Origin of the sequence: Sphingomonas sp. PP-F2F-G114-C0414 (genome assembly GCF_003688595.1) — a bacterium.
Taxonomy (GTDB): Bacteria; Pseudomonadota; Alphaproteobacteria; order Sphingomonadales; family Sphingomonadaceae; genus Sphingomonas.
In genome coordinates this window covers 56,475-287,160 of the sequence record NZ_RCWT01000009.1, presented here as the reverse complement: position 1 = coordinate 287,160, position 230,686 = coordinate 56,475, and the positions used below count along the sequence as shown (strand labels likewise).

The window sequence follows — 230,686 nt, the reverse complement described above, 5'->3', positions numbered from 1 at the left end:
CGGAGGAGAGCCTGCGCGATGTGCGCGCCGAGATGGCGTATGATCCGCGCGCGCTGGAGGATGACGAGGCGCGGTTGTTCGAGCTTCGGGCGATGGCGCGCAAGCATCGCGTGCAGCCGGACGATCTTGCGGCGCTGGCGGACGAGATGCGTGCGCGGCTGGAGCGGCTCGATGCGGGCGAAGGCGGGATCGCGAAGATCGAGGCACGCGTGGCGTCGGCGCGGAAGGCCTTCGATGCGGCGTCGGATGCGTTGACTAAGCGACGGTTGGCGGCGGCGAAACGCCTCGACGTGGCGGTGGCGGGCGAGTTGGCGCCGTTGAAGCTCGACGCCGCGCGGTTCCAGACCGTCGTCGCGCCGCTGGGTGAAGAGGGCTGGTCGGCGGCGGGCAAGGACCGCGTCGAGTTCGAGATTTCGACGAACCCCGGTGCGCCGTTTGCCGCGCTGACCAAGATCGCGTCAGGCGGCGAATTGTCGCGCTTCATCCTCGCGCTGAAGGTCGCGCTGGCGGAAGAAGGTGGCGCGTCGACGATGGTGTTCGACGAGATCGACCGCGGCGTCGGCGGCGCGGTGGCGAGCGCGATCGGCGAACGACTCGCGCGGCTGGCGCAGAGCACACAGCTGCTGGTGGTGACGCACAGCCCGCAGGTCGCGGCGCGGGGGGCGAAGCATCTGCTGATCGCGAAAAGCAGCGACGGGACGGTCACGCGGACCGGTGTCCACGCGTTGTCCGAGGACGAACGCCGCGAAGAGATCGCCCGGATGCTGTCCGGCGCGCAGATCACCGACGAAGCGCGCGCACAGGCGGAGCGGCTGCTCGAGCGGGCCTGAAATCGGGGACGTTTCGACAACTTCTCCCCCCTCCCTGAAAGGGAGGGGCCGGGGGTGGGTCGGCTTCCGCGCATTCGGACTGTGGTGGCACAAGCCGGCCTACCCACCCCCACCCCCTCCCTTTCAGGAAGGGGAGCCGACATGCTCCGGGGGCGAGGGTATCCGAAGTCGATCCGATCAGGGCATCGCCTGCCGCGGATGGCGGTGGCTAGGAAGAGCGCGAGCGCGAATACTGGGGACGTTTTCGGCACCCCCGCGTCTAACCACCCCGGCGGAGGCCGGGGCCCAGTTGGGTGACAGCATTTGGCGATTTCCTCCAACCGTTACAGCGACTTTGCCAACTGGGCCCCGGCCTTCGCCGGGGTGGTGGCCTTAGGGGTGTGCCGCACCGCATGGCCCGCGCCGGTTCGAACCCCTCAGTCGCGAAAACTCGGATCGATCCGGTCGAGCTTCCGCAGCAGCGCCGGCCACGCCAGGCCGTCGGCCAGCATCCGCATCCCGGGGCCGCTAGACTGACCCTCGACCTTCTCTGCCACGCCCTGATTCGGGGTGTTGAGATTCTCGCGCCCCGCGCTCAGCATCAACACCTGCGCCTCGCACGCGCGTTCGAGGAAATACATGCGGAGGAATGCCTGCGGGATCGACTCGCCGACGGTCAGCGTGCCGTGGTTGCGCAGGATCATGCTGTGCTTGGTACCGAGATCCGCGACCAGCCGCTCGCGCTCCTCGAGTTCGGTCGCGATGCCTTCGAAGTCGTGATACGCCACGTCGTGCCCGGCGATCATCGCGGTCTGCGTGTGCGGGAGCAGCCCCTCCGCCATCGCCGATACCGCCTGGCCGTGCGGCGTATGCAGATGCAGTACCGCGACCGCATCGTCGCGCGCGGCGTGGATCGCCGAGTGGATCACGAACCCCGCGCGGTTGACCGGTGCGGGCGTGTCCATGACCTTGTTGCCGTCGACGTCGATCTTGACGAGCGACGACGCGGTGATCTCCTCGAACATGTGCGTGTAGGGATTGATCAGGAAATGATGCTCGGGGCCGGGCACGCGCGCCGACAGGTGCGTGAAGATCAGATCGTCCCAGCCGTAATAGGCGATCAGGCGATACGCCGCGGCGAGGTCGACGCGCAGCGCCCATTCCTCGGGCGACACGAGATCGCGTATCGTCGGCTCGGTCCTGAGTGCGGTCGCCATCATCCATCTCCTTTTGTTATGCGTGTCGCATAGCATGGCGCAGCTCACGGAAATGTCGCCGGATTGACAATCCCGGCGATCGGCCGACACTCCCGCGATGTCTTCGATCGATCATGCGCTGCTAGAAGCGGACTCGTGGTTCGGCGCGGTACCGGCCGCGCGACGCGCGCTGCTGTTGCAGGAGGCTAGCGTGCGATCGGTGCCGGCGGGCACGCGGCTCTACGGCGTCGGCGATCCGCCCGACGGGTTGTGGGCGGTGATCGAGGGGCAGGTCCGGCTGATCGGCTATCCCGCGATCGGCGCGGAAATGGTGGTGCTGATGATGGGACCGGGCACGTGGTTCGGCGAGCTGTCGACGCTCGACGCGGGGCCGCGGCCTCACGATGCGATCGCGTTCGGACCGGCGCGCGTGCTGCATATCGGGATCGAGGCGTTCCGGCGGCTGGCGGGCGAGACGCCGGAACTCTGGTGGGACATCGCGCTGCTGGCGTGCGCGCATCAGCGCGCGTCGCTCGCGTTCATGATGAACACGCTGTCGCAGCCGATCCCGGTCCGGCTCGCGCGGATGCTCGGCGGCATGGTGCGCGCGGCAGGGGGCGACAGCGTCGCACTCCGCCAGGAGGATATCGCGGCGATGATCGGGGTGTCGCGGCAGACGCTCAACAAGGCGTTGAAGGCGATGGAGCGCGAGGGGGTGATCGCGCTGGAGTATGCGCGGATCAGGGTGGTGGATGCGGAAGGGCTGCGGCGGTTGGGCGCCGGGTGAGCCGTCCCGCCACATGAATACCACCACCCCGGCGAAGGCCGGGGCCCAATTGGGGGAACAGTGACAACGATGCGCATCGCTCCGTTACTGCGACCTTGCCAATTGGGCCCCGGCCTTCGCCGGGGTGGAGTCGGTTGGAAGGACCGGTGGTGGCGCGTCCGTTACAGCACGCCGCTACCACCGGTCGCCGCGAACGCGCTGCCGCTGGTGAAGCTCGTCCCCGTCTCCGCCAGCGTGACGTACAGCGACGCGAGTTCGGCCGGCTGACCCGCCCGGCCGAGCGGCGTGTCCTGCCCGAACTCGCCCATCTTGCCCGGCAGCTGCCCGCCCGCGACCTGGAGCGGCGTCCATACCGGCCCCGGTGCGACCGCATTGACGCGGATCCCCTTCTTGCCGAGCTGCTTCGCCAGCCCCTTGGTAAAGATCAAAATCGCGCCCTTGGTGGTGGCGTAGTCGAGCAGTTCTTCACCGGGACTGACCGAATTGACCGAGGCGGTGTTGATGATCGACGCGCCCGGCTTCATCAGCGGGATCGCCGCCTTGCAGAGGTGGAACATCGCGTAGACGTTGGTCTTCATCGTCCGGTCGAACTGCTCGAAGCTGATCTCGGCGATCGACTCCTTCGACTGCTGGTAAGCGGCGTTGTTGACGAGGATATCGAGCCCGCCGAGTTCGCGGTTCGCGCGCGCGATCAGGTCGGTGCAGAATTTCGCATCGGTCAGGTCGCCGGGGATCAGCACGACCTTCCGCCCCTCGGCACGGAGCAGCTTCGCCACGTCCTGCGCGTCGGGCTCCTCGCTCGGGTAATAGTTGATCGCGACATCGGCGCCTTCGCGCGCAAACGCGATCACCGCCGCGCGGCCGATCCCCGAATCGCCGCCGGTGACCAGCGCCTTCCGCCCCGCGAGCCGTCCCGACCCGCGATAGCTCGCCTCGCCGCAATCGGGGACGGGGTGCATGTCGCGCTGGAGCGCGGGCCATTTCTGGCGCTGTTCGGGGAATGGCGTCGAAACGAAGCGCGTCTGCGGATCGGCGAGCGGCGCGGCGCCTTGCGCGAAGGCGGGCGCGGCGGCGGCGGCGAGGCCGGTTACGGCGGCGCCCTTGAACAGGTCTCGGCGGCTAGTGTCGGTCATGATGGCGCATCCTTGGGAAAAATTCTCTTGGGATGTCAGCGCGCAAGTCGGGCGAATGTTCACCCCATGTTGATCGAGGTCTTGTCGAAAGACGCCCCCCTCCCCTAACCCGGAGCGATGACCGACCTTCCCGCGACCGAGATCGAAGCCGCCGCCGAACTGGAGACGCTCGCCGCGCAGATCGCGTATCATAACGCACGCTATCATACCGACGACGCGCCCGAGATCAGCGACGCCGACTATGACGCGCTGGTGCGGCGCAATGCGGCGATCGAAGCGGCGTTTCCGGCAGCGGTGCGGAGCGATTCGCCGAGCCGGACCGTGGGGGCGGCACCCGCGGGGCATCTCGCGAAGGTCGCGCATGCGAAGGCGATGATGAGCCTCGACAATGCATTCGCGGACGAGGAGGTCGAGGAGTTCGTCGCGCGCGTGCGCCGGTTCCTGAAGCTGGCGGACGACGCGACGGTGGCACTGACCGCGGAGCCGAAGATCGACGGGCTGTCGTGTTCGCTGCGGTACGAGGAGGGGCGGCTAGTGCAAGCGCTGACGCGCGGCGACGGCCAGGTCGGTGAGGACGTTACCGCCAACGTTCGAACCATCAGCGACATCCCCGCAACTTTGTTCTTCCGCGAAGGCGGGAGTCCAGACTGGGCTCCCGCCTTCGCGGGAGAACAAGAGAGAGAGGGCATCCCCGCGGTCTTCGAGGTTCGCGGCGAGGTGTATATGGCGAAGGACGATTTCGCCGCGCTCAACGCGCGCCTGCTTGCCGACGCCGAGGAGACCGGCAAGGACGCACGGCAGTTCGCCAATCCGCGCAACGCCGCCGCCGGGTCGCTCCGCCAGAAGGACGCGAGCGTCACCGCGAGCCGCACGCTCCGGTTCCTCGCGCATGGCTGGGGCGAAGCGAGCGTCGTACCGGGCGAAACGCAGGCCGAGGTCGTCGACACGTTGCGCGGCTGGGGCTTCCCGATCGCCGAAGGGTTCGCGCGGGTCGAAGGAACGGCCGCCGCGCTCGACGTGTACCGCAAGATCGAAGCCGAGCGCCCCGACCTGCCGTTCGACATCGACGGCGTCGTCTACAAGGTCGACCGGCTCGATTGGCAGGCACGACTCGGCCAGGTCGCGAAGGCACCACGCTGGGCGATCGCGCACAAATTTCCTGCCGAGCGTGCGCAGACATTGCTCGAGAAGATCGACATCCAGGTCGGCCGGACCGGCGCGATGACCCCGGTCGCGCGACTGTCGCCCGTCACGGTCGGCGGCGTCGTCGTCACCAACGCGACGCTGCACAATGCCGACGAGATCGAGCGACTCGGCGTGCGGCCGGGCGACCGCGTCCTCGTCCAGCGCGCCGGCGACGTGATCCCGCAGATCGTCGAGAACCTAACACCGGATGCAGAGCGCGAGGCGTATGTCTTCCCGCATGTCTGCCCCGAATGCGGGTCCGCCGCCGAGCGCGAGGAAGGCGAGGTCGTCTATCGCTGCACCGGCGGGCTGATCTGCCCGGCGCAGCGAGTCGAGCGGCTGATCCACTTCGCCTCGCGCCACGCGTTCGACATCGGCGGGCTCGGCCAGACGCTGATCGAGGCGTTCTTCCGCGATGGGCTGATCGAATCGCCCGCCGACATCTTCCGCCTGACCGAGGAGCAACTCGCCGCGCGCAAGAAGGACGGGCGCGTCTGGGCGGCGAAGGTCATCGCGGCGATCGAGACCAAGCGGACGATCCCGCTCGACCGCTTCCTGTTCTCTCTCGGCATCCGCCACGTCGGCGAGATTACCGCGCGCGACCTCGCGCGACGCTATGTGTCGGCGCGCGCCTTGAGTTCGGTGTTGCGTCACGCCGTGTTCCTGCGCACTCAGATCGAACCGGTCATCGGCGAACCCGAGCGGAAATTCGTCCTCCGCCGCGACAAGCTGCTGGTCGGCGCGATCGAGACCGCCGGGATCGGCCCCGAGGTGGCGAGCGCGCTGATCGGGTTCTGCGCCGAACCGCACAACCGCCGAGTCGTGTTCGACCTGTTGCGCGAAGTGAAACCGGCGGATGTCGTCCACGAAACCCGCGAATCGCCGGTCACCGGCCAGATCCTGGTCTTCACCGGCAGCCTGGAGACACTCAGCCGCGACGAAGCCAAGGCACAGGCGGAAGCGCTCGGCGCGCGCGTCGCGGCATCGGTGTCGAGCAAGACCGGGTTGGTGATCGCCGGACCGGGGGCGGGCTCCAAGCTTAAAAAAGCCACCGAACTGGGCATCCGCGTCATCACCGAAGCCGAATGGGCGGAGATCGTCGCCGCGAGCTGAACTCCGTAACGGCCTGTTGCGAAACGGTTCTAGCGCGACCGAAACGGTTCGACTCCGTGGCTTTTTTGCAACGCGGCATGACCGAGTGCGGATGTGACAATAGACGACTCGCCAATGTCACATATCCGAAATATTCCACGTGCAGGGCCGGATTAACACGACATGAAGTCGCGAAATCCAGAGCCGAAGGCTCAAAAGGGGTATTACTGATGCGGAACAACCTTTTCCTGGGTGTGGCGGCGATTGCGCTGGTCGCACCGATGGCGGCCTCTGCGCAGGAGACGACCTCGTCGATCCGCGGCACCGTGACGTCCGCCGGAACGCCCGTCGTCGGCGCGACCGTCGAGATCACCAACACCCTGGCCGGCAGCCGCGCGACCGCGATCACCGACAACTCGGGCTCGTTCAACGTCAACGGCCTGCGCGCCGGCGGTCCCTACACCGTCGCTGTCAACGCGACCGGCTATTCGGCGACGCAGGTCACCGACATCACCACGACCGTCGCGCAGGCGTTCGACGTGCCGATCGAACTGAATTCGGAAGCCGGTGGCGGCAACGAGATCGTCGTGACCGCGGCGCGCCTGCCCAATGCCCGCTCGATCTCGCAGGGTCCGACGACCGTGCTGAACGCGGTGCAGATCGCCAACATCGCCTCGGTCAACCGCGACATCCGCGACCTCGAACGCCGCGATCCGTTCGCCCGCCTCGACGACAGCCCCTCGGGTGGCCGTTCGGTCTCGTTCGCCGGCCAGAATGCGCGCTACAACCGCTTCACCGTCGACGGTGTGTCGGTCAGCGACAATTTCGGGCTCAACAGTGATGGCCTTCCCAGCCGCCGCTCGCCGATCCCGCTCGATGCGATCGGCCAGTTCCAGGCGCAGGTCGCGCCGTACGACGTCCGCCAGGGCAATTTCCAGGGCGGCGCGGTCAACATCGTGCTGAAGTCGGGCACCAACGACTTCCACGGCACCGGCTTCTATTCGCAGTCGCGCGACGAGTTCGTCGGCAAGAAGACCAAGGACCTGACCGTCAGCGTCCCCAACTTCAAGGTCGAGAATTTCGGCGCCGAGCTGTCCGGCCCGATCATCAAGGACAAGGTGTTCTTCATGGTCGCCGGCGAGCGCCTGCGTGGCGGTCGTCCGATCGCGGAAGGTCCGATCGACAACAATGTCGGCAACGGCGTTCCCGGCGTGCTGCAGAACTCGGTCGATCAGATCAGCGCGATCGCCAAGTCGGTCTACAATTACGACACCGGCGGCGTGCTGCGTAACCTCGGCGACAAGGACGACCGCGTCGTCGCCAAGATCGACGCGAACATCACCGACACCCAGCGGCTGTCGCTGACCTACACCTACGCCAACGACGCGATCAACCTGCTCAACAACACGTTCCTGACCGCGCCGACCGGCCTTGGCCTCGCATCGAACGCCTATGTCTCGGGCAACCGCCTGCACACCGGCGTCGCGCAGTTGAACTCGACCTGGAGCGACAGCTTCTCGACCGAAGTCCGCGGCTTCTACAAGAACTACACGCGTATTCAGGAGCCGGTGCTCGGCCGCGGCTTCGCGCAGTTCCGCGTCTGCACCAACCCGACCAACCCGGCCGGCGGCTCGCTGACCGCGTGCGACAACAACGCCGGTGTCGTGTCGTTCGGTCCGGACAGCTCGCGCCAGACCAACGCGCTCAAGACCGAGACCTGGGGCGGCCTGGCGCAGGCGCGCCTGACGATGAACGACCACGACGTGCGCGTGTTCACCGAGATTTCGAGCGTCTCGATCTTCAACTCGTTCCTGCAGAACTCGTCGGGCAATTATTACTTCGACTCGATCGCCGACTTCCAGGCGCAGCGCGCGAACTCGCTCGGCTACGGCAACGCGATCCCGTCGCTGGTGCCCGAGGATGCCGCGGCGACCTTCGGCTATCAGAGCTACACGTTCGGCGTGATGGACTCGTGGAAGGTGACGCCGACGCTGAACGTCAGCTACGGCGCGCGCTACGACCTGTATGCGATGGATGACAATCCGACGCTCAACACCGCGTTCGCGTCGCGCTATGCGAACGGCGCGATCGTCAACGGCAAGGTCGTCCAGATCGGCACCAACACCGCCAACATCTCCGGGTTCGGGCTGTTCCAGCCGCGCGCCGGGTTCGACTGGAAGCCTGCCAACCGTGTCAGCATCCGCGGCGGCGGCGGCATCTTCGGCGGCGGCACCCCCGACGTCTATGTGTCGAACAGCTTCTCGAACACCGGCGTGCTGAGCAACTCGATCTCGATCAACCGCTCGGCATCGGGCTTCACCGGCGCGACCACCAACGCGGTGACCGGCGCCGCGGCGCTGAACGGGGTTACGGGGACCAGCATCCCGACCGCGGTCAACACGCTCCTCACCAACGCGACGGTCTCCACCGCCTCGACGACCAATGCGCTCGACCCGAACTTCAAGATCCCATCGCAGTGGCGCGCCACGCTGACTGGCGAATATACCGCCAACCTCGGGCCGCTCGGCGACAACTGGGTGTTCGGTGCGGACTTGCTGTATTCGAAGGTTCGCGAGCAGGTGTATTTCACCGACATCCGTTCGGTGCCGATCACCGGTTCGCTGACGCCGGACGGCCGCCAGCGCTACCAGAACCTGATCGACGGTCCGAACAGCACCAACACGAACACCGACATCCTGTTGACCAACACCAACAAGGGCCGCGCCTATATCGCGGTCGCGCGGTTCGACAAGACGTTCGACTTCGGCCTGAACATCAACGGCAGCTTCACCTATCAGGACGTCAAGGACGCGGCACCTGCGACCTCGTCGACTGCCGGCTCGAACTATAGCAACGGTGCGTTCGCCGATCCCAACAACGTTCAGTACGGCATCTCGAACGACCAGGTTAAGTACTTCTTCAAGTACGGCGTGAACTACGATCACGCGTTCTTCGGCGATTACAAGACCACGTTCGGCCTGTTCGGCGAATCGCGGATTGGTCATCCGTTCAGCTACACGTTCCAGGATTTCGGCGCGAACCGGTCGTCGGTCTTCGGTACGACGGGTGTCAGCTCGGGCACCGGTGTCGGCGGCAACCGCTATCTGATGTACGTCCCGACCGTGAATGATGCGCGCGTGTCGTACAGCAGCACTGCGGTCGAGAATGCGGTCAACGCGTTCATCGACTCGTCGGGTCTGGCGAAGTATCGCGGCAAGGTCGCGCCGCGCAACGCCTTCCACTCCAAGTGGTTCACGCGTCTCGATCTTCACTTGGCGCAGGAAATCCCGACGTTCCTGAGCGGATCGCGCGTGACGCTCTTCGCCGATATCGAGAACTTCACCAACTTCATCAACAAGAACTGGGGCCAGCAGCGCGAATACGCGTTCCCGTACAACACCGCCGTCGTCCGCGTGCAGTGCATCGCGACGCCGACCCCGACCGGTGCGTCGATCGCCGGCGTCGTTGCCAACACCGCCGGTCAGCCCTGCGCGCAGTATCGTTACTCGCCGGTCGGCGGCGGTACGAGCTTTGCCGCCCAGCAGGACCAGATCTACGTGAACCAGTCGCTCTACTCGATCCGTATCGGCGCGCGCTTCACGTTCTGATCCGCGCCTGACGTGATGGAATGACGAGACCGCCGCTTCCCACGGGAGCGGCGGTCTTTTTTTGTCCGCCACGCGACCGCTAACGACAGCCGTCGATCGCAAGTCGCCACAGGTTAAGACCGCGCGGAAGATCGGTTGCCGGCCCAAGACTTGGTTTTGCGTGGGCTAGGCTCGGCGTGTAAGAGCCGATGCCATCATGGCTACGCTTCCCGTTCCTGCCCCGCCGACCGCACCCAGCACGCACGGATCGAGCGCGGCCGGATCCGTGCGTGGCACCCGATCGCTGCCCTTCACCGCGCGGCCGTTCTTCGAGAATAAAAGCCGCGCGTTCTGGACGTTGCAGGCGGTCGGGTGGAGCGGATACCTGCTGCTGCGCGGCGTCGTGTCGATCTCGAACGGCGTGACGCTCGATGTCGTGATCCCGGTGATCGTCGAGGCGATCCTCGGCTATTGCATCACGCTGCTGCTCTCGACCTTCTACGGGATGTATCGCGGGTTGCCGCGCCTTGTGGCGATATTCCTGACGATCGCGACGCTCGCCGCGGCCACCTTCCTGTACGCGGTGCTCGACGCGTTCACCTTCTCGTTCATCGCGAGCGCGACGCCGGGGGTGACGCTGGGCCGGTTGCTGGTGTCGATCTACATCACCTTCACGGTGCTGTTCGGGTGGTCCGCGCTGTATTTCGGGATCAACTTCTATCTGATCGTCGAGCAGCAGATCGACCAGATGGAGCATCTCGAGAACCAGGCGTCGTCGGCGCAGCTGGCGATGCTGCGCTATCAGCTCAACCCACACTTCCTGTTCAACACGCTGAACTCGATCTCGACGCTGGTGCTGCTCAAGCAGACCGAGCGGGCGAACGCGATGCTGAGCCGACTGTCGTCGTTCCTGCGCTATACGCTGGCGAACGAGCCGACCGCGCATGTTACCGTGGCGCAGGAGGTGGACCAGCTGAAGCTGTATCTGGAGATCGAGAAGATGCGCTTCGAGGATCGGATGCGACCGAAGTTCGAGATCGATCCGCGCGCCGAACGCGCCCGCCTGCCCTCGCTGCTGCTGCAACCGCTGGTCGAAAACGCGATCAAATATGCCGTCACGCCGCAGGAGGAAGGTGCCGAAATCTGCGTCGAAGTGCGGCTCGCCGGGGAACGCGTGCAGATCGCCGTATCCGATACCGGTCCGGGCTTGATCGAGGGCCGGATCGGTTCAAGCCATTCGACCGGCGTGGGGCTCGCTAATATTAGAGACAGGTTGGCTCAGGCATATGGGCCCGACCACCGTTTCGAAACCCGCTCCACGCCGGCTGGCGGCTTCTCGGTGGAAATCGAGATACCGTATCAGCTGGAAGACGTGAACAGAGAGGCCTCATGACCATCCGTACCATTCTCGTCGACGACGAGCCGCTGGCGATCCAGGGGCTGGAACTCCGACTCCAGGCCCATGAAGACGTCGAGATCATCGAAAAATGCTCGAACGGCCGCGAGGCTATCCGCGCGATCAAGACGCACAAGCCCGACCTGGTCTTCCTCGATATCCAGATGCCGGGGTTCGACGGGTTCTCCGTCGTGCAGGGGCTGATGGAAGTCGAGCCGCCGTTGTTCGTGTTCGTCACCGCGTATTCGGACCATGCGTTGCGTGCGTTCGAGGCTCAAGCGGTCGATTATCTGATGAAGCCGGTCGAGGAATCGCGGCTGGCCGATACGATCGAGCGGGTTCGGCAGCGTTTGAGCGAAAAGCGCGGGGTCGAGGAAGTCGATCGGTTGCGCGAAGTGCTGGCCGATGTCGCGCCGGATGCGGCGGCGGACATGCCGGATGGGGACGCGGTGTCGGCGAACCGGTTCGAGAAGCTCATCAACATCAAGGATCGCGGGCAGATCTTCCGCGTCGATGTCGACACGATCGAGCGGATCGATGCGGCCGGCGATTACATGTGCATCTATACCGGCGATAATACGCTGATTTTGCGCGAGACCATGAAGGATCTGGAGAAGCGGCTCGATCCGCGGCGGTTCCAGCGGGTGCATCGGTCGACGATCGTGAATTTGGATTTGGTGAAGCAGGTGAAGCCGCATACGAATGGGGAATGTTTCCTGGTGCTGAATTCCGGGGCGAGCGTGAAGGTTTCGCGGTCGTATCGTGATGTGGTCGCGCGATTCGTTCACTGAGGTGAGGCGGGGGCGTGACCGCGCCCCACGTCCCGTCACCCCGCCACTTCCCGTCATCCTGACGAAAGTCAGGATCCAGAGCCATTGAGGGCATCGCCCGTTACTCTGGATCCTGACTTTCGTCAGGATTACGCACGCCCGGGGTTTGGTCGGGGCGAGCTTTCGGGAGCGCGCCCTTCCACGTCCGTCCTTGCCGATCGAGGTCCCGACTTTCGTCGGGATGACAGGGGTGCGCTCCCTTAGCGGGCGCTTCCCCCGTTTCCCGTGGCCATTAACCAGTCCCTAAACCCCGCGGCCTAGAGCGGGGGGATGAAGACGTCGGGTTACGGCCTTTATCCGCATGCGCTGATCAGCCTGCCTGCGTTGGTGATGGCGACGTCGTGCGTGCCGGCGGATCGGCCGGCGGCGATCGCTCGGGTCCAGCCGGAGCGGAACTCGCGCGCCTTGCTGAGCCGGATGGCGTTGCATGTGCCGGACGACATCTCCGCAAAGATCGCGACGGCCGCGCCTGATGCATCGTTTGCGGCTGCGGCAGCTTTCGTCGCGCCGCCGTTTCTGACTTCGAACTCAGTCGACGATGCGAGCCGCGCGGCCGAGTGCCTGACGGCGGCGGTGTATTACGAGGCGCGGTCGCAGTCGGAGGATGGGCAGCGGGCTGTGGCTCAGGTGGTGTTGAACCGCGTGCGCGACCGGGCCTTTCCGAACAGCGTGTGTGGGGTCGTGTATCAGGGGGCCGAGCGGCGGACCGGGTGCCAGTTCAGCTTTACGTGCGACGGCTCGATGAACCGGGCGCGCGAGTCGGGGGCTTGGGATCGCGCGCGGGCGGTTGCGAGCGCGGCGCTTGGTGGGAGCGTGTATGCGCCGGTCGGGGCGGCGACGTCGTTTCATACGACGAGCATTTTGCCGTGGTGGGCGTCTAGTCTTGCCCGCATCACTACGGTTGGGGCGCACGTGTTCTATCGCTGGCAGGGGGCGCTGGAGCGGGCGCTGACGTTTCGGCAGGCTTATGCTGGGGTGGAGCCTGGGGTTCGGGGTGATGGCTTTTCCGGTGGTGGCGTGACGGCGGTCGCGGCGCAGGTTGCTGGGGTTTCGGTGCATTATGGCAATCGGGACGACGTTGCGGACTCGGGTGCGGAGCCGGCCGATGCGCTGCATGGGGTGACGGTGCACCGGGGGGCGCTGCGTTCTGGCTCGACGATGGCGGGCGCGGCGATTGTTCAGACGCGGCTAGTTTCGGGGGTGCGGATTCATGTTGGTGGGCGGGCTTCTGCGATGATCGGCAGTGGCACCGGGGGCGACGCGGTCGTTTCAGACGAAACCTAACCACTCCCAGGATACCACCCCGGCGGAGGCCGGGGCCCAACTGGGGAACGTTGCTAACGGCGGATGGCGCTCCGTTACGACCACCTTTCCACTTGGGCCCCGGCCTTCGCCGGGGTGGGAGTAATGCGGGATAGTTTTGGTGGCGGCACTGCCCCTTCTTGTTCCCCCGCGGAGGCGGGGGAACAAGGTATCGGGCGGTGGCATTAGTGATCCTGGCCCCCGCCTTCGCGGGGGAACAGCTACTTTCGATCGGTCGCTCACCGCTCGATCGTCGCCCCTACCCCTCCCCTCGCAAAACCATGCTGCATCTGCTAACGGGACGCGCATGCTGAACCTGAACAATATCACGGTGCGCCTGGGCGGACGCGTTATCCTCGATGGCGCCACCGCCGCGTTGCCGCCGGGCTCGCGCGTCGGGCTGATCGGGCGCAACGGCGCGGGCAAGTCGACGATGGTGCGCGTGATCGCAGGGCAGCTGGAGCCCGACGACGGCTCGGCCGACATGCCGAAGGGCGCGCGGATCGGCTACCTCGCGCAGGAAGCGCCGCACGGCGTGAAGACCCCGTTCGAGACCGTGCTCGAAGCCGATCTGGAGCGCGCCGCGCTGATGATCGAGAGCGAGACGAGCGAGGATCCCGACCGGCTCGGCGACGTGTACGAGCGGCTGATCGCGATCGACGCCTACACCGCGCCGGCACGCGCCGCGCAGATCCTGCTCGGGCTCGGCTTCGACGAGGACATGCAGGCGCGGACGCTCGACAGCTTCTCGGGTGGCTGGAAGATGCGCGTCGCGCTTGCCGCGCTGCTGTTCTCGCAGCCGGATCTGCTGCTGCTCGACGAGCCTTCGAACCATCTCGATCTCGAAGCGGTGATGTGGCTGGAGGACTTCCTCAAGGGCTACAAGGCGACGATCGTGGTGGTCAGCCACGAGCGCGATTTCCTGAACAATGTGGTCGATCACATCCTGCATCTGCAGGGCGGCAAGATCACGCTGTATCCGGGCGGCTATGACGCGTTCGAGCGGCAGCGTGCCGAGCGCTTGGCGCAGATCGAGGCGGCGCGCGCCAACCAGGCGGTGCAGCGCGAGAAGCTGCAGGAATATATCGCCAAGAATTCGGCTCGCGCTTCTACGGCCAAGCAGGCGCAGTCGCGGCAGAAGATGCTGTCGAAGATGCAGCCGATCGCCGAGAGCTACAACGATCCGACGCTGTCGTTCGGCTTCCCCAACCCGACCGAACTGCGCCCGCCACTGATCACGCTCGACATGGCGACCGTGGGCTATGCCGACGTGCCGATCCTGAAGCGGCTCAACATGCGGCTCGATCCCGACGACCGGGTCGCGCTGCTCGGGCGCAACGGCAACGGCAAGACCACGCTCGCGCGGCTGCTGGCGGCGCAGCTGACACCGATGGACGGCGAGATGTCGTCGTCGGGCAAGATGAAGGTCGGGTATTTCACCCAGTATCAGGTCGAGGAACTCGATCCGACCGATTCGCCGATCGAGCATATGTCGCATCTGATGAAGGGCGCGACTCCGGCCGCGGTGCGCGCGCAATTGGGGCGGTTCGGGTTCTCGGGCGACAAGGCGACGACGCGGGTCGGCAAGCTGTCGGGCGGCGAGCGTGCGCGTCTGGCGCTGGCGCTGATCACGCGCGATGCGCCGCATCTGCTGATCCTCGATGAGCCGACCAACCATCTGGACGTCGATGCGCGTGAGGCGCTCGTGCAGGCGCTGAACGCGTATACCGGCGCTGTCGTACTGGTCAGCCATGACCGGCATATGCTGGAACTGACCGCGGATCGGCTGGTGCTGGTCGATGACGGGACGGCGAAGGAATTCGACGGCAGCCTCGACGATTACATCGCGTTCGTCCTGAAGGGCGATGGCGGCAAGGGCGACGCCGCGTCGAAGGCGGACAAGAAGGCCGGCAAGAAGGCTGCGGCCGAGGCGAAGAGCAACGATGCGGCCCTGCGGAAGGCGCTGCGCGAGATCGAGGAGCAGACCGCGAAGTTCACCAAGGAGCGTAATGCTCTGGATCGCGCGATGGTCGATCCGGCGACTGCGGAGCCGCGGTTCTCGCGGATGTCGATGGGGGATCTGAGCAAGCGTCGCGCCGAGGTGCATGCGAAGCTTGAGGCCAGCGAGGCGAAGTGGCTCGAGGCTAGCGAGGCGCTGGAGGGCGTGGCGGCTTAGCCTTCACCCCGTCATCCTGACGAAAGTCAGGATCCAGAGTTACAGACGGTGGCGCCTGTAACTCTGGATCCTGGGTCGAGCCCAGGATGACGAGATAGGTCAGGGTAGATGCACGTGGGCTCAGCCCTCGTCGGTGTCCGCGTCTGCTGCCGGACGTTCGAACCAGGCCTCGACCGGGCCGACCAGCTTCAGCGTCAGCGGGTTGCCGTTGCGGTCGACCTTCTTGCCGAGCGCGACTCGGATCCAGCCTTCCGAGATGCAATATTCCTCGACGTCGTGGCGGACCTTGTCCTTGAAGCGGATGCCGATACCGCGTTCGAGCAGGTCCTGCTGGAAGAACGGACTGCGCTGGTTGATCGACAGGCGATCGGGAGGGGTATCGCCGGTGGCGGCGGCTTCGGTCTCGGGGGTGTTGGGCGTATCGGTCATGGTCGCGCGTCTAGCGGCAAGCACTGGCTTCACGCCACAAAAAAGGCACCCGACGAAAAAGCGGCGCCGGGATTGCTCCCGACGCCGCCTGTCGATCTCGTGATCGGATCAGTTGCAGACCCGCACCGAAACCCGGTCGCCATAATAGGGGTCGACCCGCCATTCGTTCCAGCACCGCGGCGCATAATAGGTCGCCACCGGTGCCTCGTAATAGACCCGCGGGGGCGGCGGGGGCGCGTCGTAATAGCCGCGGTCGTAATAGCGCGGCCGGTTGCTGCTGGCGATCGCTGCGCCGACGCCGAGGCCGAGGATACCGCCGAGCACCGCTGCGCCCGCGACATTGCCGCCGCCACGATGGTGATAGCCGCCCCAGCCGCCGCCGTAGCCCCGGCCATACCCACCCCAGCGCTGTGCATCGGCCGGCGCGGCGGCAGTGAGTGCCGTAGCCGCCAAAGCGACGCCCAAACCCGCCTTCTTGAAAAACCCGTTCATCTTCCGAACTCCGTTACTAGTTACGCCCGGTCCGCTTGGGACAAACGCATAAGTGTCCGACCGTGTTTCAGGATTTAGGCGATTCGGTCTGAACCGGTTCGGAACGGGTTGTTAACCCACGGTATAGCTGGAGTCCCGGTCGAGGACACAGGCTCTCGGCCCGGCTGGGTATTGTTCACGAATATCGGATAGGGTGCTGCGATGCGCAGGATGATGACGACGCGAGCGATCGCCTTTGCCGTGCTCGGCGGGAGTGCGGTGCTGATCGGTGGGCTGGCCTTGTCCGGGTCGCCGGTGAGGGTGCGGGCGGTCGAGGCGCCTGCGCGGGTGGCCCAGGTCGCTGAGCCGGTTGCGAAAGCGGCGCCGAAGCCGGTTGCCGTCGCTGCCGAGGAGCCGGCCGACGCGTATGTCGTCAAGCGGGTGCTGAACGTTCCCGAGCCTCTGCGGCATGGCGCGTATTACTGGGATACGGAGGGCGTGCCAGAGGGGCCGATCGTGATCACGATCGATCTGGTGGCGCAGACCTTGTCGATCTTTCGCGGCGGGTACGAGATCGGGACGGCGGCGGTGATCTACGGCGCGGACGAGAAGCCGACTCCGCTCGGCGTGTTCAAGATCACGCAGAAGGACGCGCATCATGTGTCGAACCTGTACGGGGCGCCGATGCCGTACATGATGCGACTGACCAATGATGGGGTTTCGATCCATGGCAGCGCGTTGATGGATGGGAAGTATGCGACGCATGGCTGCGTTGGGGTGCCGACTGCGTTTGCGAAGCTGATTTTCGAGCAGGTTAAGCTTGGGGATCAGGTGATCGTTACGAGTGGGGAGATGTTGGCGCGAGGTGGGCGGATTACTGCTGCTTGAGGGGGCGGTTTTCGGCGGTAGCGCGCGGGATGCCGCGGATCGTCCACTCCGTCATCCTGACGAAAGTCAGGATCCAGAGTGACGGCTGGCGACCTTCGTGGCTCTGGATCCTGACTTTCGTCAGGATGACGGTAGCGCGCATGATCGCTACCGCGTTGACTGCTGCTTCGTGCCGCCCTTCCCACCCACCACCACCAACGTCCGTCATCCCCGCGTAGGCGGGGATCCATATCCTCTGACGTCTGCACTTTACTCGCTAGGCTAGCCAGTATGGGTTCCCGCCTCCGCGGGAATGACGGCGCGTGGCTGGGTGATCGGGTCGGGCCAAGCAAACAGAAAAGGGCCGGAGGTTTCCCCCCGGCCCTTCTTAATTTCCTGGCCAGCGCGACACGGCAAAGCCGCGTCGTCGGACCTCGCCTGAGCGAGGCCGGCCGAGCTTGTAAGCTTGGCCGGCTTCGCCGTGTCAGGCTTACGCGCTCTGCTTAGCCCGGCTCGCCCGCTTGCGCTCGTTCGCATCCAGGAAGCGCTTGCGCAGGCGGATCGACTTCGGCGTGACTTCGACCATCTCGTCGTCGTCGATGTACGCGATCGCCTGCTCCAGCGTCGCGCGCTTCGGCGGGGACAGGCGGACCTGGTCGTCCTTGCCGCCCGACGCACGGAAGTTGGTCAGCGCCTTGGTCTTCATCGGGTTGACCTCGAGGTCGTCCGGCTTGGCGTTCTCGCCGACGATCATGCCCTCATAGAGCGCCTCGCCGTGGCCCACGAACAGGATGCCGCGCTCTTCGAGCGGACCCAGTGCGTAGTTGTTCGCCTCGCCCGAACCGTTCGAGATCAGCACGCCGTTCTTGCGGCCCTCGATCGCGCCCTTGTGCGGACCGTACTTCTCGAACAGCCGGTTCATGATCCCCGTGCCGCGCGTGTCGGACAGGAATTCGCCATGATAGCCGATCATCCCGCGCGACGGTGCCGAGAAGGTGATGCGGGTCTTGCCGCCGGTCGACGGACGCATGTCGGTCAGCTCGGCCTTACGCGTGTTCATCTTCTCGACGACGGTGCCCGAATGCTCTTCGTCGACGTCGATGATGACGGTCTCGTACGGCTCGGTTTTCTTGCCGTTCTCGTCCTCGCCGAACAGCACGCGCGGACGCGAGATGCCCAGCTCGAAGCCTTCGCGACGCATCGTCTCGATCAGCACGCCGAGCTGAAGCTCGCCGCGACCGGCGACTTCGAAGCTGTCCTTGTCGGCCGCCTCGGTCACCTTCACGGCGACGTTCGACTCGGCTTCGCGGAACAGGCGCTCGCGGATCATGCGCGACGTCACCTTGGAGCCCTCGCGGCCCGCCATCGGCGAATCGTTCACGGCAAAACGCATCGACAGCGTGGGGGGATCGATCGGCTGCGCGTGCAGCGGCTCGGTCACCGTGATGTCGGCGATCGTATCGGCAACCGTAGCGACCGAGAGACCTGCCAGCGAGATGATGTCGCCGGCCTTGGCTTCGTCGACGGGAACGCGCTCGAGACCACGGAACGACATGATCTTGGACGCACGACCGGTCTCGATGATCTTGCCGTCGTTATCGAGTGCGTGGATCGGCTGGTTGGTCTTCACGGTACCCGAATTGACGCGACCGGTGAGGACGCGGCCGAGGAACGGATCGCGATCGAGCAGCGTGACGAGGAAGGTGAACGGCACGCCGGCGACTTCCACGGCGGGCGGCGGCACGTGCTTCACGATCGTCTCGAACATCGGGATCAGCGTGCCTTCGCGCGCGTCCATGTCGGTCGAGGCATAGCCGTTGCGACCCGATGCGTAGAGCACGGGGAAGTCGAGCTGGTCGTCGTTGGCGTCGAGCGACACGAACAGATCGAACACTTCGTCGAGCACTTCCTGGATGCGCGCGTCGTTGCGATCGACCTTGTTGACGACGACGATCGGCTTCAGGCCGAGCGCCAGCGCCTTGCCGGTGACGAACTTGGTCTGCGGCATCGCGCCTTCCGACGAATCGACCAGCAGGACGACGCCGTCGACCATCGACAGGATGCGCTCGACTTCGCCGCCGAAATCGGCGTGGCCGGGCGTGTCGACGATGTTGATGCGGATGCTCTCGGATTCGCCGGGAGGGGTCCAGTCGACCGAGGTCGGCTTGGCGAGAATGGTGATGCCACGCTCTTTTTCGAGGTCGTTCGAATCCATTGCGCGCTCTTCGACGCGCTGGTTGTCGCGGAAGGTGCCGGACTGGCGGAAGAGCTGGTCGACCAGCGTCGTCTTGCCGTGATCGACGTGCGCAATGATCGCCACGTTGCGGAGGCTCATGAATGTATTCTCTTGATCGAGGAACGGGGTTGGCGCGCGCCATAGCGTAATTGTTGCGCCGCGGGAAGATGCAGCGGCATTTCGTCGCCTTTAGAGGGAACCTCCGCGGCGCTTGTATGTTCCGGCGGCGAGAATAGCACGAGGATCGCGGACCGCCAGCATTGCCCTCAGCGCGGCGCGTTTGTCGGGGGCGGCGGCATAGTAACGCTGCCAGATCCGCAGCCCCATCCAATAGCCGAGTTCGGGTGGCCAGCCGGCGGGCGGCGTGGAGTAGTTGCCGATCCAGCGGGCGTACGCCTTGGCTTCGGGCGAGCCGTCCTCGGGGTCGTCCTTGTCGGTGAGCTTGCGGGTGAGCGCGATGTCGACCTGCATCTGGCGCCAGAGTTCCGCCTCGCGAGGGGTAGCCCAGGTCGCACGGGCGGCGTCGGGCTCCTCGCCGGTAACGAGTTGCGCGATGAAGTCGGCGGCGCCCTCGACGAGGATCGCGGTGAGCAGCGGGTCGCGGGCGAGCGTCATGCCGGCGTCCTGCTGGAAGGAATGCACCGTCTCGTGTGCGAAGAAATGGCGGAGCGTCTGGCGGAGTTTCTCGGGCGTGGGCGACATGCGGCAGAGGACTTCGAGACCGAGTACCTGGGCGCCCGGCTTCGCGGTGCCACCGGACGTGTTCGCGCCGAAGACTATATAGACCTGCGGGAGCTTCACGTCGGGGAGTGCGCCGTGGAGACCGAGATAGATCGCGCGGAGATCGGCGGTGGCGGTCTTGGCGGCGGGGAGGCAGGTCTTGATCGCCTGCGCGTAGCGGGTGGGGCTGGCGGCGATGGCGCGCGCGAGCGTGTCCGCGTCGACGATCCGGCCGGGGGTGAAGACGCCGATGCCGAAACTGCCCTTGTCGAGATAGTCGCGTTTGAGTTGCGCGGTGGTGGGTTTGCCTTTGGTCTTGGCGAACAGCGCGGCGAAGCGGTCGGCGTCTTCGGTGTGGATCGTGGCGGCGAGCGGGTCGGCTGGTGGAGGGCGATTCGTGGCCGCCGCGGGGAGGAGGGCGAGCGCGAGGATCAGCGGGCGGAGCATGGTACGTAGCGTATCGTGTGTTTGTCGGGGCGCCAGAGCGGATATGCAATTCTCCCCGCCAGGGGGAGGTGTCGCCGAAGGGGACGGAGGGGGAGGATACGAAACCAGCGTGGTCGCTTGCCGCCCCCTCCGTCAGGCTACGCCTGCCACCTCCCCCTCGCGGGGGAGGATCGTGAGGTGGCGGCGACCTGCAACGCCCCACTCTCTATCCTACCCACCCCGGCGGAGGCCGGGGCCCAGTTGGAATGGTGGCAATAACGGCGTGCCGCGACCCGTCAGCGACGTCCCCCAACTGGGCCCCGGTCTCCGCCGGGGTGCTGCACACCCTTGCAGGTCATCCCCGCGGAGGCGGGGACCCATATTCTCAGGAGGCTGGCGACTTTGTCTCGAGGCCTGCCAGTATGGATCCCCGCCTGCGCGGGGATGACGTGGGCGGTATCAGAATCCCTCCAGCACGATCTTCCCCTTGGCCGTGTGGCTCTCGATCCGCTCATGCGCCTTCCGCAAATTCGCCGCATCGATCTTCCCGAAATTCTCCGCGAGCGTCGTCCGGATCGTCCCCGCATCCACCAGCCGCGCGACCTCATCGAGCAACTTGCCCTGCTCGCCCATGTCCGCGGTCTGGAACAGCGAGCGCGTGTACATCAGTTCCCAGTGCACCGAGATCGACTTCTGCTTCAGCGGCACGATGTCGAGCGTCTTCGGATCGTCGATCAACACCAGCCGGCCCTGCGGCGCGAGCAGCTCGCCGATCTCGGCGATGTGCTCGTCGGTATGCGTGGTCGAGAACACGAACCCCGGAGCCCCCAGCCCCAGCGCCTCGACCTGCGCGGCGAGCGGCTTGCGGTGGTCGATCACGTGATGCGCGCCGAGCTCCTCGACCCAGCCGCGCGTCTCGTCGCGCGACGCCGTGGCGATCACCGTCAGGTCGGTAAGCTGCCGCGCGAGCTGGATCGTTATCGAGCCGACCCCGCCTGCCCCGCCGATGATCAGGATCGCGTTCGCCGCGCCGGGAACGGGCTTGCGCACGTCGAGCCGGTCGAACAGCGTCTCCCACGCGGTGACCGAGGTCAGCGGCAGCGCCGCCGCCTGCGCCCAGTCGAGCGATGCCGGCTTGTGCCCGACAATGCGCTCGTCGACGAGGTGATACTCCGAATTGGTACCCGGCCGGTCGATCGCGCCCGCGTAGAAGACTTCATCGCCGACCTTGAACCCGGTCACGTCCGGGCCAACCGCGACGACGACGCCCGATGCGTCCCAGCCCAGCACCTGCGGCTTGCCGTCCGGATCTTCGCGACGCTGGCGGATCTTGGTGTCGACCGGGTTGACCGAAATCGCCTTGACCTCGACCAGCAGGTCGCGCCCCGCCGCTTCGGGCTTGGGAAGATCGAGGTCGACGAGCGACCGCGGATCGTCGATCGGGAGCGACTTGGTATAGCCGATGGCGCGCATGCTGGAACTCCTGTGATGTCGCCGACAAGCTGTCCACGCGCGCGCCCGGTTTCAAGGAGAGCTGTTGGCAAGCCCAAGTGTATTATCTATATACGCCACTTGAACGCAGGGCGGGTTGCAGCCACGATGCCCACCGAACGGAGACACAAGCATGGCGACGACCCCGAACACGCTGACGGAAGAGCCGGGCCTGGTGCTGACCCCGCCCGATCCGGTGCCCACGGTCGCGGCCGCGAAGGCGTCCGGGCTGGTGCCTGTCGATGCCGGTGTGAAGTCGCAGCTGGAGGAGCGCGTGTCGGGCTTCGTTACCGATCTCGTCGCGCAGGACGTCAACTCCCCCGAATTCGGCAAGCGGGTCGACGCGATCACGGCAATGGGCGCGAAGGAAATCCGCGACGCCGCCGGCCAGTCGAACCGCTTTCTCGATCGCCCGGTCAAGGCGATGGATCAGGAGACTGGCGTCGGCAAGGATCTCGCCGAGCTGCGCCGCGTCGTCGAGGATCTCGATCCGGGCAAGAAGGGCAACCTCACCGCGCCGCAGAAGCTGTTCGGGATCATCCCGTTCGGTGGCAAGATGCGCAATTATTTCGACGGCTATAAGTCGTCGCAAACGCACATCGCGCAGATCCTGAAGAGCCTCGGTTCGGGCAAGGACGAGCTGCTGATGGACAATGCCGCGATCGATACCGAGCGCGCGAACCTGTGGGCGGCGATGGGCCGGCTCGAGCAGATGATCCATCTGTCGAAGACGATGGACGCCAAGCTGGAGGACGTCGCGAACGACCTCGACCACACCGACCCTGCCAAGGCGAAGGCGATCCGCGAGACCGCGTTGTTCTACACGCGCCAGCGCACGCAGGATCTGCTGACTCAGATGGCGGTCACCGTGCAGGGCTATCTCGCGCTCGATCTGGTCAAGAAGAACAATGTCGAGCTGGTGAAGGGCGTCGATCGCGCGTCGACCACGACCGTCTCGGCGCTGCGCACCGCGGTGACGGTAGCGCAGGCGCTGACCAACCAGAAGCTGGTGCTGGAGCAGATCACCGCGCTCAACACGACGACCGCGAACATCATCGATTCGACCGGCAAGCTGCTCAAATCGCAGACCGCGCAGATCCACGAACAGGCGGCGTCGGCGACGATCCCGCTGGAGACGCTGCAACGCGCGTTCCAGAATATCTACGACACGATGGACGCGATCGACGTCTTCAAGCTGAAGGCGCTAGATTCGATGAAGGTCACGGTCGGCGCGCTGTCGAACGAGGTCGACAAGTCGCGCGGGTATATCGCGCGTGCTGAAGGGGCGACGCAGGGCCAGCTTGGCGGACCCTCCGCCAGCCCGTTCAAGCTGGAGGCGATGTAACCCTCGTGAGCGAAGTCGACGACGCCATCGCCAGCGCCCGCGCCTCCTGGTCGCGCATTTCCGACGACCGGACGGGCGCCGTCATCGCACGCTCGCCATCGCGAGGACGGGCTCGGCAGACGCAGGCGATCGGCAAGCGGCTGACCCGGATCGCGGTCGCCGACGTCTCGATCCTGATCGCGGCGATGGTGATCGGCTGGATCGTCCCGCTCGGGATCGGCGGCGCGATGCTGGTGATGGCGCTGCTGGTCGCCGCCACGGTGTTGTTCGCGGTCTGGCCTGCGGAACGCGCGCCCACGCCAGAGCGCCTCGCGGCGGTCGACATCCGAGCGCTCCCTGCGCAGACCGAACGCTGGCTGGAGGCGCAGCGCCCAGCCCTCCCCGCGCCGGCGATGACGCTAGTCGACCGCATCGGCCTGCGCCTCGAAACGCTGACCCCGCAGCTCGCGACGCTAGACGCGAACACGCAGGACGCCATCGACGTCCGGAAACTAATCGGCGAACAGCTCCCCGCCTTCGTCAAGGATTACGAGAAAGTCCCGGCGTCGCTCCGGACCACCCCGCGTAACGGTCGCACGCCCGACGCCGAACTGGTCGACGGCCTGAAGCTGATCGAACAGGAAATCGGCGAGATGACCGCCCGCCTCGCACAGAGCGACCTCGACAATTTGTCGACTCGCGGTCGGTTCCTGGAGATGAAGTACAAGGATTGAGGCGGTGAAACGTACCCGGCTCAGCGTCTGTCGCAGGAAGGCACGCTTCGTCTCCGAAGCTGACGCGCTCCTAGTGGCGCAAACCGGACGCGTACCACTCAGGGCCTATCGGTGCGACCGCTGCCTACAATTCCACCTGACCAGCCGGACAAAGGGCAAGCGCGTGCCTGGGGCGCCAACATAATTTCGAACGGAGAGGAAACCGTGTGGTCGGGGCAAACCGAGCCTGCAGTGTGAGGCTGATTCTTGAAGTTCGCGTGCAGGGGGTGAACACGCAGCAAGATAATCGCCTCATCGGCGGAGGTTATTTCGGCCCATCCTGTTTTTTCGTCGTTTTCATGCTCCTCGCGATACTCGAAGCCTGCCACGACGCGTCATGATTGGGCGATGTCGTGTATAGACCGCTTAGATAGTCCTGATCGAAACGCGTGATGCTCCTCGGCGCGACGGTCGCGTCTGCGAACAGCGACAGGATCGATGTCGTCGGCGCGGGACGTCCGAGCCCCGGTCGGGCGAGCGCCACCATTGCCACATAGTCGGACAGGGCATCCAGCTTGACCGATCCTATCTGCGCAGGATCGACAATCACCAGCATGGACGACACGATACCGCGCGTGATCTCGTTGATCCGTGTCGCGCTGCCTGTAAAACCCGACGAAGCAGCGGATGGCAGTGCCCCATCCTTGAAATATCCATTCAACGCCGACGACGCATTTGTCGCCGCACCCTCGTATGTCGTGCCGATCCACCGGACCGGCTGTTTTGGCTGACGGAAACGGTCGAGACGCGCCGATCCCTCCCTGCGCAAGGTGATCGGATATTTGTCCGCCACCCTTTTGGCGACCGCGTCCGCCTGCGGCGACACCACGATCAGGATCGTCGGCGCGCACCCTGGCTTGCCACTTCGAAGATGGACCGAATTAGCGATCTGCGCGATCCGGTCATTCATCATCTGCGCCTGCGCGGCATCGAGGCCGATGACCCCCGTACAGATTTGCCGATCCCACCGCGGCAACTGGTGGGTCGGCATGGGATCCGCCAGACGCTTGACGAAATCGCGGATTACCGCCTCATTGCGCGCCTCGACGACGATGTCAGGCTTGACCGGAGCGGGTTCGCTCGCAGCTTGAGGCGCTATCGCCTGGAGCAGAATCGCGATCGACACGGACAAGGACATATCTTCTCTCCGGCGCCGCTCCGGTTATCAGAGGACCACAACACAGGATAAGACGCATACATCGACGTGGCGTCAACCGGCGGTCCATTCGCGGTAACGACATTGGCCAATTTTGAACCTTGTCCGTCAGCCAGCGCGGGGGGCCAAGCAGTCTCTACTGCAACTGCACGCGAGCGCGATCGTACAGCCGTTCTACGGCTGCGGCGTGGATTCCCGCCACGCTCGTCAATACGCCGAACGCCTGCGGGCGCGGTTTGTTGAAGACGAAAGGCGCGCCCAGCGCATCGCTGACCGTCGCACCGGCTTCGCTCGCGACGAGTACAGCGGCGGCGATGTCCCATTCGTTGCCCCAGCGGAGCGTGGCGACGAGGTCGGCTTCGTCGGCGGCGACCATGGCTATGCGCAGGGCGATCGAGTTGGGTTTGTGGACCATGACGAGGTCGCGGTCGGCTTTGGGGAGGGCGTCGACGGGGGTTCGGCTACCGGGGAAGTCGGTGCGGTTGCCGGCCTTTAGCGGCACGCCGTTGCGGGTGGCGCCCTGCCCGGCCACCGCGTGCCAGCGCTCGTCGCGGGACGGCGCTTCGAGGATGCCGATCACCGGCTTGCCGCGGTCGACCAGCGCGACGGAGACGCACCAGCCGGGCCTTGCGCGGATATAGTCGCGCGTGCCGTCGATCGGGTCGACCACCCAGAGCAGATCGTGCGCGAGGCGATCGGCGTTGTCGGCGGTTTCCTCGGAGAGCCAGCCGGCCTCGGGGAGCAGCGTCGACAGCCGCGCCTTGAGCATGCGGTCGATCGCGATGTCGAGTTCGCAGACCGGGCTGCCGGGGGTTTTTTCCCAGCGCTGGAAGTCGGTGTCGAAGCGGTCGAGCGCCATCGCGCCCGCCTCCGCGGCGATCTTGGCTACCGCGTCCGCCATAGCGCGCAGCCATGCCGGCGACCTCTCCGGCCCTCGATACCGCTCAGCCACTCGCCACCGTCATGCCCTCCACGCGGAGAGTCGGCACGTTGACGCCGTAGCGGAATTCGAGGTCGTTGGCGGGGGTCATCGCGAGGAACATATCCTTGACGTTGCCCGCGATCGTGAACTCCGCGACCGGCGTGGTGATCTGGCCGTTCTCGATTCTGAAGCCCGCCGCGCCACGGCTGTAGTCGCCGGTCACGCCGTTCGCGCCGCCGCCCATCAGTTCGGTGACGTAGACGCCCGACTCGATGTCGGCGATCAGCGTTTCGAGGGGTGCGTGGCCCGGTTCCATGAAGACGTTGCTCGTCGACACGCCAGGCCCGCCGCCGACACCGCGCGCAGCATGGCCGGTCGGTTCGAGGCCGAGTTGCCGCGCCGAGGCGGAATCGAGCAGCCAGCGTTCGAGCATCCCGTCCTCGATGATGTCGCTCGGCGAGACGGGCAGGCCTTCGCCGTCGAACGGGCGCGAGCGCAGGCCGTGAGGGCGGTGCGGATCGTCGCGGATGGTGATGCCGTGCGCGAAGACTTGGCTGCCGAGCGAATCGAGCAGGAAGCTGGTTTTCCGCGTGATCGCCTGCCCCGAGATCGCGCCGAGCATGTGACCGACCAGCGATCCGCCGACGCGACGGTCGTAGACGATCGTCGTGGGGCCGCTGACAAGGCGACCGGGGTTGAGGCGCGCGACGGCCTGCTCGCCGGCGCGGCGGCCGATCGCTTCGGGCGATTCGAGATGTGCGCGGAGGCGGGCGCTGCTGTGTGCATAGTCGCGCTGCATGCCGCCGCCTTCGCCTGCGAGCACGCTGGCCGACACGCCGTAGCCGGTCGCGGCATAGGCGCCCGCGAAACCGTGGCTGGTGGCCAAAGCCCAGACGCTGCGCGAGGCGCTGGCGCCGCCGCCTTCGCTGTTCGAAACGCCGGGGACGGCACGGGCGGCGTCTTCGGCTTCGAGCGCGGCGTCGCGGAGCTGCTCGGGGCTGGCTTCGCCGCCGTCGTCGAGGCCGAGCATCGGGGTGATGCCGTGGAGCAGGCGATCGGCGGGAGCCAGACCTGCCCAGGGGTCTTCAGGGGCTTCGCGCGCCATCGCCACCGCGCGTTCGACGAGCGCGTCCATTGCGGCGGTCGACAGGTCGGAGGTGGAGACGCTGGCGGAACGCTGGCCGACGAACACGCGCAGGCCGAGGTCCTCGCTCTCGGAACGGCCGATATCCTCGAGCTTGCCGAGGCGGATCGACACGTCGAGCGCGGCATCGGCGGCGAAGACCGCGTCGGCGGCGTCGGCGCCCGCCGCCCTCGCGCGCTGGACGATGTCGTGGGCGCGGTCGCGGGCTTGGTCTGGGGTCAGCATATCAGCGACTTAAGGATGCAGGCTCGTGCCGACAACCACGCAGGCGAGGAACATGAGCAGTCCGGCGAAACGGTTCGCGCGGAAGCGGGCGAGCGCGGCAGCGCCGGCGCCTTCGTGCGTGTTCGGCTTGAGGGTACCGACCTGCCACGCGAGTTGGAGCGCGACGGGGACGAGCGCGGCGATCGCGAGCGGGTCGGGGCGGACTTGCCAGAAGGCTGCGGCCCATAACGCGACGGCGGCGACGTAGAAGATTCCGACGCCGGCCTTCACATGGCTGCCCATGCGGAGCGCGGAGGAGCGGATGCCGATCATCGCGTCGTCCTCGCGGTCCTGCAGCGCGTAGATCGTGTCGTAGCCGATCACCCACGCGATCGAGCCGGCGTAGAGCAGCCACATCGGCGTTTCGAGCGCGCCGGCGATGTCGCTCCAGCCGACCAGCAACGCCCAGGAAAAGACGATGCCGAGCCACGCCTGCGGCCACCACGTGATGCGCTTCATGAACGGGTAGGCGGCGACCGGCGCCAGGCTGGCGAGCGCGACGATCGCGGCGAAGAAGGTGAGTTGCAGGAGGACGACGAACCCGATCAGGCAGAGCGCGACGAGCCAGACCCAGGCAAGCGTGATCGAGACGAGCCCGCTCGGGATCGGGCGGGCGCGGGTGCGGGAGACCTGCGCGTCGAGGTCTCGGTCGACGATGTCGTTGAACACGCAGCCTGCACCGCGCATCGCGATGCTGCCGAGGAGGAGCCACAGGATCATATCCCAGCGCTCGACCGCGCCACCGGCGAGTGCGACGCCCCAGGCGCCGGGCCAGAACAGCAGCCACCAGCCGATCGGGCGGTCGAACCGCGCTAGCAGCGCGAGGCCGCGGAGGGTTGGCGGGAGGCGACCGACCAAGCCCTTGTGTTCGCTGTCGGGGACGATTTCCGCGTGGCTCGGCTTGGTCTGCATGATGGGGGCGTAGGAAGACGGGGTTTGGCGCGCAAGCCTTTGCCGGGTACCGAGGGCGCGTGACGCGTTCGGACCCTCCAGCATGATTGGCCTTTCGGTGGCGGTCGGCCGCTTCGTCGAGGCGTTGTTCTGGGGGATCTTTCGGGTCGCCGGCGCGGTCGCGGGGGTGCTGATCCTCGGGGTGGTGATCCTGGTCTTGGCGTACGTGGTCGCGCGAAAAATGTGGGCGCGGCGAAAGCGGTGAACGCCCCTTTCCCCAGAGGCGCGTCCTCGAATCCTCCCCGGCACGGGGAGGGGGACCGTTCGCCATCGGCGAAGGGTGGAGGGGGATCGCCACGAACGTAATGCTGGCGGAGGGCGAGACACGGGCCGCAACCCTTGTGGAAGACGCTGAAGGCTAGCGTGATGCCTGTGGAATCCCCCCTCCACCAGCTGCGCTGGTCCCCCTCCCCGTGCCGGGGAGGATTTGCTAGAGGCGTCCTCATGCCCGCAACCCCAGCCTGGCCGCCGCAATCCACGCCGCGCCTCTTCGTCGACCGCCTCCTCGCGCCCGGTCCGCTTCACGTCGATGGGCCGGCGGCGCATTATCTCGTCGGGGTGATGCGGATGAAGATCGGCGATCCGGTGAAGCTGTTCGACGACCGGACTGGGGAATGGCTCGGGGTGGCGGCGAGCGTCGGCAAGCGCGATCTGGTGCTCGACGTCACCGAATTGCTGCGCCCGCGCGAGGACGTGCCTGACCTATGGCTCTGCGCCGCGCCGCTTAAGAAGGGCCGGATCGACTGGATGGCGGAGAAGGCGTGCGAGCTTGGCGTTGCGCGGCTGGTGCCGGTGGTCACGCGGCGGACGATCGTCGACAAGCCCAATACCGAGCGCCTCCGCACGCAGATGATCGAGGCGGCAGAGCAGTGCGGGCGCACCGCGCTGCCCGAGGTTTCGGAGCCGGTGAAGCTCGCCGCGTTGCTCCGCGATTGGCCTGTGGATCGCGCGCTGTTTTTTGCCGACGAGACTGGCGGCGTGCCGGCGTTGGAAGCGATGCGAGCCAGACCGGGATCGGCGGCAATCCTGATCGGGCCAGAGGGTGGCTTCGACGCAGACGAACGCGAGGCTATCCGCGCGCACCCGAATGCGGTCGGGATCGGACTGGGGCCGCGCATCCTCCGCGCCGAAACCGCGGCAGGCGCGGCCGTTGCCTTGTGGATGGCGGCGGCGGGCGACTGGTAGCCGTCCCGACCTCGACGAAGACATTGCTACCGATTGGTCCGAATCCCCTCTAGCACCCTCGTTCATCGGCGCGTAAGGCGCGGCGATGACGACGATTCCCGCTCCGAAAAAGACCAGCCCGACGATCGAGTCGCGCGACCAGTTGATCGCCAGCTTCGCGGGCGGTGAGAAGCCGAAGGATGCGTGGCGGATCGGCACCGAGCACGAGAAGTTCGTTTATGCGAACGGCGATCACCACGCGCCGTCCTATGACGAGCCGAGCGGCATTCGCGCGCTGCTCGGCGAGCTGGAGCAATATGGCTGGAAGCCGGTCATGGAGGGCGGCAACGCCATCGCCATGTCGGGGCCCGACGGCAGCATCAGCCTGGAGCCCGCGGGCCAGTTCGAGCTCTCGGGCGCGCCGCTCGACTCGTTGCACGAGACCTGCGCCGAGACCGGGCGCCATCTGGAGCAGGTGAAGGCCGCGGGCGAGAAGCTCGGCATCGGCTTCCTCGGGCTCGGCATGTGGCCGGACAAGACGCGTGCCGAACTGCCGACGATGCCCAAGGGGCGTTATGCGATCATGCTGCGGCACATGCCACGCGTCGGCAGCATGGGGCTCGACATGATGCTGCGGACTTGCACGATTCAGGTGAACCTGGATTACGCGTCCGAGGCGGACATGGTGAAGAAATTCCGCGTTGGGCTCGCACTTCAGCCGCTCGCGACCGCGCTGTTCGCGAACTCGCCGTTCACCGAAGGCAAGCCCAACGGCATGCTGTCGTATCGCAGCCATATCTGGTCGGACACCGATCCGCACCGCACCGGCATGCTGCCGTTCGTGTTCGAGGATGGCTTCGGCTATGAGCGCTATGCCGAGTATGCGCTCGATGTGCCGATGTACTTCGTCTACCGCGAAGGCAAGTATATCGACGCCGCCGGGCTGTCGTTCCGCGACTTCCTGAAGGGTGAATTGTCGGTGCTGCCGGGCGAGAAGCCGACGCTCGACGACTGGACCGATCATCTGTCGACCGCCTTCCCCGAGGTGCGGTTGAAGACCTTCCTCGAGATGCGCGGTGCGGATGGTGGGCCGTGGAACCGGATCTGTGCGCTGCCAGCCCTTTGGGTCGGATTGCTATACGATCAGGGTGCACTCGATGCGGCGTGGGATCTGGTCAAGGACTGGACGATCGACGAACGCCAGTCGCTCCGCGATGCTGTGCCGAAGCTCGGGCTGAACGCGCCGATCGCGGGTGGCGGGAAGCTGCGCGACATCGCGGGACAGGTGCTTGATATCGCCGGCGCCGGGTTGTCGGCGCGGGCGCGGTTCAATCGCGCGGGCGACAACGAGACGGGTTTCCTCGATCCGCTGCGTGAAATCGTGCGGAGCGGCAAGGTGCCGGCCGAAGTGCTGCTCGAAAAGTATCACGGCGTCTGGGGCGGCGACGTTTCGAAGGTGTACGACGAATCGAGCTTCTAACTGCTCCCCTCCCGTTCGCGGGAGGGGTCGGGGGAGGGCTTGGCCGCGGACGTTTCAGCCGATGGCGAGGTCAACCCCTCCCCTAACCCCTCCCGTAAACGGGAGGGGAATCAGCCGCGCAACCTCGCGAACAGCCGCGGCACCAAACCGTTGCGCGTCATCCAGTCGAAATAGGCGCGATAGTCGGGGTCGAGCTTCAAATGCCGCTCCTCGGTCTTCGCCCGCCAGAAATACACCCCTCCAACGGCGGCCAGCAACAGCGTCGCCCTCGCCGCATCGACGATGCTCCCGGTGGTCAGGATCGGGATCGTCGAGATCCACCAGAACAGGTTCTTCGACAGATACGCCGGATGGCGCGAGATCGCATAGGGTCCGTGCGTCAGGATGCCGCGATTGGTCAGGTTGGAGAAGCGGAAGCCGAACGCCATCGTCGCCCAAGCATAGATCGCGGTCAGCGCGACCAGAACTGCACCGACGAGTGCGAGCAGAACCGGATGCCCCTGGAACCAGTACGCCCAATCCGACGTGCCGGGGTGATAATCCAGCGGGCCGCCCTCGTTCATCAGGATGAACGGCGGGTAGCACATCAGCGCTGCCATCCACGCCGCCGCGAACGGATTAGCGCTGCGGATGTGCGAATCGAGCGGGCGGAACGTCAGAATATAGCCAACCGTCGCGAACGCCACGTCGATCAGGAACATGAAGGTGATCAGCCAGTTCGCCAGCGCGACGGGATCGTGCAGCACCGACTGCAGGTCGCCGCGCACAAAGCTGGCGAACCCCGGCGGGACGATCGCCAGCATGAAGGCAAGGAAGAACGTCTTCACCCCCCAGGCGCGGAGATGGCCGTAGATCGCTTCGGGGTCGACACCCGCCTGCCCGGTCATCCAGCCGCCGAGGTGCCAGGCGCCGTCGCGCGGTTCGATCAGATGGCGGTCGATCCAGAGCACATAGGGGATCGACGCGACGAACAGGATCGGCGCGGCGTTCGTGAAGCACCACATCGCGAACGCGAAATTACCCTGCCAGTACGAGCGCACGGTTCCGTAGACGACCGCGATCGCGGCCCATGTCGCCCACAGTCCCGCGAGCTTGGTCAGGCTCGTGTCGAGCGTCGTGCGCAAGGGTCTCGGGGCGGACCAGTCGATCCCAGTGCTCGCGTTGCGGTGGACCTTGTCGACGATAAGCGACCAAGCGACCATCGGCAGCGCGCATGCGACGACGTTGACCAAGGCCGAATAGGGGCCGTCCAACCCATACCAGCGGGCGATCCCCAGCCAGACGAAGATGCCGATCAGGCCGCAAAGGCCCGCACCGCCGCTGACCGCGGAGCGCGGGCGTGGATCGGGCTGGGGTCGAGCGGAAAGCGCATCATCATGATCCATCGCCATCGTCCGTAGCGCGGAATGGTAAGCAACGCGTGAACCATCTGGCCCGTGGCGGGCAAGGCCTCGCAGCGTAACTGTCAGGAGGCTGCCATGTGGGTGCTTGCGCCGACCGCGCGGCGACGCTAGTTCAGGGCTTCGCTACGGCGTGCCGAGCGGGTGTAGTACAATGGTAGTACAGCAGCCTTCCAAGCTGAATACACGGGTTCGATTCCCGTCATCCGCTCCAGCATCCCTCATGTCGGCACGCTTATACGTCGACCATGCGCGCAAGCAGTCCCGTCATCCGCCTGCGCCCGAGCGTCGTAAGCTGGACGTGGGAGCGGCGACCGTCGCGTTCGTCGCGCGTTCGCTCCACGAGCCCCGAATCCTGCAGAATCGTCAGATAGCGCAGCGCCGTCGCCGAGGGTGCGCGCGCACCGATGCACACTGCCGATACGCTCAACCGAAGGCCGTCGTCGTCGGAGATGAACAGGTCGAGCAGGATATCCCATGCCGGTTCGGAGAACAGGCTGGTGCCGAGCAGGTCGTCGCGGATCTTTCTCATGGCGTAAAGACGCCGCGCGACCTCGACCAGAGCCGGGTCGTGCAGGATAGGCAGTGGGCTGTGTTTCAGCGCGATGCCGGAAACGATGGAAGATGCGTAGGTCATGTGCGCTGTGTCCGATTACGCTTCAGCGCATCGTCGGATCCTGGCGGCTCCAATCGAGATCCCAGCCCCTTGCCCGGATTCGTCGCGAGTGCCTGGCTGTCCCGATCACGAGAAGCAGAACGATGGGATAACTCCAGGCTGCGGAGAGCAGCGCGTAGACGAGCCGGATCACGTCGGGGCTGATCGCCCTGGCCAGATGCGCCCCGGTGCCCAGCGCATGCAGCGCGGTAACCCAGGCCGGCCAGAACCGATCGGCGCTCAGCGTGATCCCGATCATCACCGCAAGCAGCATCAGGTCGACGATCATGACGCCCAGCTCCAACCCCGAAAACAGCGAAGGAACGTTGCGCTCGACGATACCGGTCGACACTGCCGCAAGCAGCAGTGCCAGACCCGTAAGCCGCTCCGGTGCGCCACCCCGAAGGATCGCGTAGGCCGAAGCCGCCAGCTGTATCGAATAGAAGATCCAGACCCGATCCAACTTTAGCCTCCGAAGCAGGACCGAAATCGGCCAATCAGGCCACCGCTGCCAAACGCAGGGGCGTCTCGGCGCGCAGTGCGCCTTCGTTGGGCGGGCATTGGGCGGTATCGCCGTAACCGTAGAACTGGCCCAGCCCGATATCCGTCCGCACCTGGACGAGTGCCTGATGCGCTTCGACGAACCGCTGGCGGGCGTTGATGATGTCGAGCGACGCCTGCGAGATCATCTGCAGGGCGGCGACGCCGGTGCCGACCGGCAGGTTGGCGGCGACGCGCTGTTGCAGCAGCGTCGCCACGCACGACGCGGCGAGCATGGCCGCCTCGTCGACCGCGGCTTCCGCCTTCAGGAATTGCTGTGTGACCGCGTCGGTCGCGGTGCGGCGTTCTTTCAACATCGTTATCTCCCCCGTGGCGCCGCCGTTGACGGGCCATGTATCGGAGCAGCGTGATCGCGGTTCGCCCGCAACAGGCTGGTCAGCGTCATCGCCATGTTCACGAGCGCCATCGAGGTGATGGCGATCAGGCCCATGAGTCCGATCAGTCTGACGATCCTGTCGCCTCTCGAAACCCGGTTTCGCGCTGCGCCGATCGGCCCGCTCTGCTGGGACAATCCCATGAAGCGGCGAACGAGCCCCCATGGCTCGATCTGGTCGACCTTTGGGGCTGCGGATGGGGGGATGGGAACGTCGATTGGTTCGGATGGGAACCGTTCGTATGTCAGAATGGGTGTATCGGTCGGGTCTGCCGCATCAGGCGCAGGGCGCTCCTGCGTGACGACATTGCCGTCCGCGCCCTCGTGCTCCTGGAGCCGACGCGCCGCCTCGAACCGGGTGCCGACGCCGAGAATCTGGATCGCGCGCTCGATCCGCTTGTCGATCGCCGATGGCGAGACGCCGAAGATCGCCGCGATCTCCTTCGAATTGTGATGCGTCAGCACCAGCCGCAAGCAGGCGCGCTGAGCTTCGGTCAGTTGATCGATGCGTCCCCCGGTCATATCCGCGTAGTAGCGCTATCGCGCCGCGGTTGCACCTGCCGAGTGTTCGATGCGGAACGATGTTTCGGGAAACTGAATGGTATACGTATTGGTCAAGTTCTGGCCGAAACGGTCCCGTTGCTTGGTACATGCTGGGATAAGGGTACGAGTTGTTGTGATGACGCACAAAGGGCCGGGGATCGCTCCCCGGCCCTTTGCCTTGGTCGATGTGTTTGGCTTGGAACCGAGCATCGGCGGAGCCGCTGCTCTCGTCGGACGGGATCGGTGGCTTGCGCCGCCGACCCGCCGGACGTCCTTGGGCAAGATCGTAGCCAAAGTGGCTGCGATCTCGCCCTTCGGATCAGAAGTCCATGCCGCCCATGCCGCCCATGCCGCCGCCGCCCATGGGCATGGCGGGCTTGTCTTCGGCCATTTCGCTCACGGCCGCTTCGGTCGTGATCAGGAGGCCTGCGACCGATGCTGCGTTCTGCAGCGCGGTGCGGACGACCTTGGTCGGATCGATCACGCCGGCTTCCACCAGGTTCTCGTACGTGTCGGTCGCGGCGTTGAAGCCGATCGACGTGTCGTTGCCGTCGAGCAGCTTGCCCGAAACCACCGCACCGTCATGACCCGCGTTCTGCGCGATCTGGCGAACCAGAGCCGTCAGCGACTTGCGGACGATGTCGATACCGCGGGTCTGGTCGTCGTTCGCACCCTCGAGGCCATCAAGCGCCTTGGTTGCGTACAGCAGAGCCGTACCGCCGCCGGGGACGATGCCTTCTTCGACGGCTGCGCGGGTTGCGTGCAGCGCGTCGTCGACGCGGTCCTTGCGCTCCTTGACTTCAACTTCCGACGAACCGCCGACCTTGATCACGGCAACGCCACCGGCAAGCTTGGCGAGACGCTCCTGGAGCTTCTCCTTGTCGTAGTCGCTGGTCGTGTTCTCGATCTGCTGGCGGATCGCTTCGGTGCGGCCCTTGATCGTGTCGTGATCGCCGGCACCGTCGACGATGACGGTGTTGTCCTTGTCGATCGTGACGCGCTTGGCGGTGCCGAGCATGCCGAGCGTGACGGTTTCGAGCTTGATGCCGAGGTCTTCCGAGATCATCTCGCCCTTGGTCAGGATCGCGATGTCCTCGAGCATCGCCTTGCGACGATCGCCGAAGCCCGGTGCCTTGACCGCTGCGACCTTCAGGCCGCCGCGCAGCTTGTTGACGACGAGCGTGGCCAGAGCCTCACCCTCGATGTCCTCGGCGATGATCAGGAGCGGACGACCCGACTGGACGACGGCTTCCAGGATCGGAAGCATCGCCTGCAGGTTCGACAGCTTCTTCTCGTGAATCAGGATGTAGGGATCCTGAAGCTCGACGGTCATCTTCTCGGGGTTGGTGATGAAGTACGGCGACAGATAGCCGCGGTCGAACTGCATGCCCTCGACGACGTCGAGCTCGAATTCGAGACCCTTCGCTTCCTCGACGGTGATCACGCCTTCCTTGCCGACCTTCTCCATGGCTTCGGCGATCTTCTCGCCGACTTCACGGTCGCCGTTTGCCGAGATGATGCCGACCTGCGCCACTTCCTTCGAACCCGAAACCGGCTTCGAACGCGCCTTGACGTCCTCGACGACCTTGATGACGGCGAGATCGATGCCGCGCTTCAGATCCATCGGGTTCATGCCCGCTGCGACCGACTTCATGCCCTCGCGAACGATGGCCTGCGCCAGAACCGTTGCGGTGGTGGTGCCGTCGCCAGCGATGTCGTTGGTCTTCGAGGCCACTTCGCGCAGCATCTGCGCGCCCATGTTCTCGAACTTGTCCTTGAGCTCGATCTCCTTGGCGACGGTGACGCCGTCCTTGGTGATGCGCGGTGCGCCGAAGCTCTTGTCGATGACGACGTTACGGCCCTTGGGGCCCAAGGTCACCTTGACCGCGTCGGCGAGGATGTCGACGCCGCGGAGGATGCGCTCACGCGCGTCACGACCGAATTTTACGTCCTTGGAAGCCATGTCAGCTGCCCTTTCAAAAAGTGGAAGTTCACAAAGTGCAGACGCTGGCGCGGTTTTCGCCGCCAGCATTCCCTGGCCCGTTCACGTCAGTAATACCTGACGATGCCGAGCCCGTTGGCGTCAGCCGACGATACCAAGGATGTCCGATTCCTTCATGATGAGGAGGTCCTCACCGTCGACCTTGACCTCGGTGCCCGACCATTTGCCGAACAGGATCTTGTCGCCGGTCTTGACGTCGAGCGGGGTGATCGTGCCGTTCTCGGCGCGGGTCCCGGTGCCGATGGCGACGACTTCGCCTTCCTGCGGCTTTTCCTTGGCGGTGTCGGGGATGATGATGCCGCCAGCCGTCTTCTCTTCGGCTTCGAGGCGCTTCACCAGCACGCGATCATGCAACGGACGAAAGTTCATGGGGTCCATGTCCTTTTGGATTGTGACAGATTTCTGGCACTCGATGTTATCGAGTGCCAACGGACGGCATATGTGCCTCGGGGTGCGGCATGTCAAAGGTTCCGGGGGTGAAATTTTTTCGGGCGGGCGTGGTATTCGGGCGTCGTGGCTGAGGGGGGCGTGACGGTACTGCTGAGCACTGCCGTTCTCCTGCGCACGCAGGAGTTCGGGGTGACGGAGGGCGGTGCTTGGTATCCTGGGCTCCTGCGTGCGCAGGAGAACTAGGAGAGTTGGGTCGATGCTGCCTTCTACTCCCCTTCCGCTTGCGGGAGGGGTCGGGGGAGGGGTTTCTTGGGCGGAGCATTCGTAGGACTCCCCTCCCCTAACCCCTCCCGCATGCGGGAGGGGAACTGCGTGGCGGTCGGGGTAGCTGTGCGGGCCAGAACGCTTCCTGTGTTGGACGCGTAATACAGGGCATTTACCTGTGCGCCGCGTTGCTTTAGCTCTCGTGCCATGACCGATACCGCTGCGCCGTCCTACGCCCCCTCCTATGTCGACCCCGCCCGCCCGCCGCGGCGGAAATGGCGGCTCGTAAGGGGCGTGTGGAAGTTCCTCGTCGCGATCAAGGACGCGCTCGTCCTGATCGCGATGTTGCTGTTCTTCGGGCTGATCTTCGCGGCGCTCAACGCGCGGCAGAGCACGACGGCGATCAAGGACGGCGCGCTGGTGCTCGACCTCAACGGCTCGATCGTCGAGCAGCCCGAGGAACAGGCCGCGTTCGCCGCACTCTCGGGGCAGAGCCGGACGCGGCAGTTTCGCCTGCGCGACGTGGTGCGCTCGATCGATACCGCGCGCACCGATGCGCGCGTGAAGGTCGTCGTGCTCGATCTCGACAGCTTCGGCGGCGCGTATCCGGCGGCGCTGGGCGAGGTCGGCGATGCGCTGGCGCGGGTGCGGGCGAGCGGCAAGCCGGTGCTGGCCTATGCGACCGCGTACACCGATGGCGGCTACCGTTTGGCGGCGAACGCGAGCGAGATCTGGGTCAACCCGCTGGGCGGGACGATCTTCATGGGGCCGGGCGGCAACCAGCTCTATTACAAGGGCCTGATCGACAAGCTCGGCGTCAACGCGCACGTCTACCGTGTCGGCCGCTACAAGTCGTTCGTCGAGCCCTACACGCGGGCAGACCAGAGCGAGGACGCGCGCGCCGCCAGCACAGCGCTGTACGGCACGCTGTTCGCGCAGTGGCGCGAGGCCGTCGCCAAGGCCCGGCCCAAGGCACAGATCGCGCAGTTCATGAGCGCACCCGACAAGGTGATCCTCGCGGCGAACGGCAACATCGCCGAAGCGAACCTGCGCGCAGGCATCGTCGACAAGCTCGGTGATCGGACCGCGTTCGGGCGCCGCGTGGCGGAGATCGCCGGCAGCGATGCCAGCAAGCCGGCGGGCAACTACACCGCGATCAAATACGACGCCTGGGTGAAGGCGAACCCCCTCCCCACCGCGGGCGACGCGATCGGCGTGCTGACGATCGCCGGCGATATCGTCGACGGCGAGGGCGGCCCCGGCAAGGCGGCGGGCAAGACGATCGAGAAGGCGATGCTCGACGGGCTCGCCAAGAAGACACTGAAGGCTCTCGTCGTGCGCGTCGATTCGCCGGGTGGATCGGTGATGGCGTCGGAGCAGATCCGACTCGCGATCCTCGAAGCCAAGCGCCAGAAACTGCCCGTGATCGTGTCGATGGGCGGCATGGCCGCGAGTGGCGGGTACTGGGTGTCGACGCCCGCCGACGTGATCTTTGCCGAGCCCGGCACGATCACCGGCTCGATCGGCATCTTCGGCGTGGTGCCGACGTTCGAGAACGCGCTCGCCAAGATCGGCGTGACCAGCGACGGGGTGAAGACCACGCCGCTGTCGGGCCAGCCCGACGTCACCGGCGGGACCACGCCGATGTTCGACGCGATCGCACAGGCCGGCATCGAGAACGGCTATCGCGAGTTCCTCGCGCGCGTCGCCGCGTCGCGGAAGATGACGCCGGCGCGGGTCGACGAGATCGGCCAGGGCCGCGTCTGGGATGGCGGCACCGCGCGCCAGATCGGCCTGGTCGACCGGTTCGGCACGTTGCAGGACGCGATCGACGAGGCCGCCAAGCGCGCGAAGCTCGATCCCGCCAAGGTCCACGCCGAGTATCTGGAGAAGAAGCCGGGCTTCCTCGCGGCGATCGCGCAGGATTTCGGCAATGACGGCGACGATGATGCAGGTGGCGGCGATGCCTTCGCGCACGTCGCGGCGGACCGGCGCCAGATGCTCGCGCGTGCGGTCGGCGACATGAAGCGGCTGGCGACGTCGGGCTCGATCCAGGTCCGCTGCCTGGAGTGCGGCGGGATGGGGCCGACGACCGCGGACATCGGCGATGCCAAGCTGCTCGACCTGCTGCTGGCACGGATCGGGTTCTGATGGTGGTCCCCGCGTCTCGGGCAGCTGGCAACGGGGCCGGGATCGTGATCCGAGCGGCGGTCCCCGAGGATGCCGCGTCGATCGCGGCGATCTATGCGCCGCATGTGCTGGTCGGGACGGTATCGTTCGAGACCGAGGCGCCCGATGCGGCCGAGATGCGCGCGCGGATGGCGGTGTCGGACGGGCTGTACCCTTGGCTGGTCGCGACGATCGGCTCGGAGGGTGGCGTGCTGGCGTATGCCTATGCCTCGGCGTTCCACAAGCGCGAGGCGTACCGGTTCGCGTGCGAGACGACGATCTACGTCGCGGACGCGGCGCAGCGCCAGGGTGCGGGGCGGCTGTTGTACGAGGCGCTGATCGATACGCTGCGGGCGCAGGGGTTCACGCAGGCGATCGGGGCGATCGCGTTGCCCAACGACGGCTCGATCAAGCTGCACGAGGCGGTCGGGTTTCGCCGGGCGGGCGTGTACCGGGAGGTCGGGTACAAGAACGGGCAATGGATCGATGTCGGGCATTGGCAGTGTGCGCTGACCGAGCCGTCGATGCCGCCGGTCGAGCCGAAGCGGTTTGCGGATGTCGGGGTTGTGCGGGGGTAAAGCGACGCTTGTCACCTGCATGAGCTCGCGCGAACTACCCACCACCCCGGCGAAGGCCGGGGCCCAATTGGTGAGGCTGTAGTAAGGAAGCGCGGTCCATTGTTGGCGACGTCCCCAATTGGGCCCCGGCCTCCGCCGGGGTGGTTGTTTGGGAGGGTCTTTACGCGGCGAGTAGACCGCGCGCGTAAGGTTAAGACCGGACCGTCGGCTCGAGTCCGACCACCAGCCCACCCTTCCTTGTTCTCCCGCGAAGGCGGGAGCCCAGACTGGGTCCCCGCCTTCGCGGGGAAACATAGTAAAGGTCGGCGAGGTTAGCGGCGCCCACCATACGCAGGCAGCGCCAGGTGGAACCGGATCGCCGCCGCCCTCAGCGTGAACCCAGCACTCGCCGCGATCACCGCCGCCCACACCAGCGGCACGCCCAGCAACACCAGCCCGACATAACTCGCCGCCGCCAGCGCCGCCGCCGTCACGTACAGCTCCGGCCGCATCAGGATCGACGGCTCACCCGCCAGCACATCGCGGATGATACCGCCAACGCACGCGGTCATCACCCCCATCAGCGCCGCCGGCACCGGCGGCACGCCATACCCCAAAGCCTTCGCCGCGCCGTAGACCGCATACGCCGCGAGCCCGACCGCGTCGAACCAGCCGAGCGCCTCGCCCTTCCACCAGCGCTCGGGCGTCACCCAGATCAGCAGCGCCATGCCGAGGCACACGCTCGCCGCCCGCGCATCATGCACCCAGAACACCGGCGCACCGATCAGCAGGTCGCGGACCGTACCGCCGCCGACGCCGGTGATCAGCCCGAAGAACACCAGCGTCACGAACGTCTGGCCTCGCTTGGCCGCGGCGAGTGCGCCCGACGCGGCGAACACCGCGAGGCCGGCGAGGTCGAACCACGGCGCGGCGACGGGCAGGATCTCGACGGGCAGCGGAACGGGCAGCATCAGGGCGGCGTAATCGCCTGACCCAAGACGGTAAAGCGGAAGTGCGAGCCGCGACGCGATACGCCGAACAAACATGAACGCGGTGTTGTTTTCGGTTCATGAAACCGTCGGTATAGTCCCCTCGTTACGTCATCAGATCAATCAATACGGGAGTTTATCCATGCGTAAGTTCATCCTAGCACTCGGCCTTGGCGCGATGGTCCTGCCGACCGTCCTCGTTCCCGTGTCGGCCGCAGACGCGCGCGATCGTCGTGAATGGCGTGGTCGTGACGGCCGCGTCTACTGCAAGAAGAACAACGGCACGACCGGCACGATCATCGGCGGCGTCGGCGGCGCACTGCTCGGCCGCACGGTCGACACCCGCGGCGACCGCACGGTCGGCACGCTGGGCGGCGCCGTCCTCGGTGGCCTCGCCGGTCGCGCGATCGACAAGGGCACGAGCAACAACGACCGTCGTTGCCGCTGACACTCATCGGCTAAATCAATGTCGCTATTTCGGTAGTTGCGCGTTGTGGAAGGGCGTCGTGGGAAACCGCGACGCCTTTTTTCTTGTCCGATGAAGGATCAAAACGATGACCACACGCAGCGGTTCGGCAAAGTATGAAGGCCTCGGCAAGGACGGCAAGGGTCATGTCTCGACACAGTCGGGCGTGTTGTCCGACAATCCCTACGGCTTCAACACGCGGTTCGAGAACGAGCCCGGCACCAACCCCGAGGAGCTGATCGCGGCCGCGCATGCGTCGTGCTTCACGATGGCGCTGAGCTTCGCGCTCGCCGGCAAGGGGTATGAGGTCGGCACGCTCGAGACGTCCGCCAAGGTGACGCTCGACAAGGATGGCGACGGGTTCAAGATCACCAAGTCGGCGCTGACGCTGAACGCCAAAGTCGACGGCATCTCGAAGGAAGAGTTCGAGGCGATCGCCGCGGACGCCAAGGCCAACTGCCCCGTATCGAAGGTGCTCAACGCCGAGATCACGCTGGAGCACAACCTCGCCGCATAACGGCGGGTCATTTTCGCAATCAGGAGGGCCCGGTGGAAACACCGGGCCCTTTTCGTGTCAGATGATGCCGCCGCCGAGGCTGAGGCGGAGCGCGAAGATGATGATCAGCACGATGTTGAGGTTGCGGCCGCCGCTGCTCGACGACAGCGCGCCGACCGCGGCTCCGACGATGCCGATCGGGATGACGAGCCAGTTCATCCAGCCGAGCAACGGGATGAACGCGACGAGGCCGAGCACCAGGGTGACGAGGCCGATGAGGATCGAGACGATGTTCAGCATAGGGTGAACATGGCGAGTCGCGGGGGTTCGGGCAAGATCGGCGTCACGCGCTCGATTGGGGACATGCGGAAAACGCTTTCTTCACCGCCTTTCGCGCATAGGATGGCGGTTATGACTTTTTCCTTGCGCTCCGCCTCGATCCTTTTGCCGCTTGCGCTGATGGCGTGCGGACGGTCGTCGACCGACCAGCAGGATCTCAACAGCCTCGATGCCGAGCTGACCAATGGGACGCGTGATCCGGCGGTGGGCGAGTCGCTTGGCGCGCAGATCATGGTCGATCCGCGACTGGCGCAATCGGCGAACACCGGTGGAACGCGCGCGCAGCAGCAGACCGGACCGGGCGCGGTCTCCGCGGACGTGGCGTTGCAGAAGGATCCGGTCGATCCGGCGACGTTAAAGCGTGCACCGGCGCCGTCGAACGACTGCCCCGAGTGCAAATCCGCGGATGGCGCACTGACGCTAGGCGCGCTCGCGGAGCGGCAGAAGACGCCCAACGCTGGGGTTTGCGCGAAGAAGATCAGTTATTCGGCGGGATGGGCTAACCGGCTGCCGGCCGACCTGCCGCTGTATCCGGCGGCGCGGTTGACCGAGGCTGCGGGGGCGGATCGCGACGGGTGTCGTTTGCGTGTGGTGAGTTTTGCGAGCGCTGCGCCGATGCAGAAGGTGCTCGACTGGTATTTCACGAGGGCTAGCGCGGCTGGGTATTCGGCTGGGCATAGCACCGACGGCAAGCAGCATGTGCTGGGCGGGGTTCGGGGGAACGACGCATATGTTGTGTATGTGACGGCGCGGGCTGGCGGCGGGAGTGATGTGGATTTGGTTTCCAACGCTGGGCGGTGAGGTGTTGCGATAGGTGCACCACCCCGGCGGAGGCCGGGGCCCAATTGGGAAACATTGCTAATTGAGCGCCGTCCTTCGTTACTCCGACCTTTCCAATTGGACCCCGGCCTTCGCCGGGGTGGTGGCGGGTTGGGGCGATGTTACCTCCCCTCTCCTTGTTCTCCCGCGAAGGCGGGAGTCCAGTCTGGGTCCCCGCCTTCGCGGGGAAACAAGCTTTGTGTTGAGCCCTTTGGCGAGCATCTACTCCGCTAGCCAACCCCACCTTTCCGTTTTGCCCGATTCACGCTAGGGCGCGAGAATGCTTCCCCTTCTCTATGTCATGGTCGGTGGTGCGGTCGGGTCCGGCGCGCGCTATCTGACTGGCCGCGCGATGCTGTCGTTGCTCGGCGCTGACTATCCCTTTGGTACGCTCGCCGTGAATCTGATCGGTGGGTTGCTGATGGGGGTGCTGGTGGGCGTACTCGCCCGCAATACCGCTTCGGAAACGTGGCGGCTGTTGCTCGGCGTGGGCGTACTTGGGGGTTTCACGACGTTTTCGGCGTTCTCGCTGGACGTCGTCACGATGATCGAGCGAGGCGTGATCGGCGTCGCGTTCGGGTATGTTTTGGTGTCGGTGATCGGTTCGGTCGCCGCGTTGTTCGCGGGTCTCTCCGCAGTAAGGGCCGTCGCATGACTGCGGGCAAAAGCGATAGCGATTCCGGCTTTCGGGAATTCAACGTCGGGTTCGACGATGACGGCATCCGGCTCGACCGGTGGTTCAAGCGGCATCTGCCCGAGACGAGCTTCACGACGGTGGCGATGTGGGCGCGCACCGGGCAGCTCCGCGTCGACGGCGCGCGCGCGACGCCGGGCGACCGGATCGCGGCGGGCCAGATGCTCCGCGTACCGCCGCCCGAAGCCGACAAGGCCGCTGCCGACGTCGACAAGCCCAGGCGCGTCCGCGAACGCGTCATCCTGTCGGACGAGGAGATCGAACTCGCGCAGTCCATGGTCATCCACAAGGATTTCCAGGCGTTCGTGCTGAACAAGCCGCCGGGCCTGGCGACGCAGGGCGGCACCAAGACGACGCAGCATGTCGACGGGCTGCTCGACGGGTTGCAGTACGATAACGAGGGTCGGCCGAAGCTGGTCCACCGGCTCGACAAGGATACCTCCGGCGCCTTGCTGGTGGCGCGGACGTCGCGGGCGGCAGCGTTCTTTGCGAAGGCGTTTTCGGGGCGGACTGCGCGAAAAGTCTATTGGGCGCTGGTGGTCGACGTGCCGTCGATCGAGGACGGCATGATCGAGCTGCCGATCGCGAAGCAGCCGGGCACCGGCGGCGAGAAGATGCATGTCGACGACGCCGAGGGCGCGCCCGCGCGGACGCGGTACCGGGTGATCGAGCGCGCGGGCAACCGTGCGGCGTGGGTCGAGTTGCAGCCGTTTACGGGGCGGACTCACCAGTTGCGCGTGCACATGGCGGCGATCGGGCATCCTATCGTCGGTGATGGCAAGTACGGTGGGGCTGCTGCGTTTTTGACCGGCGGGATCTCGCGGAAGATGCATCTGCATGCTCGGCGGATCAAGGTGGATCATCCGGATGGCGGGTCGATCGACGTGACCGCGGAACTGCCGACACATTTCGCCGAGAGTCTCAAGCAATTGGGCTTCGAGGAGAAGCTGGGCGACGACCTGGTGCTCGACGAGAAGACCGCGCCGACGCGCGAGCAGATGAAGTCGCGGGCCAAGGCGCATGCGAAGTCGGTGCGGAAAGATCGTAAGGGTGAGCGGCGTGGGCGTGGGGTTGTCGAGGAAAAGGCGACGGGCAAGCCTGCACCGAAGACGGGTGGGCCTCGGACCGGGGCTGGGTCGAAGTTCGGCGCGCCGCGGAGCGGGCCTCGGGTTGAAGGCGCCAAGCCGGCTGGGCGCGGGCGTCCGGGTGGCGCTGGGAAGCCTGGGCCTCGGAGTGGGCCTGGGACGCGGTAATTGGTGACTGCCGCTTAACGTGCCCTCACCCTTCCCACGGCCAAACGGCCGCGGGCCTCTCCCCGAGGGGAGAGGGAGAGGCGTGCGGAGTGGCAGTTACCCTCCTCCCGCACCACCCCGGCGAAGGCCGGGACCCAATTGGAAAGGTTGACGTAACGGAGCAACGTCCTTCGTTACCGACGCCCCCCAATTGGGTCCCGCCGTTCGCCGGGATGGTGCGGGAGGAGGGGACGCGACACTAACCGTAATCCGTTCCCCCGCGAAGGCGGGGGTCCAGGGGCCACGATCGCGGCGCTGCTTGATTCCTGGGCCCCCGCCTTCGCGGGGGAACTAGACCGCCGCTACTTCAGCCACCCCAACAGCAACCGCCGCACGCCCTCCGTCACGGTCCCGAACACGATATGCGACGCCGCGCTATACAGATGCGTTGTCGGCGCGGTGTTCCACGGCGCATCGCCGAGACCCACCGCCGGCACCGCCGCCTCGTCGAGCAGCGCCGTCGTCGCCGCAGCGAACGCGGTACCATAGCCTGCCGTCACCGAAGGCCGGTATTCCGCCGCCACCGCATAGGCGATCCCCAGCCCTGCCCCGAGCGCATAATGCACGACCTGTCCGGCGAGCGGCTTGCGGTCATCGGGGATGTCGTGACCGACCACCACCTGCGACACCTTGTCCGCCGCCTTCTCCGTCGCCGGCTCCGCGTCACTATCCGACGAGGACAATGTCGCGACGCCGGCCTGGAAGCGGTCCATCACGAACGAAGCGGCGAGACCGGCGACTAGGCCCGCAGCGGCGGCGGCCCAGATGTTCGGGGTGTCGATCTGTGCGTGCGCCATCGTTGGGTCTCCAGAGGTATCCGACACGAACCGTTCGCGGGCGCGCGCGTTCCGGTTTGGCGTTCCCTCGCGTGCACACGTGATCTAGGAGCCGGCGATGCGTTGGAAAATCTCATGACCCGCCTTGCCGTGTTCGATTGCGACGGGACGCTCGTCGACAGCCAGGCGAATATCTGCGTCGCCTGCGAGCGTGCATTCGAGGGGGCCGGGTTGATCCCGCCGCCGCGCGCGGAGATCCGGCGGATCGTCGGACTCAGTCTCGTCGAGGCGATGCAGGTGTTGCTGCCGGAGGCGGACGAGGCGCTACACCGGTCGCTCGCCACCGACTACAAGAACGCGTTCCATGCGATGCGGGCGAGTGGCGAGCTGGCCGACGAGCCGCTGTTCGAGGGGATTGCCGCGGTTATCGAGACACTCGCCGATGACGGCTGGGCGCTTGGCGTGGCGACGGGGAAGTCCGATCGCGGGCTCGCGCATATCCTCGCCGCGCACGGGATCACCGAGCGGTTCGTGACGCTTCAGACCGCGGACAGGCATCCATCGAAACCCGATCCGGCGATGCTGTTCGCGGCGATCGCGGAGGCAGGTGCGAGCGTGGAGACGACGGCGATGATTGGCGATACGAGCTTCGACATGGCGATGGCCCGCGCGGCCGGTGTGCGCGCCGTCGGGGTCGCATGGGGGTATCACGACGTGCACGAGCTTTCAGACGCGGGCGCGGATGTCGTCGCGACGGCCGTGCCGGACTTGCTGCACATTGTGGCGCGGCCATGACCGACGTGGACAAGCTGGCGCAGCGACGCTGGTTCGTGCTGGTCGCAGTGCGGCTGGCGGGGGTGGCAGGCGCGCTGCTCGGGCTGATCCTGATCGCGCGCGCGCATGATCTGGGGCCGAAAATCCTCGGGACGGCGATCGTGTTGTCGGCGATGGCGATGATCGCGATCGTGCCGCGCAGTCTTGCGCATCGCTGGCGGAGTACGCCCGAATGAACGGAATGGGCGCATGAAGCGGTTCTGGAAAGACGTCGCGATCGATGCGGACCGGGTAGTGACGCTCGACGGCAAACCGGTGCGGACGCCCGGGCGGCGGCCGCTGGCTTTGCCGAGCGACGCGCTGGCCGAGGCGGTCGCGGCGGAATGGCGTGCGGTCGGCGAAACGATCGATCCGCGAACGATGCCGCTGACAGGCTTGGCGAACGCGGCGACCGATCCGATCGCGAACGATCCGGCGCAGTTCGCCGCGCGGCTGGCCGCGTATGGCGAGAGCGATCTGCTGTGTTACCGCGCGGAGGGGCCGCGTCTGCTGATCGAGCGGCAGGCGGCGGCCTGGGATCCGCTGCTGGCGTGGGCGCGGGGGCGGTATGACGTGACGTTCGCGGTGACGGTCGGCGTGATGCACGTCGCGCAACCGGACGCGACGGTCGCGCGGCTTCATGAGGCGGTCGCGGCGTATGACGATTTTCGATTAGCCGGGTTGTCGCCGGTGGTGACGCTGACCGGGTCGCTGGTGATCGGGCTGGCGCTGATCGAGGGCGAGATCGATGCGGATGCGGCCTGGGCAGCGGCGGGGATCGACGAGGACTGGTCGGTCGAGATGTGGGGCGAGGACTGGCAGGCGACTCAGTTGCGCGAGTTGAAGCGCAAGGAGTTTGGGTTGGGGGTTGAGTTTTTGGGGCTGCTCTGACGGATCGTCATCCTGGGCTCGACCCAGGATCCAGAGCCACGGACGCTGGCGCTCTTGGCTCTGGATCCTGACTTTCGTCAGGATGACGGTGGTTAGCGGGTCAGCCTGCGAATGAAGCCAATCAACCCGGTCTGGCGCGAGCGCTTCAGGCGCTCCGCCGCCAGGATCGTCTTCACGCCGCGGATGCAGCTGTCGACGTCGTCGTTGACCAGTACGTAATCATAGCCGTCCCAGTGACTGACCTCGTTCGCCGCGCGCGACATGCGGGCTTCGATCACCTCTTCCGAATCGGTGCCGCGGCTGGTGAGGCGGCGATGGAGTTCCTCCATCGACGGCGGGAAGATGAAGACGCGGACGACGTCGCCGCCGGCGATCTGGAACAACTGTTGCGCGCCCTGCCAGTCGATGTCGAACAGTACGTCCTTGCCGGCCGCGAGTAGTTCCTCGACCTGCGCGCGCGGGGTGCCGTACCGGTGGTTGAAGACGTGCGCCCATTCGAGGAACTCGTCCTTCGCGACCATGTCGCGAAAGCCTTCGAGGTCGGTGAAATGGTAATCCTTGCCGTCGACTTCGCCGGGTCGCACCGACCGGGTCGTGACCGAGACCGACATCTCGAGTTCGTGCTCGTCCGCGAGCAATCTGCGCGCGATGGTCGACTTGCCGGCACCGGACGGCGAGGACAGGACGAACAGGACTCCGCGACGACGGAAACCATGCGGGTCGGACGGAAGTGTGTGGGGCATGCGCGCCCTTGCCGCGGACCGCATATGGGCGTCAACCCATGCGCGGCCCGCGCGTGGTATTACGAAGGCGGATTAATAGCCGGCCTTGCGCGCCTTGTTGCGGTCATAGGCCTTCTTGGCCGCGTAACCGCCGCCGAGGATCATGCCGAGCGGGCCCATGCGGCGCATCAGGCCCATCGCCACGACACCCTTTACTGCGCCCGAGGCGCCGCCCGAACCGTCGCGACGGCCCATCTCGCGGCCGACTAATGCACTGATAATACGTCCAATCATGCTTCTGACTCCCCGAAAACCTGGTCCTTGAGTTCCGCTGCACCGCGCAGCACTGCCCAGCCGATCGCGTAGGTCACGGCTAGCGGCACGACGATCTTGAGTACGTTGGCGGTGATCGCACCGATGATCGCGCCGTCCGCGTTGCCGTCGTCGCCGCTGAGCGAGTCGATGCCTGCGCCGATCAGCGCGCCTATGGTCGTTGCGCCCACGTAATTTCTCCTGTCCGTGTGGCGGGTTAGCGTTTGGCGGAGGATTGGGTTCCCACACCTCACCACCATCCGTCATCCTGACGAAAGTCAGGACCCAAGGATTGCTCGGCGGGTCGATCGTGGCTCTGGATCCTGACTTTCGTCAGGATGACGGTGAGGGAAGGTCAGCGGCCGAGCATCGATTCGGGTTTGACGACGCGGTCGAATGTTTCGGCGTCGACCAGGCCCAGCGCCAGACCAGCTTCCTTCAGCGTCAGGCCTTCGGCGTGCGCGTATTTGGCGATCTTCGCGGCGGCGTCGTAGCCGATCTCGGGTGCTAGCGCCGTTACCAGCATCAGCGAGCGGTCGAGCAGCTCCGCGATCCGCCCGCGGTTGGGTTCGATGCCGTCGACGCAGCGTTCCGCGAATCCTTCCATCGCGGTTGCGAGCAGGTCGATCGAGCGCAGGACGTTGGCGCCGATCAGCGGCTTGAACACGTTCAATTCGAGATGGCCCTGCATCCCGCCGACGGTGACCGCGACGTGGTTGCCCATCACCTGGCCGGCGACCATCGTCAGCATCTCGCACTGCGTGGGGTTCACCTTGCCCGGCATGATCGAACTGCCGGGCTCGTTGGCGGGAAGGTCGATCTCGCCGAAGCCGCAGCGGGGGCCCGAGCCCAACAGGCGGATGTCGTTGGCGATCTTGGTCAGCGCGACCGCCAGCGTGTTGAGCGTGCCCGACAGATGCACGAGCGGGTCATTCGACGCGAGTGCCTCGAATTTGTTGCGCGCGCTGACGAACGGCAGGCCGGTGATCTCGGCGAGTTCGTGCGCGATCGCGTCGCCGAACCCGGCGGGCGCGTTGAGGCCGGTGCCGACCGCGGTGCCGCCCTGCGCGAGGATGACCATGCCGTGGCTGATCGCAGGCTCTATGCGGTGACGGCAGCGATAGAGCTGGTTCGCGTAGCCCGAGAATTCCTGGCCGAGCGTCAGCGGCGTCGCGTCCTGCAGGTGCGTGCGGCCAATCTTGACGATGTCGTCCCAGGCGTTGGCCTTCGCGTCGAGCGCGGCGTGCAATTTGTCGAGCGCGGGGATCAGGCGATGCGTGGTGGCGATCGCGGCGGCGATGTGGAGCGCGGTGGGGAAGCTGTCGTTGGACGACTGGCTCATGTTGACGTGGTCGTTGGGGTGGACCGGCGACTTGCCGCCGCGGGTGCCGGTGAGGACCTCGTTCGCGCGGCCGGCGATGACCTCGTTGGCGTTCATGTTCGACTGCGTGCCGCTGCCGGTCTGCCAGATGACGAGGGGGAACTGGTCGTCGAGCTTGCCGTCGATGACTTCCTGCGCGGCGGCGTCGATCGCGGTGGCGATTTTTTCGTCCAGGCCGTGCGATCGGTTTACGCGGGCGGCGGCTTGTTTGACGAGGGCAAGGGCGTGGACGATCTCGATCGGCATGCGTTCGCGGGTGGCGAAGGGGAAGTTCTCGATGGAGCGTTCGGTTTGGGCGCCCCAATAGGCGGCGGCTGGGACTTCGATCGGGCCGATCGTGTCGGTTTCTGTGCGGGTGGTCATGGGGGAAGAACCTTCCGGGGCTTGCGTGGGTCCCTCGCCCCTTCGGCGAGAGGGAGGGAGGAGCCGCAGGCGACGGAAGGGTGAGGGGCTTTGGGAGGAAGCGGCCTTAGCCTCACGCCCCTCTCCCTTCCCACCGCAAGTGCGGCGGGCCCCTTCCCTCTCCCCGAAGGGGCGAGGGAGTTTGGGTCACTTCTTCCGTTTGAAATCCACCGCTACGACGTTCGAGCCATCCTCGATCGGGACCGCGGTCGGGCCATCGTTTTCCGCTTCGTCGTGGTCGCCGAGCGCGTCTTCCGCACCCTCCTGCGCCTGGAAGCGGAGTTCGAAGCTTACCGCCGGGTCCTGGAACGCGGTGATCGCCGAGTATGGGATCACCAGCTTCGACGGCACCTGGTTGAAGCTGAGCCCGATCGAGAAGCGCTCGTCGTCGACGATGAGGTCCCAGTAGCGGTTCTGCATGACGATCGTCATCTCGTCCGGAAAACGCTCGATCAGCCGCTTGGGGATGTCGACTCCCGGCGCCTGCGTCTTGAAGGTGATGTAGAAATGATGCTCGCCGGGAAGCCCACCAGCCTCCGCGACCGAACCGAGCACGCGGCCGACCACGGCACGCAGGGCTTCTTGTACGATCTCGTCGTACGGAATCAGGCTATCGGGCAGTCCATCGGTCATATCCCTTGGGTAGCGCCATTCGGATGCCGGTCAAGATTGCATGCGTCGTGGCGGACGTTATGGGAGGTGGCATGCGCACCGCCACGATCACCCGCTCCACCGCCGAGACGGCGATCGACGTCACCGTGAACCTCGATGGGACCGGCGTGTACGACGTCGAGACCGGGGTCGGTTTCTTCGATCACATGCTCGAACAATTGTCGCGCCACTCGCTGATCGATATCCGCGTGCGGACCAAGGGCGACCTGCATATCGACGAGCACCACACCGTCGAGGATACCGGGATCGCGATCGGCCAGGCGTTCGCGCAGGCGCTCGGCGATAAACGCGGCATCGCGCGGTACGGCGATGCGCTGTCGCCGATGGACGAGACGCTGACTCGCGTTGCGCTGGATATTTCCGGGCGGCCGTGGCTGGTGTGGAAGGACCTGTTCTCGCAGAAGCGGCTCGGCGGGATGGATACCGAGATGTTCGAGCATTTCTTCCACAGCTTCGCGCAGGCGGCTGGGATCACGCTGCACGTCGAGACGCTGTACGGGTCGAACAACCACCACATCGCCGAGGCGGCGTTCAAGGGCGTCGCGCGCGCGCTGCGGACCGCGATCGAGATCGATCCGCGCAAGGCCGACGCGATCCCGTCGACCAAGGGAATCTTGTGAGCGAGCCGTTTGCGCGGACCGATGCGCCGTTGTGCGTTGTCGTGCTGACCTACGTCGCACCACTGGACGCGATCGATGCGCGGATGAAGGAGCACGTTGCATGGCTCGCCAAGGGCTATGCAGAGGGCGTGTTTCTCGCATCGGGCCGGCAAATTCCACGTACCGGCGGCGTCATCCTGATCCGTGGCGAGAAGGCAGCGGTCGAAGCAGTGGTGGCGACCGATCCGTTCGTGAGCAGCGGACTTGCAACGGCCGAGATCACCGCGTTCACCGCGAGCATGGTTCTGCCCGGGATTGCGGAGTTGCTGGCGTGACGCTTGCCCTGATCGATTACGGTGCGGGGAACCTACATTCGGTCGAGAACGCGTTGCGGACGGCTGGGTGTGTCGATCTGATCGTGACTTCGGACGCGGATGTCGTTGCGAAGGCTGACCGGATCGTGCTGCCGGGCGTGGGCGCGTATGGGGCTTGCGCGGCGGCTTTGCGTGCGGTGCCGGGAATGGTCGAGGCGCTGAACCGGCGGGTTCGCGACGAGGGTACGCCGTTTCTCGGGATCTGCGTCGGCATGCAGTTGATGGCCGATGCGGGCGAGGAGATGGGGACTCATGCCGGGCTCGGCTGGGTTCCGGGACGCGTGCGCAGGCTTGAGCCGGGGACGATGGAGGCGAAGGTGCCGCATATGGGGTGGAACGACGTCGTTCCGTCCGTCGCGCATCCGCTGATCGAGCCGGGCGAGGCGTATTTCCTCCATAGCTTTGCGTTCGAAGGCGCCGACGTGCTCGCAACGACCGACCATGCCGGTGCGGTCACCGCGGCGATCGGTCGCGATACGATGATCGGCGTGCAGTTTCATCCCGAGAAGAGCCAGCGCTATGGCCTGGCCTTGCTCGAACGATTCCTGGAGTGGCGGCCGTGAGCCTGATTATCTTTCCTGCGATCGACCTCAAGGCGGGTCAGGTGGTGCGTCTCGCCGAGGGCGATATGGACCGGGCGACCGTCTATGGCGACGATCCGGCGGCGCAGGCTATGCTGTTCGCCGAGGCGGGTGCGGAGCATCTGCACGTGGTCGATCTCGACGGCGCGTTCGCGGGGGCTTCGGTCAACGGCGACGCGGTGCGGTCGATCGTGGCGCAGTTTCCGGGGCATGTGCAGCTTGGCGGCGGTATCCGGACGCGGGCTAGCGTCGAGGGCTGGTTCGACCTGGGCGTGTCGCGCGTCGTGATCGGGACGGCGGCGCTGGAGGACCCCGAGTTCGTGCGCGGCGTGGCGAAGGATTTCCCCGGGGGGATCGTGGTCGCGGTCGACGCGAAGGACGGCATGGTCGCGACCAAGGGTTGGGCGGACGTGTCGACCACGAGCGCGGTCGATCTCGCGCGGCGGTTCGAGGATGCGGGGGTGGCGTCGTTGCTGTTCACCGATGTCGGGCGCGACGGGATGCTGAAGGGGTGCAACGTCGATGCGACGGTCGATCTGGCGCGGTCGGTCGATATTCCCGTGATCGCTAGTGGCGGGGTGAAGGGCATTGCCGAGATCCACGTTCTGGCTTTGCATGTGCGGGACGGGGTCGAGGGCGTGATTACCGGGCGGGCTTTGTACGACGGGCGGCTCGATCTCGCAGCGGCGATGAGCGTGGCGAAGGCAGCAGGATGATTCACGCGGAGACGCGGAGACGCGGAGATAGTGTTCTCGCGCAGAGCTGCGGAGGACGCAGAGCCACTTGTGGCGCCGCAGGCAGAAATTTGTTCACGCAAAGGCGCAAAGGCGCGAAGAGTGAGCAGAAGTCTAACCTTCTTACTCTTCGCGCCTTTGCGCCTTTGCGTGAATCATTCTCAGCGGCTTTGCCGCGTCTCCGCGTCTCCGCGTCTCCGCGTGAACCATTTTTGCGGTGCAGCGCATGACGGTCCGCGCACGCGTCATTCCGTGTCTCGACGTTGCCGATGGGCGCGTCGTGAAGGGCGTGAACTTCGTCGAACTGCGCGATGCGGGCGATCCGGTCGAGCAGGCGCGGGCGTATGATGCCGCCGGGGCCGACGAATTGTGCTTCCTCGATATCGGTGCCTCCCACGAAGGCCGGGGGACGATCCTCGATGTCGTGAGGCGGACCGCGGCGGTATGCTTCATGCCGTTGACGGTCGGCGGCGGGGTGCGGTCGGCGGACGATGCGCGCGCGCTGTTGCTGGCGGGGGCGGACAAGGTGGCGGTCAATTCGGCGGCGGTCGAGCGGCCGGAACTGGTCGCGGATATCGCCGAGCGATTCGGCAGCCAGTGCTGCGTCGCGAGTGTCGATGCGCGGCGGTCGGGCGAAGGCTGGGAAGTGTTCACGCATGGCGGCCGCCGCGCTACCGGGATCGATGCGATCGCGCATGCGCTTAAGCTCGCCGAACTGGGTGCAGGCGAGTTGCTCGTCACGTCGATGGACCGTGACGGAACGCGGAGTGGCTACGACCTCGAGCTGATCCGGGCGATTTCGGACCGCGTCAGCGTACCGGTGGTGGCAAGCGGCGGGGTCGGCGGGCTCGACGACCTGGTCGCAGGGATCCGCGACGGGCATGCGAGCGCGGTGCTGGCGGCGTCGATCTTCCATTTCGGGCAGGCGTCGATCGGTGACGCGCATGCCGCGCTGGCGGCAGCCGGGATTCCGGTGCGGACGCCCGTTCGTTCGGCGGCCTGAGCGCATGCCCGCGCTTGCCGTTCTTTCGGTCCAGTCCGGGCATAGCGGCGTCGTCCACCCGCGCACCGGGCCCGAACTGTCGGACATTGCGCTGTTCGGGTTTGCGGCGATCGGCGTGTGGCTCGTGCGGCGAGCACTGCGCAAGCGGTTCGCGAAGACCAAACCGCCCGCAGAGGATTGACCCGCCCTCCCCGCTGCGTCAGCAAGCAGCGCATGGACCCCGTATTCGACCGCCTCGAAGCCACCATCCGCGCGCGTCGCGATGCGCCCGCCGATACCTCCTATACCGCGAACCTGTTCGCCAAGGGTCGCCCGAAGATCGCGCAGAAGCTCGGCGAGGAAGCCGTCGAAACAGTGATCGCAGCGTGCTCGGGCGACGAGGCGAGCATCGTGCCCGAAGCGGCGGACTTGATGTTCCATCTGGCGGTGTTGCTGGCGGATGCAGGGTTGAGTCTCGACGACGTGCGCGCCGAGCTGGAGCGGCGCGAGGGCGTTGGCGGCCTGGTCGAGAAGGCCGGGCGGACTGGCTGACCTGCCCCCCTTCCGCTTGCGGGAGGGGTCGGGGGAGGGCATGACGCACATGCTCCGCCGGGATCGGGATGGCCCAGCCCCTCCCCTAACCCCTCCCGCAAGCGGGAGGGGAATATATGCCGATCGACGCCACCCAGCCTTACGACGACCAGAACATCTTCGCGAAAATCCTGCGCGGCGAGATTCCGTCGAAGCGGGTCTATGACGACGACTTCGCGATCGCGTTCCACGACATCAACCCGCAGGCGCCGACGCATCTGCTCGTGATCCCCAAGGGCGCGTACGTGTCCTGGGATGACTTCTCGGCGCGCGCGTCCGATGCGGAGATCGCCGGCTTCATCCGTGCGGTCGGCGAAGTGGCGCGTGCGGCGGGGCTGGTCGAACCGGGCTATCGCCTGCTCGCGAACATCGGCCAGGACGGACACCAGGAGGTGCCGCATCTGCACGTTCATGTCTTCGGCGGGCGCCCGTTCGGGCCGATGCTGGCGCGATAGGGCAGCTTCACCGCACTAAAGGATTGCACGTAATAAAATTGCCATTAGGCTCGGGTGCTTGAGCAAGGGGGCCTTTTGACCCGGCCCCCGCTATCCCCGGGGGACACCGCGTTGATTTTTGGTCGCGTAAAATCGCTGGACGCCATTCTGGCGACGGCAGAGAAAAAGGGGTTGGCGCGAACGCTCAGCGCGTTTCAGCTGACCCTGCTGGGCGTCGGCGCGGTGATCGGCACGGGTATCTTCGTGCTGACGTCCGAAGCCGCGCAGAAAGCCGGCCCGGGCATGTTGCTGAGCTTCGTCGTCGCAGGCTTCGTCTGTGCGGTGGCGGCGCTGTGCTATTCCGAACTCGCGTCGATGGTGCCGGTGTCGGGCTCCGCCTATACCTATACCTACGCGGTGACGGGTGAGTTGCTCGCCTGGATGGTCGGCTGGGCGCTGATCCTCGAATATGCGGTCGGCGCGAGCGCGGTCGCGGTCGGCTGGTCGAACCATCTCGCCGGGCTGCTCGACGGGATCGGCTTCCACATCCCCAACGGGTTGCGCAACGCCGACGCGCTGATGGCGCACGTCCAGGTCGCGTTCGGTGCGACGCCCAACGTCGATCTGCAGACCGCGATGACGGTCGGCGGCTTCATGAACCTGCCCGCGGTGATCATCATCGGCCTCGTCACGTGGCTGCTGGTGGTCGGCACGACCGAGAGCGCGCGCGTCAACGCGGTGCTGGTGCTGATCAAGATCGCCGCGCTGACCGCGTTCATCGCGCTGACGATTCCCGTGCTCCAGGCGGATAATTTCCACCCCTTCCTGCCCTACGGCGTCGGCAATCCGCTGAGCTCGTCGGGCGTCGGCGTGCTCGGTGCGGCGGCGTCGATCTTCTTCGCCTATGTCGGGTTCGATGCAGTCTCTACGGCTGCGGAGGAGACCAAGAACCCGCAGCGCAACGTACCGATCGGGCTGATCGCCAGCCTCGGCATCTGTACGCTGTTCTACCTGCTGGTCGCATCGGGCGCGATCGGTGCGATCGGCGCGAACCCGGTGACGACCGCCGATGGCGGTATCCTGGCACCGGGCTCGGCCGAGATGGCCGGGCGCTGCGCGGCCATCGTCGCAGGGGGCGCGATGGAGCCATTGGTCTGCTCGAAGGAAGCGCTCGTCCATGTGCTTCAGGTCATCAACTGGCCGATCATGGGTCGCCTAGTGGGTCTCGCCGCGGTGCTGGCGCTGCCGTCGGTCGTGCTGATGATGATGTTCGGCCAGACCCGCGTGTTCTTCACGATGGCGCGTGACGGGCTGTTGCCGGCGCGGCTCGCGTCGATCCATCCGAAGTTCCGCACGCCGCATGTCGTCACGATCGTGACGGGTATCGCCGCGGCGATCGCGGCGGCGATCCTGCCAGTCGGCAAGCTCGCCGATTATTCCAACGCGGGCACGCTGTTCGCGTTCATGATGGTGGCGATTTCCGTGATGGTGCTGCGCAAGACCGACCCCGGCCGCAAGCGTCCGTTCCGCACACCGGCGGTGTACATCGTCGCGCCGCTGGCGATCATCGGCTGCATCGGGCTGTATCTGTCGCTGCCGCTGACCGCCAAGCTGGTCCTGCCGGGCTGGGGCGCGATCGGGTTGGCGATCTACTTCCTCTACAGCCGCTCGCGCAGCCATGTCGGGCTGGGTATCGATGTCGACGACGTCGATACCGCGGCGCCGGGCAGCCACTGATCGAGCCCAAGAAAAAAGGGCCGCGGGAGGAAACTCCCGCGACCCTTTTTTTATGCCTTCAACCAACTCGTCATCCCCGCGCAGGCGGGGATCCATATCCTCAGCAGTTCGCGACTCTGTCGCGAGGCCAGCCAGTATGGGTTCCCGCCTTCGCGGGAATGACGGCGTGGTTGCCTCAGCCGATATGCTTGGCGGCGAGTGCCTTCATGTCGACCATCGGGCGGGCGCCGACATGGCTGATGATCTCGGCCGCGCAGACCGCACCGAGCTTCAGCGACGCCTGCAGGTCGTAGCCCTGCGCCTGACCGTGGAGGAAGCCCGCCGCGAACAGATCGCCCGCGCCGGTGGTGTCGACGACCTTGGCGATCGGCTCGGCCTTGACCTCGGCGCGGTTGCCGTTCTGAAGCGCGCAGGCGCCGTGCTCGCCGCGGGTGACGACCAAAGTCGGGACCTGTGCCGAGATCTTGGCGACCGCTGCATCGAAGTCTTCCGTCTTTGCGAGCGCGGCGAGTTCGCCTTCGTTGGCGAACAGGATGTCGATCAGGCCGTCCGACAGCAGCTGGCGGAAATCGCCGCCGTGGCGCGAGATGCAGAACACGTCGCTGAGCGTGAACGCGACTTTCCGCCCTGCATCGCGGGCGCAATCGATCGCGGCGCGCATCGCGGCGCGCGGCTCCTCGGGATCCCAGAGATAGCCTTCGAGATACAGGATCGCGCTGTCGGCGATCATCGCGGTGTCGATCGCGGCAGCGGGCAGGAACTGGCCCGCGCCGAGGAAGGTGTTCATCGTGCGCTGGCCGTCGGGCGTGACGAAGATTAGGCAGCGGCCGGTGGTCGGGTCGCCGGCGCGGACCGGCGTGGCGAACTCGATGCCAATGCTGCGGACGTCATGCGCGAAGACCTGGCCGAGCTGGTCGTCGGCGACCTGGCCGATGAACCCGCACTTGCCGCCAAGCGCGGCGATGCCGGCGACGGTGTTGGCAGCCGAGCCGCCGGAGATTTCCATGCCCGGGCCCATCTTGGCGTAGAGCGCGTCGGCTTCCTCCGACGAGAACATGAGCTGCATCGAGCCCTTGGCGACGCCGATCTCTTCGATGAACGCGTCATCGGCGGTGCTGAGGATGTCGACGATGGCATTGCCGATCGCGACGACGTCGTAGGTGGGAGCGTCGGTGGTGGGGGTGGACAAGGGGAAGTCTCCGGGCGGACGGGAAAGCGTTGCCGTAAATCGCGGAAGGGATTGGCGCAACCGGCGCGGCACGCGTGGCCGCGACCAGAGGCACACGCCAAGACCTCACGCGAAACCCGGGTCCCTGCTGGGGCTGAAGGTCAGGCGGTATCTCGGGAGACCCGAGATACCCGACGCAATCAGCCGTCCAGGATCGCGACGGCGCGAGTCCAGCCCGCCGACGCAGCGCGAATCTTGACCGGAAAGCAGGCGATCGTGAATCCGGTCGCTGGCAGTTGTTCGAGATTGTGCAGCTTCTCGATGTGACAATAGCCGATGTCACGCCCGGCCTTGTGACCTTCCCAGATCAGCGTCGCATCACCGCTCTCGGCATATCGGGCGGCGGTATGCACGAACGGCGCGTCCCAGCTCCAGGCATCGGTTCCCGTGACGCGAACGCCCCGCTCGGTCAGGTACAGCGTGGCGTCGCGTCCCATGCCACACCCCGACGCAACATAATCGTCGTGCCCGAACCGCATGCCCGCACGCGTGTTGACGACGACGATCTCCAGCGGCGACAGCGTGTGCCCGATCCTCTGCAGTTCCGCCTCGACGTCGGCAGCGCTGACGACATAGCCATCGGGGAAATGCCGGAAATCCAGCTTCACGCCGGATTGGAAGCACCAGTCGAGCGGAACCTCGTCGATCGTGATCGCCCGCTTCCCGCCATCCATCGTCGAGGCATAATGATACGGCGCATCGAGATGCGTGCCGTTATGCGTGATGAGCGTCACGCGCTCGATCGCCCAGGCCTCGCCATCTGGCAGGTCTGTAGCCTGCAACCCCGGAAAGAACCCGAGCAGGCCGGGTATCGACGCCTTGTGATCGATATACTCGATATGAGGACCGTGACCGGGAGGGTCCGACAGCACGTCGTTCTCCAGGAATACCGACAGATCGACGATCGTACGTGGCATGATGGTCTCCGTTCGGTCGCTATCGTGACGCGGGCTATCCTGCGCAGTGGCAGGGTAGGTCCATGCCCAAACTGGTGCCGGATCGGGCCGATGTTTGCTAGTCTTCGTGGATCCAGGATCGGTGGCTCGCCGTGTTCGCGGAACTGGTTATCCGTTAGTCGCGGGAGTCGCGCTGCCGAAAGCCGCGTTGACCTTCGCGCGACCGCGCGTCATCCCGAGCCGATGCTCCGTGCCCTCCTGCTTTCGCTTGGCCAGCTTACCGATCCGCCGGTGCTGCGCGTGTTCGTCAAGTCGATGATCGTCACGCTGCTCGTCTTCGCGCTGCTAGGCGTCGGCACGTGGTGGGGAACGCAAGCCGTACTGGCCGCGTGGCTCGACTGGCACGCCGACGGACTCGCCGCGGCGTTCGCGCTGTTCGTCACGATCCTCGCGCTATGGCTGCTGTTCCGCGCGGTCGCGATCGCGGTCGTCGGGATCTTCGCGGATGAAGTCGTCGAAGCGGTCGAGGCACGCCATTACCCGGACGCGCTGAAGACCGCCCGCCCCGTCGCGTTGGCGCGCAGTTTAGCAATGGGGCTCCGCTCGGCCGCCCGCGTCGTGCTCGTCAACCTGGTGATGCTGCCGGTCTACATCGCGCTGCTCGTCACCGGGGTCGGCACGGCGGCGGCGTTCTTCGTGGTCAATGGCTGGCTGCTCGGGCGCGATCTGGGGGACATGGTCGCGGCTAGGCATATGGATGCGGCGGCGATGCGGGGCTGGCGTGCGACGACCAAGGGGAGCCGGTTCGTGCTGGGGCTTGCGAACACCGGGCTGTTCGTGGTTCCGGTCCTCAACATCGCCGCGCCCGTGCTGGGGGCCGCGATGGCGACGCACTACTTCCACACCCAATATTCCCGCACCCCGTATTCCCGCAAAGGCCGATCATGACGCGACTGACGACGATAGGCATCGCTCTTGCACTCGGCGGCGGGCTGGCGGGGTGCGCGGCACCCGTGGCCAAGCCCGCGGTCGGCCGCCCGGCGATCCCCTATACGAGCGTCGGACTCGAGCGCGTGCTAGGCCAGGACGCCGCCGGCCTGACCAAATTGTTCGGCCAGCCCGACGCCGACGTCCGCGAAGGCAGCGCGCGCAAACTCCAGTTCCAGAGCGGGATCTGCGTGCTCGACGCGTATCTCTACCCCAAGGGATCGGACGCCCCCCGCGTCACCTATCTCGACGCACGCGAACCCGACGGCAGCACGATCGACCGCGCGAGTTGCGTGGCGGCGCTGACCCGGCGCGAGGGGGGCAAATAGCGTTAGAAAGCGCCGCAATACGAACAGCGCCAAAAGTCGATAAAAGAGGGCGCTGTCGATTTTGAGAGCAATGAACGGGATGCCGACGCTCACCGAGCGCGCCAGGATGGCGGCTGCACTGTAGGAGTTCGGCATGTCGTTTCGCGTACTGGGAATTGATCCGGACCAGTTTAGCCACCTCTACGAACTGGCCGATGACGATTTGGCGGCCGCCGGGGCAAAGCGGTATGTCGTGAATGCAAAACCCGGTTTTCCTGACCGCGTCGAAGTCCGCGATATGGAGATCGGCGAGTGTGCCATCCTGCTCAACTACGAGCATCAGCCAGCCGACACGCCATATAGGTCGCGGCACGCCATCTTCGTTCGCCAGGGCGCAAAGGTCGCGCTGGACATGATCGATGCCATTCCAGAGGTGATCCGCATTCGGCCCATCTCGCTGCGTGCCTTCAATGAGCAGGGGGAGATGGTAGACGCCGACCTATCGGACGGTGAAGTCCTGGTTCCGCTGATCGAACGCTTCTTCAGCGATCCCGACGTCGCATATCTGCACGCGCATTACGCGAAACGAGGGTGTTACGCCGCTCGTATCATTCGGGCCTGACCTTCTCGATCGAGGATCACGGTCTGCAAAACGACTAACGCCCCTTGGCGCTGGAAAGCCGCCTCTCCGCTGCCCTCCCCTCCGCCGACAGGCCGATAACCAGGCTTGCACTGGCTACGATATATGACCCCACTCCGCGACGACGGTGCGGTCGTGCTCCAGGGTCGCGATCCGCGCGTGCTCGCTGTGGCAGCGCGCCAAGTCCAGCCGGCGGAGCCCCCAGATTGCCGCCCCCCGAACCACCGGAGACGCGTCGGCCAACAGCTTTACGACGAGTTCGACCAATGCCTGATCGCCGCTGTTGCCGGCTGCGATCAGGGCGTTGCGGACCATCCGGTCGCGGCCGATGCGCTTGATCGGGGAGCCCGCGAAGACCTGGCGGAAGCTGGCGTCGTCGAGCGCCAGGATGTCGGCGAGTTCGGGCGCGACCAGTTCGGCGCGAGGATGGAAGGCGAGGCTCGCGTTGGCGGCGGCAGCGAACTTGTTCCAGGGGCACACCGCCAGGCAATCGTCGCAGCCGTAGATGCGGTTGCCGATCGCGGCGCGGAATTCGTGCGGGATCGGGCCGGCATGCTCGATCGTCAGGTACGAGATGCAGCGACGGGCATCGAGCTGGTACGGCCGTGGGAAGGCGTCGGTCGGGCACGCGGTCTGGCACGCGTCGCAACTACCGCAGGTGTCCACGCCGCCGCGGTCCGGTTCCAGATCGAGCGTCGTGTAGATCGCGCCGAGGAACAGCCAGCTGCCATGCTCGCGGCTGACCAGATTGGTGTGCTTGCCCTGCCAGCCCAGCCCGGCGGCTTCGGCGAGCGGCTTTTCCATCACCGGCGCGGTGTCGACGAACACCTTCAAGTCGAACGGCGGCAGGTCGCGCCCCGCTTCCGCCGCCAGCCAGCGCCCGAGCGCCTTCAGCTGCCGCTTCACGACATCGTGATAATCAGGGCCCTGCGCATAGACCGAGATGCGCCCTACCCCGCCCTCGTCCGCCAAGCGCAACGGATCGTCCTTAGGCGCATAGCTCATGCCGAGCGCAATGACGCTGCGGACCTCGGGCCACAGGCCGGCGGGACTTTCGCGGTGGTGCTTGCGCTCCTCCATCCAGATCATGTCGCCGTGACGCCCATCCGCCAGCCATTGGTGGAGCCGTTCGCTCGCGAGCGGCGCCGCGTCCGCATGTGCGATTCCGCACGCGACGAAGCCGAGTTCCGCCGCTTTGGCCTTGAGCCTGTGTTCCAGCTTGTCTTGCGCCACGTCCGCCCGCTACCACGACGCCACCCTCGGGAGGAAGATTGCGCGTGAACGATGAATGGGCGGTCACCGCGAGCGGGATCGTGAAGCGATTCGGCGACCGGCGCGTGGTCGACGGGGTGGACATGATGGTACCGCGCGGGTCGGTGTACGGCGTGCTCGGCCCCAACGGCGCGGGCAAGACGACGACGCTGCGCATGCTACTCGGGATCATCGAGCCCGACGAGGGTAGCCGCACGCTGCTCGGCTACGACAACCCGCGCGATGCGAGCGACCGGGTCGGCTATCTTCCCGAGGAGCGCGGGCTGTATCCGGCGATGAAGGCGCGCGAGGCGATCGCATTCCTGGGGGCTCTGCGCGGGCTAGACTGGAAGACCGGCCGCGAACGGGCGGTGGTGCTGATGGAGGCGGCTGGCCTTGGCCATGCGGTCGACGAGAAGATCCGGAAACTGTCGAAGGGCATGGCGCAGTTGGTGCAGCTGCTCGGCTCGGTGGTGCATCAACCTGACCTTCTGGTGCTCGACGAGCCGTTTTCTGGGCTAGATCCGGTCAACCAGGAGCGGCTCGAGAAGCTGATCCTCAACGAGCGCGATCGCGGCGCGACGATCCTGTTCTCGACGCATATCATGAGCCATGCCGAGCGCTTGTGTGACCGCCTCGCGATCATTGCCGGCGGCAAGCGGCGCTTCGAAGGTACCGTAGCAGACGCGCGAGGCATATTGCCGCAACGCGTCCACTACACGCCACACCGCCCCGATCCGGCGATCCGCGGCGTCTTGCCGGGGGATGCGGTGCAGGACGGGAATAGCTGGCGGTTCGAGCTGCCGAACGAGGGGATCGAGAGCTTGCTCGTGAGACTGATCGACGCTGGGTACGGGATTTCGGGGCTGTCGATCGAGCGGCCCGGCTTGCACGAGGCGTTCGTCCGGATCGTCGGTCAGCACGGTGATGTACCTGTGGAGAAGGCAGCATGAGCCGTTTCCGTCGCACCCTCCGCCAGACGTTCACGATCGCGCGCCGCGACTTCATCGCCACGGTGTTCACGCCGATCTTCCTGCTGTTCCTGTTCGCGCCGGTCATCATGGGATCGTTCGGCGCGATCGGCGGGATGGGCGCGGCGAGCGTCAGCGGCGGCGCGCAGGACAAGACGCGGATCATCGCGATCGTCCCCGCTGCGACAACGCGGCCAATCGCCGAGGCCGATACACGGCTGCGCGGCATGTTCCGCGATGACGAGGCCCCGCCGGAGCTGACCACCGTCGCGCCCTCGGCCGACCCGGCGGCGCAAGCGCGCGCGGCGTTCGAGACGAAGGATATCGATGCGTCCGCGGTGCTGTACGGCCCGCTAGATGCGCCGCAGATCCTGTACGGGCCGCGCGGGAAGCGCTCGGCGGACTATCTCGGGTTGCTCGCACAGACGACGCTCGCCGCGCGGAAGCTTGGCGGCACGCTGCCGACGATCGCCGCGACCAAGACGCAGATCACGCGCTCGACCACTTCGGTCGGTGGGCAGCACCAGTCGGCGTTCTTCGCGGTGTTCGGGATATTCTTCCTGACGCTATTCCTGTCGGGGCAGGTCGTCGGCACGATGGCCGAGGAGCGCAACAACAAGGTGATCGAGGTGCTCGCCGCCGCGGTGCCGCTGGAATCGGTGTTCTTCGGCAAGCTGATCGGGATGTTCGGCGTCGCGGTGCTGTTCGTCGCGTTCTGGGGCACCGTCGTTACGCAGATCACGTCGCTGATGCCCGCCGCCGCGGCGGTGGCGCTGGGGGACCTGACGCCCGCGGTCGGCGCACCGATGTTCGCGCTGCTGTTCGCGGCGTATTTCAGCATGGCGTATCTGCTGCTCGGGTCGGTGTTCCTCGGCGTCGGCGCGCAGGCGACGACGATGCGCGAAATCCAGATGCTGTCGTTGCCGATCACGATCCTTCAGGTTGCGATGTTCGGGCTGTCGTCGGCAGCGGCATCGCGGCCGGGCAGCTGGATCGCCACCGCCGCCGAACTGTTCCCGCTGTCGTCGCCATTCGCAATGGCCGGGCATGCAGCGAACTCGCCGGAATTGTGGCCGCACGTCGCGGCACTTGCTTGGCAGGCCTTGTGGGTGACGATCTTCATCACCGTCGGCGCGAGGCTGTTCCGCCGCGGCGTGCTGCAATCAGGGAGTGCCCGGCCGTTCTGGCGGCGCAAGGCCAAGGCAGTCGCTTAACCGTTCTCCTGCGAACGCAGGAGCCCAGGACCGCGAGGGATGGCGTTTGTTACCCTGGACTCCTGCGTTCGCAGGAGAACCGCGTCTATTGACATAAGTGTCAGCAAAGCCTCTCCTGTGGCAAAATATGGGAGAGAGACGATGGCGACTCTGGCAAGAGACGTGGTGCAACAGACCGTCGATCCGCTCGATGTGAGCCGCGCCGACCTCTACCGCGACGACCTCTGGCAGGCGCCGTTCGCCCGGCTCCGCGCCGAATCCCCCGTCCATTACGTCGAGCACTCCGACTACGGCCCCTATTGGTCGGTCTCGACCTACAAAGGGATCGTCGAGGTCGAGTCGCTCCCCGATCTCTACTCCTCAGAGGCCGGCGGGATCACGATCGCCGATTTCATCGCCGAGCGCGACGTATCGATGCCGATGTTCATCGCGCGCGACCGCCCCGTGCATACCGGCCAGCGCCGCACCGTCGCACCCGCCTTCACCCCCAGCGAGATGACTCGGATGTCAGGCGATATCCGCAGGCGGACCGCCGACATGCTCGACAGCCTGCCGTGGAACACCCCGTTCGACTGGGTCGACACGGTCGCGATCGAACTGACCACGCAGATGCTTGCGATCCTGTTCGACTTCCCCTGGGCGGACCGGCGGAAACTGACGTTGTGGTCGGACTGGGCGGGCGATATCGAGATCGTAAAGAACGAGGAGCTGCGCGGTCAGCGGCTCGCATACATGTTCGAATGCGGATCGTATTTCAAAGGCTTGTGGGACGCGAAGATCGACAAGGATCCGACGCCCGACCTGATCTCGATGATGATCCATTCGGACGCGATGAGCCACATGGATCATAACGAGTTCATCGGGAACCTCATCCTTCTGATCGTCGGCGGCAACGACACGACGCGCAATTCGATGTCCGCACTCGCCTACGGCCTCGACAAGTTCCCGAAATCGCGCGCGAAGCTGGAGGCGGACCCGACGCTGATCCCCAACGCGGTCAGCGAAATCCTGCGCTGGCAAACCCCGCTCGCGCACATGCGCCGCACCGCGACGGCGGACACGGAATTGATGGGGCAGCAGATCAAGGCCGGCGACAAGCTCGCGCTCTGGTACATCTCGGCGAACCGCGACGAGAGCGTGTTCGGCGCCGATGCGGACGTGATCGTGGTGGATCGGCCGAACGCACGGCGGCATCTGGCGTTCGGGCACGGCATCCACCGCTGCGTCGGCGCGCGGCTGGCGGAGATGCAGATCGCAATTTTGCTGGAGGAGATGGCCGCCCGCCGCATGCGGATCAACGTGCTCGCCGAGCCGACGCGCGTCGCTGCGTGCTTCGTCCACGGCTATCGCACGCTGCCGGTGGAGATCAGCAAATATTGACGTCCCCCGTCATCCTGGGCTCGACCCAGGATCCAGAGCCCCGCACGGCCCGCCTGATACTCTGGATCCTGACTTTCGTCAGGATGACAGGGTGTTTCGACCGCATCCTGTTCGCCGACGGAATCGTACTTATATCATGACCATGACCCATGCCTCTTCAGACCGCCGCGCTTTCCTCACGCTTGCCGGAGCGGGCGTCGCCGGCTTCGCGCTCTGGGGATGCACGTCGCAACCCGCGCAGGCTGCCGAGCGGTTCGAGGTGACGCTGACCGACGCGCAGTGGCGCAAAAAGCTGCCGCCCGACGCCTATGATACGCTGCGCAAGGAGGGCACCGAGCGGCCTTATTCGAGCCCGCTTAATGGCGAACATCGCGCGGGGATCTTCTCGTGCGGCGGATGTGCGTTGCCGAACTTCTCGTCGAAGACCAAGTTCGAGAGCGGGACGGGTTGGCCGAGCTTCTGGCAGCCGTTGCCGAACGCAGTGCGGACTCGGGTGGATTCGACGATGGGGATAGGGCGGACCGAGGTTCATTGCCGCCGATGCGGCGGGCATTTGGGCCATGTGTTCGATGATGGGCCCAAGCCTACGGGGAAGCGTTACTGCATGAACGGCGATGCGCTGACGTTCAGGGCTGCTTGAGGGGTGCAGTTGAACGTGTGCGGCGCGTAACACTGCCGAAAATTCGTTTCCCCGCGAAGGCGGGGATCCAGACTAGGCTCCCGCCTTCGCGGGAGAACAAGAAGCTAGCAGATCGGTGCTCGGCCTTATGGCACCTCCCCGGCGGAGGCCGGGATCCAGTTGGGCGGCGTCGCTAACGAAGGTGGCGAGCTGTTACTGCGACCTTTCCAACTAGGCCCCGGCCTTCGCCGGGGAGGTCGCCTAATTAGACTGTCGGGGAACGATCAGTAGCAAAGCTTTAGATGGAGAGCGTGGACTGTCGATGACGTCAGGCTACCATCAAAGAGACAAACCTCAGTTCGCCTCGTTCACCAGCGTGAAGATGCCGCGGGGATCGGTCGGGCCGTGCTGGATCGTCGCAAGCTGCGTAGCGTTGGCGCGCTGAGTTGCGGAGACAGTGCGGCTCGCCATCTGGAACGAAGGCTGCGCCGGCGCATCGAACGTATCGCCAGCAGGTGCGTGGCCCGAATAGATGAAGCCCTTGGTCGGATACGCCGAGGTGCCGAGGTCGCCCTGCGGGCCGTACCAGACCTTGACCATGCTCCAGTCACCGGCTGGCGAGACGTCGACCGCACGGACGTTGGTCTCGATCGCGCCGGGGCGCGACCAGTTGGCATGCGTAAGGAGGACTTCGCGGTCGCTGACGACCTTCGAGACCATCGCGACATGGCCGACGCGCATCCGCGAGGTCGGCGAGAAGGCGAGGACCGAGCCGGCCTTCGGGGTGTGGCCACGCTCGTAGCGACCCTCGGCCTGGCTCCACCAGGTGTTGGCGTTGCCGCGGATTTCGATCCCCGACACCGAGCGAGCGAACGTCACGCACTGCCAGAACTGAGCCGCAGCAGGGGTGGCCGTCATCAGGCCGCACGATACCACCAGCGCAAAACGCGCTGCTAACGCCTTGAAATTCATCGAGACCCCCCGGCCAAAACCCGTTTGTCGCATTCTGGCTACGGGAGGTTCGATTTAATTGGAACCCGTGCGGGAACCATATCCGACGAAGCGTGTTACCGCGCCGACCAACGCCCCGAATGGGCACTCAAGGCGGCTCAGTTCATGAGTTTCCAACCGGTTATGCGGTCCACGGTGACCTGTGTGACTGCGTGATAGCCCGGCCGCACCTTGCCGTAGATATCCATTGCGAGCTTGTGGCCCCAGTCGCCCGAGTCCATCATCTGCTGGAACAGCGGCGCGACGAACTTGCGCCTGCCCTGCGACGTCAGGAACTGTTCGGCCGAGGCGTCGGCGGGCGCATAGTGATTGGCGAGCGCGAGTTGCAGCCAGGCGAAGCGGATCTCGGCATTGCCCGTCGTGTTCCAGCCGAACGCGGTATCGAGCGTCTTCAACCGCTCGGTCGGGAGTTTGCGCGGCAATTGCGTGATGAAGCGCGTGATCTCCTGCGTTGTAGCCTTGCCGGGCACGCCCGAGACGGGACCGCCAGCCGCATACACCTTGGCCGCCGCATCGACCGCGGGGAATGCGGCGGACGTCACATGCACCGCGTTCGCGGGGATGCCGGAGCTGTAGACCCACGCATCGACGCCGATCGTCTTGGCTTCGGCGGGGGTCAACAACTTCGATTTCAGGTCGACGAGGAAGCCGGCGCTGGTCTGCGGTTGGAAGGCGTGGCGGTCGAAATAGCTGCGGAGATACGCGTCCCACCGTGCGCGGCCGACCTGCTTCTCGATCGTGCGGAGGAAGGCGGCGCCCTTGTCGTAGGCGATCTGCGTCATGCCGTCGTCGGGATCGCGCGCAGCGTCGAGGTCTAGGTGGAGCTGCGTGTCCTTCGCGGCGGGGCCACCGGCGTCCTTCACCGCGGCGAGCATGTCGGTCCAGGCGAGGTCGGCTTCCATGTCGGCGCGGCGCTTGCCGTAGAGCGCCTCCATGATCCGGTTCTCGAAATAGCTGGTGAAGCCTTCGTTGAGCCAGAAATCGTCCCAGGTCGCGTTGGTCACGAGGTTGCCCGACCAGCTGTGCGCGAGTTCGTGCGCGATCAGCGATACGAGGCTGCGGTCGCCGGCGATCGCGGTCGGCGTGGCGAAGGTGAGCGTCGGGTTCTCCATGCCGCCGAACGGGAACGACGGCGGCAGGACCAGCACGTCGTAGCGGCCCCAGCGATACGGACCGTACAGCCCCTCGGCGGCGGCGACGAACTTCTCGAGCTCGCCGAACTCGTACGCGGCCTTGGGGAGCGTCGCGGGTTCGGCCCAGATGCCGGTGCGCGGGCCGGTCGACTTGAACGCGATGTCGCCGACCGCGAGCGCGATCAAATACGGGGCGACGGGCTTGTCCATCTTGTACTGGAACGTGCAGCGATCGGCAGCGCAGGTCGGCTTGCCGGTCGCGAGCCCGCTCATCACCGCAGTCAACTGCTTGGGAACGGCGATCTTCGCCTCCCAGGTCTGACGGATGCCGGGGGAGTCCTGCGTCGGGATCCAGCTGCGGTTGAGGATCGCCTCACCCTGGCTGAACAGGAACGGCTGTTTCTTGCCCGCGGTCTGCGCGGGGGTCAGCCATTGCAGCGCCTTCGCGTCAGGCGACGAGGCGTAGGCGATGCGGATTTTCTTGGCGCCGTTTAGCGTGACGGTCAGTGGCGCGCCGTGGATCTTGTCGACCGCGCCGACCTCATAGGGAAGCGGCTTGCCAGCCATGTCTGTGATATTGACGATCTTCAGGCCGTTGTCGTCGAGGACGACTTGCTTGGCGCCGGGGGCCGCGAGGACGTCGAGGGTGGCGATGCCGCGGATGACGTGGGTGTCGAAGTCGGCGGCGAGATCGAGCGCGACATGCGTGACGCGCGCCTCGGCGGGGCGGGCATAGCTGTGCGGGTCGTGCGCGTCGGGGGTGGTTAGGACCGGTGCGACCGTCTGCGCAATGGCGGGGGATGCAAGGACGAGACCGAGGGCGGTGGCTAAGGCGGGGATGCGCATGGGAACTCCGATGTCGCCGTTCCTTGATGTCGGGAAGGCCAAGCAGTGGTCCTAACGTGGTGTCCCCGGCGCTGGAAGGGCGAGCCGCGCAATGCCTTCCACCATCCTCGTCATCCTGACGAAAGTCAGGATCCAGAGCCGCGAAGGGCAGCCATCTTTCACTCTGGATCCTGACTTTCGTCAGGATGACGGAGGAAATTGCGCCGGTGTCGTTGCCAGTCTCGCCAACCGCGCCTCATGCTCGACGCGACCGAATGGAAAGCGCGAGAAGAAGAACGCCGAGACGCACGCCAGCACGATGTAGAGGCCGGCGTAGATCAACGTCAGCCGGTCGATCGTCTCCACCGGCACCGTCCCCGGCATAGCCTTGGCCGGGAACCCCGCCATCGCGAGGATCATCCCCGCGAAGAATATCCCGATCCCGCTCGTGCATTTCTGGACGAAGAACGAGCCCGCGAAGAACACGCCTTCGGAGCGCCGCCCCGTCTTGGCCTCCGAATCCTCGACCACGTCCGCCATCATCGACGCGCCGAGGATGAACCCGGTGACGTTCGACGCGGTGCCGAGGATGAAGAACCCGAACAGCATCGGCAGTAGCGTGGACTCGCCGACCTCAGGAAACACGCCGAGCATGCGCAGCCAGTACGGCGACGTGTTGAGCGCCGCGCCGAGCAGTACCGCGCCCATCGCCGCCTTGGGCTTGCTCCCCGTCCTGCCGAGCCGGGGTGCCGCCAGGAACGCGAGGAACACGCCCGAGAACAATGCGATCGTCAGATAGACGAACACCGGACCCTTGAAGCCCCACACATAGGTGTAGAGATAGTTCGACATCGCATAGCTGATGCCCTGAATCGTGTACGCGCAGACCCCCGCCGCCATCAGGATCGCGAACGCGCGGTTCTTCACGGTCTGGCGGAGTTCGGCGAAGGACTCGCGGAGAGTCTGGCGGGCGATCGGCGGGTTCGGCAGATGCCTGATCTCGTGATGCGTGCCGAGCGCGGAGACGAGGATTGCGACGCCGATGAAGATCGCGCCCGCGAGTGCAAAGCCGCCATAGCCCGCGCGGTTGAGCAGGCCGTTCGGGAACGCTGCCGTCGGCGCGAGGAAATACTGGTACGCCGACAACAGCATCAGCAACCCGCCGACCCAGCCGAACAGATAGCGATACGCCATGATCCGCGTCCGCTCGTCATACCCCGAGGTGAGTTCGGGGGTCAGCGCGACCGAGGGGACCTCGTAGCAACTCACCGCGCTGCGCACGATCACCGCCATGACGAACAGCCAGACGAGTGTCTGCGGCTCGGACATCACCGGGGGCGGGTTCCACAGCAGCAGCCAGCCGACCATGATCGGTAGCGCAGACGCGTACATCCACGGGTGCCGACGGCCCCATCTGGTCCGCGTGCGATCGGAAAAGAAGCCCACCGCCGGATCGACGAACGCATCGATCAGCAGCGCCATCATGATGACGAGGCCGACGGTGGCGGACGGCAATCCCACCACCTGGTTGTAGAACAACAGCAGGAACGTCCCGAACCCGGCGTCCTTCACCCCGTACGCGACCGCGCCGAAGCCGTAGCTCGCCATCGTTCCGTTCGAGAGGCGCCGGGCGGGTGCGGTCATGACGCGGCGGTCATTTCAGTTTATCGAGCAGCGCGAACAGCGAGGGTTGCGCGGGGTCCCAGCTTGGCCGCGTGCCGATCGTCATCCCGCCGTCGACGAGGATGTGCGTGCCGGTGATGAAGCTCGCGTCGTCGCTGGCAAGGAACGCGACCGCGGCGGCGATGTCCTCGCTGGTGCCGGGGCGGCGGATCGGCTGTGCGTCGGCGGCGATGTGCGCGATCATCGCGTCGGCCTGCGACGTCTTGGCGGCGTCGAGTTCGAGCGTGCGCGTGAAGATGTTGGTGACGATGAAACCGGGGACGACGGCGTTCACGCGGATCCTGTGCTGCGCGAGATCGGCGGCGGCCTGCTTGGTGAGATGGAGCACGCCGGCCTTGGCGGTGGAATAGGCGGTCGGCGCGTAGCCGGTGCCAAGCGCGGACACCGACGACGTGTTGACGATCGTGCCGCCGCCGCGCTTCGCCATCAGCGGTGCGGCATAGCGGATGCCGAGCGCGACCGAGCGCAGCAGCAGCGCCTGCGTCCGGTCCCAATCCTCGGGCGAAATCTCGCCGATCGGGTCGCGCGAACCGCCCGCGCCGGCGTTGTTGAACAGGATGTCGAGCCCGCCCGCATCGTCGGCGGTCTGCATCAGCGCCTCGATATCGCCGGCCCGGAGCACGTCGGTGCGCTGAAACAGGATCCGCCCGCCGGACGCGTCGGCGATCGCGTGGCCGCCGGTCTCGTCGATGTCGCCGATCAGCACGGTGGCGCCTTCGTCGGCGAGTCGCAGCGCGGTCGCCCGGCCGATGCCGGACGCGCCGCCGGTCACGACGGCACGCTTGCCTGAAAACCTCACACGCTCTCTCCTGCTCTTTTTTGCGAGCATAGTACGGGCTTTGCACTCGTCAATGACGCCTCGTTCGAAAAACGGGTTTGCGGCAAGCGGCGCTCGGCGATACCAAGCGGGCAAACATTCGGAGGATGCGTGATGGATACGACCAACCTGTTCCGGCTCGACGGCCGCGTCGCGCTGATCACCGGCGGCAGCCGCGGGATCGGCAAGATGATCGCCGCCGGCTTCATCGCGCAGGGGGCCAAGGTGTATATCTCGTCGCGGAAAGCCGATGTGTGCGAGGCGGCGGCGGCGGAACTCGGGCCGAACTGCATCGCGCTGCCGCAGGATGTCTCGACGGTGGCGGGGTGCAAGGCGCTCGCCGCGCAGTTCGCCGAGCATGAGTCGCAGCTCGATATCCTCGTCAACAACGCGGGCGCGGCGTGGGGCGTGCCGTTCGAGGAATTTTCGGAGGTCGGCTGGGACAAGGTCATGGACTTGAACGTGAAGTCGCCGTTCTTCCTCACCCAGGCGCTGCATGCGGCGTTGAAGGCGTCGGGATCACGCGAGAAGCCTGCGAAGGTGATCAACATCACCTCGATCGACGGCCAGCGGCTGAACCCGTGGGAGACGTATAGCTATCATGCGTCGAAGTCGGCGCTGATCTACCTGACGAAGCGGATGGCGGCGCGGCTGGTGACGGACTCGATCAACGTGACCTCGATCGCACCGGGCGCGTTTGCGAGCGACATGAACAAGGCGGCGCGCGATCACGGTGATGCGGTGGCGCAGGGGATCCCGGCGAAGCGGGTCGGCGTGGACGAGGATATGGCGGGCGCGGCGATCTATCTCGCCAGCCGGGCCGGGGATTATGTGATCGGGGAGACGATCACGGTCGACGGCGGCCTCGTCCACGCATCGCTAGGCACAAGCATCGACGCCTGAGCTAATTCCCTCGCCCCTTCGGGGAGAGGGAGGGAGCAGCCGCTTGGCTGCGGAAGGGAGAGGGGCGTTGGGATCAGCCATCTCGTGCCTCACTCCCCTCTCCCTTCCCACGGCAAGTGCCGCGGGCCCCTTCCCTCTCCCCGTAGGGGCGAGGGAGATTAGCGGGCGATGCCGCCTGCCGCGAGCACTGCCAGGGTTACCAGTTCGCTAGCCGTGCTCGTCATCGGCGCAACCTGCACCGGCTTCTCCATCCCGATCAGCATCGGCCCGATCACCGAGTCCCCGCCCAGCTCCCGCAACAACTTCGCCGAGATGTGGGCGGACTGAAGCCCCGGCATGATCAGCACGTTCGCCGGCCCCGACAACCGCGCAAACGGGTAGTTCGCCAGCTGCTTCGGGTTCAGCGCGACGTCCGGCGCCATCTCTCCCTCATATTCGAACCCAACCTTCCGGCCGTCCAGCACCGTCACCGCATCACGGATGTTGTCGAGCCATTCGCCCTTCGGATTGCCGAAGTTCGAATAGCTCAGGAACGCCACGCGAGGCTCATGCCCCATCCGCCGCGCGACTGCCGCGGTCTGCTCGGCGAAGTCGGCCAACTGCTCGGCGGTCGGGCGCTCGTTGACCGTGGTGTCGGCGATGAACACCGTGTGGCTCTGCCCGACGAGCAGATGGATGCCGAACGGCGTCTTTCCTGCGGCCGGATCGATCACGCGGTAGATCTGGCGCATCGTTTCGCCATAGGTGCGGGTGATGCCGGTGATCATCGCGTCGCCTTCGCCGAGCTGGAGCAGCAAGGCGCCGAAGATGTTGCGGTCCTGGTTGACCATCCGCTCGCAATCCCGGCGCAGATACCCGCGACGCTGGAGCCGCGAATACAGGAAGTCGACCATCCGCGGGACGAGCGGCGAGACGCGGCTGTTGTGCAGTTCGAAGCTCTCGGGATCGGTGACGCCGAGCGCGCGCAACCGGTCGGGCACGTCGTCGCGGCCGACCAGCACCGGCGTGCCGTAGCCGCCTTCCTTGAACGCGATGGCGGCGCGGAGGACGACTTCCTCCTCGCCCTCCGCGAAGATCACGCGCTTGGGGTGCGCGCGCGCGCCTTCATAGGCCATCGACAGCACCGAGGTGGTCGGGTTGAGGCGGGCCCGCAACGAATGCCGATACGCTTCGATGTCGAGGATCGGCTTGGTCGCGACGCCCGAGGCCATCGCCGCCTTGGCGACCGCGACGGGGACGACTTCCATCAGCCGCGGATCGAACGGCGCGGGGATGATGTACGCCGGGCCGAAGCTGTGGCTGACGCCGTATGCCGCGGCGACTTCCTCGGGCACGCGTTCGCGCGCGAGTTCGGCGATCGCGTTGGCGGCGGCGATCTTCATCGCGTCGTTGATGCCGGTCGCGCGGACGTCGAGCGCACCGCGGAAGATGAACGGGAAGCCCAGCACGTTGTTGACCTGGTTCGGATAATCCGAGCGCCCGGTCGCGACGATCGCATCGGGGCGCGCAGCCATCGCCAGTTCAGGGCGGATCTCCGGCTCGGGGTTGGCCATCGCGAAGATGATCGGCGCGGGGGCCATGTCCTTGACCATCTCCGGCGTCAGCGAGCCCGCCGCGGAGAGCCCCAGGAACACGTCGGCGCCGACCAGCGCCTCGGTCAGCGTACGCGTCTCGGTGATCGCGGCGTGCGCGGACTTCCACTGGTCGACGCCGTCGCGGCCCTGGTAGATCACGCCCTTGCGGTCGCAGAGAATGACGTTGTCGCCGCGCACGCCCATCGCTTTCACGAGTTCGGTGCACGCGATCGCCGCGGCGCCGGCGCCGTTGACGACGATCTTGACCTCGGACAGTTTCCGCCCAGTCAGCAAGCACGCGTTGATCAGGCCGGCAGCGGTGATGATCGCGGTGCCGTGCTGGTCGTCATGGAAGACGGGGATGTTCATCCGCTCGCGCAGGGCCTGCTCGATGATGAAGCATTCGGGCGCCTTGATGTCCTCGAGGTTGATCCCGCCGAAGGTCGGCTCCATCAACTCGACCGCGTCGATGAAGCGGTTCACGTCCTCGGTCTTCAGCTCGATATCGATCGCGTCGACGTCGGCGAAGCGCTTGAACAGCACCGCCTTGCCTTCCATCACCGGCTTGCTGGCGAGCGGCCCGAGATTGCCCATGCCGAGGATCGCGGTGCCGTTCGAGATGACCGCGACGAGGTTTCCCTTCGCGGTATAGTCGTAGACGGTCGCGGGGTCGTCGTAGATCGCCTGCACCGGCACCGCGACGCCGGGCGAATAGGCAAGCGCGAGATCGCGCTGCGTCGCCATCGGCTTCGACGCGATGATCTCGATCTTCCCCGGACGGCCTTCCGAATGGAAGAGCAAGGCTTCGCGTTCGGAAAATTGCAGCGTTTCGTCGGACATGGGCGGGCCTCGCACGGTCGTTAGGTTTGGAGGACCTTCTAGGCAGGTGGTAGCCGTTCGTCACCCCGGACACTTCGCCCTAGTGGATGGCCACCACCTACCAGCACCACCCCGGCGAAGGCCGGGGTGGTGCTGGTGCGGGGAAAGAAACACCTTCTCCCCCTTGGGGAGAAGGTGGCGCGCCTGCGCCGGATGAGGGGTGGTTGGAGTGCGCGCCCAAGCCTCACTCCCCCGCACCCTCCCACGCTTCGCGCGGGCCCCTCCCTCTCCCCACGGGGAGAGGGGTTTTACGGACGACCGCTTTTCGCTACCCGCCCCTGATGTCGCACCCCGCCCCCACCCCCATGATGACGCAGTATCTCGGCCTGAAGGCGGAGGCGCAGGATTGCCTGTTGTTCTACCGGATGGGCGATTTCTTCGAACTGTTCATGGACGATGCGCGGATCGCGGCGGGGGTGCTCGACATCGCGCTGACCGCGCGCGGCGAGCATGAGGGCAAGCCGATCCCGATGTGCGGCGTGCCCGTGCATGCGGCGACGGTGTACCTCCAGCGGCTGATCAAGGCCGGCCACCGCGTCGCGATCGCCGAGCAGGTCGAGAGCCCGGCGGAAGCCAAGGCGCGCGGCGGCTCGAAGGCGCTCGTCGCCCGCGCCATCGTCCGGGTCGTGACCGCGGGCACGCTGACCGAGGAGGCGCTACTCGACGCGCGGAGCGACAATTGGTGCGTCGCGATCGGCGAGGCTGGCGGAGCGGTGGCGATCGCCGCGGCGGACGTGTCGACCGGGCGGTTCGAGATCGTCGAGGTTGCGGGGGATGCGGTCGAGGCGGAACTCGCGCGGCTCGGCGCGGCCGAAGTCGTCGCATCGGAGGCGAGCCAGTTCGAGGAAGCCGCGACGACACTGCGGCCGAAAATCGATTTCGACAGCGGCGCAGGCGAGGCTCGACTGAAGCGGTTGTACGGCGTGGCGACGCTCGACGGCTTCGGTCAGTTCGGGCGCGCGGGACTGGCCGCGGCAGGCGGGCTGGTCGCGTATCTGGAGCATAATGCGAAGGGCGCGATGCCCTTCCTCCGCCCGCCGCGGATCGGTCGGGCGGCGGAGACGATGGCGATCGACGCGGCCACGCGGGAGAGCCTGGAGCTGACCTGCTCCACCGGTGGCGTGCGGAAGGGGAGCCTGCTCGACGCGGTCGACCGGACCGTGACGGGGGCCGGGGCGCGGTTGCTCGGGGCGGATCTCGGCGCGCCGCTGATGGACAAGGCGGCGATCGATGCGCGGCTCGATCTGGTGCGGCTGTTTCACGACGACCAGGCGGCGCGCGAGCGGTTGCGGTCGACGTTGCGCGCTTTGCCGGACATCGGGCGGGCGCTGGGGAGGCTGGCGGCGGGGCGTGGAGGTCCGCGCGATCTGGGGCAGTTGCGCGACGGGCTCGACGGCGCGTGGAGCCTCGGCGAGCGGATGGACGCGATCGCCGATCCGCCGGTGCTGCTCCGGGACATCGCGCCAAGGTTGCGCGGGCACGGCGCGCTGATCGACCTGCTCAAGCGCGCGCTGGTGCCGTCGCCACCGATCGAGGCATCGGACGGCGGGTATATCGCGGCAGGCTATGACGCGGCGCTCGACGATCTGCGCGATGCAGGGGCTGGCGGGCGGCGGGCGATCGCCGCGCTCGAGGCCGAGTTTCGGACCGCGACCGGCGTCACCGCGCTGAAGATTCGGCATAACGGTGTGCTCGGCTATCATGTCGAGGTGCCGGCGCGGGCGGCGGACCCGCTGATGAAGCCCGAGAGCGGCTTCACGCATCGCCAGACGCTCGCGGGCGTGGTCCGGTTCAATACCCCCGCGCTGCACGAAGTCGCGGCAAAGGTGTCGCAGGCCGGCGCACACGCATTGGCGGCGGAGGCGGCGCATCTGGAAGAACTCACCGCGCAAGCGTTGGCGGGACGCGAGGCAATTGCGGCGACCGCGGATGCACTCGCGCGGCTTGACGTCGCGGCCGGGCTGGCAGAGCGTGCAGCGGAAGGCGCGTGGGCGCGGCCTTCGCTCGTGGATCACGCGTGCTTCGAGATCGAGGGCGGCCGGCATCCGGTGGTCGAGGCGGCGGTGGCGAAGTCGGGCGACCGGTTCGTCGCCAACGACTGCAATCTGTCGGAAAGCTCGCGGCTGTGGCTCGTCACCGGCCCGAACATGGGCGGTAAATCGACCTTCCTCCGCCAGAACGCGCTGATCGCCGTGCTCGCGCAGGCCGGGTCGTACGTGCCCGCGACCAAGGCCACGCTGGGTCTGGTCGACCGCCTGTTCAGCCGCGTCGGTGCCTCCGACAACCTCGCGCGCGGGCGGTCGACGTTCATGGTCGAGATGGTCGAGACCGCGGCGATCCTCGCGCAGGCGACGCCGCGGTCGTTCGTGATCCTCGACGAGGTCGGGCGCGGTACCTCGACCTATGACGGCCTCGCGATCGCCTGGGCAGTGGTCGAGGCGATCCACGAAGACAATCGCTGCCGCTGCCTGTTCGCAACGCATTATCACGAGCTGACTCGGTTGGCGGAGCGCTGCGAGGCGCTGTCGTTGCACCATGTTCGCGCGCGTGAGTGGAAGGGCGAGCTGGTGTTGCTCCACGAACTCGCCGACGGGCCGGCGGATCGTAGTTACGGACTGGCGGTCGCGCGGCTGGCGGGGATGTCGCCGGCTACGGTGGCGCGCGCGAAGGCGGTGCTGGCGAAGCTCGAGGCCGGGCGCGCGAAGACCGGGGGGATTGCGGCTGGGCTGGACGACTTGCCCTTGTTTGCGGCGGCGGCGCAGGTCGAGGAGGTGGCGTGCGATGTGTTGCGCGAGGATCTGGCGAAGCTGGATATCGATGCGATGAGTCCGCGCGATGCGCTGGAGGCGCTGTACCGGTTGAAGGCGTTGGCGAACGATGGCTGAGCGCTTTCCCCGTCATGCCGGACTCGCTCCGGCATCCACCGTTCCGCACATTCGAGAGAATTGAGTGCGCGGGACGGTGGGCCCCGGCCTCCGCCGGGGTGACGGAGTGGGTGAAACTGCTCCCCTCCCTGGAAGGGAGGGGTTGGGGGTGGGTCGGGTCCCGCATGTCCTTACGGTTGCGGCAAAAGCGGGCCTACCCACCCCTGCCCCTCCCTTCCAGGGAGGGGGGGCCGTTGCGTGATTGGCGAGGTGCGAGAATGTCGCTCGCGTCCTAGTATCTCACGATACGTCGATGCTAGGCGGCGGCCGGATTTAGCGGAGCGCGGGCTTTGGGCGGACATCATCACGGGCACGACCACGGCCATTCGCATGGTCACTCACATTCCCATGGCGGACACGGTCACAGTCACGCCCCCGCCTCGTTCGACCGTGCCTTCGCGATCGGCATCGGCCTCAACATCGTCTTCGTCGTCGTCGAGGCGATCGTCGGCCTGCGCATCGACTCGGTCGCCCTGCTCGCCGACGCGGGCCACAACCTATGCGACGTGCTCGGCCTCGTCGTGGCCTGGGGCGGCACGATGCTCGCACGCACGGCACCGACCAAGCGCTACACCTATGGGCTGAAGGGCTCGACGATCCTCGCCGCGCTGGCCAACGCCTTACTGCTGCTGGTCGCGCTCGGCGCGATCGTGCTCGAGGCATCGCAGCGCTTCTCCGATCCCGCCCCGACCGCCGGCCTCACCGTGTCGATGGTCGCGGGCATCGGCATCGCCGTCAACGCGTTCACCGCCTGGATGTTCGCGCGCGGGCGCAAGGGCGACGTCAACATCCGCGGCGCATACCTCCACATGGCCGCGGACGCGCTCGTCTCGGCGGGCGTGGTGATCGCCGGCTTCGTGATCTGGCGCACCGGCCTCACCTGGATCGACCCCGCGGTGAGCATCGTCATCGCGTTCCTGATCTTCTGGCAGACCTGGGGCCTGCTCCGCGAGACCGTCGAGATGTCGCTGTCCGCCGTCCCCCGCGGGATCGAGTTCGATCAGGTCGACGACGCGCTCCGCGGCCTGCCCGGTGTCACGGAGATCCACGATCTCCACATCTGGCCGATGAGCACCACCGAACCCGTCCTCACCGCGCACCTGGTGATGCCCGCCGGCCACCCCGGCGACCGGTTCCTGAGCGACGCCAGGACGATGCTCCACGATAAATTCGGGATCGGCCACGCGACGTTGCAGGTCGAGACAGGCAACGGCCACGACTGTTCGATGGCGGACTCGACGACTGTTTGAATTTCGCCGCTGGAAGTTCGGCGTCTGAACTTGGAATTCTAAACCTAGCTGTTTGAACTTTTCCGGTGCCGCACGGGTTACTCTGTCACGCATCAGGAGCAAAGTTCATGAAGAAGCATCTTATCGCAGCGTTGATGTCGGTCGCCGTCGCAGCGCCCGCCATGCTGCCGACCGCCGCAACCGCGCAGCGGTACGACGATCGCCGCGACAATAATGATCGTCGCGATCGTGACGATCGCCGTTTCGACAACGACCGCCGCGGTAACGATCGCAACTGGCGTGGCGACGACCGCAACTGGGATCCGTCGCGCAGCTATCAGGACGGCAAGTATCGCGAACGCCGCCTCGGCCGCAACGACCGGATCTATCGTGGTCGCGACGGTCGCGCCTATTGCAAGCGCAACGACGGCTCGACCGGGCTAGTGATCGGTGCGCTCGGCGGCGGCGTGCTGGCGAACCTGATCGGTGGCGGCACGCTCGGCACGCTGGCGGGTGCCGGTGGTGGCGCCTTGCTCGGCCGCTCGGTCGACCGCGGCAACGTGAAGTGCCGCTGAGCTTCAGCCGAAGCTAGAAACAACGACGGCGGCCGAGCGATCGGTCGCCGTTTTTGTGTCCCGACAAGCGCCGTTCGTGCTGAGCGACGAAAGAAACTGGTCCGCGCGCTGGCTAGTACGCGCGAGCGACCGCGAACTCGACCGCCTCGATCATCGCGTCCTTGGCGGCACCGTTCGCAAATCCCCCGATCGAATCGATCGCGCGCTGGCCGTAATGACGGGCCCTTGCGAAGGTGTCGTCGATCGCACGGGTCGAGCGGATCAGGCGGATCGCATGCTGCAAATCGGCGTCGCTGTCGCGGCGGCCTTCGACGGCATCCTTCCAGAACGCGCGGTCTTCGGCCGAGCCGCGCGCGTAAGCCAGGATTACCGGAAGCGTCATCTTCCCCTCGCGGAAATCGTCGCCTGCGTCCTTGCCCATCGTGTCCGCGTCCGAGACGTAATCGATCGCGTCGTCGACCAGCTGGAACGCGATGCCGAGGTTGCGGCCATACGCATCGAGCGCAGCCTCTTCCGCCTCGGGGCGCTCGGCGACCACAGCCGAAATCCGGCAGGCAGCTGCGAACAGCGCGGCGGTCTTCGCACCGATGATGTCGAGATAGCGCTCCTCGCCGAGATCGACGCGGCGTGCGGCGGTGAGTTGGTTGACCTCGCCCTCGGCGATGACCGCGCTGGTCGACGACAGGATCTTCAGCGCCTTGAGGCTGCCGGCCTCGACCATCAGTTCGAAGCTGCGGCTGAACAGGAAATCGCCGACCAGCACGCTGGCGGGATTGCCCCAGATGATGTTGGCGGTGCGCTTGCCCCGGCGCAGGTCGGAGCCGTCAACGACGTCGTCATGGAGCAGGGTCGCGGTGTGGATGAACTCGACCGCGGCGGCGAGCAGGTGATGCTGCGTGCCGGTGTAGCCGATCAGCTGCGCACTCGCGAGCGTCAGCATCGGCCGCATCCGCTTGCCGCCGCCGGCGATCAGGTGACCCGCGAGTTCGGGGATCAGCGGGATTTCCGACTGCATCCGGCCGCGGATCACCGCATTGACCTGGTCCATGTCGCCGGTGACGAGTTTGACCATCGGGTCCAGCGACGGCTGGGACTCGGGATTGGGACGTACGGTTTCGAGGCGGTGGACGGTGGCGCTCATCTCCCCGAGCCTCTGCCGCCTATGCCCCTGCAAAGCAACCCTTGCCGACCCTCGGCTCACCCCGGCCCGCCCCGCGGACATCTTGCCGATCCGGCCGTATCCTCGCAAAAGGCGCGCCGAACCAACGAAAGGGTGTTTTAGGTGGCTGACGACCTGTTGACCGGATATCGCCAGAGCATCGACAATATCGATGCGGCCCTCATCCACATGCTCGCCGAGCGGTTCAAGGTGACGCAGGCGGTGGGCCGGCACAAGGCGACCCACGGCCTGCCCGCTGCCGATCCCGGCCGCGAGGAGCGCCAGATCGCGCGGTTGCGGCATCTCGCGTCGGAGGCACAGCTCGATCCGGAATTCTCGGAAAAGTTTCTGCGCTTCATCATCGACGAGGTCATCCGTCACCACGAGCAGCTTGCACACGATCCGGCCTGAACCGCGCCCGCTTCGCCGGCCGGTCTACCCGCAGCGGTCGGCAGGCGCGACGTGACGGAATCGTCACGGCCGCTCCATCTCGCGATCATCCCGTCCTGGGTAAGGCGGCGGCGATGACGGGTCTTCGGCGTGCTCTGATCGGACTCGTGGTCCTGGCGGTGATCGCGACGGGGTTCATGGGCTGGCTCGGCTATTTCGGCGGTTCGGTGTTCACGGACGTCCCCGCGACCAATGCGTCCCCCACCACTGCTAAGCGCCCGTTCGCCGCGGTGCTGCTGACCAGCGACGTCGGCTACAGGATCGGCATGGCGCGAGAGATCGCGCAGCGGCTGGCGGCGGACGGCGTGCCGGTGGTCGCGGTCAACACGCTGACGTATCTGCGCAAGACCCGGACGCCCGCCGACATCACGCGGTTGATCGCGGACGCCGAACGCCGCGCGTTGCGGCTGAGCCAGACCGACAAGGTCGTGCTGATCGGCCAGTCGTTCGGCGCGGACATGCTGCACGTCGGGCTGATCGACCTGCCCGCCGACCTGCGCGCGAAAATCGTGCGGGTGGCGCTGATCGTGCCCGAGGACAACGTCCAGTTCCGCGCCTCGCCGAGCGAGATCTTCGATCTCTGGACGCCGACGATCGATGCCCTGCCGACCGCACGGCGATTGACCTGGGTGCCGCTGCTGTGCGTGCACGGCCAGGAGGAAATTGGCAGCCTGTGCCCCCTGCTGACACAGCCCAATGTGCAAAACGTGGCGTTGCCCGGCGGACATCCGCTTCACCGCGACGTCGATGCGCTCTACGATGTCCTCGCGCGGTTCGTGTTCGCGCGCTGAGGGGTCGTCGATGAGCTTGCCAATGCCGGACACTATCGGGGCCGGGGAACAGACACGTCCGCCTCATGGCGGGACTCGGGTTCGGAAACACGGTTTGCGCATGTCATGACGACGCGACCCACGCTTATCCGGATCCGCGACTGGATCGCGCATCGCCGCGGCATGCTGATCGCGCTCGCGGTGCTGCTCGTCGCGGTGCTCGGCTTCGCGGCGATCCACAAGCTGACCGCGGAAATCCGCCTGTCCGAGGTGCGTACGGCGTTCGCGGCGCTCGGCTGGCCCGCGCTGTCGGCGTCGATCGGCCTGACCGTCGTCAGCTATATCGCGCTGACCTTCTACGACACGATCGCACTCAGAGTGATCGGTCATCCGCTACCCTGGCGGACCGCCGCCGTCGCGTCGTTCACCAGCTACACGATCAGCCACAATCTCGGGCTCGCGATGCTGACCGGCGGATCGGCGCGCTACCGCGTCTACAGCCGCGCCGGGCTGGACGAGGCGGGGGTGGCGCGCGTCGTCCTGATCGCCGGGGTGACGTTCTGGGCGGGGGTGATCAGCGTCGCGTGCCTGTCGATGGCGATCCATCCGGGCATGCTGCCGATCGTCCACTGGACTCTGCCGCCGCTGCTGGAGCGGGCGATCGGGATCGGCATCCCGCTGGCGATGCTGGCCATCGTCCTGCGCTATCGCCAGGGCGGTTCGATCGGGCTGTTCGGCTGGCGGCTCCCCCTGCCCGACGCGCGCCAGGCGCTCGCGCTGTTGCTGGTGTCGACGGTCGATCTCGCAGCGGCGAGCGCAGCGCTGTTCGTGCTGCTCCCGAACGCCTCCCCCGACCTCTATCCGGTGCTGTTCCTCGGCTATGCGGTGGCGATCGTCGTCGCGCTGATCAGCCATGTGCCGGGCGGACTCGGCGTGTTCGAGGCGGTGATCATCGCGACGATGCCGCAGAACAACGCGACCATCCTCGCCGCGCTGCTCGCCTACCGGATCATCTATTACGTCGCGCCGCTGATCCTGGCGGCGGTGCTGCTCGCGTTCCACGAGGGCCGGCAATGGCGCAAGCGGGCGCGCGCGCCGGATCAGGAAGGCCGCGGGACCGATCCACTGACGATCGCGCTGCCGTTGGCGCCGTTGCTGCTCGGCGTGCTCGTTTTCATGAGCGGCGCGATGCTGCTGGTGTCGGGGGCGCTGCCCGCCGCGCCCGGCCGCATGAACGCGCTGGCGACGATCCTGCCGTTGCCGATCAGCGAGATGGCGCATGTCGCGGCCAGCCTCGTCGGCGTCATGCTGCTGTTCGTGGCGCTCGGGCTCTACCGCCGGCTCGACGGTGCCTTCTGGGCGGCCCGGACGCTGCTCATCGCCGGCGCGCTGTTGTCGATCGCCAAGGGCCTCGATTACGAGGAGGCGACCGTCCTGTTGCTGACCGCCGCCGCGCTACAATGGACGCGCGGCGCCTTCTACCGGCGAACGCGGCTGACCGCGGAGCCGTTGTCGCCCGAATGGCTGGTCGGGGTCGGCGCGGCGATCGGCCTGTCGGTGCTGATCGGGTTCTTCGCATACCACCGCGTCGGCTATTCGAGCAATCTGTGGTGGGAGTTCGAGACCAACGCCAACGCCTCGCGGTTCCTGCGCACCAGCCTTGCGGTCGGACTACTGCTGATCGGTGCGGCGATCTGGCGGCTGTTCGCGGCGGCGCCCGTGCCGCTCGTCCACGACGTGCTGCCCGACGACGTGGCGGAGGCAGCGCTCGCGCATGCCGACCGGACCGACGCGATGCTCGCCTTCACCGGCGACAAGCGCTTCCTGGTGTCGGACAGCCGCGACGCGTTCCTGATGTACCAGGTCAAGGGCGCGAGCTGGATCGTGATCGGCGATCCCGTCGGCCCGGCCGAGGCGTGGTCCGAGCTGCTCTGGGCGATCCGCGCGCGGGCCGATGCCGCGCAAGGGCGACTGCTGCTGTACCAGATCGGTCTTCGGATCGTCCCGATCGCGATCGAGATGGGGCTGAAGCTCGTCAAATACGGCGAGGAGGCGACCGTCGAACTCGGCGGTTTCACGCTCGAGACGCCCGACATGCGCAGCGTGCGCAAGGCGAGCCGAGTCGCCGAGCGCGCCGGCGCCGAGTTCGCGGTCGTGCGAGCCGCCGACATGCCCGCGATCCTACCCGAATTGCAGGCGATCTCGGACTGGTGGCTGGCCGACAAGGATCATGCCGAGAAGAGCTTCAGCGTCGGTCGGTTCGAACCCGGCTATCTGACGACGTTCGATTGCGCAGTGGTCCGGATCGAGGGGCGGATCGTCGCCTTCGCCAATATCTGGGCGACGCCCAACGGCCAGGAGCTGTCGGTCGACCTGATGCGTCACGCCGAGGACATGCCGCAGGGGGGCATGGACTTCCTGTTCACTCGGCTGATGCTGTGGGGCCACGAGCACGGCTATCGCAATTTCTCGCTCGGGATGGCGCCGCTGTCGGGGATCGAGGCAAGGCGACTGTCGCCGACCTGGTCGAAGGTCGCCGCGTTCCTGTTCCGCCACGGCGAGCGATTCTACGGGTTCGCGGGCCTGCGCGCGTACAAGGAGAAGTTCAGGCCGAACTGGACGCCGCGCTACATTGCCTCGCCGGGCGGCACGTCGCTGTTGCGCGGGCTGATCGATTTGCAGGCTTTGGTGAGTCGGTAAGGCTTGCTAGGGCCCGCCGCCTTGCTAGGGCAGACCCCATGAGTTTCCTCCTGGCAATCGAAGGCGCCGACGGCGCGGGCAAGGCCACCGCTTCGGCGCTGGTGGTCGAGCAGTTGCGCGCCTCCGGCCGCACTGCCGAGGTCGTGTCGTTCCCGCGCTATACCGAGACGGTCGGCGGCTGGGCGCTCGGCGCGATGCTTGCGGGCAATTTGCCGCGCGGCACCTCGCCCAAGGCAGCGGCGGTGCTCTACGCGCTCGACCGGATGGAATCGCGCGATCACCTGCTCGCGACGATGGCGGCGAACGACGTCGTCGTGTTCGACCGCTACATCGCCTCGAACATGGCGTATCAGGCGGCGCAGGTGCCGGCGGACGAGGCCGATGCGATGATGGCGTGGATCGCCGACCTCGAGACAGGGTCGTTCGCGCTGCCGACCCCCGATCTGTCGGTGTATCTCGATACCCCCGCCGCGATCGCCCGCGGGTTGATCCTGAAGAAGCGCAAACGGTCGTACACCGACGACGCGTTCGACGCTTACGAAGCCGATACCGGGCTGCAGGACCGCGTCCGGACCAACTACGCGGCGATGGCGCAGGCCGGTTTGCTCGGTCGCTGGGCGACGGTGTCTACGGTGGAGGCCGGGGAATCGCGGCTGCCAGCAGAGATCGCCGCGGACATCGTCGCGCTGTTGAACTAAACTCCGTCATCCTGACGAAAGTCAGGATCCAGAGTTACACAGGATATCGCTCGTTACCCTGGATCCTGACTTTCGTCAGGATGACGGAGTTGGTCGTGTAAACCCACGCGCCACCACGTTTTTTCCTTCCTGTCGCTAATTCCGCATTGCAGCATCGGCAAACGCCATTACTTAGCACGCTAATGACTTCCGCCCGCGCCCGTCTCGAAGCCTCCTACGCCCGTACGCTTATGCCGCTCGCGCGTCTGTGGCGGCAGGCGGCGGATCGTGCGCTCAGCGACATGTGCGTGTCGGCCTCCACGGGCTGGGCGCTGGTCCAGGTCGGGCGGCTCGGCGACGACGTCCGCCAGACCGATCTCGCGAGCGAACTCGACGTCACGCAGGCCTCGCTGGTCCGTTCGATCGACCAGATGACCGCCGCCGGACTGGTCGAACGTCACCGCGACGCCGACGACGCACGCGTCAGCCGGATCCGCCTGACCGACCGCGGCCGCACGCTCGTCACCACGATCGAGTCGAAGTTCGCGACCTTGCGCCATGCGATGCTCGACGGCGTGTCCGACGACGATCTCGCCACCGCGCTGCGCGTCGCCGAACGGCTCGGCGCGCGCTTCCAGGCGGATCGCGCGCGATGATGCTCTCGCGGTTCGGCAGCACGGAGGCGCTGTTCACGGTCAAATGCTTCGTCGCGGCGATGCTGGCCTATTACATCGCGCTCCGGATCGGCCTGACGCGGCCCTATTGGGCGGTCACGACGTCGTACATCGTCGCACAGCCGCTGGCGGGCGCGGTGTTGTCGAAGGCGGTCTTCCGCGTCGCCGGAACCGTGCTCGGCGCAGTCGCGGCGGTGGTGCTGGTGCCCAATTTGGTCAACGCCCCCGAACTGCTGTCGCTCGGCCTCGCACTGTGGCTGGGCCTGTGCCTCTACATCTCGCTGCTCGACCGCACCCCCCGCGCGTACCTGTTCCTGCTGGCGGGCTATACCGCGAGCATCATCGGCTTCCCGTCGGTCGAGGCGCCCGGCGCGGTGTTCACGACGGCGGCGTTGCGCGTCCAGGAAATCACGATCGGGATCCTCTGCGGCAGCCTGATCCACGGCTTCGTCTTTCCGCAGACCGTGACCGCGGTACTGCTCGGACGGATCGACGCGATCCTCGGCGACGCAGAGCGCTGGTCGCGCGATTCGCTCGCGGGCGAGTCCGATGCGGCCCTTAGCCGCGACCGCCGCCGCCTCGCGCTCGACATCAACGAGCTGCACCAGCTCTCCATCCATTTGCCGTTCGACACCGCACGTCTGTTGCCGCGCGTCCGCACGCTCCGCGCGCTTCAGGCCGAGCTGTCGATGCTGCTCCCGCTGGCGAGCGCGGTCGACGACCGGATCGTCGAGCTGCGACGCGGTGCCGACGCCCCCCGCCCCGAAGCGATCGCGCTGATCGAGGACGTTCGCGACTGGCTGCGCGATCCGCTGCCACTCGCCGAGCGACGCGAGACCGCCGACGCGCTGATCGCCCGTGCCAGGGCGCTCGAGCCCCCTGTCGGCGACACGCTGATCTGGCGCGACGCGTTGCGGCTCAGCCTGCTCGCCCGGCTGGCCGAATTGATCGACGCGCATCGCAACGCGCGCGATCTGCGCGACCAGATGCGTTCGCCGTCGCGCACGCCAGTCACGCCCGCCGTGACCCGGCTGCTGGCGCGCACGACCAAGCGCCCGCTCCACCGCGACCGCGGCATCGCGCTCCGGGCGGCGCTCGGCACGATCGCGACGATCCTGCTCGGCTGCATCTTCTGGATCGGCACCGGCTGGGCGGACGGCGCGGGCGCTGTGCTGATCGCGGGTGTGTGTTGCGCGCTGTTCGGCAACAGCGACGATCCCGCGCCGTCGATCATGGCGTTCTTCTACGGCACGATCATCGGCCTCGTCATCTCCGCGGTCTATGCCTTCGCGATCCTGCCGCGGGTCACCGATTTCGTGACGCTGATGGCGGTGCTCGCTCCCCCGATGCTGATCGGCGGGATGTACCTCGCGCGCCCCGCGACCCTGCTGGTGACGCTAGGCGCGCTGCTCGGCGGGTTGAACACCGTAGGGCTGAACGACCGCTTCGGCAGCGATTTCAGTGCCTTCATCAATGGCGGCATCGCGCAGCTGGTCGGCACGTTGTTCGCGGTCGTCACGGTCGGGCTGTTCCAGACGATCGGCGCGGACACCAGCGCGCGGCGGTTGATCCGCGCGGGCTGGCGTGAACTCGCGACGCGGAGCGACTCGCCCGGCCGCCCCGACGCCGCCGGCTGGATCGCGCGGATGCTAGACCGGATCGGGCTGCTCGCGCCGCGGCTCGCAGCGCAGGGCGAGGACCCGGGCAAACCGCTGCTCGACGCGCTGACCGATCTGCGCGTCGGCGTCGCGGTCGGCGAACTCAAGAAGTTGCGGCTCGACGGCACGCCCGGCGAGGCCGCGGCGATCACCCCGGTGCTGCGCGGAGTTGGCAGGCATTACCGCGCGTTGCGCCCCGACAGGCCGGCCCCGCCCGAGCCCGACCTGCTCGCCGGGATCGACACCGCGATGGCCGGGTTCGCGACCAGCACGCCTGCCGGCATGTCGGACCGCCACCGCACCGGCGTCTTGGCTTTGACCTCGCTCCGGCGCAACCTGTTCCCCCAGGCGCCCGCATATGGAGCAACCCCATGACCGGCGAAATCTCGATCGGCGGCGTCTTCCTGCCCAGCATCCTGCTGCTCGCGGTCGCCGCCGTCCTGCTCACCGGACTGGCGACGCGGTTGCTCGCCTTCGCCGGCTTCTACCGCGTGGTGACCTATCGCCCGCTCGTCGATCTCGCGCTGTTCATCCTCATCCTCGGGCTGCTCGCCCTGCTCACCGGACCTTCCGCATGACCGCTTCCCGTTTCAAATCGCTGCTCGCGCCGCTCGGCCGTTCCGCCGTCACGCTGGTGATCGTCCTGCTGGCGGTGCTCGTCGGGATCTGGCTGTGGAAGCACTACGAGACCGATCCGTGGACGCGCGACGGGAAGATCCGCGCCGATATCGTCCGCGTGACGCCCGACGTCGCGGGTTTGGTCACGCAGGTCGCGGTGCACGACAACCAGGCGGTGAAGCCGGGCGATATCCTGTTCGTGGTCGATCGCCCCCGCTTCCAGCTGACGCTGGCGCAGTCCGACGCGTCGATCGCGAGCGCGCGTGCGACGCTATTGCAGGCGAAGCGCGAGGCACAGCGCGATCTCGCCCTCGGCGATCTGGTCGCGAAAGAGACGCACGAGCAGAACGTCGCGCGCGTCGCCACCGCGTCGGCCGCGCTCGCCCAGGCGCAGAGCGCACGCTCGACCGCGGCGCTCAACCTCGCGCGGACGACGGTGCGCGCGACGGTGCACGGGATCGTCACCAACCTCGATCTCCACCCCGGCGACTATATCGCGACCGGAACGCAGGCGATGGCGCTGGTCGACACCGATTCGCTCCGGGTCGAAGGCTATTTCGAGGAAACCAAGCTCGGCAGCATCCACCTCGGCGACCCGGTAATCGTTCATCTGATGGGCGAACCACAAGCGCTGCACGGTCGCGTCGACAGCATCGCCGCGGGGATCAACGACAGCGAACGGACCAACACGACCAACCTGCTGCCGAACGTGAACCCGACGTTCAACTGGGTGCGGCTGGCGCAGCGTATCCCGGTGCGGGTGAAGCTGACGCAGGTGCCGAAGGGGGTGCAACTGATCGTAGGCCGCACCGCAACGGTGACCGTCCAACCACGCGTCGCACCGGGGACGACGGCATGACGCGCGCCTCCATCCGACCCACCCCCCGCCGTCATCCTGACGAAAGTCAGGACCCCGGGTTACAAGCGATGTCCTGCGTGGCTCTGGGTCCTGACTTTCGTCAGGATGACGGAGTTGGGCAACGCGAGTGTAAAGGTCGCCGCGGTATCGCCGCGAGTATCCTCGCGCTAGCCCTCGCCGCCTGCACCACCGCCGGCCCGAACTACGCGCTCCCCGAGTCCGCCGTCGTCAACCGCCCCTCCGCCCAAGGCGCGTTCGACAGCGGCCACGAGAAGGCGTTCGCCAACGCCCCCCTCCCCGACCATTGGTGGCAACTCTACGGCGACGCCCGCCTCGACTCGTTCGTCACCGAAGCGCTCGCCGCCAACACCGATCTCCGCGCCGCCGACGCCAACCTCCGCCGCGCCGACGCGGTCGTCGCCGAAGTCGCCGCTGGCCGCACGCTGTCGACCGTCCTCGGCGGCGGCACCTCGCTCGACCGCCCGTACACAGCCGGCGGCAATCTCCCCGGCACGCTCGACTACAACCTCGGCATCACGCTAGCCTACCCGCTCGACCTGTCGGGCCGCATCCGCCGCGCGATCGAGGCGGCACAAGGCGATGCCGAGGCCGTCGCCGCCGCGCGCGACAACGTCCGCGTCACCGTCGCCGCGGAGACCGCGCGCAGCTACGCTACCGCCTGCACCGCCAACTCGGTGCTCGCCGCGAACAACCGCATCCTCGCACTGCAACGCCAGACGCTGAACGTAACGCAGCGCCTGCAACGCGGCGGCCGCGGCACTGCGTTCGACGTGACCCGGGCAAGAACCGCGGTCGACCAGAGCGAGGCGCTAATCCCTTCACAGGTCGCGACGCGCACCGCCGCGCTCTACCGTCTTGCCACGCTGATGGGCCGCACGCCCGCCGACTATCCCAAGGACGTCGCGACCTGTGCGAAGCCCCCAGCGCTAACCCGGCCGCTGCCGATCGGCGACGGGACCGCGTTGATCCTGCGCCGCCCCGATATCCGCCAGGCCGAACGCTCGCTGGCCGCCGCGACCGCGCGGATCGGCGTCGCCACCGCCAACCTCTATCCGCAGGTCAGCCTCGGCGGCTCGGCCGGGTTCACCGGTCCGGTGTCGTCGCTCGGCTCGACCAACGCATTCCATCTCGGGCTTGGGCCGCTGATCAGCTGGAGTTTCCCCAACCGCCCGGTCATCCGCGCGCAGATCGCCCAGGCCGGCGCCACCGCGGACCAGGCGCTCGCGCAGTTCGATTCGACCACGCTCGAAGCGCTCCGCCAGACCGAAACCGCGCTGTCCGCCTATGCGCGCGAAGGCGACCGCAACGCAGCGCTCCGCCGCGCTCAGTCCAGCGCCGCACGCGCCGCGGACCAAGCCGGCACGCTCTACCGCTTCGGCCGCACCGACTTCCTCTCGCTGCTGACCGCGCAGGCCGCGCTGACTACCGCACAGGCGAACCTCGCGGCATCGGACGCGCTGTTGGTCGATCGCCAGGTCGACGTCTTCAAGGCGCTCGGCGGGGGGTGGCAGGCATGAGGCTCCGACGGCGCGGGCTCGCCTCGATCAACAGCGAAATCCGCGACGGCATCATGCCCGCTGCCGCCACTATCGCGCGCGTCGCCAAGGACCCGGACGCGCTGCCGCATACGCCGAGCAACTACCGCATCACCGCGCTGATCATCGCCTGCGCGCTGTTCATGGAGCAGATGGATTCGACCGTGCTCGCGACCGCGCTGCCGACGATGGCGCGCGATTTCGGCGTGCCAGCGACCAGCATGAGTTCGGCGCTCACGTCGTACCTGCTGGCGCTCGCGATCTTCATTCCTGCCAGCGGACGCCTCGCGGACCGGTTCGGATCGCGCACGATCTTCCGCGCGGCGATCCTCATTTTCGTCGGCGGATCGATGCTGTGCGGCCAGGCGACCAGCCTGCCGTTCATGATGGTTGCGCGCTTCCTGCAAGGGCTCGGCGGCGCGATGATGATCCCGATCGGCCGCCTCGTCCTGCTCCGCAGCGTCGCCAAGGAGGACATGGTCCAGGCGATGTCGTGGCTGATCATGCCCGCGCTGATCGGCCCGATCCTCGGGCCTCCGGTCGGCGGCGCGATCGTCACCTATCTCGACTGGCGCTGGATCTTCTATCTCAACGTGCCGATCGGCCTGCTCGGCGTGATCCTGGTAACGCGCTTCATCGGCGAGGTCCGCGAGGACAAACCGGCGCGCTTCGACGTGCCGGGGTTCATCCTGTCGGGCGTGTCGCTCGGCTGCCTGTTGTTCGGATTCGAGATGACCAGCCGCACCGGCGAGTTGTCGCGCGCCGTCGTGCTGATCGCGGTCGGGCTGGTCGCGGGCGTCGCCTACATTCGCCACGCCAAACACCGCAGCGACCCGATCCTCGATTTGTCGCTGATGCGCATCCCGACCTTCCGGCTATCGGTGATCGGCGGATCGCTCACCCGCATCACGCAAGGCGCGCAGCCGTTCCTCCTGCCGATGATGCTCCAGCTTGGGTTCGGGATGACCGCGGCGGCGAGCGGCGCGATCACGATTGCCGGCGCGATCGGCTCGCTGATGATGAAGAGCCTCGCCCCGCGTGTGCTCAGGCGCTTCGGGTTCCGCAACAGCCTGATCGTCGGCGGACTCTGCGCGAGTTCGGGCTACGCGGTCGCGGGGTTGTTCCGCCCGGACTGGCCGATCCCGGCGATCTTCGGCGTGCTGATGATCTCGGGGTTCTTCATGTCGTTCCAGTTCTCGGCGTACAACACGATCGCGTATGACGAGATCCCGTCGTCGCGGATGAGCAGCGCGACCAGCTTCTACGCGACGTTCCAGCAGTTGATGCTGTCGCTCGGCATCTGCGTCGGCGCGGCATCGCTGCATGTCGGCATGCTCGGCACCGGCGCGACTAGGCCGGCACTGGCGGACTTCACGCTGGCGTTCCTGGTCGTGACCGCGGTGTCCGCCTCAGCGACGATCTGGAACCGCCGGTTCGCGGTCGATGCCGGGGCGGAGCTGAGCGGCCACCGGGCGCGCGCCACGTCCTGACGCCTACTTCGTCATCCTGACGAAAGTCAGGACCCAGGGTAACGAGCGGCGCCCTGCGTGGCTCTGGGTCCTGACTTTCGTCAGGATGACGAAGTGCGGGGGTTAACCGCTATGCGCCGGCAGCGACGGTCGCGACAGCACCGAAACATGCTCGCCCGGCTCCACGAACATGCCGTGCGACAGCGCCCACCGCCCCGCCTTCTCACTCGCCGTCAGCATCGTCAGGAACGGACTGAGCAACAGTCCCAGAGTCACCGGCGCGAGCCAGGCCGCGGTGATCGGCGCGAACGGGGTTACCAGCAGCAGCGCCACGCCCACCCCGACATGCCAGCGATAGCGCGGCATCACGTCGGCCAACGAAAGTTCGTGCGCATCGCGGTTCTGCGGCGCCCAACCCGACTTTCGTCCCATCAATATCCCGGCCAGATCGATGGTCTGCGTCAACGCGATCACCGGCGCCAACAGCATAGAAAACGGCACGTCGACCAGCACCGACCGGACGATCCCGCGTCGTCCACCGAACCCCTCGCGACGCTCCGCATTCGAGAACGCCCAGATCACGCTCAACAGCTTCGGCCCGAACAGCAGCAACAGCGTGACGAACAGCACCTGGAGCGAGGTCTGCGCCTCGACGATGTTGCGCTCGCCGATCAGCGCCTGCACCACGCTCGTCGCGATCATCAGCAGCCACACCGGCGAGGTGATGAACGCCGACGCACCCATCAGCAGTTGCAGCCGGCTGACCCAGTGGAACCCCGACGACGTCAGCAGGCTGAGATGCTGGATATTGCCCTGCGCCCAGCGCCGGTCGCGCACCGCCGCGTCGATCAGCGTCGGCGGATATTCCTCGAACGTCTCCTCGGTCATCAGCATGTGGACGCGCCAGCCGCGCCGCCGCAACAGCGCCGCTTCGACCATGTCGTGGCTCATGATGACACCGCCGAACGGCGCGCGACCGGGAAGGTTGGGCAGGCCGCAGCTCGCCGCGAACGCCTCGATACGGATCATCGCGTTGTGGCCCCAGAAGGTCGCCTCCGAACCCGACCACCAGACGAGGCCGGCGGTCGAGATCGGGCCGTACAGCCGGCTGGCGAACTGCATCCAGCGCTGGAACAGCGTCACGCCGTTGATCACCGCTGGCACTGTCTGGAGCAGCGCCACCGCCGGCCGCCGTTCGAGCACCTGCGCCATGCCGATGATCGTGTTGCCGCCCATCAGGCTGTCCGCGTCGAGCATCAGCATGTAGCGATAGCCGCCGCCGAACCGCCGGATCCATTCCGCGACGTTGCCCGGCTTACGGCCGACGTTCACGGTCCGGCGGCGGTAATAAAGCGCGCAGTCGAGCGTCGGCGCGAGGCGCTGCCACGCCGCGACCTCGGCCGCTTCCGCCGGTTCGCCCGAATCGCTCAGGATGAAGATGTCGAACCGGTCGGCGACACCGCCGGCGGCGATCGCGCGTGCCATCCACGCGATCCGCTCGAACACCGCATCGATGTCCTCGTTGTGGACCGGCATCAGGATCGCGGTGCGTCCTTCGAGTGGTTCCGATTGTCGCGGGGTCGGCACGAACCCCGGATGGCCGCCGGTCATCAACAGCACGAAGCCGATCGCGGCGTTCATGAATCCGAACGAAATCCACGCGAACAGCGGGAAGAACAACGCCAGCAGCGCCACATCCCAGAAGCTCAGTCCATCCGCGAGCAGCGATTCCTGCACCGCCGACGACGCCGCGGTCGCCAGCAACCCGGTCATCAGCACGAGGATGATCCGGCGCGCGAGCATGTCGTCCGATGACACGACCATCCCCGGTCCCGGCTCGGGTGCGGACCAGGGTGGCGGCGGCCCGTCGAAACGCTGCGGGAGCATCTCGATCGGGGTTTCGCCCGGCATCATGGGGGGCATCACGGCGGGAAGCACGGTCATCAGAAGATCGGCGTCAGGACGGTTTCACTGAGCGCACGACCACCGCGCGTAAGGAACAGCCTGACGTCGGCGGGTCCTTGCGCATCGGGGGCCACGTCGGCGGTGACGCGCCAGCGATTCTTCTGGCCGACCACCGGATAGGCCGCGTTGGCGAGCACTTTCCCGCGGACGACATTGATCTTCGCCATCACGCCGCTCTGCCGGTCGAGCCCGGCCAGACCGGTTCCGACGAAATCCACGACCAGTTTGCGTGCACCCTTGACCGGCTCCGCGCCTGGCCTGCCCGCGACGCCCTGCCAGCAATCGACGACGTGCGCGGTGGTGGCGACAGCGGTCGGATCGGCTGATTTCCAGGACAGCGTATAATCGAACTGCAGTCGCTGCCCGGCCTTGGCGGGTGCGGCGGGCGTCCAGAACGAGACGACGTTGTCGACCGTCTCGCTGCTGGTCGGGAACGCATACAGCATCACCGCGCCCTTGCCCCAGTCGCCCTGCGGCTGGACCCACAGGTTCGGGCGACGATCGTAGAACGCGCCGTCGTCCTGGTAGTGATCGAAATTGCGGTCGCGCTGGATCAGGCCGAACCCCTTGGGCGCCTGGTCCGCGAAACTGTCCAGCGTATCGTGCGGCGGGTTGTTGAGCGGCCGCCAGATACGCTCGCCAGCGCCGGTCAGCAGAGCGAGCCCGTCCGAATCGTGGATCTCGGGACGCCAGTCGACCGCGGCCGCACGGTTGCCCTCGCCGTACCAGAACATGCTGGTAGCAGGCGCGATGCCGAGCCGTTCGATGTCGCGGCGCACGTTGAGCACGGACGAGACCTGCTGCTCGACTCCCGCGCCGGCGACGTGCCGCGACTGAATGCGGTACGCGCCGGTGACGCTCGCGCCATCCATCAGCGCGTAGATCGTGTAGGCATCGTTGCCGGTGCGCTCGATCCAGAATTCGGTGAAATCGGGGAATTCCTCGCGACCGGGCAACCCCGTGTTGATCGCGAGACCGCGCGCGGACAGGCCATATTGATCCTGCGCACCGGCGGTGCGGAAATAGGAGGCGCCCTGGAACGCCATCCAGTCGCTGGTGCCGCCCGGTGCCATCGCGCGGAACCCTGCGATGCCGAGCGCGGCGGCGTGGCCTTCTTCGGCCTCGAACAACGCGCGCGAAAATTCGATACGCTGCGCTTGCCCCCCTTCGACGACGTTGATCGCGACCGGCATCGGCGCATAGCGGCCGAGCGGGAAGAGGCGGATGCCGCCCGCCAGCGTCTTGTCGGCGCGGAAGCGGATGCTGCCGACCTTGTCGTAATCGATCGCGGCGGCGGCGGCGACCTTGGCGGGGGCCTGGTACGGCTTGGTGGCGAGCGTTGCGGCGCGCGCCTGCAGTGCCTCCCAAGAGAACAGCTCGGTCTTTCCCGTGGCGGTGCGCGCCATCGCGGCGGCCGCCTGCGGGGCGAACCCCAACAGACCCAGCGCGGTCATCACTTCGCGTCGACCGATCATGCCGTGGCTCCCTTGAAAATCATCATGTTGCGACGCGGTAACATATAGCGGGTGCGCGCGCGCGTCGACAGGCCGTGGTTGAGGCGCACCCCACCGCGCCCCAGGGCTCCAGCGGAGGTATCAGGCGCTCAGAGCCCCTCGCCGCCGACCCATTGCGCGTTCGACAGGCGCCGCGCGAGATCCCAGCTCTGGACGCGGATATCGGGCACCGCAACGACTTCCCACAGCCCGCCACGGGTCATCGGGCCGATGCAGTGGATCCGGTCATCGGGGGTGCCATCGCGCCGAATCGCGCGCGACTGCGCGTCGACGTCGACACCGAGCCGGAGCGGATCCGGCCTGATCGCGCCGGCCGCGAGCAGGTGCTTCACGAGCGGTTCTTCCGAGCGCAACAGGTCACCCTGCGGACCGGTGCAATTGACGATCCGCGCGGCGTGCGTGACGACGGGTTCGGTCGTGCCGCGCGGTCGCCAGGTCAGTTTCGCGCCGGTCCCATCGGCGTCGGCGGAGACGATCTTGCCGGCCGCGAATTTCAGCTGCCCACTGGCGACGAGTGCCTCGACGCGCTCGGCGACACGCGGCGCGAGGCGGTGACGGTGCACGTCCCAATAGGGGCGGAGATGACGCAGGAATCGCCCGCGCACCTCCTGCGACGCGGCGGACCACAGCATCTGCGTGACCGGGCGAAGCTCGTCGACCGCGCAACGCCATCCGGCATCGGCGGCGCGCGCGCGGACATGACGGACGAGATCGGTCAGCCCGCCCTGCGGCTTCTCCGCGACACCGCGATGCGCGGGCGCGCCGTCGACGTGGCGGCGTGGCGACAGACCGCGACGCGACATCGAGAGGATCTGGCCCGCGAACCCTTGCGCATCGAGCAGCAACGCGGCGTCGATCGCGGTCAGCCCGGTCCCGACCAGCACGACGGTGTCGTCCGCGCCCAGTCCTTCCGCGAGATCGGCCGCCCACGGATCGGCGCAATACACGCCCGCGGGCAGTGCGTCGGGCTTTAAGCCCGGCGGGGTGTGCGGCGGCAGGTTGCCTAGCGCGAGCACCGCGGTATCGGCGGCGATCGTCCGCCCGTCCGCCATTTTGAGCGTCACGCCGTCTCCTGCGACCGGCTCGATCGCGCAGACCTCGCCTTCGACATGCACCAGCCGGCCGTCCGATTCCGCGATCGCCGCGTCGAGCAGTTCGCGGAGATACGCGCCGTAGGTGGTGCGCGGGACGAAGGTCTTGCGGTCGCCCTTGCCGTGCGCCTCCAGCCAGCGGACGAAGTGATCGGGATCGTCGGGGAGCGCACTCATGTTGCCCGCGCGAACGTTGAGCAGGTGGTCGGGATGCGCCGCGCTATACGCGACGCCGCGCGCGAGCTGCCGGTCGCGGCGCTCGATGAGCGTGACGCGCGGCCCCGCGTGCCGCATCAGATTGACCGCGAACAACGCACCCGAGAAGCCGCCGCCCACCACGACGACATGATCCTCGGGGCCAGCGATCCGCGCGATAGTTGCTTTCTCGTCCATCTGTACGCTCACCCACAGTGTCGCGGGAGGCCATGCCCGATCGGAGCCGGCTAGCCCAGCCCCTGGCGATGGGACGGCCACCAACCTACAGGCCCGTCATCCCGAAACTCCGTCATCCTGACGGAAGTCAGGATCCAGAGTAACGGTCGGCACGCCTGTGGCTCTGGGTCCTGACTTTCGTCAGGATGACGGGGTTGGGGAGAAACTACGCAGCTCCACGTCACCCCGGAACAGGTCCGGGGTGACGGCGGGAGGTGTTTCTCGGTCGAGTATGCCCACCCCGGCGAAGGCCAGGGCCCAATTGGCAAGGTCGACATGACGATGCACATCCCGCCGTTGTCACCGTCCCCCAATTGGGCCCCGGCCTTCACCGGGGTGGGGCCTATCTTGTAGTCGCCCCGTCTTACGGCCGGAACGCGCCGATCCCGGCGATCGCCATCTTCGGCTGCGCGGTCGCCACCGTCGTGAACCCCAGCATCAGGTAGCGCGCCTGCCGAGCCTTCGCGAAGGTGATGCGCTGCGTCGCCCGGGCGTAGGCGATGTTGCCGAACTCGCCCTCGTCCGCCGGCGTCCAGGTCCTGCCGTCCTCGCTCGTCTCGACGCGGTAGCGCCCCGGCGGTCCTGCATCGGGCAACGCCTGCCGCGTCGGCGTCAGGCTGAACCCGGCGACGTTCTCCGCCTTGCCCATGTCGATCATCAGCATCACGATGCTCGTCGGGGTCGGCGCGGGCGTCGTCCAGACGGTGGCAAGGTCGTCGTCGAGCACCGCTTCCGCGCCGGGCAATCCGGGCTTCACCACACCCGCCAGCGATTTCTCGCCCGCGAAATCCGGTTTGCCCGCCTTCATCGCCAGAGTGTGCTGGATCGCGCTGACGATCGTCCACCCGGTCTTCGAGATGATCTTGTTGCCCGTCGCCTGCGAGGCCGCGATCGCGACCGGCGCGACGCTCAGGAACAGCGAGAGTTCGGTGATCGCCGGGCATGCCGGCGCCTCGACGATGCGCAGCCGCACGCGCCGTGCGGTCACCGGCTCGGGCAGTCTAATGATCCGCTGCGCGCCAATGCACTCGTGCACCGCGACCTCGCGCCACGCGCCCTTCGCGTCGGCCACGTCGATCGCGAACTTCGTCACGCGCACACCGAGGTCGAGCGCCTCGCGAATCCGGATCAGGTCGAACCGGCGCCCCGGCGGCAGGTCGAGCACCAGCGACGGCGTCTTCACCGCATCGGGCGTGCTCCAATAGGTGTCGCGATTGCCGTCGAGCACGTTTGCCGCCGCAAACTGGCGCCCGCGCACCGACGAGGCCGTCGCCACCGCGCCCTTCGCCAGATCGGTCTTGAAGCTTGCCCGCAACGCATCGCCGAACGACTTCAACGACGCGAGATCGGGCTCCGCGATCAGCCCCCGGCGATCGGGCGGCAGGTTGAGCATCATGTTGGTGCCGCGCCCGACCGACTCGTCGTGGAACTGCATCAACCGCTGCGGCGACTTCACCTGCAGGTCCTCGTCGGCATGATAGAACCAGCCGGGACGAATCGACGTATTGGTCTCCGCCGGCCACCATAGCGGCGCCCCGCGCACGCCCGAATTGCCCTCGGACTGGACATAGGGATGGTTCGGCATCGTCGGCCAGCAGGGATCGCCTGCGTGGCCGTCCTCGTTGCCCACCCAACGGATATCCGCGCCGAGCGGATCGAAGGTACACGCCATCGGCTGCAATTTGTGGACCAGCGCGATGATCGACGGCCAGTTGTAATATTTCGGCGCATCGATCTTCCGCGCCTCGCGCGCGCCGCCATAATAGCCGTCGCCGCCGTTCGCGCCATCGAACCACACTTCAAACAGCTCGCCGTAATTGGTGCAGAGATCGGTCAGCTGCGCGCGGAAATACTCGACATACGACGGCTTCCCATAGTCGGCACGGTTGCGATCCCACGGCGACAGATAGAGGCCGTAGGAGATCCCGCCGCGCCGGCACGCGTCGCCCATTTCGCGAACGATATCGCCCTTGCCGCCTTTGTATGGACTGTTGCGGATGCAATGCTCGGTGAGCTTTGTGGGCCAGAGGCAGAAGCCGTCATGATGCTTGGCGGTCAGGACGAGCCCGGTCAGCCCCGCGCTTTTCGCCGCCGCGACGATCTGGTCGGGGTCGAACGCGGTCGGGTCGAACAGCTTCGGGTCCTCGTCGCCATAGCCCCATTCCTTGTCGGTCCAGGTGTTCAGCGTAAAGTGGACGAAGCCGTAGCGCTCGCGCTTGTGCCACGCGAGCTGGCGGACGCTCGGCGTCGCGCCCCACGGGGCGGGTGCACCGACCGGAGCCGCCGCACTGGCCCGGCCAGCCGCAGCAGTAGCGAGCGTACCGGCGATCAACGCGCGGCGGTTCAGGTCTAACGTCATCGCGAAACTCCGGTGGTTGCTGGCGGCCGATCGGCGGGCGCGCGGCCAAAATTGCGGTTGGGCTTGTCGCTCATCTCGAACACGAGCCGCCCGCCGCGAACGATATCGGCATGCGTGATCCAGCTTCTGGTCCAGGGCTTGCGGTTCCACGTCACCGACTGGACATACGGCCGGTCGGGCGCATTGCCGCGCGCCTCGACGACCAGCGTCCTGCCGTTGCCGACGCGCATCTCGGCCCGATCGAACAGCGGCGAGCCCAGCACATAGTTCGCGCTCACCGGATCGACCGGATACAGCCCGAGCGCGCTCAGCACGAACCACGCGCTCATCTGACCGCAATCGTCGTTGCCGATGATGCCGTCGGGCGCGTCCTTGTACATCTCGGTCAGCAGCCGGCGGACCATGGCCTGCGTCTTCCAGGCCGCGCCGCAATACGCGTACATATACGCGACGTGATGGCTGGGTTCGTTGCCGTGGGCATACTGACCGACCAGCCCGCTGATGTCGGGCGGCGCATCCTTCGGCAGGACCGACGACGCGGTGAACAGGCCGTCGAGCTTGGCCTCGAACTTCGCATCGCCGCCCATCGCCGCGATCAAGCCGTAGACGTCGTGCTGGTTGAGGAACGTCGCCTGCCAGCTATTGCTCTCGGTATAGTCACGCCACGTCGCGGAATGGCCGAGCGCGACGGGATCATACGGTTCGATCCATGTCCCGTCTTCGCGCTTGGGTCGCGCGAAATTGATCGTGCTGTCGAACACGTTCCGCCAATTGCCGCTGCGCTTGCGCAGTCGTGCGGCATCGGCGGTCGCTCCCGCCGCATCGGCCAGGTGCGCCGAGGCGTAATCGTCATACGCATATTCGAGCGTACGCGAGACCCCCTCGAACACCTTGTCGGCGGGAACATAGCCGATCGTATCATAGGGTTCGATCCCGAGGCTGTTGTCGAGATCCGGCATCGTGAAATCGAACGAACGCCGACGCACGTTCGGCCACGCCGCCGCATAATCGGCGCGCACGCCCTTCGCGCGGGCCTCGGCCATCACCGACACCGAATGCCAGCCGATCATGCACCCGGTTTCGATCCCCTGAAGCGGCCAGACGGGCGGGCCATAGCGGCTCTGCTGCGTCTGGCGGATCAGGTCGCCGACCAGCTCGGCGGTCCGCTTGGGCTCGATCAACGTCAGCAGCGGATGCAGCGCGCGGTACGTGTCCCACATCGAATAGGTGCTGTACGCGCGCTCCTTGCCCGACAGCCTGTGCACCTGTTTGTCGAGACCGAGATACCGCCCGTCGACATCGGAGAACAGCGTCGGCGCAAGCTGCGCGTGATACAGCGCGCTTGCCATGATCGTGCGCTGCGCCGGCGTCCCGCCCTCGACGGTGACCGCGTCGAGCGCCGGGGCCCAGCGCTTGGCGGCCTGCGCATGGTACCGGTCGAAGTCCCAGTGCCGTGCCTCGGCGGCCAGGTTCGCGCGCGCGCCGGCGACGTCGACCCCGGAGATGCCGGTGCGGATCACGATCGGCGCGGCACCGGCGTCGTCATAGTGCAGCACCGCCTTCACGCGCTTGCCCGCGACGCCGCGTGCGCCGTCAGCCTGCGCGACGTCGCCATCGCCGTAGAAGATGATGCGGTCGGGCTTGCGCGACACCTGCATCGCGAAGTGGATGCGGCGGCCCTTGGCCCAGCGGAACACGCGGCGGCTGCCGGTCAGCGTACCGCTGTCGTCGATCGCCAGCGACGCCTCGTCGATCAGCACGCCCCGGTCGGACTCGTCGAGGATCAGGTGCGACATATCGATCAGGACATGCCCCGCGCCGCGCGGGAAGACATGGCGCTGAATGCCGGTCCGCTCGGTGACGGTGAGTTCCGCGCGGACACCCGTTTCCAGCGCCACACGGTAGTAACCGGGTTCCGCATGTTCGTCGGAAAACCGCTGGCGATAGCCCGCACCGGGATCTTCGAGCGTGCCCGGAGTCAGCTGGACCGGGCCGCGCGTCGGCACCACCAGCACGTCGAGCATGTCGCCGATCCCGGTGCCCGACAGATGCGTGTGGCTGAACCCGATGATCGACGTGTCGGTGCGGTGATAGCCCGAGCACGCATCCCAGCGCTCGACATCGGTATCGGGGCTGAGCTGCACCATCCCGAACGGCAAGGTAGCACCGGGATAGGTATGGCCGTGGCCGCCGGTGCCGACGAACAGGTCGGGCGCGGTCGCTTGCCCGCGCGGCGCAGCGGCAAAGGTTGCGCGCGCGGTGAGCGCGAGCGCGCCGGTCCCGGCGAGGAGCATGCGGCGAGTGATCATGCGCGGACTCCGAGAAGGGCGGAACGTTTGGCGGCAATGTCGACGACCAGTTCGCCGAACAGCCCGTTGGCCCAGGCGAACCACGACCGCGTGAACTTCGCGCCGTCGTCCTGGTTGAAGGATTCGTGCATGAACCCGGTGCCGCCATGCGTCGTCTTCAGCGCCGCCAGCGAGCGTACTACGGTCGCGTCGTCACCGGTCGCGAGCGCGTTCAACGCGTGCATCACGATCGACATCGGCCAGATCTCGCGCAAGCCCGTATGCGGACTGCCGATCCCCTCCGCCGCCTTGCCGGTGAAGAAATACGCGTTGTCCTTGCTCCACGCACGTGCCGCGGTGCGTCGCCAGAGCGGATCGTCGGCCTTCACCGCACCGAGATAGGCGAGCCCCGAGAGGCTCGGTACGTTGGCGTCGTCCATGAAGATCGCGTTGCCATAGCCATCGACCTCATACGCCCAGACCGGCTGACCGTCCGGCCCCTTGGTCAGCCCGTGCAGCCGCAACGCCGCCTCGACCTCGTCCGCCAGCGCAGACGCATCCGCCGCCAGCGCCGCGTCGGGCCGTGCGCGCGTCGCGAGTTCCGCCAACTGGCGCAGCGCACGGACCGCGAAGATGTTCGACGGGATCAGGAACGGGAGCACGCACGCATCGTCCGAAGGCCGGAACCCGCAATGGATCAGCCCGACCGGTCGCGATGGCGGGCCGTAGCCGTCCAGCGCCATGCTCTCGCCGACGATCGGCGACGACCGACGAAAGCGATACGGTCCCGGCCCGTCCTTGCGCTGTTGCTCGCGGAACGTCCGGATCGACGCGCGCGCGCCGTCCGCCCACAGCGCGCCAAACGGCACGGTGTCGCCGGTCGCCTGCCAATAGGCGTGCGCGATCCACATTGGGTAGCAGAGCGAATCCACCTCCCATTTGCGCTCGCCGACGCCCGGCTTCATCACCGTGTCGTCGGTCAGCGACCAGCTCAGATTGGTCTTCGCCGAGGGGTCGTGCATGAACGCGTTGGCGTACGGATCGATCAGAATGCACCGCGCCTGCCGCGCGATCAGTCCACGGAACAGCATCCGCAACGCCGGGTCGCGCTTCGCCAGCGGCAAATACGGATGGACCTGCGCCGAGCTATCGCGCAGCCACATGCAGTCGATGTCGCCGGTGATCACGAACGCATCGGGCTTGCCGTCGACCGCGCCCATGAACACCGTCGTGTCGAGCGTGTTCGGGTAGCAATTGCCGAACATCCAGGCGAGTTCGGGATCGCCGATCTTCGCCGACACGCGCGCGATCTCCGCCTCGACCGCGCGACTGGTGTAGCGACGATCGCCAAGCTTCGGGCGCTTGCTGACGAACGACGGCGCGGCCGCCCGCAGCGGTCCCGCGAACCCGAGTGCCGCAGCACCGGCAATCAGCATCCGGCGATCGATCATTTCGGCAAATCCTGCGTTCCCGTCACGGTGAAGACGGTATCGACACCCGGCCCGTCGCCGGGCTGGCCGCCACCGATATGCAGCCGGTATTCGCCCGGTACGACGCGACGCGTTCCCGCCGCATCGACGCTGCTCATGCCGCGAGGATCGATCGTAAATGCCACGCGTGCCGTTTGCCCCGGCTTCACTGTCTGGCGCCTGAACCCGACCAGCTGACGTTGCAGCACGGGATCGTTGAAGCGCGGCTTTACCGTCGGCTCGGGCGGCACGAGATACGCCTGCACCACTTCGTCGCCCGCAACCTTGCCAGTATTGCGCACCGGCACCTCGACGGTGAAGCTCTCCCCCGCCGTAATCGTGGTGCGCGCGAGTTTGGGTGCGGCATAGGCGAACTGCGTATAGCTCAGCCCGTGTCCGAAGCCCCAGAGCGGCGTGCCGGTGAAGTAGCGATACGTCCGCTCGCGCATGTTGTAGTCGATGAACGCGGGCAGATCGCGCGTCTTCGCGTAGAACGTCACCGGCAGTCGCCCGCCCGGATTGCTCTTGCCAACCAGCGTATCGGCGATTGCCTGCCCGCCAGCCTGCCCCGGATACCAGCCGACCAGGATCGCATCGGCATGCGCCTTCGCCCAGGTCATCGCCACCGCGCTGCCGGTCATCAGCACGACCACCAGCGGCTTGCCGGTCGCCTTGGCCGCTTCGAGCAACTTCACCTGCGCGGCCGGGAGCCCGATATCGGTCCGATCGCCGCCCGAGAACCCGGCGACCTCGATCTGCAACGCCTCGCCCTCGACCGCGGGCGATAGGCCGACGAACGCGACGATCGCATCGGCATCCTTCGCCGCGGCGACCGCCTCCGCAACCTGCGCATCGGCCGGCGCGGTCCAGGTCAGCCGTAGCCCCTGATCCTCACCGCTATGCGCAAGCTCGACACGGATCGCGTGTGGGCCGGCGGCCAGCGTCACCGCCGCCTCGACATTCTTGCCGCCGCCGTCGTCATCGGCGACCGGCTTCCCGTCGATCCACAACCGCGACGGATCATGCCCCTTGCAGTCGAAACAGCGCGGCACGTCGAGCCGGAACACATAGTCACCCGCCGCCGGCGCGGTGATCGTACCCGTCCAGCGCACCGAAAATGCGGCCGGGTCGATCCCCGGCGCAGGCGCGGTGCGGTCCCAGTCAAAGTCGATCAGCCGGTCGGCGCGTACCACCGACGTGCCGGTGAAATCGCTCGCTCGGAAATACTCGCCACGCAGCGACAGCGCAGTGTCGGGCACCGGCACGGGCACGCCCTCGGCGATGCTCGATCCTTGCGCATACCGAACGCCCCCGAACGATGTGCGCAGCGCCGCCAGTGGCGTGATCGGCGCCCCCGCGGTACCGTGATAATTCGCCTCCAGCACGTCGACGCTGTCCGCATTCGGCCCGATCACCGCGATCTTCGCCGACGGCTTCAGCGGCAGCACGCCGTTGTTCTGGACCAGCACCATCGCCTTCCGCGCCGCCTCCAGCGCCAGCGCGCGGTGCGCAGGCGTGTCGAACTCGGTCGGCTTGATCCTGTCCCACGGGCTCGTCGCGCCGAACGCGCCGCCGAGCATCCGCCGCACCGCGAACGTCCGCGTCAAACTCATGTCGAGCGTCGCCTCGGGCACCAGCCCCCGCCGCACCGCATCGCCGAGCGCCGCGTAGGTCTTCCCGCAGTTGAAATCCATGCCAGCGGCAATCGCCGCCGCCGATCCGCTCGCAGTATCGGGTCGATAATAATGGTAGTTCGAGATATTCCCGACCGCATCGCAGTCGGACACGATCAGCCCTTTGAAGCCCCATTGCTTCCGCACCGTTTCGGTCAGCAACGGCTCCGACGCACACACCGGCACCCCGTGGATCGCGTTGTACGCGCACATCGTCGACAGCGCCTTGCCCTCGGTCAGCGCAAGCCGGAACGCGGGCAGGAACGTGGCCTCGCGGTCGTGCGGCGAGATGTCGACGTCGAACCCGTCGCGCCCCGCCTCGGGTCCGCTGTGCGCGGCGAGATGCTTCGGCGTGGCGATGACCTTCGGGTGCGCGAGGTCGGGCCCCTGCAACCCGCCGATGAACGCGACGCCGAGCCTGCCCGTCAGATACGGGTCCTCGCCATAGGTCTCCTGCCCACGCCCCCAGCGCGGATCGCGGAAGATGTTGATGTTGGGCGACCAGATCGTCAGCCCCTGATAGCGTTCGCGGTCGCCCGCCGGCAGCGCGTTCGACTTCGCGCGCGCCTCGGTCGACACGACGTCGCCGACGCGCCTGAGCAGCGCCTCGTCCCACGTCGCAGCAAGGCCGATCGCCTGCGGAAACACCGTCGCCACGCCGTTGCGCGCGAGCCCGTGCAGCCCCTCGTTCCAGTAATCATAGGCGGGCAAATTCAGCCGCGGGATCGCCGGCGCGACGCTCTGCAACTGCGCCGCCTTCTCGTCGAGGGTCATGCCCCGCACCGCCGGATCGACAGTTTGGGCAAGCGCTGACGACGCGAGCAACAGGCCGGGAGCGAAGGCAAGCCGGGCAAGCCTGGTCGAGAGGCGCCCTCTCCCCCCCTCCGTCATCCTGGGCTCGACCCAGGATCCAGAGCCAAGGGCGGCGGCGTCCGTAACTCTGGATCCCAGCGTCCGCTGGGATGACGGCAGGGTGGAGGCGCAATCGCGCATCACGACTTCACCGCCGCGACACCGGCCAGAGTGCGGATCGTCAGTGCACGCCGCAGCGCCGCCGCGGACGCCTTCGAAGCAACAGTCACCGTAACACTCTCCCCCGGCAGCAGATCGAACGCATTGTCCGATGGCCTCGCCTCGACCTTGCCGAAATCGATCCAGACTGCGCGCGCCAGCCTGGTGGCGGTCAGCGTCAGTCGATCGCCGTCCCAGGTCGCGGTGAGTCCCGGATCGGGCAGCGTCATCGTCTTGGGCGCCGCCGACACCAGCACGCGGGACGTCACGCGGCCGTCGACGAGCAACTCCGCCACCGCGATCGTCCGCGCCGGATCGCCACCCGCGAACAGCGCCGCATCGGGCAGCGTCGCGACCGGCGTTGCGGACAAAGGCGCCAACGTCGCAGCCTCCTCGCGTGTCGCGACGACCTTGCCGTCGACATCGAGCGTCCGCACGCGCCACTTCGCCTCGGTCGGCACCGTCGCGTCGGAGATCAAGCTCACCTTGGTCGCGCCGTCCTTGCGCTCGGCGGCGATCGCCAGCGGCGCATAGAAATGCCGCGCCCGGAATTGCAGCGCCTTCCAGCGGCCGTAATAATCGATGCTCGCCCATGACGCCCCCGGCCAGACGTCGTTGATCTGCCAGAACAGCGATCCCATCGTCACCGGCTGGCATGCACGATGATGCAGCGCGGCGAGTTCGATCCCCTCGGCCTGCATCACCTGGCTCAGATACACGAACTCGGCGAAGTCGCGCGGCTCGCGGTATTTCTCGCGGATGTAGAACAGCAGCCGGTCGTTGCCCTCGCCCTTCAGGAACTTCTGGTGCGCCTTCATCACCGGCGAGGTCGGCGAGAAGTCGGCGTCGGTCGCGAACGTCCGGATCGTCTTCATCTCGGGCATCGATTGCAGGCCGTATTCGGACATGAACCGCGGGCAGCTGTCGAGATACGCCTCGACCGGCTTCTTGCCGCCCCAGACGTCCCAGTAATGCCGGTCGCCATCGCCATCGATGTCGGGCTTGTCCTCGTAACTGTTGCTCGGCGAACCCGGCCAATAGACCGCGTCGGGATCGCGGCGCTCGGCGGCATCGCGCAGCACGCGGTCGAAAATCACCGCCATGCCGACGCCGATCCGCTCCTGCTCGTCCGCACCGACCGCCTTCTTGAAGGCGATCCGGTCGGACCAGTTGGCCCAGCCGCTGAGCACCTCGTTATTGCCCGACCACAACACGATCGAGGGATGCGCCTGGAGCCGGTCGACCTGTTCCTCCGCCTCGATGCGGACGGTCTCGCGGAACTCGCGATCGGGCGGCGTGACGGCGCCGCCGAACATGAAGTCCTGCCACACCATCAAGCCCATCTGGTCGGCGAGATCGTAGAACGCGTCGTCGAGATAATAGCCGCCGCCCCACACGCGGATCATGTTCATGTTGGCATCGCGCGCGCCGGCCATGACGGTGCGGATCTGGCTTTCGGGCACACGCGCGGGAAACATGTCGAACGGGATCAGGTTCGCGCCCTTGGCGAACACCGGGATACCGTTGACAACGAACGCGAACCCCCGCCCGGCGGCGTCCTTGTCGCGGCGCAACTCGACCGTGCGCAGGCCGGTGCGGCGCTGCGCGGTGTCGATCGTCGTGGTTCCGTCGGTCAGCGTCGCCTTCACGGTGTAGAGCGGTTGCGCGCCATAGCCCGCGGGGAACCAGCGTTGCGGATTGGCGACGCTCACGGGTACCGCGACATTGCTCGCGCCCGCCGCGACGGTGACGGTCCGCGCCGCCTGCGTGACTTGGCCGTCGGGACCGGTGACCGCGACCTGCACCGTGACCGGCCGCTCCTGGCCCGCCACCACGTCGAGTTCGGCGGACAACCGCGCTTCGGACTTTGTCAGCCCTTCCTGCGTCACGCGAAACGCCTCGATCCGCGCGTCGTCCCACGCCTCGATCCGCGCCGGGCGCCAGATTCCCTGCGTGACGATCCGGGGACCCCAGTCCCAGCCATATTGATACTTCGGCTTGCGAATATAGGGCGAAGTCTGCTTGCCCATCGGCTCGTCGCCATAGATCGAATCATATTCGCCAGGCAGCGGGTTCTTCGCCTTCAGCACCATCGGCTGCAACGTGCGGATCGGCGATCGAAACGTGACGAGCAACTCGTTCGCCCCCGGCTTCAGCACCGCCTTGACCGGCACGCGCCAGCGCCGATGCGCATTGTCCGCCGCCAGCAGCTTGGTCCCGTTCAGCCGCACCTCGGCGAAGGTATCCAGCCCGTCGAACACCAGATCGATATGATCGCGCGCCAGCAGTTCGGGCGTCGCACGCACGACGGTGTGATATTGCCAGTCGGTCAACCCGACCCACTGGATCTTCGCCTCGTTCAGGCCCTTGTACGGATCGGGGACGATCTTCGCCGCCATCAGGTCGGTCTGCGCACTGCCCGGCACGGTCGCGCGCAGCCAGCGTGCCGCCTTCGGATGCGCCTTGGCCGCAGCGGTATCGGCCGGATCGATCCGCATCGACCAGCCCTTGTCGAGCACGACGCTCGTGCGTGGTGCCGCCCAGGCGGGCGTCGCAGCGATCGCGGCGAGCAGCAGGAGAGCCGTGCGCCGCATCACTTCTTCTCCGACAGCTGCATCGATTCGACCGCGTAGAACGGCGACTCCATCGACGCCGTGAACAACAGGCAGATGTCCGCATCGCCCTTGCCCTCGGGCAGCGTGCCGCGGAAGGTCATGCGGTTCGGGCTCGTCGCCGGGTTCGGCAGCGGGAAGGTCGCCGCGATCGTGCCGGTGCAACCGCCGGTGCGCACCACGAGCTCGCCGTACGTCGTCACCGCGTAATGCCGCCGCAATGCCTTCTCGTCATGCGCCAGCCCGTAATGCCGCGGCAACCGCGCGACATCGACGGTGAAGCTCCGCGCCACATCCAGCGGTGCGGCCGGATACATCGTGCACGTGTCGAAGATGTTGACGTTGAATACCGGCGTATTCCCCGTCGCCTCCGACGTCAGCGGCACGCGCAAGCCGATCGCGCCATCGGGGCACGCGACCAGCTCCGAACTCGACCGGCGCAGCAGCGCGACCCGGCTCGTCTCGAACAGACGCGGTTCCGCGGTCGGGCGACCGTCGCTGGTGAAGGCCGCCGCGCGGATGGTGGTCCCCGGCCTGAGCGACAATGGCGTGGCATAGGCCTTCGATCGCGCGGTCGGCGCCTTGCCGTCGAGCGTGTAGCGGATCGTGCCATAGCCGGTCTGCGTCGCGAGCGTCACGGGCACCTTGCCGCGACGCAACGCATCGCCGCGCGTGCCCTGAATTGCGAAGTCGACCGCGAACGCGCTGTCCGCCGCGGCGATACCAGCGCGGGCATAACGCCCCATCTGCGGCTCGAGCCGCGCCACGAAGTCGTCGAAATTACGCGCGGACTTCGGCGACCAGGTCCGCTCGGCAAGCGCCGACAGTCGCGGGAAGGTCGCGTGCTGAAGCTGCTCGGGGGTCACCAGATATTCGCTGAACGCATTGATCTGCGCGCCCAGCACGTGCTTGGCCTTGTCGGGCGCGAGCCCCGCCGGCTCGGGTTCGTACGCGTAAAGCCTCGCGAGCGGCACGATCGCATCGCCGTTCGCGATGCGGCCCGGCGGCTCGTCGCTGCGATTGCTCTGCAGGCTGTCGAGATACAAGATCGGCGCCGGGCTCAGCACCACGTCATGCCCCTGGTTCGCCGCATCCACGGCCCCCTTCTCGCCGCGCCACGACATCACCGAGGCCGATGGCGGCAAGCCGCCCTCGAGGATCTCGTCCCAGCCGATCAGCCGGCGGCCGTGCTTGGCGAGATACTCGCCAAGCTGGTCGATCATCCAGCTCTGCATCTGCATCTCGGTCTTCAGCCCGAGCGCCTTCATCTTCGCCTGTACAGCGGGCGAACGCTCCCACTGGTCCTTGACCGCCTCGTCGCCGCCGAGATGGATGAACTGCGACGGGAACACCTCCATCAGCTCGTCGAGGACGTGCTTGATGAAGGTCATGCTGCGATCCTCCGGGCTGAACAGCCACGGGTTCACGCCCCAGTCGTGACCGACCGCGGGCCGATCGCCGAGCACGCCGACTTCGGCCGGATACGACGCTACCGCCGCCTGCGCATGGCCGGGCAGGTCGATCTCGGGCATGATCGTGATCGCGCGCTCCTGCGCATAGGCGACCAGCGCCTTCAGCTCGGCCTGCGTGTAGAACCCGCCGACCTTCTCGCCCGGCGTACCACCCGCAGACGGCGGCGTCCGCCACGCGCCGATCCGGGTCAGGTCGGGATAGCGCTTGATCTCGACGCGCCAGCCCTGATCGTCGGTCAGGTGGAGATGCAGCACGTTCATCTTCTGCGCGGCGAGCTGATCGACCATCGCGTACAACGTGGGCATCGGCACGAAATGCCGCGCCGGATCGATCATCAGCCCGCGCCATTTGAAGCGTGGCGCATCGCGGATCGTCATCGCCGCCAGCGTCACGGGCTTGCCGACCGCCGCATCGGGGCTGAGCAACTGCGCCAAGGTCATCGCGCCGTGAACGAGGCCCGCATCGCCGCTCGCCGCGATCGTCACGCCCTTCGCATCGACGGTCAGCGTGTAGGCCTCGTCACCCGCCACGCTCGCATCGCGCACGAAGCGGATCGGGCCGGTGCCGGCGTCGCTCGCGAGCGAGAGCCCGCGCACGACCTTGACCTGTTGCGCGAGCAGCTTCGCCGCAGTCTTCGTCCCCGCATCGCTCGCGACGATCCCGGCACCTTCGCCGATCGTCAGCGTGCCGGCATGAGTCTCGATCGAGGCGGGCATCGGGATCAGCTTCGGCCCTTCGGCCACCGCCGCGGTCGAGGACATCAGCAGCGCGAGCACCAGAGGGCGGAAACGGATCATTTAGGGTCCTTCGGCAATTGCGCTGGATCGGGTGGATAGACGGCGGAGCCGGCCTTGAACGGTTCGTACTCGCGGACGACGCCGCCTGCGCGCGCACCCTCCGCGGTGAGGATATCGACGGTCACCGTGACGGGCGTAAGACGACCGGTCCAGGCCGCGGACACCGTCGCGGTGCCGCCCGGCGCGATGACCGGCAGCGCCTGTTCGCCCTCGCCGAGCACGACGCGATCGCCGCCGATCGCGCGCCAGTGCAGTCGCGCGCCGACCAGCGGATAGGACGGCAATGCAGCCTTCGCAGCGCCCATCACGGTCGCGGTGAAGCCGGTCGGCGTTTCGCCCGCCATCGTCAGATCGACCTTTGCGGAGACGTCGCGGTTGGCGGCTTCCCACGCGAAATAGCTCGGGCGGCGCTGGCGATCGGCATCGACGAGGCCGTGATCGACATAGCCATCGGCCATGCCGGCGAAGAGGTTCTTGTTCGAGCGGTAGTCCGCATAGCTCCAGAAGATCGCGCCGCCGACCCAGGGCCGCGTCCCGAACGCCGCGAGCTGGTCCTTAAGGTTTTCGGTGCGCGCCACGTCCGCGCTCGCGGAATCGTGCGAGAACGGCCCGGGCCAGCCGAATTCGGAGATCACCAGCATCCGGTCGGGATACGCCTTGTCGAACGCGTCGAGCCACGGGCCGACTTTGTCCGCGGCGCCGCTCCAGGTCCCGAAATAGGCGTTGGCCATCACGAAATCCGCCTCGACCAGGGCGGGCACGCGTACGGCACGCTCCGCGATCTGCGAATCCGCGAACGTCACGAACCGGCCCGGATCGATCGCATTGATATGCGCCTTCATCGCCTTGACGAACGCGAGCCCCTGCGGCGTCGCGGCCTCGCTCTCGTTCATCACGCTCCACGCGAGCACGCTCGGATGATTGCCGCTCTCGGCGATCATCTCGGCCATCATCGTTTTGGCGCGCACCAGCAGCCGCGGATCGCCCAGCTGCGCGGCGGTCATCTGCCAGATCGGAATTTCGGGAACGAGGAGCATCCCCGCGCGGTCGGCGGCATCGAACACGCTCTGCGGCTGCGGATAATGCACCGGCCGCGTCAGCGTGACATGCAGCGCGTTCAGATCACGCATGTCGTGGAGGATCGTGCCACGCGTTTCGGCGGCGCCTTCCCACGGCGAATCCTCGTGCCGCGTCACCCCGGTCAGCCGCACCGCGACGCCGTTGACGTAGAGTTTCCGGTCACGGAGCGCGAGCGTGCGCAGACCGACGGTGTCCTCGCGCCGGTCGAGCACCACGCCCTTCTCGTCGCGCAGTTCGGCGACGATCCGGTACAGCTTGCCCGCACCGATCTGCCACAGTTGCGGCTTGGCGATCGTCAGCGCGGCGTCGGGCGTCGCGGCGGACGACGCGGCCACCGTCACGCTCTTTTCACTGTGCGCGACCTCGCGACCATCGGGATCGATCGCGACGGACGTCAGGGAATAGGTGTGCGGCGTCGCATCGACATTCTCGATCGCGATACCACTCGTGACGTTCGCGCTGTCGGCCTTCAGTACCTGCCGGATACGCTGGCGGCGGATCAGCCCGCCCTCGGCGATCCGCAGCGACACGTCGCGCGTGATCCCGCCGCTGTGCCACCAGTCGTACCAGACGTTCCCAGAGCCAGCGAGGCGCATCGCATAGCCCGGAATCGTCACGAACCCCGGCCGGTCGTCGACGGCGACGACGATCCGGTTCGCGCCGGGTTTCAGCACCTTCGAAACGTCGAGATCGAACGCGGTATGCCCGCCTTCGTGGGTGCCGACGAGCGTTCCGTTCACCCAGACGCGCGCCGCGTAGAACACCGCGTCGAAATGCAGTTCGAGATGCTTGCCGACGATCGCCTCGGGCACGACGAGCGTCCGCGCATACCAGCCGACGCCCTCGGAATTCGCCCCGCGCGTCAGCGGCCAGCTATGCGGGACGCTGACGCTTTCTACCTTCGCGGGATCGGACTTCAGCCACGCCGGATCGGCCGGCGCGTCCTTTGCCAGCCAGAACGTCCACCCCGCATCCAGATCGATCCGCTCGGCCGCGGCCGGCGTCGCCACCGCCATCGGAACGAGAAATGCGGACAGGACACCGAGATGCCCCATCCGCTTGCGCACTGCCTTGATCCAACCTGATATCATGCGGCGATATCGTGCCCCCTATGGACGGGGATGGCGCACCGCGAGGGCGCGCCACCCGGTGATGCTACATCCTGAACGAGAGCGATGCCGAGAAGGTACGGCCGTTCTTGTAGAACGCGGTCGGACGATCCGGCGTCGCGTTATACTGGAGATACGTCTCGTCGAGCAGGTTCTGCGCGTTGACCGACAGCGTCACCGCCGGCGTCACGTTGAACCCGGCCGAGAAGTCGAGCTGGTTGTACGGCGCCACCATCTCGCGCGAGCCGAGACGACCGATCGTCCGGAAATACGCGGTGCGGTAGTTGTAGCTCAGCCGCGCCTGGAACGGCCCGCTCTCGAAATACGGGATTACGTTGACGGTGTGCTTCGACAGATACGGCAGGTTGAGCGCCGCACCGCTCACGTCGACCGACGAGGTGCTGCTGTCCTGGTACGAATAGTTCGCCTGGAGGCCGAACCCGCCCCAGATCTCGGCCTGACCCGATACCAGCACGCCGTTGACCTTGGCCTTGGCGCCGTTGATCGGCTGGCTGACGTTGTAGGTCGTGATGCGGTTCTGCAGCGCGTTGAAGTAATCGACGTTCTGGCGCGAGCTGATGATGTAGTTCTTGATATCGCGACGGAACAGCTCGACCGCCAGCAGCGTGCCCGAACGCGGATACCATTCCGCGGTCAGCTCGTAGTTGGTCGACTCATACGGCTTCAGGTTCGGGTTGCCGCCACCGCCATCGAGCGTGACGTCGTTGAGCGTCGTCGCCGCCGCCAGATCCTGATAGCGCGGCCGCGAGATCACCTTGGCCACCGCGCCACGCACGATCACCGTCGGCGAGACCGAATAGGCGATGTTGAGGCTCGGCAGGAACTTCAGATAGTCGGTCGAGGTGCGGGTCGGCACCGGCTGCGGGTTGACCTGTGCGCTCGGCGTGGTCGCATAGTTCGAGATATCGCGGGTGTAGACGACGCGACCGCCGATATTGCCGCGGAACCCGCCCTGGTCGAAATTGGCCTGCGCATAGGAGGCGATGACCGTCTCGTGGACCTTGGTCGATGCGCCGATCTTGGTCACCAGCGGCGAGTTGATCGCGCCCGACAGGATATCGATCACCGACTGCTGCGGCAGGTTCAGATACTGCGTCGCGTTGCCGAGCCCGCCGCTGCCGTCGAACGTGCCGTTGGGGGTGACGAGCGCGGTCGCACCGAGCTGAGGAATGGTCTGCGACGACTGGAGGTACGTGTTGATACCGCGCGCGTCGATCTGGTTGACATGGTCGGTCGCACGGCTGCCGAGCAGGATTTCCTTGAACGGACCGAACTCGACCGGGATGGTCGCGTCATAGCCGCCGAAGATGTCGCGGTCGGTGGTGACGCTGAAGTCCTGCCCGCCGATCTGCGCGGCGTTCAGCTGAGTCCCGTTGACGATCACCGGGCGCCCTTCGATCTGCGCCGGGTTGTTGTTCGGGTTGGTGAAATAGTTCGCCGGGTTGGTCGGATCGCCGACGAAGTTCACCGTCGCGGTGTTGTTGGTGAACGCATAGCTGTACGGCAGCTTGGTCTGCACGTTGAACAGATATTCGGGATCGCGTCCGCCGACCGCCTTGCTCCAGCCGCCCGCGAACGAGATCTTGGCCCCGCCGTCGCCTTCGTAATCGGCGAAGAAGTTGATGTTGTCGGTCTTCAGCTTGGTCTTGCGCACCAGCGTATCGAGCTGCGAGCCCTGGTTGGTCGCCGCGCCGAACGAGGCGGCGTTGACCACGCCGTTGCTGATGTTCGCCGATTGCAGCACGTCGCCGGTCCATGCGCCGGGAATCGTGTACATCGACTGGCTGTAGTTGTTGTAGTTGCCGTTGATGTGCAGGCCGTTGAGCGTGAGCGTCAGATCGGAGGTCGGCCGGTACTGGACCGTGCCCGACACGCTCTTGCGCTCGCGGGTCTGCTGGAAATAGGCGTAGTTGATGCCGAACGGCGACGCCGCCTTGTAGAGGTCCGAAATCGTCCCGCCGGTGATCGTCGCGCCGGGGCTCTTGAGGCTCAGCGTGCCGTCGGCGGCGCGGTTGACGAACGGGCTGTTGTAGGTGCCGTCGGCGTTCGGCGCGACGTTGTCGTAGCCGAAGAATTCGACGCCGGCGCGCGTCAGGCTCTGCTTGTCGTAGGTGGCCGCGACGAGGAAGCCGAACGTCTCGTCCTTGTTCTTCCAGCTGTACAGGCCCGAGCCGCGGACGTTGCCCTTGTCCGAGCGGTCGTTGTACGAATAGCCGCCCGATGCGAAGATCGCGTTGGCCTTCAGGTCGAGCGGACGGCGCGTGCGGACGATGACGGTACCGCCGAGGCTGCCTTCCTCGATGCGCGGCTCGGGCGACTTGTAGACTTCGAGACGATCGACCAGCTCGGGGGCGAGCAGCGAATAGTTGAAGGTGCGGCTCGACGGGTCGTTGTCGTTGCCGCCCCAGTCGGCCGACGCGAGCGCGTGGCCATCGAGCAGCATGCGGTTGAGCGCGGGATCGGTGCCGAGGATCGCGACCTTCTCGCCCTCGCCGAAGCGACGATCGATGCTGACGCCGGGAATGTGCGACAGCGATTCAGCGACGTTGCGATCGGGAAACTTGCCGATGTCCTCGGCGGAGATCACGTCGACGACCGCGTTGGCGTTGCGCTTGACCGCGATCGCGCTGCGCAGGCTGCCGCGGATGCCGGTGACGACGATATCGTCGCCGGTTGCGGAGGATGGCGCGGATGGGGCCGCGGCGGATGGGGCGGGCGACTGGGTCGCCGACGGGGCGGCATCCTGCGCGACCGGCGTCGCCGACGGTGCGGGATCGGTCTGCGCGAACGCCGCTGGAGTGATCGCGACGCATACCGCTGCGCTCGACGCCAACAAAATCTGCTTCCGGAAAATCATTGTCGAAACCCCTTCCTAATCGACGCCGCAGCGCCTTCCCCCGACGCTGTCGGCGTCGCCTCGATCACCTGCCACCTGGTACTGTTTTGGTTACTCTTTGAGTGGCTCGGCAGGCGTAATGTATAACCAATTCATTTTCAGAATCCATCGGAAATTACAGTTTGGTTACCACCCTAGGACGCCCACCGGGCGATCGTATAATATATAGCCGTATCAATAGCCTAGCGGATTCCGCCGTATCGTTTTGACACACGTGCGCGGCAGCGGTGCCAAGTTATTGTAATACCACTTCTTACAAGAAACTGTCGGTTCGGGATTGAACCCGGCGATTCGATCGGCCAAACGTAATATAATTACGACGGTCGGGAGGGCATCCATGACGCTGGAGATATGCGTCGACGATATCGCGGGATTGGACGCCGCCATTGCCGGGGGTGCCGATCGCATCGAACTCTGCGCCGCGCTGGCGCTGGGCGGACTGACGCCATCACCTTCGCTGACCGCCGCGGCGGCAAGCGCGCCAATCCCAGTCCATTTGCTCGCCAGACCGCGCGAAGGCGGGTTCCACTATACGCCACGCGAGCTGGCGATGATCGCGGGCGACATCACCGCGGCAGCCGAAGCAGGCCTCGCCGGCATCGTCATCGGTGCCACCCACGCAGACCACAGGCTCGACACCGAAACGCTGGCGTCGCTGGTCGCGCATGCCCGATCGGCAGGCACAGCGCGGCGCGCGCTACTATCACTGACGCTCCATCGCGCGATCGATCTATGTGCCGACATGCCCGCCGCGCTCGACGCCGCGATCGCGCTCGGGTTCGACCGCGTGCTGACGTCCGGCGGCGCACCGAAGGCGATCGACGGCCTCGATATGCTCGCCACCTTGCACCGACACGCAGGCGGACGGATCATCATTCTCGCGGGAAGCGGCATCGACGCGGACAATGTCGCGGCGTTTCTCGATGTCGGGATCGTCGAGATCCACGCCTCGTGCGGCATGATTGCATCCGATCTCGACGAGGTTGCCGATGCAGAGGCCCTGGCGCGCGAACGCCGTTTCGGCTTCACGACCGCGGGGCGACGCCGCACCGATATCGACCGCGTTCGCGCCCTCAAGGCAGTTCTTACAGACATGTTACATCAAGCCGCTTGAACAATACCAATACATAACGTATCCCAGATCGGTTGCCGGGCTGCATCTATCGGAGGCCCGCTCCGGCATCAGCGAAAGTCGCCTACATGTCCTTTTCCACAAGCATCGGCCGATTCCGGGACGGCAACCCCGCCCCGCTTTACGTCCAGCTCCAGCAGCTGATCCGCGACGCGATCAATCGCAACGTGCTGGCCAAGGACGACGCCATTCCAGCCGAGCGCGATCTCGCGGTGGAATATGACGTGTCGCGCATCACCGTGCGCAAGGCGATCGGCGGGCTGGTCGAGGAAGGTTTGCTGACGCGGCGTCGCGGCGCGGGCACGTTCGTCGCGACACGCGTCGAAAAGAGCTTCTCGAAACTCTCGTCGTTTTCGGAAGACATGATCTCGCGCGGCCGCACGCCGAGCAGCGCCTGGGTCAGCCGGACGATGGGCATGGTTACGCCCGAGGAGTCGCTCTCGCTTGGCCTGTCGCCGGGCTCGGCGGTCTATCGCTTCCAGCGTATCCGCTATGCCGACGACGTGCCGATGGCGCTCGAATACACCACTATCGCGGGATACTGCCTGCCATCGATCGATGCGGTGCAGGACTCGCTGTACAAGGCGCTCGAAGTGGCCGGCAATCGCCAGGTGCGCGCGTTGCAACGCCTGCGCGCGGTCCATTTCAGCGCCGAGCACGCCAAGATGCTCGGCGTCGATGCGGGGCATGCGGGGCTGTTCATCGAACGCCGTGGGTTCCTGCGCGACGGTCGGGCGGCCGAATTCACCCAATCCTATTACCGTGGCGACGCGTACGACCTCGTCGCCGAACTCAACGACATCTGACGTCGGCGCGCGCGCGTCGGCCGGGGGGCATCAAGTGAACGAGACTATCCAGGACCGCGCGTCCACTCTGCAAGACGGCACGCTTCAAAACGAAACGCTGCACGACGAAGCCCGGACGCTGATGTTCAGCGAGGCCGCCGAATCCGCCGATGCGGTCGCGCGGCTGTTGTCCGCCAACCGCGATGCGTTCGCCGCGCTCGGCGAACGGCTTCGTGCCGCCCCGCCCGCCGTGGTGGTGACGTGCGCGCGCGGCTCGTCGGATCATGCCGCGACCTACGGCAAATACCTGATCGAGACGCTGCTCGGCGTACCCGTCGCCTCCGCCGCGCCTTCGGTATCGTCGGTCTATGCCGCGCCGATGGCGCCCGGCACCGCGCTCGTCATCGCGGTATCGCAGAGCGGCCGCAGCCCCGATCTGCTCGCCACCGTCACCGCGTATCAGAATGCCGGCGCCTATGTCGTCGCGTTCGTCAACGACGAGACCTCGCCGCTTGCCGAGATGGCCGACACGCTGATCGCGCTGAAGGCAGGACCAGAGAAGTCGGTCGCGGCGACCAAATCCTACATCTGCGCACTCGCGGCATTCGCAGGCCTGACCGCGGCGTGGTCGCAGAACGACGCACTGGCGAACGCGGTCGATACGCTGCCGGACATGCTGACGCTCGCGTTCGGCGCCGACTGGTCGCCGATCGTCGACGCGCTGGCCAACGCCAACAACCTGTTCGTGATCGGCCGCGGCTATGGCTACGGAATCGCGCAGGAAGCCGCGCTGAAGCTGAAGGAAACCTGCGCGCTCCATGCCGAGGCGTTCAGCGCCGCCGAAGTCCGCCACGGACCGATGGCGATCGTCAATGACGGCTTCCCGGTGATCGCGTTCGCGACCTCCGACACGGCGGGCGACGGCGTCCGCGAGGCAGCGGCAGAATTTCGCGCGCGCGGTGCGGTCGTGTGTCTCGCGGATGCGAAGGCGGATGCCGACGGCACCCCGGTCGCGCTGACCGCGCACCCCGCGATCGAGCCGATCCTGATGATCCAGAGCTTCTATCGGATGGCGAATGCGCTGTCGCTTCGCCGCGGACTGAACCCCGACGCACCGCTCCACCTCAGCAAGGTCACGCGGACGGTATGAGCGGCGAGACTATGAGCAACGACGGTATGAACGGTCTTCGGATGCACTTCGTCAACGGTACGATCGTCACGCGCGATGCGCTGCTGAACGGCGCGACGATCAGCGTGGATGGCGACCGGATCGTCGCGATCGACGCGCTCGACGGTACGCCGTCCGATGCGATCGATCGCGTCGTCGATCTGGGGGGCGGCTGGCTGCTCCCCGGCTTCGTCGACACGCAGGTCAATGGCGGCGGCGGCGTGCTGCTCAACGACCAGCCGACGGTCGCCGGCATCGCCGCGATCGGTGCGGCGCATGTCCCGTACGGCACGACCGCCTTCATGCCGACGTTGATCAGCGACACGCCCGAGGTGATCGCGGCGACGCTCGACGCGATGGACGCGGCGATCGAGGCGGGGGTTCCCGGCGTGGTCGGCGCGCATATCGAAGGCCCGTGGATCAACCCGTCGCGGAAAGGCATCCACGATCCCGCCAAATTCCGGCTGCTCGACGATGCGATGATCGAGCTGTTGATCCGCCCCCGCAAGGGTCGCGTGATGGTGACGCTCGCGCCTGAATTGACCGATGCGGCGTCGATCGCGCGGCTGGTCGCTGGCGGCGTGATCGTCAGCGCGGGCCATACCGATGCGGATTACGAGACCATTATCGACGCGGTCGGTGCGGGGCTCTCCGGCATCACACATCTGTTCAACGCGATGTCGCCGCTGCTCCACCGTGCGCCGGGCGTGGTCGGCGCAGCACTCGACGATCGCCACGTCTATTGCGGGCTGATCGCCGACGGCCTGCACGTCCACGACGCCGCGCTCCGTCTCGCGCTCAACGCCCGACCCCACGACCGCCTGATGCTGGTCAGCGACGCGATGCCGTCGGTCGGCGCGGTCGACAAGGATTTCCGCCTGCAAGGACGGCTGATTCATGTCGAGGACGGCAAGTGCTTCGGTGAGGACGGGACGCTCGCCGGCTCCGATCTCGACATGGCCGGCGCGGTCCGCAACTTCGTTGCGCGCACGCAGGCCGACGTGCCTGCCGCGGCGGCGATGGCGGCGACCAACCCCGCCGCCTTTCTCGGCCTGTCGCACGAACGCGGAGCGCTCGCGCCCGGACTGCGCGCCGACTGGGTCGCGCTCACCGCCGATCTGAAGCCCGCGGGCACCTGGATCGGCGGCCAACTCGTCGCGGGCAGGACGTAAAGCCATGAAGCCGATCATCCTGACGTCGCCCCTCCAGGGCTGGGCATCGCCTCTCGAGGCGGTCCCCGACCCGGTCTTCGCCGAACGGATGATGGGCGACGGGATCGCCGTCGATCCGACCGGCGACTGCCTGCATGCACCGTGCGACGCGGTCGTGCTGAGCGTCCACGCCAGCGGCCACGCGATCACGCTCCGCACGCCTGAGGGCGCCGAGATCCTGATGCATATCGGTCTCGACACGGTGGCGCTCGGCGGACGCGGGTTCAGCCCTTGCGTGACCGAGGGCGCGAGCGTCCAGCGGCTCGACCCGCTGATCCGCTTCGATCTCGACCTGCTGGTCTGCGAGGCACGTGCGGTCATCACGCCGGTGATCGTCACCAACCCCGAGCGCTTCACCATCGTTCGCCGCGAAACCGGCAAGCTGGTCGGCGTCGGCGAGGCGGTCATGACGCTCGAACCCCGCGATTCAGCCGACGTGGCGGTGGTCGAGGGCGATACGGTCCGCCGCACGATCGTCGTGCCGCTGGTCCACGGCATCCACGCGCGGCCGGCGGCCCGGATCGGCGAGATCGCACGGAAATTCGTGTCCGACGTGAAGATCACGAAGGATGAGCGCGAGGGCAACGTCCGCAGCCCGGTCGCGCTTATGGCGCTCGGCGTAAAGCTCGGCGACGAGATCACGCTCGCCGCCACCGGGCCCGATGCCGCCGACGCGCTCGCGGCGATCGGCGACCTGATCCTCGGCGGCATGGGTGAGAAGGCGGGGGCGGGCGTAAACGCATCAGCTTCACCCGCGTCCACTGCCGTGTTCCCCCGCGAAGGCGGGGGCCCAGGAATCACGAACGATGGCGCTGCTGGGTCCTGGGCCCCCGCTTTCGCGGGGGAACAGAAGGGCGCGGCAGCTAAAGTCGTTACCCTACCCGCCGACGGACGCCTGCCCGGCGTAACCGCCTCCCCCGGCATCGCGATCGGCCAAGCCGGGCTCTTCCGCCTCGCCGAGATCGCGGTGACGCGCGAAGGTGCAGGCGCAACCACCGAACGCGCCGCACTCGACGCCGCGCTCGCCTTGGTCGCGGACCGTCTCGCGAGCAAATCCGCCACCGCAACCGGTGCCGAGCGTTCGATCCTGTCCGCGCATACCGCCCTGCTCGACGACCCGACGCTGACCGACGCCGCGCACGCCGCGATCGCGCAAGGCGACAGCGCCGCCTACGCCTGGCGCACCGCCATCCGCGGCCAAGCCGACGCGCTCAAAGCGACCGGCGACGCGCGCCTCGCCGAGCGCGCGGACGACATGCTCGACCTCGAACGCCAGGTGCTGCGTGCGCTCGCCGGCGAAGACCTCGACGAACGCCTGAGCTTCCCGCCCGGCACGATCCTGCTGGCCGACGACCTGCTTCCGTCGCACCTGCTTGGCCTCGATACCGCGTCGATCGTCGGCTTCTGCGTCGAGCGCGGCGGTCCGACCTCGCACGTCGCGATCCTCGCCGCGACGATGGGCCTGCCCGCCCTGGTCGCAGTCGGCCCCGCCCTCGCCGAGATCGCCGCGGGTACGCCGCTGATCCTCGACGCCGGCGCAGGCCTGCTCCACGTCGCACCGGACTCCGAAACACAGGCAGCGGCACAAACCGCGTTCGACGCGCAGACCGAACGCCGCCGCGCCGCGCTCGCCAACGCCGCGCAGGAATGCCGCACGCAGGACGGCGTCCGGATCGAAGCCTTCGCCAATCTCGGCTCGGCCGACGACGCCGACGCTGCCGTCCGCAACGGCGCAGAAGGCTGTGGCCTCCTCCGCACCGAATTCCTGTTCCTCGAACGCGACAGCGCACCCAGCGTCGCAGAACAGACCGCCGATTACCAGCGCATCGCCGACACGCTCGACGGCCGTCCGCTGATCGTCCGCCTGCTCGACATCGGCGGCGACAAGCCCGCGCCCTATCTGCCGATCGCCGCGGAAGAAAACCCCGCACTCGGTCTGCGCGGCATCCGCGTCGGTCTCGCGCACCCCGAGATGCTCGACGCCCAGCTGCGCGCGATCCTCGCGGTGCGCCCCGCCGGCCAGTGCCGGATCATGGTGCCGATGATCGCAAGCCTGGCCGAGCTCCGCGCGGTCCGCACTGCACTCGACGCCGCGGCCGCCGCGACCGGCCACACCGAGCATGTCGCGCTCGGCATCATGATCGAGACGCCCGCCGCCGCAGTCACCGCCGACCTGCTAGCCAGCGAAGCCGACTTCTTGTCGATCGGCACTAACGACCTGACGCAGTACGCGCTCGCGATGGACCGCGGTAATCCGGCGGTCGCGAGCGACCTCGACGGGCTCCATCCCGCCGTGCTGCGCCTGATCGCACGCACCTGCGAAGGCGGTGCGGTCCACGGCAAATGGACCGGCGTGTGCGGCGGCCTCGCCTCCGATCCGCTCGCGGTACCGATCCTGATCGGGCTCGGCGTCACCGAACTCTCGTCCGCGCCCGCGCTCGTGCCCGAGATCAAGGCGCTAGTCGCGACGCTCACGATCGACGCCTGCCGCGCGCATGCCGCAGCCGCCATGAACTGCATTTCAGCCGCGGACGTGCGAACGCTCGCCCGGAGTTTCCGCCCATGAAGTCCGTGCTCGAAGCCCTCCAGCCGCTCGGCCGCGCGCTCATGCTGCCGATCGCGGTGCTCCCCGTCGCCGGGCTGTTGCTGCGGCTCGGCCAACCCGACATGCTCGACATCGCGGTGCTCAGCGCCGCAGGTGACGCGATCTTCTCGCACCTCGGCCTGTTGTTCGCGATCGGCGTCGCCACCGGGTTCGCGCGCGACGGCAACGGCGCCGCATGTCTCGCGGGCGTGGTCTGCTACCTCGTGACGACGCAGGGCGCACAAGCGCTCATGACCGTCCCCGCTGACGCACTCAAGGGCTTCACCGGCGACACGATCGCACTCGCCACCGCCGCCTGGAAGGCCAAGGCGATCGCCCGGCTCGACGTACCGATCGGCATCCTTTCGGGGCTGATCGGCGGCAGTTTCTACAACCGCTTCTCGGCGATCGCGCTCCCCGAATACCTCGCCTTCTTCGGCGGACGTCGGTTCGTGCCGATCGTCAGCGGCGTCGCGGGCCTCGTACTCGGCATCATCGTTGGTCTTGGCTTCGGCGCGCTCAGCACCGGGATCGACGGCCTGAGCTACGGGATCAGTGGCGCCGGCGGGTTCGGCCTGTTTGCGTTCGGGTTGCTCAACCGCCTGCTGCTCGTCACCGGGCTCCACCATTTGCTCAACAACATCGTCTGGTTCGTCGCCGGCGACTACCACGGCACCACGGGCGACCTCCGCCGCTTCTTCGCCGGCGACCCGACCGCGGGCGCGTTCATGGCCGGGTTCTTCCCCGTGATGATGTTCGGCCTGCCCGCCGCCTGTCTCGCGATGTACCATTCGGCGCTGCCCGAACGCCGCAAAGCGGTCGGCGGCATGCTGCTCAGCCTCGCGCTTACGTCCGCCCTGACCGGTGTGACCGAGCCGATCGAGTTCAGCTTCATGTTCTTGGCACCGGTGCTCTACGCGATCCACGCGGTGCTGACCGGCCTATCGATGGCGCTGATGAACGCGCTCGGCGTGAAATTGGGCTTCGGCTTCTCCGCGGGGCTGTTCGACTATGTCCTGAACTACGGCAAGGCGACCAAACCGCTGCTGCTGATCCCGGTCGGTCTAGCCTATGCCGCGATCTACTACGTCCTGTTCCGCACCGTCATCAAGCGCCTCGACCTCCCCACGCCCGGCCGCGAGCGCGACGCGCCCGTCGCCGCGGCCACCGTCGCCAAGAGCGAGCGTGGCTCCGCGTTTGCCGAAGCACTCGGCGGCGCCGCCAACCTGACCAGCGTCGGCGCGTGCACGACCCGCCTGCGCCTGATCGTCGTCGACCAGGGCGCGGTGGACGAGGCACGGCTCAAGGCACTCGGCGCGCGCGGCCTGATCCGTCCGTCCGACAAGGCGCTCCAGATCGTGCTGGGCCCGATCGCCGACTCGGTCGCGGTCGAGATCCGCGACGCGATCGCCGCCGGTGGCCCAGCCCCGGTCGTCGCCGAACCGGCAGCCGAAGTCCCGGCGGATATCCGCCTGACCGCCGCGACGATCGCAGCACTCGGCGGCACCGACAATATCGAGGGCGCCACCCGCCACGGCACGCGACTGCGCATCCGCCTGCACGACGCCGACCGCACCTCGCTATCGTCGCTCGAAGCGCTCGGTGTCCACGCCGTCGCCCGCCCCGCCCCCGGTCTCGTCCACCTGCTGTTCGACGCCAATCGCGCCGCGTCGATCCTGCTCGCCTGAGTGACGCCACTTTGCGGTGGGAAGTTGCCGGATGACTTTCCGGCAACTTCGTAGAACGCTAATATCGGCAGATGATGCGAACTTCGGCCCTGCTCCCCCTCTCGATCATCGCCGCAGCGGTGGCCGGTTGCTCCCCCTCCTCGCAGCCCGCCGCGCCGCAAACGCGCAACGCGACCACGGCGACACCGCCCGAGGCACGCGCGACGCCGGCCACGCCGGCGGCCGTCACCGATACCCATATCAAGCCGACGCCGGGCGTGCCGAAGACCTTCGGCGACTGGGCGGTCGGCTGCGACAATGGCTTGCGGTGCACGCTCGCCGCGCTGCTGCCCGAAGACGGCTTTCCGAGCGAGCCTGGATCACCGATCACGCTGAACATCACGCGTGAACCCGGCCCCGCCGGCGCAGTCTCGGTCAAGATCGCAACGGACAACGCGCAGGCGGCCCAACCGGCCAGCTTTGCGGTCGATGGCAAACCCACTGCGTTACGCGACGCCGCTGGCCTTGCCGCAGCGATGGCGAACGGCACGACGTTGACCGTACACGGAGCGGATAATCGCACACTCGCGACGCTATCGCTGAAAGGCGCCGCCGCCGCACTCCGCTACGTCGATGCACAGCAAGGCCGCGTCGGCAGTACCAACGCGATCGTCGCCAAGGGCCCCGCCCCGTCGCGTGCTCCCACGCCGCCGCTTCCGGCCATCGCTGCGATCGCGCCTTCGGGCACCGCCGCAAAGCTCACTGCCGCGCAGATCGGAACGCTGCGCAAACGCGCCGCCTGCAACGCCGAGGGCTTCACCCCCGAAACGCACGCGCTCGGCGGCGGCAAGTCGCTGGTGATCTTCCCCTGCTCGACCGGCGCCTACAATCTGATCAGCGCGCTCTTCATCGTCGACGGCGCCGGGATCACCCCAGCCCAGTTCGACGCCCCCGCAGGCTTCGAGGCGACCGGCGCCGACTCCGGCACGCCCGTCAAAAGCGTCATCAACGGCGCGTTCGAAAACGGCGTCCTGACCAGCGACGCAAAGGGCCGCGGCCTGGGCGATTGCGGCGTCCACCAGCGCTTCGTCTGGGACGGCACCCGCTTCCGCCTCTCCGAACAGTCGCAAATGCGCGAATGCCGCGGCAACGCGGACTTCATCACGACTTGGCGCGCCCGCGTGATCCGGCCCTGACCCGCCCCTCCCCTTCGGGGGAGGGCACGAGCAGGGCGCGGACGACGGATCGGAATTCCGCTCGCAGTTATTCCTGGATCAGCTTGCGTCTTCGCCGTTCAGGAGAACGCGCGTCGCGGTCTCGACATCGTCTTTTCGCATGAGGCTTTCGCCGACCAGGAACGACGTGATGCCGGCAGTCTGGAGCCGCTGACAATCGGCATGCGTGAAAATGCCGCTTTCGCCGATGATCAGGTGATCGCTGGGTACCATCGGCGCCAGCTTTTCGCTGTTCGTCAGGCTGACTTCGAAGGTGCGCAGATCCCGATTGTTTATACCGATCAGCGGCGAGGACAGTTTCAGCGCTCTCTCCATTTCCGGTTCGTCATGGACCTCGACCAGAACATCCATGCCCAGAGCGAACGCTCGGTCTTGCAGACGAACCGCGTCGTCATCGGACAGCGATGCCATGATCAGAAGGATGCAGTCCGCACCCCAGGCGCGGGCTTCATCGACCTGATAGGTTTCGAACATGAAGTCCTTGCGCAGCGCCGGCAGGCTGCAGGCCGCACGAGCGGCGGTGAGGAACGCCGGCGCACCCTGGAAGCTCGGCGCATCCGTCAGCACGGAAAGACACGCCGCGCCGCCTGCTTCATACGCGCGCGCGAGGGCGGGTGGATCGAAATCCGAACGGATCAGCCCCTTGGACGGGCTGGCCTTCTTGATTTCCGCGATGAGCCCGAACAGGCCGGCGCTTTGCCGGGCGACCAGGGCCTTGTGAAAGCCGCGTGGAGCCTCTTGATCGGCTTGCATCGCCCGGAGGTCGGCAAGCGATACCGTGGCTTTCGCGGCCTCTATTTCCTGGCGCTTATAGGCTTCGATTTTCTTGAGGATGCTGGTCATGTCAGATGCAATTCCTTTGGTCGCTGCTGCCACAGACGGCGGCGTCCGTCCGGAGGCGTGCAGGTGGACGGCTTCTACAGCGCAACGCCCGGGAGCGCATCCGGCCGAACCGGCCATTAATCGCAGCGTTCGATCATCTCGGCGATTGGCTCGAGGCCGAGGTCGCCACCTGGGGCACCTTGGTCACGGACTGACGCGCAGTTTGGTCAGGGCATATCCGCCAAACTACGGCTAGGTAGCCCATGTCTGCAACTGGACGTAAGCGGAATGGCCAAGATGGGGAAGGAAATCGGACCGGCTGCTTTCGGGAGGGCGGGTGGCGATAGCCGACATTGGGCGGCTGCCGGCTTTCCCAAAAAGGATCTAATAACGGGAACACTGTGGTGTTCTCTAAATCCGTATATGCTGCCCGAATCGGGAAAGGGCCGGCGGATGATGAGGCGTGGCCAAGTTGTTTTTGTGACGATCGCAACCTTGCTGGGAGCCTGCGACGTTCAAGCGGATATGATCGGCCCGCATGAAGTAAGCGGCGAGGCTGTCAGGCCGATCAACGGCACGCCAGAGAAGGCGGCAAGCGCTTCTCGGATTTGGGAACCGTCCGCCGGACACATCCAGGTGCCGATTTGGCCCGGCGCGGTGCCGGATGCGCTGCCGAATCCTGAACCAGAATCTGTTGGCCCACCGCTCGGCCGCGAATGGTGGCCGAGAGCCAATAACGTCAGTCGCCCCACGATGACGATCTACGCCCCGACGGGGGTTAATACCGGCGCGGCTGTTATGGTGCTTCCGGGTGGTGGGTATCAGTTCCTCGCCATGGATTTGGAAGGCACCGAAATCTGTGACTGGTTGACCTCTCGTGGAATCACCTGCGTCCTGCTGAAATACAGAGTGCCGGAATCCGGACCTACCTACAGAGATGGAAAGCGGTACTATCCACCAGTTCCAACCGCTTTGCAGGATGCCCAGAGAACCCTCGGCCTTATCCGCGCAAAGGCCGGGGCATACGGCGTAGATCCGAAGAAGATCGGCGTCATCGGCTTCTCCGCTGGTGGGCATTTGGCAGCCGCGTTAAGCACTAATTTCGCGAAACGGGCCTACCGCGCTATCGACGCGGCTGATGCCATAAGCTGCAGACCCGATTTCGTCCTGATCGGATATCCCGGACATATTTGGGGGCATGAAGATGAAGACGAAAAAGTACGTGACGCATCCAATTTGAAGGTGCGCGGAGACATCCGGGTATCATCGGCAACACCGCCGACCTTCATCATACATGCTGAAGACGATCAAACGGATAGCGTCCAGCAATCTCTTGCTTACTACATCGCGCTCAAGGAAGCCGGCGTGCGCGCTGAAATGCATATTTACGCAGAGGGCGGGCATGCATTTGGAGTTCGCCCCACAAGATTACCGATAGGCAACTGGCCCAAGCTTGCGGAACAATGGCTGCGCTCCATCGAAGTAATTCAGTAAAGGGCGGAGTGGCCGCTCGACAGGCTCGCGGCATCTTTCCCACAAACCAACGTCTGGCGGGAATCTCGCCGCCTCGATCGCGTTGACGGCCGCCTGCGAGTTTCGCTTTCCCGAAATCTGTTCCCAATTGCTCTTTCCCGAAATGGCCAATCGGAGGCGGAGAAACGGGAAAGATCGCGCTTAACGAATGGCCGTTATTGGTAGCCCGGATCGTCAGCCTGCACGTACGGGTGTGGGCGGGAGCAGACATTAACGCGCAGGGTGGATGTGGCCCGGCTATTCAGGCGGAAGCGGGGGCCCCGGTCGCACAACAGGCGCATCCGTCGTGGAAAACTCGACGGCAAAAGCCTGGACAGATTCAGTCGGTCTGTTCGCAACATCTAAAACTGGTTTGAAGGTGAAGGAAGTCGCGGCGAACTTGCAGAGGGCACGGTCGAGCGCATCGGGCGACGCGCGGCCATACAGTATGTTGCTGCACGTGAGCACTTTGCCGGTTGGATCCACGATCAGTGAAGAAAACCGCCTAGCGAAGACAGCGCCTGGGTCAGGCAAGCGCTCAACTACCAGCTGGAGATCAACAGATGGTGGGATCAGGCCTCCATCTTTGAAAAATGTTAATCCTGCACTTATTGTTCCGTATGCCGGCTTCCCATCACCACCAAGCGCCGGCTGCCCCTTGATACCAAGGTATAGCTTGCAACCGGCTGTATCCAACTTGGGATGGCCGCTTGGAACGACGACATCGCAATGTATAATTCTTCCGGTTGGATCAACCGTTAAGAGGAGTCTTGCTGTGGCGCCTGCGTCCTTCGAATCGTAGCCATAACGAAAAGGGCCGGTCATCTGCGACGGCCGTAGCGGACTAATGATAGGCGGACGCGGGTAATTAACGTCCGTTACCCCGGCCAGGAGCAATACGATCATTCCAGGCCCCCCTCCTCACCGTCGGCCAGCGGAGACCCTTCTCTCTTCGCCGCGCCAGTGTTTTTCTGCAATATCATGAAATGCAAGGCAAGCGTTCCAGCTCAGCTACAGACGTTCGCCCCGGTTTGATCAACGATCGTCTACAATTGGGCGATACTAACGTCGCCCCGATCGGCAACGCTGGGCAGCCGCCCTCAAGGCGCCGGCCGCTCCACCTGCGCCTCGGCCAGATACACCCCGAACAACCCCTCCGGATCGGTCCACGAAGCCACCGGCGTCCACCCGCCCGACCGCAGCAGGATCCGAGCATCGCGCGCGCCGTATTTATGCGAGTTCTCCGTGTGGATCGTCTCGCCGGCAATCATCTCGAACGACCGCCCGTCAACGGTAAACGCCACGTCGCGCACCGCCTCCAGGTGCATCTCGATCCGCGCGCGATCGTCGTTCCAGACCGCCTTGTGCCGGAACGCGTCGACCGGGATATCGCCGTCCAGCTCGCGGTTGATCCGCTCGAGCAGGTTCAGGTTGAACGCCGCCGTCACGCCCTGCGCATCGTCATACGCGGGCACCAGCACGTCCTCGCTTTTGATCCGGTCCATCCCGATTAGCAGCATCGCGCCGACGCCGAGCGACGACCGCATCGCGCGCAACAGGTCGACCGCCATTAACGGGATCATGTTGCCAATCGTCGACCCCGGGAAAAACCCGAGCTTGGGCGTATCCGCAATCGTCTTCGGCAGGCTCAACGGCCGCATGAAGTCCGCCTCGAACGGTAGTACCAGCAGATCCGGAAACTGATCGCCCAGCACTTTCGACGACTCCCGCAGGAAATCCCCCGAGATATCGATCGGCACATAGACCGACGGCGCGACCGCATCGAGCAGGATCGGCGTCTTGGTCGACGATCCCGAGCCAAACTCGACGACCGCACGCCCTGCGCCCGCAAGCGTCGCCACCTCGGGACATGCCGTCTCGAGGATCGACCGCTCGGTCCGCGTCGGATAATATTCAGGCAGATCGGTGATCTTCTCGAACAACTCCGAGCCGCGCCGGTCGTAGAACCACCGTGCCGGGATCGCCCGCGGCCGCCGCGCGAGCCCGTCCAGCACGTCCGCGCGGAATTGCGGGTCGGCGAGCGTCTGCTGGCCGTCCTCGATCTCAGGCTTCAACATCAGATATCTTTCGCGAGACGCACGCCGGTGAACTGCCACCGTTGATGCGGATAGAAGAAATTGCGGTAGCTCGGCCGGGCATGGCCACGCGGCGTGGCACAGCTGCCACCGCGCAGGATGAACTGCGAGCTCATGAACTTGCCGTTGTATTCGCCGACGGCGCCGGCCGCTGTCACGAAACCGGGATACGGGCGGTACGCGCTGCCGGTCCACTCCCAGACGTCGCCGAAAAACGCCGGGCCATTCGCCGCCGGCCGAGGCTCGACCGGCCCCGCCACGTCCATCTGGTTGCCGCCGCGCGCATCATGCGACGCCGCCGCCGCCTCCCATTCGAACTCGGTCGGCAACCGTGCGCCAGCCCAGCTCGCATACGCATCCGCCTCGAAAAAGCTCACATGCGTCACCGGTGCCGCCGGATCGATCGCGCGCCGCCCGTCGAGCCCGAACCGCGTCCAGCCTGCCTCGCCCTGTTCCCAGTAGAGCGGCGCGACGATGCCCTCGGCCTTCACCCACGCCCAGCCATCCGCCAGCCAATGCCGCGCTTCGGTGTAGCCGCCATCGGCAATGAACGCCGCCCACTCGCCGTTCGTCACGGTACGGTCGGCGATCGCATGCGGCACCAGCAGGGCGGCGTGACGCGGCCCCTCGCAATCGAATGCGAACCCGTCGCCGTCATGCCCGACCTCGACGATCCCGCTCTCGCGCGCGATCCAACCGATCGGCCCCGGCATCTCGACCGGCACTTTCCGCGGCGCCGGCCACATCGCGGGCTCAAGCGGGTTTTCGGAAAACATGTGAAGGATGTCGGTCACCAGCAGCTCTTGGTGCTGCTCCTCGTGATGACAGCCAAGCGCCACCAGCGCCTGTGCATCCTCCGACAACCCGGGCAGCGCATCGAGCAGCGCCGCATCGACATGCGCGCGGTACGCCCGCACCTCGTCGAGCGACGGCCGCGTCACCATCCCACGCCGGTCGCGCGCATGGCGTCGCCCCTCGGCCTCGTAATAGCTGTTGAACAGGAACGGAAACCGCTCGTCATGCAGCGCATAACCATCGACATTATCGCGCAGCACGAAGGTCTCGAAGAACCACGTCGTATGCGCCAGATGCCACTTGGTCGGCGACGCGTCGTCCATCGACTGCACCGTCGCATCCGCATCCGACAGAGGCGCGGCGAGGGCAAGCGACAGCGCGCGTACCGTCGAGAAGCGCTCGCTCAGATCCGACGAAGGAGCGGGGGTGAGATCGGGACGAACAGGCTGCGGCATCGGTTATCCTTCAATGCGTCGCCCAGTACCGCAACGCGCGAACGCCGATCACGCCTGCGCGCGCGTAGCCCCCGGTCGCCATAGAACGTCGCCGGCCCCGTTTTGGTTCACTGCGCGCGACGCCACGAACAGGAAATCCGATAGCCGGTTAACATACGCTAATGCCGCCGGATTCAGTGGCATATCATGCGTCGCCGCAACCGCGGATCGCTCCGCGCGCCGCGAAATCGCCCGCGCCAGATGCAGTGCGGCGGCCTGTGGCGACCCGCCCGGCAGGATGAAGCTGCGCAACGGCGCGAGGTGAGCGTTCATCGCATCGATCTCACGCTCCAGCCGCTCGACCTGCGCTGGCACTATCCGCAGCACCATGTCGGAAGGCGCAAACCCGTCAGCGCCTGCGGGAGTCGCGAGGTCGGCACCAAGGTCGAACAGATCGTTCTCAATCCGCTCCAGCGCCACGGCGAGCGGATCGTCGCCAAGCGCCACCACCGCCAAACCAATGGCGGAGTTCGCCTCATCGACATCGCCGATCGCCTGCATCAGCGCGCTCGCCTTCGACACCCGCGAGCCGTCGACCAGCCCGGTCGTGCCGTCGTCACCCGTTCGCGTGTAGATCTTGTTGAGCTTGACCATCGGTCGATTCCTTCTGTCCGACCATGCTGTGCCACAAGTCCGTCACCTCAGCGAAAGCTGGGGTATCCCTCGTGGCTCGCGACATCCGCCTAACGTTGAGATCCCAGCTTGCGCTGGGATGACGGTGGTTAGCAAAGCGCGTTAGACCCTAGTTCCGCCCCGCCGCGAACAGGATCACGACCACGATCAGGATCGCCAGCGCCTGGAAGAAGATCCGCTGCTGCATCATCCGATTCGATTTCAGCGACGCCGCGCTCGGGCCGTTTCCGTCGCGGACCTGCGCCGTGCCCTCCTGCAGGAACGACACGACGCCCCGCACCAGAGCCACGACGGTCGCGATCATCGCCGCGATCAGGAGGATGACGAGGAATGTGTTCATACAAGGAATGTAAGCGCACCGGCTGTCGCTAGCAATGGCTTGAACAGTGTTGCGGATCGCCTCGTGATGCGCGCAAATGCTGCATGTTATACGTGACGTTGAGAGCTCTGATCTCGGGCATTCTTATCGCCGCCGCGTCGGAGATCGCCAAGCGCTATCCCGGCTTCGGCGCGCTCGTGGCGTCGCTGCCGCTGGTGTCGGTGCTCGGCATGATCTGGCTCTGGCACGACAAGCCCGACCCCCGAACGATGGCCGCACACGCCGGCGCGACCTTCTGGTACGTGCTGCCGTCGCTGCCGATGTTCCTCCTGATCCCGGCGCTGCTCCGCCACGGCATGCCGTTCTGGGTATCGCTGGTGGCCGGGTGCGCACTGACGATCGCGCTGTACGCGGCGATGACGTGGGCAGCTCCGAAGCTGGGGATCGAGCTTTAGCAGCGGCGTCCTAATCAAACGCAACTCGGCACCACCCATGAGAAACACCACCCCGGCGAAGGCCGGGGCCCAGTGGGAAAGGTCGCAGTAACGAAGCACTGTGATCAGTTGGCAACGTCCCCCAACTGGGCCCCGGCCTCCGCCGGGGTGGTGCCACGTTAGAGGCGTCACTCCCTCCACCTTGTTTCCCCGCGAAGGCGGGGACCCAGACTGGGCTCCCGCCTTCGCGGAAGAACAAGGACGTGCAAGATTGCATTTCGCTAAAGGCCGCCGTGTTCGGAGGACATTGGCACCGCTTAGTTCAGGTGCTCACCCGGAAGCCGGGAGTAGATCACCACCCCGCAACCGAGCCGCCAACCCCACCCCATCCTCCCCCGCCGCCCGCATCTCCGCCAGCGACAAAGCCCCATCCCGCTTGGCCAACCGCCGCCCCGCGGCATCCACCACCAGCGGATGATGATGATACGCCGGCACCGGCAACCCCAGCAAAGCCTGCAAAACCCGGTGCACGTCCGTCGCCGCGAACAGGTCCACCCCGCGCACCACGTCCGTCACACCCTGCGCCGCATCGTCCAGAGTCACCGCCAGATGATAGCTCGCCGGCGCGTCCTTCCGCGCCAGCACGACGTCCCCCTGCGCCAACGGCTCAGCGACAACCGTTCCCGCAGTCGCATCATGCCACACAAGCACGCCGGTAATCGCCACAGCCTCCGCCATGTCGAGCCGCCAGCAATGCGCCACATCCCCCCGCGCAGCGACCTCCTCCGCGCTCAGACCGCGACAAATCCCCGGATAGACCGGCCCGACATCCCCCTGTGGCGCCGACGCGCTCGCCGCGATCTCCGCCCGCGTACAGAAACAGGGGTAAACCAGCCCGCGCGCCTTCAAAGCCTCCAGCGCAACATCATACGTAGCCAACCGCTCCGACTGGAACACCAGCGAGTCCCACCGCAACCCAAGCCACCCCAGGTCCTCCAAAATCCCCGCCACGAACTCGGGTCGACTCCGCGTCCCGTCGATATCCTCGATCCGCAGCAGGAACCGCCCGCCCCGCTCGCGCGCGTAATCGTGCGCGCGGATCGCCGACACCGTGTGGCCCAGATGCAACCGCCCCGTCGGGCTCGGCGCGAACCGCGTGACGACCGGTCCGTCGCTCAGCATGCTTGACCGACCGCCACGCGGCGTGCTGTCATGCCGCTGTCATCGCTGTCGTCCATAGGGCGCTCTGCGAAGCCTGAGTGGGAGGAGCCGTGTTTCACCCCGATCTGATGCGTCATCCGGATGGTTGTCCGGCGCTCGTGCTCAATGCCGATTACACGCCGCTTTCCTACTATCCGCTCAGCGTCTGGCCGTGGCAAACCGCGGTCAAGGCTGTCTTCCTCGACCGTGTCGACATCGTCGCCACCTACGAACGCGAAGTGCGCAGCGCCAATTTCGCGCTGAAGCTGCCCTCGGTGATCGCGCTCAAGCAGTTCGTCCGACCGTCGCAATTTCCCGCCTTCACCCGCTTCAACCTGTTCCTGCGCGACAAGTTCACCTGCCAATATTGCGGCAAGCTGCGCGATCTCACCTTCGACCATGTCATCCCCCGCGCGCAAGGCGGTCGTACCACGTGGGAGAACGTCGTCACCGCCTGCTCGCCCTGCAACCTCAAAAAGGGCGGGCGCACGCCGAAACAGGCGGCGATGCCGCTGCATATCGAGGCGATCCGCCCGACCAACTGGCATCTCCAGGAACACGGCCGCAGCTTCCCGCCCAACTACCTGCACGACACGTGGCACGACTGGCTGTACTGGGACATCGAACTCGAGGCCTGACGGCATCGATACGACGGGAGATTCTATGCAGGTGAAACTGGTAGCGGCGCTCGCCGCGACAGGAATTATGGTGTCCGCGTGCGGCGACAAGGACGCGCAGCGTGCACAGGCCGACGCCAACGCGGTCGGCTTCGTGCCCCCGTCGGTAACCTCGCGGCTCGATTTCGGCGCCAGCCTGGAGCGTCGCTTCCGGACGCTCGACCGCAATGGTGACGACCGCATCACCAAGGACGAACTCCCTTCGCCCAACTCTCGCATCAAGGCGTTCGACCGCAACAAGGACGGCGTGATCACCGCGATCGAATGGAGCGAAGGCACGCTCGCCTGGTTCGACAAGATGGACCTGAACCATGACGGCACGGTGACGTCGGAAGAACGCACGGAGTCACGCAACCGGTAGGCATCTATCGTTCCGTCATCCTGACGAAAGTCAGGATCCAGAGTTGAAAAGGCTGCACGCCGTTACCCTGGATCCCGACTTTCGTCAGGATGACGGGAAAGATAAGCGACATTAAATTACACGCGATCAGCGTTTTTCATTCGAACTCAGTCCTTCACGATACCAAACCCGGTTGACCTGATCCCTGCCGCAGCGCAGCAGGGAATCATGGCAAGCCTCCCCGCAATCGCGAACAATTCCGACATCCGTTTCCTCGGCAAACTGCTCGGCGACGTCATCCGCGCCTATGGCGGCGAGCGGCTGTTCGCGGCCACCGAGACGATCCGCAAGGCGTCGGTCGAGCGCCACCGCGACGCCTCCGAAGGCAAGCCCGGCGACGACCGCGCAGTCGATCTCAGCCTCGAAAAGCTCAGCCTCGACGAGACGCTCGATTTCGTCCGCGGCTTCATGCTCTTCTCGATGCTCGCCAACCTCGCCGAGGACCGCCAGGGCATCGCCGCGGAAGACGGCGCCGATCTCGCCTCCGCGATCGCCCAACTCGAATCCGAAGGCATCGACCGCACCCAGATCCGTACGCTGCTCGACCACGCGCTGATCGCCCCCGTGCTCACCGCGCACCCGACCGAAGTGCGGCGCAAGAGCATGATCGACCACCGCAACCGCATCGCCGAGCTGATGGGCCTGCGCGATCTCGGCCGCGACACCACGCCGGATGGCGACAGCGTCGACGACGCGATCCTCCGCCAGATCGCTTTGCTCTGGCAAACCCGCGTCCTGCGCCGCGACCGCCTCTACGTCACCGACGAGGTCGACACCGCGCTCAGCTACCTGCGCGACGTGTTCCTTCCCGCATTGCCCGCGCTCTACCAGCGCTGGGACCGCGCACTCGGCGAACGCACGCCGAGCTTCTTGCGCCCCGGCAGCTGGATCGGCGGCGACCGCGACGGCAACCCCTACGTCACCGCAGATTCGCTCAAGACCGCGCTGTCGAAGGCGAGTGAAGCCGTCCTCGGCTACTACTGCGACGCGGTGCATGCACTCGGCGCCGAACTCTCGATCTCGACCGAGCACGCCCCCGCCGACGCCGCGGTACAGGCGCTCGCCGACGCCAGCGGCGACGGTGCCGCCAGCCGCAGCGACGAACCATATCGCCGCGCGCTCTCCGGCATCTACGCCCGCCTGTCCGCCACGCACGACGCACTCACGGGCAAGCACGCCCCTCGCCCCGGCCGACTCGCCGGCGACGCGTACGCCAACCCCGCCGACTTCCGCGCCGACCTCGTCACGCTCGCGCACGGCCTCGGCATCGCGCTGAAGACCGGCGGCGCGCTCGGCCGGCTGATCCGCGCGGTCGAGACGTTCGGCTTCCACCTCGCCACACTCGACCTTCGCCAGAACAGCGCCGTCCACGAACGCGTCGTCGCCGAACTGCTGAAAGTCGCCGGCGTCGAGGACGATTACCTCGCGCTCGACGAAGACGCCCGCGTCGCGCTGCTCCGCCGCGAACTCGCCAACGCCCGCCCCCTCACCTCGCGCTTCGCCGAATATTCGGAGGAAACAGCCGGCGAACTCGCGATCGTCCAGGCCGCCGCCGACGCGCACGCCGCCTACGGCCCCGCGTGCATCACCAACTACATCGTCTCGATGGCGCAGTCGGTCAGCGACCTGCTCGAGGTGAACCTCCTGCTCAAGGAAGTCGGCCTCTACCGACCCGGCGAAACCCCCACGGCAGCGATCATGGCCGTCCCGCTGTTCGAGACGATCGGCGATCTCGAAGCCGCCCCCGCCGTCATGACCGCCTGGTTCGCGCTCCCCGAGATCGCCACGATCTCCAAGGCACGCGGCCATCAGGAAGTGATGATCGGCTACTCTGACAGCAACAAGGACGGCGGCTACCTAACCTCCACCTGGCAGCTTTCAAAAGCCTCGACCGCACTCAAACCCGTCTTCGCGGCGGCCGGCGTCGGTATGCAGCTGTTCCACGGCCGCGGCGGCGCGGTCGGGCGCGGCGGAGGCTCGGCGTTCCGCGCGATCCGCGCGCAGCCCTCGGGCACCGTCCAGGGCCGCATCCGCATCACCGAGCAAGGCGAAGTGATCGCCGCGAAATACGGCACGCGCGACGCCGCGATGACCAATCTCGAAGCGATCGCCTCCGCCACGTTGCTGGCAAGCCTCGAACCCGAACGCCTGTCGAACGCCGACAACGCCAGCTTCTCCGCCGCAATGGACACGCTCAGCGACACCGCATTCCACAGCTACCGCGACCTGGTTTACGGTACGGAGGGCTTCCGCACCTTCTTCCGCCAGATGACGCCGATCGCCGAGATCGCCGGCCTCAAGATCGGCAGCCGCCCCGCCAGCCGCACCAAGTCCGACCGCATCGAAGACCTTCGCGCGATCCCCTGGGTGTTCAGCTGGGCGCAGGCGCGCGTCATGCTCCCCGGCTGGTACGGGGTAGGCCGTGCGATCGCCGATTTCGAGGACAAGGCGCTGCTGAAGGACATGGCGCAAGGCTGGCCGCTCTTCGCCTCGGCGCTGGCGAACCTGGAGATGGTGCTCGCCAAGTCCGACATCGGCATCGCCGAACGCTATGCCGGGCTCGTCGAGGACGACAAACTCCGCGAAATCTTCACCACGATCCGCGACGGCTGGCACCAGACCCACGACGGGCTTCTGCAAGTCACCGGCCAGTCGCGCCTGCTTGAAAAGCACCCCGCCCTAGACGCCTCGATCCGCCTCCGCCTCCCCTATATCGAGCCGCTCAACCTCCTCCAGATCGAACTGATCAAACGCCGCCGCGCCGGCGAGGACGACCCCCGCATCGGCGAAGGCATCCTCCTCTCGATCAACGCGATCGCCACCGCGCTAAGAAACAGCGGCTAATCCTCCCCGGCACGGGGAGGGGGACCAGCGAAGCTGGTGGAGGGGGCGTGCGACAAAAGTACCAGCCGTGAGACTCGCCTTACCCGATCGCAGCGCCCGGTATCGCTCCGACACAACCGTAACGCCCGCGGCGCTCCCCCTCCACCACGCCGCTACGCGTCGCGGTCCCCCTCCCCGTTCCGGGGAGGATAAAACGGCGCAGCCACATCCTCGCGCACCCGCATCAACCGCCCGGTCCCCCGATCCAGCAAAGCCCAGGTCGTAACCGCCTGCAGCTTCACCCGCCCGTCATCGCCGACAAACCGAACATGCCGATCGAACCGAGCCCCCTTCGGCGCCCCCTCGACCCAAGTCTCGCCAACGACCGTCTCCCCCGCGACAACACTCCCACGGTAATCGATCTCATGCCGCGTCACGACCCACACATACGCCAGCTTGTGCTCGGCCGGCGCCACAGCCTCCCAATGCGCAGTCGCGATGGCCTGGATCCACTGCACCCAGACCGCATTGTTCACATGCCCAAGCTCGTCGATATCCGCGTCCTGCGCCGTGATCGAGAGCGTGAACCGGCTCACCCCGCGACGCCCAGCTGCCACAGCACGAACGCATGCTCCTCGGCACCCTCACGCAGCGATTCGAACCGCCCCGACTTGCCGCCATGCCCCGCGCCCATGTTGGTCTTGAGCAACAGGACATTGTCGTCGGTCTTCATCAGCCGCAGCTTCGCCGCCCACTTCGCCGGCTCCCAATAGGTCACGCGCGGATCGTTGAGCCCACCGCTGATAAACATCGGCGGATAAGCCTGCGCCTTGACGTTGTCGTACGGCGAATACGACCGGATCAGCTTGAACGCAGCCTCGTCCTCGATCGGATTACCCCACTCCGGCCACTCGCCCGGCGTCAGCGGCAAACTCTCGTCGAGCATCGTGTTCAGCACGTCGACGAACGGCACGTCGGCGATCACCGCGCCCCACAGTTCGGGGTCGGAATTGACCACCGCCCCCATCAGCTCGCCGCCAGCAGACCGCCCCGCGATCGCGATCTTCCCCGCCGACGTCCACTGCGCGTCGACCAGCGCCTTCGCCACATCGACGAAATCATTGAACGTGTTCGCGCGCTTCTCGAGCTTGCCATCCAGATACCATTGCTGGCCCAGATCGTCGCCGCCACGGATATGCGCGATCGCATAGGCAAACCCGCGATCGAGCAGGCTCATCCGCCCGGTCGAGAAGCCCGGCGGGATCGCATAGCCGTACGCGCCATACGCATAGAGGAACAACGGCGCAGACCCGTCGCGCACGAACCCCGCCGGATACACGATCGAGACCGGAATCTCGGTCCCGTCCCGCGCAGTAATCTTGAGCCGCTCGGTCGCATACTTCGCCGCGTCATAGCCGCTCGGGATTTCCTGCACCTTGAGCATCGTCCGCTCGCCGGTATCGACGTCGTAATCATATACAGTGCCAGGCGTGACCATCGACTCATACCCAAGCCGCAACACCGTCATGTCGTACTCGGGATTGTCCCCCAGCCCTGCGACATAGCTCGCCTCGGGGAAGTCGATCCGCTTGCCCTCGGTTGGCGTCTCGTACCGGTGGATCGCGATCTGATCGAGCCCGTCCTCGCGCCCGTCGACCACGAAGAAGTCCTGATAACACTCCACGCCGGTCATGTAGAACGTCGGGCTCGCCGGAATCAGCTCGCTCCACGCATCCGGCTCCTCGACCAGCGCGGTGCAGAGCCGGAAATTCGGATCGACGTCGTTGGTGTGGATGAACAGCGTCCCGTCATGCTCGTCCACGTCATATTCGCGGCCCACCTTCCGCGCCGACACGAGGATCGGCACCGCCAGAGGCTCATGCGCGGGCAGCAGGTACAGCTCGCTCGTCACATGATCGCTGGTCGCGATCACGATCCACTTGCGCGAACTCGTCTCGCCGACGCCGACGCGAAAGCCCTCGTCTTCCTCGTGGAACAGCACGACGTCCTCGGAGATCGGCGTCCCCAGCCGGTGGAACCGCGCATTGTCGGTCCGCCACTGCTCGTTCGCCAACCCGTACAGGAAGCCCGCATCGTCCGCGGTCCAGACGATCTCGCTGAGCATCCCCGGGATCACGTCGGGCAGATGCTCGCCGGTATCCAGGTCCTTGACCCGAACCTCGAACCGCTCGCTCCCATTGTCGTCGATCGCATAGGCGAGATACCGCCCGTCATTGCTGATCGAGAACGCCCCGAGCCGGAAATACTCGTGCCCCTCCGCCAGCGCCGGCTCGTCGAGCAACAGCTCGTCGTCACCGCCCGCAACGGGCTTCCGCCACCATTTCTTGTACTGCCCGCCAGTCTCGTACGCGGTCCAGTAGAGCCAATCGCCATCCTTCTGCGGCACCGAGGATTCGTCCTCCTTGATCCGCGCCTTCATCTCTTCGTAGATCGTGTCGGTAAGCGCTTCGTGCGGCGCCATCTGCGCTTCGAAATACACATTCTCGGCGGCAAGATAGGCCAGCACGTCGGCGTCATCGACCTCCGGATAGTTCGGATCCTTCAGCCACGCATACGGATCCTCGATCGTCACGCCATGCGTGGTGAAGCTGTGCGGGCGCTGTTCGGCGATGGGGGGCGTGGTCATGCCGGTGTGTTAGCCGGGCAGCCGACGGAAGCCAACGCCCGTCCCCGTGCGGCATACGGACCCGTCCGCCACCCAAAACCCCTAACCGAGCGTTAAGCAGAGTATGAAGAATTTATTGCCGTTGTGGACCTAAACCCACCGCAGGTTCGCCTAGAATGTGTGTTGTTTACAAAGCGGAGAAAATAGATTGCTGTGGTTTCAGGAGGTTGCGCCGATCCGTCAGAAGATGATGATCGCGTTCACCGGTATGACCCTCTTGGTGGCGCTTGGCGTGATGACGACCTTCGTGGCGTCGGTTGCGGGCTACCCGCTCGTCGGCCTGGCCCTCGGAGCCGCGATCACGATCGCTGCGGGTTGCGCCGGTGCCCGGATCCGAACGGCCGTGTGCGATCCGTACGTTTCCACCGTCGTTCGCATGGAAGCGCTCGCCAAGGGCGACCTTGACGCGCCGATCGCCCACACCGCGTATCGGGATTGCGTCGGGCGGATGACCAAGGCGATGTTCTCGTTTCGAGAGACGGCGGCGGCAAGGCTCAAGCAATCCGCCGCGCAGGACGAGATGATCGCCGTCTTCCGCGACCACCTCGAAAAATTCGGCCGGGGCGATCTGACGGCCAGCATCACCGCCGACCTGATGCCGGAATATCTGCCGTTGAAGACCGACTTCAACGCCGCGATCGATTCGATGCGCAACCTGATCGGTTCGGTATCGGACAGCGCGGCGAGCATCCAGACCGGCTCCGGCGAGATCGCCCAGGCGTCGGAAGATCTTGCCCGGCGTACCGAGAGCAATGCGGCGTCGCTGGAGGAAACCACCGCCTCGGTGACGCAGATGGACGCGCGGCTCCGCGCATCGGCGGCAGCCGCGACCCGGACGGTCCAGCGCGCGAACCAGACGATCGCCACGGTCGGCAGCGGGCGAACGGTGGCGGAAGAAGCCGTGCAGGCGATGGGCCGGGTGTCGGAGAGCGCGAAGGGCATCGACAGCGTGATCGAAGGGCTCGACAAGATCGCGTTCCAGACGCGCGTGCTGGCGATGAACGCCGCGGTCGAGGCCGGGCGTGCTGGTGATGCAGGGCGCGGTTTCGCGGTGGTCGCCGACCTCGTCTCGGCGCTGGCGATGCGCGCCGAGGAAGAAGCCAAGCGGGCGCGTGACCAGCTGACGGTCACGCAGACCGAGGTCGTGACCGCGGTCGAGGCGGTGACGCGCGTCGATGGCGCGCTGAGCACCATCGTCGACGACGTCGCCGAGGTGCACGAACTGCTCGCGACGATGGCCGCGGACAATCAGGCACAGTCGGCGGCGATCACCGAAATCTCTACAGCGATCGGCACGATGGACCAGTCGACGCAGCAGAACGCGGCGATGGTCGAGGAAACCTCCGCCGCCGCGCGCAATCTCGCGAACGAAGTACGATCGCTGTCCACCCAGGCCGCGAGCTTCAAGATATCCCGGGGTGATGGTCCGCGGTCGACCGCACGCAAACCGGACTATGCGTCGCAAGCTGCCTATGCCTGACCGGTCGACCGGTCGCAGGGCGATCCCCGATCAACGGCTCATGAGCGGCAGATCCGCATCGCCACCGCATCCAGCTCGCGATCGTAGCTGGCGCGCTCGGCCGCGCTGAGGAAGCCCTGTTTCTTCACGAAACGATCGGTCGCGTGGCGCACCGCCTCGACGCGCTTGAACAGCGTGTCGGCCTGTCGCTGCGTCAGACGCCCTGCCTTGTGCGCGGTGCCGAGGTCCGCTTCGAGGATGTTCGCGCGCATCGATATATGCGCCTGTCGAGCATCCTTGATGCTGCCGCCGGTCTCGGCCTTCAGCGCGTGTTGAGCGCGAATATCGCAACTCGGATAGGTCTGCTTCGACGACTGCGCTTCGGCACCGCCAGCAGCGAAAACGGGGGCGGCGACGGCGAGGGCTACGGCAAACACGGCTTTCATCGGACACTCCTTGCGGCATCGCGGATCGATGCGGCACGCCGTGTACGCCCGGCAACCTGAACGGCTCCCGTGAGGCGGACATCGTGATCAAAAGGTACGATACCCGACCACGCTCGATAGTCCGGATCGGCCTCTGGTTTCCCGAAACGGTCGCCCGGAACCGACCGAGCTGCTATCGCGCTGCTTTGCCGCACACGCGCCATTTCCAGACCAGAGAGTCCGCCCCATGCCGACCCCGACCGACCGCCTCGCCGCCCTGCGCGCACAGCTCGCAACCGACCGTCTCGACGGCTTCGTGATCCCGCTGACCGACGAGCATATGAGCGAATATGTCGGCGGTTACGCGCAGCGGCTCGGCTGGCTGACCGGGTTCGGCGGCTCGGCCGGGACCGCCGTGGTCCTCGCCGATCGCGCCGCGATCTTCACCGATGGCCGCTACACGATCCAGGTCCGCGACCAGGTCGACGGCGCGCTGTGGGCGTATGCCGACGTGCCGCAGACCAGCCCCGCCGCCTGGCTCGGCCAGCACGCGCCGGACGGTGGTCGGATCGGCTATGACCCGTGGCTGCACACCGGCGGCTGGGTCGCCGACGCCACCACAGCCCTCGCCGAACGCAACGCGACGCTGGTAGCGGTCGAAGCCAACCCCATCGACACGATCTGGACCGACCGCCCCGCCCCCTCCCCCGCCAAGCTCACCGTCCAGCCCGACCAGTTCACCGGCGCGTCCTCGGCCAAAAAGCGCGCGGCGATCGCCGACTGGCTGGCCGAGCACAAGGCCGACGCGGTCGTCCTCACCGCGCTCGATTCGATCGCCTGGGCGCTCAACATCCGCGGCAACGACGTCGACCACACGCCCGTAGCACTGTCCTACGCGATCGTCGGCGCGGACGGCACCACCGACCTGTTCGTCGCCCCCGACAAACTCGACGACGCCGTCCGCCAGCATCTCGGCAACGCGGTCCGCCTCCACGACCGCACCGCCTTCGCCGCGACCCTCGGCACCTATGCCGGCAAGCGCGTCGCCGCCGATCCCGAACGCGCAGTCGCCGCAATCACGCAGGCGCTCCAGGCCAGCGGCGCGAAGATCCTGCCGCTGCGAGATCCCGTCGTCCTCGCCAAGGCCATCAAGAACCCGGTCGAGATCGCCGGCCACCGCGCCGCCTCCGCCCGCGACGGCGCCGCCCTCGCACGCTTCCTCCGCTGGGTCGAAACCGAATGCGTAAAGGGGGGGCAAACCGAACTCAGCGCCGCCGCCAAGCTGCTCGCCTTCCGCGAACAGACCGGCGTCCTGAAGGACACCTCGTTCGACACGATCTCCGCGACCGGCCCGCACGGCGCGATCCCGCATTACCACGTCACCGAGGAATCGAGCGCACCGATCGAACCCGGCCAGCTCTATTTGATCGACTCCGGCGGCCAATATGCCGACGGCACCACCGACGTCACCCGCGTCATGCCGATCGGCGACCCGACCGAAGAGATGCGCGACCGCTTCACGCGCGTCCTCAAGGGTCACATCGGCATCGCCACCGCGGTCTTCCCCGACGGCACGATGGGCGGCCAGATCGACGCGTTCGCCCGCCGTCCGCTGTGGGAAGCCGGCCTCGATTTCGGCCACGGCACCGGCCACGGCGTCGGTGCGTATCTCGCGGTCCACGAAGGCCCGCAGCGGATCGCCTCGCCCAACTACCCCGGCGGCGCGGCGATGGAACCCTTACGCGCCGGCATGATGCTCTCCAACGAGCCCGGCTACTACAAGGCCGGCGAATACGGCATCCGCATCGAGAACCTGATCCTCATCGAACCCCGCACGATCCCCGGCGCCGACCGCGCAATGCTCGGCTTCGAGACGCTCACCTTCTGCCCGATCGAACGCACGCTGATCAAGCCGACGCTGCTGACCGCGGCAGAGCGCCAATGGGTCGACGATTATCACGCACAGGTACTGGCGGTCCTGACCCCCGAAATGACCGACGCGGAGGATCGCGCCTGGCTGACCGCCAAATGCGCGCCGCTCAGCTAGACGGCTCGTCCTTCGGCGCAGGCGTAGCCCCCACGGCCCGCGACTGCGCCTTCCGCCGCCGCAGATTCTCGCGCAGCGCGGCGGCCATGCGCTCGGCTTTCTCCGCCGCCTTTCGATCCCGATCGTCCATAAATACGCCCTATATCGGGTCGCGATGCCTTGACAATCGCGCCGCCCTCGTCTCTTAGCCCCACTCCGCCGGCAGCGATGCCGACGAGTGCTGCCGTAGCTCAGTGGTAGAGCGCATCCTTGGTAAGGCTGAGGTCGTGAGTTCAATCCTCACCGGCAGCACCAGTATTCCCCGGCTGGTCGACGTATCGCAACGACGTCGACCAGCGCGGACCACCCCCATCGCAGCGCCGCTTACGGCTTCCTGAACTTGTAGACGAACTGGTCGGTCTTGCCGCGAATGGCAGGGTCGAACACCGCCTTGCTGTGATCGTCCGCCGGGTTGCGCAGCACCGGCGACTGGCCGACGAACCTGAACCCTGCCGCCTCGACCTGCGTCTTGACCGCGGCCGGATCGATCCGGTGCCGTGTGCTGGTGCCGGTCATGCCGGTGCCCGGCGCGTCGGCGTGGTCGATCACCACATAGGTGCCGCCGCGCTTCAGCATGCGGAACACCGCGGTATCGAACGCGCGCAACGCCGGCTCGCCCGCGCCGTCGTTCGGGATGTCGTGATAATTCTGCACCGTCCAGAACAGGTCGACGGGCTTGGGCGAGGTCGGCAGGTTGGTCGCCTGGACCTCGGCGGTCACGTTGCCGAGCGCGCGTGCCTGCAAGGCCGGCAGCGACTTCTCGGCATATTTTGCGCCTGCCGCCGGCCATACCGCGTAGACATGGCCCTTCGGCCCCACGACGCCTGTGAAGATCCGCGTCCAATAGCCTGCGCCCGGCAGGTAATCGACCACCACGTCGCCCGGCTTCACGCCCGAGAACGCCAGCACCTCGGCGGCCTTGCGGCGCGCGTCGTCGCCCTGCTGGTCGGCGCGTGCGGGGTCCGCCAGCGCCTTGGTTATGACCGCGTTCGCCTTTTGCGCCGCCACCGGTACGGCAGCGGCGCCGATCGCCACGACCGCGCCCATCAACATGACCTTCATTGTCCGTCTCCCAGCGGCCGACGCCATCGCCGAACCGGTGCGCACGATCGTACCGCCGCCGCCGCTAGTCCAGATGGTTCTCGCCGATCAGGACGATTGCCCGGTCATCGCTCGCCGAACAGTGCGCGCTGCGCCTTTTCCAGTTCCTCGGCATAGCGTCGGCGGACGAACGATTCGGACAACAGCCCGAGCACGCGTCGATCGTCGTCGAGCACCGCCAGTTCGTCCGCGCCCGACGCGTCGAACCGCGCCATGACTTCGGTGATGTCCATCGCCGGCGCGAGCGCGGCCTCTTTGTTGATCGCCAGCCCGCCGACAGGTGCCTGTGGATCATGGCCCTCGGCGTAGGCGGTGGGGGTCTGGACGATCCCGGCATAGCGCGCGGCATCGTCGACCAGCACCGCGCGGCTGGTCGCGCCAAGCGGGACCTGCCGGCGGAACTCCGCCATCGTCAGGTCGGCGCGCATCACCTTGGTCTCGCGGCGCATCATCCGCCCCGCGGTTAGCGTCTTGACCCAGCCTACGTCGCGCGCACTCTTGATCGTCTCCCCGCGCAGGTGGAGCCGCCACGTCGAGAAGCTGTAGCCGAACGCCTCGCGCACGATCGTCGACGAGACCAGCACGGCCGCCAGCACCGCCCCGGTCGCCGCGAAGTCGTGCGTCGCCTCCAGCACGAGCATCACCATCGTCATCGGGCCACCGACCACCGCGACCGCGAGCGCCGCCATCCCGACGAGTGCGGCGTTGCGCGGATCGATCACGTCATGCCCGACGACCGCGGCCATGCTGCCGGCGAAGAGATGCCCGACCAGCGTACCCAGGAACAACGACGCGAAGAACAGCCCGCCGCGAAAGCCGAAGCCGAGCGAGACGATCGACGCCGCGCATTTGGCGAGGAAGATCGTCAGGATGAACAGCAACGGCGCGCCGACCGCGAGGTCGGCGTGAAGCGCGCCATGCCCGGCCGACAGCACCTGCGGCGACATCAGCGCGATCGGGATCAACAACATCCCGCCGATCGCCGGTCGCGCCCAGTCGGGCAGGCGCAGCCGCCGCGTTCCCGCCTCGACGAAGCCGACCGCGCGCATCAGCGCGATGCCGATCCCGGCACAGACCGCGCCGAGCGCCGCATAGATCAGATAGTGATGCGATTCGGTCGCCATCGTCGAGGCCGCATCGATCACATAGGGATGGATGCCGAGTTGTTGCGCGACCAGCGTGCCGGCCAGTGCGGCGGCGATGACCGGTGCGAGCGCGGTCGGCGTATACGCGCCGATGACGATCTCGAACGCGTAGAAGGCGCCGGCGAGCGGCGCACCGAACGCCGCCGCGATCGCCGCGCCGGTGCCCGCCCCGACTAGGTTGCGCAGATCAGCGCGCCGCAGCGTGAAGGCGTTGCCGACCACGGACGCCACCGCGCCGCCAAGCTGCGCATACGCGGCCTCGAGCCCGACCGAGGCGCCGAAGCCGTTCGACAGGATCGTCTGTCCGGAGATGATCAGGCTGTCGCGCACCGACATGCGGCCGCCGTGGAGCGCATTCGCCTCGACCGCGTCGACCATCCGCCGCGTTCGCGCGCGCGTCGCCCAGGAGAATGCGGCGAGGACCGCGCCGCCGATCGGCAGCACGAGGAGGACCGTCAGCGGCAACGCCGGTACCGCGCTGAGACGTGCGCCGAGCGGCAAGTCGAACAGGAGGCGTTGCATCGTCCGCGCGATCGCCCCCTGGAGGACGCTGAACAGCCCGGCCCCGGCGCCGACCACCGCCGCGAGCACGACGAACGCCACTTCGCTCGCGCGGACCCGTCGGCGAACCCATTTCAGAAGGACGGTGGCGTGCAGAGGTCGATCCTCGAACGGCGGTACCGTGAGGGCCTTAATCGGTTGCGCGGCAGGCGAATACCGGATTCCTGCGATCCGGGCGTTGCCCACGCCCCCCATCAATCTCCCGCACAGTGCGGAGGCCATAATGGCTATGGCAAACCGACGTTCAACGCGCTGCCTCCGTACTTCCCCCCTCCCTGGAAGGGAGGGGTCGGGGGTGGGTCGGGTTCCGTATCACCGAACGCTGGCGGCACGAGCAGGCCTACTCACCCCCAGCCCCTCCCTTTCAGGGAGGGGAGACGCGATGATCGCAGGCCTCCGAGAATGTCCCCACCTGAGCGCAGAACAGCGATCATTACGGGGGTAGTACTCAAATTATCACGAGCGATCCGAAGACCGCCCGATACTTACCCCAATGCCTTCACCAGCTCCTGCGCCGCAGCCGCCGACGACGCCGGGTTCTGCCCGGTGATCAGCAAGCCGTCGCGCAGGACATAGACGCCCCAGTCTCCGGTCTTCGAATAGATGCCGCCCTGTTCCTTGAGCATATCCTCGACCAGGAACGGAACGACGTCGGTCAGCCCGACCGCAGCCTCTTCGGTGTTGGTGAACCCGGTGACTGTCTTACCCGCCACGAGCGGGCTGCCGTCCGCATTCTTGACGTGACGGAAGACGCCCGGCGCATGGCAGACCGCAGCGACCGGCTTGTTGGCCGCGATCGCGCCTTCGATCAGCGCACGCGACGTCGCGTCCTCCGCCAGATCCCACAACGGGCCGTGACCACCCGGATAGAAGACCGCATCGAAATCCGCGATCGATACCGTGTCGAGGCGGTGAGTCGTCGCGAGCAGCGCCTTGGCCTCGTCGTCCGCTTCGAACCGGCGCGTTTCGGCGGTCTTCGCGCTTTCGTCGTTGCTCTTGGGATCGAGCGGCGGCTGGCCGCCCTTCGGCGACGCCAGCGTGATCGCCGCGCCCGCTTCCTTCAGCACGTAATACGGCGCGGCGAACTCCTCGAGCCAGAATCCGGTCTTCTCGCCGGTATCGCCGAGGCGGTCGTGCGAGGTCAGCACCATCAGGATGTTCATGTCGTTCTCCATCGCTCATTCTATCGAGTGCGCCAGATGGGGGCGACGGCGCGGATTACCATGCGCAGTGTGCGGCACCCGGCAGCGCGCGCCCTGCTTCGTGTAGCGAAGACGATGGGCCAAACGTTAAGGGGCGAGCGTGGATCGCTCCACGCCCGCCCCCTTGCCCGCATCCCTATGTGGGTCGGTCAGAGCCCCCAGGACAGTCGGACATAGCCGAACTGCCCCGGCACATCATACGTGGTCGGATCGTAGTTCGGCCCCGTGCAGCTGAAGCAGGCGGGTGGATCCTGGTTGAAGACGTTGTTCACGCCGATCGTCAGCCCCAGCCGGCGTTCGAGCCAGTCGGGCGTCAGCGTCAGCTGGACGTCGCCATAGAAGGTGTTGTCGAGCGTCTTGCCGTCCGCTTCCTTCACGCTCTTGATGTAGCGGCCGGTGAACGAGGCGCGGGCCAGGCCAAGGTCCCAGTCGACGACCGCATTGCCCTTGAACTTCGGATAGGACTGCTCGGGCGACCCACGCGTCGTACCCTGGTAGTTGGTGGTGGTGAAGCCGACCGTTGCCGGGAAGCTCTCGGCGTATTTCAGCAGGATGTTGCCGTTGAGCGACAGCCCGAACGTCCCGGCCGAGGTCTGCGGCGAGCGGTAGACCGCGGTCACGTCGACGCCGCGGGTGCGGATGCCGCCGATGTTCTGCAACTGCGCGTTGATCCGCGAGATCAGGCCGTTCGGCGTCCGGGAGATCGCCGCGCAGCTGAGTGCGTCCGCGGCCTGCGCGCAACGGCTGAGCGTCAGCGTGGCATCGGTCGCCGCGATCGCATCGTCGACCTTGATGTCGTAGTAATTGCCCTCGATGCTCAGCTGGCTGGCGATCCCGCTGGTCCGTGCCCAGCTCGGCGCATAGACCGCACCGAACAGCCAGGTCCGCGACGTCTCGGGTTTCAATGCCTTGTTGCCGCCGGTCAGGACGCTGAGCTGACCGCCATTGGGCTCCTGATAGCTGCCACTCGCAGGGACGCCGTTGGCGATGCAGTTGGTGCGAACGGTCGCCGACGACTGATAGGGCGATCCGGCGACGTTGGTGCAGGGATCGTCGATCGACGCGTCCGACCGCGATTCCGCGCCGAACAATTCGCCGATGCTCGGCGCGCGGAAGCCTTGCGCATAGGACGCGCGCAACAGCAGGTCGCTGAACGGCTTCCACAGGCCGCTGCCGGTGTAGGTCGTATTGCTGCCGCTGATCGAATAGTTCGAATGCCGCACCGCACCGCCGATCTCGAGCGACTGGATGAGCGGCGTGTTGTGGATCAAGGGCACGCGCAACTCGGCATAGACCTCGTCCGAATCGAAATGCCCGCGCGCCGGTTGCGCGGGGATGTCGGCGCCAAGCCCGGCGGTAATCAGGGGATCGGGCGTGAAGCTGCCATACTGAACGCGGTGCTCATAGCCCGCGGCGAGGCCGACGGCGCCGGCGGGCAGGTCGAACAGTTCGCCCGAGATGTTGGCGGTATAGTCCTCGAGACTCTGCGCGCTGCGCGCGCGCTCGTCGAACGCGATATAGCCGAGCATGGCGGGCGTGACCGAACCTGCGCCGCCAAAGATGTTGAATGGTACGTACGCCCCGGTGCAATTCGCGACCGGACCGAGCGCCTGGGCGAGATTGGCGGCGTTGATGTTGCCGGTGAACAGCTGCTTGGCGTCGTTGAAGCCGAAGACCGCGTTGACGTCCCAATAGAATTTGCGCTCGCCGAGATGGAAAGAGCCATCCAAGGTGGCGGTCGCCGACATCGTATCGACGGTCTGCGAATAGGTGCGCTGGCCGGCTTCCACCAGACGACGGCGGACCGTCGAATAGTTTGCCGGACCGTTACCTGCGCCCCCCGCCGACAGCGTGTAGCCGAACGGGTTGTACGGATTGGTGGCGTCCACCGAGATCGTGTCGAGTAGATTGCCGTTGCCCGCATCCGGCCCGATCACGAGCGGCAGGAACGCCGCCTGGTTCTGTGAATTGCGGCGCGTGTAGTTCATCTTCACGCGCAGGTTCACGGTATCGGTGAGCTCCTGCTTGGCGCTGACGAAGAAGCCGTAGCGCTCGGACGGGGTCAGGAAATAGTTGTAGGGCGAGAAGTTGAAGCGGTCCGCGGCGGTGAACTCCTTGAAATCGCTGTTCGGGCCGGTCGGGTTGGCGGCGTCGTAGCGAGGCCGTCCGAGGATAGGGGCGGACTTCAGTGTCAGGTTCCGGCCGCCGACCTGGAAGAATCCGTTGGGGGTCGCGCCCGAACACCCGCCGATCGGCTCCTCGCAGGCGCGCTGGCCGGGATTGGGGAACTGCGAGATCTTGCGATCGCGCGTGCTGACCGCTTCCTGCTTCACGTAACTGCCGCCAAATACCACGCTCGTGCGCGGTGCCTGGATACCGTAGCTGACGTTATAGTCCTGCGTATGGCCGTCGCCCTGGCGGAACGTGCCGAACTGCGCGGATGCCTTCAGCCCCTTCTGCTGCGACTTGGTGATGATGTTGACGACGCCGGCGAGCGCGTCCGAGCCGTACAGCGGCGACTGGCCAGATTGCAGCACTTCGATGCGCTCGATCGACCCGACTTGGATCGTGTTGAGATCGACGGTCGAGGGGATGCCGCTCGCCGACGCGCCGTTGACGAAGCGAAGCCCGTCGACCAGCACCAGCGTTCGCTTGGCGGTCAGATAGCGCAGGTCGATCTCGGCCGAGCCTGCACCAACGCCGCCACCGTCGGGCGGATTGCCGATGTTACCCGAATTGTTGACCTTCGAATTGAGACCGCCGGCCGCGCTGGGCAGTCGCTGGAGCACGTCGGCGACCGACGACAGCCCGGTCCGCTGGATCGATTCCGCATCCACGGTAACGACCGGTGAAGGCTGATCTAGCGGGCTGCGGCGGATACGCGACCCGGTGACGACGATGTCCTCGCCGGGCGCCTCGGCCGTTCCAGTTGCCGCCTGCTCGGCAGGAACCGTCGTTACGGCCTGCGCATGAGCCGAGGCTCCGACCAGCATCGCCGCCAACGCAAATCCGCCGGTGCCGACACGCAAAAAGCTCTTCGATGTTCGCTTAAATCCCCCCGTGTGAAACCTTACGCCACCTCCCCAGGTGTCTTATTATGACCCAAGAATGCCGCATCCGCGCAATCAAGCAAGACAATATTACAATTCGAAGCACGTTTGCTGCGAATAACCTCGGTTACGTTGCACATGGGTAACGCGGTCCGAACCCTGTTTCCGTGCGGCGACGGAGGCGCGAAACAGGTCCGGCGTGCGGGTACCGCATCGCGTTCACGCCCGATTGTCGCTACCACGCGATCATGCCGCGCAACCGCTATTATCAGGGCCCGCCGAGCGACCATTTCGATGGCGTACGGTTCTTCAATCCCGGGCAATCGCCGACCGATCGCGGTCTCGGCGACGTGCTTCGGTGGAAGCTGGCGCGAGGTGCGGCGCGGTGGCCGAGTTCGGTACCCGTCAGCCCGGCCAAGCCATCGCCGCGGGTCGATGGCCTGCGGATCACGATGGTCGGGCACGCCTCGCTGCTGGTCCAGGTTGCCGGCCGCAACATCCTGATCGATCCGGTCTGGTCGGAGCGGGTCAGCCCGGTCTCGTTCGCCGGACCCAAGCGAGTCGCCGCGCCGGGGATCGCGTTCGACGACCTGCCGCCGATCGACGTCGTGCTGCTCAGCCACTGCCATTACGACCATCTCGATATCGCGACGCTGCGGCGCATCCAGGCGGTCCATGCGCCGCTGATGGCGATGCCGCTCGGCAACGGCACGATCGTCCGCGCCGCGATCCCTGATGCCAAGTGTGCCGTCGGCGACTGGTGGGACCGGCTGTCGCTCGGCAGCGACATCGCGACGACGCTGACGCCCGCGAGCCACTGGGCGAACCGCTGGCCGAACGACGTGCGGATGGCGCTATGGGCGGGTCATCATCTCGACACCCCCGCCGGCACGATCTGGTTCGTCGGCGATACGGGCTACGGCGATGGCGCGATCTTCCGCGAGGTGCGCGCGCGGCTGGGATCGCCCGACGTCGCGCTGATCCCGATCGGCGCGTACGAGCCGCGCTGGTTCATGGCAGCCCAGCATGTCGATCCGGCCGAAGCGGTCGACATCTTCCGCGACGTGGGCGCGCGTCGTGCATTGGGGATTCACTGGGGCACGTTCCAGCTCACCGACGAGGCGCGCGACGCGCCACCGCGTGCGCTCGCGGCGGCGCTGGCAGCCTCCGATATTTCCCCGGACCGGTTCGTCGCCGCGGTGCCGGGGGGCGTGTACGACTTCTAGCGGCCCGCAGCCAAGCGCGCCGACAACACGCGTTCGAACACGGCGACCGGGCAAAGCTCGCCGCCGCATCCGGGGACCCGAAGCGGGGCGACGGTCATCGCATGGCTGCCCGATCGCAGCGCCTCGGGCGACTGCGTGCGATAGGACACGCGGACGAACGCGCGCCCGCTCCGCGTCTCGCGAACCCGCTCGAACAGCAGCGCACCACCCGGCGGAACATCGTTGGTCGCATAGCCCGACGTGACGAGATCGACGTCGAGCGCCGCCGCGAGCGCGGTGACGTTGGTGTCGTGCCCCATCAGCACGTCGAGCTTGGGTCCGGCCTCAAGCGACTGCAACACCCGCCGGCCGAGCAGCGCCGCCTGATACGCCGCCATGTACGGTGACCGCGTGAACACCGCGAACAACGCGGCATGCAGCGCACCCAGCCGCTTCAGCCCGGCGGCATCGACCCGCCCCCAGCCGACATCGCGCGCGGGCAGACCCTCGACATATTGCAGCAGCAGGACCTGCGCGACGCCGGACGTGCCGCGGATCGGTCCCTCCAGCGTGATGCCGTGTCCGTCGTCCTCGGCCGACACGCGCGGCGCCCCGCCCGGTACGCATCCGCTGCCACAGCCCAGCACGCGGTCGAGCTCGGCGATCTCGCGCGCGTGCCGCTGGACCAACGTGGTCATACCGCCGGTAGAGCGGTCGATATCGGCGATCGCCGCCTTCGCATCGAACGCGGTCGCATGCGCGCGCAAGGGCTCGAACATCGGATCGACCGTCCCGACCGGCCGATGCTCGACGCTGATCGGGCAACCGGGCGCAAAGCCCCGCGCGTAATCTTCGCCACTGTCGATCGTCCGCTCCGAACTGTTGCTGGCGATCCGCACCGCACCCGCCTTCGGACAGCCTTGCGGATCGAGCAGGCCCTTCGCGGCAAGCCATTTGCGGTCCTCGCCTGCGACGATCTCGAGCGCGCGCGCGCCGTGCGGGGTGACCCGGCTTTCGGCGACGCCCCATTTCGGCCAAGGCGTCGCGGTGCGCGTCCCGTCCGGCACTTCACCCGACAGCGGCGCGCGGATGCCGTGGCGCATGACCAGCACCGCGCGCTCGGTGACGAAGGCCGGGCGCGCCGGCGATTGCGCCGTGCTGCCCGTGAGCGCGAACCCCGTGCCGAGCACCACGGCGAAGAGGGCCGAAAGCCTCATGTCAGGGCACAACCTTGCAAGGCGTGGTGACCAGCACCGGGTTGCACCGCGCCATCGTGCCGCCGGGCAACGTCACCGCGAACTTCAGCCCCGCCGGATCGGGCGCGCCCGGATAATAATCGGTGCTGACCGCCTGCGCGCCGCTGTCCGCCGCCGCCTTAGCCTTGGCCAGGTCGTGCGCCCGCGCCTCGACGGTGTTGGCGTCGGTCCGCGTCCGCACGATCACGCCCGCCTTGACGAGATCGCGGATCCGCGCGCCGTCGACCAGTGGGTCCTGGACGATCTGGATCGCGCTCTCGGGCTCGCCGTCGGGATACCAGCCGAACATCGCCCGTCCGCGCAGCGAAGGATGGCCCGTCCGGTACGCATTCGACACCGCAGGCCGCACGTCGAACAGGATGTAGATCCGCCCCCGCGCAGCCTCCAGCGTCGGCCAGCCCTGGTCGCGCACCGCGCCCGACAGCGTCGCCGCGTCGCCGCGGACCTCATCGGGCACGATCAGCCGTCGTCCCGGTATCGCCTGGCGGATCTCGCGATCGAGCGAGTCAAGCAACGTCGCGTCGTCGAGCGGCAACGGCGCCGTCACCAACGGCGACTGCGGCGTATCGGCGGCGTTGATCGTGATCATGATCGGCAGGTGCCGCGGATGCGCGCGGGACCACGCGGTCACCTCGCCGAGGCAGCGCTGCAGCGTCACGCAGGTCGAGATATAGTCGATGTCGGGAACGTGGAACGACTTGTAGCCCGGCCGCAGCATCGCAGCGCGGTCGAACGCGGTCTGCTCGCCGGCCGCTTTGGCGATCTGCTCGCCCTTGGGGTTCGCATACCGGCCGCCTTGGGGGTCGGCGAAGATGTCGATCTCGATCTGCCGCAAGCCGTGGTCGAGCTGCGCCGACAGCGGCAGGTGATAGTAATCGAGCGCGGCGGCGGTCTTCGGATCGCGCTGGCGCAGCGCGGCCATCACCGCCGCTGGGATCTGCGCCTTGAAGCTGTTGTGCGACCCGACGACCTGGATGTCGTTCATCCGCAGCGGTTCGGCGGTCTGACCGGCAGGGGCGGTCTGCGCACCGACGCCGCTGGCGAGGACGAGCGCGGCGAGCATGGCATGACGGGCGCGCATCAGAACTGCGCCCGCACGCCGAACAGGATCGTCCGGCCCCAATAGTTGATCTCGCCGAAGCGGTTCTCGTCGTCGTTATACGTGTAGAGATGCGCGCCCGACAGGTTGATCCCCTCTAAGCTGAACGTCACCGAGTCGTTGGCCTTGACCGAGATGTTACCGTCGAGCGACCCGAACGGCGCGGTGTAGACCGGCGCCTGCGTCGTGCTGCCGGTGCCCGACAGATAGCGGTCGCGCCACACATAGGACAGCCGCGTCGACAGCGGCCCCTTGTCGTAGAACCCGACGATGTTGAAGCTGTTCTTGGACAGTCCGATCAGCTCGTCGCGGATCGGTCGCGCGCCCGCGGTGTAGCTCGCCTTGACCGAGGTGTGCGTATACGAGGTCTGCACGCCGAACCCGTCGAACGGCGCGGGCAGGAACGTGAAGACCTGGTTGTACGCCGCCTCGACGCCGTACACCTTGGCATCGCCGCCGTTGACCTGCGTCGACAGCAGCACCGTGCCGCGACCGGGAATGTCGATGTTGACGTTCTGCTGCGTGATGTAGTCGTCCATCGCCTTGTAGAACACCGCCCCCGTCAGCGACCCCGCACGGTTGAAATACCATTCGAGCGAGCCGTCGAACTGCGTCGCGAGGAACGGCACCAGCTGCGGATTGCCGCCGCTCGCGGTCGGCGCGTCGGTCGAGACGGTGATGCGCGGCGCGCTGTCGGTGACGTTCGGGCGCGTCAGCACGCGGCTGGCGGCGAGACGGCCGACCAGGTCGTGCGTCAGTTCGGCGCGCAGGTTAAAGCTCGGCAGCCAGTTGTTGAACGTCTTGGGGAAGCTTCCCGGCGTCGCGACGTTGCCCGTCGTCAACGTGCCGCTCGCGACCTGATCGGTATGGACATAGCGGATGCCGATATTGCCGGTGACCGGCACGCTTCCGGCATCGAAGCCGTAATCGGCGCGCGCATAGGCGCCCAGCACCTTCTCGGTGACGACGAACGACGAGCGCAGATCCGCGGGGGTCAACGCCGATGCCTGCACCGCGGGGGTGAAGAATTTGTCGAGATAGGCCTGCGTCACCGGCACCAGGAAATTGCGCAGCGTGTTGCCGGGGACGCCCTTCAGGAAATCGTCGTACGGCAACTGCTCGTACGCGCCCGTCCCCAGGCTAGACAACGGGGTGTTGGGCGCCGGATTGACGATGAAGTCGCGCCGCGCATAGTCGCGCTTGCGCCAGTGATACTCGCCGCCCGCCGCCAGCTTGGTGATGAAACCGTCGAAATCATGCGCGAGATCGGCGCGCGTGAAGAAATCCCAGTCCTTGCTGTTCTTCGGCGCGATGTTGAACTGGTACAGCTGATAGTTCGCCGGGTTGGTCGGATCGACCGGCGTGGTGAAGGTCGGGATCGCCTTGTAGCCGGCCGACGCATCATAGGTCAGCGGCGCGAAGAACATCGCCCGGCTGCGCACCGTGCCCTCGTCGTAGTTCGGGTGATAGCTGTGCGCGCTCGACCAGTTGACCGCGCCCGAGGCGTGCCATGCATCGGAGTCCCAGGTCTGGCGCAGACCGATGTTGAGCAGGTCATGCCGGTTGAGGCTGTATTCGCGCGAGGCCATGAACCGCACGTCGTTGATCGTCGCGGCGATCACCGTATCGCCGTCGAGCTTCACGCTGGACGGCACGATCACCGGCCGGTGCCCCGACACGCTGGAATCGTCGGGATACACGTCGAGACCGAACTCGTCATAGGCGACGTCGAGCCGCGTCGCGAGGACGTCGAACGTCGTCTCGAATTCCGCATTCGGCTTCCACTGCGCGGACAGCATGCCCGAGATCCGCTTGCGATCCTCGGTCTCGACCGTCGGCCGGGTCCGCGTCGGCGTGTACAACCCGGCGGGTAGCCCGCCCGAGGCGGCCGACGTGAACTTGTCCAGGTTCCAGCCGAAGTTGATGAAGCGATCGTTGCGGACCGACTTCGCCCAATATTGCGCGCCCGCGAGGATACCGAACGTGCCGGCGGCATTCGCGAAGCTGGTGATCAGCGTCGCGTTCGGCTTCACCTTGTCGGTCTGGCTCGTATAGGTGCCGCGCAGATTGACCGTCGTCTTGGTGCCGACGTCGAGCGGGTGGAACGTCTTCACGTCGATATTACCGCCCAGCGCACCCTCGGTCATGTTCGCGGTCGGCGTCTTGACGACATCGATGCTCGACGTGAATTCGGCGGGCAGCATCTCGAAGCGGAACTGGCGGCCGTTCGCGCCGCCATTCTCGATCAGGTCGTTCAGCGCGACGGTGCTGCCGTTGAGCAACGTGCTCTGGAACTGCGGCCCCAGGCCACGAACGCTGACATACAGCCCCTCGCCGCGAGGACGCGTGATCGTCACGCCCGGCACCAGCTGCAACGCCTCGGCGACGTTCTGCGTCGGGAACTTGCCGATGTCGGTCGAGCTGATCGAGTCGACGCCGTAGTCGGCGCGGCGCTTGGTCTCGGTCGCCGCCTTCAGGCTGCGGGCATAGGTACCGGTGACGACGATCTCGCCAGCGTCGTCGCTGCCAGCAGTCGTGCCCGTCTGCGGATCGACCGCTGCCTGATCCTGCGTCGCTGCTGGTGCTGTCTGCGCCTGTGCCGTAGCGGCACCCGCGACCAGGATGAGCGAAACCGATGCCCGAAGCAGGCCTTTGAAACTACGCATTGAAATGACGTCCCCTGCGGCCAGTGTGCCACCACCGGCGCCACTAGGTCCGTTCCGGGTCAGTTTCGCGAAGGCTTTGCTACAGTCTCGTTACGCACAGCAATGTTTCGGCCGATCGTACATTTTATCCGGTCGAACCGCGGCACCAGTTTCCCGACATTGGGCAAAGCTATCCATTGTCGTCGTCCCGCCGCTCCGTCATGCTGCCGCCAAAGGGGACGATCACATGGTCACGGTACGCATCGCAGTCTTGTTGCTGGCTGTCTCGACGTCGGCGTCCGCGATCGCGCAATCCGATCCCCCGGTGCCGGCCAGCGGGTCGGCGCAGGGGGATGTGTCCGCGACGATCTACACGAACGATATCGCGCTCATCCAAGATATCCGGCGCCTTGATCTTCCGGCTGGTCGCACGCGCCAGTCCTTCCCCGACGTCAGCGCGACGATCCGCCCCGAAACGGTATCGCTGAGCGCGCCCGACACGACCGTCGTCGAACAGAATTTCGATTACGACCTGCTGACCCCGTCGAGCCTGATGGAAAAGGCGGTCGGCGAAACGATCACGCTCGTCCGGACCAATCCCGCGACCGGTGCCGAAACGCGCGAGCGGGCGAAGGTGCTCGCGGTCAACGGCGGCGTGGTGCTGCAGATCGCCGACCATATCGAAGTGCTGCGCGACGACGGCCTGCCGGTGCGCGCGATCTTCGACAAGATCCCGACGAATTTGCGCGCGCGGCCGACATTGTCGGTGACGCTCGCGAGCACCCGCGCCGGGTCGCGGCTGGCGACGCTGTCGTACCTGACGCGCGGGCTCGGCTGGCAGGCAGACTATGTGACGCTGTTCGACGACAAGACCGGCACGATCGACGTGCAGGGATGGATCACGCTGCGCAACGCGACCGGCACCAGCTTCGACAGCGCCAAAACGCTGCTCGTCGCGGGCGAAGTCGCCTCCGACGACGACAACCAGACCTTCCGCCCCAACCGCCGCCCTGCGCCTATGCGACGCGCCGGCACCGAAAGCGCGAACCGCGAACAGCTCGGCGATTTCTACCTTTATCCGCTCAAGGAGCGCACCACGATCGCCGACAAGCAGACCAAGCAGGTCAGCTTTCTCGACGTCAAAGGCGCGAAGGCCAGCGCGGGCTACGAATATCGCAACGCCTGGCTCGGCACGCAGACCGAACCGCAAAGCGCGGGCAGCATGCTGCGGTTCGCCAATTCGGCGGCCGGCGGCCTCGGCGATGCGCTGCCCGCGGGGACGGTCCGCGTCTATGTCCGCGATCAGCGCGGCCAGCCCCAGTTCACCGGCGAGAACCGCATCGAGCATACCCCGCAAGGCTCGGATATCAGCCTGCGTACCGGCGACGCGTTCGACGTGAAGGTGCTGCCGGTCGTGGAAGCCCATACCAGGTTGTCCGAAGATCACTGGCGGACGACGATGCGCTACACGCTCAGCAACGCGCGCGCGAAGCCGGTCGTGGTCGACCTGATCCAGGCGGGGCTCGACTGGTCGTGGACCGATACGCGCGTTCAGGCCGAGAGCCAGAAGAGCGAGCGCCAGAATGCGGACAGCGCCCTCTGGCATGTCACGGTGCCCGCCAACGGAACTGCGGTCGTCACGGCCAGCTTCGACACCCGCAACTGATGCGCGGTGTCGTCGCCCTGCTGGCGATACTGGTCGGCGTTCCGGTTTTGCCCGTCACGGCGCAAGCGGCCATACCGACCTCGAAGACCGTCGCCGCGTCGCCCCCGCGGCACGTGTCCGTCACGGTCTATCGCAACCCGCAGCGCGAGCGCGGTCAGGCACCGAATCTGCGGTATCTCGGCGGTTTCGCGGTGGTGACCGAGACCCGGACGATACGACTGCCGGCGGGCGAAGCGGTGGTGACGTTCGCAGGGGTCGCGGGCGGGATCGTCCCTGCCAGCGCGATCATCACCGGACTGCCCGGCGGCACGGTCGAGAAGAACCGCGATGCGCGGCTGTTGTCGCCGGCCGCGCTGATCGACGGATCGCTCGGCCGCCACGTCACGCTGACCCGCACGTCGCGCGCAACCGGCGCGGTGCGTAGCGAGGATGCGGTGATCGTCGCCGGGCCGGCGAGCGGCGTCGTCGTGCGGACCGCGCAGGGCGTCGAGGCTCTTGGCTGTTCGGGTCTTCCCGAAAGACCGGTGTACGCGAAGATTCCAGCGGGTCTGTCCGCGCAACCCGTGCTCAGCGTGACGACCCGCAGTCCGCGCGCGACGATCGCGACGGTCACCGTCTCGTATCTCGCGTCCGAGTTCGACTGGGCGGCGAGCTATGTCGCGACGATCGCCGCCGATGGCCGCACGCTCGATCTGTTCGCGTGGATGACGCTCGCCAACGGCAATGCGGAGAGCTTCGCGAACGCCGATGTCCAGGTCATCGCGGGTCGCCTCGAACGCCGCGAGATCCGCGCCTACCGCGCCGCCGTCGCGCATCTCCGCCTCGACTGTTATCCGCTCGGAACCACGACGTCGGATCTCCAGACCGTAGATGCGCCCGAGCGCGACGACATCGTCGTGACCGGATCGCTGATGGGAGCGCCGGTGATGATGAGAGCTGCACCAGCTCCGGTAGCACCTCCGCCGCCGCCGCCACCCCCGCCGGAGGACCTTGGCGACCTGAAACTTTACCGCGTACCCGAGCCCGTCACGGTCGCCGCGAACCAGATGAAACAGGTCGCCTTGCTCAGCAGGACCCACGTCCCGTTCGAGCGGCGCTATCGCGGCCAGGTATTTCCCGGCCAGACGATCGCGGAGACGCCGGTCCGGATCGAACTGCGCATGCAAAACGAAACGCGCGCCGGGCTCGGCCTGCCCCTCCCCGCCGGCTCGACCGCGTTATACGTCGAACGTGACGGCGCGCGCGGACTGATCGGCCTCGGTCGCGCTGTCGATACCCCCACCGGCCAGCGCTTCACGCTAGCGGCAGGCACGAGCCCGGGGGTCCTGGTGCGTCAGGTCGGTGACCGCACGGGCCACGCCGTCGTCACGCTGAGCAACGCCAACCCGTTTCCCGTCGCGGTGGAGATCGGGATCGGCAGGGCCGGGCAGAAGGCGTTCGAAGCGCCGACCGCCGCGCTCCGTCGCGTCGACGGCGTCCAGACCTGGACAGCGACCGTGCCGGCGAACGGAACCGCGACCTTAGGCTATGGCTATTGAGGCGTCCTTACGGCCCGCCGCGCGCCAACGCCGATAGCCGATCACCGCCAGCACGATCATCGCCGCGTACAGTCCCGCGGTCGGCAGCAACCCCTTGAACACGAACATCCCGACATAGAGGCTGTCGACCCCGATCCACAGGAGCCAGCTGGCGGCGTGGCGGCGCGCGGTCCAATATTGCGCGACCAGACTGAAGCTGGTCAGACCCGAATCCATCCACGGCAGCGCCGCATCGGTATAGCGGCTCGTGAACCAGCCGATCGCGATTGCACCGACCGCGCCGGCCGCCAGCCCCGCGGCCAATCGCCCTGGACATAGCGGCGCGACGACGACTTCGCCCGCGTCGTCCTGGCCCTTCGTCCAGGCGATCCAGCCATAGACGATGGCCAGGCCGAACAGCGCCTGGAGCACCATGTCGGCATACAGCCGGACGTCGAGGAACAGTTTGAAATACAGCGCGCAGGCGACCAGGCTGACCGGCCAGCACAGCATCCGGCGTGTCGCGGTCAGCCAGATTCCCGCGAAGCTGACCACAACCGCGACGATCTCGAGCGCCGTCATCGGTCGTTCGCCGCGACGTCGATGGCCCGCAGGAAGCCCTGCCCCGCAGCCGCGCGAAACCAGTCGGCATGGCCGATCAGATAGCCGTCCCACGCCAGCGCGGCGGAGGCAGGATCGGCGACGACGCTCGTGAAGTAGTCGATCTCCGACAACGCGAACTCGAGATGGACCAGCGGCACGAGGCGCAGAATTGCGGTCAGGTCGGCACGGTTCAGCGGCGCGATCGTGGCATAGCCTGCCAGCAGCGCGCGCGCCGCTGCCGGATCGCCAATCGCGTCATCTGCGCTTTGTCCCAGGTCGAGCCAGCGGATCGCGGTCCGTTCGATCGCGGTCGCGATATCGTGGACCGCACAGGTCCGGTCGGCGAGCCCGAAATCGAAGATCGTCGCCACGCTGTCGTCTGCCGCCCAGAGCAGGTTGGACGGATGCCAGTCGTTGTGCGTCCACAACGGCGCCTGCTCGGCCAACAGGGTCGACAGGCCGTCGCCCAATGTCGCGAACAACGGTGCGAGCTGCCGTTGCCAATCCCGATCCGCCAGAAATGCCGCCATCGAGGGACGCGCCGCGAGATAGTCTTCGGTCGCCGCCATCGGATCGCTCGCCGGAAGGATCGTGAAGCTGGCGACGAGCGGTTGCCGCCGCCGCGCTGAAGCATCGAAGCCGCGTGCGGCCCGGTGCAATGTCGCGAGCGCGACGCCGGCGGCATGCGCGTGATCGAGCGACAGGAACGGCGTCCACGACATCCGGTCGCGGTACAGATCCGCCCCCGGCGCGGTGCGATGCAGTTCGTACCGCCAATCGCCGACCGCGACCGCACTCGATCCGTCGACGGCGCACACGAGATCCGGCACCGATACGCCGTTGACTGCCAGATGCGCGATGAACGCATGCTCCTCGGCCAGTCCGTCGAGCCCGCGTAAACGATGGTCGTGCCGTTTCAGGAAAAAAACACCGCGCGTCGTCTGCACCAATGCGGCGGCGGAAAACGGTCGCGGCGAGTGCCAGCGCAAGTCCGTGAGTTCGCCCACGCCCGGGAAGAGCGCGAGCGCCTTTTCCGCATCGTCAGCGGTGATCGCGGGCCAGGTCGGCGCTTCCCATTCGGTGCCCATCCCGTGGACGAGGTGGCCTGCGGGCGAAGCCAGCGATGTCATCTCAGAACGCACGCGACACCGTCGCCATCACCGCCCTGCCGCTGCCGATATAATAGGCCGGCGCAGTGCCGGCGATCACCGTGCCGTTGCGGCCGATCGAGTCCTGCGCGTTGGTGGTGACCGCCTGCACGCCGGCCAGGACGTGCGGATCGGTGACGTTGATCGCATTCACGCGCAGATCGGTGCGCTGGCCGTCGAGCCACTCGGCCAGATGCACCCCGACCGACAGATCGAGCGTCGCATAGCCCTTGATACGCTCGTCGTTGACGAACGTCGCATATTGCCGGCCGAGATATTTCGAGGCGACGCTGCCGAAGAACCGGCCGTCGTCATACGTGCCGCCCGCGCCGAACTGGACCGTCGGACTCGACACCGCGTGCTTGCCGCGCGTCGCGAGAAAGTCCCCGCCGACCGGCAGATCGTCGTCGATCCGCGCGTGCAGATACTCCCCCGAGAGATACAGGCTGACGCCCGCGATCGGCCGGTAATCGACCTCGGCATCGACCCCGTACGAGGTCTGCCCGCCGGCGTTGAGCGTCCCGCTGATCAGCGCACCGCCCTGGTCAATGACGGTCGCCAACTGGCGGTTGCGGAACTTGTAGTGGAAGCCCGTCACCGACGCCGAGAGCTGTGCGCCGATGAAGCGATAACCGAGTTCCTGCGACACCGAATATTCGTTCTTCAACGCAGTCGTGCCCTGCGTCGCGACGACCCCGCCCGCATAGCTGTTGTAGAGCGTGAACTCGTTGGGCGTGCGGAAATTGGTGGTGATGTTGGCGAACACCTGCTGGCGATCGTCGAGCCGGTAATGGATCGCCGCGCGCGGCAGCGCCGCGAAGCTGTCGAGCCGCACGTCGGTCTGCGGCCCCGGCAGGTAATTGCGGCCGTTGCGCAGCACGTCGACGCCCTTGAACCCCGCGTCGATCGTCAGCCGCGGCGTCAGCGCGATGCTGTCGGCGACGAAGAACCCCTTCGTGACGGTGACGGTCCGCTGGTTCTCATAGGCGAGCAGGCGACCATCGGCAGTGCGGATCGCCTTCGCGCGATACCCCCAGCGGTCGGTCGGCTCCCCGTCCGCATCGATCGACGTGTACGACTGCGTGACGCGATCGGTGCCGTAATCGAACCAGAGCCCGGCGGTGAGCGTGTGCACGCCGGTCTTGAAGGTGAGCTTACTGACGTTGCCGGTCCGCATCTGATCGCCGGTATAATTGCCGAGCACGGTCGCCACACCGTCGACCGCGCCGGGCAGCGCGATCGGCTGGGCCAGCTCTTCGGTCCCGAGGAAATTGCCGGTGGTGGTGAGCTGCGTGCCATAGGGCGAGTTGCCGTAGCCGAACTGGAGATAGGTCGTGGTGTCCAGCGCGAGCCGGTCGGTCAGCACCAGATGCACCGGTGCGGAGGCATAGAGGTTGCGGAACGGCGCGCGGTACAGCCGCCAATAGTTTGTGTTCCCCGCCGTATAACGCTTGTCGTAGTTGAAGCCGCGACCCTGCGCGTTCCACTCCGCCAGCGTCGGGCTCGGATAGCTCGACGAGTTCGCATCGTTATACGACAGCGCGATGCTGGCGCGGTTGCCGGCGCCCCATTCCTCGAGAAACTTCGCGTCGATATGCTGGCGCGTGTCGTAGCCCGCGCCGCGCCAATTGTCCGCGCGGGTGTTCGAATAGGACAGGAACGCCTTCAGCCCGGTGTTGCCGATCGTGCCGGTGTCGACGCGCACGAACGCACGCCGCGCCGCGTAGCTGCCGAGCGACAGATCGACCAGCCCACCGGGACGCGCCTTGGGATCGTCGAGCGCCAGCGACAACAGCCCGCCGGCACCGCCCAGCGTCGGCGAATCGATATCGACCGCGCCTTGCGCCAGCGTGATCCGCCGCAGATTCTCGGGGTCGGCGAACTGCGAGGGATAGGCGTAATAATAGCCGATGTCGTTCTGCGGCGCGCCTTCCATCAGCACGCCGATCTCGTCCTGCCCGAGCCCGCGGACGGTGAGGCTCGAACTGGTCGAGAGGCCGTACGGATCGCTCGACGCGACGTTCGCGCCGGGCAGCAACGTCACCAGCTGGAACGCGTTGAGCGTCGGCGCCTGCTTGACGATGAAGTCCGCGGAGATCGCGCTCTGCGCTTTCGGCGTACGCTGGTCGGGTAAGAGGCCTGCCGAATCGGGCGTGCCGACGACGCGGATCTCCGCGGGTTCGGCCGGATCGGGGGCGACTTGCGCCAGCGCGGACGACGCGAGCAAAGTTGCCGACAGGGTCAACGCCACCCGGCCCAGTCGGACATGCGATCGCCAAGACGGCGACGCGGACTTCAAAAACGGAAAACCAGTACCGAAAACGCTCACGTCCACTCCAATCGGAGGGACGACGGGCCAGCCGCGGACCCTCCCTACGCCGGTATAAGCCGGATCAGGTTCAGCGGGTCATGGGCTGCTGCCCACCTCTCAGCCGCGCGTCAGCGGCCCCCCGGGGATAGCTTCGCTTAGGCGGTCGGTGTGCCGGTGGAAAGCGCTATCGCCTTAAAGTGGCGAAGCTTTCCCCGCATCGCTCTTGCGCCGCCCATAGGCCGCGTACAGCGCGAGCCCGATGCCGTTCCAGATCACGAACCGGACGAGCGTCGACGTCGGCAGGCTCGCGAGCAGATACAGGCAGCCGAGCACGGTCACGGTACCGACGACATAGGCGGCCGGGCAGCGGAACAGCCGCGGCAGGTGCGGCGCGGTGCGACGCAACACCATCAGGCACACGCCGACCGAGATGAACGCGATCAGCGTCCCCGCATTGGCGAGTTCGGCGATCTCGTCGAGCCGGAAGAACCCCGCGACCGCGGCGATCGACAGGCCGGTCAGCAGCGTGATCAACGTCGGCGACCCGGTCCGCTTGCTGACCTTGGCAAGCCGCCGCGGGAGCAGCCCGTCGCGCGCCATCACGAAGAAGATCCGGCTCTGCCCGTACATCATCACCAGGATCACCGACGGCAGCGCGATCACCGCGGCCAGCGCGATGAGCTGCGCGGCGAACGGCTGGCTCAACTGACGCAGCACCAGCGCGAGCGGTTCGGGCGAATTGGCGAGCTGCGTGAACGGCAGCGCGCCGATCGCGCTGACCGCCACCGCCATGTAGATCACCGTGCAGACCAGCATCGAGCCGACGATGCCGATCGTCAAATCGCGCTTGGGGTTCTTGGTTTCCTCCGCCGAGGTCGCGACCGCGTCGAAGCCGTAGAATGCGAAGAACACGATCGCCGCCGCCGCCATCACGCCCCTCTTGTGCCCGCCGATCTCGGTCGAGCCGAAGCCGTAGGGCATGAACGGGTGCAGGTTGTCGGCCTTGAACGCGGGCGCGGCGTAGACGACGAAGATCGTCAGCGCGACCAGCTTGATCAACACCAGCACGATGTTCAGCGTCGCGCTCTGCCGCGTGCCGAGGATCAGCATCCCCATCACCGCGAGCGACACCAGTACCGCGGGCATGTTGACGATCCCGCCGCCATGCGGACCGACCAACAATGCGTGCGGCAGATGGATCCCCGCCGCCTCGATCCAGCCGACCAGATAGCCCGACCAGCCGACCGCGACGGTCGAACACGCCAGCGAATATTCGAGGATCAGGCTCCAGCCGACCACCCAGGCGACGGTCTCGCCGAGCGCGGTATAGCTAAAGGTATAGGCGCTCCCCGCGGCGGGGATCAGCGTCGCGAGCTCGGTATAGGCGAGTGCCGCGCACGCGCAGATCACGCCGCAGATCACGAAGGCGAGGATGACGCCCGGCCCGGCGCGTTCCGCGCCGACGCCGACCAAGGTGTAGATTCCGGTGCCGACGATCGCCCCCACCCCGAGCGCGATCAGATGCGGCCAGCTCAGCGTCTTGGCGAGGCTGTGTTCGCGGTTATGGGCAGACGATTCGAACGATTTACGCGGTCCAAACATGCCCATCCCCGGTTGGTCTCTAGTCTCGCGCTGTGTCGAACTGCGCGCGCAGATCGGTCAGCGTCGATTGAATATGGCTCGTCAGCAGCACCAGCATGCGATCGTCGTCGCGGGCGAGCCAGGCGTCGAGCATCTGGCGATGCTCCAGATGCGCCCGATCCTCGCGTCCCGCCGGGCGCAGATGCGCGACGACATAGCGTTCCGCCAGGATCGCCAGCCGCTCGACCATCTGCGTGGTCAGCAGGCGGCGGCCGGGACGGACCAGCGCGGTGTGGAACACGCGGTTGCGGATCGCGACCTCGGCCAGCCGCTCGCTCGCGGCGCTGTCCAGTTCTTCGAACGCCAGGATAGCCGCGACACGATCGTCGTCGTTGGCGACCGTCGCGGCATAGGCCGCAGCCTGCGGTTCGATCGCCAGCCGCAACGCGAAGATATCGTTCGCCTCGTCCGCCGACATCGGCTGGACCGAATAGCCGCGGTTCGCATGGCTGGTCAGCAGCCCTTCTTGCTCGAGCCGCGCCAGTGCCTCGCGGAGCGGGATCTTGCTGACGCCGAGTTCGGTCGCCAACGCATCCTGGCGGATCGCGGTGTGGCCGGCGAGCTTGCCGGTAACGATCTGCTCGCGAACGATCTCGAACACCTGCTCGGACAGGGTGCGGACGACGATACTCATAGACGGAAGGCTCCGGGGACGGGATTGCGCCCCCTGCATAGCCCACACTTCATGAAATATAGCTCACGAAACTTGAAACCCGTTCCAAAAACGATCGTCGCGATCGATCCAGATCGTGTTGAACCCGGTCGCGATCGCCGATCCTTCGATCGACGGGATGATCGCCGGCGTATCGCCCAGCATGGTCTCGGCTTCGACGCGCCCGATGAAGCGGCTGCCGATATAGCTCTCATGTACGAACCGGTCGCCGACCGACAACCGTGCCGTGTCAGCGAGATGCGCCAGGCGGGCGGAGGTGCCGGTGCCGCACGGACTGCGGTCGATCGCCTTGTCGCCGTAGAATACCGCGTTGCGACCGTCCGCCCCATCTGTGCGCGGCACGTCGGCCCACAGCACGTGGCTGACGCCGCGGATCGTCGGGTCGAGTGGATGAACCGGCTCGAACTGTGCCCGTACGGCCTCGCGAACGCGGCCGCTGAGCGCGATGATCTCCGCCGCGCCGAGGTCGTCGAGCCCGGTATAGCGTCCCTGCGGCTCGACGATCGCATAGTAATTGCCGCCATAGGCGACATCGATGTTGAGCGGGCCGATGCCCTCGATATCCACCGCGATCCCGCGTGCCGCGACATACGCCGGCACGTTGGTGATCCGCACCGAGGTCACCTTTGCGCCATCACTCTCGTACGCCACGTCGATAACGCCCGCAGGCACCTCGATCCGCAACCGGCCCGGTACGGCCGGTTGGATCAGCCCATGTTCGAGCCCGAACGTCACCATCCCGATGGTGCCGTGCCCGCACATCGGCAGGCACCCGCTCGTTTCGATGAACAATATGCCGATATCGGTATCGTCGCGGGTCGGCGGGTAGAGGAACCCGCCCGACATCATATCGTGCCCGCGCGGCTCGAAGCAGAGCCCGGTGCGAATCCAGTCGAACCGGTTCATGAAATCCTGCCGCCGCTCCGACATCGACGCGCCCTTCAGCAACGGCGCACCGCCCGCGACGAGGCGGACCGGATTGCCGGCGGTGTGGCCGTCGATGCAGAAGAAAGTGTGGCGCATCAGTCGGATGCTAGCGCCGGCTCGGCGGCGGTCAATGTCGGGCGGGTCGATGCGGCCTTCTCGACCATCGCGATCACCTCGGCACGGCGTTCGCCGATCAGCGGATAGCGTGGCGGCAGGACACGTTCGGAGCCGCGCCCCATGACCTGCTCGGCGAGCTTGATCGACTGGACCAGGTCATGCTCGGCATCGAGATGAAGCAAGGGCATGAACCAGCGATAGATTTCCATCGCCTTGGCATGATCGCCGCGCGCGAATGCGTTGACGAGCTCCACCGATTCCCGCGGGAATGCGTTGGTAAGCCCGGAGACCCAGCCCTGCGCGCCCAGATACAGCCCTTCGAGCGCAACGTCGTCGAGCCCGGCGAACAGCACGTAGCGGTCGCCGAACGCGGTCTTCACGTCGGTGAAACGCCGCGTGTCGGGCGCAGATTCCTTCACCGCGACGATGTTCGCGACATCGACCAGCGCGGCGAGGACGTCGTTGTCGATCAGCGTGCGATACGCGGGCGGGTTGTTATACAGCATGATCGGCAGGCCGACCTGCTCCGCCACGCCCTTGAAATGCGCCACCAGTTCGTGCGGCTTCGGCACATAGACCATCGGCGGCAACAGCATCAGGCCGTCCGCGCCGGCCTTCTCGGCGGCCTGCGCATAGCGAACCGCACGACGCGTGTCGTATTCCGAGACGCCGGTGATGACCGGCACGCGACCATCGACCGCCTCGACGATCGCGGTCAGCACTTCGACCTTTTCATCATAGTCGAACGAGTTATTCTCGCCGACCGTGCCGAGTGCGATCACCCCGGTCACACCGTCGCGGATCAGGTCGTCGACGACGCGCTGGGTGTCGGCGAGGTCGACGCTCATGTCCTCGCGGATCTGCGTCGTTACGGCCGGAAATACGCCCTTCCATTCGACAGACATTCGGTATCGACCTTCCTGCGTTTCAAGATATATATCGTATACGAATTCGTTAAGCGCCGTGCAACAGGAGATTGGATTGAAAACGATCGGTATCGTGGGGGGCGGCGTGGTCGGACTGTGCTGCGCCGTCGCGCTGCTCGACCGGGAGTACAGCGTGAGTGTGTTCGAACGCGATGGCGATTACAACGCCGCATCCTGGGGCAATGCCGGGCACATCGCGGTCGAACAGGTCGAGCCGCTCGCCTCGCCCGCCGCGGTGCGCTCGGTACCGAAGCGTCTGTTCAGCGTCGGCGGCGCGCTGGGACTGCCGGTGTCGATGGCGGCGCACTGGCTGCCGTTCACCGCACGGCTGGTCGCGGCGTCGACCCCGGCGAAGTTCGCGGCGGGCACGGCGGCGCTGACGCCGCTGCTCGCCGGCGCGATGCCTGCGTGGCGCGACCTGGTCGGCACGCTCGGCGCGCGCGACCTGCTCCGCGAGGACGGCCATATCGTCGTCTGGGACACACCCGAAAGTGCACGCGCCGGCCGCACCCATTGGTCGCGCGCTGCGATCGGCACGGCGCGGATCGCGGACGCCGATCCCGACGTGCTGCACCGGCTCGGCTTTCTCGCCGATCCGGTCGGCGGCGCGATCCGCTTCACCGGCAGCGGCCAGATCGCCGACCTTCGCGTGCTTGCAACAACACTCGAGGCCGCGGTCGAGGCACGTGGTGGCCGGATCGTCCGCCAAGCGGCGCGATTGGCCGACGATTCAGGACGGATCGTCATCCTCGGCCACGATGTCGATCAGCTACTCGTGACCGCAGGCGTCCGCTCCCGCGCGCTGCTCGAACCGCTCGGCTACCGCGTGCCGATGATCGCCGAGCGCGGCTATCATATCCGCGCGCGCGCCGACGGCTGGCCGGCCGACCTGCCGCCGGTCGTGTTCGAGGATCGCTCGATGATCGTCACCCGCTATGCGGAGTGCGTCCAGGCGGCGAGCTTCGTCGAGCTCGGCGATCCCGACGGTCCGCCCGATCAGCGCAAATGGGACCGACTGGAGCATCACGTCCGATCGCTCGGCCTGCCGATCGACGGGCCGTTCACGCGCTGGATGGGGGCCAGGCCGACGCTGCCCGACTATCTCCCCGCGATCGGCCGCTCGACGCGCCACGCAAATCTCGCTTATGCCTTCGGCCACCAACATCTCGGGCTCACACTCGCGCCGGTGACCGCGACGCTCGTCGCGGCGATGCTGGCGGGGGAGACCCCGGCGGTGCCGCTCGCGCCGTTCGACCTCGACCGCTTCGGTAAAAAAGGACCTGACGCATGACCATCGGCGGATCATCGATACCCGACGAGCTGGCGACCATCGCCCCCTGGGCGGACCGTGCGCCACCGATCACGCTGGCCGAGCGCACCACGAGGCTCGACAAGGCGCGCTCGCTGACCGAGGCGGCGGGCGCCGACGCGCTGCTGATCGGCGCCGGGGCTAGCCTGCGCTATTTCGCGGGTGTGCCCTGGGGCGCGACCGAGCGGCTGGTCGCGCTGCTGCTGCCGGTGAAGGGGCAGCCGATGCTGATCTGCCCGCGCTTCGAACAGGGTTCGCTGGAGGCCGCGGTCGAGATCGACGCCGACCTGCGTCTCTGGGAAGAGGACGAGAGCCCATATGCGCTGGTTGCCGACGCGGTCGGCGGCCGCGTGCTGCTCGACCCGCAGCTCCCCTATGGCATGGCCAGCGCGCTCGCCGCCACCGGGCTCGATGTTGCCGATGGCGCGTCGGTGATCGACGCATGCCGGATGATCAAGAGCCCCGCCGAACTCGCGCTGCTCCGCCAGGCCAAGGCGATGACGCTCGACGTCCAGCGCCGCGCCGCGCGTATCCTCCGCCCAGGTATTGCCGCCAGCGCGGTGATCCGCTTCATCGACGAGGCGCACCGCGCGATCGGATCCTCGGGCTCGTATTTCTGCGCCGTCCAGTTCGGCCACGCGACCGCGTTCCCGCACGGCCTCCCCGGCGACCAGTTGCTCGAAGAGAACCAGCTCGTGTTGATCGACACCGGCTGTCAGGTGGAGGGCTATCACTCCGACATCACGCGGACCTACGCGTTCGGTAACGTCGGCGACGAGGCGCGCGCGATCTGGGACATCGAACACGAGGCGCAAGCCGCCGCGTTCGACGCGGTCCAGCCCGGCGTCCCCTGCGAAGCGATCGACGCCGCCGCCCGCGCGGTGCTGGAGAAGGCCGGGCTCGGCCCCGACTACCGCCTGCCCGGCCTGTCGCACCGCACCGGCCACGGCATCGGCCTGTCGATCCACGAACCGGCCTATCTGGTCCGCGGCGACCGCACGCCGCTGGCACCGGGAATGTGTTTCTCGAACGAACCGATGATCGTCGTACCGGACCGCTTCGGCATCCGGCTGGAGGATCATTTCCACGTCACCGACACTGGCGCCACCTGGTTCACCGAACCGCAACCCTCGATCGACCGCCCGTTCGGCTGATTGGCTGAACGTCCCTAATCCCGTCATCTTGGGCTCGACCCAGGATCCAGAGCCACCGATGCCATCACTTGAGGCTCTGGATCCCAGCTTTTGCTGGGATGACGGGGTTGGTCGGAAGGCGGCTCTTCCGAATTAGCCGCAGGGCGGCGCGGGCGGCGCGGCCGGGTCGCGCGCCGCGACCGCCTGTGGATGCGGGGCAAGCGCCTCCCATTCCTGCACCGCAACGCCGGCATGACCGCGGGCATCGCCCGACGTCTCGAAGACCGCGCGCAGGCACCGCGTCGTCACCGGCCTAAAGCTCGCGGACTGGAACCCGTCCGACCCGGTACCGAAACCACGCGCCCCCCGCACCCGTTTCCAGCCGCGATCCCAATATTCCAGCCACCAACGCTTCGGCGGCGCGATCCCGGTCCGCGATCCCGCCGCTCGATCCGCCCAGAAGCGCATGCGCGCACCGTTCAGCGTCACCGGAGCATCCCAGCGATACGCGATCCACTGCCGCGCAGGCCCCGCCCGGCTCCCCCACATATCCGGCGGCAGCGGGTTCGCCCGCACGATCCCGTCGTTCAGCGCGGCCAGCCAATAGCGCACCGGCACCGGCTCGTTCGACGCCTCGGCCGTCGCCGCACCGGCGATATTGCGCGACGGCAGCGGCGCAGGCCGAGCGCGCCGCGTCGCCACCACCCGCAGGATCGCGGCGGGCGTCACGCTGTCGTCGAACAGCATCGGATCGATCGCGACGCTGCGCCGGAAATGCCCGCCGCCAGCCGCATCGGCCGTGTGATACGCGAGATACCAGCGCCCCTTGAAGTCCACCGCGCCCGGATGCGACGTGGTCGACGACACCGGTTTCAGCACCACGCCGCGATACGTCCAAGGCCCCATCGGCGACGGCGCGGTCCCGTAAGCGATGCACGCGTGATAGATCGCCGGCGTACAGTCCGAGCCCGGTCCCGCGGTGTTGCCGGCGTACAGCATGTAATAGACGCCGCGCCGCTTCATGATCCACGGCGCTTCGAAGAACTCGGTCAGCCCGGTGATCCGCCGCTCGGGGCCGATCGGCGTCACCATGTCGCGCGCGAGTTCGACGCCGCGCAGTTCGCCGAACGTCCCCCAATAGAGATACACGCGGCCGTCGTCGTCGATCAGCACGGTCGGATCGATATTCTGGATATCGTTGCGCACCGGCACGCGCTGCGAGACGATCGGCCCCGACGGATGTGCGTCGCGCCACGGTCCGGTCGGGCTGTCGGCAACCGCGACGCCGATCGCGAACCGATCCTCGGCATCGCTGCCTTTTTCGACCACCGGCGCATACAGATACAGCCGCCCGTTGCGCGCTTGGACGATCTGCCCGGCATAGGCGCGCGCCGGCTCGGCCCATCCGAATACGGTCTCGGGTCGCGCGATCGCCGGATAATGGACCCAGTCGCCCGACGCCGGATCCTGGGTCGACAGCAGCTGCCATTCCTTCATCACGAAGTCGTCGACGTCCGCCGCCGCCTCGTCGCGCCCGGCGAGGATCCACAGCGTATCGCCGATCACCACCGGCGCCGGATCGGTCGAATAATACCCGTCCGCGAGGATCGGATTGCCCGGCGCATGGATGTGCGTCCCCCGCGGCACATCCTGCGCCAGCCCGGCGGAGGCGATCAGGCCGACCGCCGCGAGCCAGCGCCTATTCCTCGTCAGGATACGGCCCCCTGCCGCCCGCCGCGATCAGCTGGTCGGTACGCGCCTCGATCACCGGCACCGGCACCGATCCCATCTCCAGCATCGCGTCGTGGAAAGCGCGGATGTTAAACTTCGCGCCGAGCTTGTCCTGCGCCTTCTTCCGCGCCGTCTGGAACGCGATCTGCCCCATGTAATAGGACAGCGCCTGCCCCGGCCACGCGATGTATCGGTCGACCTCGGTTTCGATCTCGTGGTTCGACAGCGCGGTGTTGTCGTGCAGATAGTCCTGCGCCTGCTTCCGGCTCCAGCCCTTCGCATGGATGCCGGTATCGACCACCAGCCGCGCTGCGCGCCATGCCTGATAGCTCAGCATCCCGAACAGGTCGTACGGCGTCTCGTACATCCCCATGTCCTCGCCAAGCGTCTCGCAATACAGCGCCCAGCCCTCGCCATAGACCGACAGATACGTGTCACGCCGGAACGCCGGCAGCGTCTTGTTCTCGGACGCGAGCGGCATCTGGAACGCGTGGCCCGGCGCACTTTCATGCAGCGTCAGCGCGACCTGCGAATAGAAGGGCCGCGACGGCAGATCGTAGGTGTTGACCAGATAGATCCCCGGCCCGCCGCGACCGCTGGTATAGAACGGCGCGATGTCCGCGGGCACCGGCTTGATCGCGAACCGGCTGCGCGGCAGATGCCCGAACCACTGCGACGCCTTGCCGTCGAACGTCTTGGCGATCCACGCGGCGCGGTACAGCAGTTCGTTCGGCGTCTTGGGATAGAATTGCGGATCGGTGCGCAGGTGATTGAAGAACGCCTGCAGATCGCCCTGGAACTTCACGCTCCGCATCACGCCGTCCATCCGACCGCGGATCTTGGCGATCTCGGCGAGCCCGAGCGCGTGGATCTGCTCGGGCGTGATATCCTGCGTGGTGTATTCGCGGACCTTCGACTGGTAATAGGCCTTGCCCTCGGGCAGGTCGTACGCCGCCAGCCCCTCGCGGGCATGCGGGATATATTCGGTGCGCAGGAACTTCAGCAGCGTCGCATAGGCGGGGACGACCGCCTGCGAGATCGCTGCCGTCCCTTCAGCTCTGAGCGCGGCCTGCTCGGCGGCGGGGATCGTCGACGGGAAGGTCTTGAACGGTTCGTAGAACGGCGAGTCCTGCGGCGTCTTCGCGTCCGCGACCTGCGCGACCCCGTTGTCGCGCCCGGTCAGCGTCACCCGCGCCGGGGTGAAACCGCGCGCCAGTCCCGCGCGCATGTTGCCGGTCTGCTGATCGAAATAGCGCGGAATCTGGCGCATCACCGCGATGTAGTCGCGATAGTCCTTCACCGATTTGAAAGTGCCGCGCGCGCTTTCCGCGACGTCACCCCAGAAGCTCGTATCGGCGGTCAGCGGCTTCTCGTAATCGCGAAAGCGTTGCTCGGCGAGCAAGGCGTCGATCTGCTGCGCGTAGACCGCATAATTGACGCGATTGGCAGGCGAGAGTGTCGCCGGCGAGATCGCAGCCAGTTGCCGCGACACGTCGGTCCACCGCGCGAGCCGCTCGGCCTGCGCCTTGGGGCCGACATCGGGCAGGCGCGGCGCAGCGGTCGGATTGTCCTCGCCCTGCGCGAACTGGAGTTGCCGCCACGCATATTCCGCCGTGTAGAGCGCCTTGAACCGCGCATCCGCCGACGTTGCCGCCGCGGCCTTAGGAGCCTTTGGAGGCGCCGCCCCCGCCGCAGTCGAGCCCAGCGCGAGCAACAGGATCATCGCCTTCATCGTCATTCTCCTGGGACCAGCACCATGATGTCGCGGTACAGTGCGGCGGGTATCGTCACACCCTCGGTCAGACTGCGCGCCCGCGCCGCGTACCGCCGTTGCGCCGGTAGCCGAGCACCCTGCCCCTCGATCGCCGCGAACATCGCCTCCGCGCGAGTAAGGTGTTCGGCGACCGCATCGCCTAAAAATCCGACGGGATCGATCGCGATGATCAGTTCGCCGCCGATCGGCGACCCACCGCGCGCCGCGTCAGCCTCAAGCGACTCCCGGCTGGTCATGTCGCCGATCAGCGGCCCCGCGAGCAGTTCGACCATCGCCGCCAGCGCCGACCCCTTATGCCCGCCAAACGTCCGCATCGCACCGTTCAGCACCGCCGCCGCGTCGGTCGTCAGCTGCCCTTCCGCATCATAGCCCCAATCGTCGGGCACCGCCTTCCCGGCGCGCCGATGCAGCTCGATCTCACCGCGCGCGACCGCGCTCGTCGCGAAGTCGAACACGAACGGTTCGCGGCCGGGCCGCGGCCAGCCGAACGCGATCGGGTTGGTCCCGAACACGGGCTGCGTGCCCCCCGCCGGCGCGACCCAGGCATGGCTCGGCGTGACCGCGAGCGCGACCAGCCCTTCCTCAGCCAGCGCCTCGACCTCGGGCCACAACGCTGCGAAATGCACCACCTTGTTCAGCGCCAGCGCAGCAATGCCGTACGCGCGCGCCTTCTCCGCCAACCGTTGCCGCCCGCGCTCGAACGCGAGTTGCGCGAACCCGCCGCCGCCATCGACCCGCACGAGCGCGCGCGCCGGCTCGCTCACGACCGGCTCCGCATCGACCGCCACGACACCCTTGGCGATGCTGTTGGCTGCGACCAGCAACCGGTAGATGCCGTGGCTTGCACAGCCGTCACGCTCACCCGAGACCATCGTCTCCGCGACCGCCTCGGCATGCGCGCGCGACAGGCCAGCCTCGAGCAAAACTTTCCGCGCCAACGCCCGCACTTCGTCGAGCGATAGGCGAATGCCGTCTGCCTGCGCGTCGGTCATGCAAAGGCTCCGCGGTCGCATCCACACTCGGCGCGCAAGACCTGTTTCCCCGCGAAGGCGGGGATCCAGACTGGACTCCCGCCTTCGCGGGAGAACAAGGAAGGGAGCGCTGCCGCCGGATTGCGGACCAACCCTGGCACGGCGCTCATGCGGTTGCGCCCGGCTTGGCAGCTACCATCCGCACCCCGAATACCGGCCCCGCCGACGACCGGTCATGCGGCACGAACCGTATCTTCACGCTCGCCTTGCCCTTGGTCACTCCGATGGGCAGCGGATACTCGACATCGAAGAACTTGCCCGGCTGGTCCGCCTCGAGATGCTGCGTGGCGACCTTCACGTTATCCACGAGGATGTCGAAATCGCGCGCGCGCTCATCGCCCCAATAGGTCGCCTGCACCACCAGCGGCACCGGCCGTGTCTTCATGGTGAACTCGAAATACCCGCCCGACCGCGCATCGCGCCCGTTCCGCCCGCGATAGCTGACCGGATACGAGATCTCCGACGTCAGCGCATGATCGCGCTCGGGCTGCATTTCGCCCAGATGCATCACGTCGACCGACCGTGCGGCGAGATCCTTCAGCCGCGCCTGCTCGGTCAGGAACGCCGCCTCCTCGGTCTTCCACGCCGCCTCGCTGAAGCGCTTGAAATACACCGCACTACGCCGTTCATACTGACTGTAGAACGGCACGAAGGTGAGGTCAGCAGGCCGGATGATCCCCTTCGTCGCATAGCGCGCACCCACGCCAGCCGTCGGCGTGAACGCGGCGAGCAAATCCGCGCCGACCATCGCCGGATCGGCCTGCTCCCATTTCCCCTCGGTCGAGCCGAGATCAGCGGCCATCACCATCGGCCCGCGGAGCACCGCGACCGTATCGACGTCGCCTGGTGCACTTTCCAGCCGCAGGTCGAGCGGTACGGTGATCGCGACGACATCGCCCGCCTTCCATTTGCGCTCGACGATCGCATAGCCCTTCGCCAGCACCGGCTCGACCGCCGCGCCGTTGACCGTGACCGTCGCACGCCCGTTCGCCCAGCCCGGCACCCGCAACGCGATCGGAAACTGCCCCGGCCTTGCCAGCTTGGTCAGCGTCAGCCGCGACTCCGGCTCGAACGGATAGCGCGTGTCGAGCGTCAGCACCGCACCCCGCGCCTGCCACCGCGCCTCCGCCGGGATGTAGAGATTGACCAGCAGCGTGCCGTCGCCCTCCCAGAAGATCGCCTCGCCGTGCTTGGCATGGCTCTCCATGCCCGTCCCGACGCAGCACCAGAATGCGTCGTCCTTCGGCGTCGAATACTCGCGCGCAGTGCCCGTCATCAGCGGCGTCATATAGGTGAAGCCGGCGGTCTTCGGGTCCTGCGCCGCCATGATGTGGTTCAGGTGTGCGCGCTCGTAATAGTCGAACATCGCGCCGTCCGGTGCCCAACCATAGAGCTGCTGCGTCAGCTTGAGCATGTTGTAGCTGTTGCAATGCTCGCACGTCTGCTCGGTGATGTGGTTCGCGATGCTGTCGGGGCCGGAGAAATACTCGCGGTCGGCATTGCCGCCGATCACATAGCTGTGATGCTGCGTGACGGTGTTCCAGAAGAACCGCGCGGCGTTCGCGGGCGCGGGCTTGCCGTTCAGTTCATGGATCCGCGCGAGCCCGATCAGTTTCGGCACCTGCGTATTGGCATGGAAGTTGGCGAGCTTGTCCTCGCCCGCGACCATCGGATCGAGCATCTTCCGGTCGTACAGCCGCTCTGCGACGTCGAGCCATTGCTTGTGCCCGGTCCGCGCCGACAGCTCGGCATAGCTCTCGTTCAGCCCGCCATATTCGCACCCGAGCAAAATCTGCATCTGCGCGTCGTCGAGCGCCGCGAACACCTTCGCGAAATACGTCGCGAGCCCGGTCGCGACGGTCAGCGCCTGCGTATTACCCCACGCGGCATGCACATCGAGCAGCCCCGCGAACACCTTGTGCACGGTATAGAGCGGCGACCACGAGCCGTTGAGATCGAACCCGCCCGACTTGATCTCGCCGCGCATCACCTCGGGGAAGATCTCCTCGCCATCGACGATCGTGCCGTCCTTCCGCTTGCGCCCCAGCGCACCGACATAGCCGGTACCGCGCTTCGCCTGTGCCCGCGCCAGTTCGGCAACGATATAATCCGCGCGGGTGCGGCACTCCGCGTCGCCGGTCTGTGCATGCATGAGCACCAGCGCAGTCAGGTAATGGCCGAGCGTATGCCCGGCGATCGTGTCGCTTTCCCACCCGCCATAGAGCGGCGCCTTCGCGGGGAGCCCGGCATAGACCATGAAATTGTGCAGCAACCGATCCGCGCTCAACCGCAGCAGATACGCGCGATTGACCTCGACCGCGGTTGCATAGGCGGACGGGAGCAGGCGCACCGCTGACAGGGGCAAAGGCTTGGCCTTGGTCGGGAGCAGCGTCATTCCCCTGCCAGTCGCCCCCCTGCCAAACGCCTGTTCGCCCACCGACAACAGCGCCACCGCCGTCGTTCCCATCAATACGTCCCGGCGGTTTGCGAACATCTTTATCTCCATTCGGATATCGTATACTATACGTCCGACAAGGCAGCGCAAGTGACACTTTATCCTCACCTTTGACTTCGAGCGAGTAACGCCATGACAGCCTTCCGCCTCCTGACGCTGCTCCTGGCGACGACCGTGACGCTGCCCTGCGGGGCCCAACCCAAACCCGCCAAGCCAAGCTACCGCCCGATCGCTCAGACCGCGCTTCGCACCCCTGCCTTCCGGCTCGCGCTCCGCACCGACACCCAGACGCTCGCCCGCCTGTCCCCCGCTGCAGAGCCCGGTTTCGACTTCGTCCCCGGCGCCCGCGAAGCCGAGCGTGCCGCCGACGGCTATGTCCATATCGGCGACATCCACCTCCGCGTCCGTCAACCCGGCGGCGCCTGGACCGACTTCGCCTCCGCGCAGCACCGCAAGGCGATCCGCCGCCTCCCCTCGACCGGTGCCACGCTCGCAGCCGCCGACATCACCGCCTCGCTCGGAGCCACCAGCCCGTTGCGCGTCGAGCGCCGCTGGATCGACGACCACGGCGTCCTCGCGCTCCGCTTCACGCTGACCAACACGACGACAGCCCCCGTCGAGATCGGTGCGCTCGGGCTGCCGATGGTGTTCGACAACATCATCACCGACCGCAGCCTCGAACAGGCGCACGCGCAGGCGAGCTTCGTCGACCCCTATATCGGCCGCGACGCCGGCTACCTCCAGGTCACCCGCCTCAACGGTGCCGGCCCCGCGCTGCTGGTCCTCCCCGAAAAGGGCACGCCGCTCGAGGCCTACCGCCCGATCCTCGAATCCGCCAGGGCGCCCAAGGGCGACATCTTCACCGACCGCAGCAAGCGCGGCCAGACCTCCGAAGGCTTCTACGACTGGACCGTCGCCAGCAAAGCCTTCGCCGAGAAGGAATGGGCGAAGGCCGGCGAGCAATGGAACGTCCCGACCAGCTTCACGCTCGCCCCTGGCGCCACCCGCACGATCGGCGTCCGCTTCGTCACCGCGCCGTCGATCGCGGCCATCGAGGACACGCTTGTCGCCAACCACCGCCCCGTCGCGGTCGGCATCCCCGGCTACGTCGTCCCGACCGACCAAGACGCGTCGCTGTTCCTCAAGACGCCGCTACCGATCGCCAAGATCGAAAGCCTCCCCGCTGGTGCGCTCACCGCAACCCCGGCCGCAAGCGCAAAAGGCTGGGCCCGCTACACCGTTCGCAGCAAAGGCTGGGGCCGCGCGAGTCTCGCGATCACCTACGCCGACGGCAGCGTCCAGACGGTCAGCTATTACATCACCAAGCCGCTCGACCAGACGATGGCCGACCTCGGCCGGTTCTCGACCACCCAGCAATGGTACGAGGACAAGGCCGACCCGTTCGGCCGCAACCCCGCGATCCTCACCTACGACCGCGAGGCCGGCAAAGTGGTCACGCAGGACCCACGTGTCTGGATCTCGGGCATGAGCGACGAAGGCGGCGCGGGCAGCTGGATCGCGGCGATTTCGAAACAGCTCGACAACCCCGACCCCACCGAGATCGCCAAGCTGCAACGCCTCGTCGACGAGACGATCCAGGGCGACCTGCAAGTCCCGGATGGCCCGCATGCCGGCGCGGTGCGGAAGAGCCTGTTCTACTACGACCCCGCCGCTCACCCCGGCTATTACGACCCGACCGTCGACTGGAAGACCTGGACCTCCTGGTCGAAGAAGAACGCGGGCGATCTCGGCCGCGCATACAATTACCCGCACGTCGCGATCGGCCACTGGGTGCTGTATCGCGTCGCACGCAACCACCCCGGCCTCGTCACCGCGCATCCGTGGCGCTGGTATCTCGACCACGCCTATCAGACGACCACCTCGATGATGCGCGACGCGCCCTATTACACGCAGTTCGGGCTGATGGAGGGCGAGGTGTTCGTCGATATCCTCAAGGACCTGAAGCGCGAAGGGCTCACCGCCGAAGCGACCGAGATGGAGCGCCTGATGAAGAAGCGCGCCGATCACTGGCGGACGCTGCGCTATCCGTTCGGCAGTGAGATGGCCTGGGATTCGACGGGCCAGCCCGAGGTCTACGCCTGGATGCGCTATTTCGGTTACCAGCCGCAGGCCGACGTGACGCGGAAAGTGATCCTCGCCTATGACCCGACGATCCCGAGCTGGGGCTATAACGGCAATGCGCGCCGCTATTGGGACTTCCTCTACGGCGGCAAATACCCGCGGATCGAGCGCCAGCTCCACCATTACGGCTCGACGCTCAATGCCGTCCCGCTGTTCGACGCCTACCGTGCCGACCCGACCGACCTGCGGCTGCTCCGCATCGCATACGGCGGCATGATGGGCGGCATCACCAACATCGACCGCGACGGCTTCTCCTCCGCCGCGTTCCACTCCGCGCCCGACATGATGCGCTGGGACCCGTATAGCGGCGACTACGGCATGGGCTTCTACGGCCACGCGATCACCGCCGCGAGTTATCTGGTGAACGACCCGACCTTTGGCTGGCTAGGCTTCGGCGGCAATGTGGACCAGGCGGCGGGCGTGGTCAGTATCACCCCGAAGGACGGCGCCCGCACGCGGCTCTTCATCGCCCGCGCCGGATTGTGGATCACGCTGGAAGCCGGGAAGATCGCACGAGCGACGTATGTCCCGACGACGGGGGGCGTGACGCTGACGCTCGATGCGGCGACGAAAATCAATCCAGCCGCGCGCGTGTTTGTCGAGACGACGACCAAGACCGGCCGGTCTTACACCATGGCAGGAGCCCAGTTCGAACGCGGCGGCTACACCGTCCCACTGGGATCGGCACCAATCAGTCTCGGCCTGTCACCTCAATAGTCCGAACACCACCCCGGCGGAGGCCGGGGCCCAATTGGAAAGGTCACCGTGACGAAGGACCGTCCATAGTCAGCGACGTCCCCCAATTGGGCCCCGGCCTTCGCCGGGGTGGAGCGCTCACGAGCTAGGTGCGTCAGCCCCCCTTCACTCCACCCCATTCCAATTCGCCACCGCTTCCCCGGCCAGCTCCCGAACGAAAAACCCGAACTGCCGCCGCGCGACATAGTCGATCGGCCCGGTCGAGCGCCCGACGCTATGCTCGCCACCCGGCACCACCAGCAGGTCGAAATCCTTGTCCGCGCGGATCAAGGCGTCAGCGACCTGCATCGTCGAGACCGGGTCGACGTTGCTGTCCTGCTCGCCGACGATCATCAGCAGTTTGCCGGTCAGTTGCGCGGCATGATCGACGCCCGATGCCGCGGCATAGCTCGCGTCGACCGGCCAGCCGAGCCACTGTTCGTTCCAGCTGATCTTGTCCATCCGGTTGTCGTAGCAGCCCGCATAGGCCACTCCGACCTTGTAGAAATCGCCGTGGAACAGCAGCGCGTTCAGCGTACTCTGCCCGCCCGCCGACGCGCCGTAGATGCCGACCCGGCCGATATCGTAGGACGGGTCCTTCGCCGCCATCGCGCGGTGCCAGAGGATACGATCGGGGAAGCCCGAGTCCGCGAGGTTCTTCCACGCGACGTCATGGAATGCCTTCGAGCGGTTGGCGGTCCCCATCCCGTCTATCTGCACGACGATGAAGCCGAGGTCTGCCTGCTCTTGCATGCCGACGACCTTGTCCCCGCCGGAATGATAGCCGAACGGCCAATATTGCTTGGGCACGAAACTCTCGTGCGGGCCGGCGTAGATGTTCTCGATTACCGGGTATTTCTTGCGCGGGTCGTAGTCGCGCGGACGAACGACGACGCCCCAGATGTCGGTCCTGCCGTCACGGCCCTTGGCAACGAACACCTCAGGCGGCCGAAACCCCGCTGCGCGCAACGCGCTGTCGTCGCCCTTGGTGATCGTCGCGACCAGCGCGCCGTCGCTCGACCGGTGCAGTTCGCTGACCGTAGGCAGGTCGACGCGCGAGTAGGTGTCGACATACTGCGTCCCGTCCGGCGAGAACCGCGCGTCGTGATCCGCCTTGGCTGGCGTCAGCGCAGCCAAATGCCGCCCGTCGAAATCGATCCGGTAGACGTGGCGGAAATAGGGGTCGTCGCCCGCATTCATCCCGCTCGCCGCAAACACGATCTGGCGCTTCGCATCGTCGACATGGATGACGTCGCGCACGACCCAGGCCCCAGTCGTGATCCGGTTCTTCACCTTCCCAGTGCGCCCGTCGACGAGATACAGATGGTTCCAGCCATCACGCTCGGACGCCCAGATGATCTCGTCGCCGCGACCGTTCACCTCGTGCGCATAGCGTCGGTCGGCATAGACGAACGTCTTCGCATCCTCGGTCACCGCGGCGTGCGCGACGCCGGTCTCCGCATCGACCGCCACAATCCGCGCCTGCCCGAACCCGCGCCGGACATAATCGAACGCGACACTGCGACCGTCACTGCGCCAGCGTGGCGCGGAGAGTTCGTACGCATTGGGAAACAGCGCGTCGTCGATCACCGTCTGGCGCCGGGTCGCCACGTCGAACAGCACCGGCCGTTCCTGATCGATCGCGTCGCCGGGCTTGGGATAGAGCTGGCTTTGCAGCTTCGGCTGAAGCTGATCGCGCGGCGACGATTCCACGCGCAAGACCCGCCGCTGATACCCTGGCCGCACACGGTAGATCATGATGTGCCGGCTGTCGGGCGACCAGCGCAGCGTCTCGGGATCGTAGAAGTCGCCTGCGGTGCCATCGACGCTGAGCGACACGATCGCCGTATCGCCGGTCTTGCGCACGACGAGGTTCTCGCCCTGCACGAATGCGGTCCATTTACCGTCGGGGGAAAGCTGTGGCGTGTTGTCCGCCTGCACTGCCATATCGCGCACCACGCCAAAGCCGCGCGGGCGGGTGCGATCGACGACCGCCTCGCAGTGGTAGACGACGATCCCGCACTGCCACCGCGTCTCGTCGAGGGAAAATGCGATCGCCTTGCCCTCGTCCGCATAGTCGACCTCGGCGAACGGCAGGTGCATCGCATCGACCGCCTCGTGACGCGCATCGCCCAGCGCCGCCGCAAGCTTGGCCGTATCGAACGCCGGCGACTTGGCGAGCGTCTTTGCGTCGACCGTCTCGAACGCGAACCCGCCCGCCACCGTCTTGCGATACGAGAAGTGCCGCCCATCCGGCGTCCAACGCGCCGGCCACGCGACCTCACGCGTCAGGTCCTGCCACTCACGGCGCAGTCCGATCGAACGCCGGAACGCGGCCTCGTCTGGCGCCGCTTGCGCCGCCGCCGAAGCGCAGAGCAATACCAGCGCGAGCGCCCGCGACGAACGACGTACAATCATCAGCTATCCTTGGTCATGCCGATCAGCGGCAGCATCGCCGGCGCCAACCCGTCACCGCGTGCTTCGAGACGAATCGGGCCACCCGTCGCGCCCGCCTGGACCAGCGCCATACAAAGGCCATTGAATGCCGAGCGCGACATCGCATGATCCGGTTCCAGACTCCGCGGATCGCCATTGCCGACGCCCAGCAACCGCGCATCTCCCGACAGCGCGAACGAGACGCGATCGGACGCGGTCGGTACTTCGCGGCGTTTCGCATCGAAGATCGCCACACGCACGACCGCGACTTCGCCCGGCGCCAATTGCCGCCGATTGCTCGACAACCCGATCCGTGCCGCCGCTCCCGTCGTCTCGCGCACCGCGTGCATCACGCGCTTGCCGCCGCGATACCCGTGCGCCTCAATCCGGCCCGGCGCATAGGCCACCTGCCATTCGAGATGCGTGTTCTTCACCACCGCCTGCCGCCCGAGGCTGCGCCCGTTCAGGACCAGCTCGACCGCCTCGCAGTTGCTGTGCACCCAGACCGACACCGGCTGCCCCTCGCGCCCCGCCCAGTTCCAATGCGGGAAAAGATGCAGCACCGGCTCGCCGCTCCACCACGCGCGGTAGTAATGGAAATTGTCCTTCGGGAAGCCGCACAAATCCATCTGGCCGAAGTTCGACACGTTTTCCGGCCAGCGCTCGAACGGGGTAGGCTCGCCCCGATAGTCGAACCCGGTCCAGACGAACCCGCCGCTCAGGAACGGCCGCGCGTCGTAGAAACTCCACCATTTTTCCGCAGTCGTCGCCCATTTGGGGAATTCGCGGTCGTACGCGGGCACGAAGCCAGCCTTGTCGTCGCGCGCATATTCGCCGCGGGTCATCACCGTGCTGCCCGTCTCGGTGCCGATCATCGGCATGTCGGGGTGCGCCGCGTGATACGGATCGATCGCGTCGAGGTAGTAATTGCACCCCATCACGTCGAGCACGCGCGACGCCCCCTCGCCGAACTTGCCGTTGAACGCCTCCGTCACCGGCCGCGTCCCATCGAGTTCGTAGACCTTCCGCTTCATCGTCTCGGCGATCCGCGCGCCGGTCTCGGTGCCGCGGTGGATCTCCTCGTTGCCGATGCTCCACAGGATGATGCTCGGGTGATTGCGGCCCTGCCGTACCATCCGTTCGAGCTGTCCCAGCCCCTCGGCATTGCTCGACATCTGCCGCGTCTCGTCGATCATCAGCAGTCCCATGCGGTCGCACGCGTCGAGGATCGCGGGCGACGGCGAATGATGCGTCGAGCGATACGCGTTGCTGCCCATCGCCTTCAGTTGTTCGAGCCGCCAGACGTGCAGGCTGTCGGGCACCGCGAAGCCGACCCCGGCGTGATCCTGATGGTTGCAGGTGCCCTTGATCTTGACCGGCCTGCCGTTGAGAAAAAAGCCGTGCGTCGCGTCGAACCGGATCGTGCGGATACCGAATGTGCACGTGTCGCGGTCCACCACCGCACCATCGACCAGGATCTCGCTGACCAGCGTATAAAGGTGCGGCGTCTCCAGCGACCATAGCGCGGGCGCAGCGACGCGCGTGTCCTGCGCCGCAATCGCTTTTCCCCAGGCCGGCAAGTCCAGCGGGTCCGCAACCAGCACCGCGACCGTCTTCCCGTCCGGCCCGACCACCGTGGACCGCACGCGCGCACTGGCGGCGGGACCGTCATTGTCGATCTCGGTCGAGACCCGCACGATCGCGCCATCCGAGCCGACCGAGCACCGCACGGTCGCCCCCCATCGCCGGACATGCACAGGCGCGGTCTTCACCAGCCGCACGTCGCGGTAGAGCCCTGCGCCTTCATACGACCACGCTTCGCCCAGGCTCACGTCGCAGCGGATGACGAGCACATTGTCCTCGCCAGATTTGGCGAAGTCGGTGACGTCGATCTCGAACGGCGCATAGCCGCTCTCATTCGATCCGACGACGAAACCATTGAGGATGACGATGCAGTCGCGCGCCACCCCATCGAACTGGAGCAGCAACCGCCGCCCCGCGTCCGCCTTGGCCAGCGTGAGCACGCGGCGATACCAGCCAACGCTGGTCGCCGGCCACATCCGCCCGACCGGCTTGAACCCCTGGAACGATCCGGTGCGATCGGCCTCGCTCCCCGCCGGCCCGAACTGTTCGAACGGCAGGTCGACCGCCCAGTCGTGTGGCAGCGTTACCGCCGTCCACGCGCTGTCGTCGAACTTGGGTTCGGCGACCGGCGTGCCGACATCGCCCGACTTGCCATACGTGTCGTGCGAGCGACCGAAGCCGAAATCCTTCGCCGGATCGCTCGCATGGCCGAGATGGAACCGCCAGCCGGTCCCGAGCGACACGATCTCGCGCGGGCTTACCGAGACCGTACCGGCCGCGCCGATCGGTACGGCGGGAACGATCGCGGCAAGCGCGGTCACGCCGGCCGTCTTCAAAACGTCGCGGCGGACCATGTTCGTCATACCATCATCCCAGCGTCAGAAGTTCACCGTCGCGCCGACGAACAGCGTCCGCCCGAGCACATCGTACACGCCGGGATAGGTGTTGCCGTTGCCGAACGACGACAGGATGCCCGAGGCGATCACCGGCGGGTCCTTGTCGAACAGGTTGTTGACGCCGGCACGAAGCTGGAGCCCCTCGCCGACCGCGACCGTCCCCGCGAGATCGATGTAGTTGTACGCGGAGATCTTGCGGTTGATGACGCTCGGCGTCCCGGCGAGGAAGGTGTTGTCCGACAGCGACGACAATTTGACCTGATCGATATGCCGCCACGAGACCGACACGCTCGCGCCCTGCGGCATCGACCATGTCGTGCGCATTACGTGCCGCCACTTCGGATTGGGCTGACCGCAGGTGTAGCCGTACAGACCCTTGCAATCATAGCTGCCAAGCCCCTTCAGCGGCTCGGACTCCTGCGAGATCAGCCGCGTGCCGACCATGTTGAGGTTGAGCTTGCCGAGTGCGCCGATCCCCAGCGTGTAGTCGGCGGTGAGATCGATCCCCGAGGTCTTGAGCGACCCGGTGTTGTACGTCGTCGAGACGATATAGCCGTTGCTGCCGAACAGCGCGCCCGAGCGCGGATCGCGCGTGAACAGCCCGCAATAGAAGGGATCGCTCGCCGCGACGCACTGGCTGATCGCCAGCGACGGATCGACCGAGCTGATATAATCCTTCACCTTGATCCGGTAGTAATCGACTGTCAGCGTCAGGTTGCGCACCATCCGCGGCGTCAGCACGAGGCCTGCGGTGTAGGTGTCGGCCTTCTCCGGCTTCAACGCCGAATTGCCGCCATATTGCGCCGAGCACGTGTCGGAGGGGCATTCGACGATATTGCCGTATTGCGCCTGCGTCACGCCGGTCAGGCGGCAGATATCGACGGACGCGGTCGGCGCGGTTCCCGAACACGGATCCTGCGCGGACACGTTGCCGATCGACCGCGACCCGAAAAGCTCGGAGATGTTCGGCGCGCGGATCGCCCGGTTATAGCTGAAGCGGAACCGCGCATCCTTCGACGGCGCCCAGGTCGCCTCGCCCTTGTAGGTCCAGACGTTGTATTTCGACTTCAGTCCGGTCGACTGCTGGTCATTGCGATAGGCGGAATAGCGCAGGCCGCCATTGATGGTCAGTTCGTGCGCGAACGGAAGGTCCTGGAGGATCGGGACCTCGATCTCGCCATAGCCTTCGTTGACGGTGATGCGGCCATCCGAATTGGTCGTGCCGCCCTGCTGGGCGATGGCGTCGGCGGTGAAGTTCAGGGTTTCGCGGCGGCGTTCGGCGCCGACAGCGATGTTGACACCGCGCGTCGCCCACGGGCTGGAAATGCCGAACGTACCGAGATCGCCGGTAAGGTTTGCGGAAAACACGTCCAGGACGTTGCGCGACGCGGTGTTGCTCTCCGAGAACAGATACGCGCCCTGCGTGTCGGTGATCGCATTGGCCTGGAAGACGTTGACCGGCACGCATGCCGGATCGCTGCCGTCGACGACCGAGCGACAGGTCGGCACGCCGGCGACGTTGACGACATCGAGCGCGCGCTGCGCCTTCACATTGTCGACGTTGTTCAGATACGTCTCGTTGTAGCGTACCAGCGAGTGAAGGTAATTCAGGTCGTAATGAAAGCCGTGGCCGAGATCGCCGCGGACACCGGCCGAATAGCGATAATCCTGATGCCGCAGATCGTCGCGACGCGACTGCCCCGAACCCAGACGATACCCGATCAGCGTATCCTGCGTCGCGGCCGTCCCCGCGGTCGCCCCGCACAACGACTGCTGCTGCGCGGCGCTCATGAGCGGATTGTTGCACGGCACGGTGAAGGTCGTGCCGAGGAACAGCGCGGATGGCGCGACCTGCGAGAACGTATGGTCCTTCATGTACATGAAGCTGCCATAGATCTCGGCGATCGGCGCGATCTCGAACTTGGCGAAGGCGCCGCCGGTATAACGCTCGTCCGACCGCTGGAAGTAGTTGGTCGGCGCATAGTTATACGCATAGGCCGAGGTGTACGGCACCCAGGTCTGCGTGCCGTTGGCGTTGTTGGTCAGCGTGGTGCCCGAATTGGGCCCACCGAGCGGCACGAACGTTCCGATCGGCGTATTGCTCGATCCGCCGCAGATCAGACCATTGCCCGCCGAGTCCGATGGATTGAGCGCGCAGGCTGAGACATCGCGGTTGGCCTGCAACACCGGATCGGTGTGGCGATAGCCGCCATAGACGGTGATGTTGCCGCGGCCGTTTGCAAAGTTCTTGCCGTACGCCGCGTTCAGATCCTGCTTGCCGCCATCGGCGACCCGGCCCGGCGCGTTCGCATAGCCGCGCGTGGTCAGGATACTCCGTACCGCGCCATTGTCGTTGGTATGCAGACCGAGCCCTGACTGCACGTCGATCCGCAACCCGTCAAGATGATCCTTCAGCACGAAATTGACGACGCCCGCGACCGCGTCGGACCCGTAGACCGCGGACGCGCCGCCGGTCACCACGTCGACCCGGTCGATCAGCGCCGAGGGCACGAAGTTCAGATCGATCGCCTGCTGCGGCAGCAAGCGCTGGCCGTTGAGCAGGATCAGCGTCCGGTTCGACCCGAGGTTGCGCAGGTTGATGTTGGCGGTGCCATCCGATCCGTTCGAGACGTTCTCGTTCGCGTCGGCGGTGAATTGCGGCAGGCGGTTCAGCACGCTCTCGACGTTGACCGCGCCTTGATACTTGATTTCCTGGTCGGTGACGGAGGTGATCGGGCTGTTGCTTGCCAGATCGGGGCGGCGGATGCGCGTTCCCGTGACCGTGATGGCTTCGTCGGCGCTCGCATCGGGGCTGGACTGTGGTGCAGGCGAAACCTGCGCATACGCTCCTGATGACAGGAGCATCGCAACCATCGCCCCGATGCTCGACCGATTTCGCAATTTACCGACCAAAAATGTCATGAGTGCCCGCGCCCCTGTTTGGATGTTGCGCGCAATCCATCATGTCTACCAGATTAAGTCAAATATAATATACGATATCCACTTTGTAACAAATGACCTGATACCACGAACGCGACGGAAACCCGGCACGCTTGGCACCATGGTGAAACATGACCGTAGCGATCGATCGCGTGAGTGAATGCCTTCTACACACGTTGTGCGCATCGCTGCTCGGGCAGTGCGACGCGCTACATTGCTCTAAAGCGCGCGGACCGCGGCCAGGATCATCCGGCCTGTCAATCGCGCGGTCTGATCTTCCGACAGCCGAGGACGCGACAAGGTGCGGTGGCCAAGCCCGAACATGAAGGCGAGGATAAGTTCCTCCGCGCCCTCCAGCTCGTTTTCCTGGAGATCCGGATTGGCGACGCAGGCCAGTTCGCGGATCATCTGGCGAAACCCGCGGCACAGATCGGCGATCGTGTCGGCGACGTCAGTGTTGCGGTGCGCCTCGGCCATGATCTCGAACGACAGCGCTTCGTCACCCTTCGACAACGCGCGGCGAGCCAGTTGGACGAACCCCTCCTCGATCGACAATCCCTCGAACTTCACCGAGTCGTTCATCGTCTGCAACTCGGCCATCTTGGCCGTGGCGTCTTCCATTACGATCGCCTGGATCACCGCGTTCTTGCCGGTGAACAGACGATAGATCTGGCCGACCGACACGCCCGCCGCGACCGCGAGTTCGGACATCGGCGTCTGGTGAAACCCCTGCGTCGCAAACAGATGACGGGCCGCAGCGACGATACGCTCCCGGCTTCCCAGCTCATGCTGCACTGCACTCAAAATCATATTCCCGATGCGTTTTTTGGTTGACCGGCCGCTCGCACAATCCTAGCGGGCAAGCAAGCGGAATGAACGTTCATTCCGGTCAACCTATCTGCACGGACGTCGGGATGCTCAACATGCAGCGATTGAACCTCAAGGGATCTGTGGCGCTGGCCGCACTTGTCCTGCTGTCGGCTTGCGGCAAGGAGCAGGCTCCGCCGCCTCCGCCGACACCGACCGTAGGCGTCGTCACCGTTGGCGAGGAGTCGGTCGTCCTCACCTCCGAGCTTCCGGGTCGTATCGCCGCGGTAGAAACCTCCGAGGTCCGTCCACAGGTCAGCGGCGTGGTTCGCGATCGCCTGTTCACCGAGGGCGCGATGGTCAGCAAGGGCCAGGTGCTCTACGCGATCGAGGACGCCCCCTATCGCGCGGCACTCGCCAGCGCGCAGGGTCAGCTCGGCGCGGCTCAGTCGCAGATCAACGCGACCCGCCTCCAGGCGCAGCGCTACGGCCAGCTCGTCCAGCTGAACGCGGTCAGCAAGCAGGAGGCGGACAACGCCACCGCGTCCGCGCAACAGGCTCGCGCGAATGTTGCAGCGCAGCAGGCGGCTGTCCAGTCGGCCCGCGTTAACCTTGGCTTCACGCGGATCAAGGCGCCGATCTCGGGCCGCATCGGTCGCTCGCTCGTGACCGTCGGCGCGCTGGTCCAGATGGGCCAGACCGATCCGCTCGCGACGATCCAGCGGACCAACACGGTGTATGTCGACGTCGTCCAGTCGGCGGCGCAGCTGCTCGATCTGAAGCAGGCGATGGCGAGCGGCGGCGTGACGCGCGGCGACGGCAGCGCGCGCGTCCAGCTGATCCTTCCGAACGGCAGCACCTATCCGATCGAGGGTCGCCTGCAATTCTCCGAAGTCACGGTCGACCAGACCACCGGCGCGGTGACGCTGCGCGCGAGCTTCCCGAACCCCAACGGCCTGTTGCTGCCCGGCATGTACGTCCGCGCCAAGCTGGTCGAGGGCACGCGCGCACAGGCGATCATGGCGCCGACCGCGGGCATCACGCGCGATCCGCGCGGCGGTGCGACCGCTCTGGTTGTCAATGCGCAGAACAAGGTCGAGCAGCGCACCGTCACCACCGATCGCGTGATCGGCGACAAGTGGATCGTCACCAGCGGCCTGAAGCCCGGCGACAAGCTGATCGTCGAGGGCCTGCTCAACCTGCGTCCCGGCGCGACCGTCAAGCCTGCCGCCCCGCAGCAGGTCGCCAAGCCCGCCGGCGCACCCGGTACCGCCCCCGGAGGCGGCGACGCGTCCGGTGCGACCAGCAACAGTTCCGCGCAGGCCGGGAAGTAACCGCCCATGTCACGCTATTTCATCGATCGACCCATCTTCGCATGGGTCATCGCCATCATCCTGATGCTGGCCGGCATCCTCGCGATCCGGTCGCTGCCGATCGCGCAGTTCCCTGAGATCGCCGCCCCCAAGGTGACGGTTGCGACGTCCTATCCGGGCGCCGACGCACAGACGCTCGAGAACACGACGACGCAGATCATCGAGCAGCAGATGAAGGGCATCGACAACCTTCGCTACTTCGCCTCGACGTCGGACGGCTCGGGCAACCTCGCGATCACGCTCACCTTCGAGCAGGGGACCGACCCCGACATCGCGCAGGTTCAGGTGCAGAACAAGCTGCAACAGGCGACGCCGTTGTTGCCGCAGGAAGTGCAGCAGGCCGGTCTCCGCGTGACCAAGGCGACCGCCAACTTCCTGCTCATCATTGCCGCCTATTCGGAAAACGGCGACCACGACCAGGTCGATCTCGGCGACATGATCGCCTCGAAGCTCCAGGATCCGCTCAGCCGCATCAAGGGCGTCGGCGACACGCAGGTGTTCGGCGCGCAATATTCGATGCGGATCTGGGTCGACCCCTTCAAGATGTCGAACCTCGGCGTCACCGTCACCGACATCACCTCGGCGCTGACCGCGCAGAACGCACAGGTCTCGGCCGGTCAGGTGGGCAGTCTGCCCGCGGTGAAGGGCCAGTCGCTCAACGCCACCGTGACCGCACAGTCGCGCCTGCAGACGCCGGAACAGTTCCGCGCGATCATCGTCCGCTCGGCGACCAGCGGCGCGACCGTGCGCCTGTCGGACGTCGCCCGCGTCGAAATGGGTTCAGAGAATTACAGCTTCCAGGCACGCTATAACGGCAAGCAGGCGGCAGGTTTCGGCGTGAAGCTGGCACCGGGTGCGAACGCGCTCGATACCGTCAAGCTGGTGAAGGCCGAGGTTAATCGGATCGCCAAGCAGTTCCCGCCCGACGTCAAGGTCGCGTTCCCGATCGACAATTCGACGTTCGTGCGGCTGTCGGTCGAGCAGGTCATCCACACGCTGATCGAGGCGATCGTCCTCGTCTTCCTCGTGATGTTCCTGTTCCTCCAGAATTTCCGCGCCACGCTGATCCCGACGATCGCGGTCCCGGTCGTGTTGCTCGGCTCGCTTGCCGTGCTCCAGGTCGCGGGGTTCACGATCAACACGCTGACCTTGTTCGGCATGGTGCTGGCGATCGGCCTGCTCGTCGATGACGCGATCGTCGTCGTCGAGAACGTCGAGCGACTGATCCAGGAGGAAGGGCTCTCCCCGAAGGAAGCCGCCAAGAAGTCGATGGACGAGATCAGCGGCGCGCTGGTCGGCATCGGCCTGGTGCTGTCGGCGGTGTTCCTGCCGATGGCGTTCTTCAGCGGCTCGACCGGCGTGATCTTCCGGCAGTTTTCGATCACCATCGTGTCGTCGATGGCGCTGTCGGTGCTGGTCGCGTTGATCCTGACGCCCGCGCTCTGCGCGACGATCCTGAAGCCTGCGAAGGAAGGTCATAGCGAGAAGAAGGGCTTCTTCGGCTGGTTCAACCGGACCTTCGACAAGGGCGTCGGCAAATACGGCAACGGCCTGCGCCGCGTCGAGAAGGGCTGGGTCCGCACGATGCTGGTCTATGCCGTGATCGTCGCCGGGATGGCCTTCATCTTCCTGCGCCTGCCGTCGGGCTTCCTTCCCGAGGAAGATCAGGGCGTGATGTTCGCGCAGGTCTCGATGCCGTCAGGTACGCCGATGGAGGAGACCGCCCGGACGATGGACAAGGTCCGCGATCACTTCCTGATCGACGAGAAGGCCAACACCGCGGGCATCTTCACGATCAGCGGCTTCGGCTTCGTCGGCCAGGGCCAGAATGTCGGCATCGCCTTCATCCAGCTGAAGCCCTGGGAAGATCGTAGCGGCAAGGAGAACGGCGTCGCGGCTGTTGCGCAGCGTGCCAACCAGGCACTCGCAGGCGTCCGTGCCGGCATGGTGATCGGCTTCGTGCCGCCCGCCGTGCAGGAACTCGGCAACGCCAATGGCTTCGACTTCATGCTGAAGGACAATGCCGGCGTCGGTCACGAGAAACTGCTCGAGGCGCGCAACATGCTGCTCGGCATGGCCAGTCAGGACAAGCGTCTGATGCAGGTCCGCCCGAACGGCCTGGAGGATGCACCACAGCTGAAACTGAACGTCGACCAGGCAACCGCCGGCGCGCTCGGGCTCAGCCAGGCGGACATCAACACGACCGTCAGCACCGCATTCGGTGGCGCGTACATCAACGACTTCATCGACCGCGGGCGCGTGAAGAAGGTGTTCGTGCAGGCCGACGCACCGTTCCGCACGACGCCCGCCGATCTCGGCAACTTCTACGTCCGCGGCACGACCAGCAACGCGATGGCACCGTTCTCGTCCTTCTCGACGACGAGCTGGAACTACGGTCCGTCACGCCTCGAACGGTATAACGGCGTGGCGTCGTTCGAGATCATGGGTTCGCCGGCGCCCGGCGTCAGCAGCGGCACCGCGATCAAGGCGATGGAGGAGATGGCGGCCAAGCTGCCCCCCGGCATCGGCTATGAGTGGACCGGGCTCAGCTACGAGGAAAACCTGTCGGGTGGCCAGTCGACCACGGTCTACGCACTGTCGCTGCTGATCGTGTTCCTCTGCCTGGCCGCACTGTACGAGAGCTGGTCGATCCCGATCGCCGTCCTGCTGGTGGTGCCATTGGGCGTCCTCGGCGCGGTCGGTGCGGCGATGATCTTCGGGCTCAACAACGACATCTACCTCCAGGTCGGGCTGATCACGACGATCGGCGTGGCGGCGAAGAACGCGATCCTGATCGTGGAATTCGCCGAGGAGAAGATGGGCGACGGGATGAACGCGGCCGACGCCGCGGTCGAGGCGGCAAAGCTTCGCCTTCGCCCGATCCTGATGACGTCGTTCGCGTTCATCTTCGGCGTGTTGCCGCTCGCACTGTCGAGCGGTGCCGGCGCCGGCGGCCAGAACGCGATCGGCTGGGCTGTGGTCGGCGGCATGCTGTCCGCGACCGTCCTTGCGATCTTCTTCGTGCCGCTGTTCTTCCTGCTCGTGAAGCGCGTCTTCAAGCAGGACAAGGCCGGCTCGGGGCAGGACCGCGACCAGGTGCCCGACCACGACGGCAACCCTGACGACAACCGTGACGGCGGCCATCCGCCCCACGACCAGCGGCCGCAGGAGGCCTGATCCAGATGTTCTCTCGCAAAACCGCCCTTCTGTTCGCCGCCGGGCTCACGCTCGCCGGGTGCAACCTCGCCCCTAAATACGTCCGCCCGGAGCTTCCCGTGGCGCCGAGCGGACCGACCGGACCCGCCTATGCGGCCGGCAACGCCGCGAACGCGATCGTGCCCGCGGACACCGCGTGGGAGGCGTTCTTCACGGACGATCGCCTGCGCGGCGTGATCCGCCTCGCGCTCGACAATAACCGCGACGTCCGCATCGCGGTCGCCAACATCGCACAGGCGCGCGCGCAATACCGCGTCCAGCGTGCGGACCTGTTCCCGACGCTCGGCGCGACCGGCAGCGCGACCTACCAGAAGTCGCCGTTCAACGCGGTCGGCGGCGGTGGAGTCGGCGGCGGCACGGGCGGCGGTGGCACAGGTGGCGGCGGCACGGGTGGCGGCGTTGGCGGCGGTGTCGGCGGCGGAACCGGTGCAGGCGCGGTGGCCGGCAGCGGTCGTATCGACATCTACTCGGCCAATGTCGGCGTTTCGGCCTGGGAGATCGATCTCTTCGGCCGCATCCGCAACCTCACCCAGGCACAGCAGGAAGCGTATTTCGCGGCGGAGGAAAACCGCAACGCCGCCCAGGTGTCGCTGATCTCGGAGACCGCGACCGCGTGGCTGACGATGGCCGCGGACCAGGACCGCCTCAAGATCGCGCAGGATACCGAGCGCGCGTTCGGCCAGACGCTGAAGCTCACGCAGGACCGGTTCCGGATCGGCATCGCGTCCGAACTCGAAGTGCGTCAGGCGCGCACGACCTATGACCAGGCGCGCTCGGACATTGCCGACGCGACCACGCTGATCGCGCAGGACCAGAACGCGCTCAACCTGCTCGCCGGCACGACCGTGACACCGGAGCTGCTCCCCGCGCGGATGCCGGACAAGACGCCGACGCTGGAGAATCTACCCGCCAACCTGTCGTCGGAGGTGCTGTTGCGCCGTCCGGACGTCGCAGCGGCCGAGCACAACCTGATCGCCGCGAATGCGAACATCGGCGCGGCGCGCGCGGCATTCTTCCCGAACATCTCGCTGACCGCGGCGTTCGGTACGCTCAGCCTCGGCCTGTCGAACCTGTTCGGCAGCGGCAGCCAGCAATGGTCGGTCGCGCCGACGATCACGCAGCCGATCTTCGATTTCGGCCGCAACAAGGGCAACCTGCAATATGCCAAGGCAACGCGCGACGCGATGCTGGCCACGTACGAGAAGAGCATCCAGACCGGCTTCCGCGAGGTCGCCGATGCGCTGGCACGTCGCGGTACGATCAACAGCCAGCTCGAGGCGCAGACGTCGCTGCGCGACAACGCGGCCGGCGCGTACAACCTCTCGCAGCTCCGCTTCCGCGCCGGGATCGACCCCTTCCTCAACACGCTGGATTCGCAGCGCGCGCTCTACACCGCACAGCAGAGCCTGCTGGCCACGCGCCTCGTCCGCGACAGCAACGCGGTCGAACTCTACCGCTCGCTCGGCGGTGGCCTGAAGTAATGGTTAGGGGCGCTCCGATGGTCGTGCGTCGTGACCATCGGAGCGTGATCCGTGCGTGATCGACTGCGTTTCCTGGTCGCCGTGACGGAAATCGCTACGTTCATTCCAGCCGGACTTGTGGCGATTTCGCGTTAGTCTGCAACGCGCGAGGCACGCTGGTTGAGCACGATCTTCATCGGTCCCTTCGGCGTCACGCCGGTAACGATCGCCTGGCCGACGAAGCCCGTGCGATCATACGTCCCCACGCGCGCGATCTCGACCGGCTTGCCGCGCTTTTGCGGGCACGTCAGCGCCTGGACATAACGGCCGTCGGCGACGTGCTGACCGTCGACCCGGCATTGCGCCTTGGGATCCGGGACGAGCAGCGCGTCGATCGCCTGTGCGGTCGCAATGCTCTTGCGCTCGGCCTTCGACTTGCCGCGCATCATCCGCATGACGAACCCCGGAACACCGGGGATCGACAGCTCGGCGACGGTCGATGTGATATCCCAGCGCCCCGCCGCGATCGTCGGCAGATCGGCGGCGGCGGCGGCGGCGGCGGCGGGAGCGGCGAGAATGAGCGCGACGGCGGCGTGTTTGAGCATGGCTCCGCTTACCCGCGACCCCGGCGCTTCACCAGACCGCCGTGATCGCGACCCGCCGTCCCCGATACCCGTGCGACAAAAGAAAAGAAGAGACTGCTCAACCATCTCAAGCGGCTGCGGGGGCAGACGAGCTGGTTCACATTGTCCACACCTATTTGACCTGACCATAGGCTCCACCTTGGCGCGGTCCGCCGCGGGCGTTTGCGGCAATCTGCGGCGATCCACTATCAGCCGTCGGGATACGCTTCGGCGATCATTACCCCTGCAGTTTCCGCATAGACCGCCTCCCAGGCTTCGCGGATCTCCGGCGTGAAACGGCTTCCCAAGATTTCCGAAAACGTCGCGATCAATACGGCACCGACAGCTTCGTATTGATAGGGTCTGACGCCGTATCCGACATGTTTTCGGGCAAGGTCCGCTAAGGTAGGCCGCAACCCGGCAATATTCCCGACTTCCCTGACGAGAATAGCGATCGTCTTGTCGAACACGAATGCCTGGTGGCGCAGATCGTCGGGAAAGAGCGCCCGAGCGAAAGGGTGATCGAGCAGCAGTCGATGATAGAAAAGTTCGGAATACGGGCGGGGTGACCGTCCGATCAGCACATAGCTTTCGGTCACGAGCCGGACCTGATCTGCCGTCAAGGACATGCCCCCCCTCCCCCGCGGATGAATTTCCCCGCACCGCCGAAGATCTCGACCAGAGCGAAATATTCCCGCCCACAGCCAAGGACTTATGCCCGATTACATTATCAGATCAGATCGCTGAGCGATGTCAAGATGCTTGCGGCATCGCGGCTGGCCCCGCTCGAAGGTTCATGTCGGTGCACGCTGCGGAGAAAAGCCCGCGCCGGCCACCGTCGATCGACTGGCCAAAGCCACCGCCGCGGCCATGCGGCTAACGATGTCGTTGACCGTGGGACTGCATTTCTCGTCGATGGTATCGCCAGCGGAGCGACGTCGACCCTGTGGGGCACCGGCGCATCCGGCTGTCGTCGGAATGACACGAGCGCGGCCTAGAGGACGCGCTCCCCTCCACCACGGTGAGAGATTGCGTGTCTGTCGTCCGCCCTATCGATCGCTGGTTCGTCGAGGAGGTTCTCCCCCATGAACGCGATCTGCTCGATGTGGCGTATCGGTTGTGCCGTGGTACGGACGAAGCGCGCGATCTGGTACAGGACGTGCTCGCGCGGATGCTCGCGACGGAAGCTTGGGGGGCGATCGTCAATCCCAGGACATACATGCTGCGGATGATGCGCAATCTGGCGATCGACCGGCTGCGCCGTGCCAAGATCATCGATTTTCGCCATTTCGTCGAATTCGAGAACTTCGACGCTCCCGACGACACCCCCGACCAGCACCGGATAGCCGAGGACCGCCAGCAGCTCGACGATCTCGCGCACGCGATACGGGCGCTGCCGGACAAGTGTCGAACCGTCTTCGAGCGCTGTCGCGTCGATGGCCAGTCGCCGCGACGGATCGCCGACGAACTCGGCGTAAGCCTCTCGACGCTCGAGAAGCGGCTCGCACGGGCGATTTACCTGGTCACCCAGGCGCTTGAGCCGCGCCGTCGAGACACGTACGAGGTGCCGGAGCCGGATATCGGACACCGCCGGCTCGCCGGATCTCGAAAACCGCATTGAACGACATCTTGGCGGATTGCGATGCGGCGTTCGTCTAGGGGAGTATGTATGTGCTGAAAGAGGATCGCGCATGACGCGGTTCGGCGGTCTTCTTCGTAACGATGCCGATATCGATGCGGCCGAAGCCGCCGCATGGTTGGCGCAGCATCGCCTGGGCAATCTGGACGAGGTCGCGTTCCAGACGTGGCGCGACGAGGATGTCGCGCACGCGATCGCCTTCGCGCGTGCGCTGGCGATGTGGGACAGGGCCGGCAGCGAGACTCCGCGGTCCGTGCGCGAACTTTCGGGGCGCCGCACCGCCGCCCCGGCCCCCGACGCACCGAAAGGGCCCTGTTCGCGACGGATGTTCCTGCAAGCGGCCTGCGCGGTGGCGGCGGTCGGCGTCGTCGCGGCCGGTACGACCGCGACGCGCGCGTATGCCTGGGATAGTGAAACGACCGCCGTCGGCGAGAGCAAGACGATCCGCCTGCCGGCAGGCGGTGTCGTCGCGCTCAATACGGATTCACGGTTATCCTGGCGCGTGTCGAGCACCGAAAGAACGTTCTGGATCGAACGCGGTGAAGTCGCGCTGAGTCTTCCGAAGGGACCGGATGCCGTGTTTCACGGCGACGGGCGCATGGTCGTCCTTTCGGCGGGGCGCTTCAACGTGCGTGCGCGGGGCGGGGCGCTGGATCTGCTGGTGCAGAAGGGCGTGGCACGCGTCGCCGGAGAGGCTGGGTCGATGCCCGGTTCGACGATAGACGCGCGCAGTGGCGCGACGAGCCTGCTGGTATCGTCCGACGGCGCGATCGTGCGTCGGGCCGATGCCGATCAGGTCGACCGGGTCACGGCGTGGCAGCACCAGGAGATCCTCTTCCGCGATGCGACGCTTGGCAGCGCGGTCGAGGAGTATAACCGATTTCTGGTCCGCAAGATCGTGATCGTCGATCGCGAGCTCGCCAGCATCCCGGTCGGCGGACGGTTCGTCACGAGCGACCCGACCGCTTTCCTCGATGCTGTTTCGACCGGCTTGGACATACGGGTATCGCGCTCGCCGACCGCGTATCTGCTGACCCGCTGACGCTTCGGCCGATCCCGCATGTCGTCGGACTGAAAATCGCGAGAAAGTTTTGTCGGAGTTGGCGGTTGGTCCCGCGCTGATCGTCTTTCGGGGTGAAGACGGTCTCGACCAACCATCCCAACCGAGGTTTCCCCCATGCGCTCGACACTCGCCGGGACGTCGCTGCTCGCGACGCTCTTGATGACGCCTGCCGCCCATGCCGCGCCGATCGCCGCGCCCGACATGCAGAGCTTCGATATCGCTCCCCAATCGCTGGCGAACGCGCTGACCGAATTCGGCCGGCAGGCGAACGTGCAGATCTTCTTTCCCCGCGCCGCGATCGCGCAGGTCCAGTCCGTGGCGATCCGCGGCACGATGTCCCGACAGGCTGCATTGCGTCTGTTGATCTCGAACAGTCCGCTCCAGCTGCGGCGCGACGACGGGAAGACCATCGTGCTTAGCGCGGCCGACCCGCAAGCGCGCGCTGGCCTTCGTCATCCGGTTGCCTTGACCACGGGCGCTGCGGCCCCCGATCGCGCTGGCGTAACAGTGCCCGATGCAGCCCCGGACCCCGCCGCCGATCCCGGCAATGATATCGTGGTGACCGGCGCTGTGCCGCTCGAGGAAGAGCGCGCGCTTGCCTGGAAACGACAGCAGGTCGGCACCAATGCGGTCATGTCCGGCGAGACGATCGCCCGGCGTCCGGGTGGCAACATCGTCGACATCCTCGCGGTGCTGCCGGGCGTCAGTGCCTATGCGGACATGGGGCTCGGCCAGGCCGCGACCGGTGAAGCGGAGTTCATCTCGATTCGCGGCATCGATTCGAGCTACAACGCCTATTCGATCAACGGCATGCGCGTGGCGGAAGCCGATCCGGCGACCCGCGCGCTGTCGCTCAAGATGATCGCGCCCTACGGCCTGCGCTCGGCGAGCGTGTCGAAGACCCCCGGCGCCGCCGATTACGGCGACTCGATCGGCGGCACGGTCGACATCGCGACGCCGACCGGTTTCCAATATGGCGACCATTATCTGAAGGTCACCGGCGGCGCGAATTACAACGACCGTGCCGACAAGCTCGGCTTCAAGGCATTCGGCGGGGTCGGTCAGATCGAACTCGCCAAAACGTTCGGCGCGAACCACGCCATCGGCGTCTACGCGACCGGCTATTACGAACAGCGTCGATCGGCGGCGGAGAGCGTCGAGGCGGTCACCTATATCCCCGCGACGGCGACCTCGGGCCCCGGCGACCTGACCGCGATGGGGATCAAATACGATCTCTACGATTCGAACATCGAGCGGTTCGGCGGCAATTTTTCGATCGATTTCAAGGGCGATGCGGTCTCCGCGTTCATCCGCGGCACCTATGGTCATTACAAGGTTTCGTCGGTCGACGTGCAGCACAGCATCACGGGCGGCATCCTCCAGTTGCTCGGCACGGCGCCCTATTACGGGGCGAACGGTGCGTATAACCCGCTCGGCACGCTGGCCGGCAGCTACTTCCAGGCCCGCGACCAGATCTCGCAGCTCGGCACGATCCAGGCCGGCAGCGACATCAAGATGTCCGACAAAGTCTCAGCATCGTTGCGCGCGTCCTATGGCTATGGCCAGCAGCGGCGTCCGAATTACGTCGAAGGAAGCCTGTACAGCGACACGAGCCTGTTGACCGACAGTGCTGGCAATCCCCGCGGCAGCGTCCTGATCGACACCGGCAATCCGACCAATATCGGCCTCGCATTCGCCGATCCGGCGACGCGAAACGCCGTCTTCAGCGCCGACTCGATCCGCGCGTGGAAATTCCAGGCGCGCGACGTCGAGTCCGACGACAACCTCTACGAACTGAAGCTCGATATGGATTACGCCCCCGACGGGCTGATCAAGCATATCCGCTGGGGTACCGACCTCAGCCTGTCGGACCGCTCGCAATACGACCGCGGACTGCTCGGCAACAACGGCGACAATTTCGTCATTCCCGCCGCCGATGGCAGCCGGCCCGATTTCGATGCCGGCCAAGGCCCGACCGGCTCCGCGCTCCCCGGCCGCAACGTCGATTTCATGGGCGGAAACTATCCCGGCTTCCGGATCTACGACCGGACGTATTTCGAGAAGAGCATCCTGCCCTACGCCTATACCAACCAGTTCACGCCCGATGGCACCCCGAACCCGGGTTATTACACGACCAATGACTATGCCCGGAACACGATCTTCGGCACGGAGACGGTCGTCGCCGGCTATGCGCAGGCGGACGCCGCGCTCGGGCCGGTGCAGATGGTCGCAGGGCTTCGCTTCGAGCACACCGACTTCACTGCGACCCACTGGGTAGTGGTCACCGATTCCGGCGGCGTATCGCCGAACGATACCGGCCATTTCACGTCGGACGGCAACAGCTACAACGAATTCCTGCCAAGCCTGAACCTGGCCTATCGCCCGACCGATCGGCTGGTCATCCGCGGCGCAGCACGGCGCAGCTTCGCACGGCCGGCCTTCGCGCTGGTCGCCGGTCCCGAGACCTACAGCTACAACGACGTCACCGGCGCGCTGGCGTTCGTCAACCGGTCCAACCCCGATCTGAAGCCGACGACCGCGACCAACCTCGACCTCGGCGTCGAATGGTATCCCGACCACAGCGCGGTGATCGAGACGGCGGGCTTCTACAAGCATCTGTCGAACTTCGTGTTCACCGCCAGCGCGACCGGCAGCACGCCGAGTTCGAGCGGCGGCACCAACACCGTCGGCGGGATCGTCTACACGATGCCGCTGAACGGCAGCGACGCCGATCTGTACGGCGTAGAATTCCATGCGCGGAAGCAGTTCTTCGAACTCGGGCGGTTCTTCGGCGGCTTCGGGGTCGAGGGGTCCGCCACGTTGCAGGACAGCCGTGCCGACAGCGGCGTCGCCGGGCGCGGCACGACGGTGCTGCCGCGCGCGCCCAACGTCATCTACAACACCGAGCTGTTCTACGAGCGTCCGGCATTTTCGGGCCGCCTCGCCTGGCAATATGTCGGCCGCCAGTTGCTGAGCCTCAACGACCAGCTCGACACGTATCTGCAGCCCAACCGCCAGCTGAACTTCAACGCGACCTATCACATCGGCCGATGGTCGCTGTCGGGACAGGTGCAGAACATCCTCAACAAGGAAAGCTTCTACAAGACGATGGGCAAGAGCACGCGCTATCTGGGGGTGCAGGATGGCGGCGGTAACGGCTCGTATGTCGAGACCGGCCGTTTCTTCAAGCTGACGACCTCGTTCCAGTGGTGAACGCCTGTCGAGCACGAGGCTGGCGATTGGCAGCCGCAGCGTTTCTGACGATCGCTGCGGCTGGTTCGGCGGCGGCGCGACACGGCGACCGGGTCGAGGGACTGCCGGCGACGCTGCGGCTCGATCAGGTGCAGCTGCTCGGCTCGCACAACAGCTACAAGCGGTACCCTTCGGCCGACGAAGAGGCGCGGATCCGCACGCTGGCGCCGCAATATTGGGACGAGCTCGACTATGGCCACCCGCCGCTGGAGGCGCAGTTCGCGATCGGCATCCGTCAGATCGAGATCGACGTCGCGCCCGATCCGCAAGGCGGCCTGTACGCCACGCCCTATCAGATGGCGGCGCCTGCGACGCGCAAGGCGATGACGGCACCGGGCGCGAAGGTGCTGCACTTTCCGCAGATCGATACCGAAAGCCATTGTCTCGTCTTTCGCGAGTGCCTGGCGATCCTGCGGCGCTGGTCCGACCGGCACCCCGACCACCTGCCCGTCACGGTGCTGGTCAACGCCAGCGACTTCCCGCCGATCGCCGGGTCGTGGCTGCACGATGCGAAATTCGAGGCCGGCGATCTCGATGCGCTCGATACCGATATCCGCACCGTCATGGGCGAGGATCGGCTGATCGTGCCCGACCGCGTGCGCGGCGATCGTCCGACGCTGGCGGAGGCGGTGCGCGCACACGCCTGGCCGACGCTGGCCGCCGCGAAAGGGCGGTTCGTGTTCGTTCTCGATGGCGACGAGCGGCATTATGCGCTCTACCGCGCGGGCCACCCGTCGCTGCGGGGGCGGGCGATGTTCGGCTATTATGACGAGCAATCGCCCGAAGCCGCCGTGTTCAACATCCAGGACCCGCGCGGCGAGGGCGCGCATATCGCTCGCCTCGTCCGCGCTGGCTATCTGGTGCGCACCCGCGCCGATGCGGACACGAAGGAAGCGCGCGCCGACGATCCGACCCGGCTCACCGCGGCGATCGCCTCGGGCGCGCAGTTCGTCAGCAGCGACTATTACGAGGGCGTGCCCAACCCGCATGGCTATGCCTATCGCGCGAGCCTGCCCGGCGATGTCCTGCACTGCTGCAATCCGGTCGCCGCGCGTTGCGAGGCGCTACCGTCGAAGCGGGCGGACCGGTGATGCGGTTAGGGCTTATCGCGGCGGCGTTCATCGTCGCGCCGCTTCCGGTCTGTGCGCAGACGACCGCGACCGCATCGTCGCAGGACGTCGTGATAAGCGGCGTGATGCGGGACAGCGACCGCGGCAGCTACCGCGAACTGCCGTTCGACGTGCCCGCAGGCGTCACCAGATTGACGATCGACGTCCAGGGCGCGGATCACAAGGACGGCACGTATCTGGTGCTCGGCGTCTACGATCCGACGCGGGAGCGCGGCTGGGGCGGCGCGATCAAGCCGCACATCGTCATCGCCGAGACCTTCGCCTCCACCTCCTATCTGCCGGGTCCGCTACCGGCGGGCCGCTGGCGCCTGAGCGTCGCGGTCGCGTCGATCCGGCCCGGTGCCGTGTCGCCCTACACGGTGACCGTGCATTTCGACCGTGGCGCGGCGGCGCAGGCAGTCACGACGACGGCGCTGAAGACCGGTCCGGGCTGGTATCGCGGCGACTTCCACACGCATACCGGTCAAAGCGACGCGCTCTGCCGGAGCGAGCCGAGTCGTAATCCAGTGCCCTGCCCGGTCTATTTCACGCTGAAGGCCGCGCGCGATCATCAGCTCGATTTCGTAACGGTGACCGATCACAACGTCCGTTCGCAGGTCGCCGAGCTCGCCAATCTCGCCCCGTTCTTCGATAGTCTGCTCGTGATTCCCGGCCGTGAGATGACGACGCAATACGGGCATTTCAACCTGCTCGGCATCACCGATTTCGTCGAATACCGGCTCGGCGCGGTCGGTGCGCCCAACATCAACGCGATGTTCGACGGCGCACGCGGGACCGGCGCGATCATCTCGATCAACCACCCGGAGATTCCGACGAACGAGAACTGCCTCGGGTGCGGATGGTCGGCGCCGGATACGGATTACACGCGGGTCGGCGCGATCGAGGTGGCCAATGGCGGCATCGCGGCGGATCACGGCGGCGCATTCGACGATGGCGCGGGCTCGGGAACGGCCTGGTGGGAAAAGCTGCTCGATCGTGGCTACCACCTGACCGGTATCGGCGGCAGCGACAATCACGATGCGATCGACGGTCGTGCGGGCAGCTCCCCAGTCGGCGCGCAGTCCCCTGTCGGCACTCCCACTACCGTGGTCTACGCTTCGGAGCTTTCGCAGGCCGGCATCCTCGCAGGCGTCCGGTCGGGGCGGGTGTTCATCGATCTCGAAGGCGCACATCCCGGACGCGTGCTCGATCTGACGGCAAGCGCGGGCGCGCGCGCCTCCGCCGTGATGGGCGGCACGTTACGCCGCCGTCCGGGACAGGCGATCCGCGGTACGGTCCGCGTTGCCGGGGCAGCTGGTGATGTCGTCGATCTCATCGTCGACGGCAGACATATTCCCGAGGGGCGACGCCAGTATATCGTTGGCTCATACGCGAGGATTACCTTCGCCATCCCCGCAAGAGAAAAGGTTCAGTGGCTCCGCGCCGACGTACGCACGCCCGAAGGACGACGGGTTCTCATCGGCAACCCGATTTATGTGGTTCGGTAGCGCATTGGAACGACCAAGTGCGAACCCGCCCCGCGAGCGGCCAAGAGCCTGTCGACGAGTCCCCTTTATATCCGCTGCCGGTACGTGGGCGCGGGTTGAGATGCTGTAGTGACCGGTGTCCGCTATCACTCGGCCAACGTGACCGAGACGATCTCCCACGTCGAGCGTGCGTGTTTCGCGCTGTAACTCGGCGCTCTGAACGCGCGTCATGGCGGCGATACACACCGGGACGGCTTGCTCGACAACCACCTGTGATCGACTGGTATGATCGATCCTTCCCGAATAATCGATTGGACAAATGTCCGTCAAATCCTGCATCTTCAGTGCAAGCACGGAATACTCATCGAGAGAGGACGCCAAGATGGCCGATTACGAACAGCCCAAGAGCAGCGGTTGCCCCATGGGCCCCAACGGTGGCGGCGAGGTCAAGGCTCGCTCGCTGCTCGGCCGTACGAACAAGGATTGGTGGCCCGATGCGCTGCCGATCGACATGCTGCACCAGCACGGCGTCTCGCCCGACCCGATGGGCGAAGAGTTCGACTATGCCGAGTCGTTCCAGCAGCTCGACTATGCCGCGCTCAAGGCGGACCTGACCGCGCTGATGACCGACAGCAAGGCTTGGTGGCCTGCCGATTACGGTCACTACGGCCCGTTCATGATCCGCATGGCATGGCACGCCGCTGGCACCTACCGCGTGACCGATGGTCGCGGCGGGTCGTCGTCGGGCCAGCAGCGTTTCGAGCCGCTCAACTCGTGGCCGGACAACGGCAACCTCGACAAGGCACGTCGCCTGTTGTGGCCGCTCAAGCAGAAGTACGGCAAGAACATCAGCTGGGCCGATCTGTTCATCCTAGCCGGCAACGTCGCGATCGAGAGCATGGGCGGACCGATCTTCGGCTTCGCCGGTGGCCGCAAGGACGTGTTCGCCTCCGAGGGCGACACGTTCTGGGGCGCCGAGGAGCTGTGGGTCAACGAGGGTGCGCAGACGCGCATCAGCGAGGACATGCCCGAGCTCGAAGGCCCGCTCGCCGCGATCCAGATGGGTCTCATCTACGTCAATCCGGAAGGTCCGGGCGGTGACCCGAACCCGCTCCTGTCGGCGCGCGACATGAAGGCGACGTTCCAGCGGATGGCGATGAACTCCGAGGAAACCGTTGCGCTGACCGCTGGCGGCCATGCGTTCGGCAAGGCGCACGGCGCCAAGCCAGCGCCGCACTTCAAGGCACCGTCTTCCGAATCCGTGCATATGCAGGGCCTCGGCTGGCTGACCGACAGTGAGGAGATCGGCCAGGGCCATATCACGACCTCAGGCGTCGAGGGCGCATGGTCGAACAACCCGACCAAGTGGACCGGCGACTACCTGCGCCTGCTGTTCAAGTACGAGTACGAGCTGACCGAGAGCCCGGCTGGCGCGAAGCAGTGGCAGCCGGTCAACCCCGAGCACGAGGACATGGCACCCGACGCACGCGATCCCAACAAGCGCGTGCCGACGATGATGACCACCGCCGACATGGCGCTGAAGATGGACCCCGAGTTCCGCGAGATCGCACTTCGCTTCCGCGATGATCAGTCGGCACTGGACGACGCGTTCGCACGCGCCTGGTTCAAGCTGACGCACCGCGACATGGGTCCCCGCGTCCGCTACCTCGGGCCTGAGGTTCCGGAAGAGACGCTGATCTGGCAGGATCCGGTTCCCGAGGGCACCGCGCCGTCGGACGCCGATGTCGCTGCGTTCAAGGACGCCGTGCTGTCGAGCGGTCTGACGATCGGCGAGCTGGTCAAGACCGCCTGGGCGTCGGCATCGAGCTATCGCCGGTCGGACCACCGCGGTGGTGCGAACGGCGCGCGCATCGCACTCGCGCCGCAGAAGGACTGGCCGGTCAACGAGCCCGAGCAGTTGAGCAAGGTCCTGGCCAAGCTCAACGAGCTGCGCCGCGACATGTCGCTGGCCGACGCGATCGTGCTGGCCGGTTCGGCAGCGGTCGAGAAGGCGGCGCGCGATGCCGGTCACGACGTGTCGGTGCCGTTCCTCGGCGGACGCGGCGATGCGACGCAGGAGTGGACCGATGTCGAGAGCTTCGTGTGGATGGAGCCGCAGGCTGACGGCTTCCGCAACTACCTGAAGACGCGTCACCCGGTGAAGACCGAGGAGCTGTTGCTCGACAAGGCGTCGCTGCTCGGCCTGTCCGCGCCGGAGATGACCGTGCTGGTCGGTGGCCTGCGTGTACTAGGCGCGAACTTCGGCGATGCGCCGGAGGGCGTCCTCACCACGCGGCCGGGCCAGCTGACCAACGACTTCTTCGTCAACCTGCTCGACAACGACACGTTCTGGGATCTGGTCGACACGTCGAGCGACGAGAAGTTCATCGGCTACGATCGTGGTGGTCGCGAGAAGAAGTGGCAGGCGACTCGTACCGACCTGATCTTCGGCTCGAACTCGCAACTGCGCGCTACCGCCGAAGTCTATGCCGAGAACGGTCACGAACAGAAGTTCGTGCGCGACTTCGTCAAGGCATGGGTCAAGGTCATGAACGCCGACCGGTTCGACGTCACGGCCAAGCCTGTATCGTCCAACCAGGCGACGTAAGCTACTTTAGCGGGTGGATAGGCCGTGGTACTTCGGGAAAGGTTCCGGAAGACCACGACTTATCCGCCACTGACCAGATTTATAATAGATAAGTTCCGATCATTACTCTGTCTGTACTTTCCACCGGGCGGCTCACTATAGCCTCGGCTTACCGCCACATTGATAACTACGCTGAGTTCTGAGCAATACCAAACAGGACTATACGACCTGTAAGGAGGTCGCGGCGGGAAGATTTAGATGACCTTTAACCGGTCGTTCGCGCAAACGGCTCTAGCAGCCAAGGTGAGCGCGATCGCGGGCGGGGCTGCACCAGCCCTGATGGCGAGACCCCGATCAGCCCTTCCTCATCGATCGGCGATCCGCACCGCGCTGTTATAGCTCAATACGCTAGAACCGGATGTTACGATCCTGTTCCTCGATAAGATGCATCTCGCTGACAAAGGCGAAGCTCCAGCATTTTGCCAAGCGTGCGGCCAATCGCTCACCCAGACAAAGGCGTACCTGCTGACCGACGGGATCGCCGACTATAAAATCGAGTGGGGCAGCACGCACGCCTCCGCCGACACGATTGCGAGCCGCCTTGCTTAGGTCGTTGCATTCTCAATGCAGAGCAGGCCTTAAGCGCCTAACGACCGCTTAGCCATGGCTCGACATGCGCGATGGCATGCGCGTCAATTTTCGTTCACGCGTGACGCGCCTAGTCCAAGCAGCAGCCTATCGAATGGCGTAACGATAAAGGTGAAATCACCATTTCGCATTCTCGGCGCGAGCCGCGACCGAGGCTTCAATCGCGCAACTTATCGCGGCACGGAACCACGCGGCCAATGCCGAGCTGCTACCTCGGGAGCGGTGGTCGCCGGGCGCCCCGACGATCGATCTGAAGCCCCAGGGAAGAACGCAAAACGAGAAGCACAGTGCACTCGTGCCCGTTCTACCAACCCGAGTGAGAGCTTCCGCTCGATACCACAGCATCTGTAGCGAAAGCGCCAGAGCAGTGCGCCGGATGGCTGCACCAGCAGATACAGCCTATCGACATCAGCAACTTTATAAAGACGCTCTGCCGGTTTCAGCGCCCGATTCTGCACAACCATAAGCATGGGGCACGCCTCCTGCACCGTTCGTGGCCCCATGATTAGTGGCCCCTTTCAGGTGGGCCACGGCGGAACAAAGTGAGATTTCGTGGGAACACTGATGAGCAGTTTACCGCAGATTTCTGCGGTTTTCCAGAGATGTTCTCTATATGGACTGGTGCCGCTTACAGGACTCGAACCTGTGACCCCCGCATTACGAACGAAGCCGTTAGCCCGGACTTCTAACGTTCTTGCTCGGGAAACTCTAGAGCCCCGCACCTTCTAGCCCGCAGAAATCCGTTATCCAAAACGGGCTGCACCGGAAACGCACCGGAGGCGAGACCATCGACATCGAGCCCCGCAATCCCGCCCTAGCGCCGGCCGATTGCCTGCCATCGACTTCCTTCGGGAGCCGACACGATGTCGAATTCACTGCCCGCCGCCACTTCCCCCCGCGCTCCTTCCGGCACGAGCAACATTGCCCGCTCCTTTAGCGAAGTCACCACCGGCATCCGCGACCGCGCACGGTCAAACTCGCCAGTGCGCCGCAACAGCCACAATGCCGGTGGGTCCGAGGGGTCCCTCTGGCGCACGCACAACATGTTTCCGAAGACCGAACACAATGCGCGGATGCGCGCGGCCGAGGCGTTCGACCATGAGACCAAGCTACCGGGAAAGCGCAACGGTGCCCTGGGCGCGATCGGCCTCGAAGTGCTGCGCTGTCTGCTTCGCCTTCGCGGTCGTAAGGACGGCCGGCTCGATCCGACCTATCAGTGGATCGCGGACAAGATACACCGGTCGCGCAGCGCCGTCGGTGAGGCCCTCGATCGACTGAAGGCCTGTGGGTTCCTCGACTGGATCCGGCGCTGCGTACCGATCGAGAATGCCGAGCCTGACGAACAGCAGAGCGAGCAGATCGCTAACGCCTTCATCCTGCTACAGCCACCGACAGTGCGTGAGTGCGTTCGCCGCATGCTCCGTAAGCCCAGCGAGTTCGTACGCGCCGTTGCCGAGAAGCTTGCACGCCAGAAGAAGCTAGACACCGCAACCATCGACGACGTGATCGCCGAGGTCCAAAGTCCCGAGCTGCGCGCCATCCTCGCCCGCGTCCGCGTTTTCGTTGATAGTGCAAATCCGCCGAGCGGTCACACAGAGGCCCTGTAAGATATAAATATAGAAGGAACGCCTATGGCGTGCGCAGTTTGAGGCTCCACCAAGCCCCCGAGCCCCCGAACCCCACAGGTTCAACATCCAGCGACCGCGGGTGAGCGTGCCGGCTTGCGCCGTCCCGTGCATCCTGGAGGGGATGCGCAATTTCGGTGCCGAATTTCCAACAGATGCCCGTAAAGTTGTAAGGTGTTTTGTCGGTGTGAGGTTGACGGCGATTGGCACGATAGTATTTCGTTCAATTCAAACACTAAATCGATCGAACACGACCTGGGGGAATGATGGACTACCAAGGCTTACGATGCGTCCTCGGGATGCTAAAGCTTGCTGAGCTTGTGATTGACAACTCGTCCGTAACCCCTGTTTTCATAATACAGCGGATATCTCCTGAGAACGCGGGGGGCCTAGACCTACAAATCGCTGCAATGCTGAAAGAAAGCTTGGATGGTGCAGAGACTGAAATTAGAGAAAGGGCTATATCAGGGGAAATAGTTGAGCCACTATTGAGGGTTGTCGGTATACTCAAGAGGGCGTTTCGTCCGGAGTTTTTAGCTGAGCCCATTCCTATCACTGCCGATATGCTCCGGGTTTATGTAGGGTATATTTCCATGGCTCTGTTGGCGGTTGGCGCGCAACCAAAGGTGGAGCATATCCCTGAAGCAGATGATCTCGCATCAGAGATTGACAACTTTTCTGCTAGTATCGATTGGTCGGGGGTAGATCCTGCCGTAGTAGAAATACTGAAAAAAAAGATGGCGGCACTCGCCACTTTGCTTCGACATATTCCAGTCTTCGGAATGGAGGCCGCCCTCGAAACATATTGGAGTTTAGTTTTCAGCGTCAGTCGTGCAAAGGCAGATGCGGTTGCACCTAAAGAGGCTTCAAAAGCTGACGAACCCAAAAAATCTTTATTAGTGAAGTTAGGTGAATGGCTGAGTCGATTGACTCAAATTGACCAAGCTTTAGAGGCAGGAACTAAGTTAATCGAGCACGCTGGCGATGCGGCAAAACTTTTAGAGCATCTTCCATTTCCATAGTAAACGGAAACGATGCACCTACTGTAAACGCCAGTTCGTCGACTGCATGCAAAGCCTTATCAGGAGATCGCATGCGGGGTTTGACGCACCGGCTGGCAGGTTTCAAACCTGTTCACCCAACGCTCGAAAACTGCACCAGATCGCACCGTTGCGAGGACCTTGCAGCAGGCGAACCGGGCTAGGACCTAGGCCGTTTTTAGGTCGCTGATCAATCGCACCTTTTGCGCCTCGAAAAGACCGCGGGCGAGGTGGGGGGAAAAGCGTGTAAAATGGGGTAGTAGCTGCGTCTGGTCGCTTACCGCACCTCCACACGGTGAGTTCCCGAGGGCAGCTGCGCAAAACCGCAACGCCGACCAAGGAAGCGTTCGATAACCGCTGCGGCCGTGTAGCTGTGCTGGCTCGGTTTCACTGTCGTGAACGTGCCCCCGCCCGCCAAGGCAAACGGAAGAAGCAGTTGGTCGGCCAGATACGGACCGGCGAACGCGTCCGATGCGAGGTAACCGGTCATGCGACCCACCGCAGTCTGCGCTACCCTTTCCGCCGACACGCCGAGCTTGCCGAAACCGCTAACCACTTCGGTCACATGCTCGAAGGCGGCCTCCAGCAGAAGGATGTTGCCCGGCCCCTGGCTCTCGGGGAGCTCTCTGACGGTAAAAGCGTCGTCGGGCCATGCGAGCAGCTTGCGAGCGATCGCGACTTCGCGGTCGGCGACCCCCGGCGGGATCGCCGCGAACATTGCCAACGCCGAACGATCAACCAGCACGCCCCGGTCGACGCAGTCGATAGCACGGAGCGGAGCAGGCGTTATGTCGACTTCGATCCGACCGCCGCCACGCGGATAGAAGCCGGGCCTGACGAGCCGCACTGTGACGGTCGGGCCCATCCGATTTATGATGGGAAGGAAGCTTTTGGCGATGAAGTCGAAGGGCGGCGCGAGCATGTTATGTGTGCCGCCTTCGAGCACTAGTCGCGACGGCCGATCCGCGAGAACGAGCGGCATCAATACCGTCTGCAACACCAGACCGGTCGATCCCGCCGTCCCCACGGCAAAGTGATAGTCCCCGGCGGCGACCTGGCCGGGACGAAAAAGGATTTCGGACGATCCTACGGTCAGTCCCTCGCACGTCGCGCCACCGATGGTGCATGCAGCCTCAATTGCGGTAACGTGCTGACGCATCAGTCCCGGCTTCTCGCGTCCACCGCGGACCTTGGTGATCCGGAAGGGAGAGCGGGTGACCAGCGACAGCGCGCACGCATTGCGAACGACCTGCCCCCCGCCCTCGCCTTCTGAGCCGTCGATCTCGATCATTGTCGTTCTTTCTCGTTCGGACATGGTGTGCGTCAGCCTTTGACGCACACCACCTGCTTGAGCGTATGCACGATCTCGACGAGATCGGATTGCGCCGCCATCACGGCCTCGATCGGCTTGTAGGCGCGCGGGCTCTCGTCGATCACGCCCTGGTCCTTGCGGCAGGCGACACCCTCGGTCGCGGCGACGTGCTCCGCCAGCGTGACCTCGCGCTTCGCCTGGGTCCGGCTCATCACCCGCCCGGCGCCATGCGAACAGCTGTCGAAAGCCTCCTTGTTGCCAAGCCCGCGAACGATGAACGACTTGGCGCCCATCGATCCGGGAATGATCCCCATGACGCCGGTCGCAGCGCGCACCGCGCCCTTGCGGGTCACGAGCACGTTCTGGCCGAAATGGTTCTCCCGCCCAACATAGTTGTGATGGCAGTTGATCGCCTCCAGCTCCGCATCGAACGGCTTGGCGATGACGCCGCGCATCGCCCGGATCACGTTGGTCATCATCATCCGCCGGTTGAGCGCCGCATAGTCCTGCGCCCAGCCGACCGCCTCGACATAATCGTCGAAATGGTCGGTGCCCTCCGGGAAATAGGCGAGGTCTTCGTCGGGCAGGTTCAGGAACCACTTGCGCATGTCCTGCTTCGCCAGCTCGATGAAGAACGTACCGATCGCATTGCCGACGCCGCGCGAGCCCGAGTGAAGCATCACCCAAACCCGCTGTTCGGTATCCAGGCAGACTTCGATGAAGTGGTTGCCGGTGCCGAGCGTCCCGAGGTGGACCAGATTGTTGGCCTTGCCCAGCTTCGGATATTTGGCGACGATCTTCCCGAAACGCCCGGCAAGCGTCGCCCATGCCTCGACGATCGCGGCAGGCGGATCCCCCCACGATCCCGGATCGCGCTTGCCCATCTTGACGTCGCGGCCGACCGGCACCGCGCGTTCGATCGCGGCGCGAACTCCCTCCAGATTGTCGGGCAGGTCGCTGGCGGTCAGCGAGGTCCGCGCCGCCATCATGCCGCAGCCGATATCGACGCCGACCGCCGCGGGGATCACCGCGCCCTTGGTCGCAATGACCGAGCCAATGGTGGCGCCGATGCCGACATGCACGTCGGGCATAACGGCAACATGCTTGAAGACGAACGGCATCCGCGCAGCGCTGGCCAGCTGCGCTCGCGCCTTGTCGTCGACCGGAACGCCGCGCGTCCACATCTTGATCGGTACGCCGCCCTCGACGGCATGGAAGTCATAATTGGTCGTCATGGTCGCCTCCGGTACTCTGTCTTGTCGCGGATTGGGGTGGCTGACCTATTCCAGCCACCCCGGCCGCGGTGTCGGGCTGTTCGATACCATTCGACCCGACGCTCACAACTTTTGCAGATGGCGTGCCAAATGCTCCCGGGTTGATCACAAATCCTATAGCTCGTTGTTTTTAATCAATATTTACCCGCTCTCTCGCCTCCGCTTCAAAGTCTTGCAGTCGAGTAATCGATCGACAAGGATCATAGTTTATTCCACAGGATAACGATGAAGCCTTTGGTTGTTATCGGATTTCTCGGTTCGACGTTGGACGGCAGCAAGCCGGACGCGTCCCGTTGGAGCAAGTGGCGCCCCTCCGTCGGTATCGTGATGCAAGAGGATTTGCGGGTCGATCGCTTCGTGCTCCTGCATGGTACGCCGCACCGCCGCCTGGCGGAGTTTGTCGCCGAGGACATCCGGTCCGTGTCGCCCGAGACGCGGGTCGAGCCCTATTTGATCGACTTTGCCGACGCTTGGGACTTCGAGGAGGTTTACGGCAAGCTCCTCGATTTCGTTCGTGGATCGCCGTTCGATCCGGAGGCGGAGGACTATCTGGTCCACATCACTACCGGCACGCACGTGGCGCAGATCTGCCTTTTCCTCCTGACGGAGGCGCACTACCTCCCGGGCCGCCTACTCCAAACGCAGCCGCGGCGGGGAACGGCCGAGCCCGCTGGCACATGGAACGCGATCGACCTCGACCTTTCGCGTTACGACAGCATCGCCACCCGCTTCAGCGCCGCAAGCGCCGAGAGCACCTCGTTCCTGAAGTCGGGGATCGAGACGCGCAACCGCGCCTTTAACGCGATGATCGACGAAATCGAGCAGGTCGCCACCCGCTCGCGCGCGCCGGTCCTGCTGATGGGTCCGACCGGTGCAGGCAAGAGCCAGTTGGCTCGGCGCATCTACGACCTCAAGCGGCTGAAGCACCAAGTCAAGGGCGCGTTCGTCGAAGTGAACTGCGCCACGCTGAAGGGCGACAGCGCGATGTCGGCTCTATTCGGCCACAAGAAGGGGTCATTCACCGGGGCAACAGCCGATCGCGCCGGACTGTTGCGGACGGCCGATAAGGGGATGCTGTTTCTCGACGAGATCGGCGAGCTTGGCCTCGACGAGCAGGCCATGATCCTGCGCGCAATCGAGGACAAGCGCTTCTTGCCAGTGGGAGCAGACAGCGAGGCAGCATCCGATTTCCAACTATTGGCCGGCACCAACCGCGAACTGGGCCGGGCCGTAGCGGACGGGCGCTTTCGCGACGACCTATACGCGCGGCTCAACTTGTGGACGTTCGCCCTGCCCGGTCTCGCCGACCGCCACGAGGACATCGGCCCCAATCTGGATTACGAACTCGACCGCTTCGCCGAACGCGAAGGAACGCGGGTCACGTTCAACAAGGAAGCGCGCGACCGTTACCTGACGTTCGCCACCCATCCTGACGCGCGCTGGACCGGCAATTTCCGGGATCTTGCGTCAAGCGTGACCCGCATGGCGACGTTCAGTCCAAGTGGACGAATAGACGCCTCTTGCGTGGAGTCGGAGATCGCTAGGTTGAGACGGCTATGGTCGACCGGTACCGCCGTCGACGACGGGCTTGGCAGCCTTGTGCCGGCAGAGCGAATGGCCGAGCTCGATCTCTTCGACCGTGTTCAGTTGGCCCACGTGATCGACATCTGCCGCCGGAGCCGCTCGCTATCAGAGGCTGGGCGAATGTTATTCGCCGCGTCGCTGGCGAAGCGGAGCTCCTCCAATGACGCCGACCGGCTGAGAAAATACCTCCAGAGGTTCGATCTGACATGGCCAGCGTTAAACGACAACCACTAGACCGAAGATGCTGCGCTCATGACGTTCTCAGCGCCGATAACGAATGATCGCCTTTGTCGTGCTGTGAGTAATTCAGACCCATTTCCGGTCGTTCAGGCCGCCCTCCCCGCTCCCCAACTTATGCCATTCATTCATGTTTTGGATCGAGTTCGAAGGCCTAGCCGCTCCCGGTTGTAAACGGCGAGGTTTGGGACAAAGCCGTCGTTCGGGCAATCGGTGGTGAATGTCGGGTTTCGGATGAACTGGCCATTCGCGGGGCTCCGAGATCGGCTCGGCAACGAGCCAGCCTGAGCACGACGTCGAAAGGCTATGAGCTGTGCGGCGATCGTAGGTCAAACCCCAGCAGCGCCTATCGTTGACCATGATCGAGGGAGGCAGGCCGAAGTCGCTCGAGGAGATAGCGGCTTGGTGGCTTGCCAACCATCTTTCGAAACATGGTCACGAAGCTGCTGGCGCTTTCATAGCCTAGATCCATTGCGACGGCCTGGACCGTCTGACCGGCACTCAGATGTCGCAAGGCAAGAACGATATGCAGCTGTCGCCGCCAGCGGCCGAAACTCATGCCGACCTCTTCCGCCAACATACGGCTCAGACTGCGCTCGCTGAGCGCGATCCGCGAGGCCCACTGTGCGACGGTGGCATGATCAGCCGGTGCCGCGATCAACAGATCGGTGAGTTTCCTAAGACGCGGATCGCTGGGAATCGGGAGGCGGAGGTCCTCGACTGGGGCGGCAGCCAACTCATCGAGAATAACGGACACGATCCGGCCGTCGGGACCATCGACATGATAGCGCTCGGTCAGCTCGTTCGCCCGCATCAGCAAATGGCGCAGCAACGGCGATACGGTGATCGTGCAGCATTTGCTCGGTAGAGCCAGAGTTGCAGGAGGCTCGATGAAAAGGGATATGCATTCCACTTCGCCCGAGCCGAAAGCGGTATGGGGCAGCCCGCCGGGAATCCACACGGCGCATTGTGGTGGCACGATCCAGACGGCATCTTCCACCTCGCAATTGATGACGCCACGGACGGTCAAGAGCAGTTGCGCTTTCTGATGCTGGTGCCGCGACGATTGCTCAAGGGCATCGAGACTGGTGACGGTGTTGGCCGCGACAAGGGCCCGGGGAACCTGATCGACATAGGAAAGCCAGTCACTGCGGACATCGATATGCATCAAAGAGACTCGGCAATCTGAGGGTTCGGCCGGAACGAAACATATCATGGCCGGATTGCGCAATGACGTCATCCGTTATTCGCCATATGCCGTTCGAACGGACGAGAGAAGCGGCGATCACGATCGCGCGCCTCTTCGAGAAGGGCAGCATTCAGCGGCCCCACCAAATCCCTCCGGATGAGAATGTCGACGTGATCAGAAAGCAGCCAGTTGAACTCGCACTCGCGTGGCTCGTCCCAGCGGTCGGCGCTGCACTCTTCGTCACGATCCAATGCTTCTCCTACCTGAACGGCTATGTCGGTAGCGGCGGGACGATGAAGGCCATCACGTTCGGCCCCACGGCATTGTGGGCAGTATCCGTTTTCTACGGTGCCTGGGTCGTCCCTCCAGTGCTTGCGCTTGCCGGAAAGCGCGGAACCGACTGGGCGATGCTCGTCATCGGTGGTGTTGTTTCCGTCATGAGTACGCTTGGCGGCGTATCGGATGGCCTGCGCGACGGCGGCCATCTCGTTGCCTTGGAACTGCTCGCCGTCACGCTACCCGCCGCAGTCGCACTGGTCATGTCGTGGCGGCACATCCGCCTGAATTGAAATCATTACGGCAAGGAGAAGAAACATGCCTTTCGACAGTACGAAATTTCCGCTCGTCTGGATAAGTTATGACGAAGGCCCCGATCACGACCACGACGAGGACTTCGAAGCATTCGAGGCAAATCTTAAGCGCGGCACACCGTTCGTCATCCTGACCGACTCCGCTCCAAACGAGGAGCACGAACATAGTCAGGAAGAGAAGAAACGCACCTCGCTGTGGATGAAGAAACACAAGGCAGAACTTCGTTCGCTCGTGCTGGCAATGATCGTGATCGAACCCAGCGCTGTTAAGAGGTTGGCATTTAAACCCTTCGGCGTGGCCTTCGCCAAGTTCTGGGGCTATCCTTTGAAGCTGGTCTCGTCGCACGATGAGGCATCCCAGGTCGCTAAGAGACTGATTTCTGAGCGCGATGGGCCCGTATCAGCCTGAGCATCAACTTAATCAGTGACGCTCGCTTCGCTAAATTTTGATTTTATTGCTTGTTGTTGAAAGCAGATGATCGAACGTCGAGAAGTTGCCGCAAGCGATGAAATGGCGACGGATTTCCGGATTTTTTAGCCCTCAGGTGAGCTGCTCTTCTGTGTACGTCGATTTGTCCATTTGCAGATCCTTGCCCTAGTTTTTCACTAGGCCGGGAAACTCTTGCTGAAAACGGACGACGTCAAAAATTTTTCCGGTGCGTCTGCGCATCGGATGGGCTGATTAGTAAATACACGCATCAAAATATTCGCCGCAAAAAAATAAACGGGCACCAGTGTACGGATAGCTTGACGTTCGCCTATCGGAATGGCAGGACATAGCAGCCGGAAAGAGGTGGCGGGTTGGTATCCCCGCACTCGTAAGAGAGTCTCGATTGCCGCGGCGTCATTTTGTCACCCCTGGTAGCAAGTGGCGCTTGTGCGGGTTCCGCAGGATGCGTCGCACACCACGACGGAGAACCTGCCTTGCCTGATGCAAATGTAGAAGAGCGCGCCGGTTATGAGGCGCGGATCTGGTCGGCGCCATTACCCTTTGTGCCGTTAGGAGCCACGATGCTGGCCAAGCTTTTGGGGCTCCCCTTGCGTGGAACAAGACGGTGAGAGCGCCCGCACTCCTCATGGCCACCATCGCCATATGTCCTCTCGCGGGATGCGCCGCTCCCGATCTCGGTCCACGGCCGTCACCGATCACGTCAGCGCAGGTCCAACAGTCCACAATGCCAATCGAAAACGCTGTATGGCCCGCGGATCGGTGGTGGGAGGCGTTCGACGATCCGCAGCTCTCAGCGCTCATCACCGAAGGTCTGGACCGCGCTCCCGACCTCGCAGCCGCGTCCGCCCGCTTGCGAGCGGCAGATGCCGTGGCGCGCGAAGCTGGTGCAGCCTTCTTGCCGACGCTTGCAGCGCAGGGTTCGGCGGGGGTTGTCAAACAGAGCTACAACGCCGGTATCCCGCGCCAGTTTGTGCCCAAGGGTTGGAATGAAACTGGGACCGCCAACTTGCAGGCGGGCTTCGATATCGACCCATGGGGACGCAACCGTGCCACAGCACGGGCGGCCTTGTCCGAGGCGGAGGCGTCCGCAATCGAATTGGCGCAAGCTCGGCTCATTCTCGCTACGGGCATCGCTGATGCCTACGCAGAACTGATCCGGCTTTCAGCCGAGCGGGCGATCGCCATCGACGTGATCAAGGTGCGGAGCGATACGGAGCAACTGGTATCCGACCGGGTCAGCAACGGACTCGATACGCAAGCCGAACTCAAGCAGGCAGCGGGTGCTGTTCCCGCTGCGAAGGCGGAGCTTGGCGCGACCGACGAGGCGATCGCTCTGGTCAAGAACCAGTTGGCGGCACTAACCGGACAAGGTCCCGGCCGCGGAGAGGTAATCGTCGATCCCATCGCAAGAGGTGGACGCTACGGGCTACCCACTGGAGTCCGGACCGACCTGCTTGCCCGACGGCCAGACGTCCGAGCCGCAATGGCAAGGGTCGAGGCAGCCGCGGCACGCATAAAGGTGGCACGAACCGCCTTTTATCCCTCGCTCAACCTTACGGGCCTGATTGGCTTGCAGGCATTAGGCTTCGGCAACGTCTTCAAGGCAGGATCGACCTACGGCAACGTTGCGCCCGCCATCACACTTCCAATCTTTGACGGCGGAGTACTGCGCGCACGCTACCGTGGTTCGCGAGCGACTTACGATGCTGCAGTTGCCGATTACGACGGTGCCGTGATCCAGGCCTTTCGGCAGGTCGCGGATGTCGCCGTCAGCCGGACGGCTTTAACCGGACGCTTGCAAAATGCCCAGGCGGCCTTGCTCGCCTCGCAGCAGGCCTATGAGATTGCTCGGTTGAGGTATCGCGGCGGGCTCTCGACCTATCTCGACGTACTCGCCGCCCAAACGGCGGTTCTCCAAAACCGCCGCATCGCCGCCGATCTTACCACGCGCGCCTTCTCGCTCGATGTCGCGCTCGTTCGCGCGCTCGGAGGTGGGTTCGAGCCAGCTGCACCCCTTCCATCGGCTAATGCCGCTGCCCTCAAGGATGATATCCGTGGCTAACAACGATCATGACGCGCAGGACCATCACAAGAACGATCACTCTCACGAGGAGAAAACTACGAATCCGGCGCGCAAGAAGGCGTTCGTTGGTATCGCCGCTGTCGTGGTGATCGGCGCTGCCAGCTACGGCGGTTGGCATGTACTTGTGGGCGGGCAACAGGTCTCGACCGATAACGCTTACGTCGGTGCGGACACCGCGATGGTGACGCCAATGGTTGGTGGTCAGGTGAAGATGATCGCCGTGAACGATACGCAAATGGTTCGTCGTGGGCAGGTTCTTCTACGCCTGGATGACCGCGACAGCCGGATCGCATTGAGTTCCGCAGAGGCGGAACTGGCGAAAGCTCAGCGCGGGTTCCGGCAGACGAGTGCAACCGGGGGGGGCTTACGAGCGCAAGTAAACGCACGCGATGCGGAGATCACCCGTGCCCGCGCCCAGCTCACCTCCGCGCAGGCGGATGCCGTGCGGGCCAAAGTCGACTATGATCGCAGACGTACGCTGAGTGCCAGTGGTGCCGTTTCGGGCGACGAACTGACCGCCGCCAGCAATCGATTGGCGAATGCTCAAGCGGCAGTCACGCTAGCCCGCGCAGGGGTCGCGCAGGCGCAATCGACCCGGGCTGCAGCTCAGAACGACTATACAGCCAACATCGCTCTCACAAGCGGCGTGTCTACGGATCGATCACCAGACGTTTTAGCTGCACAAGCTAAGGTCGATCAGGCGCGCCTAGATGTCGAGCGAGCGATTCTACGGGCTCCGATCGACGGGATCGTCACCCGGCGAGCGGTCCAGGTAGGACAGCGTATCGCGCCTGGCGCGACGACGATGATGATCGTGCCAACGTCGCAAATGTACGTCGATGCCAATTTCAAGGAGGGGCAGCTCGCGCGTGTCAAGCCGGGTCAGAGCGTGATTCTCAAGTCGGACCTTTATGGTGGTGACGTCGAATACCATGGCCGCGTCGTCGGGTTCTCCGGGGGTACCGGATCGTCATTTGCCTTGATCCCTGCGCAGAACGCGACCGGCAACTGGATCAAGGTCGTCCAGCGTCTGCCCGTCCGCATTGCACTCGACCCACGCGAATTGGCGCAGCACCCTCTGCGGGTCGGCCTATCCATGGAGGCCGAGGTCAACCTCGGTGACGAGTGACGATGGCTGATGATGCCAGGGAGGGCCGCCTGGCGGGTGGCCAGCTCGCCCTTGCGGCGATAACACTCGCCCTTGCCAACTTCATGGTCGTGCTCGACACGACGATCGCCAACGTGTCGGTGCCGCATATTGCAGGCAGCCTCGGCATCTCGCCGTCGCAAGGTATCTGGATCATCACATCCTATGCCGTTGCCGAAGCGATCTGTGTTCCACTGACCGGATGGCTTGCGCAACGGTTCGGCGCGGTACGCACGTTCTTCTGGGCTATGGTCGGCTTCACAGCCTTCTCTGTCCTGTGCGGCATATCAAGCAGTCTTGGCATGCTAATCGTCGCTCGTATCGGACAGGGCCTCTGCGGCGGTCCTCTTATGCCGCTCAGTCAGACGCTGCTGCTGCGCATTTTCGGGCGCGAGAAGACAGGTGCAGCGATGGGCATCTGGTCGGTGACGACCGTCATCGGCCCGATCCTCGGGCCTATTCTCGGCGGCATCATTTCCGACAATGCCTCGTGGAATTGGATCTTCTTCATCAACGTGCCGGTCGGTCTTTTTGTTGTGTTCGGCGCAAAACGGTTCTTGTCGAGCATCGTTATGCCGACCCGTCGGCTGCGTCTTGACGTGGTGGGCTTGGCGTTACTCGTCGTGTGGGTCGGAGCCCTCCAGCTGATCCTCGACCTCGGGCGCGAACGCGATTGGTTCGATGACCGCGTTATCGTCATCCTGGCGATCGTCGCCGCGATCGGGTTCGCCATGTTCCTTGCGTGGGAGCTGACGGAGCGCGAACCGGTTGTCGACCTTCGCGTGTTCCGACACCGCGGCTTCACAGCTGCGGTCATTGCCCAGTCGGCCGGCTACGCGGCATTCTTCGCCGGCATTGTACTCGTGCCGCAATGGCTCCAGCAGAGCCTTGGCTACACAGCGACCTGGGCCGGCTATGCCACGGCCTTTATCGGTGTCGGCAGTCTCATCATGTCACCGATCGTCGCCAAGATGACCGAGACCAAGGATGCACGCCTGCTCGCCTGCATTGGCCTCCTGGGTCTCGGGTTTTCTGCCTATATGAGGGTTGGCTGGACGTCGGACGCTGACTTCTGGACGCTCTCGAACCCACAACTCGTGCAGGGGTTCTTTACGGCCTTTTTCTTCATCCCACTGGCGACACTGGCGTTGGGTTCGGTGAAAGTTGAGGAAACTGCGTCCGCTGCCGGTCTCATGAGCTTCTTGCGGACCGTTGCGGGCGCCTTCGGCGCATCGATTGGTGCGACGATGTGGAACAGCCAGGCGACGGTCGCTCGCAGCGAGATGGCGGGCAGATTAAATAGCCGGCCTGCACAGGAAGCGTTGGAGGCAACTGGCATGTCGCTCGATCAGGTCCGTAGTGCGATCGAGCGGATTGTTGACCAAGAAGCATTGGCCGTGTCGACCAACCATCTATTCCTGCTGTCAGCGATTGTTTTTGTATTTGCTGCCACCATTGTCTGGTTTGCGCCAAAGCCTACGGCTGCGCTACCTCCAGGAGCTGCGCATTAATTGACGGAACAATAGAGAGTTGTCATTTCTTGCGAAACATATCAGCGATGATCACGCCTCAACTAAGATCGTGATGACCCTCGACGAGGTGAAGGCGCAAGATAACAAGTGCACGTCGGCTGTCGCGAAATTTGCCAACGGAAAGGCATGGGCTGCCTGATGCGACAAAGCTTGGCGTCGAAAGCGCCGAGCTTTGTTGGATGTCATCTTCCTGCTACGCGGCGTTCCACAATTACCGAGGTTTGCAATGCGTAGGGATGCCGAAGCCAATCGTGAGAAGCTGATAGCCGCTGGCAAGCGGCTGATGCAGGACGAAGGCGGTGATGTCCCCGTTGAGCGCATCTGCCAGCTCGCCAAGGTAACTCGCGGGACCTTTTATCGACACTTCACCGACCGTGCAGCCCTGTACGAGGCGGTGCTCGAACACGAACTTCATGCCATCGTCGTTGTGCTGGCTGCCCCGGTTAGAGACCCGCTTCATTTTCTCCGACTCTTCGCCGAAATGATGATGCTTTATGATAAATATTTGGCGGCGCTACCTGATATGGCGGACTACCGGGACGATGGTGTCAGCGAGGCCAAGATCATCGGCGTTATCGAGTCCCCTTTACAGGCCGCGAAAACCGCGGGTCAGATCGCGCTTGATATCACTGCCGACGACGTGATGCTGGTATGCCGCATGGTAGCTAGTGACTGGCGGCTCGACCGTGTGGACGGGTGGCAAACAGCTCTTGATCGTCGTTTGTCGTTAATCATGCGTGGCATCGCCCCCTAACGGCGACGCTACATAAACGGGCACAGATATACGATAAAGGCAGTTAGTCCCGCGAGCGGAGCGCCCCACGCAGGGCGCGCAGTTTTCCATCGGGGATGTCGGCATCTGTCCAGAGACAGTCGCCGGTCAGGTTGATGTGTTGCCACCCCAGCGGCGAGAGATACTGGAGAAAGTGCGACGGCACAGGTCGGCCCTGCTGTTCGAGAAGACGCATCACGGCTTCGAGATAGGTCGTATTCCGCAGCACGGCCCCTGTGCATTATCCGAACACAGATTCACGGTAGGCCCGGCTTTCACACAAGCCCTGCCTTACGGCCAATGGATGAAAGAGGTTTGCGAAAGGCTCAGTGCCGCAGAAATGCGCCAGCGCCGTCAATACCCTCAAAGACGGTCATTTATGAAAAAAATGGCAAGGCGAAAGTTGGTTCGGTAACGGCCAGGATTGGGAGGATGGACCGGTCGGCTTACGGATAATCCGTCGCGCTGGCCGACATGTCGTGTAGATCAACCCAAAGGCAGTGCCGCAGCCTCCTCGATCCCTTTTCCTGCAACTGCCGCCATCGTGCTGGCAATCACCTCGGTGTCAGTAAACACGTGGATATGGGTGATCCTGCCTTTCGACATGCGGATGAGATGGACGCCGTCATTGACGTAAGGGTCGCCCGTCACCGATTTCGCACTACTTTGCCAGTGAACCGCCACGCGGGTGTTGAACGGCCCGCCCGAGACGATGACGTCCTGCACCTCGAACTTCAGGTCAGGGAGCAGCCGGTAGACGCGTTCTAGCCAGCGGACGAAGGCTGCCGGCCCCCGGCGCGCTCCGCCGATGGCACTGTTCCCGGCAAAGATTGCTCGACGTCGGGAGCCAGGTTTCCAACCTCGTTGGAGGGCAGGACGGTGCCGAGGCTGGCAAAGCTCTTGCGGACCTGATGGCGGATGAATGCGTGATACATTGCTACGTCTCCGGATCAAGATTGCATGACAGGCGCGCGACGATTGCCACGCAGCGCACGACCGATCCGGGCTTGTTGCCACATCCATACACCGCTTAGGGCCGCGAGGGGAAACACCCCGAACCGCGCGATATCCGTCCACAGCGGATCGGCGTGCAAAGGGGAATAGATGTAGGTGCCGAGGAACGCTGCCTCCCCGATGTGGGCCCAGCGAAGGATCTGCCTGAGACGTGCCGCGTGAACCATGCTGCTCTATCTACCGCTCTTGAACCGAAGTTGACAATGCCAAGATAGGTGAATGGTTGACACTGTCAAGGCAGCCGCCGATGATCGCGCTTATGGCAACCGCCCCAGCATCGAAGCCGTCCAAGGCCGGCTACCACCACGGCGATTTGCGTCAGAGGCTCGTCGACGCAGCGACCGAAATCCTGCGAGAGACGCAACGCTGGGACTTCTCGCTGCGAGAGGTCGCGAGGCGTGCGGGGGTCAGCCACAATGCGCCTTATGGGCATTTCGCCGACAAGAGCGCACTGCTGGCTGCCGTTGGTGTGGCGGGATATGAAGCGTTGCGGCAACGGATGTTGATGGCGTCAGCGGACGCCCTAGACGCGGATGCCGCGCTTACCGCGACCGGAATGGCGTATATCGGCTTCGGGCTTGAAAACCCCGCCCATTACCGGCTTATGTTCGGACAGGAACTGCAATCCGATGGTGCTCTGCCGTCCAATTTGTTGGCTGCTGCGGAAGCAGCTCGCGCCGTCTTGCGCGATATCGTGCACCGTGGTGCTGAAGACGCGTCGCTCGATGTCGATCCGGCGGATGCGCTCGGGCTCACGGCCGCAGTGCTGGCATGCTGGGCCCTGGTCCATGGTTTCACGTTGCTCGCCATTGACGGCTTGGCGCAGATGGAGTCGACCGTCGACGTGGCACAGCTTGCCATACTGACCGCAACTCGGTTCCGTCGCGGGCTGGTCGGCACGCGGCCCCCAAGGCATAGGTGATCCATGTATGCGCGCGTGGGTGGACTTGGACGAACTGGCCGACCCAGCCTTCCGATTGGGAACCCACAGCAGAAAAGTCGCCCTAGCGATTACGCTGGTAGCCGTAGCGCCATCCCTCTTTTCCCAAAATCTGTTCCCGATTGCTCTTTCCCGAAATTGCCAATCAGAGATGGGAAAGCAGGAATGATCGCGCATAACGAATGGGTGCGTTCGTTGCGCGGATCGGCAAGCTTATCGTTCGACACTGGGCGCTTTCAGGCCAACAGATTCCTACCGTGAATCTGTGTCCGAATAATGTACAGGGGCCACTGTGTGACAAACAGGTGTTTTCCGCCACGGGAGGTCACGCCCCCTTTGACTCAGCAGGGGATTGGCCAGGATAGGTCGCAACGCCGAACATTGGTTTCGCGCAGCGTGAGTGGCAGGTTTGGCAAAAAGCCGCTCTTCAGGCCCTTGCTGATGTATGGCGTGAGTTGGTCGTGAGCTGCCGCGGCCGACCTGCTGAGGGGAGACCCAATTGCGGACATTCGCGCGCCCTTCCCCACTCCCCAACTTCAGACATTTGTTCATCTCCGCGCTGACTGCGCTTAGCGCATGATCGTCCGTCATGGATGTCGTGAATGGGGAAGGATAGCGGCCCGTCGGCTTTAGGACGACGTACGGCGTAAGCGGACTCTTGTTCATGCACCGAACAAAGGGGCGATCGTCTTTTAGCGATGGGAAACGCGTCGCACCTCGTGGGGGTGCGGCGGGTTTGTCGCCTGTCCAAGCGCTAGCGCGGCGCTCTACCAACGTCATATTTCAGCTTCCGTCGACGCGACGATGTTAAGCGTTCCTAGCGGCCGCCAATTGGTGATTGACGGCGAGGACCGATTGCAATCATGATTTGCGTAGTGTTTTCGGATTAGGAACAACGAAATTGGCACCGACTAAAGTTCTTGAGTTGGTCGAGCATTATCGCCGGAACCGTGAAGCTTTTCGCTCATCCGCCTATAAAGAAACCCGACTGCGGATCGAATTCATCGATCCCTTCTTCGAAGCTCTCGGCTGGGATATTTCCAATGCCGCAGGATACGCCGAAGCCTACAAGGACGTCGTTCACGAAGATACGATTCATATTGGAGGGAGCGCCAAGGCGCCTGACTATGCTTTTAGAATTGGAGGCGTGAGAAAGTTTTTTGTCGAAACAAAAGTGCCTTTGATCGACATCGCTAATAATCAGGCATCTGCTTTCCAGCTCCGCCGTTACGGGTGGAATGCCAAACTGCCGATATCAATCCTCACCAACTTTGAGGAGTTTGCGGTTTACGATTGCCGCATCCAGCCAAAGTTAGGCGAAAAAGCAAGCAAATCCCGGCCATTATACTTTACCTATGATGAATATCCTGACCGGTGGGAAGAGATTGCTAGCGTATTCAGCCGTGAAGCAATCTTACGCGGGTCGTTCGACAAGTACGCGCAGGACGCCACACGCAAAGGCACCGCGCAGGTCGATAGCGCGTTCCTTGCCGAAATCGAAAACTGGCGCCTGGCACTTGCAACAGACCTAGCGGCAAAAAATGGCGCCCTTGGCGTTCGAGATTTGAACGATGCGGTCCAGCGGACAATTGATCGCATTATATTTCTCCGGATTGCCGAAGACCGGGGTTTCGAGCCATACGGATCTCTTAAAGCTCTTGGCACCGGTAAAGGCGTATATGATAGACTGAAGCGAATATTTCTAAACGCTGACGCACGATACAATTCGGGACTTTTCCATTTCAATAGATCTGACGGAGATTCGGATACTTTAGACTTAGTTACATTAAATCTATTGATATCCGACAAAGTATTAAGCACGATATTTTCAAAGCTATATTATCCTGAGAGTCCGTACGAGTTTTCTATACTTCCGGCAGATATACTTGGTCAAGTTTATGAGCGATTCCTAGGTAACGAAATTGTTCTCTCTGGCAAGAAGGCCTCTGTAGAAGAAAAGCCAGAAGTTAGAAAGGCTGGTGGCGTTTACTATACGCCGACAGCAATTGTTCGTCATATAGTTAAGAGCGCCTTGGCTCCCCACTTCGAAGGGAGGTCTACTGCTCAGGTTAGTGGACAAGATGGACGTGCAAAAGATGCCGCCCCAGTCACCGTGCTTGATCCCGCTTGCGGATCGGGTTCCTTTTTAATCGAAGCGTATCAATATATCTTGGACTGGTATCTCATAGCATACGTATCCGAGGGCGTGGATAAGTATGCAAAGGGAAGAAATCCCCGCTTATACGAAGTATCTCAAGGCAAATGGCGGCTTACCATCGCAGAGAAGCGCCGGATACTAATTAGTCATATTTACGGCGTGGATGTCGATAATCAGGCAGTAGAAGTTACTAAGCTTTCATTGCTTATGAAGGTTCTTGAAGGCGAGCGTGCTGATGCACTCGCTGCGCAAATGAGCCTCTTCAATGTAAGAGCATTGCCAGATTTGGGAAAAAATATCAGATGTGGTAATTCCTTAGTGTCAACTGACATATACGCTCAACCAAGCTTCTCTTCTGAACTAGTTGACGAAATCAAGGTTAACCCGTTCAATTGGAAATCGTTCATAGCATATTCTACCAAAGGACGGAAGTTTGATATAATTATCGGAAATCCGCCTTACGTTCTTTTGCAGGATGATAACCGTCAACCGGCAGTTCGCGAGTATATTGCCGAAAAATACAAGGTTGCAGAATTTAAAATCGACCTATTTCACGTTTTTATTGAACGAGGAATTCAATTATTAAGTGCTCGTGGCATATTATCTTATATCGTTCCGTCAAACTTTTTGACTAATAATTATGCGATTGCGCTTCGGAGTCTTTTATCTTCAACTGGTAACCTAAAATCGATAATAAATATCAAGGGTCGGGTTTTTGCCGGGGCTAGCGTAGATACTTGCGTGTTTCATTTCGACGCTGCCAAGCGACGGAAGTTCATCACGTTCTCAGAAGGCCGCATCACATCGCTTGGACTGTCAGTGAGCCGCGAAGTCGATGTCTCCCTGGCGAACATAGTGTCCGACGAGCGCCGCCTCTTGGTTCCGGCCACAACCGGCGAGGCCGACGTACTGGCAGCAATGGATCGCAGAGGCGTACCTTTAAGCACGCTAGCCTATGTCAATTTCGGTAAGCAACTACGCAACAGTAAGCTTTTTCCCGGTGATATCCGCCAAATTTCGGGTGACGTGGCTCCTCGAAGTTATGCCAAGTGCTACGCCGGAAGAAATATAAATAGGTTTCAGGTTCAGTGGGATGGATTGGCCTGCCTTACCGATCGCGTAGCTCAAAGCGGAGGTTGTTGGGATGACGATCGTCAGAACGGTAAGCCCAAAATCCTGTGTAGGCAAATTGGTGCGTTTCCGACTGTGGCGATAGATGAGCTAGGATATCAGTGTCTCAATACGATGTTTATGATTTCACCTATAGATAGTGAATCGACATATTTCCTAGCGGGCATTCTGAACTCCCCCTTAATCAGTTTATACTGGTCAAAGCGATTTAAAGATGATCGTGAAACGTTTCCTAAGATCAAAGGAACATATTTGAAAATGTTACCGGTATTAGAATATGACGCGAATAACGCACAACATTTAATCGTCGCCAACACAGTGCGCGCTATCGTCCAAGCGACAAGCGAGGTTTCTCGTACCGTCGCCGGTCATAACCGCAACAGACTGATGCAAAAACTAAATGCGTTAGAAAGCACTCTTACTGAGGGTGTTGCGCAACTATACGGATTAACACGCCAGAAGATCGAAAAACTGTTAGAGCGTTAAGGCATGAGCCGATCGATTATTTCTCTTGAGGCAGTTCCAAGTCAAAGCCGAATAGTTGAACAAACGTCGGCTTTTAGACAAAGGTTGGAGGCGGCGAATAGCCGGGTGTGGGCGAAATTCGCCGATCAATCGAATGGCAGGCCGACCCCGCAGAATATCAGCAGGAGTACGAGGGTAGCGAAAGCTCCAATAAAGATGGTGAGCCATGCACTTGCTGCACGAAGACGGCGTACTAGCGGATTGTTTCGCTCCCACTCCCAATGCGGCCTGAAAAACTCTCGCCCAATGGGAGGCGGCTGCTCGGCTCGAGTCGATCGGAAAACGCCAATCGTTATAGCGACGCCGGTGAGAACGAAAGGTAGCATCCCCCAATTTATCTGCACCCAGCCAATCCTCCGCCACCTGCGCTGACGCTATCCAGGCCCGCAGTTGAAGGGACGCGGACGGGCGGCTTACGGAGCGGTTTACTGCGATAGCAGACATAGCGGGGCGCGGTCTTTTCGCGAA

178 protein-coding genes, 2 tRNA genes, 2 pseudogenes and 1 riboswitch (1 of these 183 running past the window's edge) are annotated in these 230,686 nt (G+C 65.7%); of the genes and pseudogenes, 96 read left to right on the top strand and 86 right to left on the bottom strand.

Annotated elements, in window-relative coordinates:
• A protein-coding gene (gene recN / locus C8J47_RS01930) for a DNA repair protein RecN (RefSeq protein ID WP_121884224.1) crosses the window boundary here: on the top strand, window positions 1-830 show its end. 835 nt of this gene lie to the left of the window's left edge; only the last 830 of its 1,665 coding nucleotides appear in the window; its start codon lies beyond the left edge, outside the window; its stop codon occupies window positions 828-830.
• Window positions 831-1,246: 416 nt separating this feature from the next.
• Here recN and C8J47_RS01925 read toward each other — a convergent pair whose 3' ends face one another.
• The gene (locus C8J47_RS01925; RefSeq protein WP_121884701.1) at window positions 1,247-2,026 is read right to left on the bottom strand and encodes a class II aldolase/adducin family protein; all 780 of its coding nucleotides are present in this window, start codon (window positions 2,024-2,026) and stop codon (window positions 1,247-1,249) included.
• 97 nt (window positions 2,027-2,123) lie between these two features.
• Between C8J47_RS01925 and C8J47_RS01920 the strand changes: the two genes are divergently transcribed.
• Window positions 2,124-2,792, top strand: a complete 669-nt coding sequence (locus C8J47_RS01920) for a Crp/Fnr family transcriptional regulator (protein ID WP_121884223.1) — start codon at window positions 2,124-2,126, stop codon at window positions 2,790-2,792.
• Window positions 2,793-2,953: 161 nt separating this feature from the next.
• Here the strand turns inward: C8J47_RS01920 and C8J47_RS01915 are convergent, their stop codons facing one another.
• Window positions 2,954-3,925 (bottom strand): SDR family oxidoreductase, encoded by a 972-nt coding sequence (locus C8J47_RS01915; RefSeq protein WP_121884222.1) that lies wholly within the window; start codon window positions 3,923-3,925, stop codon window positions 2,954-2,956.
• 117 nt (window positions 3,926-4,042) lie between these two features.
• On the opposite strand from C8J47_RS01915, the gene ligA reads away from it, so the two are divergent.
• From ligA to C8J47_RS01885, 6 genes are all read left to right on the top strand, one after another.
• Window positions 4,043-6,223, top strand: coding sequence for an NAD-dependent DNA ligase LigA (gene ligA / locus C8J47_RS01910; RefSeq protein WP_121884221.1), 2,181 nt, complete (start codon window positions 4,043-4,045; stop codon window positions 6,221-6,223).
• A gap of 209 nt (window positions 6,224-6,432) precedes the next feature.
• On the top strand, window positions 6,433-9,810 hold the full coding sequence (locus C8J47_RS01905; protein ID WP_121884220.1) for a TonB-dependent receptor: 3,378 nt from the start codon (window positions 6,433-6,435) through the stop codon (window positions 9,808-9,810).
• A 196-nt stretch (window positions 9,811-10,006) separates the two neighbouring features.
• Window positions 10,007-11,182 carry a sensor histidine kinase gene (locus tag C8J47_RS01900; protein ID WP_082470895.1) on the top strand — a complete coding sequence of 392 codons (1,176 nt, stop codon included), beginning with the start codon at window positions 10,007-10,009 and terminating at the stop codon, window positions 11,180-11,182.
• Entirely contained in the window at window positions 11,179-11,976 is a 798-nt protein-coding gene (locus tag C8J47_RS01895) for a LytTR family DNA-binding domain-containing protein (protein WP_031393111.1), read from the top strand. Before C8J47_RS01900 ends, C8J47_RS01895 begins: the two co-directional genes overlap by 4 nt.
• A gap of 309 nt (window positions 11,977-12,285) precedes the next feature.
• Window positions 12,286-13,299, top strand: coding sequence for a cell wall hydrolase (locus C8J47_RS01890; RefSeq protein ID WP_121884219.1), 1,014 nt, complete (start codon window positions 12,286-12,288; stop codon window positions 13,297-13,299).
• 325 nt (window positions 13,300-13,624) lie between these two features.
• The gene (locus C8J47_RS01885; protein ID WP_121884218.1) at window positions 13,625-15,493 is read left to right on the top strand and encodes an ABC-F family ATP-binding cassette domain-containing protein; all 1,869 of its coding nucleotides are present in this window, start codon (window positions 13,625-13,627) and stop codon (window positions 15,491-15,493) included.
• 120 nt (window positions 15,494-15,613) lie between these two features.
• Here C8J47_RS01885 and C8J47_RS01880 read toward each other — a convergent pair whose 3' ends face one another.
• Both C8J47_RS01880 and C8J47_RS01875 read right to left on the bottom strand, forming a co-directional pair.
• On the bottom strand, window positions 15,614-15,922 hold the full coding sequence (locus C8J47_RS01880; protein WP_121884217.1) for a DUF3297 family protein: 309 nt from the start codon (window positions 15,920-15,922) through the stop codon (window positions 15,614-15,616).
• Between the two features lie 108 nt (window positions 15,923-16,030).
• Entirely contained in the window at window positions 16,031-16,414 is a 384-nt protein-coding gene (locus C8J47_RS01875) for a hypothetical protein (RefSeq protein ID WP_056051987.1), read from the bottom strand.
• Between the two features lie 201 nt (window positions 16,415-16,615).
• On the opposite strand from C8J47_RS01875, the gene C8J47_RS01870 reads away from it, so the two are divergent.
• Window positions 16,616-17,281 (top strand): L,D-transpeptidase family protein, encoded by a 666-nt coding sequence (locus C8J47_RS01870; RefSeq protein WP_121884216.1) that lies wholly within the window; start codon window positions 16,616-16,618, stop codon window positions 17,279-17,281.
• Window positions 17,282-17,750: 469 nt separating this feature from the next.
• Here the strand turns inward: C8J47_RS01870 and typA are convergent, their stop codons facing one another.
• From typA to C8J47_RS01850, 3 genes are all read right to left on the bottom strand, one after another.
• The gene (gene typA / locus C8J47_RS01860) at window positions 17,751-19,595 is read right to left on the bottom strand and encodes a translational GTPase TypA (protein ID WP_121884214.1); all 1,845 of its coding nucleotides are present in this window, start codon (window positions 19,593-19,595) and stop codon (window positions 17,751-17,753) included.
• Window positions 19,596-19,685: 90 nt separating this feature from the next.
• Window positions 19,686-20,663, bottom strand: coding sequence for a DUF2268 domain-containing putative Zn-dependent protease (locus C8J47_RS01855; RefSeq protein WP_121884213.1), 978 nt, complete (start codon window positions 20,661-20,663; stop codon window positions 19,686-19,688).
• A 438-nt stretch (window positions 20,664-21,101) separates the two neighbouring features.
• Window positions 21,102-22,115 (bottom strand): zinc-binding alcohol dehydrogenase family protein, encoded by a 1,014-nt coding sequence (locus C8J47_RS01850; RefSeq protein ID WP_121884212.1) that lies wholly within the window; start codon window positions 22,113-22,115, stop codon window positions 21,102-21,104.
• 151 nt (window positions 22,116-22,266) lie between these two features.
• On the opposite strand from C8J47_RS01850, the gene C8J47_RS01845 reads away from it, so the two are divergent.
• Together C8J47_RS01845 and C8J47_RS01840 are read left to right on the top strand one after the other, a co-directional pair.
• Window positions 22,267-23,478 carry a toxic anion resistance protein gene (locus C8J47_RS01845; protein WP_121884211.1) on the top strand — a complete coding sequence of 404 codons (1,212 nt, stop codon included), beginning with the start codon at window positions 22,267-22,269 and terminating at the stop codon, window positions 23,476-23,478.
• 5 nt (window positions 23,479-23,483) lie between these two features.
• Window positions 23,484-24,191 carry a hypothetical protein gene (locus C8J47_RS01840; RefSeq protein WP_121884210.1) on the top strand — a complete coding sequence of 236 codons (708 nt, stop codon included), beginning with the start codon at window positions 23,484-23,486 and terminating at the stop codon, window positions 24,189-24,191.
• A 304-nt stretch (window positions 24,192-24,495) separates the two neighbouring features.
• Here C8J47_RS01840 and C8J47_RS01830 read toward each other — a convergent pair whose 3' ends face one another.
• From C8J47_RS01830 to ubiA, 4 genes are all read right to left on the bottom strand, one after another.
• The gene (locus C8J47_RS01830) at window positions 24,496-25,221 is read right to left on the bottom strand and encodes a hypothetical protein (protein WP_147454261.1); all 726 of its coding nucleotides are present in this window, start codon (window positions 25,219-25,221) and stop codon (window positions 24,496-24,498) included.
• Between the two features lie 301 nt (window positions 25,222-25,522).
• Window positions 25,523-26,287, bottom strand: coding sequence for a 3'(2'),5'-bisphosphate nucleotidase CysQ (locus C8J47_RS01825; protein WP_121884207.1), 765 nt, complete (start codon window positions 26,285-26,287; stop codon window positions 25,523-25,525).
• 43 nt (window positions 26,288-26,330) lie between these two features.
• Window positions 26,331-27,677, bottom strand: coding sequence for a TldD/PmbA family protein (locus C8J47_RS01820; RefSeq protein WP_121884206.1), 1,347 nt, complete (start codon window positions 27,675-27,677; stop codon window positions 26,331-26,333).
• A 9-nt stretch (window positions 27,678-27,686) separates the two neighbouring features.
• Complete coding sequence (gene ubiA, locus C8J47_RS01815; protein ID WP_121884205.1) at window positions 27,687-28,628, bottom strand: 4-hydroxybenzoate octaprenyltransferase; 942 nt, start codon at window positions 28,626-28,628, stop codon at window positions 27,687-27,689.
• A gap of 82 nt (window positions 28,629-28,710) precedes the next feature.
• Here ubiA and C8J47_RS19070 point away from each other — a divergent pair, with 82 nt between their 5' ends.
• The 3 genes from C8J47_RS19070 (at window position 28,711) to C8J47_RS01805 (ending at window position 31,311) form a co-directional block, all read left to right on the top strand.
• Window positions 28,711-28,872 (top strand): hypothetical protein, encoded by a 162-nt coding sequence (locus C8J47_RS19070; protein WP_183128991.1) that lies wholly within the window; start codon window positions 28,711-28,713, stop codon window positions 28,870-28,872.
• A gap of 239 nt (window positions 28,873-29,111) precedes the next feature.
• Complete coding sequence (locus tag C8J47_RS01810) at window positions 29,112-29,852, top strand: 16S rRNA (uracil(1498)-N(3))-methyltransferase (RefSeq protein ID WP_121884204.1); 741 nt, start codon at window positions 29,112-29,114, stop codon at window positions 29,850-29,852.
• Between the two features lie 85 nt (window positions 29,853-29,937).
• Entirely contained in the window at window positions 29,938-31,311 is a 1,374-nt protein-coding gene (locus C8J47_RS01805) for a glutamate--cysteine ligase (RefSeq protein ID WP_121884203.1), read from the top strand.
• Between the two features lie 110 nt (window positions 31,312-31,421).
• On the opposite strand, the gene C8J47_RS01800 is transcribed toward C8J47_RS01805, so the two are convergent.
• The gene (locus tag C8J47_RS01800; RefSeq protein WP_121884700.1) at window positions 31,422-32,696 is read right to left on the bottom strand and encodes an isoprenylcysteine carboxylmethyltransferase family protein; all 1,275 of its coding nucleotides are present in this window, start codon (window positions 32,694-32,696) and stop codon (window positions 31,422-31,424) included.
• Window positions 32,697-32,851: 155 nt separating this feature from the next.
• On the opposite strand from C8J47_RS01800, the gene C8J47_RS01795 reads away from it, so the two are divergent.
• Window positions 32,852-32,925, top strand: a tRNA-Gly gene (locus C8J47_RS01795).
• A gap of 21 nt (window positions 32,926-32,946) precedes the next feature.
• On the opposite strand, the gene C8J47_RS01790 is transcribed toward C8J47_RS01795, so the two are convergent.
• The 6 genes from C8J47_RS01790 to groES form a co-directional block, all read right to left on the bottom strand.
• Window positions 32,947-33,348 (bottom strand): transcriptional regulator, encoded by a 402-nt coding sequence (locus C8J47_RS01790; RefSeq protein WP_121884202.1) that lies wholly within the window; start codon window positions 33,346-33,348, stop codon window positions 32,947-32,949.
• A gap of 22 nt (window positions 33,349-33,370) precedes the next feature.
• Window positions 33,371-33,829 carry a hypothetical protein gene (locus C8J47_RS01785; protein WP_056052025.1) on the bottom strand — a complete coding sequence of 153 codons (459 nt, stop codon included), beginning with the start codon at window positions 33,827-33,829 and terminating at the stop codon, window positions 33,371-33,373.
• A gap of 34 nt (window positions 33,830-33,863) precedes the next feature.
• Complete coding sequence (locus C8J47_RS01780) at window positions 33,864-34,223, bottom strand: hypothetical protein (protein ID WP_056052029.1); 360 nt, start codon at window positions 34,221-34,223, stop codon at window positions 33,864-33,866.
• A gap of 2 nt (window positions 34,224-34,225) precedes the next feature.
• Complete coding sequence (locus C8J47_RS01775) at window positions 34,226-34,822, bottom strand: sigma factor-like helix-turn-helix DNA-binding protein (RefSeq protein WP_121884201.1); 597 nt, start codon at window positions 34,820-34,822, stop codon at window positions 34,226-34,228.
• A 340-nt stretch (window positions 34,823-35,162) separates the two neighbouring features.
• Complete coding sequence (groL, locus tag C8J47_RS01770; protein ID WP_056065680.1) at window positions 35,163-36,806, bottom strand: chaperonin GroEL; 1,644 nt, start codon at window positions 36,804-36,806, stop codon at window positions 35,163-35,165.
• A gap of 120 nt (window positions 36,807-36,926) precedes the next feature.
• Window positions 36,927-37,214, bottom strand: coding sequence for a co-chaperone GroES (gene groES / locus C8J47_RS01765; RefSeq protein ID WP_056052039.1), 288 nt, complete (start codon window positions 37,212-37,214; stop codon window positions 36,927-36,929).
• A gap of 492 nt (window positions 37,215-37,706) precedes the next feature.
• On the opposite strand from groES, the gene sppA reads away from it, so the two are divergent.
• Window positions 37,707-39,650 (top strand): signal peptide peptidase SppA, encoded by a 1,944-nt coding sequence (sppA, locus tag C8J47_RS01760; protein ID WP_121884200.1) that lies wholly within the window; start codon window positions 37,707-37,709, stop codon window positions 39,648-39,650.
• A complete protein-coding gene (locus C8J47_RS01755) occupies window positions 39,650-40,246 on the top strand; it encodes a GNAT family N-acetyltransferase (protein ID WP_121884199.1) in 597 nt (198 codons plus the stop codon). The genes sppA and C8J47_RS01755 overlap by 1 nt, the downstream gene beginning before the upstream one ends.
• Window positions 40,247-40,557: 311 nt before the next feature.
• Here C8J47_RS01755 and C8J47_RS01750 read toward each other — a convergent pair whose 3' ends face one another.
• A complete protein-coding gene (locus C8J47_RS01750; protein WP_060526395.1) occupies window positions 40,558-41,196 on the bottom strand; it encodes a trimeric intracellular cation channel family protein in 639 nt (212 codons plus the stop codon).
• A 160-nt stretch (window positions 41,197-41,356) separates the two neighbouring features.
• Between C8J47_RS01750 and C8J47_RS01745 the strand changes: the two genes are divergently transcribed.
• Both C8J47_RS01745 and C8J47_RS01740 read left to right on the top strand, forming a co-directional pair.
• Entirely contained in the window at window positions 41,357-41,662 is a 306-nt protein-coding gene (locus C8J47_RS01745; protein WP_121884198.1) for a glycine zipper 2TM domain-containing protein, read from the top strand.
• Between the two features lie 106 nt (window positions 41,663-41,768).
• Complete coding sequence (locus tag C8J47_RS01740) at window positions 41,769-42,197, top strand: OsmC family protein (protein ID WP_121884197.1); 429 nt, start codon at window positions 41,769-41,771, stop codon at window positions 42,195-42,197.
• 57 nt (window positions 42,198-42,254) lie between these two features.
• On the opposite strand, the gene C8J47_RS01735 is transcribed toward C8J47_RS01740, so the two are convergent.
• Entirely contained in the window at window positions 42,255-42,476 is a 222-nt protein-coding gene (locus tag C8J47_RS01735) for a hypothetical protein (protein ID WP_056052052.1), read from the bottom strand.
• A 111-nt stretch (window positions 42,477-42,587) separates the two neighbouring features.
• On the opposite strand from C8J47_RS01735, the gene C8J47_RS01730 reads away from it, so the two are divergent.
• The 3 genes from C8J47_RS01730 (at window position 42,588) to C8J47_RS01720 (ending at window position 45,281) form a co-directional block, all read left to right on the top strand.
• Window positions 42,588-43,316 (top strand): hypothetical protein, encoded by a 729-nt coding sequence (locus tag C8J47_RS01730; RefSeq protein WP_147454260.1) that lies wholly within the window; start codon window positions 42,588-42,590, stop codon window positions 43,314-43,316.
• Between the two features lie 298 nt (window positions 43,317-43,614).
• A complete protein-coding gene (crcB, locus tag C8J47_RS01725) occupies window positions 43,615-43,989 on the top strand; it encodes a fluoride efflux transporter CrcB (protein WP_183128990.1) in 375 nt (124 codons plus the stop codon).
• Window positions 43,986-45,281 (top strand): RluA family pseudouridine synthase, encoded by a 1,296-nt coding sequence (locus tag C8J47_RS01720; protein ID WP_121884195.1) that lies wholly within the window; start codon window positions 43,986-43,988, stop codon window positions 45,279-45,281. Before crcB ends, C8J47_RS01720 begins: the two co-directional genes overlap by 4 nt.
• Before the next feature lie 341 nt (window positions 45,282-45,622).
• On the opposite strand, the gene C8J47_RS01715 is transcribed toward C8J47_RS01720, so the two are convergent.
• The gene (locus tag C8J47_RS01715) at window positions 45,623-46,117 is read right to left on the bottom strand and encodes a DUF1440 domain-containing protein (protein WP_121884194.1); all 495 of its coding nucleotides are present in this window, start codon (window positions 46,115-46,117) and stop codon (window positions 45,623-45,625) included.
• A 114-nt stretch (window positions 46,118-46,231) separates the two neighbouring features.
• Here C8J47_RS01715 and C8J47_RS01710 point away from each other — a divergent pair, with 114 nt between their 5' ends.
• Genes C8J47_RS01710 through C8J47_RS01700 form a run of 3 tightly spaced genes read left to right on the top strand, consistent with a single transcriptional unit; the run spans window position 46,232 to window position 47,800 of the window.
• Complete coding sequence (locus C8J47_RS01710; protein ID WP_121884193.1) at window positions 46,232-46,891, top strand: HAD-IA family hydrolase; 660 nt, start codon at window positions 46,232-46,234, stop codon at window positions 46,889-46,891.
• Window positions 46,888-47,106, top strand: coding sequence for a hypothetical protein (locus C8J47_RS01705; protein ID WP_121884192.1), 219 nt, complete (start codon window positions 46,888-46,890; stop codon window positions 47,104-47,106). Before C8J47_RS01710 ends, C8J47_RS01705 begins: the two co-directional genes overlap by 4 nt.
• Window positions 47,107-47,119: 13 nt before the next feature.
• Entirely contained in the window at window positions 47,120-47,800 is a 681-nt protein-coding gene (locus C8J47_RS01700; RefSeq protein ID WP_121884191.1) for an ATP12 family chaperone protein, read from the top strand.
• Between the two features lie 92 nt (window positions 47,801-47,892).
• Here the strand turns inward: C8J47_RS01700 and gmk are convergent, their stop codons facing one another.
• The 5 genes from gmk to C8J47_RS01675 form a co-directional block, all read right to left on the bottom strand.
• A complete protein-coding gene (gmk, locus tag C8J47_RS01695; protein WP_056489738.1) occupies window positions 47,893-48,543 on the bottom strand; it encodes a guanylate kinase in 651 nt (216 codons plus the stop codon).
• A gap of 72 nt (window positions 48,544-48,615) precedes the next feature.
• Complete coding sequence (locus tag C8J47_RS01690; RefSeq protein WP_056052077.1) at window positions 48,616-48,816, bottom strand: hypothetical protein; 201 nt, start codon at window positions 48,814-48,816, stop codon at window positions 48,616-48,618.
• A complete protein-coding gene (locus C8J47_RS01685; RefSeq protein WP_056052081.1) occupies window positions 48,813-49,025 on the bottom strand; it encodes a hypothetical protein in 213 nt (70 codons plus the stop codon). The genes C8J47_RS01690 and C8J47_RS01685 overlap by 4 nt, the downstream gene beginning before the upstream one ends.
• Before the next feature lie 164 nt (window positions 49,026-49,189).
• Window positions 49,190-50,578: a class II fumarate hydratase gene (gene fumC, locus C8J47_RS01680; protein ID WP_121884190.1), complete on the bottom strand. Its 1,389-nt coding sequence runs from the start codon at window positions 50,576-50,578 to the stop codon at window positions 49,190-49,192.
• A 186-nt stretch (window positions 50,579-50,764) separates the two neighbouring features.
• A complete protein-coding gene (locus C8J47_RS01675; RefSeq protein ID WP_056489744.1) occupies window positions 50,765-51,250 on the bottom strand; it encodes an SspB family protein in 486 nt (161 codons plus the stop codon).
• Window positions 51,251-51,321: 71 nt separating this feature from the next.
• On the opposite strand from C8J47_RS01675, the gene hisB reads away from it, so the two are divergent.
• From hisB to C8J47_RS01635, 9 genes are all read left to right on the top strand, one after another.
• Complete coding sequence (gene hisB / locus C8J47_RS01670) at window positions 51,322-51,909, top strand: imidazoleglycerol-phosphate dehydratase HisB (RefSeq protein WP_060526386.1); 588 nt, start codon at window positions 51,322-51,324, stop codon at window positions 51,907-51,909.
• Entirely contained in the window at window positions 51,906-52,223 is a 318-nt protein-coding gene (locus tag C8J47_RS01665) for a YciI family protein (protein ID WP_121884189.1), read from the top strand. The genes hisB and C8J47_RS01665 overlap by 4 nt, the downstream gene beginning before the upstream one ends.
• The gene (gene hisH / locus C8J47_RS01660) at window positions 52,220-52,825 is read left to right on the top strand and encodes an imidazole glycerol phosphate synthase subunit HisH (RefSeq protein WP_121884188.1); all 606 of its coding nucleotides are present in this window, start codon (window positions 52,220-52,222) and stop codon (window positions 52,823-52,825) included. The genes C8J47_RS01665 and hisH overlap by 4 nt, the downstream gene beginning before the upstream one ends.
• Window positions 52,822-53,559 carry a 1-(5-phosphoribosyl)-5-[(5-phosphoribosylamino)methylideneamino]imidazole-4-carboxamide isomerase gene (hisA, locus tag C8J47_RS01655; protein ID WP_060526768.1) on the top strand — a complete coding sequence of 246 codons (738 nt, stop codon included), beginning with the start codon at window positions 52,822-52,824 and terminating at the stop codon, window positions 53,557-53,559. The genes hisH and hisA overlap by 4 nt, the downstream gene beginning before the upstream one ends.
• 244 nt (window positions 53,560-53,803) lie before the next feature.
• Complete coding sequence (hisF, locus tag C8J47_RS01650) at window positions 53,804-54,580, top strand: imidazole glycerol phosphate synthase subunit HisF (RefSeq protein ID WP_121884187.1); 777 nt, start codon at window positions 53,804-53,806, stop codon at window positions 54,578-54,580.
• 4 nt (window positions 54,581-54,584) lie between these two features.
• The gene (locus C8J47_RS19065; RefSeq protein WP_183128989.1) at window positions 54,585-54,761 is read left to right on the top strand and encodes a hypothetical protein; all 177 of its coding nucleotides are present in this window, start codon (window positions 54,585-54,587) and stop codon (window positions 54,759-54,761) included.
• 32 nt (window positions 54,762-54,793) lie between these two features.
• Complete coding sequence (locus tag C8J47_RS01645; protein WP_121884186.1) at window positions 54,794-55,111, top strand: phosphoribosyl-ATP diphosphatase; 318 nt, start codon at window positions 54,794-54,796, stop codon at window positions 55,109-55,111.
• A 116-nt stretch (window positions 55,112-55,227) separates the two neighbouring features.
• On the top strand, window positions 55,228-55,605 hold the full coding sequence (locus C8J47_RS01640) for a histidine triad nucleotide-binding protein (RefSeq protein WP_121884185.1): 378 nt from the start codon (window positions 55,228-55,230) through the stop codon (window positions 55,603-55,605).
• A gap of 111 nt (window positions 55,606-55,716) precedes the next feature.
• Entirely contained in the window at window positions 55,717-57,321 is a 1,605-nt protein-coding gene (locus C8J47_RS01635) for an amino acid permease (protein WP_056052108.1), read from the top strand.
• 175 nt (window positions 57,322-57,496) lie between these two features.
• On the opposite strand, the gene C8J47_RS01630 is transcribed toward C8J47_RS01635, so the two are convergent.
• Window positions 57,497-58,510, bottom strand: a complete 1,014-nt coding sequence (locus tag C8J47_RS01630) for an adenosine kinase (RefSeq protein ID WP_121884184.1) — start codon at window positions 58,508-58,510, stop codon at window positions 57,497-57,499.
• Between the two features lie 179 nt (window positions 58,511-58,689).
• Window positions 58,690-59,466 carry a cyclase family protein gene (locus tag C8J47_RS01625; RefSeq protein WP_121884183.1) on the bottom strand — a complete coding sequence of 259 codons (777 nt, stop codon included), beginning with the start codon at window positions 59,464-59,466 and terminating at the stop codon, window positions 58,690-58,692.
• A 222-nt stretch (window positions 59,467-59,688) separates the two neighbouring features.
• On the opposite strand from C8J47_RS01625, the gene C8J47_RS01620 reads away from it, so the two are divergent.
• The 3 genes from C8J47_RS01620 (at window position 59,689) to C8J47_RS01610 (ending at window position 61,362) form a co-directional block, all read left to right on the top strand.
• Window positions 59,689-60,393: an EI24 domain-containing protein gene (locus C8J47_RS01620; RefSeq protein ID WP_121884182.1), complete on the top strand. Its 705-nt coding sequence runs from the start codon at window positions 59,689-59,691 to the stop codon at window positions 60,391-60,393.
• Window positions 60,390-60,761, top strand: a complete 372-nt coding sequence (locus tag C8J47_RS01615) for a hypothetical protein (RefSeq protein WP_121884181.1) — start codon at window positions 60,390-60,392, stop codon at window positions 60,759-60,761. The genes C8J47_RS01620 and C8J47_RS01615 overlap by 4 nt, the downstream gene beginning before the upstream one ends.
• A 133-nt stretch (window positions 60,762-60,894) precedes the next feature.
• The gene (locus tag C8J47_RS01610) at window positions 60,895-61,362 is read left to right on the top strand and encodes a DUF1203 domain-containing protein (protein WP_121884180.1); all 468 of its coding nucleotides are present in this window, start codon (window positions 60,895-60,897) and stop codon (window positions 61,360-61,362) included.
• Between the two features lie 114 nt (window positions 61,363-61,476).
• Here C8J47_RS01610 and queG read toward each other — a convergent pair whose 3' ends face one another.
• The gene (queG, locus tag C8J47_RS01605; protein ID WP_121884179.1) at window positions 61,477-62,613 is read right to left on the bottom strand and encodes a tRNA epoxyqueuosine(34) reductase QueG; all 1,137 of its coding nucleotides are present in this window, start codon (window positions 62,611-62,613) and stop codon (window positions 61,477-61,479) included.
• A 44-nt stretch (window positions 62,614-62,657) separates the two neighbouring features.
• Here queG and C8J47_RS01600 point away from each other — a divergent pair, with 44 nt between their 5' ends.
• The 4 genes from C8J47_RS01600 to msrB all read left to right on the top strand — a co-directional run bounded on the left by C8J47_RS01600 (window position 62,658) and on the right by msrB (window position 66,836).
• A complete protein-coding gene (locus C8J47_RS01600; protein WP_121884178.1) occupies window positions 62,658-63,584 on the top strand; it encodes an ABC transporter ATP-binding protein in 927 nt (308 codons plus the stop codon).
• Window positions 63,581-64,816: an ABC transporter permease gene (locus C8J47_RS01595; RefSeq protein WP_121884177.1), complete on the top strand. Its 1,236-nt coding sequence runs from the start codon at window positions 63,581-63,583 to the stop codon at window positions 64,814-64,816. The genes C8J47_RS01600 and C8J47_RS01595 overlap by 4 nt, the downstream gene beginning before the upstream one ends.
• A 141-nt stretch (window positions 64,817-64,957) precedes the next feature.
• On the top strand, window positions 64,958-66,196 hold the full coding sequence (locus C8J47_RS01590) for a cytochrome P450 (RefSeq protein WP_121884176.1): 1,239 nt from the start codon (window positions 64,958-64,960) through the stop codon (window positions 66,194-66,196).
• A gap of 142 nt (window positions 66,197-66,338) precedes the next feature.
• The gene (msrB, locus tag C8J47_RS01585) at window positions 66,339-66,836 is read left to right on the top strand and encodes a peptide-methionine (R)-S-oxide reductase MsrB (RefSeq protein WP_121884175.1); all 498 of its coding nucleotides are present in this window, start codon (window positions 66,339-66,341) and stop codon (window positions 66,834-66,836) included.
• A gap of 333 nt (window positions 66,837-67,169) precedes the next feature.
• On the opposite strand, the gene C8J47_RS01580 is transcribed toward msrB, so the two are convergent.
• The 4 genes and pseudogenes from C8J47_RS01580 to C8J47_RS01565 form a co-directional block, all read right to left on the bottom strand.
• Window positions 67,170-67,787, bottom strand: a complete 618-nt coding sequence (locus C8J47_RS01580; protein WP_121884174.1) for a CHAP domain-containing protein — start codon at window positions 67,785-67,787, stop codon at window positions 67,170-67,172.
• Window positions 67,788-67,924: 137 nt separating this feature from the next.
• Complete coding sequence (locus C8J47_RS01575; RefSeq protein ID WP_121884173.1) at window positions 67,925-69,805, bottom strand: M1 family metallopeptidase; 1,881 nt, start codon at window positions 69,803-69,805, stop codon at window positions 67,925-67,927.
• A gap of 180 nt (window positions 69,806-69,985) precedes the next feature.
• Window positions 69,986-71,428 carry an MFS transporter gene (locus C8J47_RS01570; protein ID WP_259467304.1) on the bottom strand — a complete coding sequence of 481 codons (1,443 nt, stop codon included), beginning with the start codon at window positions 71,426-71,428 and terminating at the stop codon, window positions 69,986-69,988.
• A 91-nt stretch (window positions 71,429-71,519) separates the two neighbouring features.
• Window positions 71,520-72,296 (bottom strand): annotated as a pseudogene (locus C8J47_RS01565) (SDR family NAD(P)-dependent oxidoreductase); the annotation flags it as partial.
• Window positions 72,297-72,398: 102 nt separating this feature from the next.
• Between C8J47_RS01565 and C8J47_RS01560 the strand changes: the two are divergent.
• Window positions 72,399-73,187, top strand: coding sequence for an SDR family oxidoreductase (locus C8J47_RS01560; protein WP_107963835.1), 789 nt, complete (start codon window positions 72,399-72,401; stop codon window positions 73,185-73,187).
• 158 nt (window positions 73,188-73,345) lie between these two features.
• On the opposite strand, the gene C8J47_RS01555 is transcribed toward C8J47_RS01560, so the two are convergent.
• Window positions 73,346-75,601, bottom strand: coding sequence for an NADP-dependent malic enzyme (locus C8J47_RS01555; protein WP_120299452.1), 2,256 nt, complete (start codon window positions 75,599-75,601; stop codon window positions 73,346-73,348).
• A gap of 344 nt (window positions 75,602-75,945) precedes the next feature.
• On the opposite strand from C8J47_RS01555, the gene mutS reads away from it, so the two are divergent.
• The 3 genes from mutS (at window position 75,946) to C8J47_RS01540 (ending at window position 80,368) form a co-directional block, all read left to right on the top strand.
• Window positions 75,946-78,525: a DNA mismatch repair protein MutS gene (mutS, locus tag C8J47_RS01550; protein ID WP_121884171.1), complete on the top strand. Its 2,580-nt coding sequence runs from the start codon at window positions 75,946-75,948 to the stop codon at window positions 78,523-78,525.
• Between the two features lie 329 nt (window positions 78,526-78,854).
• Window positions 78,855-79,814 (top strand): cation diffusion facilitator family transporter, encoded by a 960-nt coding sequence (locus C8J47_RS01545; protein WP_121884170.1) that lies wholly within the window; start codon window positions 78,855-78,857, stop codon window positions 79,812-79,814.
• Between the two features lie 107 nt (window positions 79,815-79,921).
• Entirely contained in the window at window positions 79,922-80,368 is a 447-nt protein-coding gene (locus C8J47_RS01540) for a glycine zipper 2TM domain-containing protein (protein WP_183128988.1), read from the top strand.
• Between the two features lie 112 nt (window positions 80,369-80,480).
• Here the strand turns inward: C8J47_RS01540 and C8J47_RS01535 are convergent, their stop codons facing one another.
• Window positions 80,481-81,509, bottom strand: coding sequence for a polyprenyl synthetase family protein (locus tag C8J47_RS01535; protein ID WP_121884169.1), 1,029 nt, complete (start codon window positions 81,507-81,509; stop codon window positions 80,481-80,483).
• A gap of 141 nt (window positions 81,510-81,650) precedes the next feature.
• On the opposite strand from C8J47_RS01535, the gene C8J47_RS01530 reads away from it, so the two are divergent.
• The 10 genes from C8J47_RS01530 (at window position 81,651) to C8J47_RS01485 (ending at window position 92,979) form a co-directional block, all read left to right on the top strand.
• Entirely contained in the window at window positions 81,651-81,938 is a 288-nt protein-coding gene (locus tag C8J47_RS01530) for a chorismate mutase (RefSeq protein WP_060526366.1), read from the top strand.
• Between the two features lie 113 nt (window positions 81,939-82,051).
• The gene (locus tag C8J47_RS01525) at window positions 82,052-82,768 is read left to right on the top strand and encodes an AcvB/VirJ family lysyl-phosphatidylglycerol hydrolase (RefSeq protein ID WP_121884168.1); all 717 of its coding nucleotides are present in this window, start codon (window positions 82,052-82,054) and stop codon (window positions 82,766-82,768) included.
• A 105-nt stretch (window positions 82,769-82,873) separates the two neighbouring features.
• Window positions 82,874-85,447 (top strand): bifunctional lysylphosphatidylglycerol flippase/synthetase MprF, encoded by a 2,574-nt coding sequence (mprF, locus tag C8J47_RS01520; RefSeq protein ID WP_220683328.1) that lies wholly within the window; start codon window positions 82,874-82,876, stop codon window positions 85,445-85,447.
• 38 nt (window positions 85,448-85,485) lie between these two features.
• Complete coding sequence (locus C8J47_RS01515) at window positions 85,486-86,145, top strand: dTMP kinase (protein WP_121884167.1); 660 nt, start codon at window positions 85,486-85,488, stop codon at window positions 86,143-86,145.
• Window positions 86,146-86,327: 182 nt separating this feature from the next.
• On the top strand, window positions 86,328-86,780 hold the full coding sequence (locus C8J47_RS01510; protein WP_183128987.1) for a MarR family winged helix-turn-helix transcriptional regulator: 453 nt from the start codon (window positions 86,328-86,330) through the stop codon (window positions 86,778-86,780).
• A complete protein-coding gene (locus C8J47_RS01505) occupies window positions 86,777-88,831 on the top strand; it encodes an FUSC family protein (RefSeq protein WP_121884165.1) in 2,055 nt (684 codons plus the stop codon). Before C8J47_RS01510 ends, C8J47_RS01505 begins: the two co-directional genes overlap by 4 nt.
• Window positions 88,828-89,034, top strand: a complete 207-nt coding sequence (locus C8J47_RS01500; protein ID WP_056052175.1) for a DUF1656 domain-containing protein — start codon at window positions 88,828-88,830, stop codon at window positions 89,032-89,034. The genes C8J47_RS01505 and C8J47_RS01500 overlap by 4 nt, the downstream gene beginning before the upstream one ends.
• Window positions 89,031-89,933, top strand: a complete 903-nt coding sequence (locus tag C8J47_RS01495) for an efflux RND transporter periplasmic adaptor subunit (protein ID WP_121884164.1) — start codon at window positions 89,031-89,033, stop codon at window positions 89,931-89,933. Before C8J47_RS01500 ends, C8J47_RS01495 begins: the two co-directional genes overlap by 4 nt.
• A gap of 146 nt (window positions 89,934-90,079) precedes the next feature.
• Window positions 90,080-91,471, top strand: a complete 1,392-nt coding sequence (locus C8J47_RS01490) for an efflux transporter outer membrane subunit (protein ID WP_259467364.1) — start codon at window positions 90,080-90,082, stop codon at window positions 91,469-91,471.
• Window positions 91,468-92,979: a DHA2 family efflux MFS transporter permease subunit gene (locus C8J47_RS01485; protein WP_121884696.1), complete on the top strand. Its 1,512-nt coding sequence runs from the start codon at window positions 91,468-91,470 to the stop codon at window positions 92,977-92,979. Before C8J47_RS01490 ends, C8J47_RS01485 begins: the two co-directional genes overlap by 4 nt.
• Window positions 92,980-93,081: 102 nt before the next feature.
• Here C8J47_RS01485 and mdoH read toward each other — a convergent pair whose 3' ends face one another.
• The 11 genes from mdoH to C8J47_RS01430 form a co-directional block, all read right to left on the bottom strand.
• The gene (gene mdoH / locus C8J47_RS01480) at window positions 93,082-94,902 is read right to left on the bottom strand and encodes a glucans biosynthesis glucosyltransferase MdoH (protein WP_259467303.1); all 1,821 of its coding nucleotides are present in this window, start codon (window positions 94,900-94,902) and stop codon (window positions 93,082-93,084) included.
• Window positions 94,902-96,398 carry a glucan biosynthesis protein gene (locus tag C8J47_RS01475; RefSeq protein ID WP_259467302.1) on the bottom strand — a complete coding sequence of 499 codons (1,497 nt, stop codon included), beginning with the start codon at window positions 96,396-96,398 and terminating at the stop codon, window positions 94,902-94,904. The genes mdoH and C8J47_RS01475 overlap by 1 nt, the downstream gene beginning before the upstream one ends.
• 128 nt (window positions 96,399-96,526) lie before the next feature.
• A complete protein-coding gene (locus C8J47_RS01470) occupies window positions 96,527-97,921 on the bottom strand; it encodes an FAD/NAD(P)-binding protein (protein WP_121884162.1) in 1,395 nt (464 codons plus the stop codon).
• 403 nt (window positions 97,922-98,324) lie between these two features.
• The gene (locus tag C8J47_RS01465) at window positions 98,325-100,319 is read right to left on the bottom strand and encodes an alpha-L-fucosidase (RefSeq protein WP_121884161.1); all 1,995 of its coding nucleotides are present in this window, start codon (window positions 100,317-100,319) and stop codon (window positions 98,325-98,327) included.
• Window positions 100,316-102,628, bottom strand: coding sequence for a GH92 family glycosyl hydrolase (locus tag C8J47_RS01460; RefSeq protein ID WP_121884160.1), 2,313 nt, complete (start codon window positions 102,626-102,628; stop codon window positions 100,316-100,318). The genes C8J47_RS01465 and C8J47_RS01460 overlap by 4 nt, the downstream gene beginning before the upstream one ends.
• Window positions 102,625-104,058: a glycoside hydrolase family 125 protein gene (locus C8J47_RS01455; RefSeq protein WP_121884159.1), complete on the bottom strand. Its 1,434-nt coding sequence runs from the start codon at window positions 104,056-104,058 to the stop codon at window positions 102,625-102,627. Before C8J47_RS01455 ends, C8J47_RS01460 begins: the two co-directional genes overlap by 4 nt.
• Window positions 104,055-106,523, bottom strand: a complete 2,469-nt coding sequence (locus tag C8J47_RS01450; RefSeq protein ID WP_183128986.1) for a glycoside hydrolase family 3 C-terminal domain-containing protein — start codon at window positions 106,521-106,523, stop codon at window positions 104,055-104,057. Before C8J47_RS01450 ends, C8J47_RS01455 begins: the two co-directional genes overlap by 4 nt.
• Before the next feature lie 218 nt (window positions 106,524-106,741).
• Window positions 106,742-109,354, bottom strand: a complete 2,613-nt coding sequence (locus C8J47_RS01445; protein ID WP_121884157.1) for a glycosyl hydrolase 2 galactose-binding domain-containing protein — start codon at window positions 109,352-109,354, stop codon at window positions 106,742-106,744.
• Window positions 109,354-111,642 carry a beta-N-acetylhexosaminidase gene (locus C8J47_RS01440; RefSeq protein WP_121884156.1) on the bottom strand — a complete coding sequence of 763 codons (2,289 nt, stop codon included), beginning with the start codon at window positions 111,640-111,642 and terminating at the stop codon, window positions 109,354-109,356. The genes C8J47_RS01445 and C8J47_RS01440 overlap by 1 nt, the downstream gene beginning before the upstream one ends.
• Window positions 111,639-113,813 carry a glycoside hydrolase family 2 protein gene (locus C8J47_RS01435; protein ID WP_121884155.1) on the bottom strand — a complete coding sequence of 725 codons (2,175 nt, stop codon included), beginning with the start codon at window positions 113,811-113,813 and terminating at the stop codon, window positions 111,639-111,641. Before C8J47_RS01435 ends, C8J47_RS01440 begins: the two co-directional genes overlap by 4 nt.
• Before the next feature lie 64 nt (window positions 113,814-113,877).
• Window positions 113,878-116,709 (bottom strand): TonB-dependent receptor, encoded by a 2,832-nt coding sequence (locus C8J47_RS01430; RefSeq protein WP_121884154.1) that lies wholly within the window; start codon window positions 116,707-116,709, stop codon window positions 113,878-113,880.
• A 376-nt stretch (window positions 116,710-117,085) separates the two neighbouring features.
• On the opposite strand from C8J47_RS01430, the gene C8J47_RS01425 reads away from it, so the two are divergent.
• The 7 genes from C8J47_RS01425 to C8J47_RS01395 all read left to right on the top strand — a co-directional run bounded on the left by C8J47_RS01425 (window position 117,086) and on the right by C8J47_RS01395 (window position 126,491).
• Entirely contained in the window at window positions 117,086-117,862 is a 777-nt protein-coding gene (locus tag C8J47_RS01425) for a copper homeostasis protein CutC (protein ID WP_121884153.1), read from the top strand.
• Window positions 117,863-117,948: 86 nt separating this feature from the next.
• Entirely contained in the window at window positions 117,949-118,686 is a 738-nt protein-coding gene (locus C8J47_RS01420; RefSeq protein ID WP_056052211.1) for a GntR family transcriptional regulator, read from the top strand.
• A 121-nt stretch (window positions 118,687-118,807) separates the two neighbouring features.
• Complete coding sequence (locus tag C8J47_RS01415) at window positions 118,808-119,815, top strand: SIS domain-containing protein (RefSeq protein WP_056053102.1); 1,008 nt, start codon at window positions 118,808-118,810, stop codon at window positions 119,813-119,815.
• A gap of 26 nt (window positions 119,816-119,841) precedes the next feature.
• A complete protein-coding gene (nagA, locus tag C8J47_RS01410; RefSeq protein ID WP_121884693.1) occupies window positions 119,842-121,005 on the top strand; it encodes an N-acetylglucosamine-6-phosphate deacetylase in 1,164 nt (387 codons plus the stop codon).
• A gap of 4 nt (window positions 121,006-121,009) precedes the next feature.
• On the top strand, window positions 121,010-123,610 hold the full coding sequence (ptsP, locus tag C8J47_RS01405; protein ID WP_121884152.1) for a phosphoenolpyruvate--protein phosphotransferase: 2,601 nt from the start codon (window positions 121,010-121,012) through the stop codon (window positions 123,608-123,610).
• Window positions 123,607-125,316, top strand: coding sequence for an N-acetylglucosamine-specific PTS transporter subunit IIBC (gene nagE, locus C8J47_RS01400; RefSeq protein WP_121884151.1), 1,710 nt, complete (start codon window positions 123,607-123,609; stop codon window positions 125,314-125,316). The genes ptsP and nagE overlap by 4 nt, the downstream gene beginning before the upstream one ends.
• 71 nt (window positions 125,317-125,387) lie before the next feature.
• On the top strand, window positions 125,388-126,491 hold the full coding sequence (locus C8J47_RS01395) for a DUF1176 domain-containing protein (RefSeq protein ID WP_121884150.1): 1,104 nt from the start codon (window positions 125,388-125,390) through the stop codon (window positions 126,489-126,491).
• A gap of 78 nt (window positions 126,492-126,569) precedes the next feature.
• On the opposite strand, the gene trpC is transcribed toward C8J47_RS01395, so the two are convergent.
• Entirely contained in the window at window positions 126,570-127,373 is an 804-nt protein-coding gene (gene trpC, locus C8J47_RS01390) for an indole-3-glycerol phosphate synthase TrpC (RefSeq protein ID WP_121884149.1), read from the bottom strand.
• A gap of 267 nt (window positions 127,374-127,640) precedes the next feature.
• Here trpC and C8J47_RS01380 point away from each other — a divergent pair, with 267 nt between their 5' ends.
• Window positions 127,641-128,846, top strand: coding sequence for an alpha/beta hydrolase (locus C8J47_RS01380; protein WP_259467301.1), 1,206 nt, complete (start codon window positions 127,641-127,643; stop codon window positions 128,844-128,846).
• A gap of 1,118 nt (window positions 128,847-129,964) precedes the next feature.
• Here the strand turns inward: C8J47_RS01380 and egtD are convergent.
• From egtD to C8J47_RS01360, 4 genes are all read right to left on the bottom strand, one after another.
• The gene (gene egtD / locus C8J47_RS01375; RefSeq protein ID WP_121884147.1) at window positions 129,965-130,942 is read right to left on the bottom strand and encodes an L-histidine N(alpha)-methyltransferase; all 978 of its coding nucleotides are present in this window, start codon (window positions 130,940-130,942) and stop codon (window positions 129,965-129,967) included.
• A complete protein-coding gene (gene egtB, locus C8J47_RS01370; protein ID WP_121884146.1) occupies window positions 130,942-132,210 on the bottom strand; it encodes an ergothioneine biosynthesis protein EgtB in 1,269 nt (422 codons plus the stop codon). Before egtB ends, egtD begins: the two co-directional genes overlap by 1 nt.
• A gap of 48 nt (window positions 132,211-132,258) precedes the next feature.
• Entirely contained in the window at window positions 132,259-132,843 is a 585-nt protein-coding gene (locus C8J47_RS01365; protein ID WP_121884145.1) for a cob(I)yrinic acid a,c-diamide adenosyltransferase, read from the bottom strand.
• 148 nt (window positions 132,844-132,991) lie between these two features.
• Window positions 132,992-133,222, bottom strand: a complete 231-nt coding sequence (locus tag C8J47_RS01360) for a twin transmembrane helix small protein (RefSeq protein ID WP_056052241.1) — start codon at window positions 133,220-133,222, stop codon at window positions 132,992-132,994.
• Window positions 133,223-133,305: 83 nt separating this feature from the next.
• On the opposite strand from C8J47_RS01360, the gene C8J47_RS01355 reads away from it, so the two are divergent.
• Window positions 133,306-133,656 (top strand): DUF3147 family protein, encoded by a 351-nt coding sequence (locus tag C8J47_RS01355; protein ID WP_121884144.1) that lies wholly within the window; start codon window positions 133,306-133,308, stop codon window positions 133,654-133,656.
• Window positions 133,657-133,965: 309 nt separating this feature from the next.
• Here C8J47_RS01355 and gluQRS read toward each other — a convergent pair whose 3' ends face one another.
• The gene (gene gluQRS, locus C8J47_RS01350) at window positions 133,966-134,817 is read right to left on the bottom strand and encodes a tRNA glutamyl-Q(34) synthetase GluQRS (protein WP_121884143.1); all 852 of its coding nucleotides are present in this window, start codon (window positions 134,815-134,817) and stop codon (window positions 133,966-133,968) included.
• Window positions 134,818-134,906: 89 nt separating this feature from the next.
• Here gluQRS and C8J47_RS01345 point away from each other — a divergent pair, with 89 nt between their 5' ends.
• From C8J47_RS01345 to ppc, 3 genes are all read left to right on the top strand, one after another.
• On the top strand, window positions 134,907-135,473 hold the full coding sequence (locus C8J47_RS01345) for an HNH endonuclease (protein WP_121884142.1): 567 nt from the start codon (window positions 134,907-134,909) through the stop codon (window positions 135,471-135,473).
• Between the two features lie 25 nt (window positions 135,474-135,498).
• Window positions 135,499-135,873: an EF-hand domain-containing protein gene (locus C8J47_RS01340; RefSeq protein WP_183128985.1), complete on the top strand. Its 375-nt coding sequence runs from the start codon at window positions 135,499-135,501 to the stop codon at window positions 135,871-135,873.
• A gap of 207 nt (window positions 135,874-136,080) precedes the next feature.
• The gene (ppc, locus tag C8J47_RS01335; RefSeq protein WP_121884141.1) at window positions 136,081-138,756 is read left to right on the top strand and encodes a phosphoenolpyruvate carboxylase; all 2,676 of its coding nucleotides are present in this window, start codon (window positions 136,081-136,083) and stop codon (window positions 138,754-138,756) included.
• A gap of 152 nt (window positions 138,757-138,908) precedes the next feature.
• On the opposite strand, the gene C8J47_RS01330 is transcribed toward ppc, so the two are convergent.
• Window positions 138,909-139,331: a thioesterase family protein gene (locus C8J47_RS01330; RefSeq protein ID WP_121884140.1), complete on the bottom strand. Its 423-nt coding sequence runs from the start codon at window positions 139,329-139,331 to the stop codon at window positions 138,909-138,911.
• The gene (locus C8J47_RS01325) at window positions 139,328-141,382 is read right to left on the bottom strand and encodes a S9 family peptidase (protein WP_121884139.1); all 2,055 of its coding nucleotides are present in this window, start codon (window positions 141,380-141,382) and stop codon (window positions 139,328-139,330) included. The genes C8J47_RS01330 and C8J47_RS01325 overlap by 4 nt, the downstream gene beginning before the upstream one ends.
• A 187-nt stretch (window positions 141,383-141,569) precedes the next feature.
• Here C8J47_RS01325 and C8J47_RS01320 point away from each other — a divergent pair, with 187 nt between their 5' ends.
• Complete coding sequence (locus tag C8J47_RS01320) at window positions 141,570-142,901, top strand: methyl-accepting chemotaxis protein (RefSeq protein WP_259467298.1); 1,332 nt, start codon at window positions 141,570-141,572, stop codon at window positions 142,899-142,901.
• A 38-nt stretch (window positions 142,902-142,939) separates the two neighbouring features.
• On the opposite strand, the gene C8J47_RS01315 is transcribed toward C8J47_RS01320, so the two are convergent.
• Complete coding sequence (locus C8J47_RS01315) at window positions 142,940-143,326, bottom strand: hypothetical protein (protein WP_121884138.1); 387 nt, start codon at window positions 143,324-143,326, stop codon at window positions 142,940-142,942.
• Between the two features lie 226 nt (window positions 143,327-143,552).
• On the opposite strand from C8J47_RS01315, the gene C8J47_RS01310 reads away from it, so the two are divergent.
• Window positions 143,553-145,352, top strand: a complete 1,800-nt coding sequence (locus C8J47_RS01310) for an aminopeptidase P family protein (RefSeq protein WP_121884137.1) — start codon at window positions 143,553-143,555, stop codon at window positions 145,350-145,352.
• On the opposite strand, the gene C8J47_RS19060 is transcribed toward C8J47_RS01310, so the two are convergent.
• Window positions 145,345-145,482: a hypothetical protein gene (locus tag C8J47_RS19060; protein WP_183128984.1), complete on the bottom strand. Its 138-nt coding sequence runs from the start codon at window positions 145,480-145,482 to the stop codon at window positions 145,345-145,347. The genes C8J47_RS01310 and C8J47_RS19060 overlap by 8 nt on opposite strands.
• Before the next feature lie 89 nt (window positions 145,483-145,571).
• On the opposite strand from C8J47_RS19060, the gene C8J47_RS01305 reads away from it, so the two are divergent.
• Window positions 145,572-145,646, top strand: a tRNA-Thr gene (locus C8J47_RS01305).
• 69 nt (window positions 145,647-145,715) lie between these two features.
• Here C8J47_RS01305 and C8J47_RS01300 read toward each other — a convergent pair.
• From C8J47_RS01300 to C8J47_RS01285, 4 genes are all read right to left on the bottom strand, one after another.
• The gene (locus C8J47_RS01300; RefSeq protein WP_121884136.1) at window positions 145,716-146,453 is read right to left on the bottom strand and encodes a class I SAM-dependent methyltransferase; all 738 of its coding nucleotides are present in this window, start codon (window positions 146,451-146,453) and stop codon (window positions 145,716-145,718) included.
• A 104-nt stretch (window positions 146,454-146,557) separates the two neighbouring features.
• Window positions 146,558-148,294 (bottom strand): chloride channel protein, encoded by a 1,737-nt coding sequence (locus tag C8J47_RS01295; protein ID WP_259467363.1) that lies wholly within the window; start codon window positions 148,292-148,294, stop codon window positions 146,558-146,560.
• A gap of 389 nt (window positions 148,295-148,683) precedes the next feature.
• Window positions 148,684-149,361, bottom strand: coding sequence for a type 1 glutamine amidotransferase domain-containing protein (locus tag C8J47_RS01290; protein ID WP_121884689.1), 678 nt, complete (start codon window positions 149,359-149,361; stop codon window positions 148,684-148,686).
• A gap of 188 nt (window positions 149,362-149,549) precedes the next feature.
• Window positions 149,550-152,429: a TonB-dependent receptor domain-containing protein gene (locus C8J47_RS01285; RefSeq protein WP_310886114.1), complete on the bottom strand. Its 2,880-nt coding sequence runs from the start codon at window positions 152,427-152,429 to the stop codon at window positions 149,550-149,552.
• Window positions 152,430-152,698: 269 nt separating this feature from the next.
• Between C8J47_RS01285 and C8J47_RS01280 the strand changes: the two genes are divergently transcribed.
• Window positions 152,699-153,676 (top strand): MBL fold metallo-hydrolase, encoded by a 978-nt coding sequence (locus C8J47_RS01280; RefSeq protein ID WP_121884134.1) that lies wholly within the window; start codon window positions 152,699-152,701, stop codon window positions 153,674-153,676.
• Here the strand turns inward: C8J47_RS01280 and C8J47_RS01275 are convergent.
• Genes C8J47_RS01275 through C8J47_RS01265 form a run of 3 tightly spaced genes read right to left on the bottom strand, consistent with a single transcriptional unit; the run spans window position 153,673 to window position 158,676 of the window.
• Window positions 153,673-154,872, bottom strand: a complete 1,200-nt coding sequence (locus tag C8J47_RS01275; RefSeq protein ID WP_259467297.1) for a histidine-type phosphatase — start codon at window positions 154,870-154,872, stop codon at window positions 153,673-153,675. The genes C8J47_RS01280 and C8J47_RS01275 overlap by 4 nt on opposite strands.
• Before the next feature lies 1 nt (window position 154,873).
• Window positions 154,874-155,992, bottom strand: a complete 1,119-nt coding sequence (locus C8J47_RS01270; protein ID WP_259467296.1) for a phosphatidylinositol-specific phospholipase C1-like protein — start codon at window positions 155,990-155,992, stop codon at window positions 154,874-154,876.
• Window positions 155,992-158,676 carry a TonB-dependent receptor gene (locus C8J47_RS01265; RefSeq protein WP_121884133.1) on the bottom strand — a complete coding sequence of 895 codons (2,685 nt, stop codon included), beginning with the start codon at window positions 158,674-158,676 and terminating at the stop codon, window positions 155,992-155,994. Before C8J47_RS01265 ends, C8J47_RS01270 begins: the two co-directional genes overlap by 1 nt.
• Window positions 158,677-158,902: 226 nt before the next feature.
• Between C8J47_RS01265 and C8J47_RS01260 the strand changes: the two genes are divergently transcribed.
• Window positions 158,903-160,321 (top strand): DUF4139 domain-containing protein, encoded by a 1,419-nt coding sequence (locus C8J47_RS01260; protein WP_121884132.1) that lies wholly within the window; start codon window positions 158,903-158,905, stop codon window positions 160,319-160,321.
• The gene (locus tag C8J47_RS01255; RefSeq protein ID WP_121884131.1) at window positions 160,321-161,859 is read left to right on the top strand and encodes a DUF4139 domain-containing protein; all 1,539 of its coding nucleotides are present in this window, start codon (window positions 160,321-160,323) and stop codon (window positions 161,857-161,859) included. Before C8J47_RS01260 ends, C8J47_RS01255 begins: the two co-directional genes overlap by 1 nt.
• On the opposite strand, the gene pnuC is transcribed toward C8J47_RS01255, so the two are convergent.
• The 7 genes from pnuC to C8J47_RS01220 all read right to left on the bottom strand — a co-directional run bounded on the left by pnuC (window position 161,842) and on the right by C8J47_RS01220 (window position 170,163).
• Window positions 161,842-162,420, bottom strand: a complete 579-nt coding sequence (pnuC, locus tag C8J47_RS01250) for a nicotinamide riboside transporter PnuC (RefSeq protein ID WP_121884130.1) — start codon at window positions 162,418-162,420, stop codon at window positions 161,842-161,844. The two genes, C8J47_RS01255 and pnuC, sit on opposite strands and share 18 nt — an antisense overlap.
• On the bottom strand, window positions 162,417-163,562 hold the full coding sequence (locus tag C8J47_RS01245; protein WP_121884685.1) for a phosphotransferase enzyme family protein: 1,146 nt from the start codon (window positions 163,560-163,562) through the stop codon (window positions 162,417-162,419). The genes pnuC and C8J47_RS01245 overlap by 4 nt, the downstream gene beginning before the upstream one ends.
• A gap of 10 nt (window positions 163,563-163,572) precedes the next feature.
• The gene (locus tag C8J47_RS01240; RefSeq protein ID WP_259467294.1) at window positions 163,573-165,840 is read right to left on the bottom strand and encodes a TonB-dependent receptor; all 2,268 of its coding nucleotides are present in this window, start codon (window positions 165,838-165,840) and stop codon (window positions 163,573-163,575) included.
• 102 nt (window positions 165,841-165,942) lie between these two features.
• Window positions 165,943-166,052: riboswitch (TPP riboswitch) on the bottom strand.
• Window positions 166,053-166,092: 40 nt separating this feature from the next.
• Window positions 166,093-167,508, bottom strand: a complete 1,416-nt coding sequence (locus tag C8J47_RS01235; protein ID WP_121884129.1) for an amino acid permease — start codon at window positions 167,506-167,508, stop codon at window positions 166,093-166,095.
• A 13-nt stretch (window positions 167,509-167,521) separates the two neighbouring features.
• Complete coding sequence (locus C8J47_RS01230) at window positions 167,522-168,175, bottom strand: GntR family transcriptional regulator (protein WP_056052308.1); 654 nt, start codon at window positions 168,173-168,175, stop codon at window positions 167,522-167,524.
• 63 nt (window positions 168,176-168,238) lie between these two features.
• Window positions 168,239-169,237 carry a 4-hydroxyproline epimerase gene (locus tag C8J47_RS01225; protein WP_121884128.1) on the bottom strand — a complete coding sequence of 333 codons (999 nt, stop codon included), beginning with the start codon at window positions 169,235-169,237 and terminating at the stop codon, window positions 168,239-168,241.
• Window positions 169,237-170,163, bottom strand: coding sequence for a dihydrodipicolinate synthase family protein (locus C8J47_RS01220; RefSeq protein ID WP_121884127.1), 927 nt, complete (start codon window positions 170,161-170,163; stop codon window positions 169,237-169,239). Before C8J47_RS01220 ends, C8J47_RS01225 begins: the two co-directional genes overlap by 1 nt.
• A 76-nt stretch (window positions 170,164-170,239) precedes the next feature.
• Here C8J47_RS01220 and C8J47_RS01215 point away from each other — a divergent pair, with 76 nt between their 5' ends.
• Together C8J47_RS01215 and C8J47_RS01210 are read left to right on the top strand one after the other, a co-directional pair.
• On the top strand, window positions 170,240-171,475 hold the full coding sequence (locus C8J47_RS01215) for an FAD-binding oxidoreductase (protein ID WP_259467292.1): 1,236 nt from the start codon (window positions 170,240-170,242) through the stop codon (window positions 171,473-171,475).
• Entirely contained in the window at window positions 171,472-172,647 is a 1,176-nt protein-coding gene (locus C8J47_RS01210) for a Xaa-Pro peptidase family protein (RefSeq protein WP_121884126.1), read from the top strand. The genes C8J47_RS01215 and C8J47_RS01210 overlap by 4 nt, the downstream gene beginning before the upstream one ends.
• Window positions 172,648-172,779: 132 nt before the next feature.
• Here the strand turns inward: C8J47_RS01210 and C8J47_RS01205 are convergent, their stop codons facing one another.
• The 4 genes from C8J47_RS01205 to C8J47_RS01190 all read right to left on the bottom strand — a co-directional run bounded on the left by C8J47_RS01205 (window position 172,780) and on the right by C8J47_RS01190 (window position 179,656).
• A complete protein-coding gene (locus tag C8J47_RS01205; protein ID WP_259467291.1) occupies window positions 172,780-174,273 on the bottom strand; it encodes a family 43 glycosylhydrolase in 1,494 nt (497 codons plus the stop codon).
• A gap of 52 nt (window positions 174,274-174,325) precedes the next feature.
• Window positions 174,326-176,089 (bottom strand): DUF885 family protein, encoded by a 1,764-nt coding sequence (locus C8J47_RS01200; RefSeq protein ID WP_310886113.1) that lies wholly within the window; start codon window positions 176,087-176,089, stop codon window positions 174,326-174,328.
• 2 nt (window positions 176,090-176,091) lie between these two features.
• Window positions 176,092-177,123 carry an Ldh family oxidoreductase gene (locus C8J47_RS01195; protein WP_121884123.1) on the bottom strand — a complete coding sequence of 344 codons (1,032 nt, stop codon included), beginning with the start codon at window positions 177,121-177,123 and terminating at the stop codon, window positions 176,092-176,094.
• A gap of 145 nt (window positions 177,124-177,268) precedes the next feature.
• Window positions 177,269-179,656 carry a glycoside hydrolase family 127 protein gene (locus C8J47_RS01190; protein WP_121884682.1) on the bottom strand — a complete coding sequence of 796 codons (2,388 nt, stop codon included), beginning with the start codon at window positions 179,654-179,656 and terminating at the stop codon, window positions 177,269-177,271.
• 93 nt (window positions 179,657-179,749) lie between these two features.
• On the opposite strand from C8J47_RS01190, the gene C8J47_RS01185 reads away from it, so the two are divergent.
• A complete protein-coding gene (locus C8J47_RS01185; protein WP_121884122.1) occupies window positions 179,750-182,476 on the top strand; it encodes a DUF5695 domain-containing protein in 2,727 nt (908 codons plus the stop codon).
• A gap of 144 nt (window positions 182,477-182,620) precedes the next feature.
• Here C8J47_RS01185 and C8J47_RS01180 read toward each other — a convergent pair whose 3' ends face one another.
• The 4 genes from C8J47_RS01180 to C8J47_RS01165 form a co-directional block, all read right to left on the bottom strand.
• Window positions 182,621-184,912, bottom strand: coding sequence for a DPP IV N-terminal domain-containing protein (locus tag C8J47_RS01180; RefSeq protein ID WP_121884121.1), 2,292 nt, complete (start codon window positions 184,910-184,912; stop codon window positions 182,621-182,623).
• Window positions 184,912-187,377 (bottom strand): beta-galactosidase GalA, encoded by a 2,466-nt coding sequence (gene galA / locus C8J47_RS01175; RefSeq protein WP_121884120.1) that lies wholly within the window; start codon window positions 187,375-187,377, stop codon window positions 184,912-184,914. The genes C8J47_RS01180 and galA overlap by 1 nt, the downstream gene beginning before the upstream one ends.
• A 15-nt stretch (window positions 187,378-187,392) precedes the next feature.
• Window positions 187,393-190,284: a TonB-dependent receptor gene (locus tag C8J47_RS01170; RefSeq protein WP_121884119.1), complete on the bottom strand. Its 2,892-nt coding sequence runs from the start codon at window positions 190,282-190,284 to the stop codon at window positions 187,393-187,395.
• A gap of 285 nt (window positions 190,285-190,569) precedes the next feature.
• Entirely contained in the window at window positions 190,570-191,145 is a 576-nt protein-coding gene (locus C8J47_RS01165; protein WP_310886112.1) for a helix-turn-helix domain-containing protein, read from the bottom strand.
• 128 nt (window positions 191,146-191,273) lie between these two features.
• Here C8J47_RS01165 and C8J47_RS01160 point away from each other — a divergent pair, with 128 nt between their 5' ends.
• The 3 genes from C8J47_RS01160 to C8J47_RS01150 are packed head-to-tail and all read left to right on the top strand — an operon-like array spanning window position 191,274 to window position 197,227.
• The gene (locus tag C8J47_RS01160; RefSeq protein WP_121884680.1) at window positions 191,274-192,491 is read left to right on the top strand and encodes an efflux RND transporter periplasmic adaptor subunit; all 1,218 of its coding nucleotides are present in this window, start codon (window positions 191,274-191,276) and stop codon (window positions 192,489-192,491) included.
• A gap of 6 nt (window positions 192,492-192,497) precedes the next feature.
• On the top strand, window positions 192,498-195,707 hold the full coding sequence (locus tag C8J47_RS01155) for an efflux RND transporter permease subunit (RefSeq protein WP_121884118.1): 3,210 nt from the start codon (window positions 192,498-192,500) through the stop codon (window positions 195,705-195,707).
• A 5-nt stretch (window positions 195,708-195,712) separates the two neighbouring features.
• Entirely contained in the window at window positions 195,713-197,227 is a 1,515-nt protein-coding gene (locus C8J47_RS01150) for an efflux transporter outer membrane subunit (RefSeq protein WP_121884117.1), read from the top strand.
• A gap of 131 nt (window positions 197,228-197,358) precedes the next feature.
• On the opposite strand, the gene C8J47_RS01145 is transcribed toward C8J47_RS01150, so the two are convergent.
• Entirely contained in the window at window positions 197,359-197,811 is a 453-nt protein-coding gene (locus tag C8J47_RS01145) for a DUF3617 family protein (protein WP_121884116.1), read from the bottom strand.
• A gap of 227 nt (window positions 197,812-198,038) precedes the next feature.
• Window positions 198,039-198,458, bottom strand: a complete 420-nt coding sequence (locus tag C8J47_RS01140) for a globin domain-containing protein (RefSeq protein ID WP_121884115.1) — start codon at window positions 198,456-198,458, stop codon at window positions 198,039-198,041.
• 404 nt (window positions 198,459-198,862) lie between these two features.
• On the opposite strand from C8J47_RS01140, the gene C8J47_RS01135 reads away from it, so the two are divergent.
• From C8J47_RS01135 to katG, 6 genes are all read left to right on the top strand, one after another.
• On the top strand, window positions 198,863-199,450 hold the full coding sequence (locus C8J47_RS01135) for an RNA polymerase sigma factor (RefSeq protein ID WP_183128983.1): 588 nt from the start codon (window positions 198,863-198,865) through the stop codon (window positions 199,448-199,450).
• Between the two features lie 70 nt (window positions 199,451-199,520).
• Window positions 199,521-200,510, top strand: coding sequence for a FecR family protein (locus C8J47_RS01130; protein ID WP_121884113.1), 990 nt, complete (start codon window positions 199,521-199,523; stop codon window positions 200,508-200,510).
• Between the two features lie 135 nt (window positions 200,511-200,645).
• A complete protein-coding gene (locus tag C8J47_RS01125; RefSeq protein WP_121884112.1) occupies window positions 200,646-203,744 on the top strand; it encodes a TonB-dependent receptor in 3,099 nt (1,032 codons plus the stop codon).
• A gap of 26 nt (window positions 203,745-203,770) precedes the next feature.
• Entirely contained in the window at window positions 203,771-204,874 is a 1,104-nt protein-coding gene (locus tag C8J47_RS01120) for a phosphatidylinositol-specific phospholipase C1-like protein (RefSeq protein ID WP_259467289.1), read from the top strand.
• Window positions 204,874-206,400, top strand: coding sequence for a CehA/McbA family metallohydrolase (locus tag C8J47_RS01115; RefSeq protein WP_147454259.1), 1,527 nt, complete (start codon window positions 204,874-204,876; stop codon window positions 206,398-206,400). The genes C8J47_RS01120 and C8J47_RS01115 overlap by 1 nt, the downstream gene beginning before the upstream one ends.
• A 361-nt stretch (window positions 206,401-206,761) precedes the next feature.
• The gene (gene katG / locus C8J47_RS01110) at window positions 206,762-208,987 is read left to right on the top strand and encodes a catalase/peroxidase HPI (protein WP_121884109.1); all 2,226 of its coding nucleotides are present in this window, start codon (window positions 206,762-206,764) and stop codon (window positions 208,985-208,987) included.
• Window positions 208,988-209,784: 797 nt separating this feature from the next.
• Here katG and C8J47_RS19765 read toward each other — a convergent pair.
• Complete coding sequence (locus tag C8J47_RS19765; protein ID WP_404969246.1) at window positions 209,785-210,078, bottom strand: Arm DNA-binding domain-containing protein; 294 nt, start codon at window positions 210,076-210,078, stop codon at window positions 209,785-209,787.
• Between the two features lie 399 nt (window positions 210,079-210,477).
• Here C8J47_RS19765 and C8J47_RS01100 point away from each other — a divergent pair, with 399 nt between their 5' ends.
• Entirely contained in the window at window positions 210,478-211,221 is a 744-nt protein-coding gene (locus C8J47_RS01100; RefSeq protein ID WP_147454258.1) for a hypothetical protein, read from the top strand.
• 428 nt (window positions 211,222-211,649) lie between these two features.
• Window positions 211,650-212,261 carry a hypothetical protein gene (locus C8J47_RS18800; protein WP_147454257.1) on the top strand — a complete coding sequence of 204 codons (612 nt, stop codon included), beginning with the start codon at window positions 211,650-211,652 and terminating at the stop codon, window positions 212,259-212,261.
• Between the two features lie 295 nt (window positions 212,262-212,556).
• On the opposite strand, the gene rtcA is transcribed toward C8J47_RS18800, so the two are convergent.
• Window positions 212,557-213,570 carry an RNA 3'-terminal phosphate cyclase gene (rtcA, locus tag C8J47_RS01095; RefSeq protein ID WP_121884107.1) on the bottom strand — a complete coding sequence of 338 codons (1,014 nt, stop codon included), beginning with the start codon at window positions 213,568-213,570 and terminating at the stop codon, window positions 212,557-212,559.
• A gap of 32 nt (window positions 213,571-213,602) precedes the next feature.
• On the bottom strand, window positions 213,603-214,826 hold the full coding sequence (locus C8J47_RS01090; protein ID WP_121884106.1) for an RtcB family protein: 1,224 nt from the start codon (window positions 214,824-214,826) through the stop codon (window positions 213,603-213,605).
• A gap of 264 nt (window positions 214,827-215,090) precedes the next feature.
• Here C8J47_RS01090 and rtcR point away from each other — a divergent pair, with 264 nt between their 5' ends.
• Window positions 215,091-216,683 (top strand): RNA repair transcriptional activator RtcR, encoded by a 1,593-nt coding sequence (gene rtcR, locus C8J47_RS01085; protein ID WP_121884105.1) that lies wholly within the window; start codon window positions 215,091-215,093, stop codon window positions 216,681-216,683.
• A 349-nt stretch (window positions 216,684-217,032) separates the two neighbouring features.
• Here rtcR and C8J47_RS01080 read toward each other — a convergent pair whose 3' ends face one another.
• The gene (locus C8J47_RS01080; RefSeq protein WP_121884104.1) at window positions 217,033-217,854 is read right to left on the bottom strand and encodes a helix-turn-helix domain-containing protein; all 822 of its coding nucleotides are present in this window, start codon (window positions 217,852-217,854) and stop codon (window positions 217,033-217,035) included.
• A gap of 62 nt (window positions 217,855-217,916) precedes the next feature.
• On the opposite strand from C8J47_RS01080, the gene C8J47_RS01075 reads away from it, so the two are divergent.
• The 6 genes from C8J47_RS01075 (at window position 217,917) to C8J47_RS01050 (ending at window position 224,432) form a co-directional block, all read left to right on the top strand.
• The gene (locus tag C8J47_RS01075; RefSeq protein WP_259467288.1) at window positions 217,917-218,444 is read left to right on the top strand and encodes a hypothetical protein; all 528 of its coding nucleotides are present in this window, start codon (window positions 217,917-217,919) and stop codon (window positions 218,442-218,444) included.
• Between the two features lie 25 nt (window positions 218,445-218,469).
• A complete protein-coding gene (locus C8J47_RS01070) occupies window positions 218,470-218,874 on the top strand; it encodes a hypothetical protein (protein ID WP_121884103.1) in 405 nt (134 codons plus the stop codon).
• Between the two features lie 667 nt (window positions 218,875-219,541).
• Window positions 219,542-220,978, top strand: coding sequence for an efflux transporter outer membrane subunit (locus C8J47_RS01065; protein ID WP_121884678.1), 1,437 nt, complete (start codon window positions 219,542-219,544; stop codon window positions 220,976-220,978).
• Entirely contained in the window at window positions 220,971-222,128 is a 1,158-nt protein-coding gene (locus tag C8J47_RS01060; protein WP_259467287.1) for an HlyD family efflux transporter periplasmic adaptor subunit, read from the top strand. The genes C8J47_RS01065 and C8J47_RS01060 overlap by 8 nt, the downstream gene beginning before the upstream one ends.
• Before the next feature lie 2 nt (window positions 222,129-222,130).
• Window positions 222,131-223,657 (top strand): DHA2 family efflux MFS transporter permease subunit, encoded by a 1,527-nt coding sequence (locus tag C8J47_RS01055; RefSeq protein WP_121884677.1) that lies wholly within the window; start codon window positions 222,131-222,133, stop codon window positions 223,655-223,657.
• A 196-nt stretch (window positions 223,658-223,853) separates the two neighbouring features.
• Complete coding sequence (locus tag C8J47_RS01050; protein WP_220683327.1) at window positions 223,854-224,432, top strand: TetR/AcrR family transcriptional regulator; 579 nt, start codon at window positions 223,854-223,856, stop codon at window positions 224,430-224,432.
• 43 nt (window positions 224,433-224,475) lie between these two features.
• Here the strand turns inward: C8J47_RS01050 and C8J47_RS01045 are convergent.
• Window positions 224,476-224,679 (bottom strand): annotated as a pseudogene (locus C8J47_RS01045) (Tn3 family transposase); the annotation flags it as partial.
• 257 nt (window positions 224,680-224,936) lie between these two features.
• On the bottom strand, window positions 224,937-225,473 hold the full coding sequence (locus tag C8J47_RS01040; protein WP_121884099.1) for a nuclear transport factor 2 family protein: 537 nt from the start codon (window positions 225,471-225,473) through the stop codon (window positions 224,937-224,939).
• A 238-nt stretch (window positions 225,474-225,711) separates the two neighbouring features.
• Between C8J47_RS01040 and C8J47_RS01035 the strand changes: the two genes are divergently transcribed.
• Complete coding sequence (locus tag C8J47_RS01035; RefSeq protein WP_121884098.1) at window positions 225,712-226,386, top strand: TetR/AcrR family transcriptional regulator; 675 nt, start codon at window positions 225,712-225,714, stop codon at window positions 226,384-226,386.
• 919 nt (window positions 226,387-227,305) lie between these two features.
• Window positions 227,306-230,179: an Eco57I restriction-modification methylase domain-containing protein gene (locus C8J47_RS01030; RefSeq protein ID WP_183128980.1), complete on the top strand. Its 2,874-nt coding sequence runs from the start codon at window positions 227,306-227,308 to the stop codon at window positions 230,177-230,179.
• The last annotated feature ends 507 nt before the right edge of the window (window positions 230,180-230,686 follow it).

Excerpts from the sequence above, each read along its gene's own strand:
- C8J47_RS01925 (WP_121884701.1), bottom strand. The coding sequence starts at position 2,026 with ATGGCGACCGCACTCAGGACCGAGCCGACGATACGCGATCTCGTGTCG.
- C8J47_RS01920 (WP_121884223.1), top strand. The coding sequence starts at position 2,124 with ATGTCTTCGATCGATCATGCGCTGCTAGAAGCGGACTCGTGGTTCGGC.
- C8J47_RS01915 (WP_121884222.1), bottom strand. The coding sequence starts at position 3,925 with ATGACCGACACTAGCCGCCGAGACCTGTTCAAGGGCGCCGCCGTAACC.
- ligA (WP_121884221.1), top strand. The coding sequence starts at position 4,043 with ATGACCGACCTTCCCGCGACCGAGATCGAAGCCGCCGCCGAACTGGAG.
- C8J47_RS01905 (WP_121884220.1), top strand. The coding sequence starts at position 6,433 with ATGCGGAACAACCTTTTCCTGGGTGTGGCGGCGATTGCGCTGGTCGCA.
- C8J47_RS01900 (WP_082470895.1), top strand. The coding sequence starts at position 10,007 with ATGGCTACGCTTCCCGTTCCTGCCCCGCCGACCGCACCCAGCACGCAC.
- C8J47_RS01895 (WP_031393111.1), top strand. The coding sequence starts at position 11,179 with ATGACCATCCGTACCATTCTCGTCGACGACGAGCCGCTGGCGATCCAG.
- C8J47_RS01890 (WP_121884219.1), top strand. The coding sequence starts at position 12,286 with ATGAAGACGTCGGGTTACGGCCTTTATCCGCATGCGCTGATCAGCCTG.
- C8J47_RS01885 (WP_121884218.1), top strand. The coding sequence starts at position 13,625 with ATGCTGAACCTGAACAATATCACGGTGCGCCTGGGCGGACGCGTTATC.
- C8J47_RS01880 (WP_121884217.1), bottom strand. The coding sequence starts at position 15,922 with ATGACCGATACGCCCAACACCCCCGAGACCGAAGCCGCCGCCACCGGC.
- C8J47_RS01875 (WP_056051987.1), bottom strand. The coding sequence starts at position 16,414 with ATGAACGGGTTTTTCAAGAAGGCGGGTTTGGGCGTCGCTTTGGCGGCT.
- C8J47_RS01870 (WP_121884216.1), top strand. The coding sequence starts at position 16,616 with ATGCGCAGGATGATGACGACGCGAGCGATCGCCTTTGCCGTGCTCGGC.
- typA (WP_121884214.1), bottom strand. The coding sequence starts at position 19,595 with ATGAGCCTCCGCAACGTGGCGATCATTGCGCACGTCGATCACGGCAAG.
- C8J47_RS01855 (WP_121884213.1), bottom strand. The coding sequence starts at position 20,663 with ATGCTCCGCCCGCTGATCCTCGCGCTCGCCCTCCTCCCCGCGGCGGCC.
- C8J47_RS01850 (WP_121884212.1), bottom strand. The coding sequence starts at position 22,115 with ATGCGCGCCATCGGCTATACCAAGTCGCTCCCGATCGACGATCCGCGG.
- C8J47_RS01845 (WP_121884211.1), top strand. The coding sequence starts at position 22,267 with ATGGCGACGACCCCGAACACGCTGACGGAAGAGCCGGGCCTGGTGCTG.
- C8J47_RS01830 (WP_147454261.1), bottom strand. The coding sequence starts at position 25,221 with ATGCCGACCCACCAGTTGCCGCGGTGGGATCGGCAAATCTGTACGGGG.
- C8J47_RS01825 (WP_121884207.1), bottom strand. The coding sequence starts at position 26,287 with ATGGCGGACGCGGTAGCCAAGATCGCCGCGGAGGCGGGCGCGATGGCG.
- C8J47_RS01820 (WP_121884206.1), bottom strand. The coding sequence starts at position 27,677 with ATGCTGACCCCAGACCAAGCCCGCGACCGCGCCCACGACATCGTCCAG.
- ubiA (WP_121884205.1), bottom strand. The coding sequence starts at position 28,628 with ATGCAGACCAAGCCGAGCCACGCGGAAATCGTCCCCGACAGCGAACAC.
- C8J47_RS19070 (WP_183128991.1), top strand. The coding sequence starts at position 28,711 with ATGATTGGCCTTTCGGTGGCGGTCGGCCGCTTCGTCGAGGCGTTGTTC.
- C8J47_RS01810 (WP_121884204.1), top strand. The coding sequence starts at position 29,112 with ATGCCCGCAACCCCAGCCTGGCCGCCGCAATCCACGCCGCGCCTCTTC.
- C8J47_RS01805 (WP_121884203.1), top strand. The coding sequence starts at position 29,938 with ATGACGACGATTCCCGCTCCGAAAAAGACCAGCCCGACGATCGAGTCG.
- C8J47_RS01800 (WP_121884700.1), bottom strand. The coding sequence starts at position 32,696 with ATGGATCATGATGATGCGCTTTCCGCTCGACCCCAGCCCGATCCACGC.
- C8J47_RS01790 (WP_121884202.1), bottom strand. The coding sequence starts at position 33,348 with ATGACCTACGCATCTTCCATCGTTTCCGGCATCGCGCTGAAACACAGC.
- C8J47_RS01780 (WP_056052029.1), bottom strand. The coding sequence starts at position 34,223 with ATGTTGAAAGAACGCCGCACCGCGACCGACGCGGTCACACAGCAATTC.
- C8J47_RS01775 (WP_121884201.1), bottom strand. The coding sequence starts at position 34,822 with ATGACCGGGGGACGCATCGATCAACTGACCGAAGCTCAGCGCGCCTGC.
- groL (WP_056065680.1), bottom strand. The coding sequence starts at position 36,806 with ATGGCTTCCAAGGACGTAAAATTCGGTCGTGACGCGCGTGAGCGCATC.
- groES (WP_056052039.1), bottom strand. The coding sequence starts at position 37,214 with ATGAACTTTCGTCCGTTGCATGATCGCGTGCTGGTGAAGCGCCTCGAA.
- sppA (WP_121884200.1), top strand. The coding sequence starts at position 37,707 with ATGACCGATACCGCTGCGCCGTCCTACGCCCCCTCCTATGTCGACCCC.
- C8J47_RS01755 (WP_121884199.1), top strand. The coding sequence starts at position 39,650 with ATGGTGGTCCCCGCGTCTCGGGCAGCTGGCAACGGGGCCGGGATCGTG.
- C8J47_RS01750 (WP_060526395.1), bottom strand. The coding sequence starts at position 41,196 with ATGCTGCCCGTTCCGCTGCCCGTCGAGATCCTGCCCGTCGCCGCGCCG.
- C8J47_RS01745 (WP_121884198.1), top strand. The coding sequence starts at position 41,357 with ATGCGTAAGTTCATCCTAGCACTCGGCCTTGGCGCGATGGTCCTGCCG.
- C8J47_RS01740 (WP_121884197.1), top strand. The coding sequence starts at position 41,769 with ATGACCACACGCAGCGGTTCGGCAAAGTATGAAGGCCTCGGCAAGGAC.
- C8J47_RS01735 (WP_056052052.1), bottom strand. The coding sequence starts at position 42,476 with ATGCTGAACATCGTCTCGATCCTCATCGGCCTCGTCACCCTGGTGCTC.
- C8J47_RS01730 (WP_147454260.1), top strand. The coding sequence starts at position 42,588 with ATGACTTTTTCCTTGCGCTCCGCCTCGATCCTTTTGCCGCTTGCGCTG.
- crcB (WP_183128990.1), top strand. The coding sequence starts at position 43,615 with ATGCTTCCCCTTCTCTATGTCATGGTCGGTGGTGCGGTCGGGTCCGGC.
- C8J47_RS01720 (WP_121884195.1), top strand. The coding sequence starts at position 43,986 with ATGACTGCGGGCAAAAGCGATAGCGATTCCGGCTTTCGGGAATTCAAC.
- C8J47_RS01715 (WP_121884194.1), bottom strand. The coding sequence starts at position 46,117 with ATGGCGCACGCACAGATCGACACCCCGAACATCTGGGCCGCCGCCGCT.
- C8J47_RS01710 (WP_121884193.1), top strand. The coding sequence starts at position 46,232 with ATGACCCGCCTTGCCGTGTTCGATTGCGACGGGACGCTCGTCGACAGC.
- C8J47_RS01705 (WP_121884192.1), top strand. The coding sequence starts at position 46,888 with ATGACCGACGTGGACAAGCTGGCGCAGCGACGCTGGTTCGTGCTGGTC.
- C8J47_RS01700 (WP_121884191.1), top strand. The coding sequence starts at position 47,120 with ATGAAGCGGTTCTGGAAAGACGTCGCGATCGATGCGGACCGGGTAGTG.
- gmk (WP_056489738.1), bottom strand. The coding sequence starts at position 48,543 with ATGCCCCACACACTTCCGTCCGACCCGCATGGTTTCCGTCGTCGCGGA.
- C8J47_RS01690 (WP_056052077.1), bottom strand. The coding sequence starts at position 48,816 with ATGATTGGACGTATTATCAGTGCATTAGTCGGCCGCGAGATGGGCCGT.
- fumC (WP_121884190.1), bottom strand. The coding sequence starts at position 50,578 with ATGACCACCCGCACAGAAACCGACACGATCGGCCCGATCGAAGTCCCA.
- C8J47_RS01675 (WP_056489744.1), bottom strand. The coding sequence starts at position 51,250 with ATGACCGATGGACTGCCCGATAGCCTGATTCCGTACGACGAGATCGTA.
- hisB (WP_060526386.1), top strand. The coding sequence starts at position 51,322 with ATGCGCACCGCCACGATCACCCGCTCCACCGCCGAGACGGCGATCGAC.
- hisF (WP_121884187.1), top strand. The coding sequence starts at position 53,804 with ATGACGGTCCGCGCACGCGTCATTCCGTGTCTCGACGTTGCCGATGGG.
- C8J47_RS19065 (WP_183128989.1), top strand. The coding sequence starts at position 54,585 with ATGCCCGCGCTTGCCGTTCTTTCGGTCCAGTCCGGGCATAGCGGCGTC.
- C8J47_RS01645 (WP_121884186.1), top strand. The coding sequence starts at position 54,794 with ATGGACCCCGTATTCGACCGCCTCGAAGCCACCATCCGCGCGCGTCGC.
- C8J47_RS01640 (WP_121884185.1), top strand. The coding sequence starts at position 55,228 with ATGCCGATCGACGCCACCCAGCCTTACGACGACCAGAACATCTTCGCG.
- C8J47_RS01625 (WP_121884183.1), bottom strand. The coding sequence starts at position 59,466 with ATGCCACGTACGATCGTCGATCTGTCGGTATTCCTGGAGAACGACGTG.
- C8J47_RS01620 (WP_121884182.1), top strand. The coding sequence starts at position 59,689 with ATGCTCCGTGCCCTCCTGCTTTCGCTTGGCCAGCTTACCGATCCGCCG.
- C8J47_RS01615 (WP_121884181.1), top strand. The coding sequence starts at position 60,390 with ATGACGCGACTGACGACGATAGGCATCGCTCTTGCACTCGGCGGCGGG.
- C8J47_RS01610 (WP_121884180.1), top strand. The coding sequence starts at position 60,895 with ATGTCGTTTCGCGTACTGGGAATTGATCCGGACCAGTTTAGCCACCTC.
- C8J47_RS01595 (WP_121884177.1), top strand. The coding sequence starts at position 63,581 with ATGAGCCGTTTCCGTCGCACCCTCCGCCAGACGTTCACGATCGCGCGC.
- C8J47_RS01590 (WP_121884176.1), top strand. The coding sequence starts at position 64,958 with ATGGCGACTCTGGCAAGAGACGTGGTGCAACAGACCGTCGATCCGCTC.
- msrB (WP_121884175.1), top strand. The coding sequence starts at position 66,339 with ATGACCCATGCCTCTTCAGACCGCCGCGCTTTCCTCACGCTTGCCGGA.
- C8J47_RS01580 (WP_121884174.1), bottom strand. The coding sequence starts at position 67,787 with ATGAATTTCAAGGCGTTAGCAGCGCGTTTTGCGCTGGTGGTATCGTGC.
- C8J47_RS01575 (WP_121884173.1), bottom strand. The coding sequence starts at position 69,805 with ATGCGCATCCCCGCCTTAGCCACCGCCCTCGGTCTCGTCCTTGCATCC.
- C8J47_RS01570 (WP_259467304.1), bottom strand. The coding sequence starts at position 71,428 with ATGACCGCACCCGCCCGGCGCCTCTCGAACGGAACGATGGCGAGCTAC.
- C8J47_RS01560 (WP_107963835.1), top strand. The coding sequence starts at position 72,399 with ATGGATACGACCAACCTGTTCCGGCTCGACGGCCGCGTCGCGCTGATC.
- C8J47_RS01555 (WP_120299452.1), bottom strand. The coding sequence starts at position 75,601 with ATGTCCGACGAAACGCTGCAATTTTCCGAACGCGAAGCCTTGCTCTTC.
- mutS (WP_121884171.1), top strand. The coding sequence starts at position 75,946 with ATGATGACGCAGTATCTCGGCCTGAAGGCGGAGGCGCAGGATTGCCTG.
- C8J47_RS01540 (WP_183128988.1), top strand. The coding sequence starts at position 79,922 with ATGAAGAAGCATCTTATCGCAGCGTTGATGTCGGTCGCCGTCGCAGCG.
- C8J47_RS01535 (WP_121884169.1), bottom strand. The coding sequence starts at position 81,509 with ATGAGCGCCACCGTCCACCGCCTCGAAACCGTACGTCCCAATCCCGAG.
- C8J47_RS01525 (WP_121884168.1), top strand. The coding sequence starts at position 82,052 with ATGACGGGTCTTCGGCGTGCTCTGATCGGACTCGTGGTCCTGGCGGTG.
- mprF (WP_220683328.1), top strand. The coding sequence starts at position 82,874 with ATGACGACGCGACCCACGCTTATCCGGATCCGCGACTGGATCGCGCAT.
- C8J47_RS01515 (WP_121884167.1), top strand. The coding sequence starts at position 85,486 with ATGAGTTTCCTCCTGGCAATCGAAGGCGCCGACGGCGCGGGCAAGGCC.
- C8J47_RS01510 (WP_183128987.1), top strand. The coding sequence starts at position 86,328 with ATGACTTCCGCCCGCGCCCGTCTCGAAGCCTCCTACGCCCGTACGCTT.
- C8J47_RS01505 (WP_121884165.1), top strand. The coding sequence starts at position 86,777 with ATGATGCTCTCGCGGTTCGGCAGCACGGAGGCGCTGTTCACGGTCAAA.
- C8J47_RS01500 (WP_056052175.1), top strand. The coding sequence starts at position 88,828 with ATGACCGGCGAAATCTCGATCGGCGGCGTCTTCCTGCCCAGCATCCTG.
- C8J47_RS01495 (WP_121884164.1), top strand. The coding sequence starts at position 89,031 with ATGACCGCTTCCCGTTTCAAATCGCTGCTCGCGCCGCTCGGCCGTTCC.
- C8J47_RS01485 (WP_121884696.1), top strand. The coding sequence starts at position 91,468 with ATGAGGCTCCGACGGCGCGGGCTCGCCTCGATCAACAGCGAAATCCGC.
- mdoH (WP_259467303.1), bottom strand. The coding sequence starts at position 94,902 with ATGACCGTGCTTCCCGCCGTGATGCCCCCCATGATGCCGGGCGAAACC.
- C8J47_RS01475 (WP_259467302.1), bottom strand. The coding sequence starts at position 96,398 with ATGATCGGTCGACGCGAAGTGATGACCGCGCTGGGTCTGTTGGGGTTC.
- C8J47_RS01470 (WP_121884162.1), bottom strand. The coding sequence starts at position 97,921 with ATGGACGAGAAAGCAACTATCGCGCGGATCGCTGGCCCCGAGGATCAT.
- C8J47_RS01465 (WP_121884161.1), bottom strand. The coding sequence starts at position 100,319 with ATGACGTTAGACCTGAACCGCCGCGCGTTGATCGCCGGTACGCTCGCT.
- C8J47_RS01460 (WP_121884160.1), bottom strand. The coding sequence starts at position 102,628 with ATGATCACTCGCCGCATGCTCCTCGCCGGGACCGGCGCGCTCGCGCTC.
- C8J47_RS01455 (WP_121884159.1), bottom strand. The coding sequence starts at position 104,058 with ATGATCGATCGCCGGATGCTGATTGCCGGTGCTGCGGCACTCGGGTTC.
- C8J47_RS01450 (WP_183128986.1), bottom strand. The coding sequence starts at position 106,523 with ATGACCCTCGACGAGAAGGCGGCGCAGTTGCAGAGCGTCGCGCCGGCG.
- C8J47_RS01445 (WP_121884157.1), bottom strand. The coding sequence starts at position 109,354 with ATGCGGCGCACGGCTCTCCTGCTGCTCGCCGCGATCGCTGCGACGCCC.
- C8J47_RS01440 (WP_121884156.1), bottom strand. The coding sequence starts at position 111,642 with ATGATCCGTTTCCGCCCTCTGGTGCTCGCGCTGCTGATGTCCTCGACC.
- C8J47_RS01435 (WP_121884155.1), bottom strand. The coding sequence starts at position 113,813 with ATGATATCAGGTTGGATCAAGGCAGTGCGCAAGCGGATGGGGCATCTC.
- C8J47_RS01430 (WP_121884154.1), bottom strand. The coding sequence starts at position 116,709 with ATGATTTTCCGGAAGCAGATTTTGTTGGCGTCGAGCGCAGCGGTATGC.
- C8J47_RS01425 (WP_121884153.1), top strand. The coding sequence starts at position 117,086 with ATGACGCTGGAGATATGCGTCGACGATATCGCGGGATTGGACGCCGCC.
- C8J47_RS01420 (WP_056052211.1), top strand. The coding sequence starts at position 117,949 with ATGTCCTTTTCCACAAGCATCGGCCGATTCCGGGACGGCAACCCCGCC.
- C8J47_RS01415 (WP_056053102.1), top strand. The coding sequence starts at position 118,808 with ATGTTCAGCGAGGCCGCCGAATCCGCCGATGCGGTCGCGCGGCTGTTG.
- nagA (WP_121884693.1), top strand. The coding sequence starts at position 119,842 with ATGAACGGTCTTCGGATGCACTTCGTCAACGGTACGATCGTCACGCGC.
- ptsP (WP_121884152.1), top strand. The coding sequence starts at position 121,010 with ATGAAGCCGATCATCCTGACGTCGCCCCTCCAGGGCTGGGCATCGCCT.
- nagE (WP_121884151.1), top strand. The coding sequence starts at position 123,607 with ATGAAGTCCGTGCTCGAAGCCCTCCAGCCGCTCGGCCGCGCGCTCATG.
- C8J47_RS01395 (WP_121884150.1), top strand. The coding sequence starts at position 125,388 with ATGATGCGAACTTCGGCCCTGCTCCCCCTCTCGATCATCGCCGCAGCG.
- trpC (WP_121884149.1), bottom strand. The coding sequence starts at position 127,373 with ATGACCAGCATCCTCAAGAAAATCGAAGCCTATAAGCGCCAGGAAATA.
- C8J47_RS01380 (WP_259467301.1), top strand. The coding sequence starts at position 127,641 with ATGGCCAAGATGGGGAAGGAAATCGGACCGGCTGCTTTCGGGAGGGCG.
- egtD (WP_121884147.1), bottom strand. The coding sequence starts at position 130,942 with ATGTTGAAGCCTGAGATCGAGGACGGCCAGCAGACGCTCGCCGACCCG.
- egtB (WP_121884146.1), bottom strand. The coding sequence starts at position 132,210 with ATGCCGCAGCCTGTTCGTCCCGATCTCACCCCCGCTCCTTCGTCGGAT.
- C8J47_RS01365 (WP_121884145.1), bottom strand. The coding sequence starts at position 132,843 with ATGGTCAAGCTCAACAAGATCTACACGCGAACGGGTGACGACGGCACG.
- C8J47_RS01360 (WP_056052241.1), bottom strand. The coding sequence starts at position 133,222 with ATGAACACATTCCTCGTCATCCTCCTGATCGCGGCGATGATCGCGACC.
- C8J47_RS01355 (WP_121884144.1), top strand. The coding sequence starts at position 133,306 with ATGTTATACGTGACGTTGAGAGCTCTGATCTCGGGCATTCTTATCGCC.
- gluQRS (WP_121884143.1), bottom strand. The coding sequence starts at position 134,817 with ATGCTGAGCGACGGACCGGTCGTCACGCGGTTCGCGCCGAGCCCGACG.
- C8J47_RS01340 (WP_183128985.1), top strand. The coding sequence starts at position 135,499 with ATGCAGGTGAAACTGGTAGCGGCGCTCGCCGCGACAGGAATTATGGTG.
- ppc (WP_121884141.1), top strand. The coding sequence starts at position 136,081 with ATGGCAAGCCTCCCCGCAATCGCGAACAATTCCGACATCCGTTTCCTC.
- C8J47_RS01325 (WP_121884139.1), bottom strand. The coding sequence starts at position 141,382 with ATGACCACGCCCCCCATCGCCGAACAGCGCCCGCACAGCTTCACCACG.
- C8J47_RS01315 (WP_121884138.1), bottom strand. The coding sequence starts at position 143,326 with ATGAAAGCCGTGTTTGCCGTAGCCCTCGCCGTCGCCGCCCCCGTTTTC.
- C8J47_RS01310 (WP_121884137.1), top strand. The coding sequence starts at position 143,553 with ATGCCGACCCCGACCGACCGCCTCGCCGCCCTGCGCGCACAGCTCGCA.
- C8J47_RS19060 (WP_183128984.1), bottom strand. The coding sequence starts at position 145,482 with ATGGACGATCGGGATCGAAAGGCGGCGGAGAAAGCCGAGCGCATGGCC.
- C8J47_RS01300 (WP_121884136.1), bottom strand. The coding sequence starts at position 146,453 with ATGAAGGTCATGTTGATGGGCGCGGTCGTGGCGATCGGCGCCGCTGCC.
- C8J47_RS01290 (WP_121884689.1), bottom strand. The coding sequence starts at position 149,361 with ATGAACATCCTGATGGTGCTGACCTCGCACGACCGCCTCGGCGATACC.
- C8J47_RS01280 (WP_121884134.1), top strand. The coding sequence starts at position 152,699 with ATGCCGCGCAACCGCTATTATCAGGGCCCGCCGAGCGACCATTTCGAT.
- C8J47_RS01275 (WP_259467297.1), bottom strand. The coding sequence starts at position 154,872 with ATGAGGCTTTCGGCCCTCTTCGCCGTGGTGCTCGGCACGGGGTTCGCG.
- C8J47_RS01270 (WP_259467296.1), bottom strand. The coding sequence starts at position 155,992 with ATGCGCGCCCGTCATGCCATGCTCGCCGCGCTCGTCCTCGCCAGCGGC.
- C8J47_RS01265 (WP_121884133.1), bottom strand. The coding sequence starts at position 158,676 with ATGCGTAGTTTCAAAGGCCTGCTTCGGGCATCGGTTTCGCTCATCCTG.
- C8J47_RS01260 (WP_121884132.1), top strand. The coding sequence starts at position 158,903 with ATGGTCACGGTACGCATCGCAGTCTTGTTGCTGGCTGTCTCGACGTCG.
- C8J47_RS01255 (WP_121884131.1), top strand. The coding sequence starts at position 160,321 with ATGCGCGGTGTCGTCGCCCTGCTGGCGATACTGGTCGGCGTTCCGGTT.
- pnuC (WP_121884130.1), bottom strand. The coding sequence starts at position 162,420 with ATGACGGCGCTCGAGATCGTCGCGGTTGTGGTCAGCTTCGCGGGAATC.
- C8J47_RS01235 (WP_121884129.1), bottom strand. The coding sequence starts at position 167,508 with ATGGGCATGTTTGGACCGCGTAAATCGTTCGAATCGTCTGCCCATAAC.
- C8J47_RS01230 (WP_056052308.1), bottom strand. The coding sequence starts at position 168,175 with ATGAGTATCGTCGTCCGCACCCTGTCCGAGCAGGTGTTCGAGATCGTT.
- C8J47_RS01225 (WP_121884128.1), bottom strand. The coding sequence starts at position 169,237 with ATGCGCCACACTTTCTTCTGCATCGACGGCCACACCGCCGGCAATCCG.
- C8J47_RS01220 (WP_121884127.1), bottom strand. The coding sequence starts at position 170,163 with ATGTCTGTCGAATGGAAGGGCGTATTTCCGGCCGTAACGACGCAGATC.
- C8J47_RS01210 (WP_121884126.1), top strand. The coding sequence starts at position 171,472 with ATGACCATCGGCGGATCATCGATACCCGACGAGCTGGCGACCATCGCC.
- C8J47_RS01200 (WP_310886113.1), bottom strand. The coding sequence starts at position 176,089 with ATGAAGGCGATGATCCTGTTGCTCGCGCTGGGCTCGACTGCGGCGGGG.
- C8J47_RS01195 (WP_121884123.1), bottom strand. The coding sequence starts at position 177,123 with ATGACCGACGCGCAGGCAGACGGCATTCGCCTATCGCTCGACGAAGTG.
- C8J47_RS01190 (WP_121884682.1), bottom strand. The coding sequence starts at position 179,656 with ATGTTCGCAAACCGCCGGGACGTATTGATGGGAACGACGGCGGTGGCG.
- C8J47_RS01185 (WP_121884122.1), top strand. The coding sequence starts at position 179,750 with ATGACAGCCTTCCGCCTCCTGACGCTGCTCCTGGCGACGACCGTGACG.
- C8J47_RS01180 (WP_121884121.1), bottom strand. The coding sequence starts at position 184,912 with ATGATTGTACGTCGTTCGTCGCGGGCGCTCGCGCTGGTATTGCTCTGC.
- galA (WP_121884120.1), bottom strand. The coding sequence starts at position 187,377 with ATGACGAACATGGTCCGCCGCGACGTTTTGAAGACGGCCGGCGTGACC.
- C8J47_RS01170 (WP_121884119.1), bottom strand. The coding sequence starts at position 190,284 with ATGGTTGCGATGCTCCTGTCATCAGGAGCGTATGCGCAGGTTTCGCCT.
- C8J47_RS01160 (WP_121884680.1), top strand. The coding sequence starts at position 191,274 with ATGCAGCGATTGAACCTCAAGGGATCTGTGGCGCTGGCCGCACTTGTC.
- C8J47_RS01155 (WP_121884118.1), top strand. The coding sequence starts at position 192,498 with ATGTCACGCTATTTCATCGATCGACCCATCTTCGCATGGGTCATCGCC.
- C8J47_RS01150 (WP_121884117.1), top strand. The coding sequence starts at position 195,713 with ATGTTCTCTCGCAAAACCGCCCTTCTGTTCGCCGCCGGGCTCACGCTC.
- C8J47_RS01145 (WP_121884116.1), bottom strand. The coding sequence starts at position 197,811 with ATGCTCAAACACGCCGCCGTCGCGCTCATTCTCGCCGCTCCCGCCGCC.
- C8J47_RS01140 (WP_121884115.1), bottom strand. The coding sequence starts at position 198,458 with ATGTCCTTGACGGCAGATCAGGTCCGGCTCGTGACCGAAAGCTATGTG.
- C8J47_RS01130 (WP_121884113.1), top strand. The coding sequence starts at position 199,521 with ATGACGCGGTTCGGCGGTCTTCTTCGTAACGATGCCGATATCGATGCG.
- C8J47_RS01125 (WP_121884112.1), top strand. The coding sequence starts at position 200,646 with ATGCGCTCGACACTCGCCGGGACGTCGCTGCTCGCGACGCTCTTGATG.
- C8J47_RS01115 (WP_147454259.1), top strand. The coding sequence starts at position 204,874 with ATGCGGTTAGGGCTTATCGCGGCGGCGTTCATCGTCGCGCCGCTTCCG.
- katG (WP_121884109.1), top strand. The coding sequence starts at position 206,762 with ATGGCCGATTACGAACAGCCCAAGAGCAGCGGTTGCCCCATGGGCCCC.
- C8J47_RS19765 (WP_404969246.1), bottom strand. The coding sequence starts at position 210,078 with ATGGTTGTGCAGAATCGGGCGCTGAAACCGGCAGAGCGTCTTTATAAA.
- C8J47_RS01100 (WP_147454258.1), top strand. The coding sequence starts at position 210,478 with ATGTCGAATTCACTGCCCGCCGCCACTTCCCCCCGCGCTCCTTCCGGC.
- C8J47_RS18800 (WP_147454257.1), top strand. The coding sequence starts at position 211,650 with ATGCTGAAAGAAAGCTTGGATGGTGCAGAGACTGAAATTAGAGAAAGG.
- rtcA (WP_121884107.1), bottom strand. The coding sequence starts at position 213,570 with ATGATCGAGATCGACGGCTCAGAAGGCGAGGGCGGGGGGCAGGTCGTT.
- C8J47_RS01090 (WP_121884106.1), bottom strand. The coding sequence starts at position 214,826 with ATGACGACCAATTATGACTTCCATGCCGTCGAGGGCGGCGTACCGATC.
- rtcR (WP_121884105.1), top strand. The coding sequence starts at position 215,091 with ATGAAGCCTTTGGTTGTTATCGGATTTCTCGGTTCGACGTTGGACGGC.
- C8J47_RS01080 (WP_121884104.1), bottom strand. The coding sequence starts at position 217,854 with ATGCATATCGATGTCCGCAGTGACTGGCTTTCCTATGTCGATCAGGTT.
- C8J47_RS01075 (WP_259467288.1), top strand. The coding sequence starts at position 217,917 with ATGACGTCATCCGTTATTCGCCATATGCCGTTCGAACGGACGAGAGAA.
- C8J47_RS01070 (WP_121884103.1), top strand. The coding sequence starts at position 218,470 with ATGCCTTTCGACAGTACGAAATTTCCGCTCGTCTGGATAAGTTATGAC.
- C8J47_RS01065 (WP_121884678.1), top strand. The coding sequence starts at position 219,542 with ATGGCCACCATCGCCATATGTCCTCTCGCGGGATGCGCCGCTCCCGAT.
- C8J47_RS01055 (WP_121884677.1), top strand. The coding sequence starts at position 222,131 with ATGGCTGATGATGCCAGGGAGGGCCGCCTGGCGGGTGGCCAGCTCGCC.
- C8J47_RS01040 (WP_121884099.1), bottom strand. The coding sequence starts at position 225,473 with ATGGATGTGGCAACAAGCCCGGATCGGTCGTGCGCTGCGTGGCAATCG.
- C8J47_RS01035 (WP_121884098.1), top strand. The coding sequence starts at position 225,712 with ATGATCGCGCTTATGGCAACCGCCCCAGCATCGAAGCCGTCCAAGGCC.